Source organism: Gluconobacter cerinus (genome assembly GCF_025961355.1).
GTDB classification, from domain to species: domain Bacteria; phylum Pseudomonadota; class Alphaproteobacteria; order Acetobacterales; family Acetobacteraceae; genus Gluconobacter; species Gluconobacter cerinus.
Map to the genome: position 1 here is coordinate 2,874,137 of NZ_JAOQNM010000001.1, position 230,686 is coordinate 3,104,822.

The 230,686-nt window shown below is 52.6% G+C and carries 176 protein-coding genes, 1 tRNA gene and 3 pseudogenes (2 of these 180 cut by a window edge); 105 read left to right on the forward strand and 75 right to left on the reverse strand.

The window, feature by feature from the left end; all coding sequences use genetic code 11:
* Both M2305_RS13465 and M2305_RS13470 read right to left on the reverse strand, forming a co-directional pair.
* A protein-coding gene (locus M2305_RS13465) for a glycosyltransferase (protein WP_264649629.1) crosses the window boundary here: on the reverse strand, window positions 1–2,118 show its 5' portion. The gene continues 1,083 nt to the left of window position 1, outside the view; the window shows 2,118 of its 3,201 coding nt (coding positions 1–2,118); the start codon lies at window positions 2,116–2,118; its stop codon lies beyond the left edge, outside the window.
* A gap of 49 nt (window positions 2,119–2,167) precedes the next feature.
* Window positions 2,168–2,683, reverse strand: coding sequence for a protein-export chaperone SecB (locus M2305_RS13470; RefSeq protein ID WP_046901702.1), 516 nt, complete (start codon window positions 2,681–2,683; stop codon window positions 2,168–2,170).
* Between the two features lie 583 nt (window positions 2,684–3,266).
* Between M2305_RS13470 and M2305_RS13480 the strand changes: the two genes are divergently transcribed.
* From M2305_RS13480 to M2305_RS13520, 10 genes are all read left to right on the forward strand, one after another.
* Window positions 3,267–3,599 carry a lipopolysaccharide assembly protein LapA domain-containing protein gene (locus tag M2305_RS13480; RefSeq protein ID WP_086633227.1) on the forward strand — a complete coding sequence of 111 codons (333 nt, stop codon included), beginning with the start codon at window positions 3,267–3,269 and terminating at the stop codon, window positions 3,597–3,599.
* A gap of 8 nt (window positions 3,600–3,607) precedes the next feature.
* Window positions 3,608–4,318, forward strand: a complete 711-nt coding sequence (gene pyrF / locus M2305_RS13485; protein ID WP_264649630.1) for an orotidine-5'-phosphate decarboxylase — start codon at window positions 3,608–3,610, stop codon at window positions 4,316–4,318.
* Window positions 4,315–4,944 (forward strand): phosphoribosylanthranilate isomerase, encoded by a 630-nt coding sequence (locus M2305_RS13490; RefSeq protein ID WP_264649631.1) that lies wholly within the window; start codon window positions 4,315–4,317, stop codon window positions 4,942–4,944. Before pyrF ends, M2305_RS13490 begins: the two co-directional genes overlap by 4 nt.
* Before the next feature lie 40 nt (window positions 4,945–4,984).
* Window positions 4,985–5,075 (forward strand) — tRNA-Ser (locus tag M2305_RS13495).
* Window positions 5,076–5,221: 146 nt separating this feature from the next.
* The gene (locus M2305_RS13500) at window positions 5,222–5,599 is read left to right on the forward strand and encodes an Arm DNA-binding domain-containing protein (RefSeq protein WP_264649632.1); all 378 of its coding nucleotides are present in this window, start codon (window positions 5,222–5,224) and stop codon (window positions 5,597–5,599) included.
* On the forward strand, window positions 5,529–5,783 hold the full coding sequence (locus tag M2305_RS16370; protein WP_408871476.1) for a phage integrase central domain-containing protein: 255 nt from the start codon (window positions 5,529–5,531) through the stop codon (window positions 5,781–5,783). The genes M2305_RS13500 and M2305_RS16370 overlap by 71 nt, the downstream gene beginning before the upstream one ends.
* A 76-nt stretch (window positions 5,784–5,859) precedes the next feature.
* Complete coding sequence (locus M2305_RS13505; RefSeq protein ID WP_264649633.1) at window positions 5,860–6,132, forward strand: tyrosine-type recombinase/integrase; 273 nt, start codon at window positions 5,860–5,862, stop codon at window positions 6,130–6,132.
* A gap of 476 nt (window positions 6,133–6,608) precedes the next feature.
* Window positions 6,609–6,881, forward strand: a complete 273-nt coding sequence (locus tag M2305_RS13510) for a hypothetical protein (protein ID WP_264649635.1) — start codon at window positions 6,609–6,611, stop codon at window positions 6,879–6,881.
* On the forward strand, window positions 6,878–8,227 hold the full coding sequence (locus M2305_RS13515; RefSeq protein WP_264649636.1) for a hypothetical protein: 1,350 nt from the start codon (window positions 6,878–6,880) through the stop codon (window positions 8,225–8,227). The genes M2305_RS13510 and M2305_RS13515 overlap by 4 nt, the downstream gene beginning before the upstream one ends.
* Entirely contained in the window at window positions 8,227–8,394 is a 168-nt protein-coding gene (locus M2305_RS13520) for a hypothetical protein (protein ID WP_264649637.1), read from the forward strand. The genes M2305_RS13515 and M2305_RS13520 overlap by 1 nt, the downstream gene beginning before the upstream one ends.
* A gap of 110 nt (window positions 8,395–8,504) precedes the next feature.
* Here the strand turns inward: M2305_RS13520 and M2305_RS13525 are convergent.
* From M2305_RS13525 to M2305_RS16245, 3 genes and pseudogenes are all read right to left on the reverse strand, one after another.
* Window positions 8,505–9,583, reverse strand: a pseudogene (locus M2305_RS13525) (IS5 family transposase).
* An 89-nt stretch (window positions 9,584–9,672) separates the two neighbouring features.
* Entirely contained in the window at window positions 9,673–9,870 is a 198-nt protein-coding gene (locus tag M2305_RS13530) for a hypothetical protein (protein WP_264649638.1), read from the reverse strand.
* 167 nt (window positions 9,871–10,037) lie between these two features.
* A complete protein-coding gene (locus tag M2305_RS16245) occupies window positions 10,038–11,192 on the reverse strand; it encodes a CatB-related O-acetyltransferase (RefSeq protein WP_276556466.1) in 1,155 nt (384 codons plus the stop codon).
* A 212-nt stretch (window positions 11,193–11,404) separates the two neighbouring features.
* Here M2305_RS16245 and M2305_RS13540 point away from each other — a divergent pair, with 212 nt between their 5' ends.
* Both M2305_RS13540 and M2305_RS13545 read left to right on the forward strand, forming a co-directional pair.
* Window positions 11,405–11,731, forward strand: a complete 327-nt coding sequence (locus M2305_RS13540) for a hypothetical protein (protein WP_264649639.1) — start codon at window positions 11,405–11,407, stop codon at window positions 11,729–11,731.
* Window positions 11,732–12,004: 273 nt separating this feature from the next.
* Window positions 12,005–12,556 (forward strand): hypothetical protein, encoded by a 552-nt coding sequence (locus M2305_RS13545; protein WP_264649640.1) that lies wholly within the window; start codon window positions 12,005–12,007, stop codon window positions 12,554–12,556.
* Window positions 12,557–12,603: 47 nt separating this feature from the next.
* On the opposite strand, the gene M2305_RS13550 is transcribed toward M2305_RS13545, so the two are convergent.
* The 5 genes from M2305_RS13550 to M2305_RS16380 all read right to left on the reverse strand — a co-directional run bounded on the left by M2305_RS13550 (window position 12,604) and on the right by M2305_RS16380 (window position 14,144).
* Window positions 12,604–12,831 (reverse strand): ATP-binding protein, encoded by a 228-nt coding sequence (locus M2305_RS13550; RefSeq protein ID WP_264649641.1) that lies wholly within the window; start codon window positions 12,829–12,831, stop codon window positions 12,604–12,606.
* Between the two features lie 48 nt (window positions 12,832–12,879).
* Complete coding sequence (locus M2305_RS13555) at window positions 12,880–13,014, reverse strand: hypothetical protein (protein ID WP_264649642.1); 135 nt, start codon at window positions 13,012–13,014, stop codon at window positions 12,880–12,882.
* A 201-nt stretch (window positions 13,015–13,215) separates the two neighbouring features.
* A complete protein-coding gene (locus tag M2305_RS13560; protein WP_264649643.1) occupies window positions 13,216–13,338 on the reverse strand; it encodes a hypothetical protein in 123 nt (40 codons plus the stop codon).
* Window positions 13,339–13,457: 119 nt separating this feature from the next.
* Complete coding sequence (locus M2305_RS16375; protein ID WP_408871495.1) at window positions 13,458–13,730, reverse strand: transposase domain-containing protein; 273 nt, start codon at window positions 13,728–13,730, stop codon at window positions 13,458–13,460.
* Window positions 13,731–13,883: 153 nt separating this feature from the next.
* Window positions 13,884–14,144 carry a DNA-binding domain-containing protein gene (locus tag M2305_RS16380; protein ID WP_408871496.1) on the reverse strand — a complete coding sequence of 87 codons (261 nt, stop codon included), beginning with the start codon at window positions 14,142–14,144 and terminating at the stop codon, window positions 13,884–13,886.
* Here M2305_RS16380 and M2305_RS13570 point away from each other — a divergent pair.
* From M2305_RS13570 to M2305_RS13605, 8 genes are all read left to right on the forward strand, one after another.
* Window positions 14,122–14,364, forward strand: coding sequence for a hypothetical protein (locus tag M2305_RS13570; RefSeq protein ID WP_264649645.1), 243 nt, complete (start codon window positions 14,122–14,124; stop codon window positions 14,362–14,364). The genes M2305_RS16380 and M2305_RS13570 overlap by 23 nt on opposite strands.
* Before the next feature lie 28 nt (window positions 14,365–14,392).
* Window positions 14,393–14,689 (forward strand): S24 family peptidase, encoded by a 297-nt coding sequence (locus tag M2305_RS13575; protein WP_264649646.1) that lies wholly within the window; start codon window positions 14,393–14,395, stop codon window positions 14,687–14,689.
* Window positions 14,690–15,904: 1,215 nt separating this feature from the next.
* Window positions 15,905–16,660, forward strand: coding sequence for an SDR family oxidoreductase (locus tag M2305_RS13580; protein WP_264649647.1), 756 nt, complete (start codon window positions 15,905–15,907; stop codon window positions 16,658–16,660).
* Window positions 16,661–16,668: 8 nt separating this feature from the next.
* On the forward strand, window positions 16,669–17,109 hold the full coding sequence (locus tag M2305_RS13585) for an acetyl-CoA carboxylase biotin carboxyl carrier protein (RefSeq protein WP_264649648.1): 441 nt from the start codon (window positions 16,669–16,671) through the stop codon (window positions 17,107–17,109).
* Complete coding sequence (gene accC / locus M2305_RS13590) at window positions 17,106–18,473, forward strand: acetyl-CoA carboxylase biotin carboxylase subunit (protein WP_264649649.1); 1,368 nt, start codon at window positions 17,106–17,108, stop codon at window positions 18,471–18,473. The genes M2305_RS13585 and accC overlap by 4 nt, the downstream gene beginning before the upstream one ends.
* Window positions 18,470–18,922 (forward strand): acetyl-CoA carboxylase biotin carboxyl carrier protein, encoded by a 453-nt coding sequence (locus tag M2305_RS13595; RefSeq protein ID WP_264649650.1) that lies wholly within the window; start codon window positions 18,470–18,472, stop codon window positions 18,920–18,922. Before accC ends, M2305_RS13595 begins: the two co-directional genes overlap by 4 nt.
* A gap of 34 nt (window positions 18,923–18,956) precedes the next feature.
* A complete protein-coding gene (locus M2305_RS13600) occupies window positions 18,957–19,724 on the forward strand; it encodes a LamB/YcsF family protein (RefSeq protein ID WP_264649651.1) in 768 nt (255 codons plus the stop codon).
* Between the two features lie 5 nt (window positions 19,725–19,729).
* The gene (locus M2305_RS13605; RefSeq protein ID WP_264649652.1) at window positions 19,730–20,641 is read left to right on the forward strand and encodes a LysR substrate-binding domain-containing protein; all 912 of its coding nucleotides are present in this window, start codon (window positions 19,730–19,732) and stop codon (window positions 20,639–20,641) included.
* Window positions 20,642–20,649: 8 nt separating this feature from the next.
* Here the strand turns inward: M2305_RS13605 and M2305_RS13610 are convergent, their stop codons facing one another.
* The 3 genes from M2305_RS13610 to M2305_RS13620 all read right to left on the reverse strand — a co-directional run bounded on the left by M2305_RS13610 (window position 20,650) and on the right by M2305_RS13620 (window position 25,660).
* Window positions 20,650–21,342: an SDR family NAD(P)-dependent oxidoreductase gene (locus tag M2305_RS13610; RefSeq protein ID WP_264649653.1), complete on the reverse strand. Its 693-nt coding sequence runs from the start codon at window positions 21,340–21,342 to the stop codon at window positions 20,650–20,652.
* A gap of 27 nt (window positions 21,343–21,369) precedes the next feature.
* Entirely contained in the window at window positions 21,370–23,937 is a 2,568-nt protein-coding gene (locus tag M2305_RS13615) for a TonB-dependent receptor plug domain-containing protein (protein ID WP_264649654.1), read from the reverse strand.
* A 250-nt stretch (window positions 23,938–24,187) separates the two neighbouring features.
* On the reverse strand, window positions 24,188–25,660 hold the full coding sequence (locus tag M2305_RS13620; protein WP_264649655.1) for an aspartate ammonia-lyase: 1,473 nt from the start codon (window positions 25,658–25,660) through the stop codon (window positions 24,188–24,190).
* Window positions 25,661–25,922: 262 nt separating this feature from the next.
* On the opposite strand from M2305_RS13620, the gene M2305_RS13625 reads away from it, so the two are divergent.
* On the forward strand, window positions 25,923–27,125 hold the full coding sequence (locus M2305_RS13625) for a pyridoxal phosphate-dependent aminotransferase (RefSeq protein ID WP_264649656.1): 1,203 nt from the start codon (window positions 25,923–25,925) through the stop codon (window positions 27,123–27,125).
* Between the two features lie 49 nt (window positions 27,126–27,174).
* On the opposite strand, the gene M2305_RS13630 is transcribed toward M2305_RS13625, so the two are convergent.
* The 4 genes from M2305_RS13630 to pxpB all read right to left on the reverse strand — a co-directional run bounded on the left by M2305_RS13630 (window position 27,175) and on the right by pxpB (window position 31,435).
* Window positions 27,175–28,437, reverse strand: coding sequence for an MFS transporter (locus M2305_RS13630; RefSeq protein WP_264649977.1), 1,263 nt, complete (start codon window positions 28,435–28,437; stop codon window positions 27,175–27,177).
* Window positions 28,438–28,571: 134 nt separating this feature from the next.
* Window positions 28,572–29,555 (reverse strand): DMT family transporter, encoded by a 984-nt coding sequence (locus M2305_RS13635; protein ID WP_264649657.1) that lies wholly within the window; start codon window positions 29,553–29,555, stop codon window positions 28,572–28,574.
* Between the two features lie 189 nt (window positions 29,556–29,744).
* Window positions 29,745–30,737 (reverse strand): 5-oxoprolinase subunit C family protein, encoded by a 993-nt coding sequence (locus tag M2305_RS13640; RefSeq protein WP_264649658.1) that lies wholly within the window; start codon window positions 30,735–30,737, stop codon window positions 29,745–29,747.
* Window positions 30,734–31,435 (reverse strand): 5-oxoprolinase subunit PxpB, encoded by a 702-nt coding sequence (gene pxpB / locus M2305_RS13645; protein ID WP_264649659.1) that lies wholly within the window; start codon window positions 31,433–31,435, stop codon window positions 30,734–30,736. The genes M2305_RS13640 and pxpB overlap by 4 nt, the downstream gene beginning before the upstream one ends.
* A gap of 1,194 nt (window positions 31,436–32,629) precedes the next feature.
* Between pxpB and M2305_RS13650 the strand changes: the two genes are divergently transcribed.
* Window positions 32,630–34,675, forward strand: a complete 2,046-nt coding sequence (locus M2305_RS13650) for a phosphocholine-specific phospholipase C (protein WP_264649660.1) — start codon at window positions 32,630–32,632, stop codon at window positions 34,673–34,675.
* A gap of 80 nt (window positions 34,676–34,755) precedes the next feature.
* Here the strand turns inward: M2305_RS13650 and M2305_RS13655 are convergent, their stop codons facing one another.
* Window positions 34,756–37,173, reverse strand: coding sequence for a TonB-dependent receptor (locus M2305_RS13655; protein WP_264649661.1), 2,418 nt, complete (start codon window positions 37,171–37,173; stop codon window positions 34,756–34,758).
* Window positions 37,174–37,420: 247 nt separating this feature from the next.
* On the opposite strand from M2305_RS13655, the gene M2305_RS13660 reads away from it, so the two are divergent.
* Window positions 37,421–38,659, forward strand: a complete 1,239-nt coding sequence (locus M2305_RS13660; protein WP_264649662.1) for a YdcF family protein — start codon at window positions 37,421–37,423, stop codon at window positions 38,657–38,659.
* A 99-nt stretch (window positions 38,660–38,758) separates the two neighbouring features.
* Here M2305_RS13660 and M2305_RS13665 read toward each other — a convergent pair whose 3' ends face one another.
* Entirely contained in the window at window positions 38,759–38,986 is a 228-nt protein-coding gene (locus M2305_RS13665) for a DMT family transporter (protein WP_338085679.1), read from the reverse strand.
* A 126-nt stretch (window positions 38,987–39,112) separates the two neighbouring features.
* On the opposite strand from M2305_RS13665, the gene M2305_RS13670 reads away from it, so the two are divergent.
* A complete protein-coding gene (locus M2305_RS13670) occupies window positions 39,113–39,448 on the forward strand; it encodes a hypothetical protein (RefSeq protein ID WP_264649664.1) in 336 nt (111 codons plus the stop codon).
* 573 nt (window positions 39,449–40,021) lie between these two features.
* On the opposite strand, the pseudogene M2305_RS13675 reads toward M2305_RS13670, so the two are convergent.
* Window positions 40,022–40,420 (reverse strand): annotated as a pseudogene (locus M2305_RS13675) (LysR family transcriptional regulator); the annotation flags it as partial.
* Window positions 40,421–40,730: 310 nt separating this feature from the next.
* Here M2305_RS13675 and M2305_RS13680 point away from each other — a divergent pair.
* Together M2305_RS13680 and M2305_RS13685 are read left to right on the forward strand one after the other, a co-directional pair.
* Window positions 40,731–41,045, forward strand: coding sequence for an amidohydrolase family protein (locus M2305_RS13680; RefSeq protein ID WP_264649665.1), 315 nt, complete (start codon window positions 40,731–40,733; stop codon window positions 41,043–41,045).
* Between the two features lie 210 nt (window positions 41,046–41,255).
* Entirely contained in the window at window positions 41,256–41,438 is a 183-nt protein-coding gene (locus tag M2305_RS13685; protein ID WP_249196717.1) for an amidohydrolase, read from the forward strand.
* A gap of 97 nt (window positions 41,439–41,535) precedes the next feature.
* Here M2305_RS13685 and M2305_RS13690 read toward each other — a convergent pair whose 3' ends face one another.
* Entirely contained in the window at window positions 41,536–41,883 is a 348-nt protein-coding gene (locus tag M2305_RS13690) for a winged helix-turn-helix transcriptional regulator (RefSeq protein WP_264649666.1), read from the reverse strand.
* 80 nt (window positions 41,884–41,963) lie between these two features.
* Between M2305_RS13690 and M2305_RS13695 the strand changes: the two genes are divergently transcribed.
* Window positions 41,964–42,947, forward strand: a complete 984-nt coding sequence (locus tag M2305_RS13695; RefSeq protein ID WP_264649667.1) for a zinc-dependent alcohol dehydrogenase family protein — start codon at window positions 41,964–41,966, stop codon at window positions 42,945–42,947.
* 168 nt (window positions 42,948–43,115) lie between these two features.
* Here M2305_RS13695 and M2305_RS13700 read toward each other — a convergent pair whose 3' ends face one another.
* Complete coding sequence (locus tag M2305_RS13700; RefSeq protein WP_264649668.1) at window positions 43,116–44,336, reverse strand: MFS transporter; 1,221 nt, start codon at window positions 44,334–44,336, stop codon at window positions 43,116–43,118.
* A 141-nt stretch (window positions 44,337–44,477) separates the two neighbouring features.
* Between M2305_RS13700 and M2305_RS13705 the strand changes: the two genes are divergently transcribed.
* Complete coding sequence (locus M2305_RS13705) at window positions 44,478–45,395, forward strand: AraC family transcriptional regulator (protein WP_264649669.1); 918 nt, start codon at window positions 44,478–44,480, stop codon at window positions 45,393–45,395.
* Between the two features lie 206 nt (window positions 45,396–45,601).
* Here M2305_RS13705 and M2305_RS13710 read toward each other — a convergent pair whose 3' ends face one another.
* A complete protein-coding gene (locus tag M2305_RS13710) occupies window positions 45,602–46,288 on the reverse strand; it encodes a DJ-1/PfpI family protein (RefSeq protein ID WP_264649670.1) in 687 nt (228 codons plus the stop codon).
* Window positions 46,289–46,369: 81 nt separating this feature from the next.
* Between M2305_RS13710 and M2305_RS13715 the strand changes: the two genes are divergently transcribed.
* Window positions 46,370–47,317, forward strand: a complete 948-nt coding sequence (locus M2305_RS13715; RefSeq protein WP_264649671.1) for a GlxA family transcriptional regulator — start codon at window positions 46,370–46,372, stop codon at window positions 47,315–47,317.
* A 50-nt stretch (window positions 47,318–47,367) separates the two neighbouring features.
* Here the strand turns inward: M2305_RS13715 and M2305_RS13720 are convergent, their stop codons facing one another.
* The gene (locus M2305_RS13720; protein ID WP_264649672.1) at window positions 47,368–47,751 is read right to left on the reverse strand and encodes a MarR family winged helix-turn-helix transcriptional regulator; all 384 of its coding nucleotides are present in this window, start codon (window positions 47,749–47,751) and stop codon (window positions 47,368–47,370) included.
* 123 nt (window positions 47,752–47,874) lie between these two features.
* On the opposite strand from M2305_RS13720, the gene M2305_RS13725 reads away from it, so the two are divergent.
* Window positions 47,875–49,452, forward strand: a complete 1,578-nt coding sequence (locus M2305_RS13725) for an FAD-dependent monooxygenase (protein ID WP_264649673.1) — start codon at window positions 47,875–47,877, stop codon at window positions 49,450–49,452.
* 112 nt (window positions 49,453–49,564) lie between these two features.
* On the opposite strand, the gene M2305_RS13730 is transcribed toward M2305_RS13725, so the two are convergent.
* Window positions 49,565–50,488, reverse strand: a complete 924-nt coding sequence (locus tag M2305_RS13730) for a LysR substrate-binding domain-containing protein (protein WP_264649674.1) — start codon at window positions 50,486–50,488, stop codon at window positions 49,565–49,567.
* Window positions 50,489–50,658: 170 nt separating this feature from the next.
* Here M2305_RS13730 and M2305_RS13735 point away from each other — a divergent pair, with 170 nt between their 5' ends.
* The 11 genes from M2305_RS13735 (at window position 50,659) to M2305_RS13785 (ending at window position 62,416) form a co-directional block, all read left to right on the forward strand.
* Window positions 50,659–51,780, forward strand: a complete 1,122-nt coding sequence (locus M2305_RS13735) for an MFS transporter (protein WP_264649675.1) — start codon at window positions 50,659–50,661, stop codon at window positions 51,778–51,780.
* Between the two features lie 67 nt (window positions 51,781–51,847).
* Window positions 51,848–52,279, forward strand: coding sequence for a GFA family protein (locus tag M2305_RS13740; RefSeq protein ID WP_264649676.1), 432 nt, complete (start codon window positions 51,848–51,850; stop codon window positions 52,277–52,279).
* 923 nt (window positions 52,280–53,202) lie between these two features.
* Window positions 53,203–53,697, forward strand: coding sequence for a phosphate-starvation-inducible PsiE family protein (locus M2305_RS13745; RefSeq protein WP_264649677.1), 495 nt, complete (start codon window positions 53,203–53,205; stop codon window positions 53,695–53,697).
* Window positions 53,698–53,780: 83 nt separating this feature from the next.
* On the forward strand, window positions 53,781–54,008 hold the full coding sequence (locus M2305_RS13750; RefSeq protein WP_264649678.1) for a hypothetical protein: 228 nt from the start codon (window positions 53,781–53,783) through the stop codon (window positions 54,006–54,008).
* A 1,177-nt stretch (window positions 54,009–55,185) separates the two neighbouring features.
* A complete protein-coding gene (locus M2305_RS13755; protein ID WP_264649679.1) occupies window positions 55,186–55,353 on the forward strand; it encodes a DUF2256 domain-containing protein in 168 nt (55 codons plus the stop codon).
* Window positions 55,354–55,469: 116 nt separating this feature from the next.
* Entirely contained in the window at window positions 55,470–56,495 is a 1,026-nt protein-coding gene (locus tag M2305_RS13760; RefSeq protein WP_264649680.1) for a LacI family DNA-binding transcriptional regulator, read from the forward strand.
* A gap of 217 nt (window positions 56,496–56,712) precedes the next feature.
* Window positions 56,713–57,717, forward strand: a complete 1,005-nt coding sequence (locus M2305_RS13765) for a Gfo/Idh/MocA family protein (RefSeq protein ID WP_264649681.1) — start codon at window positions 56,713–56,715, stop codon at window positions 57,715–57,717.
* Complete coding sequence (locus tag M2305_RS13770) at window positions 57,714–59,129, forward strand: MFS transporter (protein ID WP_264649682.1); 1,416 nt, start codon at window positions 57,714–57,716, stop codon at window positions 59,127–59,129. Before M2305_RS13765 ends, M2305_RS13770 begins: the two co-directional genes overlap by 4 nt.
* A 95-nt stretch (window positions 59,130–59,224) precedes the next feature.
* On the forward strand, window positions 59,225–60,016 hold the full coding sequence (locus M2305_RS13775) for a 2-keto-4-pentenoate hydratase (RefSeq protein WP_264649683.1): 792 nt from the start codon (window positions 59,225–59,227) through the stop codon (window positions 60,014–60,016).
* Between the two features lie 26 nt (window positions 60,017–60,042).
* Window positions 60,043–60,969, forward strand: a complete 927-nt coding sequence (locus tag M2305_RS13780) for a 2-hydroxyacid dehydrogenase (protein ID WP_264649684.1) — start codon at window positions 60,043–60,045, stop codon at window positions 60,967–60,969.
* 85 nt (window positions 60,970–61,054) lie between these two features.
* Entirely contained in the window at window positions 61,055–62,416 is a 1,362-nt protein-coding gene (locus M2305_RS13785) for a carbohydrate porin (protein WP_264649685.1), read from the forward strand.
* 595 nt (window positions 62,417–63,011) lie between these two features.
* Here M2305_RS13785 and M2305_RS13790 read toward each other — a convergent pair.
* Window positions 63,012–64,091, reverse strand: a complete 1,080-nt coding sequence (locus M2305_RS13790) for an IS5 family transposase (protein WP_015075063.1) — start codon at window positions 64,089–64,091, stop codon at window positions 63,012–63,014.
* A gap of 277 nt (window positions 64,092–64,368) precedes the next feature.
* On the opposite strand from M2305_RS13790, the gene M2305_RS13795 reads away from it, so the two are divergent.
* Window positions 64,369–65,511, forward strand: a complete 1,143-nt coding sequence (locus M2305_RS13795; protein WP_264649686.1) for a glycosyltransferase — start codon at window positions 64,369–64,371, stop codon at window positions 65,509–65,511.
* A gap of 70 nt (window positions 65,512–65,581) precedes the next feature.
* On the opposite strand, the pseudogene M2305_RS13800 reads toward M2305_RS13795, so the two are convergent.
* The 3 genes and pseudogenes from M2305_RS13800 to M2305_RS13810 form a co-directional block, all read right to left on the reverse strand.
* Window positions 65,582–66,013: pseudogene (locus M2305_RS13800) on the reverse strand (class I SAM-dependent DNA methyltransferase); the annotation flags it as partial.
* The gene (locus tag M2305_RS13805) at window positions 66,010–66,741 is read right to left on the reverse strand and encodes a PIG-L deacetylase family protein (RefSeq protein WP_264649687.1); all 732 of its coding nucleotides are present in this window, start codon (window positions 66,739–66,741) and stop codon (window positions 66,010–66,012) included. The pseudogene M2305_RS13800 and the gene M2305_RS13805, both read right to left, overlap by 4 nt.
* Complete coding sequence (locus M2305_RS13810) at window positions 66,738–67,871, reverse strand: acyl-CoA dehydrogenase family protein (protein ID WP_264649688.1); 1,134 nt, start codon at window positions 67,869–67,871, stop codon at window positions 66,738–66,740. Before M2305_RS13810 ends, M2305_RS13805 begins: the two co-directional genes overlap by 4 nt.
* A gap of 1,570 nt (window positions 67,872–69,441) precedes the next feature.
* Between M2305_RS13810 and M2305_RS13815 the strand changes: the two genes are divergently transcribed.
* From M2305_RS13815 to M2305_RS13830, 4 genes are all read left to right on the forward strand, one after another.
* Window positions 69,442–76,869 (forward strand): GH36-type glycosyl hydrolase domain-containing protein, encoded by a 7,428-nt coding sequence (locus M2305_RS13815; protein WP_264649689.1) that lies wholly within the window; start codon window positions 69,442–69,444, stop codon window positions 76,867–76,869.
* Window positions 76,870–77,057: 188 nt separating this feature from the next.
* Window positions 77,058–77,273 carry a hypothetical protein gene (locus tag M2305_RS13820; protein ID WP_264649690.1) on the forward strand — a complete coding sequence of 72 codons (216 nt, stop codon included), beginning with the start codon at window positions 77,058–77,060 and terminating at the stop codon, window positions 77,271–77,273.
* Window positions 77,274–77,658: 385 nt separating this feature from the next.
* Entirely contained in the window at window positions 77,659–79,788 is a 2,130-nt protein-coding gene (locus M2305_RS13825) for a TonB-dependent receptor (protein ID WP_264649691.1), read from the forward strand.
* A gap of 82 nt (window positions 79,789–79,870) precedes the next feature.
* Entirely contained in the window at window positions 79,871–81,088 is a 1,218-nt protein-coding gene (locus tag M2305_RS13830; protein WP_264649692.1) for an MFS transporter, read from the forward strand.
* Here the strand turns inward: M2305_RS13830 and M2305_RS13835 are convergent.
* A complete protein-coding gene (locus tag M2305_RS13835; protein ID WP_264649693.1) occupies window positions 81,063–82,151 on the reverse strand; it encodes a Gfo/Idh/MocA family protein in 1,089 nt (362 codons plus the stop codon). The genes M2305_RS13830 and M2305_RS13835 overlap by 26 nt on opposite strands.
* A 106-nt stretch (window positions 82,152–82,257) precedes the next feature.
* Between M2305_RS13835 and M2305_RS13840 the strand changes: the two genes are divergently transcribed.
* The 8 genes from M2305_RS13840 to M2305_RS13875 all read left to right on the forward strand — a co-directional run bounded on the left by M2305_RS13840 (window position 82,258) and on the right by M2305_RS13875 (window position 97,393).
* Window positions 82,258–83,346 (forward strand): LLM class flavin-dependent oxidoreductase, encoded by a 1,089-nt coding sequence (locus M2305_RS13840; RefSeq protein ID WP_264649694.1) that lies wholly within the window; start codon window positions 82,258–82,260, stop codon window positions 83,344–83,346.
* A 49-nt stretch (window positions 83,347–83,395) separates the two neighbouring features.
* Window positions 83,396–84,418 (forward strand): L-glyceraldehyde 3-phosphate reductase, encoded by a 1,023-nt coding sequence (gene mgrA, locus M2305_RS13845; protein ID WP_264649695.1) that lies wholly within the window; start codon window positions 83,396–83,398, stop codon window positions 84,416–84,418.
* Window positions 84,419–85,067: 649 nt separating this feature from the next.
* Window positions 85,068–86,216, forward strand: coding sequence for an FMN-dependent L-lactate dehydrogenase LldD (gene lldD, locus M2305_RS13850; protein WP_264649696.1), 1,149 nt, complete (start codon window positions 85,068–85,070; stop codon window positions 86,214–86,216).
* Between the two features lie 210 nt (window positions 86,217–86,426).
* Window positions 86,427–87,950: a carbohydrate porin gene (locus tag M2305_RS13855; RefSeq protein WP_264649697.1), complete on the forward strand. Its 1,524-nt coding sequence runs from the start codon at window positions 86,427–86,429 to the stop codon at window positions 87,948–87,950.
* A gap of 69 nt (window positions 87,951–88,019) precedes the next feature.
* Window positions 88,020–89,660 carry a lactate permease LctP family transporter gene (locus M2305_RS13860; protein ID WP_264649698.1) on the forward strand — a complete coding sequence of 547 codons (1,641 nt, stop codon included), beginning with the start codon at window positions 88,020–88,022 and terminating at the stop codon, window positions 89,658–89,660.
* 453 nt (window positions 89,661–90,113) lie between these two features.
* Entirely contained in the window at window positions 90,114–93,599 is a 3,486-nt protein-coding gene (locus M2305_RS13865; protein WP_264649699.1) for a glycosyltransferase, read from the forward strand.
* Window positions 93,596–95,509 carry a glycosyltransferase family 2 protein gene (locus M2305_RS13870; protein ID WP_264649700.1) on the forward strand — a complete coding sequence of 638 codons (1,914 nt, stop codon included), beginning with the start codon at window positions 93,596–93,598 and terminating at the stop codon, window positions 95,507–95,509. Before M2305_RS13865 ends, M2305_RS13870 begins: the two co-directional genes overlap by 4 nt.
* A 345-nt stretch (window positions 95,510–95,854) precedes the next feature.
* Complete coding sequence (locus tag M2305_RS13875; RefSeq protein ID WP_264649701.1) at window positions 95,855–97,393, forward strand: hypothetical protein; 1,539 nt, start codon at window positions 95,855–95,857, stop codon at window positions 97,391–97,393.
* A gap of 681 nt (window positions 97,394–98,074) precedes the next feature.
* Here the strand turns inward: M2305_RS13875 and M2305_RS13880 are convergent.
* A complete protein-coding gene (locus M2305_RS13880; RefSeq protein WP_264649702.1) occupies window positions 98,075–98,932 on the reverse strand; it encodes an aldo/keto reductase in 858 nt (285 codons plus the stop codon).
* A 24-nt stretch (window positions 98,933–98,956) separates the two neighbouring features.
* Window positions 98,957–99,940 carry an aldo/keto reductase gene (locus M2305_RS13885; protein WP_264649703.1) on the reverse strand — a complete coding sequence of 328 codons (984 nt, stop codon included), beginning with the start codon at window positions 99,938–99,940 and terminating at the stop codon, window positions 98,957–98,959.
* 149 nt (window positions 99,941–100,089) lie between these two features.
* Here M2305_RS13885 and M2305_RS13890 point away from each other — a divergent pair, with 149 nt between their 5' ends.
* Window positions 100,090–100,986, forward strand: a complete 897-nt coding sequence (locus M2305_RS13890) for a LysR family transcriptional regulator (protein ID WP_264649978.1) — start codon at window positions 100,090–100,092, stop codon at window positions 100,984–100,986.
* A 28-nt stretch (window positions 100,987–101,014) separates the two neighbouring features.
* Here M2305_RS13890 and M2305_RS13895 read toward each other — a convergent pair whose 3' ends face one another.
* Window positions 101,015–101,923: an AraC family transcriptional regulator gene (locus M2305_RS13895; RefSeq protein WP_264649704.1), complete on the reverse strand. Its 909-nt coding sequence runs from the start codon at window positions 101,921–101,923 to the stop codon at window positions 101,015–101,017.
* 372 nt (window positions 101,924–102,295) lie between these two features.
* Between M2305_RS13895 and M2305_RS13900 the strand changes: the two genes are divergently transcribed.
* A complete protein-coding gene (locus M2305_RS13900; RefSeq protein WP_264649705.1) occupies window positions 102,296–103,510 on the forward strand; it encodes an MFS transporter in 1,215 nt (404 codons plus the stop codon).
* 66 nt (window positions 103,511–103,576) lie between these two features.
* Here the strand turns inward: M2305_RS13900 and M2305_RS13905 are convergent, their stop codons facing one another.
* Window positions 103,577–104,182, reverse strand: coding sequence for a DUF1826 domain-containing protein (locus tag M2305_RS13905; protein WP_264649706.1), 606 nt, complete (start codon window positions 104,180–104,182; stop codon window positions 103,577–103,579).
* Window positions 104,183–104,270: 88 nt separating this feature from the next.
* On the opposite strand from M2305_RS13905, the gene zigA reads away from it, so the two are divergent.
* Window positions 104,271–105,473 carry a zinc metallochaperone GTPase ZigA gene (gene zigA, locus M2305_RS13910; protein ID WP_264649707.1) on the forward strand — a complete coding sequence of 401 codons (1,203 nt, stop codon included), beginning with the start codon at window positions 104,271–104,273 and terminating at the stop codon, window positions 105,471–105,473.
* 177 nt (window positions 105,474–105,650) lie between these two features.
* Here the strand turns inward: zigA and M2305_RS13915 are convergent, their stop codons facing one another.
* The 3 genes from M2305_RS13915 to hydA all read right to left on the reverse strand — a co-directional run bounded on the left by M2305_RS13915 (window position 105,651) and on the right by hydA (window position 110,972).
* Window positions 105,651–107,993 carry a TonB-dependent receptor gene (locus M2305_RS13915; RefSeq protein ID WP_264649708.1) on the reverse strand — a complete coding sequence of 781 codons (2,343 nt, stop codon included), beginning with the start codon at window positions 107,991–107,993 and terminating at the stop codon, window positions 105,651–105,653.
* A gap of 208 nt (window positions 107,994–108,201) precedes the next feature.
* Window positions 108,202–109,521: an aspartate aminotransferase family protein gene (locus tag M2305_RS13920; protein WP_264649979.1), complete on the reverse strand. Its 1,320-nt coding sequence runs from the start codon at window positions 109,519–109,521 to the stop codon at window positions 108,202–108,204.
* Window positions 109,522–109,556: 35 nt separating this feature from the next.
* Window positions 109,557–110,972, reverse strand: coding sequence for a dihydropyrimidinase (gene hydA, locus M2305_RS13925; RefSeq protein WP_264649709.1), 1,416 nt, complete (start codon window positions 110,970–110,972; stop codon window positions 109,557–109,559).
* A gap of 132 nt (window positions 110,973–111,104) precedes the next feature.
* Here hydA and M2305_RS13930 point away from each other — a divergent pair, with 132 nt between their 5' ends.
* The gene (locus tag M2305_RS13930) at window positions 111,105–112,559 is read left to right on the forward strand and encodes an NCS1 family nucleobase:cation symporter-1 (RefSeq protein ID WP_264649710.1); all 1,455 of its coding nucleotides are present in this window, start codon (window positions 111,105–111,107) and stop codon (window positions 112,557–112,559) included.
* Here M2305_RS13930 and M2305_RS13935 read toward each other — a convergent pair.
* The 4 genes from M2305_RS13935 to M2305_RS13950 form a co-directional block, all read right to left on the reverse strand.
* A complete protein-coding gene (locus M2305_RS13935; protein WP_099213014.1) occupies window positions 112,471–113,181 on the reverse strand; it encodes a TetR family transcriptional regulator C-terminal domain-containing protein in 711 nt (236 codons plus the stop codon). The two genes, M2305_RS13930 and M2305_RS13935, sit on opposite strands and share 89 nt — an antisense overlap.
* A gap of 82 nt (window positions 113,182–113,263) precedes the next feature.
* Entirely contained in the window at window positions 113,264–114,505 is a 1,242-nt protein-coding gene (locus M2305_RS13940; RefSeq protein WP_264649711.1) for a Zn-dependent hydrolase, read from the reverse strand.
* Window positions 114,506–114,561: 56 nt separating this feature from the next.
* A complete protein-coding gene (preA, locus tag M2305_RS13945; RefSeq protein ID WP_211512377.1) occupies window positions 114,562–115,830 on the reverse strand; it encodes an NAD-dependent dihydropyrimidine dehydrogenase subunit PreA in 1,269 nt (422 codons plus the stop codon).
* Entirely contained in the window at window positions 115,823–117,175 is a 1,353-nt protein-coding gene (locus M2305_RS13950; protein WP_264649712.1) for an NAD(P)-dependent oxidoreductase, read from the reverse strand. The genes preA and M2305_RS13950 overlap by 8 nt, the downstream gene beginning before the upstream one ends.
* Window positions 117,176–117,562: 387 nt before the next feature.
* Between M2305_RS13950 and M2305_RS13955 the strand changes: the two genes are divergently transcribed.
* Genes M2305_RS13955 through M2305_RS13970 form a run of 4 tightly spaced genes read left to right on the forward strand, consistent with a single transcriptional unit; the run spans window position 117,563 to window position 122,292 of the window.
* Complete coding sequence (locus M2305_RS13955) at window positions 117,563–117,838, forward strand: YtcA family lipoprotein (protein ID WP_099213009.1); 276 nt, start codon at window positions 117,563–117,565, stop codon at window positions 117,836–117,838.
* Window positions 117,839–117,840: 2 nt separating this feature from the next.
* On the forward strand, window positions 117,841–118,890 hold the full coding sequence (gene mdtN, locus M2305_RS13960; RefSeq protein WP_264649980.1) for a multidrug transporter subunit MdtN: 1,050 nt from the start codon (window positions 117,841–117,843) through the stop codon (window positions 118,888–118,890).
* Entirely contained in the window at window positions 118,871–120,700 is a 1,830-nt protein-coding gene (locus tag M2305_RS13965) for an FUSC family protein (RefSeq protein ID WP_408871477.1), read from the forward strand. The genes mdtN and M2305_RS13965 overlap by 20 nt, the downstream gene beginning before the upstream one ends.
* Window positions 120,697–122,292: a TolC family protein gene (locus tag M2305_RS13970; RefSeq protein ID WP_264649713.1), complete on the forward strand. Its 1,596-nt coding sequence runs from the start codon at window positions 120,697–120,699 to the stop codon at window positions 122,290–122,292. Before M2305_RS13965 ends, M2305_RS13970 begins: the two co-directional genes overlap by 4 nt.
* A gap of 54 nt (window positions 122,293–122,346) precedes the next feature.
* On the opposite strand, the gene M2305_RS13975 is transcribed toward M2305_RS13970, so the two are convergent.
* Window positions 122,347–122,820 (reverse strand): hypothetical protein, encoded by a 474-nt coding sequence (locus M2305_RS13975; RefSeq protein ID WP_264649714.1) that lies wholly within the window; start codon window positions 122,818–122,820, stop codon window positions 122,347–122,349.
* Window positions 122,821–123,455: 635 nt separating this feature from the next.
* Here M2305_RS13975 and M2305_RS13980 point away from each other — a divergent pair.
* The 5 genes from M2305_RS13980 (at window position 123,456) to M2305_RS14000 (ending at window position 129,111) form a co-directional block, all read left to right on the forward strand.
* The gene (locus M2305_RS13980; RefSeq protein WP_211510520.1) at window positions 123,456–124,007 is read left to right on the forward strand and encodes a sorbitol dehydrogenase family protein; all 552 of its coding nucleotides are present in this window, start codon (window positions 123,456–123,458) and stop codon (window positions 124,005–124,007) included.
* 19 nt (window positions 124,008–124,026) lie between these two features.
* Window positions 124,027–125,487 (forward strand): cytochrome c, encoded by a 1,461-nt coding sequence (locus M2305_RS13985; RefSeq protein ID WP_264649715.1) that lies wholly within the window; start codon window positions 124,027–124,029, stop codon window positions 125,485–125,487.
* Between the two features lie 20 nt (window positions 125,488–125,507).
* Window positions 125,508–127,142: a GMC family oxidoreductase gene (locus tag M2305_RS13990; RefSeq protein ID WP_086634285.1), complete on the forward strand. Its 1,635-nt coding sequence runs from the start codon at window positions 125,508–125,510 to the stop codon at window positions 127,140–127,142.
* Between the two features lie 104 nt (window positions 127,143–127,246).
* Window positions 127,247–127,657 (forward strand): GlcG/HbpS family heme-binding protein, encoded by a 411-nt coding sequence (locus M2305_RS13995; RefSeq protein WP_046902109.1) that lies wholly within the window; start codon window positions 127,247–127,249, stop codon window positions 127,655–127,657.
* On the forward strand, window positions 127,654–129,111 hold the full coding sequence (locus tag M2305_RS14000) for a carbohydrate porin (RefSeq protein ID WP_099213004.1): 1,458 nt from the start codon (window positions 127,654–127,656) through the stop codon (window positions 129,109–129,111). The genes M2305_RS13995 and M2305_RS14000 overlap by 4 nt, the downstream gene beginning before the upstream one ends.
* A gap of 132 nt (window positions 129,112–129,243) precedes the next feature.
* On the opposite strand, the gene M2305_RS14005 is transcribed toward M2305_RS14000, so the two are convergent.
* Window positions 129,244–130,851 carry a tannase/feruloyl esterase family alpha/beta hydrolase gene (locus tag M2305_RS14005; RefSeq protein ID WP_408871478.1) on the reverse strand — a complete coding sequence of 536 codons (1,608 nt, stop codon included), beginning with the start codon at window positions 130,849–130,851 and terminating at the stop codon, window positions 129,244–129,246.
* 575 nt (window positions 130,852–131,426) lie between these two features.
* Between M2305_RS14005 and M2305_RS14010 the strand changes: the two genes are divergently transcribed.
* Window positions 131,427–132,851 carry an MFS transporter gene (locus M2305_RS14010; RefSeq protein ID WP_264649717.1) on the forward strand — a complete coding sequence of 475 codons (1,425 nt, stop codon included), beginning with the start codon at window positions 131,427–131,429 and terminating at the stop codon, window positions 132,849–132,851.
* 318 nt (window positions 132,852–133,169) lie between these two features.
* A complete protein-coding gene (locus M2305_RS14015) occupies window positions 133,170–134,546 on the forward strand; it encodes an NAD-dependent succinate-semialdehyde dehydrogenase (protein WP_264649718.1) in 1,377 nt (458 codons plus the stop codon).
* Window positions 134,547–134,759: 213 nt separating this feature from the next.
* On the opposite strand, the gene M2305_RS14020 is transcribed toward M2305_RS14015, so the two are convergent.
* The 7 genes from M2305_RS14020 to M2305_RS14050 all read right to left on the reverse strand — a co-directional run bounded on the left by M2305_RS14020 (window position 134,760) and on the right by M2305_RS14050 (window position 145,146).
* A complete protein-coding gene (locus M2305_RS14020) occupies window positions 134,760–136,781 on the reverse strand; it encodes a GAF domain-containing protein (RefSeq protein WP_264649719.1) in 2,022 nt (673 codons plus the stop codon).
* 235 nt (window positions 136,782–137,016) lie between these two features.
* On the reverse strand, window positions 137,017–137,877 hold the full coding sequence (locus tag M2305_RS14025; protein WP_264649720.1) for a glucose 1-dehydrogenase: 861 nt from the start codon (window positions 137,875–137,877) through the stop codon (window positions 137,017–137,019).
* A 165-nt stretch (window positions 137,878–138,042) separates the two neighbouring features.
* Entirely contained in the window at window positions 138,043–138,606 is a 564-nt protein-coding gene (locus M2305_RS14030) for a hypothetical protein (protein WP_099212999.1), read from the reverse strand.
* 134 nt (window positions 138,607–138,740) lie between these two features.
* On the reverse strand, window positions 138,741–139,658 hold the full coding sequence (gene ppk2, locus M2305_RS14035; RefSeq protein ID WP_264649721.1) for a polyphosphate kinase 2: 918 nt from the start codon (window positions 139,656–139,658) through the stop codon (window positions 138,741–138,743).
* 103 nt (window positions 139,659–139,761) lie between these two features.
* Window positions 139,762–141,216 carry a carbohydrate porin gene (locus tag M2305_RS14040; RefSeq protein ID WP_264649722.1) on the reverse strand — a complete coding sequence of 485 codons (1,455 nt, stop codon included), beginning with the start codon at window positions 141,214–141,216 and terminating at the stop codon, window positions 139,762–139,764.
* Between the two features lie 213 nt (window positions 141,217–141,429).
* Complete coding sequence (gene pstS, locus M2305_RS14045; RefSeq protein ID WP_264649723.1) at window positions 141,430–142,419, reverse strand: phosphate ABC transporter substrate-binding protein PstS; 990 nt, start codon at window positions 142,417–142,419, stop codon at window positions 141,430–141,432.
* Between the two features lie 198 nt (window positions 142,420–142,617).
* Window positions 142,618–145,146 carry a TonB-dependent receptor plug domain-containing protein gene (locus M2305_RS14050; protein WP_264649724.1) on the reverse strand — a complete coding sequence of 843 codons (2,529 nt, stop codon included), beginning with the start codon at window positions 145,144–145,146 and terminating at the stop codon, window positions 142,618–142,620.
* Between the two features lie 848 nt (window positions 145,147–145,994).
* Between M2305_RS14050 and M2305_RS14055 the strand changes: the two genes are divergently transcribed.
* Window positions 145,995–148,463 carry a Hint domain-containing protein gene (locus M2305_RS14055; RefSeq protein ID WP_264649725.1) on the forward strand — a complete coding sequence of 823 codons (2,469 nt, stop codon included), beginning with the start codon at window positions 145,995–145,997 and terminating at the stop codon, window positions 148,461–148,463.
* Between the two features lie 149 nt (window positions 148,464–148,612).
* On the opposite strand, the gene M2305_RS14060 is transcribed toward M2305_RS14055, so the two are convergent.
* Window positions 148,613–149,353, reverse strand: coding sequence for a helix-turn-helix transcriptional regulator (locus M2305_RS14060; protein ID WP_264649726.1), 741 nt, complete (start codon window positions 149,351–149,353; stop codon window positions 148,613–148,615).
* Between the two features lie 276 nt (window positions 149,354–149,629).
* Here M2305_RS14060 and M2305_RS14065 point away from each other — a divergent pair, with 276 nt between their 5' ends.
* The 5 genes from M2305_RS14065 (at window position 149,630) to M2305_RS14085 (ending at window position 156,778) form a co-directional block, all read left to right on the forward strand.
* Window positions 149,630–151,705, forward strand: a complete 2,076-nt coding sequence (locus M2305_RS14065) for a TonB-dependent receptor (RefSeq protein ID WP_264649727.1) — start codon at window positions 149,630–149,632, stop codon at window positions 151,703–151,705.
* 85 nt (window positions 151,706–151,790) lie between these two features.
* Entirely contained in the window at window positions 151,791–152,990 is a 1,200-nt protein-coding gene (locus M2305_RS14070; RefSeq protein ID WP_264649728.1) for an MFS transporter, read from the forward strand.
* Entirely contained in the window at window positions 152,987–153,355 is a 369-nt protein-coding gene (locus tag M2305_RS14075) for a cupin domain-containing protein (protein ID WP_211513755.1), read from the forward strand. The genes M2305_RS14070 and M2305_RS14075 overlap by 4 nt, the downstream gene beginning before the upstream one ends.
* Before the next feature lie 165 nt (window positions 153,356–153,520).
* Entirely contained in the window at window positions 153,521–154,303 is a 783-nt protein-coding gene (locus tag M2305_RS14080) for an AraC family transcriptional regulator (protein ID WP_264649729.1), read from the forward strand.
* Between the two features lie 261 nt (window positions 154,304–154,564).
* Window positions 154,565–156,778, forward strand: a complete 2,214-nt coding sequence (locus tag M2305_RS14085) for a TonB-dependent siderophore receptor (protein ID WP_264649730.1) — start codon at window positions 154,565–154,567, stop codon at window positions 156,776–156,778.
* An 81-nt stretch (window positions 156,779–156,859) separates the two neighbouring features.
* On the opposite strand, the gene M2305_RS14090 is transcribed toward M2305_RS14085, so the two are convergent.
* The gene (locus M2305_RS14090; RefSeq protein WP_211510534.1) at window positions 156,860–157,765 is read right to left on the reverse strand and encodes an AraC family transcriptional regulator; all 906 of its coding nucleotides are present in this window, start codon (window positions 157,763–157,765) and stop codon (window positions 156,860–156,862) included.
* Between the two features lie 479 nt (window positions 157,766–158,244).
* Here M2305_RS14090 and M2305_RS14095 point away from each other — a divergent pair, with 479 nt between their 5' ends.
* The 4 genes from M2305_RS14095 (at window position 158,245) to M2305_RS14110 (ending at window position 166,401) form a co-directional block, all read left to right on the forward strand.
* The gene (locus M2305_RS14095; RefSeq protein ID WP_264649731.1) at window positions 158,245–161,430 is read left to right on the forward strand and encodes an efflux RND transporter permease subunit; all 3,186 of its coding nucleotides are present in this window, start codon (window positions 158,245–158,247) and stop codon (window positions 161,428–161,430) included.
* Window positions 161,423–162,604: an efflux RND transporter periplasmic adaptor subunit gene (locus tag M2305_RS14100; protein WP_264649732.1), complete on the forward strand. Its 1,182-nt coding sequence runs from the start codon at window positions 161,423–161,425 to the stop codon at window positions 162,602–162,604. Before M2305_RS14095 ends, M2305_RS14100 begins: the two co-directional genes overlap by 8 nt.
* 2 nt (window positions 162,605–162,606) lie before the next feature.
* The gene (locus tag M2305_RS14105; protein ID WP_264649733.1) at window positions 162,607–164,073 is read left to right on the forward strand and encodes an efflux transporter outer membrane subunit; all 1,467 of its coding nucleotides are present in this window, start codon (window positions 162,607–162,609) and stop codon (window positions 164,071–164,073) included.
* Between the two features lie 153 nt (window positions 164,074–164,226).
* A complete protein-coding gene (locus M2305_RS14110) occupies window positions 164,227–166,401 on the forward strand; it encodes a TonB-dependent receptor (RefSeq protein ID WP_264649734.1) in 2,175 nt (724 codons plus the stop codon).
* A gap of 21 nt (window positions 166,402–166,422) precedes the next feature.
* Here the strand turns inward: M2305_RS14110 and M2305_RS14115 are convergent, their stop codons facing one another.
* The gene (locus tag M2305_RS14115; protein WP_338085680.1) at window positions 166,423–167,238 is read right to left on the reverse strand and encodes an AraC family transcriptional regulator; all 816 of its coding nucleotides are present in this window, start codon (window positions 167,236–167,238) and stop codon (window positions 166,423–166,425) included.
* An 88-nt stretch (window positions 167,239–167,326) separates the two neighbouring features.
* Between M2305_RS14115 and M2305_RS14125 the strand changes: the two genes are divergently transcribed.
* From M2305_RS14125 to M2305_RS14145, 5 genes are all read left to right on the forward strand, one after another.
* Window positions 167,327–168,094, forward strand: a complete 768-nt coding sequence (locus M2305_RS14125; protein WP_264649736.1) for a class I SAM-dependent methyltransferase — start codon at window positions 167,327–167,329, stop codon at window positions 168,092–168,094.
* Between the two features lie 121 nt (window positions 168,095–168,215).
* On the forward strand, window positions 168,216–170,174 hold the full coding sequence (locus M2305_RS14130) for an adenine deaminase (RefSeq protein ID WP_264649737.1): 1,959 nt from the start codon (window positions 168,216–168,218) through the stop codon (window positions 170,172–170,174).
* 123 nt (window positions 170,175–170,297) lie between these two features.
* Window positions 170,298–171,386 (forward strand): HupE/UreJ family protein, encoded by a 1,089-nt coding sequence (locus M2305_RS14135; RefSeq protein WP_264649738.1) that lies wholly within the window; start codon window positions 170,298–170,300, stop codon window positions 171,384–171,386.
* A gap of 272 nt (window positions 171,387–171,658) precedes the next feature.
* The gene (locus tag M2305_RS14140) at window positions 171,659–172,078 is read left to right on the forward strand and encodes an SRPBCC family protein (RefSeq protein ID WP_264649739.1); all 420 of its coding nucleotides are present in this window, start codon (window positions 171,659–171,661) and stop codon (window positions 172,076–172,078) included.
* A 51-nt stretch (window positions 172,079–172,129) separates the two neighbouring features.
* A complete protein-coding gene (locus M2305_RS14145; protein WP_264649740.1) occupies window positions 172,130–172,741 on the forward strand; it encodes an NAD(P)H-dependent oxidoreductase in 612 nt (203 codons plus the stop codon).
* Between the two features lie 35 nt (window positions 172,742–172,776).
* Here the strand turns inward: M2305_RS14145 and M2305_RS14150 are convergent, their stop codons facing one another.
* The 10 genes from M2305_RS14150 to M2305_RS14195 all read right to left on the reverse strand — a co-directional run bounded on the left by M2305_RS14150 (window position 172,777) and on the right by M2305_RS14195 (window position 184,737).
* Window positions 172,777–173,982: an MFS transporter gene (locus M2305_RS14150; RefSeq protein WP_264649741.1), complete on the reverse strand. Its 1,206-nt coding sequence runs from the start codon at window positions 173,980–173,982 to the stop codon at window positions 172,777–172,779.
* 125 nt (window positions 173,983–174,107) lie between these two features.
* Complete coding sequence (locus tag M2305_RS14155) at window positions 174,108–175,064, reverse strand: N-acetylglucosamine kinase (RefSeq protein ID WP_264649742.1); 957 nt, start codon at window positions 175,062–175,064, stop codon at window positions 174,108–174,110.
* 55 nt (window positions 175,065–175,119) lie between these two features.
* The gene (locus tag M2305_RS14160) at window positions 175,120–176,316 is read right to left on the reverse strand and encodes a serine hydrolase domain-containing protein (protein ID WP_264649743.1); all 1,197 of its coding nucleotides are present in this window, start codon (window positions 176,314–176,316) and stop codon (window positions 175,120–175,122) included.
* Window positions 176,317–176,346: 30 nt separating this feature from the next.
* Entirely contained in the window at window positions 176,347–177,111 is a 765-nt protein-coding gene (locus M2305_RS14165; RefSeq protein ID WP_264649744.1) for a GntR family transcriptional regulator, read from the reverse strand.
* A gap of 5 nt (window positions 177,112–177,116) precedes the next feature.
* Complete coding sequence (locus M2305_RS14170) at window positions 177,117–178,046, reverse strand: N-acetylmuramic acid 6-phosphate etherase (protein WP_264649745.1); 930 nt, start codon at window positions 178,044–178,046, stop codon at window positions 177,117–177,119.
* Window positions 178,047–178,051: 5 nt separating this feature from the next.
* Window positions 178,052–179,575, reverse strand: a complete 1,524-nt coding sequence (locus tag M2305_RS14175) for a sodium:solute symporter (RefSeq protein ID WP_264649746.1) — start codon at window positions 179,573–179,575, stop codon at window positions 178,052–178,054.
* A gap of 184 nt (window positions 179,576–179,759) precedes the next feature.
* Entirely contained in the window at window positions 179,760–182,126 is a 2,367-nt protein-coding gene (locus tag M2305_RS14180; RefSeq protein WP_264649747.1) for a TonB-dependent receptor, read from the reverse strand.
* A 407-nt stretch (window positions 182,127–182,533) separates the two neighbouring features.
* On the reverse strand, window positions 182,534–183,148 hold the full coding sequence (locus M2305_RS14185) for a nitroreductase family protein (protein WP_264649748.1): 615 nt from the start codon (window positions 183,146–183,148) through the stop codon (window positions 182,534–182,536).
* A 27-nt stretch (window positions 183,149–183,175) separates the two neighbouring features.
* The gene (locus M2305_RS14190; RefSeq protein ID WP_264649749.1) at window positions 183,176–183,901 is read right to left on the reverse strand and encodes an ABC transporter ATP-binding protein; all 726 of its coding nucleotides are present in this window, start codon (window positions 183,899–183,901) and stop codon (window positions 183,176–183,178) included.
* Window positions 183,898–184,737 carry an ABC transporter permease gene (locus tag M2305_RS14195; RefSeq protein WP_264649750.1) on the reverse strand — a complete coding sequence of 280 codons (840 nt, stop codon included), beginning with the start codon at window positions 184,735–184,737 and terminating at the stop codon, window positions 183,898–183,900. Before M2305_RS14195 ends, M2305_RS14190 begins: the two co-directional genes overlap by 4 nt.
* A 262-nt stretch (window positions 184,738–184,999) precedes the next feature.
* Here M2305_RS14195 and M2305_RS14200 point away from each other — a divergent pair, with 262 nt between their 5' ends.
* Entirely contained in the window at window positions 185,000–186,172 is a 1,173-nt protein-coding gene (locus M2305_RS14200) for an acyl-CoA dehydrogenase family protein (RefSeq protein ID WP_264649751.1), read from the forward strand.
* A gap of 20 nt (window positions 186,173–186,192) precedes the next feature.
* Here the strand turns inward: M2305_RS14200 and M2305_RS14205 are convergent, their stop codons facing one another.
* The gene (locus M2305_RS14205; protein ID WP_338085674.1) at window positions 186,193–187,008 is read right to left on the reverse strand and encodes a class II aldolase/adducin family protein; all 816 of its coding nucleotides are present in this window, start codon (window positions 187,006–187,008) and stop codon (window positions 186,193–186,195) included.
* A 24-nt stretch (window positions 187,009–187,032) separates the two neighbouring features.
* Entirely contained in the window at window positions 187,033–188,139 is a 1,107-nt protein-coding gene (locus tag M2305_RS14210; RefSeq protein WP_264649753.1) for an LLM class flavin-dependent oxidoreductase, read from the reverse strand.
* Between the two features lie 137 nt (window positions 188,140–188,276).
* On the opposite strand from M2305_RS14210, the gene M2305_RS14215 reads away from it, so the two are divergent.
* The 5 genes from M2305_RS14215 to M2305_RS14235 all read left to right on the forward strand — a co-directional run bounded on the left by M2305_RS14215 (window position 188,277) and on the right by M2305_RS14235 (window position 193,866).
* Window positions 188,277–189,161, forward strand: a complete 885-nt coding sequence (locus M2305_RS14215; RefSeq protein ID WP_052750087.1) for a LysR substrate-binding domain-containing protein — start codon at window positions 188,277–188,279, stop codon at window positions 189,159–189,161.
* 111 nt (window positions 189,162–189,272) lie between these two features.
* A complete protein-coding gene (locus tag M2305_RS14220) occupies window positions 189,273–189,815 on the forward strand; it encodes a flavin reductase (protein ID WP_264649754.1) in 543 nt (180 codons plus the stop codon).
* Window positions 189,816–190,378: 563 nt separating this feature from the next.
* Window positions 190,379–191,101 (forward strand): response regulator, encoded by a 723-nt coding sequence (locus tag M2305_RS14225; RefSeq protein ID WP_099212967.1) that lies wholly within the window; start codon window positions 190,379–190,381, stop codon window positions 191,099–191,101.
* Entirely contained in the window at window positions 191,098–192,498 is a 1,401-nt protein-coding gene (locus tag M2305_RS14230; protein WP_211503102.1) for a sensor histidine kinase, read from the forward strand. Before M2305_RS14225 ends, M2305_RS14230 begins: the two co-directional genes overlap by 4 nt.
* Before the next feature lie 672 nt (window positions 192,499–193,170).
* Window positions 193,171–193,866 carry a DUF3313 domain-containing protein gene (locus M2305_RS14235; RefSeq protein WP_264649755.1) on the forward strand — a complete coding sequence of 232 codons (696 nt, stop codon included), beginning with the start codon at window positions 193,171–193,173 and terminating at the stop codon, window positions 193,864–193,866.
* Window positions 193,867–193,944: 78 nt separating this feature from the next.
* On the opposite strand, the gene M2305_RS14240 is transcribed toward M2305_RS14235, so the two are convergent.
* The 6 genes from M2305_RS14240 to M2305_RS14265 all read right to left on the reverse strand — a co-directional run bounded on the left by M2305_RS14240 (window position 193,945) and on the right by M2305_RS14265 (window position 202,487).
* A complete protein-coding gene (locus M2305_RS14240; protein ID WP_264649756.1) occupies window positions 193,945–194,958 on the reverse strand; it encodes a LacI family DNA-binding transcriptional regulator in 1,014 nt (337 codons plus the stop codon).
* 137 nt (window positions 194,959–195,095) lie between these two features.
* Window positions 195,096–196,715 carry a dipeptide ABC transporter ATP-binding protein gene (locus M2305_RS14245; RefSeq protein WP_264649757.1) on the reverse strand — a complete coding sequence of 540 codons (1,620 nt, stop codon included), beginning with the start codon at window positions 196,713–196,715 and terminating at the stop codon, window positions 195,096–195,098.
* A 10-nt stretch (window positions 196,716–196,725) separates the two neighbouring features.
* Entirely contained in the window at window positions 196,726–197,565 is an 840-nt protein-coding gene (locus M2305_RS14250) for an ABC transporter permease (RefSeq protein ID WP_264649758.1), read from the reverse strand.
* The gene (locus M2305_RS14255; RefSeq protein ID WP_264649759.1) at window positions 197,562–198,524 is read right to left on the reverse strand and encodes an ABC transporter permease; all 963 of its coding nucleotides are present in this window, start codon (window positions 198,522–198,524) and stop codon (window positions 197,562–197,564) included. The genes M2305_RS14250 and M2305_RS14255 overlap by 4 nt, the downstream gene beginning before the upstream one ends.
* Window positions 198,521–200,080, reverse strand: a complete 1,560-nt coding sequence (locus M2305_RS14260; RefSeq protein WP_264649760.1) for an ABC transporter substrate-binding protein — start codon at window positions 200,078–200,080, stop codon at window positions 198,521–198,523. Before M2305_RS14260 ends, M2305_RS14255 begins: the two co-directional genes overlap by 4 nt.
* Before the next feature lie 148 nt (window positions 200,081–200,228).
* On the reverse strand, window positions 200,229–202,487 hold the full coding sequence (locus tag M2305_RS14265; RefSeq protein WP_264649761.1) for a TonB-dependent receptor family protein: 2,259 nt from the start codon (window positions 202,485–202,487) through the stop codon (window positions 200,229–200,231).
* A gap of 311 nt (window positions 202,488–202,798) precedes the next feature.
* Here M2305_RS14265 and M2305_RS14270 point away from each other — a divergent pair, with 311 nt between their 5' ends.
* The 12 genes from M2305_RS14270 to M2305_RS14325 all read left to right on the forward strand — a co-directional run bounded on the left by M2305_RS14270 (window position 202,799) and on the right by M2305_RS14325 (window position 220,684).
* Window positions 202,799–204,013 carry an acyl-CoA dehydrogenase family protein gene (locus M2305_RS14270; protein WP_264649762.1) on the forward strand — a complete coding sequence of 405 codons (1,215 nt, stop codon included), beginning with the start codon at window positions 202,799–202,801 and terminating at the stop codon, window positions 204,011–204,013.
* Complete coding sequence (locus tag M2305_RS14275; RefSeq protein ID WP_264649763.1) at window positions 204,010–205,404, forward strand: NtaA/DmoA family FMN-dependent monooxygenase; 1,395 nt, start codon at window positions 204,010–204,012, stop codon at window positions 205,402–205,404. The genes M2305_RS14270 and M2305_RS14275 overlap by 4 nt, the downstream gene beginning before the upstream one ends.
* The gene (ssuD, locus tag M2305_RS14280) at window positions 205,401–206,582 is read left to right on the forward strand and encodes an FMNH2-dependent alkanesulfonate monooxygenase (protein WP_264649764.1); all 1,182 of its coding nucleotides are present in this window, start codon (window positions 205,401–205,403) and stop codon (window positions 206,580–206,582) included. Before M2305_RS14275 ends, ssuD begins: the two co-directional genes overlap by 4 nt.
* Window positions 206,579–208,012 (forward strand): FAD/NAD(P)-binding protein, encoded by a 1,434-nt coding sequence (locus M2305_RS14285; protein WP_264649765.1) that lies wholly within the window; start codon window positions 206,579–206,581, stop codon window positions 208,010–208,012. The genes ssuD and M2305_RS14285 overlap by 4 nt, the downstream gene beginning before the upstream one ends.
* Complete coding sequence (locus M2305_RS14290; RefSeq protein ID WP_211512336.1) at window positions 208,009–209,502, forward strand: MFS transporter; 1,494 nt, start codon at window positions 208,009–208,011, stop codon at window positions 209,500–209,502. The genes M2305_RS14285 and M2305_RS14290 overlap by 4 nt, the downstream gene beginning before the upstream one ends.
* A gap of 85 nt (window positions 209,503–209,587) precedes the next feature.
* Window positions 209,588–210,901, forward strand: a complete 1,314-nt coding sequence (locus tag M2305_RS14295; protein ID WP_276556590.1) for an LLM class flavin-dependent oxidoreductase — start codon at window positions 209,588–209,590, stop codon at window positions 210,899–210,901.
* Window positions 210,898–211,839, forward strand: coding sequence for an aliphatic sulfonate ABC transporter substrate-binding protein (locus M2305_RS14300; RefSeq protein ID WP_264649767.1), 942 nt, complete (start codon window positions 210,898–210,900; stop codon window positions 211,837–211,839). Before M2305_RS14295 ends, M2305_RS14300 begins: the two co-directional genes overlap by 4 nt.
* A gap of 431 nt (window positions 211,840–212,270) precedes the next feature.
* Window positions 212,271–214,547 carry a TonB-dependent receptor family protein gene (locus tag M2305_RS14305; RefSeq protein WP_264649768.1) on the forward strand — a complete coding sequence of 759 codons (2,277 nt, stop codon included), beginning with the start codon at window positions 212,271–212,273 and terminating at the stop codon, window positions 214,545–214,547.
* 336 nt (window positions 214,548–214,883) lie between these two features.
* Window positions 214,884–215,150, forward strand: a complete 267-nt coding sequence (locus M2305_RS14310) for a metal-sensing transcriptional repressor (protein ID WP_064275554.1) — start codon at window positions 214,884–214,886, stop codon at window positions 215,148–215,150.
* 12 nt (window positions 215,151–215,162) lie between these two features.
* Window positions 215,163–216,434, forward strand: a complete 1,272-nt coding sequence (locus tag M2305_RS14315) for a TolC family protein (RefSeq protein WP_264649769.1) — start codon at window positions 215,163–215,165, stop codon at window positions 216,432–216,434.
* Window positions 216,435–216,523: 89 nt separating this feature from the next.
* The gene (locus M2305_RS14320) at window positions 216,524–217,588 is read left to right on the forward strand and encodes an efflux RND transporter periplasmic adaptor subunit (RefSeq protein WP_264649770.1); all 1,065 of its coding nucleotides are present in this window, start codon (window positions 216,524–216,526) and stop codon (window positions 217,586–217,588) included.
* Between the two features lie 3 nt (window positions 217,589–217,591).
* Window positions 217,592–220,684, forward strand: a complete 3,093-nt coding sequence (locus M2305_RS14325) for an efflux RND transporter permease subunit (RefSeq protein ID WP_264649771.1) — start codon at window positions 217,592–217,594, stop codon at window positions 220,682–220,684.
* Window positions 220,685–220,863: 179 nt separating this feature from the next.
* Here the strand turns inward: M2305_RS14325 and M2305_RS14330 are convergent, their stop codons facing one another.
* From M2305_RS14330 to M2305_RS14350, 4 genes are all read right to left on the reverse strand, one after another.
* Entirely contained in the window at window positions 220,864–222,204 is a 1,341-nt protein-coding gene (locus M2305_RS14330; RefSeq protein ID WP_264649772.1) for an MFS transporter, read from the reverse strand.
* A 52-nt stretch (window positions 222,205–222,256) separates the two neighbouring features.
* Complete coding sequence (locus M2305_RS16250; protein ID WP_276556469.1) at window positions 222,257–223,924, reverse strand: FAD-dependent oxidoreductase; 1,668 nt, start codon at window positions 223,922–223,924, stop codon at window positions 222,257–222,259.
* Window positions 223,921–224,865, reverse strand: coding sequence for a sugar phosphate isomerase/epimerase family protein (locus M2305_RS14345; protein ID WP_264649773.1), 945 nt, complete (start codon window positions 224,863–224,865; stop codon window positions 223,921–223,923). The genes M2305_RS16250 and M2305_RS14345 overlap by 4 nt, the downstream gene beginning before the upstream one ends.
* A 312-nt stretch (window positions 224,866–225,177) precedes the next feature.
* The gene (locus tag M2305_RS14350) at window positions 225,178–226,086 is read right to left on the reverse strand and encodes an ROK family protein (protein ID WP_264649774.1); all 909 of its coding nucleotides are present in this window, start codon (window positions 226,084–226,086) and stop codon (window positions 225,178–225,180) included.
* A 216-nt stretch (window positions 226,087–226,302) separates the two neighbouring features.
* Between M2305_RS14350 and M2305_RS14355 the strand changes: the two genes are divergently transcribed.
* The 3 genes from M2305_RS14355 to gluP all read left to right on the forward strand — a co-directional run.
* Window positions 226,303–227,442 (forward strand): ROK family transcriptional regulator, encoded by a 1,140-nt coding sequence (locus M2305_RS14355; RefSeq protein ID WP_046901815.1) that lies wholly within the window; start codon window positions 226,303–226,305, stop codon window positions 227,440–227,442.
* Between the two features lie 206 nt (window positions 227,443–227,648).
* Window positions 227,649–230,069: a TonB-dependent receptor gene (locus M2305_RS14360; RefSeq protein ID WP_264649775.1), complete on the forward strand. Its 2,421-nt coding sequence runs from the start codon at window positions 227,649–227,651 to the stop codon at window positions 230,067–230,069.
* A gap of 122 nt (window positions 230,070–230,191) precedes the next feature.
* A protein-coding gene (gluP, locus tag M2305_RS14365) for a glucose/galactose MFS transporter (protein WP_264649776.1) crosses the window boundary here: on the forward strand, window positions 230,192–230,686 show its beginning. 756 nt of this gene lie beyond the right edge of the window; 495 of the gene's 1,251 nt are visible here — the first part of the coding sequence; its start codon is at window positions 230,192–230,194; its stop codon lies off the right edge, out of view.

A 230,686-nucleotide genomic window follows, 5' to 3' on the forward strand; every position in this document is an offset into this window, starting at 1 on the left:
ACTTACCCAGATCATGTCAAAAGATCCGCTGCGGTCGCGCAGGAAATCAGACAGCTCGGTAATATCGCTGTCGTCCATGATTTCGATGTTGGCCGGAAAATCCAGAGCGGTCGTTACAGTATCCGTGACGTCTCCGTCGATCGGAAAGACCGTAACGTGGTGTCCCTTCTGGCTTAGCGCGAGAACAAGATCCTGCCGTCGTAGATGGGGAGACCCCAGAGAGCGATGTGGCAGTCTGTCGCACAGAAAAAGAACGGTTGGCACGCCAGATGCAAAACGTGCCTTGAACAGTGAACTGCCCTGCATGGGGTGTCTGGAAAGAAGGGACGAGAAACGCCGCCGCAACCAGTTCTGATTGCGTGTCAGGAAATCGGCTGGAAGTGCGGTTGGTGGTCTGGTTCGATCAAGGATTGACGGGTCATAAACGATTTTCCCGCCGTGTTGACGCAAGGCCAAGCAGAGGGAAAGCAGTCGTGCTTCCGAGCCGATGCAATTCTGATCAATGCTGCCGCATTCTGCGAGTTTCTGCCGACGACAAAACAGCATGCCAATCGAAATGGCGTCTACCTGACGGCAGAACCCGATTGTGGGTTCGTTTGCCTTGGCTCCGGTGCCAAAGCGCAGTGTAGAGGCATCACGCCATACGACTGTTCCAGCTTCCAGCACGCGTCCATCGAGACCGAGGGACTGTCCACCAACGGCCCAGACATCAGGTGTCTTGAAGGCCTGAAGCGCGGCTCTAATGGTGCCCGGAAAGGGCTGCGTTCCAGGTTCTATCAGGAGTACAATGGGAGCGCGCGCTGCTTCTACGCCCAGATTGACCTGTTCACTGCTGCTCGCGCGGAACGAGGGACGCAGAACGCGGATCCCTTTGACAAAACGCTCGATCTGCGCGGTCTCATCCGTTGATCCGGCGTCAACGATAATGACATCTAGAGTGCCTGCGCCGTTGGCATGCAGGGCCGCGAGACTGGAAAGTGTGTCCAGAAACTGGTTGGCCACCGGGATGATGACACTGACTTCCGCCGGGCGAATAAGGCGGAAATCAAGGGGCGCTCTGACGATGGACGGAATAAGTGTTTCTGCGCGTCGCAGGTCCAGATTCTGGTACTGCTGTACCGTTGCATCCGGGATGTCTTCTTCTACACCCAGAGCGCTCTGTGATTGCACCCAGAGCGCAAAAATGTCTCTGAAATGCCGTTCCCTGAGCTTTCTTTGAACTCCAGGGTGGTGAGCAAACGCCTGGAGATCCACCCCCGTTTGCGGGACGCGCATTTCCCGTGCACCAAACCGGATGAAATGCTCGTACCCGTTCCGGAAGCCACCGTCCGCTACGATCGCGGCGACATCTGGATACAACTGAGCATAGTGTGCTTCGCTGAACCATTGGTTCGGACTATACGCGACGGGGTTCGAGTTTGTCAGATAGTGATGAAGAGCATTGAGAAAGAGCCCCTGCTCTACTGCTTTTGCGACATCTGGATATGTAGCGAGATACCATTCCGGATCGAAATACCAGGAACTACGGCACAGACCTGCCTCAGATGACATCAGGAACTGCCGAAAGTCTCCCTTTCCGTAATCGTATGACAAGCCTCGACTAAGGCTCGCCATCCGGAAGACGGAGGTTTCAAAAAAGGGATGTGCCTGTCTGTGCTCGTGTTCGCCGTCGGTCAGGTAATGATCATATCCGTTGCTGAACCCCTGAGAGATCAGGACAGGCAAACTGACGTCTGGATTGCGGCTGAAGTAGTCCGTTTCTGAAAATAGCCAGTGTGGCGAGCGGCTGCGAAAGCCACTTTCACAATAGTGCAGAAAGCCACAGCTGAAGACGCCGTAACTGATCCCGTCTCGAACGTCCGGATTTTGACGGAGATACCATTCTTCATCAAAGAACCGGTTCGGTGAGAGGCCTCTGCTGGCACCTTTTTCAAGCCAGTGAGTTTCCATTGCCTCATTGCTGAGGTTCAGCGGCAGACCGTCATCGCTCAGAAGCTTTTCTTCGCGCAGAACGTGAGCATAGCGTGTCCGATACCACTCCGCATCAAAGCGTCCCCACACGGGGGGACGGCTACCGGAAAAAGCCGGGGAAGCTAGGATGTAGTCTTTCAGGCTCATGCGGACCGTTTCCTCTGCGCGAAACTCTTACTTCAGTGCCAGCAGTATTTCAGTTCTGTTGAGTGCGGCGGCTTTGCCAGAGATCATGGAAGTTGATCGGTTGGATATTGCCCACAGGGAAGCCTGCTTCCCGGATCGTATTAAGCAGGATCATTCTTGCAGACGGGAACAGATACCCAGGAGCATTGACCAGCAGCAGAGGTTCGACATCTGCCTGTGTGACCAGACCGGAAAGCGCAAAGAGACCCGCATAAGCGATCTGAAGTTCATAAAGCGTACGGGCATTGTGTGTGGCGGACTGCGGGGCGTCCAGACCCTGAGCACGGATTACCAGCGTGACTTCGAAATTCGGGTGCCCTCCCGGAAGCTGCCGGGCTGTCACGTCTACCGTCATGCCGATATGGGGCTCGCCTGAAATATCGCGATAGATGTCAGGCGTATTCTGTACGTCGATGGACAGTGTGCGAAGGTATTGAGAGCCAAGGACGAGTGTAGGGGCAGCAGCCGGGCTTGCAGAAACGCCCGAAGCGCCCTGAAGTGTGTCTGCGTGATCGTGATCGTTCATCCTGACCTTACCTTGTAAGCTATGCACGGTGTCCTGCGTAGTCGTCTGAAAGCGCAGCAACATGTCTGAAATAGTCTTGTGTCATGAGGGCGGCATTTTGGCTACCCGGCAACACTTTCTGCTGATCTCAAATGAACCTGCCACGTAGCATTCCCAAAGCTGGCAACGGCGCCCATCGTTTGGGTAATTCGGCCCGGCGTATGCGCTCTATGTGATACACAGGCGGTGGTTGCTGCTCACTGATAAGAAATCGCGAGTAAGTCCTGACCTGAGCCATGCGCCACTGGCAGTCGGCCTCAGCGGCCTTCTGGGATAGATGAATATCTGCGACGACTTTGCGCTTTCCCTGTGAAGCAATGACAGCCCAGAGAAGATCAGCTTTTGGAAGCGTCGGTCGGAGGGGGATGACTTCGGACACAGCTCTCCCTTTCAGTGAGGCGCTGAGAATGTTATCGCCTTAAAGGAACGTCAGCATCGGTGCTTGGTTATGTTCCAGACGCAAGCACATCATGAGTGCTGACAGGAAATCAATCCTCCCGTGGTGCGGTTCTTGCCTCACGGGCAGCACGAATAGGACATTCCTATGCTGAGACTTCTTTTTATTGTCATCTTTCTGGCCGTATTGATCGTATTCGCCCTGAGCAACACGGACCTTGAGCCGATCTGGCTGATTTCTTTTGGCTGGCATCTGTCCGTGGGTACGCTCGCGCTGGGCATCGGTGTCGTGGGACTGATCTTCGGGTTTCTCACGGGCTGGGTGGGTGAATTTCGTCAACGCTCCCGAGCTCGTCGCTCCGAAGCGCACGTCCGCACTCTGGAAAGCCAGCTTGTTGAGCTGCACCAGCGCCTTGATCGCCTCCAGACACCGCCTGTTGCTGCCACGACAACAGTGTCCTCACCTGAAAACCGGATCTGACTTCACCCATGACCAAGCGCACCCGGCTGATTGCCGCTTTTGATACAAACAGTCGAACGCAGGCAGAAGAGTGGTCTTCAAGTCTTGGGCATGCTGTTGATGCCATCAAGCTTGGCCTCGAGTTTACGTATGCCTGTGGTCTGGATGCCGTGAAGTCTGTGTCTGCCGGGCATGAGTTGTTTCTGGACCTCAAACTGCATGATATTCCCAATACTGTAGCTTCAGGACTGTCTGCATTGGCGCCATTGCGCCCTGCCCTGACGACAATTCATGCCTGTGGGGGCACCGAGATGATCTCACGGTCCCGCGAAGCCTTGGAGCAGGCTTTTCCGAATGACGAAAAGCGCCCCAAACTGCTAGCCGTAACTGTTCTGACGAGCATGGATGAAGCTGGGCTTAGAGAAACCGGTGTTGAGGCTACGCCACGGGAACAGGTTTTGCGTCTTGGTAAACTGGCCATTCGTGCCGGTGCGGATGGCCTTGTATGCTCGGCACATGAGATTGCTCTTTTGCGAGACGCTTTGGGCGATGATCCGGTTTTGGTTGTTCCTGGCATTCGGCCTGAAGGTAGCGTTTCCAATGACCAGAAGCGCATCATGACGCCCACTCAGGCAGCAAAAGCAGGAGCGGACTGGATTGTTGTAGGTCGCCCGATCACGCGTTCGCCCAATCCTGCAAAAGCTGCGGCAGCTATTATGGCTGAGCTTGCGAGCGTATGACGAAAGTTAAAATCTGCGGTGTGCGAGATGTCGCGACCATGCAGCTTTGCGCCAGTTTAGGCGTAGACTGGGTTGGCTTCGTCTTTCATCCGGCATCACCGCGATACGTTTTGCCGGAACAGGCTCGCCGGTTGCATGAGAGTGTATCAGTCGGTCTTACACCCTCTCGTGTCGGGTTGTTCGTCAAAGCCGATGACAAAACAATTGAGCACACTCTGCAAACAGTGCCGCTCAATGTTTTGCAGATTTACGATTCAGTTGAGCGTGCAAAAGAAATCAGAAGTCGATTTGGACTTCCCGTCTGGTTAGCACGTGGGGTGAAGTCCGCTTTGGATCTTCCTGCTCGTGCTGATATCGACGGATACGTCATTGAAGCTCCCCGGCAGGATGGAGACGATCGTCCGGGCGGCCTTGGGCGAACATTTGACTGGGCCTTGACCCAGAAATGGAAGGCTCCAGCCTTCTGGATGCTGGCAGGTGGCCTGACGCCTTCCAATGTTCAAAATGCTATTAACGCCAGTTCAGCCCCCGCTGTGGACGTGTCTTCCGGTGTTGAAAGCCGGGCGGGTGAAAAATCTCACAAATTAATTGAACAATTCGTCGAAAAAGCCCGCATAAGGGGTTGATCTTCAAACAGACCTTTCGTAAACACCACCTCGCTCGACAGGAGAGATGGCCGAGCGGCTTAAGGCGCACGCTTGGAAAGCGTGTGTACGTTAATAGCGTACCGTGGGTTCGAATCCCACTCTCTCCGCCAACGATACCCCCACCATTAGTGACCGTTATTGACCAAGGGCAGCCATTTCTGCCCTTCTCGTTCATCTGGTTTGTGTCCATTAATGACGAGAACAAAACATGAACCGCAATCATAATGGGGGTATCGTTTGAGGCGTGGGGGTATCGGTGCTTACAGACATAGCAATCCGCAAATCTCAGCCACGCGAATCACAGTACAAGCTTAGCGACGCGCAGGGTCTGTATCTTCTTGTTCGACCGAACGGCGCAAAGCTCTGGCGGTTGAAATATCGGTTTGTAGGCAAGGAGAAAAGGCTCTCGTTTGGGGCCTATCCCGAGGTGAGTTTGCTCAATGCCCGGAAGGCAAAAGAGGTCACACGCGAAGAGTTGCGAAAACGGGCAAGATCCGGCCCTCACCCGTCAGCAGAAACGGGCCGAGGCAGTACGAACAGACAATCAGTTCAAGACTGTGGCAATGGCGTGGATTGCAGCCCATGGGAAGCAGTGGACGCCGCAGCACCGCACGGAGGTTCAGAGCACTCTTGAGCGCTTTGCTTTTCCGAAGATCGGAAGCTTGGCCCTGGACGCTATTACAGCACCTATTGCTCTAGATGTCGTTCACTCCATAGAAAAGAAGCAGGCCGGTGAAACAGCTCGTCGCGTACGCCAGCGCATGGGGGCTATTTTTGCTTACGGGATAGCCTGTGGCTTGGGGACGCAACCCTGCTGACCAAATAAAGGGCGCCCTTGCCCCGCTTCAGAGGGGCCAGTAGCCAGCGATTATTCAACTTGAGCCGCTTAAGCGCATGATGCGGCGGGTAGAACATACTCCGTCTCATCCGATTACCCAGCTTGCTCTCCGCTTTCTAGCACTTACGGCAGTACGTTCCGGAGAGGTGCGCGGTATGCTTTGGACTGAGTTGGAAGATGATGTTTGGGTTATCCCATCGGAACGCATGAAGATGCGCCGCGAACATGTTGTACCCCTCTCAACGCAAGCCCGTGCTGTGCTTGAGATCATTCGACCTCTGACCGGTCGCGGGCCCCCTAGTATTCCCAAATACGCGATGGGCTCATAAGCCTATGTCCGAAAATGCTCTGGGATATCTCATTAATCGGGCAGGATATGCCGGCCAGCATGTACCGCACGGGTTTCGGTCCTCGTTCTCATCTATCATGAACGAGAGGCGGCCTGAGGATAGGGCCATTATCGATTTATTATGTCGGTCCGAATGGCGATCTCGACACGCCTGTGCGGCCTGATAAGAGAAGCGGCCTATGTACGCCTCCTGAACGGTGCGCCTCTGTCTCAGCAGGGCGATTTCGCACCTTCTGATTTTCTGCATCTGTTTCCTCGGGCCCAGTAAATGGACTTGATGCTGGCGCGCAGCCGATTGATTATCCGCTTGAAATCATCCAGTCCTATAAAGACTACGCGAGGCTTGGGCTTAAGGCGCTTTGGTCATGGCCGAACTATGCGTTTTACAATCCCGTTTTTTTGCAGGCCAAATTCTATCCATGGCCGATCCAGCAAGGAAGCGCCTGGGAATTCCACGTGCTGTTCAAGCCGCCGCTACCGTCGAATCTGAAGGCATCTGACCCGATCAATCTGCCGCACGAATACTGTGACGCGATCATGTGGTGCCTCGCTGCACGTCTTGCTTTCATACAGGCAGGAGGCATCTCCCACGATTGTGACCCTCACGAAATCGTCTCTGAACACATCTGGGAATCCAACACGCAAATTCCGACCTTCGGCATGCTCGCTATCCTCACCCCCATCAGCAACCCGTTCTATCGGCCGGGTCTGGAGATCCAGAAGCTATGAAGCGCCTCATTCTTGCCCTCGCGCTCCTGTCCCCTGCAGTATCGTGGGCACAAAAGATCCCGCAGATGGATCGACGCGTCACACTTGCCGGTCCTGCTGGCCTGAACTGGGCGCTTACCACTAAGGCTGACGTGAGCAATGGTACCCTGAAATCTCCGACTATTACGGGTGGCGCGTTTGATGACGCCCAGAGCATCACGCAGTCCCTCGCATCTCTTCTGGGCCAGCAGATCAACGTTGTGAACTATGGCGCAGTCGCAGGCGGGACGGACAGCGGAACAGCCGTCAAGAACGCACTTTCGACCGCGGCAAACCGCTTTCCGGTTTACTTTCCATATTCAGCGTATGGCTACACAATCAATTCAGGCGCTTACACGGGCAAGGAAATTGGAACGTGGCTGCTGAATGGTAACCGGATCACAGGCAATGCGATCGGCGTTCCGAGCGCCGGAACCGGGACACTCATCAGTCCCTACACGAACCCTTACCTGATCGCGACAGATCGAAAATCCGTCTATGACCCTGCTGCCATTCCACAGCCAAATACGGGGGCAACGGTGGCGGAAAGCATCGAATGCCTTCCCAACCGTGCGAACGGTCAGAACGCGAACGTAAACCGCAACTGGATTGTCTGCCGGTATGTCGGGGCGGATACGGGATCTGGTGGCACGACATCGATTGATATCAGTACCGAAGTTGAGAACTGGGTTTTGAACGTCTCCGGGAACCATGGTCTGGCCTTCGAGATTGACACCAACTTCAATGCGGCAGTGACTGATGGACAGTGGACGACCGGGCTGTTTCTGACAGGTGGCGGCGCTGCGGGCACGAACGTGAACTCCGTTGCGCTGTCCATCATGCATGCCGCTTATGACGGTTCCTGGTTGCCGTGGACGACGGGGCTTTCAATTCGTGAGGCGACCAATCAGATCCAGCAGTACAAAGCCAGTGCTGGTGAAGCCGGATTTTTCCAGCAGGCATTTGATGAAAGCAGCAACGCAATCTATTGGCTGGATAAGATGGGCAACCAGACGGCCCAGATCGTCAACGCGAAGAAGGGTTTTGTTGGCTCTGCGCCCACTGGATACGACGAATTTTCTGCCACGCGTCAGACGAGCGCCGATACAGGATTTTTCATTCGGTACTTTGATGAAAACGCGAACACGCTGGCATCCATCGATAAGAGTGGTCGTGCCGTAGTATCGAACCTGATCAATACAAACCGTACGGGAGCGAGCGCATCATCGACCTGCACTCCTGGTGAAATGCATGCGGATGATCTGAACCTGTATGTCTGCATCAGTACGGGAAAATACAAAGTCGTCGCACTGCAGGCGATCCAGTAATGGCTCTGCAGCGCCTCAATCTATCTGGCGGCTCGTATGATGCGCGGGCCGTCTCGGTGCCGGCACAACGCTGCCTGAACCTGTATGGCGAGCCTGTCCGGTTTGCTTACTATCTGACACCCGGGCTGCGGAAAATTGCCCACATGGAGGGTTCGAAAAACCTTTGATTGACTGCTCTTGCGCCTGATTTCAGATTTTTGACGTGTTGATTTCTGGTTCCTTAGCCTGATTTTCGCTCTGCGATTTGAGCAGAGCGAGGGTTTCATGCTCTGGGTTGCTACGAGGCGGCGTTAATCCGCTCCAGGAGGAGAAAGCGACGCATATTATAGACGATATTGGCCAGCCCGATCCTCATGGTGGCTCGCGTTATGCCTACGGTTCGGACGAACAGTCCTGTCTGCGATTTCTGATCAGCAAAGACATGCTCGACACGGGATCGGATCACCGACTTCCCGGCGTTGAACCGCTGCATATGCCGGGCATGGGTTTGAGATGAGGCTTCTTCCTGTGAACCTTCGAAACAAAGCCCTGCTTTTCCATGAAGTCCTCATTGGCTTTTGAGCGGTAGGCTGTATCAGCCCAGACTGTTGATGCCATATTGGTTTTATCCAGCAGGCCCTCGCGTAGTCTGGCACCATCGCTGGCCGCGGCATCGGTCGCCTTCCATTTACGGATCAGCCGGAATTTTCGGTCGATGGAAATATGCGACTTGTAGCCAAAGAACGGGATGGCCAGATCTGTTGCGGGCATATTCCCGTCATCCTGGCGCTTGGCTTTCGTGAACTTCAGTGTCCATCGTGCATGACGGTCCTTGTGAGACAGCTTTGACGGCTTGTCCTGCCAGTCCTGAGGGATCCGACCTTCTCGCATATCCGATTTCTCAGCATTGGTGTTACGCTGCTTTGGAGCCGCTACCAATGTTGCGTCCAGGATCTGGCCTGACATCGGCAGGTAACCGGCATTCCGCAGGGCCGCATCAAAGCGGTTGAACAAAACATCAATTGCTCCCACCTGTGTCAGACGCTCCCGGAACAGCCAGACGGTTTTGGCATCCGGCACGCGGTCAGACAGTCCCAGGCCAAGAAAACGCATGAAGGAGAGACGATCGTTGATCAGGTATTCTGTCCGTTCGTCGGACAGATTGTTGAGTGTCTGGATCACCAGAATCTTGAACATCAGCAACAGATCAAACGGCGGACGTCCACCCTTGCGCCCGTCTGAATAGGACAGGGCCTTGTCCAGATCAGGGCGGAACACTTCAAAATCCACAGTCCCGGAAAACGCCTCAAGTTGATTGCCAAGCCCGCTCAGGCGAGCCAGACGCTCTTCAACATCAAAGAAACCCGGCTGGTTCATGAACCAATCCCCCAAATCACGACATGAGGAATGGAATCATACAGAGAGACCCAAAACTAGTTGGTTTTTCGAACCCTCCACCTGTTAGGTCAGTCGCGGTAATTGAACCGAATACCGTTCAAAAGCCGGTCCGCCTTTTCAGCGCGGTATCGGTGGATGGCGTAGGGCACGAAAAATGCGATGGCCAGTAGAACAATGCTTGTCCAATGGTCAGCACCGTATTCTACGTGATGCAAAATGACATCATCGTATGTGGCTACCGTGGCTACTGCAAGAAACACAGGCACCGGAAGCGCCGCCCAAAGCCTCCCCTTCACCTAGAAGAAGCACCAGGCCGCAGCCACGCCGAGATAGAGGAACATCATACGAGGATTATCGCAATTCTATGCTTGTTGGAAAACATTTTTTCATTGCACTGCGTTATCAAACAGGTCGAAGTCAGGTCAATTAACCGTCAGGCTAATGATATTCGCACAAATTCGCTTACCAAATCGATTTCCTCAGGAAGAAATCTTTCGATTTCGCCTTTAACTATTTTTTCTTCTAATTCGTCTAAAGTCTGCGGGACATCAGACCAACATGTAGGAATATCTGTAAATTTATATTCCCACCATTTGGAAGCGAGGAGGCGTTCGATCAGCGGATCTGAGAAACGCATTTTGATAATTCTAGCGGGAACACCACCAACCACTGCGTAAGGAGGAACGTCCCTTGTAATCACTGCTCCTGAGGCAACGATTGCTCCTGTCCCAATCGTCACACCGTCTCTAATTGATACGCCTGAACCTATCCAAACATCATTTTCAATTCTAGCACAAATGGGATGCTCAACAGGGTAGTCTTCTATTTTAAAATCTGCCCCGAAGTCCTCTCGAGCAAGTTTTTCCCAGATAGTACCATATGTAAAAGTACTTGTAGTTAAACGCTTCGACGGATGATCATCCCCCATTCGCCTGACACGCTCAGCTACGCTGCAATATCGCCCTATAATGAAGTTCTGGGCAAGTTTACTTTCGGTGTAAGAGAATGCTCCCATACTGCAAAAACCATCTCGTGGGAGAGAAGCATAGGGCTCTACAAGGATTTTGTGATCAAACTTAATGCTGGTTCCAAAAGGTATTACACCGCGAATATTAAATCCTGGTGCTAGGAATATTCTTTTTTCTAAACAAAAATCTTCCATTTCTTTTGTCCATGATATCATTACAGGGTAATGATTCATGATGTGTTCAGATCTTCTGAATATTCTTAGTTCTTTACCTTCGTCATGTAACAAAAACTTTCCAGAAAGCTCTACTATAGAGCCGCTTTCTATAAGAACGTCTAAAATAATGCTTGTCTCGCCACGGTTGCTAAAAATAGCAATTTTTCCGTTTTTTATTCCCCAAGAAGTTTCAATTGGGTGTTGATATCCCGTGATGGTGCCATTTTCATTGAACTTGAAAAAAGAACCGAAAGTGTGTCCGGATGAAGTACCGTAGAGCCATACAGTTTCGTCGATTAATTTTTTTAGTATTCCTGCCTCAGATTCTTCTTCTATCTCTATATCTGATTTTTCTGAATGATTTGTAGTCATTTCTTCTTCGGAGTCGCCATTTTGGGTAATCATATTTTCTCCAGTATTTTATAACGATTCGTATCTTTTTCTTACAATTAATTCTTATCACGTCATATCGAGAAGACTAGGTCCGAAAATATGAAATATGCAGCTGCTTTTAAGACTTTTTTGCAGCTACTTCATTTTGGGATCCGAAAGGGAATGTTGCGAATTTTCTGCCTTTCCCTTTGTACTGACAACCTCACATCCGCTATCCTCTTAACATGACGTGCGTCGCGCTGGCGGCACAATTCGTACTCCGAAATGTCGCCCCCTGTTGCTCTCTTTTTCTCGCCCCGTCCGCTTTTGCGCAAACGCAGGCCGCTAATCCGGCCGAGCTGTTTATATATGGAAAACGTGCTGGCGTTTCGGCCACCCCCCTTGTCACGCTTGCTGTCGGCCAGACTTTCCTGGTCGCCTCTCTGCCTTCGACCTGTACGGACGGCGCCCTCGCGCTTGCCACTGATGGCCGGACGCCGATTGAGCCATCCGGCGCGGGAACGGGCGTCGTCGCTCGCTGCCTGTCAGACGCATGGTTTTCCCATCGTTGATGGAAAGGCCGTGCAGAAATGACAGGCATCAATCCAGAGATTTTTGAGGACGGCCTATGGCTAACCAAGCGTCAGGCGTTGGACAATCAACAATCAATCCAGTCTGACATTCATGGAGGCTATTCCTGCGACCGGGAATGTTCTGGCACTTGATGTCGTCAAATGTGCTCCCGCCTATCTCGATGACAGCGTTGTTGGCTATTCCCCGAATGATATCTGGCAGGCGGAAGAGCAGTTCTACACCCGCTTGCGCAATGTTGCAGGCGGTGCAGTGTGGGATCTGACGTCGCACCGGCTTGCCCGGAGGATGTGTTCGGGACTGATCTTGTCGGTGCCTGGCGCGTGGATGCGGTTGTCGCTGCCTTCACGGGGCCCGCCTTTGACGTCACGACGACTGTCGCAGGCGCGTCGGTTGTGACCACGGTTCCGATTACCGAGGGCCGCAAGCATGACGCTGGTGTTCTTTCTCGCGCTCTCATCGTCGGCTACCAGGTCACTGAAGAACACTGCTGTTTCTCTTGCTTCCGGCACTTTTACGGCTCTGGTGTTGGCCGATGGGCTGGAATGAACGCGGCATCGGGTGAACGCATTCAGCTTCTGACAGTTGGGTCCGTCTCGACCATCAGTGGCATCAATGAAGACAGCAAGCTGGGCGTCTATGATGGCACGTCCTACGTTCATGACGAGCAACCCGCCGGGCTGTCCGGCAATCCATCAGCCCACCTTCCGCAGGTCTTTGTCCTCAATGCCTCAGGCATCCAGCATCAAGTTCATGTTGCTAATTTGCGGACGGGCACAGTTCTTGCGCGTGCCGATACGGGATAAGATCTGCGCATGAAATGTGATGCGCCTTAGGCCCTCAATGTGCCCCTTCAGGGGGGGTATTTTCCATGAAGATAATCCCAAGTTATCGCTGGATAATTGATCGTTCGCAGCAGATCAATCGCTTCCGTCGTAAAGTTCTGCGCTTCATCAATGATCAGCAGTCCCGGCGTATCCCGTACTCGGTTCAGGGTGGATGCCATCATCCGGGTCCCGCGCTTCTCTGTAGCGCCCACCAGTTCCGCCAGCTGCCGCAAAACAGCCGTAGGAAACCACATTGACGTAATTGCCGTCAAAATTTAGACGCAGACAGCGTCATGATTACATCAGGGGTGCGCGCCATCTGCTTGCGCACGCGCGTCTTTGTGCTGCATGTCTACAGCCAGATTATCAATGTTCGCAACCACACCGGTATATGTCCGGGCCAGCCACGCATGCAGCGTGCCCTTGGCAATGCCCAATGCCTATGCGGCCTGCTTTACGGTCAGGCCCTGCGCCTGCCTGCATTTCCGCCCGAAACCGGTCAACCAGATCTGGCACCGGGACGAAGTCGTCCTGTTCGTCGCCCAAGAAGTGGCGCTAATAGGCGTCTCAGACATTTTTTATTATCGCTTTACTTCACAACAAGAAGAACTTGCCTTCAGGCATCATTCGTCAGTGAATTAGAAATAGTCTCGCAACTGCATGACCTCGGCCATTTCTTCGGCCTCGCGTTCCAGTTCCGCATCTTCGTCAAAATCGAGCGCCAGAGCGTTCGCCCCGGAGATAAGAGGGCGAGACCGCAACGGGTGAACCACCTTCACCTCCAGCGATTCATAGTTCTTAGGCTTAGCCAGAACCGTGTTGCCCGGATAGGCCCCAGCAAAACGCGGATGTCTCGCCAGATCACGCCTCGCGCGCTCGATCAGTTTCGAACGCTCCCTACACGGCTTTGCCCAGTGCACCTGAAACCCAAGCTACGAAAGGATAGCAATTGGCTCTTCTTCTTGAACCGGTATCGGTTCGGCACGTCGCCAGCCAGCCACTTCGACGCAAAGTTGCTTCCGTAATCGCGGAAACAGTGCTTCGGTATCCCATACCGCTCCACCATTTCCTCGAACGCCAGCCGAACCGCTTTCTTGTTCTTGGAAATGTCGATCCGCGAGGACAGGATTTTCCCGGAGAAAATATCCTGAATACCATCATACTAGGACGTACAATCTGCTCTTCATCGCCTACTGGCCACTTCACAAACACATCGAACTTATGACCGTCCGAGTTCACGGTTTCCAGCGCATCAAACACCTCATGATCACGCTTATGCGCCGGATACATTAGCTTCAGTTTCTCCTCACACGCACGGGCCAGAACCAGAAGCTCCGCCGGAAACTGCTTCATCCGGTTCAACAGTGTCTTGCTGCTCGGCAACCTTCTCCGGCCGCCGGTAACAGGCCGCAAAACGTGGGGCTTCCAACCGCAGATAATCCGCCAGCAGAATATCCCAAGCCTCTTGTGGACACTCGGAAACCACACTCGCAGATGTGCACCAGTGCGGCGCAAACCTCGCCACCCTAACGCATCCTCTTGTCATGCGCGGACTAGATGCGATCATTGGAAAGGGATACAGGCGAGGCGCGCTCACTGATGTCGTTGAATTTCCACGATATGACGTCGGGCTATCCGCAGGTCATGGGGCAGCAGCTAACTACAAAGTTAAAATTCTGCCATCATTCCTGGCTCTGTCTCGCTTTCTGCTTCCCACAGAAATTCTAGCGGTAGCACCGCACCTGATCGCCATAGACGTCTCTGGCGATTGCATGACCCCTGTCTGACGGCGACAGGATCCTGGTAAACACTCAGATGCAGCCCATTGTGTCTGGAAGCGTCTATGCCATTCGCGCCTACAATGAAGTTCTGGTCAAACGCCTTAACCGCCATATAGACGGAAACATTGAGGCGGCCAGCGATAACCCACGCTTCAAGCTCCGCATCATAAAGGCCGAAGCAGCACGCCACCTCTGGGTAGACGGAGAAAGCGCCGTTGAAGGTCATCGGAAGAGTTATCTGGTGAACGGGCTAACCGATATGGCCCGAAAGAAATACGTCGCATCAATCCAGATAATGGGCCGAATTCTATACAAAACCGGCTCCCTCTGACAGGAATGACCTGTCATAACTAATGAAGAGCAGAAACGGTTCGTAAAGATGTCGACCGATGAGCGTCTAATCCGATTGACGCTCGTTGCATCCTCACAGGCGGTAATATTAACGGACATGACGCGCTCTGTAATCGAATTTATAGACAGAAATCACATCTTCCAAGAATTTTCAAAGCAGAAAGGGCCGATTTTCTCCGTATTAATGAAATAAATAAAGGGGATTTATTTTCAGTTAAATGCAGAAATTCGTATTGAAGGTGAGTAATACTGCACCCGCCCTTGAAGATAACCGCAGAAACTTCCTCTGCCTTCGTATCTCTAGCTCTAATCCAACCCCTTAAATTCAAGTTGAACCAACAGGCAGTGGCGGCGATAATGGCGGTACGGACCTGATCAAATATCGCCTAGATCAACTCGATAAACGCGCCAACAAAACGGACGCGAAGCTGGATAAGCTTGTCAAATACGGTGACTACGGCGAACACGACTATGATTGCCAGTATCAATATTCTTCGTCAGAATATGACTGCTAATATTATCGGCCTTCAGGCGAGCATACACGCCCAAATTGCAGCGTCGAACGCCGCAACGGCAAATCTGCAAGGCCGATTGGATCTGCTGGAGAAGAAACTTCCGAACTGGCGGCAGCCCTACGTAAGGATTAGCGTGATCACCGCCCTGCTAGGAGGTATCAGCGTTCTTCTAATAATCGTTGTACGGGCTGACGCTTCATTGACTAGCTCTTGTTTAAGAGGAGCTTAAGACGCCTTTTAGACAAATGCGGAAGAGTGCCAGATTTCGCTTTCCTTTTGATCGTTTTACCAAAATTTGCAAACTGCTCACTAAGCCTCTCTACGGTCTGTGGATATCTTCTAGACGGCCCTTCATCCAGTGGCCTGCCTAGGTTTTCCATCCCACTGAATCCTTGGAAATCCCACATCATCTCGGATATCCTTTAGTTCCAAACTATTTTACCCTTCACACTCAGATTGCCGCACTCAAACCAGTGGGTTTTAAGCCTAAGCCTAAGCCTAAGCCTAATTCTCTTTTTTTCTAATCACTAAAAGATGGGTCATAACACATTCTTATGACCCAAGAGCGAAGTTCTGTTGGATCGGTTTTTGTTACGGAACTATCATGTTTTTCAAAGCACATTGATATGTCCGAATGAAAGAGCAAATAGCTCTTCCTTTGTAACAGATGGCAGCCAATCATGAGTGATTTTCCCTACCGTACAGCACTTGTCACAGGAGCATCCTCCGGTATTGGAGCCGCCATTGTCGCACGTCTTCGGGACAGTGGTCTGGAAGTTCATGCGATAGCGCGCGATGCCGGCCGCCTTGCTGAACTGGCAGAGAAAACGGGATGCATTCCCCACGCCATCAGCGTCGAGGATTATGACGCCCTGGCACGGCTCACGCAGGAAATCCCCTTCGATGTTCTCGTGAACAACGCCGGCCAGTCCCGCACCGGCAACATCGCCAAGACGACACGTGAAGACATTGACAGTCTGGTAGACGTCAATCTGCGTGCCGTGCTGCAACTGACGCATTTGATTGTGCCGGGCATGGTGGAGCGCGATCGCGGTCATATCGTCAACATCAGCTCCATTGCCGGTCATTATGCATTCGCGGGGGGCAATACCGTTTATCATGCTACCAAAGCGGGTGTTCATTCCCTGTCCACGCAGCTCCGCTGTGACCTGTATGGATCTCATATCCGCGTCACCGAGATTTCACCGGCGCGGGTGGAAACGGAAGTCTTCGGTCGCCTGATCGGTAATATGAAAGAAGCCAAGCGCCGGTTCTTTGATGAATACGACTCTCTTCTTCCAATCGACATCGCCAATTCCGTTGCGTTTGCCGTGACGGCTCCGCAGCGCATGAATGTCAGCTTCATGGAAGTCCTGCCAACGACACAGGTCGTGGGTGGTCTGAACTTCGCCAAAAGAACGACACCCAAAGAATGATGTCATGGATGGACCGCATCCGGGAGGCGATTGAGCTTGCAGGGCGCTCCGGTGTTGCCGAGATGGAGTTGAGGGATGGCGAAATTTACATCCGCCTTTCCCGCAGTCCAGCCGTTGCCGTGCCGTCCGCTCCCCTTCCACAGGACCAGAGCCCGGCGGCCATTCAGGCCATATCAGCCTCCTCTTCCACGATTGTGGAAGATGTCCGTCCGTCCGAGCATCTCATTTCCGCACCGGCATACGGCATTTTCCATCAACGCCCGGCCCCTGGATCTCCCCCTTTTGTCACTGTGGGAGACAAGGTTGAAAAAGGGCAGCAGGTCGGCCTCATGGAATCAATGAAAGTCTTCAGTGCCATTGAGGCAGACGCCTCCGGGACTATCATGGAACTATTGGCCTCAGATGGAGAGGAGGTGGATGCTGGCGCACCTCTCCTGCGCCTTCAATGAGTGCGCCCCAGATCACAGGCCGTGTGCTGATTGCCAATCGCGGTGAAATTGCCCTGCGTATTCAACGTGCGTGCCGAGCTCTGAAACTTGAAACAGTTGCGGTCTTTTCAGAAGCTGACCGTGAGAGTCGCCACGTTCAGGAAGCGGATATCGCACTCTGCATTGGGCCTGCATCCGCTACAAAGAGCTATCTTGATCAGGAACGGCTTCTGCTGGCCGCACGCGTAACGGGTGCCACTGCCATTCATCCCGGCTATGGCTTTCTGTCCGAAAATGCTGACTTTGCAGAAGCGGTGGAGGCTGCGGGCCTGATTTTCGTGGGCCCGACCGCGCAATCCATCCGTATCATGGGTGACAAGATTTCCGCCAAGCGGACCATGCTTGAAGCGGGTGTGCCCTGCGTTCCAGGGTCTGATGGTTCCCTCCCCGAAGCAATTGAAGACGTTGCGGCCATTGCGGACTCCGTGGGCTATCCGGTGATTGTGAAAGCAACGGGCGGCGGCGGCGGCAAAGGCATGCGCGTTGTCTGGTCTGCTGACGAACTGGCTGAAGCCGTCAGTCTGACAGCCCATGAAGCACGGCAGGCTTTCGGAAACGGAACCCTTTACCTCGAAAAATTCATGCAGAAGCCGCGGCACATTGAGATCCAGATGCTCTGCGATACGCATGGAACGGCCCTGTGGCTTGGCGCACGGGACTGCTCTCTTCAGCGACGTCACCAAAAAGTGCTGGAAGAAGCGCCCCCCTGCGACATACCGGCAGAAGACATCGCCCGGATCGGAACGCTCTGTGCCGAAGCCTGCCACCGGATCGGTTATCGCGGCGCTGGCACGTTCGAGTTCCTGTACGAAGACGGTCTCTTTGCCTTTATCGAAATGAACACACGCGTTCAGGTTGAGCATCCGATTACCGAAGAGACAACCGGCATCGACATTGTCCGCGAGCAGCTTCGTATCGCACACGGCGCAAAGCTGAATTTGCGTCAGAAGAATATCGTAACACGCGGGCATGCTTTTGAGTGTCGCATCAATGCGGAAGACCCTCGGACGTTCCGCCCCTCTCCTGGTCTCATCTCAAGATGGGATCTTCCGGGTGGCCCGGGTGTGCGCGTCGATACGCATGTCACGGCGGGCTATACCATTCCCCCTCATTATGACTCGATGATCGGAAAGATCATCGTTCATGGGGAAACGCGGGCAGAGGCTCTCGCACGGCTGGAAATTGCCCTTGCCGAAATGCGCGTCGAGGGCGTGACGACCAACCTTTCCCTTCATCAGGACATTGTTGCCGAACCTGCCTTCCGTGAGGGCAGCGTCGACATCCATTTCCTGGAGAGCTGGCTCAGGACACGCGAAGAATCATGACGACCCTGCAAAATGACTTCGCGTCATTCCAGATCCCGACTGCGGGTGAAACAGCGCAGATCATCGGCTGGCTCCGAAACGCGGGGCTGGACAGCCTGGAAGTAACTGCGGGGGAGCGTTCTTTCAAAGTCGTTCTGAGCCTCGTCTCCGTTCCTGCAACAACGGCATTGCAGGCGCCCGCACCGCGTCCCAAAGGGAATGAACCTGTTGGCGTGCAGAGCCCCTATTTCGGTGTCCTGTCGCTCCTGCGCCCCATGCAAAATGCGCCACTGGCCCCTGTGGGCAGCGCCGTCACGGCTGGGGAGACTGTTGCCCTTCTCTCGATTGGCCCCATGCAGATCAGCGTGACAGCCCCCTGTGCCGGAACGGTTGCAGAGATTCTGGCACAGACTGGCGATCTGACGGGCTACGGAACGACCATTCTCACGCTCATCCCAAGTCACGACTGAAAAATTACGGCTGAAACCCATCCAGGAGGAATGAATGAAGATCGACCTGAACTCGGACCTCGGTGAAGGATACGGCCGGTGGAAAGTGGCCGATGATAACGGCCTTCTGGACGTCATTTCCTCCGCAAATATTGCCTGCGGCTTCCATGCCGGAGACCCTTCGATCATGGATCACACGGTTCGCATGGCCGTCGAACGGGGTGTCGGCATCGGAGCACATCCGGGCTTTCCGGACCTGACCGGTTTTGGCCGCCGCTTCATGCAGCTTTCTCCCAAGGAAATGGAAGCCATTCTGGCCTATCAGATCGGAGCCCTGCAGGGCGTCGCATCCCGATACGGTTCCCGCGTTACGCATGTTTCGTACCATGCGGCCTTTGGGAATGCGATCAATGCAGACGAAGCCCTCGCAGAGCGGCTTGCCAAGGTCATTGCCACGATGGACCGTAACCTGATCTTCTTCTCCATGCCGGATCAGCCCGTTGGCCGCGCAGCAGAAAAAGCAGGTCTGCGGGTTCTGCCAATCTTTCTGGCCGACCGGGCTTATGACGTAAAAGGCAATCTGGTTCCACGCGGACGCGAAAGCGCGGTCATCCACGATCATGCGCAACTGCGGGACAGGGTTCGTCAATTTCTGGACAGTGGCACCATCACGACGATCGAGGGTGAAACGCGCCAGATCAAAGCCTCGTCCATTCTCGTTCACAGCGATACACCTGGTTCCGTAGAGCTGGCCCGTGTCATAAGGTCAGAGATCGAAAGTGGCGGCGGTGAAATTGTTCCTGCCCATGTTCTGCTAGGCTGATCTCCATGGACACAAGGCGTCTCGCGGCATTCATCAAGGTTGTGGACGTTGGAAGCGTGACGCGTGCGGCCAGTCTGCTCCACATCGCTCAACCTGCCCTGAGCCAGCAGATGGTAGCCCTGGAGGGGGAATTCCGGCAGAAACTCCTCATTCGTAGTCCGCGTGGCGTCAGCCTCACACCTGCCGGGCGCGCCTTGTACCATCATGCGCACATCATGCTCCGGCAGGAAGCAGAAGCACGCAGAAGTGTTTCTGAACCGGAACTTGTTGTTTCAGGTGAAGTCTGTGTCGGGCTGGCGCCTTCCAGCAGCGCCACCTCCCTCGCCCTCCCTCTTCTGCGGAAGGTTCGGGAAAAATATCCAAATGTCATTCTGCATATCAGGGAACATTTTGGCCCTGCCTTGACAGAGCTCATCATGAAAGATGCGATGCATGTCGCCGTTCTTTACGATGTCGGACCAATCCGAGGTCTTTCTTTTGAGACTATTGCCACCGAGCAATGGTGCGTCGTCGGGCTGGAAGAGTTTTTCCCTATAGGAAATGATGCCATTCCTCTGGCTGCCCTCGCGGACAGGGAAATGTTTCTCCCCGTACGTTCAACCTATCCTCGAGCCCGTATTGAGAAAGCCTGTCGGGACTGCGGTTTCAGCCCCCATATCATTGCCGAACTCGAATCGCTTTCCACATTGGGCGAGGCCCTCGCCGAAGGGCTGGGCATCACAATTCTACCGCTTCCGGTGGCGCTTGAACTGCAACGCGTCTTCCCCGTTACAGTGCGCACGCTGACAGAGCCGGAGATCATTGCGCCGATTTCCCTATGCCTGAAGGATGATGCCACGCACTCTGTCGCAGCAACAGCCGTCATCGAAATCCTGCGGGAAGAGACAATGAACCTGCATGGTGCATCTGCCACCTGACCCAGAGGCTACAGCATCCCTTCCTTGCGGCAGTTGATCAGAATTTCAGACAGAGATGCTGAATTCGGCAGCCGCAGGACGGTCTCGACAATTTCCGCCAGATCTTCGGGCTGCGTCATGTCTGGCGCAGCCACTTCCGTTTCGTGGGCTGTCATGTCGGTTGCGACATAACCAGGGCACACGGCACAGGCCCGAATTCCGTCATTCCAGAACTCCTGCCTGATTCCGTGCGTCAGAGCGACGAGCGCAAACTTCGTCATCGCATATCCGACATTCGTCCCCACCCGCTTTCCGGCAAGCGACGCCAGATTGATCACACGCCCAGTTCCGGCAGCCTTCAGATGAGGAAGTGCCGCACGAACAAGGCGTAAAGGGCCTTTCACGTTCACCCGCCACATCTGATCGAGCTTGTCTTCATCCCCGTGCTCTACAGTGACACGTGGATTGATCCCAGCGATGTTGACCACCGCATCGATCCGACCAAAATGCTCAACCGTCGTCTGTACCCAGCTTGACGCAGCTTCAAGGGATTCAGCGTCGTAGGTGCATGGAAGGAAGTTAGGGTGCTCCACCGCGGTATCAGGGGAGCGCATCCCCCCAGAAACCTTGAACCCCGCTTCCAGAAGGCGCGTACAGACTGCTGCGCCAATTCCTCGGGAGGCCCCCGAAACCATGATGACACGTCCGAATGTTGCAAGCATGTTAGCGCCCTTTCGCTTATGATCTGCTCAGAAATTCATGGACGTAGAGACGTAGTACATACCGCCGAAATATCCGTAAGGAGAGAATGCAGCGTATTTGTACATGTTGAAGCTGGACGCGGTAGACGCTGCCTTTACACGGGTCGGGTATTTGTTGCCCACATTGTTGGCGCCGATCGTGACATTCCACCAAGGAACGATCTTGTAGCCGACCTCAAGATTCGTGATGATCGCCGGGTTCTGAACCGTCCACAGGTTGGTGGTCAGGCTTGGGGCAGCAATAAAGACGGAGGAGCCATAACGCAGTTCCTCAACCTTCGCAGACCACTTGCCTTTCGTCCAGTTGACGGTGAGATTTTCGCGGTTCTTGGGCGATGCATGGAGCAGTTCGGCCACAGCGTAAGAGTTAAAATAGGCAATATTATTAGCCTGCAACACAGCAGGCGTCTTGTTGTAGCTGCGGATTTCGTTATCGGAGAAGTTGATACCGATTCCAAAACGGAATGTTCCATACCACTGCGTGCGCCAGGTGTAATCCAGCGCCAGGTCGCCGCCCCAGGTGTTCGTGTTGACCGGGTTGGCATAGTAGGATGCGTAAGTCGCATTTCCGAGATTATTTGCGGCCAGAGTGCTCGCAACGTAAGAGCCACCAAGGGTCGGCGTACTGGCAAGCCTGTCGTTAATGGCAATGTAATACAGGTTGCCGGTCAGGTGCATGTTGGTGATCGGCGTCGCATCAACACCGATGCTGTAGCTGCGGGAGTACTCTCCCTTGAGAGGGCCGGCACCAAGAGAACGCGCTGCCGGGCTGTTATTTGGCAACGACAGTGTGGAGTATGTCGCGCTTGGTGAACTGTAGTAATAATAGGTCTGGCCAAGCGTGGGCGGACGGTAACCCGTATTGATATTAGCGCGGATTGCCCATTTCTTATTGAAATTATAGCGCGTTCCGATGGAGCCAGTCGTGACAACAGGATAGTTGTGATAGGCGACAGTTCGGCCGCCAAGAGTCCATTCCCATTTACGGGTCACAAAGAAGTCCAGATTGACGTGTCCATCATAGACATCGCGGGTGTATTTCCCGGCAACAGACGCCGGATTACCTGCATGGGTCGCTGCACCCGGCGTCGCTGTCATTCCTGCATCTGGCCCCGTCAGGATCGGTACTCCACCATCCCCGTAGGATTCATACTCACCCGCGCCAAGTGTGAATGTATCACGACGATATTCTGCTCCGAATTCCAGATTGACAGGTTTTGGTAGAAAATCGACATCGAAATTACGTGATGCCCGGAAGCCGGCAGTCAACTCGCTGGCTGTGGCTGAACCTGTATAGAATTTGGTCTTACTGGCGTCTCCGTAAGACGCATTGTCCGTATCACGCATGTCATACGACTGAAGGTCTTTACCGTAATTGACGTATGTGTCCCAGGAAAAGCCGAATGTATGACCTTTGAAGCCATTATCGACCTCAAAGTCATTTTCAGTCATGTCGTAATAGGGTTGCATTCCGTCTGGCCACAGCGACGTCACCGTCAGATCATCGGCTGCAGAGCGATAGGTCTGCCCCACGGAGACTTTTCGGTGCGCGTAAGTAGACGTCGAATACAGGTCAATATGTTCCGTCAACGGAACACTCATATTGGCTGATAACGTTTCCGCAGTGCGCTTTGAAAGCGAGTTCGATCGCTGAACATCACGGCTTCGATTGGAACGCGGATCTACGCTGCCATTAGGCAGCGCATAATAAAAATCGTTCGGAGCACGGCTTGGATTGATGTAATCGCCATTCCGCGAGGCCGGGAGCTGATGCATGACCTGGGCCGCCAGATCCAGATAACCACCCTGCTTTCCAAGGGCAAAAGCAAGATTGGCGGAACCGTCAATGTTCTGCCCGTCGCCCGCATAGAAGCCGCTGTTCTTGAAATTGATGGAGCCGCCGTGTGTTGCAGATTTCAGAACGATATTAACGGCACCCGCCATCGCATCCTGACCGTAAAGCGCCGTTGCGCCTTCCGTAATGATTTCCACATGATCGACCGCGCTGATGGGAATAAGAGCGATATCAGCCGGTTCAGATCCCCATTGCGGCCCAACAAGAGCGTTGAAGTTCGCACCAATATGCCGTCTGTGCCCGTTGACGAGGATCAGCGTCTGATCGGCAGAAAGGCCGCGAAGCTGCATGGTCTGCGTGAAGCCGTTATTGCCGCCGCCCGGCATTGGTGGAGATGTCACCGATGGAGAAAGCTGTGAGAGCGCCTGCATCAGGTTGCTCTGCCCCGTCGCTGCAAGCTGGGTCCCGCTGACTACGGTCACCTGCGTCGTGCTGTGAGCCGGAGTGGACGGCGAGAGAACCGATCGACCAACACGGCGCTCTACCTTAACGCTGATCTCTTCGCTTTTATGGTTTTCAATATCGTGAATCGCCGTTTTCTTCGGAGCCGCAACAGGCTTGGCAGCCTTGACTGCCTTTCCGGCATGCTTGGTCGTAGTCGTCGTCGTTGCTGAGACTGCTTCATTGGCAGAAAAACCGAACAGGCACAGTGTCGTACACAGCAGCAGTTTTTTCTCAGTCATATGAAAACGCTTTTTCATCGGCGGCTACTCCATCTCTACAGGCGACAACACCTGGAACCGGGCGGTAAACACAGCGGGGGATCTGCCGGCGCACTGCATCTGGAAAACCTTCCCAAATGCAGCTCCGTGGCGTGTGCCAACCAGCGATGGCTGAGGATCATGAAGTGGCGTTTCCTCAACCAGACCGGTGCCTCTCTATTATTGTTGCGTATTCGTAAAGGTGGCCGCCAATATTGTTTTCATCTCGACCCATTGTCACGAACTATGACTACAGGCTATCCACCGAGACTCTTGAAGCTGCACCTGTCAGGCGCTCAGGACGTAGCAGTTCCGCCAACTCCTCTGTGGGTAGCAGGTCCTCTTCCAGAAGAAGGTCGAGTATTTTTCTTTTTTCAACAGCAGCGCGCTTTGCAAGTCTGGAACACACCTCATATCCAAGCCGCGGAACAAGTGCAGTAATAATGCTCGCACTGCCTTCAACATTGGATCGGCAATGCTCCCGGTCAGCTTCAATGCCATCCACACAGCGCGTCGCCAAAACCGTCACAGCATTAGTGAGACAGTGCGTTGATGAGAGAAGGCAATGTGCAATCATGGGCTCAAATGGATTTAACTGAAGCTGACCACCTTCCGCGCACATGGTGACAGTCAGATCGTGTCCACACACCAGATAAGCCACCTGACTGACAGCCTCCGGAATAACCGGATTCACCTTTCCGGGCATAATCGAAGACCCAGCCTGCACAGCAGGAAGAGAGATTTCTCCCAGTCCCGCCCAAGGCCCACTGGATAGCAGCCGAAGATCTCCCGCTATTTTTGAAAGCTTCAGGGACAGCCGTTTCAGAGCACCTGATAGACTGACAAAAGCACCAACATCAGATGTTGCTTCCACTAGGTCTGGGGCTCGTTCGAACTCATAGCCTGTTAGCTGGCTTAATTCCTGCGTTGCGAACTGCCCAAACTCAGGGTGAGCAGTGATACCTGTCCCGATTGCCGTGCCACCCAAATTGATCGACAGCAACTGCCCGGACACATTTTTCAGATTGGCAATTTCGGACAGAACCGTGGTGCTGAACGCCCCAAATTCCTGGCCAAGCGTCATGGGCACAGCGTCTCGTAACTGGGTGCGTCCAAGCTTCAGGACATCCCTGAATTCGGCACTTTTGGCTTGCAGACTTTTTGCCAGATCCGTCAGTGCCACCAATAGCGGTTCCAGGCACAGAAGAGCCGCGACACGCAATCCGGTTGGATAGGAATCATTTGTGGACTGCATCATGTTCACATGATCGTTCGGATGCAGCACGGTGTAATCACCACGCTCTTTTCCAGACAGCTCCAGTCCTACATTTGCAATGACCTCGTTGACATTCATGTTGGTGGAGGTCCCCGCTCCACCCTGCATGACATCAACAACAAACTCTTCATAAAGAACGGGATTATCGAGAATTTCCTGAGAGGCCCTCTCGATCGCCTCTGCCCTCCATGGCGCCAAAACCCCGAGCCTGCTGTTCGTCCTGGCAGCGGCCTGTTTGACGAGAACCATTCCTTTAACAAGAAATGGATTGTCTCCAACAGGAATGCCACTGATCGGAAAATTCTCCTGTGCCCGCAAGGTATGCACCCCCCATCGGGCATTCTGTGGAATTTCCCGGGGGCCCAGAAGGTCTCTTTCCGTACGGAATACCCCGTTACCACCATCATGCGCCGGACGTTTCAGCCCGTTATTCACCGCATTATCCATGCCTGCTTTTCCGGTTACATCAGATATTGAAACGCCATGCAGACTCCGCATTTCGGAACTGGCAGGCACGGCTCGCGACAGGGGTTCTGAAAACATCACCCAGCCCATACCGTGCCGGAACCGTAATATCCTGAGCAAATATCGCGCTCATATCTTTATTGGATAGGGGCAAAGGATTTTCTTTGGTATCAAACCGTTCTGCAAAGCCTTTAGAAGAAGAATTCTGGTTTGTTTGACCATCCACCCATTGGAGTAAAAATGGATGCCCGGCTTCGCAGACAGACTGAACGGAATTTCCGTTTCCGCTTCAGCGGCAATGACTGACAAGGCTTCGGAACTACGGTCCCAGGGACTGAAAATTGTAGGACTTTCCTCCGGCGAGCCTGATTTTCCAACCCCGGATCATGTCATTGAAGCGGCTATTGAGGCTGCCCGAAGCGGGGATACCAAATATCCTCCCCAGAACGGCAAACCCGCGCTGAGAAAAGCGATCCAGCAGAAATTCCTGCGCGAGAACAACCTCCATTACGATCTCGACGAAATTCTCGTTGCCAACGGCGCCAAGCAGATCATCTTCAACGCCATGATGGCGACCTGCAATCCGGGCGACGAAGTCATTCTCCCAACGCCTTACTGGATCAGCTACGCTGACCTTGCCCGACTAGGAGGCGCGAAGGTCGTTCAGGTTCCCTGTCGCCCGGAAAACGGTTTTCGTCTGGCGCCGGAAGATCTGGAAGCCGCCATTACGCCGAAAACCAAGTGGCTGGCCCTTAATTTCCCCAACAACCCCACCGGAACATGCGCATCAAAGAAAGACCTGGAAAGCATTGCCCGCATCATGCTGAAGCACCCGCAGGTGTGGATCATGACAGACGACATCTACGAACATCTCGTTTATGACGACTTCAAATTCCACACTCTGGCAGAAGTCGAACCACGCCTGAAAGACCGTGTCCTGACGGTTAATGGTGTCTCGAAGAGTTATGCCATGACGGGCTGGCGTGTCGGTTATTGTGGCGGGCCACGAAACCTCGTAGCGGCCATGAACAACATGCAGGGTCAGGCCACCAGCGGAATCAATACTATCGCACAAGCTGCGGCCGTTGCCGCGCTGACAGGCCCTCAGGATTTCCTGAAAGACCGTGCTGCGGAATATCAGAAACGCCGTGACCTTGTGGTCGGACTTCTGAATGACATTCCGGACATTCAATGCCATACGCCTCAGGGCGCGTTTTATGTCTATCCGGATATTACGGACTGCATTGGCAAGCAGACGACCAGCGGCAGAACGATTGATACCGATACGGATTTTGTCATGGCACTGCTTGAAGAACAGCAGGTCGCAACCGTGCAAGGTACGGCTTATGGCCTCAGCCCGTTCTTCCGCATTTCCTATGCAACAGACACGGATACGCTCCGTGAGGGATGCCGCCGGATTGCAGAATTCGTTGCAAGCCTGAGCTAATCAAGGCCGCTTTAGCGAAAGGGAGGAAGCCTGAGCTTCCTCCCTTTTTTTATGCCTTGTTGAAGAGTGTCCTGATAGGTCCGCTGACCATGAACAGGGACGTCAGACCGGCCACAAGAAGAGCCACAGAACAGCCAAACCACGCGATATCAAAACTGCCCGTCCCTGCCACGATGTACCCCGTAACAATCGGTGCAAATAGCCCGGACAGATTACTGAAAGTCAGGGTCAGCCCCGTTACGGTGCCAATCTTGCTGCCATCATCCAGAAGATCTGCCAGGAGAGCGGTATTGGCGCCACTTCCCGCAATCATTCCTGCGAGACAGACCCCCATGACAACAAGCGTCAGAGACATCGAGTTCATGAAAGGAAGAAGGCCTACAGTTGCGCTCAATATCATGCAGGTACAGACGATGATACGACGGGCATGAATTTCCGTTCTGTGACGCAGAACCGAAGTCTCCAGAAAGCGTCCAAGAAGAATTGCGCCAAACGATGCGGAAACATAACAGACCGCACTTTTCGCACCGGACTGAAAAACATCCTGATGAAATTTGTGAATGAAATAGACCGGCAGCCATGACATCACGAGGAAATTGAAATAATTTCCGAGGCACTGCGTAATGACAATCGCGTAGAATGAACGGGATTTAAAAAGGGAAAAGAACTGTGCCCGGGTAATTGGGCCTTTCTTCTCGGCAACAGGCTTATAGGGCGAGTCCTTATAGAAAAGCCACCAGAATACAGCCCAGAGCAGCCCGATGACCCCGAGCGCTGCAAACTCGAACCGCCAGCCAAACCGTACAATCAGAAACGCCCCAGCCAGTGTACCAAGCGCCAGACCGATCTGCTGTCCGGTCAAAAGCGTTGTCAAAACTGATCCACGCTCCTTGGGAAGCGCCCAGGCACGCACGACACTGCTCCCAACACCAAAAGTTGGGGCTTCACCGATCCCGAGAAATACCCGCGACATAATGAACTGCCGGATGGTGGACACCGTCCCCCCATACACCATGGCAGACGACCATAACGCCACCGCAATCACACCCGTCAGGCGAGGCCCAATGGTATCAAGAAGAATGGACGATGGCAGATTCAGAATAAAATAGGACCACAGGAAACTCGAAGATATCCATCCGAGTTGTACCGAACCCAATCCGAATTCCTGCCCCAAAGCCGGCAACGCAATGGATAAGGCGGCACGATCCGCATAGCTGATCATGTACATGAAGAAAATGAATCCGAACATGACATAACGGTATGTGGTAGCCGACGTCTTCTGTGACGCCGTGTTGATACGGGAGAGTTTCATGGCTGGTGCGCCGTCCTCAACATCGGATCCTGCAACTCCAAATTCAGACATGCCCGCTCTCCTTTTCGGTCAGGGATTAGACGTCCCATCAGGACATTCGACATTCAAAAATCGCAGATTCTTGCGCATTTTCATCAGGCCGAAGGCGTCCTTTCCAGATTTTCGTTCGTAAGTTCACTGGCCTCGAGGGCCGCGTCCTGACTGCTGAAAGCCTCCGCACTGGAAGGCGTAACAACCTGTCTGGACTGCTTGTTTCGATCGACGCGCAACATCCACACACCCGAGCCAATAATCAGGCACCCACCGAGCAGAAGCGTCACACCCGGCAGCTCCCCAAAGCCAAGCCAGCCAATCAGGGCTGCCCAGAGCAGGCCGGTATAAGAGAAAGGCCCCACAGCCGAGACCTGAGCCGAGGCAAAGGCCTCCGTCTGAAGAATCTGGGCAATCCCCGCGAATGCCCCCACAGCAACAAGGCACAACAGATCCGTTATTCCGGGAGAAACCCAGACAAACGGCAGAGCAACAAGGGTTGCCACTGTCATGAGGATGGCCTGCCAGATCGCAATGGTCGTGCTGGATTCCGTGGCGGAAAGCTGCCGGATCTGCATGGCCGTCAGTGCTCCGACCGCCCCTTGCGCAATCGCCAACAGATACACCCAGTGAGGAATGACAATGCCCGAAACCATGGATGCTGGGTTCTTACCCAACGCAACAAACAGTACACCACAGAAACCAATGAGAACGGCAATACAGTGCGTCAGGGATGGTTTTTCATTCAGCAAAGGGATGGACAGCAAGACCAGAAACAGTGGCTGCGTGTAAGACAGGATCTGCTGTTCCGCCAGCGGCAGCCGGGTAACAGCAACCACCACCATGATCATTCCGGTCAGACCAACAGCCGAACGAATGACATGGCCACCAAAATGATTGGTTTTGAGGACCATCCCTTTTCTGCTGGCAATCAGCAGCACGAAGGGCAGAGAGAAAAAATTCCGGAAAAACGTGATTTCCACAGCAGGCAGGTGAACCCCGGTCAGCTTCTGAAGAGCATTGACCATGGCGCTGAACAGCGTAGCAGTCGCCAGCAGCATTGCGCCTCGTTTCAGATCATGCCGCACGGTTTGCCTGACTCCCGAATAACCTCCACGTCAAAACATGGTTCGTTATTTATCCGGAATATCTTCATCAAAAGACATCCCTTTTGCACTTTTTAAGAGTGTAAGATGATTATGAATGGTTCTCTCATAGGAATTTGTTTCCCAACCATAATGTTTCGTTATGGTTGGGCACGTCAGGGGTTCAAGACGTCAGGAAACTGCCTGCGAAAGCGTGGTACGCTCTCCCTGGTAGAGGCTTGCAACCCGCATGAGATCAGATAGATACAACGTGACTGCCGACATCGCAGCAATTCCTTCGGCATGATCACACTGCACAAATCTGATTCTGGATCCGACCGGCGCCTGACCGAGCCTCCAGAGATCAGCCTCTATGACGGACGCTATTCTGGGGTAGCCACCAGCCGTATTGGCATCAGCCATCTGCACAATCGGCTCACCTGACGGGGGAACCTGAACAATCCCCGGAACCACACCATAGGACCTCAGTTCGACAGCGCTTTCAGGCAGAACCTGATCTCCTTTCAGACGATAACCGGTGCGATTGCTCTGCGGCGAAATTTTCCAGTCCGTATTCCAGAAGCGATGACGTACATCTTCCGGAAACTGGAAATAATCTGTCGCCGGAATGGCCCTTAACCCGATAACATTTTTTGCCAGATTCAGTTGCTCAAGCCTCTGTCCTGGTGGCAAAGCGCCGCAGAGCGAGTGCCTCTCAGGCCCATCGCCGGTTTTCAAAACATCCCCAGGCACAAGGAAACGTCCTTCAAGACCACCAAAACCACCGCGTAGCTGTGTGCTGCGTGAACCAAGAATTGCAGGAACTTCAATCCCTCCCTGTACACAGAGATAAACGCGCGCCCCTACGGCAGGACGACCGATCGATAAGGTTTGCCCTGCCTCAACGTGCTTCAGCGTCCATGGAAGAAAAGGCTGGCCGGACAGATCGAGCTTCGCATCCGCCCCCGTAACAGCAACAAAACGCGCCTCATCGAACCTGACGACAAAAGGAAACGTCTGGATTTCCAGAGCTGCTGCGTCGTGTTGATTTCCCAGAAGGATATTCCCGGCCTGAAGCGCAACACCATCCATTGCCCCGGCGGTACCAACACCCAGTTCCCGGTATCCAAAACGCCCCAGATCCTGAACAGTATTCTGTGACTGTGTTTGAAGAACTGTAATCACAGATTAATACTTTCCGGATAGAACCTGATCCGATCGCCCATCGCAAACAAGGAGGGAGATTCTTGATTGGGATTAAATAACGATATTTCCGTAAAGCCGATCGAATTCCATCCATTAGGCCCGGTTAAAGCCGATATACCTGCCTGCCTGCCCCCGATGGTAACGGTTCCTGCCAGCATCTTTAAAGAGGGCACCGATTTTCGAGGCGTTGCGATCCTTGGATCCAGCCCATGAAGGTACCCAAAACCAGGAACACTTCCCAAAGCACAGACCGTATATTCGGCCCCGTGATGAATGGAAATAACGTCTTCCCTAGACAGGCATGCATGATCTGCGACATGAACCAGGTCTTCCCCGAGTTCACCACCATAACGGACGCCGATTTCAAACAGCTTTCCTTTGATATGGCGTTCCGGCAGCGTGTCCCAGGCTTTCAGAAGCCAGTCCGCTACGACTTTCGGGTTTTCAGGCGCCTGCGAGAAAACCAACATCAGATTAGTCACACCAACAATCACTTCAGCGACGTCCCGACATTCGCGGGATGCTTCTGTAAGCGCCCAGATGCGGCGCTGCTGTGCGAGTGTGAAGTCTCCAGGCGCCTCAAACAGCATGGCCCGAGTTCCCATCATGCTGATGCACGGGCCTATTTTTTGCTCCATAGACCCTTCACTTAGCTCTCCCGCCATGTTTCGCAGCATGAGATGTTCTCCAGCCTATCGATCCAGAGTTTTCACACGCTACATTTGGAAATTCTCGGATCAATCATTTGATTTAGTCTTCTTACTAAAAACACAGTTGCTATCTTTCATCGAAATCTTTTCTCGCAATTGTATTATCGTCAAAACTTATGAGCCATGGTTGACGAGCTCTAGTGGCTTCATTTCAAATGGCGAAAACCATGATTTGTTAATTTCCAAATAACATTATAATAATTCAGGTCTTCAAATGATTCCGTCATATGGAACTATGTAAGCGTGCCGCCTAAACCTGCAAGGTTATCCCTATTTTTTGTGGTTGTATTCCAATCTGACCAACCCGGAGGTACAGTGACCGACAGCGGTGATGGCATGGTCAACTACGCCTTCGCCCCGTAGCGAGACAGATTGAATATCCTGATGTTCTGTCATCGCTAAAACGTCTAGTTTAGTAGCACCTTCAAGAATTTGTGTAGGCTGCTTGAGTGGTCGCTTTGAATCTGTAGCGCCCTTTTGCGCCTTTATGTCGGTTATGAAGGAGAGGTTCAAGTTTCTGAAAAGATGATATTAGGTAATGGTTTCCTTATTAGTGGATATTTTCATTAATATTTCTAATAGATGCATATTAAATTGATTAATATAAAATTTTATATAGGAAAAACCGTTTTCTATTTCCTCTATTTAAGGCATATGTACACCGCAATGTAGGAAATATATTTGGAGGGAGGCGACTTATCGAAGGAAGATTTCTCTTGGTTACTTTATTTTTTTCAAAAAAAGAACGCAGTATCATAGATAAAGCTTTGTTTGACCCCGTACTCGAGAGCAAGCTCAGAGGTTGTGATCTTGTCAGCCTTCGTATTGGGGACATCGTTACCAAGGTCAGATTTGTCACCGTGCCATAGGCTTTTAGTAGAAAACCCGGTGACCTGTGTAGTTTGAGATGACGGGAACCACGCGCGAAATTGTGCTGGTGTGGCTGTAGTATCTCTGCAGTGGTCTGAATGAGTATGTTTTCTCCACCGATATTTCGAGTTCCCTAATATAATCAATTTATTTATGTTCGTTTATATATTTAAACCTGAAAACTAGACCTAACAATACAATCACCTATATATTAAAATTTAAAAAATAAAAACTTCACACTAATATGTGGGGAAATTCTTTAAATATTAAGAAATTTCTTGGAAAGAGAGCATGCCTCAAGATCGTCGTGCGTTTTTAAAGCTTTTGGGAACTGGGTTTGCCGCAACCGCTCTTCAAAGCAGTATTCGGAACGCAATGGCTTTGCCTGCTAACAACAGAACAGGATCTATCAAGGATGTGGACCACATTGTTATCCTGATGCAGGAAAACCGCTCTTTCGATCATTATTACGGTACGCTTTCGGGTGTTCGAGGCTTTGGAGATCCACGCACTGCGCGGCTACCTAACGGAAAACCGGTTTGGCGGCAGCCGCACGGCGATGGAGAGCTCCTTCCCTTCAGGCCCAAACAGGAAAATCTTGGGCTAAGCTTTATTGGAGATACCCCTCACGACTGGAACACAACACATCGTGCCTGGAATGAAGGACGATGGGATGACTGGATCGCGCATAAAACCACGACGACGATGATCCATTTCAATCGGACGGATATTCCCTTTCACTACGCACTCGCAGACGCTTTTACAATCTGCGATGCCTATTACTGTTCCGTCATGGGACCGACCTACCCTAATCGTAATTACATGTTCACCGGATGGACCGGAAATGACGGTAAAGGTCATGGGCCCCAACTTGAAACCGATGCCTTGGTCTGTGATTGGCCAACTTATCCGGAGCGGCTGGAAGCAGCAGGACTATCCTGGAAAATCTATCAGGATACTGGATCGGGGCTGACGGCGGAAAATGGCTGGGGAGATGACCGGGATCATTACATCGGCAATTCTGCCAACAACACTCTTCTTCGCTTTGTCAAATATCAGACCGCCCTTCCTCACGAGCCGCTCGCTCTGAAGGCTCGCACCGGAACTAATATTGCCGTTTCAGGGACCTTATTCGACGACCTGCAGAAGGATGTCACGGCCGGTACCCTGCCTCAGGTTTCCTGGCTGATGTGTCCCAATGCCTACGATGAGCATCCAAACTGGCCAGCCAACTATGGCGCCTGGTTCATCTCACGCGTCATCGACACTTTGACCTCCAATCCGGAAGTTTGGAGCCGGACGGCTCTGTTCCTGACTTACGATGAAAATGATGGCTTCTTCGATCATATTGTCCCTCCTGCCCCACCCGTAAGCCCGGCTCATGGTCAGTCTACAATTTCTGTTGACCATGAGATTTTTGCTGGCAGCGCAACTCACGACGCAGGACCTTATGGACTGGGCCCGCGAGTACCGATGCTGGTGATCTCGCCATGGAGCAAAGGAGGATGGGTCAATTCAGAAGTTTTCGATCATACGTCTCTCATCCGATTTATCGAGCGTCGTTTTGGTGACGAACATCCCGAACTGACTGAGACGCAGATTACACCTTGGCGCCGCGCGGTATGCGGAGACCTCACATCTGCTTTTGATTTTTCAAACCCGAACAGCTCTTTGTCATCACTTCCTCTCACAGCTTCATATGAGCCGCCAGATCGTGTCGTTCACACCAACTCGGTCGTGAAACTGCCGCTTGAACAAATCATGCCTCGTCAGGAAGCTGGCACACGACGGGCACGGGCGCTTCCCTATGATCTCCACGTCACGACATGGCTCCTCCCGTCGGAGCATCAGTTAAAATTGAAATTCCAAAATTCAGGCAGCGCAACAGCCGTTTTTCACGTCCGGGATCAATCAGGGATGACGCGCCCGAGGTTCTATACCGTTGAGCCGGGGAAAAGCCTTGAGGATCACTGGCCGATATCGAAACCTGGCCATTATGACATCGATATTCATGGCCCTAATGGTTTTTTTCGTCAGTTTTCAGGGCAAGTGACTGATCAAAAACAAGCCTTCAGGCTGACAAGCGTGTCCAAACCCGCATCACAACGTCTGCTTCTGATTTTCGCTGCCGCGTTGGCGGATTTCTCGGTGGAAGATGGGTATAGTCAGCGCAAGACATCGCATACCGTGAATGCCACTCCCGCCCAGATCGAAATTGACACAACAGAAGCGCATGGATGGTACGATCTAACCGTAAGAAGTAATGGGGCGCTCTGTCGTCTTTGCGGTCACATTGAAAATGGCCATCACAGCATAACTGATCCTGCGATTGGTTAACAGACCGTCTGAAATAGTCAAAACCCGAAAGCATACAGCTGCTTTCGGGCTCACAATTTTGCAACTAAATCATCGGGTAGTTAGAAGTCTGCCGCGAGCGTCACAACTGCGGTGAATGCTGAGCCAACCACGTAAGTTGGTGTTGAAGCACTGACAGTATTTCCAAAAATACCTTTCTGTTTCACAGCGGTCAGTCCAAATCCACTGATCGATGACAGATAATTCACGCCTCCCATATTGACGAGGTTGAGCATGACTTTCGGATGAACGCGCGTATTAAAGGACGGGAGAGTGCGGCCGAGATTCAGGTCCGCAGTCATATACCCAGGAATTTTCTGGTCGTTCATCAGAGTTGAATACTGTGCGCCCTGATAACGCAGGTTGAAGTTACCAAAATAGATGCCGTCGTCATATGTCAGGCCAATAGCACCGCTCCATTTTGGGGCACCAGGATCCTGCTTTCCCTTTGTGGGCAGATAATCTGTCCCGGCATCAACATTGTTGCCAATGCGGGTATGGAGAAACTGGCCAGAGGCATAAGCACTGATATGGTGCCATGGGCGTGTTCCGATTTCCCCTTGGAGTCCCCATGCCTCTTCACCGCCAGCGGCAATCTGCGTGCTGATAAGGACGCTGGTTCCTGGCAGGTAAGATGAGCTGCCGATCTGGTGATTGGTCAAGTTGTAGTGGAACCATGACGCAGAAACGTTGATGGGCCCATTATGTCTGTAACCTACCTCCTGTCCAATGAAGTACTCTGCACCAAGATTTTTTGACGGTGTGCTCGAAGGGGTTGCTGACGTCATTGAAAACTGTGGAACGTAAGGGCTCCAACCGGCCGGCAATCTGTAGGATGTCGTCGCATTCATGTAGACCTGATCGTTCTTGGTGATGTGGTAACTGGCAAGCAACTGAGGGGTAGGTTCAAAATAGTTCTTCCCAGCCTTGTAGGGATCAGCACCAGGAAGGTTCTGTGTGGCACTGACGGACGCCATGGAGGCCTTGAACCCGGCGTCTATAAGGAGCTTGTCTCCAAGCAGGCTAAGTTTGTCGTCCAGCCCGATTGCATTGACCTGTTGAACGGTATTTTCCTGATAACCCGTAATGGCCACACCGTTAACCGTCAGATATTTTTGGCTATAGCTCCAGTCTCCAGACGGAGACAACGCATATTGATGCTGGTATTCGGTATGGTTCCCGTATGAATACCAATAAAACAGTGAAAGTGTGTTATGCTTTGTCTTCCAGTCAAGATTGGTTGTGAAGCCGCTGGTATTTTGCTTCCAGGGATGCACGCTCTCGACGGTGACTTTACCGGATTGACCCTCATATCCGTCCAACGTCCCATACTGCTGGGTACCAAGATAACCTCCTGCAATGGGGATGGTTGATCCGTAGTTATTGGGGCCTCTCTGGAACGTCGTATAAGGCTCGATGTGGAGCGCAAGTTCGTCAGAAAGTTTGAAATCATTATGCATTGCGCCGAATACGACGTTGGTAAAGCGTTCGTTTATTTTATAATAATTAGTATCTCCCGCAGTATAGGTTCCAGTATAATTGAAGCTTGTTCCATACTGCTTCCACTGCGACAGGCTCGGGTTTCTGTAAATATTCTGATGTGAGCGTGTGTAGCCAAAAACGATGTCTGTGCTGCTTCCCGGGGCCCACCGCTTCTCAACGTTGGCATCCACATGATAGCGCTCGATCTTGCCCGGCCCCCTCCATACGTTAGCAGCTGAGTGAGAGAAGGACGCAAATGCGCGGACGTCACTGTGCCCGATTTCACCTGTATTCAAGCGGAGAAACTGCTTTTGCAAGCTGTGTGTTCCGCCTGACAGGTCAATATATCCTCCGAATTTATCGGTTGGACGAATTTCCTGCATCGAAACTATTGCTCCGTCCGCATTGTAGAGCGGAGCAGTGAGGTCAACCGATCCTTGCGTGACCTTGACTGAAGCAAGGTTCTCGTTGTCGACCATGGATGTCGCCCACGGCGCATAGCTGAAGGCATCTGAAACAGGTACACCTTCGAACAGAAACCCGATCTGAGACTGGTCAAGGCCCCGGATATGCATGGTTTCAGTCTCAGTATTAATAGGGCCTTCGTTCCCAGCCTGAACGCCTGGCAGACTGGCAATTAGCTGCGTGGGAGAGAGAGTGGGGACCTGTTTGGAAATATAGGCACGTGACACCTCACTGACCGAAACAGGCGCGCTTTGCCTGACCAGAAGGCCCCCTCCCACATTATGCTGCTGAGCATGTACATTGAATTCTTCGGCCTTGGACCGCGATTCAATCTGATGTGTGGGGACACGTCGGCTGGATGGTGTCTCCGCTTTTGGGTGGGGTGCCACTTTATGATGCGAAAGAATTTTTGTTGGGGCCCCGGCAAACGCGTCCCCATCAATAACGGTGAGACCACAGGTCACCATGATGCAGGAGGAAAGAAGCCGCCGTCGGAAGAGGCTATGGGAGGCCTTTGAACGTTTAGTGGTCATCGTTATCCTGGAGAGATCACTGTCTCAGAGAGCGAGCGTCGTGGGCGCCCACGACATCGTTCGTAATGAACGGGCCATCTTTTACGGGAGGCGTAAATCTCTGTGTGTGATGCTTTTATGATGCTTTTATGATGCTTTGTTGAAATCCACCTTCTGTCTCACAGAGTGGGTTTCAATAAGTTCAGTTGCCTCGTAGGGTTTCTGAATCATGGTAAATTAACGTGTTCTGCTGTCGGAGATGCCCGCTTTGAAACGATATCTTCTTCAAGCAGGCAAACCTGCTTTGGCTTTATTCGGCATTTTGATTGCTCTGCTTTTTTGTGCCCTTTTGGGTATCTACCTGACAGTCACTCCACCTGTGCAGCCAGCTCTTGATCACGACAGTAAAATTCAGGCGCTGCAGGACGCAATATTCCCTCGCCTTACGGGTATCATGACGAATTCGGCATGGGAAAAAGAAGTATTTTATTCTCCAGATATTGTCGCGTTATTTCATGAGCGCCATCAAAGATTGAGAGATAACTTAAACTGTACGCCACATCCCGTTTGCGTGGTCCAATCATGGGAAATTACCCAACACGAGCGAGAAGTTTTTGGGGCGATTTTGCAAAGAATCCCCAAGCATTCCCAGTTGCAATATGATGAAATGCAGTGGAACCGGGACGCAGACGCCATCAATTACATTCTGTCGGTGTATGGTGAAGGGCGTGCCCCTCGGTATCCAAAAATAGACGCCGCCTCTGTGGACGTAACAGCAAAAGATTTTTCTAATCTTATTATGGGAATACAAACCAAAATTTTAAGTGACCAATCTCAGTACCAAGGTCTCGCTTACCCATTTTTTAAAGAAGCTCTAGTGAATGCCGTCTTTCTTTTAGACGCAAATGATAGAATGGACGCCGTTCGCTTCTCTGGTTTGTGGAACACCTGGAATGCGCCATCTTTGGTTTTTGCACGCCATTTGAACTGGAAAAGCTACCCATACACAGCCATTATTGTCCCCGGCGAAGGCCCCGAAGATCCACATACGCAACTCTCGGCGTTAGGAAAATTTCGCCTCACGCTGGCGGTTGAGAGCTTTAATCGACAGCTGGCTCCTTTCATAATTGTCTCTGGTGGGGCAGTGCATCCCGCCCATACGAATTTCGTGGAAGCGGATGAAATGAGACGTTTTCTGATTGAGCGTTTTCATATTCCCGAAAGAAGCATTGTTACTGAGCCTTATGCGCGTCACACAACAACGAACCTACGCAACGTTTCGCGGTACCTGCAAATTCTTGGAGCCCCAGAGAATAAACCCGCACTGATCGTGACGGATCCGAGTCAAAGTGATTATATTTCAAGCACAGTTTTCTTTAGCCGCAATATGACTGAGCTGAAGTGTGAGCCAGGAGAGATCGGTCAAAGGCTTTCACCGTTTGCGACGATTTTTATTTCTAACAGAGGGTGTAATAAAATAGATCCTCAGGATCCATTGGATCCGTAATGAATAATAATTCTTAATATTTTGAAAATATATATCGAGAGCGCGATTATTGGGTGTTAATAATATCCATAGAGGATTATGACCCAGTCACGAAATTTTCTACTTATGCCGCTTTCTAACCAAATCGGAAATAAAAATTTTCATCAAGACAAGTCCGAAAATTATAAGGATCGCACTAAGCGCTCCACTTAGAATAACAACCCCCACCAGAAATGTTCCCATCGCGCCTATTGCTGTCCGAACAGTGTAAGCCGTCCCCACGGGTAGAGATTTCATAACCACTGAAAGAAGTCCGAAGCTAAGCAGCATACCCACGGGCGTGATGATAGAAGGCTAAAGCTGTGAGAGTCCTCCTGACTGTTTCATGGCTGGTGCTCAGATTATTTCAAAGAGACTTACGATAATGAGAATAATCCATTTCATCGAAATTTCATAGCATTCAAGAGTTTTCAGATGGTTTTCCTTAGCAAACGTGTTGCTAAGGAAAAACTTCACGCATCCTATAGCAAGATCCAAAGTCTTAATTTCGTAAAAATGGGCAACAGGAAAAATTGTGTTATTCAGCTCTTCAAAACCTTAGAAAATTGGTCAGGGGCCCCCCTTCTGCAAAGGGAAAATGGCGATGTGGCGGTTGTGTTGTCCAAGCTTTTCTTAGCTGAAGATCTGCGTCAAAATATATATATATATATGGGTTGCCTCAAAGTAAGCGCTGCGAGTAAAACGCTTTTGCGGCGGTTGCAAATGGGCCGCCTCGTGTCAATGAATTCAAGCTATGCTCTGTTGAGATAATTTTTCAACAAAGAAATTTCTCTGATATCATTAGGAATTCTTAGCAGAAACTTGGCAGGGCAAAGGCAATCGTGCTCAAGATAACGTTTAAATTGGTCTCGTAACATTATGAGATTATACAGTTATATTTTAATGGCTGCACGGCAAGGGAATGATAAACGTCGTCAGACTTTTGCGGGAAGCATTCTGAATATTGAAGTGGGGTCGCGAAAGTATCTTTAATTTCTGCCTATGTCAGTCTGGCTTTCTAGGCATTAGTGATCCGTATCAGTATCGCGCGTCAAGCGTCGCTGATTTCCTTTATTGCGATAGCTGTAATCCAATTCTGCCCGCTCATAGAAAAGCAACGTCGATACCGATATTCTACTCCGGCGAGCCGTCTCGCCTATGGATAGAATTGCCTGGCAGCTTTGTAGAGCGCGATTTTAATCTGGTGACTTCAACTATGACTGAGGTAATAAAATCTATCTCTGGCAATACCAATATCGCAAATATGCCCTGAGAATTATACGTAATAAAAACAGGCCTAAATTAACTTGATGCTAGTCACTTCGAGGATGCTCATCAGAAATGTCAACGCGAAGTGATAGGGTCGGTACAGATGCTACCGCCCTCTCTCAGTTGCAGCGCATCATTGTCAGGTTTGGGTGCAAACTGTAGGCGAACCCATGGTGCTTCTTTCAGAATAGCCGTCACCAGAGGGGCTGAAACAATATTCAGAAAGCCTTCATTAGCGCGCAGAACGAATGTCCGATCCGGCGTTTGCAAATCCAGCTCCCGATGCTGCGGCCGCAGGACGGCCCGCACGTCACGGGTCCGGGTATGAACGTGCTCACGAATATCCGTCGCATACGGTGTCGGTACGAGATATCGCCCTGCCCACACCAATAATGGATCATCGGTGACCGAGCGTAGCCGCGTCAGCGTGCGACTTATGGCGGATGGACTGAGCCCAAGCCGGCGCGTCGCCTCGGTTACGCTGGCCTCTTAAAGCAGCACATCCAACGCCCTAAAAAGATTTTCCCCATGCCCTGAGCTTATAGACGATGATCGGTCGCAGATAGCGTCGGATTCAATGATACATTGATTTTTATGCGTCTGGCGCCTGCTCTGGTTCCATCCCTGTTTTCTCTGACGTGAAAACAGGTCTGTCCGTCGTGACGGGAGTCGGCGGAAAGGAATTATTCCGTGAAGCTGATCGGCATCGAAGATGCATTTCCTAACGCCTGAGATAAGGGACGCCTAGTTCGCCATCGGTTTAGAAGCGACTGATCCGAGCGTAGTGTTCCTCGGTGGGTCGCTTGAGAAGAAGTCAACCAATCTCGCAGAAGAACGACTGGCCCTCATGGATGAAACAGGGCTGGACGTGCAGGTGCTGTCGCTCACTACTCCATCACTGCACGATCTTGGACCCGACAGTGTCGAACTAGCACGTTGTGCGAACGATGCCGTGGCAGCAGAAGCGGTTGCCCATCATCCCGACCGCTTTCAGGCGCTCGCGACGCTGCCCGTGGGGATCCCCGACAAAGCAGCGCTGGAACTCGAGCGCTGTGTCAGAACGCTCGGCTCAAGGCCAGGATGCTATGCGGGCATGTAGGCCACCGGAACCTGGACCATACTGACCTGCTTCCGATCTTCCAAAGTGCTGCGGCGCTGAAGGCCGCCATCCTGCTTCACCCCCGAGCGCCAGAGAAGACAGTCCGAAACGCCTACTACTCCGGGTTCAGCCCCCTAGTGGATGCAGCGTTTTCCTGTTTTATGCCGACGTATTGCCAACATGGATCGCGTTTCTGAGCTAAACCATTCCATGGCGACGTATTGCCGGCGCAACCTGTATGTCACGGCAAGCGGGATGTTCATGCTGCACTATCTGGAGCAGGCGGCTCCGGTGGTCGGTCGGGACAGACTGCTGTTTTCCACCGACTATCCGTACCAATACCGCTCCGGCGGCGATGCACGACGCTTTCTCGAAAACTGCGGTCTGGATTAGGCCGATAGGCAGGCATTTGCGCATGAAAACTGGGAGCAGCTGACAGGAAATCTGCCTCATACATTCTAAATACCTGACGCGTCAGCCTTCCGACGCTCTACGCCTTCTGAAGCCGGGCGCCCCAGTCCCGCATACTGACAAGCACAGGCTCTAAAGATCGTCCAAGCTCAGTCAATTCGTATTCAACTTTCGGTGGCACCTCTGGATAAACGATGCGATTGACGACACCGTCTGCCTCAAGCTCTCGTAATTGCAGTGTGATCATCCGGGCCGTTGCCGAAGGCACCAAACGGCAAAGCGCATTAAAGCGCAGTTTACCTTCCAGCAAATGAAACAGCAGGACCGGCTTCCAGATGCCGCCGATAACGGAGAGCGTTGCTTCCACAGCACAGCCCGTGCGGCCAGCCTGTCGGCGACGGCCTCTACGGGGGACACTATCCTTCATGATAGTACATGTTCATTTTGTACGTACTCCTGCCCATGACCAGATAAGATTATATGTTGTCAGGGAAAAGGAGAATCTCCATGCGACACTACATCCTGACAGGACACGATCTCCCGAAACTTCAGCTTGTCCAGAGTGAAGATCCTAGCCCGGGCTATGGCGAAATCGTGGTTGATCTTCGGGCGGCATCCCTGAACTATCGTGATCTTCTCATAGCACAGCGCTTTAGCGATCTGGTTCCGATGTCGGATGGCGCCGGGGTGGTTTCAGCCCTTGGCGACGGTGTCGAGGGATATGCGACTGGCGACCGTGTCGTGATTGCTTTCATGCCGAAATGGCTGGATGGAGACTTCACCGAAGCTAAAAGGGCTAGCCTTGGAGGCCCGGGCTCTGATGGGGTTCTGACCGAACGGATCGTGGTGTCCGCAACTGGCGTCGTTCGTATTCCTGACCCCATGACTTTCGAGGCTGCTGCCACCCTTCCGTGCGCAGGGGTTACGGCATGGTCCGCCCTGTTCGAGCGACGCCCCGTCCAGCCGGGGGAGACCGTGCTCCTTCTCGGTACTGGCGGTGTGTCGATCTTTGCTCTGCAACTCGCCAAGATGGCAGGCGCACGCGTGATCATGACGTCCAGTTCGAATGAGAAGTTAGAACGCGCCCGGGCCCTGGGTGCCGATCACCTGATCAACTATCGCAGCGTGCCGGACTGGGAGAATGAAGTTCTGCGCCTGACGAATGGAATAGGTGCTGATCTGGCTGTTGACGTCGCAGGTCCGGCAACCCTGAACAAAACGTTGAAAGCGACCCGCCTCGGCGGCCGGATCTCGCTTATGGGCGTGCTGACTGGTTTCGAGGGGCCGGTTGATACGGGGGTTCTCCTTGAAAAGCGGATCACGCTTCAGGGCATTTATGTGGGTCCTGTCGCGACCTTACGAGCCTTGGTCAAAACGAACATTGCCCCGCAGATTGATCGCATCTTTCCGTTTGAAGACGCAGAAGCGGCTTATGACGCTTTGCAAGCCGCAGGTCACTTTGGTAAACTGGTAATACGGATCGGAGAATAAAGGTCTGATTGAAAATAACGTAGAAACGAGCTAGTAAAATCGTAGCTTAAATTTAGATTATAGGGCGAAGTATTCGATACCTGTATTATTATTTTTCAAATGTAGCAGGCCGTCGAAACGCTTAGATCGCTCTTTATGTAGCCCTGGAAATCTGTCCCTTCTTCCGCATCACGCGGAGGAAGGGACACTGGTCCGAACCCGGAGTGCAATCAGCAAAGCTGAGAATAGAAGAATTGCACTAGCGGCCCCAAACACACCGACTACACCGCCGATACTGAACATTAGACCACCCACAGCAGCCCCAGCCGCGATGGCGGACTGTACGGAGACGACGACCATGCCACCGGCGCTTTCAGCCTGATCTGGCACCGCATGTGCGACCCAGTTCGACCATGCCACGGGAACGCCACCAAAGGCCATTCCCCACAAGATTACTAGCAGCACTTGCCCGGTTATCCCCGTAGGTAACAGGATCAGACCCAAGCTTGCGGCCCCAATCAGAACTGGCATGACGACGAGCGTAGCGCGTAGGCTACGTTCAAGTATCCATCCGGCAGCCAGTGTTCCAACGAAATTTGCGATGCCAAAAGCCAATAATACCAGCGCCAGACCTCTGACATTGATCACCATAACGCTTTCGAGCACGGGACGGATATAGGTGAACAGGGCATACTGACCCGTATGGACAAGGGTGCAGCATAGCATTCCCATGCCAATCCCGGGCCGGCGCAGGACATCCAAAATAGTTCCCAAACGGGCCGGACTATGAGGTCTTAGAGGTGGAAGTGTGAAAAACTGAAAAGCCAGAGTAAGAAATCCAAGTGCGGCAGCGGCAAAAAAGGCTGCTCGCCACCCATACAGACCGCCCAGATAACTTCCCAGCGGTACGGCCACGACAGTCGCCACAGAAATGCCGCTGAAAATGATCGAGAGAGCCCGCGGCAAGAGCGCTGCGGGAACAAGACGCATGGCAACAGCTGCTGCCATGCTCCAGAAGCCCCCCAGCGCAATGCCTAGTAGAACCCGCATGAAGAGAAGTATAACAAGGCTGGATGAGAGAGCTGCCAACAGGTTGGATGCGATCATCAGCAGACTGAAGGCGAGAAGCACAATACGGCGATCAATGTGCCGGGTAAGAGTGGCCGTCAGCAGCCCAGAAAACATGGCGATCACTGCCGTTACGGTGACCGCCTGTCCGGCTAACGCTTCTGAGACGCCTAATCCCGTCGCCATGGGTGTCAAAAGGCTTGCAGGTAGATACTCCGCAGTCAGAAGTCCGAAAACTCCCATGGCCAGCGAGAAGACCGCCGTCCATTCGGGAGATTTGGGCTCTTTGTCGTCTATCCTGCCGATGTCAGTAATGCCTGGGTCAAGATATGCATCACTCATAAAAAAACCGTCCTAAGAATTGCTGTTATAGCGCAGGCTAGGCAGATCATTCAGGACGATCTATGACTATAAATCCGTATTTTTTGATTATAACGCCGGGACATTTCATCATTGTACCAGACCGCTCCGTCCTCTGACCTCATGAGCGAACTGCTCCTAGGAATGCGTTTGCGCGGAATTCAATATCGTCGCATCCATGCGGCTTCTTCTTTTGGATTCGCTTTCAAAAACAAACCCGGCTGCGCCTATTTCCATTTCCTTGCGACCGGCACGGCAAAACTACTCACTGAAGATGGTGGCCTTCAGATAATCTCGGCAGGAAATGCAGTATTTCTGCCGCAAGGCAGTGCCCATCAAATCGTCTCAGACCCGACGGCTTTAGTTCAGGATATCGAACATTGCGATGTCATTCCACTCAGCGAGACCGTTTGTGCGCTGGAGGCTTGCGCTAACGGCGCCGCCCGCACAATTTTCTTTAGCGGCTGTATGGAGTTCGATCTGGGCGGGCTGCAGGGACTTGTCCCCCTGATGCCAGAGCTCATGATGATTGATGCTACGAGCCAACGTTATCTTGAACTCATGCCAATCTTAACGGCCATGGAACAGGAAGCCAGCACAGGCCGTGTGGGAGATGCGGGCATTCTTGCCCGTCTGGCGGATGTCGTAATGGCAGTTATTGTCCGAGGCTGGGTCGAATGCGGCTGCGGCAACAGCTCCGCCTTCGTAACGGCTCTTCGAGAACCGAGATTGTCACGGGCCATTCTAGCCCTGCATCGCCAGCCTGGACGTGACTGGACCGTAGCGGAACTGGCAATTGAAAGTGGTCTTTCACGCTCCGTGTTTGCAAAGCGATTTCAGGAAACGATTGGCGTCTCGCCCTTGCGGTACGCAGGAGAACTGCGAATGCGTATTGCCCGAACCTGGCTCTCTTACGATAGGATGTCCATTGAGAGAGTCGCCGATCGCCTCGGCTATACGTCACAGGCCGCCTTCAGTCGCGCATACAAGCGGATCACAGGGATGTCACCCGGCTACAGTCGTCGCACACCGGGAAACTAGCTTCCGCTTACACGGGTAATTTTTCGTAGTTTTCTTGTTAAAAGTACAAAGGCCCTGCTCCGCGCGTGACCAGAAAGTATTAGCGCGATCAGCCGCTGTTCACCCCGATTAGTGGCTAGCCAGAAATATAACGTGTTTGGCAGAATTTCCGGGACTTCCACACCAAGCACCGCTCGTGTTCATGTCCCCATTTTTCGTCAAGTGATTTAGGAAAGCCGGGCGGCAGATTTTCGTGCCTGAGCGTCATACTGAGCAAGGAGCGGCTTAATCCGGTCTTGGTAGCGCACCAAAATCTCTGGTGGCGCAGTTTCTGGCCTACCCCCAGTAAATGGGGGCGCAGGGTCATATTCGAGCCCAAGCTGGAGCGTTCTGGCCACCTCCTCACCGGCAATTTCAGCCAGTACAGTCAGGGCAAAATCGATACCGGCTGTTACTCCGCCGCCAGTGAATACGGACCCGTCTCGCACCACGCGTCCTTCGTCCGGGATAGCGCCGAACAAGGGTAACAGATGACGCCATGCCCAATGACAGGCCGCTCGCTTCCCTTTTAGTAACCCCGCCGCACCAAGAATGAGCGAACCCGTGCAAACCGACGTCACATAGCGTGCACCGTCACCGAGGCGCTGGATTTCAGTAATAAATTCTGCATCGAGCGCCATATCAAGCGCATTGACGCCGCCCGGAACACATAACAGATCGCATTGAGCCACGTCGGCCAGTCGATATGTGTCTGCAAAAACGAGCCCCTCGCTGGGAACTGCTTCGCCGCTGGGGCTGGCAACCAACGTCTCGCTATCGGGAACGCGAGAGAGAAACTGATGTGGCCCTGTAAAGTCCAGCTGTGTCATGCCCGGATACACGGCGAAAAGGATACTGAAGGGCGAGCGGCTCATGGTGAAATTCCTTAACGAACAAACATACCTTCGCTCCAAAGCAAGACTTGACGAAAGGACAATGATCCCTCATTTCGAGCCATGATAAAACACATTGGCATCCTGCTTTATCCCGACTTCCAGCTTCTTGATGCCGCAGGCCCGATCACTGCGTTTGAAATTGCAGGAGGAATGGCAAATAATGCCTACGGGCTTACGCTCCTGTCTCGCGATAGCGGCTCCGTCCGCTCTTCCGCAGGGGTAGCGCTGGATACGACGGCTATGTGGAAGGCTGGCCCCTTGGACACACTGATCGTGATAGGCGGTAACGGAAGCCGTAACGCCATGCAGTGTCCGGATCTGCGCGCTTTTCTTCGCGCGCGGGCAGAGTCTACGCGACGGCTGTGCAGTGTCTGTTCCGGAGCTTTCCTTTTGGCGGCGGCTGGTCTTCTGGATGGCAAACGCGCCACCACCCACTGGCAGCGCGCTGAAGAATTATCTCGCCTGTTTCCTGATGTGAGCGTCGATCCCGATGCCATCTATATTCAGGATGGGGGAGTCTGGACCTCGGCGGGCATCAGCGCGAGCATTGATCTTGCATTGGCCCTGATTACCGAAGATCTGGGGGATAAAGTCTCCCGGCATGTCGCGCAGCAGATGGTGGTGTTTCATCGGCGGCCAGGCGGACAATCACAGTTTTCGGCGCTACTGGAAATGGGCGGATGTGATGGACGTTTCGCAGCATTACTCGGTTGGATACGCTCCCATCTGTCGAACCGGTTGACCATCGAAATACTGGCCGCTCAAGTGGCGATGAGCCCACGCAATTTCACCCGGACGTTTCGGCTGTCGATCGGCATGAGCCCGGCCAGAGCAGTCGAGCGCTTACGACTGGAAGCAGCGCGTGAGCGCGTGGAACATTCCACGACCCCCATCGAGGCAATTGCCAACGACACCGGCTTCAATGATCCAGAACGCATGCGCCGTGCCTTTCTTCGGGCATTTGGCCAACCACCTCAAGCGATGCGCCGGAATGCTACGACAACCTAACTGGATTTACAGGCAGCTCCTCCTGACTGGGAATACAATTTATAATCCTGTCAAAGCGCCTTGATTGACGTCGCAAGCGCCTCACCTGTCCGCGTGAGAAAGCGCATGATGACCTCAAACTCGGCGTCGCTGTAGCCGTCCAGCTCCTGTCGCATCGTCTCTCCCAGTTCCCGGTAGAGCACTGACGCCTGCTGCGAAATCGAGATGCGCGCCTTCAAAAGCACCCTGCGCTTATCGGCCGGGTCCCGTGCGCGATCGACCAGCTTTTGAGCTTCCAGCTTCTCGATCAGGCCTGAGACAGTGCCAAGCTGCAGGCCGGCTTCCTGAGCCAGGCTGGTCATCGGCAGCGGCCCAAGCAGATCAATCAGCCGTAAACACTTGAATTCCGTCGCTGTCAGGCCAAGGCGTTCGGCGACTTTCTGATGAAACAGCACAAGCCGGGCAGCAAAAAGCTGGATCGTAGGGACGTAGCGCGCAAAGCGATCACTTGACTCTGAAGAAATAATAGTTCGATCTCCTAAGCATATTGTTAGATAATCTAAGGAGTCTTTCCCCTTATGTCGATCCCCTCTTCGTGTAAGGTTCTTGTCATCGGTGGCGGAATTGTCGGACTAACGGCATCCGCTTTTCTGGCAAAACACGGCGTTGATACCGTTCTTGTCGAAAGGCGTACCTCTCCGTCCAAGCGTTTGCGCGCCAAGTTTTTCTATCCTCGCACCATCGAACTCTATCGCTCTCTCGGTATCGAACAAAAGATCACAACCCCACCAGGGACACTGAGCGAGGCGGCAATCGTTCACTCTCTAACAGGAGACGAGATCCGGCGCTGGACACTGCCAGCGGTCGGTGAGAGCGCAGCCTCGCCCTGCGTCGCATCTTCCATCAAGCAGCAGGATTTGGAATGTGTTGTCCGCGATACGGCAGAGCGCCTTGGGGCGCGTATTCATTTTGCTCATGCCCTGACGGCACTTGAGCAGCATGAGGATGGTGCAACCGCGACGATCAAAGCTGCTAATGGCACAGAGACGCTGCTTCACGCCGATTTCGTGATCGCATGTGACGGCAGCAAGAGCATAGTGCGCGATCTTTTGGGGATCGGGACTGTAGGCTTGGGTGACCTTGTCCACTCCATGAGCATCACGATCCGCTGTGATATCCGCGAAGCGCTGCGAGGACGGCCTCTGAGCTTCGCATGGGTGCAACAGCCCGATATCTCCGGCTTCATGTCCTGGAGCACTGATCTCACCTCAGTCGTTTTAAGCATTGAGTATGACCTAACAAACCCTGCTGATATTGCACGCTTTACGCCCGAGAACTGCCACGCACTCGCGGCCAGATGTCTGGGATTGCCATCACAACAGATCGAGGTGGTCGACATCCATTCGTGGTGCCTTTCGTCATGGTATGCCGAGAGTTTTCGGAAGGGCCGGATCTTTCTGGCCGGAGATGCTATTCACTCTACCCCGCCTCTCGGCGGCTTTGGCGCCAATACGGGCATTCACGACGCCCATAACCTCGCCCTCAAGCTTGTCTCTGTGATTCAGCATAACGCTCCGCAATCGTTGCTCGATCTTTACGAGGCCGAGCGCGCGCCTGTCGTGCAAATGGTTGTCGCGCAAGCCACGGCAAGGCTGGCACAGAGATCAAATGTTCAGCTTCCGCTTGAGGCGCTTCAGCCGGTTCTGGATGAGGACATGATCAGCATGGGATATCGCTATCCGATCCTCGCTCACGTCGAGACCATTCCTAATCCGATCGTTGTACATCCGCGCGATCTCCATGCCGAGCCAGGGACGCGCGCACCGCATATCTGGTTGCATCAGGCTGGCGTGCGTCTGTCCAGCCTCGACCTTTTCGGCGAAAGTCTGGTGCTCTTGGCGGGAAACAATGCGGAATCCTGGTGCCGGGCGGCAGAGACTTCATGTCGCCTTCACGGATTGCCGGTGCAATGTCTTGCTGTCGGGCGTGACCTCCAGGATCCCGAGAGCGCTTTCCCTGCCGCTTATGGGATCTCCGACACAGGAGCCGTGCTGGTCCGCGCCGACGGGTTTGTTATCTGGAAGGCCGTGCGAACAGGAATATTTCGCCATGAAGATTTATTGAAAATTCTCAGATCAGCACATGAGGCATGCTGAAACTATGGGGTATGCTCGTAGGTAGACGTGCCCTGTCAGCTTGCTCAAGGATAGATTGAGCCTGGGAAGAAAATACCCTGAACTGTAAATATGATAGAGAAAAAACAGGTGCTTACGATGCTTGTCCTTCAGACAACTGGTATTGTCCGGCCGCCCCTTCTCTTGCGAGCCATTCAACGAAACGTGTTGAGGGCTCGGTATCTTCGGTGCTTTTTGGAAGCAACGCGACATACCCGGTCCGCTGTACCCGAATATGTGGGAACGGTGTCACAAGATGCCCCATCGCGATGTCGATATCGAGCATTGGCAAGGGGCCGATCCCGATGCCCAGCCCATCCATCACAGCTTGCCGGGTAATGAAAAAATGATCGAATAGCGTCCGGGGACGACCGATAAGATGAGGCAATTTTGCAGCCTCAAGCCAGTCAATCCAGTCTCCCGGCCGCGTCTCGGTAGCCAAAAGCCTGTGCCCCTCGAGATCGGCAGGATCAAGGATTGGCCGCTGAGTAAACAGTGATGGGCTCATAATCAGCGTATCGACATCGTCCAGCACATGAGTGGCACGATGATGTGGCCATGCACCAGCGCCTGCCATACCCCGCCGGATAGCGACATCAAAGCCGCCGCGGAGGTCTTCGTGCACCGTTGAGACAGTCGTCACCACAACTTCCACCGACGGATAGGCAGCATGGAAAAGATCCAGTCTTGGGATCAGCCAACGCATGGCAAAGCTGACCGGCGCATTGACGCGCAGAATTCGGCGCGCATCTGGGAGCCCGCATGCTTCGGCAGCGGCTGTCATCCGTTCGAAGGCGCCGCTGACCTCACTTGCGAAACTGCGGGCAATTGGTGTTGCAACCATACGTCGCCCGGATCGACTGAAAAGCCGCTGCCCCAGCCAACTCTCCAGCAAGGCAATCTGACGGCTGACCGCACCATGAGTAAGGCCCAGTTCCGACGCGGCCTCGGTATAGCTGCCTGTCCGAGCTGCAACTTCGAAAACACGCAGGGCATTGAGAGGAGGCAGATGGCGCATAAACCGTGATAAAAACTGACAGATACGGTGAGAATATTCCATCTATTTTATAAAAAGTCACACGTTTAAGATAGCCCGTGAAAGGACTTGTGTGTGACATGCCAATAACCGCCCCAACGGAGCTCGCAGCATGCCAAATCCCCTGTGCTCGGGAACAGCGGCGAGGACTGATGGCAGCGTGCCTCGCTCACGCATTGCACGATGGCTATACAGACGGGCTTTATGCCTTCCTTCCGATCTGGCAATCGCAATTCGGTCTGTCCTATGCCGGGCTTGCGATCGTACGTGCCCTCTATTTCGGCACGATGGGCGGCCTCCAGGTCCCTGCTGATCGCCTGCTGAGTGGCATTTCGCCGCGTAACACGTTGGTCCTGTCCACAGTGATCGCAGCAACTGGTCTGGCGATTATGGCTGTTCCGATGGGTTTTGTCGGATTGTGCTGTGGCCTTGTCCTCGCTGGAATTGGGTCGAGTATCCAGCACCCACGTGCATCACAACTAATCACCGAGTGCTATGGCGATGCGGCACGACGCCCACTCAGTCTCTATAATTTCTCTGGCGATTTGGGAAAAGCGATCCTGCCAGCTCTCATTGCGCTTCTGCTGCCCGTGTTCGCCTGGCGCCCGATAACAGGTACCCTTGCCTTGCTAGGGCTGGCCCTGTCCCTTGTGCTGATTGAGCTTACACCCCGGAAAATTACGCCTAGTGCGGCATTATCCCTGGATCAAGCGCCTCCCGGCGGGCACGCTGGTTTTACGTGGTTGCTGGCAATAGGGGCTTTCGATACAGCGACACGGATGGGATATCTGCTGTTTCTGCCCTTTCTCATTCATAGTCGGGGTGGTTCATCGGCGACGGTCGGAATTGCCCTGGCACTCCTCTTTGCCGGAGGGGCATTGGGAAAAGCAACATGCGGGTGGCTGGGCGACCATCTTGGTATTGTCAGAAGTGTCGTCGCAACGGAAACGGCAACATCACTGCTGATCATCGCCACGCTGTTTACGCCGCTGTCAGGAACACTGGTGCTTCTTCCCCTGCTTGGGATTGTCCTGAACGGTACGTCCTCCGTCCTTTACGGAACGGTGCCTGAACTCGCACCCGGCGGTAACACTAGTCGCGCCTTCGCTGTGTTCTATACGGGAGTGATTGGCGCGGGCGGACTGGCACCGATTGCCTACGGCATTCTCGCTGATCATGTTGGCCGAACCACAGGCCAGCTTGCAACGGCCGCGACCGCCCTGCTCATCGTACCAATGGTCCTTCGACTGGGTTCCTCCATGAAAGCAGCGTGAGGTCGCCCAGAGCAGACGACAACCAATACCGGGGACTTGTATTATTTATGTTCCATAGGAAGAAATCATGACAGGAATCACAAATAGTCGGACAGGTAGCTGCCACTGTGGTGCGGTACGCTTTGAAGTTAGCCTTAGCGACGGCTTCAAATCAGTTCGTCGCTGCAACTGCTCTTACTGCCGAATGCGAGGTTCGGTCGTCGCAATGACAGCACTCGATGGAATAAAAATTCTTCAGGGTAAGGATGTGCTGACGAGCTATCGATTCAATACCGGGACAGCACAGCACTTTTTTTGCTCCCGCTGCGGCATACACACGCATCATCAGCGTCGCTCTGATCCGAGCCGACATGCCGTAAATGTGGCCTGTCTTGATGGGGTCAGTCCTTTTGATTTTCCAGAAGTACCGGTTACGGACGGCATTAATCATCCGAATGATACTGGAACGTTGCCGCGACTGGCGGGTACTCTGCGGTTTGAAAGCCCCTCAGAGCGTTGAAATTTTCCAGATTTGAATGAAGACCCTGAATTTTCTGTCCGTTATTTCGAATGCAATCATAGCCATTGACGTGGCGGCTACTGCGCAAGCTCCTGATAGCAACAGCGTTTGTGCTTGAAATCCCTACTGTTCTATCGCACCCCAGTTATCTCTGGCGCAATCAGTGAGGCATTCAGAAAAACCCCGCTATCATCATTGCGGAACCTTCCCTTCATCAGGAAAAATGGGTTGAAATTTTGGCTTCCCAATGTTGCTGACAATGTCGAAAGGAAGAACACCAAATTCGCACTTAGATCCGCTCCAGTGTTCAATTTCAATGGCATTATATTACTTGGTATATAGAGGTGTGGGTACTTCGTCTTAATTTTTTATCACTGGTAGTACCGCCCAAAAATGGAGCCTTCTTTCTGATCTGTTTTTGGAAGATGGGAAATCTGCGTGTCCATAGACGATTGGCGCGCGCAATATGAGCATTGGGATCATCAGTGTCCGGAAATGCCTTGAACCCCTCCAAAGATCGTTATGGTAGCGAAAAACATACCAAAATATTCGATGATCTTTGGCTCTAACTTGGCAATGACTCCGTTCTCACTTGGGAGTGGTTTCAAGAATTCGACAGCCAGAAGCGAGATAGGGAATATCAAGGATGCCACAAACCAGAACGGTATATTCCTGTTCTTTCGCCGAGCACATTCAACCGCTGAGTATAGGATGCATCCATAGTAGATGATCCCTGATAGCAGCACTGCTAAAATTATTGTATCCCAAATCATACCATCTTCCTCGGTTCCGTTGAGATTTGACTATCAGTCTCAATGTAACAGCAGGCCAATGGCAACATCTTTTAGTGTGAACAGCACCCTTCTCGAAATCATTATCTGACAGTACGATCCCCTACCAATCACGGAGATGTGTTGCCGGTTATGATCAAGAATATTCCTGGTTTTCTCAAACTGGCACGTGCTTTCGACCTGTTCGAAGAAGCGGCCATGCTCATACTGACTTTGTGCATTACTATTGTGGCCTGCGTGGGCCTATTACACGTTGTCGTGGCTGTGGTCCGTATGGTGTTGAGTACAGGGCTGGACCCAACAGACCCAGTTTTGCTCCAAGCGCTCTTTGGCATGTTTTTCACAGTGCTGATTGCGTTGGAGTTCAAACACTCAATCTTGGTGATGCCCGGTGGTCAGGCGCACAGCATGGCCCGTATGCGATCAGTGCTGCTCATTGGAATGATGGCGACAGTTCGAAAATTTATCGTGCTGGATCTGAATGGCGTCAACGTACAGGAGATGGCAGCCCTTTCGGGTGCGGTGCTGGCTTTGGGTATCGTCTATTGGTTGGTACGCGGGAAAATTACACAACCATTAGTCGATGGTTCGGGAGGCCTACTTTCTAGCGCCGATGCAGATCACTAAAAATGGTACAGAGTGCTACCTTCCCGGACGATTTTTTATGACTATCTCCAGCGGAAAGCGTAACCTCATATCGGAGGTTCACTATGATCGAAGTATATCGTTTTAGAACTTATGATGGGCAGAGGGACGAGTGGACACAGTCTCGTCGTTGGGGAACATTAGCCGGAATTAAAAAAATTTCCGGCGCCCCAATTTTGTCATTCAAGGCCATCGTAGATGAGCAATCTATCGATCCGGATGGCCTGACGAGTATTGATTTTTCTCCAAACCCAGCAATTAGGCTAGGCGAATTTCAAAGCCAGATAAGCTAGCTCCAACCTTTCTCTTCCCTCACACCACTCTCCTATCCTGCTTATGGCTCTTGCGTCGCTGCGATTGGTGGAGGCCAAGGTTACTGGAAATGGTGTGGAGGCGTTCAACTGAAAATCTAACGTAGTGATGGGCGACGCCATGCCACTCCTACTAAGTGAGGCTGATTAAACCGCGCATGGAGATTTTTTTAGCAGTCCGAGAAGATATGAAAGTCTCGAGCTGCATATGATTGAGGTCCAAACACCACACTTAACCAAGCTCGTGCAGTTGCTCGTCAGCAGGACAGCGTTGGAACGCATCATTTCTGATAGTCCGGCCGCACGAAAGATCTCTCTTGTCATGGATGACTGGGAAGATCTGAGGATTTATTAAATAGCTGTCTGGGCCAACACGCGGTCCGCGAACCGAATGTCCCAGTCATTGCGGGCTATCGGCTCTTCTTTAGCCAAAATGGACCAGTCTATGTAGAGGAGTGCGGTAGAGTTCTAGGCTGTTCGTAGGATAAGGATGCAGTCCTGATCCATAAAAATCGGGACGGTATGGGCGCTGGCATAAATATGTGGTTCGATGGGCCTGTAACATGGCTCTATGATGTGTCCGAAGGAGAACGAGGTGTGGCTGGGTAAGGCGATGCTGCAAATGGTTTTTTCTGCACTCACCCTTTTATGCTGCGCAGGCGGGGCTTTGGCTCGCGGAGGTCATGGTGGACACAGCGGTCATGGCGGTGGCCACCACTCAAGTGGTCATTCGGAGGCTCACGAGCCATCTCATGGTTCTGGCGGACATTTCTATCACGGAGGCCATTCGGGCAGCCTTGGGCACTCTAAACCAGAGCAAAGTGATGCCTCGGAGCTGCTTCCAGAAAGTTGGTATGCGACACACAGCGTAGACACCCCTGACGAAGAAAAGTGTGAGCGCGAGCACATCGAGAACTGTAGAAATGGGACTGAGGATTTGAGAAAATAGCGGGTCCAGGGCGGGGTATTTTCTTAATGTGCAGCGGAAACTAATCATGAATAAATACACTGTCGCGATTGGTTTTGCAGTTTTCCTTGCGATGTTCGGTATCTTGGCTGCGAGTGGTCCTCACGGATTTGCGGGGAAAGCCCTAATTTTCGGGATGCCGATTTTTATAACAATTATCCTCAGGATGAAGAAGACAAGGCGTCGGTTGTGATGTCGCGCGGTAAAGGAAAAATCGAACGCGGGCCTGCCAAGCAAAGCCTTCCCGTGAAAGTCTGTCCAGTCTGTGATCGGCCATTCAGTTGGCGCAAAAAGTGGGCGAAGACTTGGGGCCAGGTGCGATACTGTTCTGAGGGCTGTAGGGAAGCGAGAAAATCTTGATTTTCAGCCGTCAATTTATGGCGGGTGTCTGAAAGAGACAAATTCTGATCAAACAGGCCCAGTTCATAAAAATATGGATCTTATTGAGGCCTGTTTGTGTATTGTAATTTCGCGATATGAAAAAAAGTCCAGCACCTCAGCCTGTCAATCTTCTAGATGTCGCACGAGCTGCTGGCGTTTCTAGGGCGACGGCATCACTCGTGGTGCGAGGTAGCCCGCTTATTGCCCCCCCAACGCGTGAACGCGTTTTGGAAGCAATGAAACAACTCGGTTATATCTACAATCGTGGTGCAGCCAATCTGCGTCAAAGCCGAACGCATACGATCGGTCTTGTTCTTTCCAACATCGCTAACCCCTTCTTTAGTGAACTGACAGCCGGTGTCGATGACGTTAACGATGCCAATGATGTTGTCTGCTTCATCGCGAACAGTGTTGAGTCACCTGAACGCCAGGCGCGTCAGATCCAGCGACTGAGAGAACATAACGTTGATGGCGTGATTATCTGCCCTGCAATAGGGAGTAACGACACGTTGTTGGAAGATCTCCAACGTCTAAGCCTGCCCTATGTTCAGGTTCTGCGCCATGTTCCTTACGGTTCAGGCGACTATGTTGCGGCTGACTACGCTTCAGGTATCGAAAAAGCCGTAAAACATCTCGTCGAAACCGGTCGGCAGAAAATCATGTTCGTGGGAGGAATGTCCGTCCATTCCGCTGCCGTGGCCCGACTGGATGGCTTCCATAGAGCTATGGCGCTTCATCAATTACCTGACGATATGGTGGTCGCTGGCAAATGGGGTAATACCTACGATGAGGCTGAACTCGACCGGTTTCTTCTAGGATCCAATCCGCCAGATTCCGCGATCTGTTATAATGATATTATGGCTCTGGCACTCATGAGCCACCTTCAACGCCGCGGCTATACACTTGGTGATGATTTTGCCGTTATAGGGATGGATGATTTACCGCAGGCTGCGGCAGCCTATCCTCCTTTAACGACGATTGCGACGAACCCGCGCATGATTGGGCAGGCTGCGGCTACCCTGCTGCAAAAGCGCTTGGAAGCACCAGACCGACCTACAGAACGGATCATTCTTCCCGCAAGTTTGGTTATACGGGCCAGCTCTGAAACGCGCACCTCATAATACCCCTCGGATAGGCTAGCGCTTTCCCTTCCCTGACATGATTATCACGTGTTTCGTGATATACTGCCAATAAATCACACATCTTTTATATTTCTATCACTAAACTTGCGTGACTTTCTCTCGGAAATAACGTTGAGATATGCAACTGCGATCTTTTAGATCGATCTAATTTTTGCCTTTAACTCGCCTCTGTGGTCGCAGGGTCAAAGGAGGAAGAATGAAAACGCCTATCGGTTGGGCTCTGATCGGGGCCAGTAACGTCGCCCGAGAGTGGATGATCGATGCAATCCGTTCACAGCCGGATGCGTCACTCCGGACTGTTTTCAGTCGGGACGCAAAACGTGGGCAAGAATTTGCCACGGCTCACGATATTCCCAACAGTACGTCGGAGCTTGAGGACGTTCTTCAGGACCCGTCCGTACACGTTGTGTATGTCAGCAGCCGTAATGAGCTTCATAGAGATCAGGTTCTGGCCGCAGCCCGAGCAGGCAAACATGTTCTCTGCGAGAAGCCACTGGCTCTCTCCCTGACAGACGCAGAGGAAATGGTCCGGGTCTGCCATGAATCTGGTATTATTCTGGGTACGAACCATCATCTAAGATGCTCGGCCGTCCATATCGCGCTCCGACATCACCTGAAGACCAACGCTATCGGCGAACTGAATACCGTCCGCGTCTTCCATGCCAATTTTCTGGCAAAAGCGGTTGAAGGCTGGCGCCTAAATGACGCAGCGGGTGGCCTCATTCTGGATAGTACAATCCATGACATTGATACCCTGCGCTTCCTGCTGGGAGCTGACCCCATTGATGTGTTTGCCATGACGCAAAGTGGTCGACGGAGTGTCGCAGGGATTGAAGACGGCCTGATGGCTGTCATGCGCTTTCCCGGAGATGTTCTCGTACAGATCCACGGGTCATATGCCGTGCCTTATGCGCCCGGAGGCGTCGAACTCTATGGTGAAAACGCGGCGTTGATCGCTCGGGACTGCATGAGCCAGAAGCCGATCGGCAGTCTGTCCTTGCGAGATGGTGACGGAGAACGTCCCATCTCCATCGAACACCACAATCTTTACCGCTACAGTGTCCGACACTTCTGTGACAGCGTTGCCGGGCATGGTTCTCCGGCAGCAACCGGCGAAGACGGTGTAGCTTCACTCAAGATCGCTCTGGCCCTGAAAGAATCAGTCCAGTCTGGTCATCAGGTCAAGGTGTCGCAGTCATGATTGCAACAACAATGACAAGCTATTCCTCCCTCGATCAGGAACACGCCACGGTTTCGAACGACGTGCTCTCTGAGCGCCCCGAAATGACCACAGAAGAACTTCGCCGCGCGGCCTGGACATGCTCGGTTGGAAGCGCGATGGAGTACTACGACTTCGCACTCTACAGCCTCGCGTCAGCTCTCGTGTTTGGTCCGCTTTTCTTCCCCAGCACCATCCCGGGCATGGGCCTGATTGCGAGCTTTGCGACCTATTTTATAGGCTTTGCAGTGCGACCTATCGGCGGAATTTTCTTCGGCCGCCTCGGTGACCGGCATGGCCGCAAAAAGGTCCTGTTGATGACGGTCACCCTTATGGGTCTGGCCAGCTCCGCCATAGGGTTTATTCCGTCCTACTCTACCATCGGTATCGCCGCCCCTCTCCTGCTTGTCTTCATGCGCATGCTGCAAGGCTTCGGTGCGGGAGCAGAACAGGCCGGTGCGGCGGTCATGATGACGGAGTCCGCCCCGCGTGAACGCCGGGGATACTTTGCAGCACTCCCGTTTCTGGGTATCCAGATGGGAACAGTAGCTGCGGGCCTGATCTATTTCGGGATGATGACAGGCGTTGCGAACATTGCTGACACCTGGCTCTGGCGCGTACCCTTTCTCGGCAGTGCCGTCCTCCTTGTCATTGCACTGTACATGCGGCTGCGCCTCAAGGAATCACCCGCTTTCGCCAAGCTGCGTGAGGAAGAAAAGCATGAAGAAGTCATGCCCCTGCGCCAGACACTGACCGGCTCATGGCGTCCGATCACTGCGGGGCTGGGGCTTCGGATGGCGGAAAACGGTGGCTCTTCCATCTATCAGGTGCTGTCTATCAGCTATCTGGTTCATACGGTTGGCATGAGCAGCAAATGGGGCACGCTGGCTCTGATCGGAGCAGCGCTGGTGGGTGCAATCACCATTCCGGGCGCAGGATGGCTCAGTGACAAATATGGCCGGGTAAAGGTTTACCGTGGATTTGCCATCCTTCAGGCCGTAAGCGCCATTCCCGTCTGGTACGTCTTTAGCCAGGGAAATCCAGTTCTCTCCATGATCGCGCTTTCCTTCGCTCTTGGTATTGCGACGTGGGGAATGTTCGGAACGCAGGGCGCCTTTCTTCCTGAGATGTTCGGTGTTCGCCATCGCTACACAGCGGTATCCTTTACTCGTGAATTCTCTTCCGTCATTGCCGGAGGTGTCTCTCCCATGGTTGGTCAGTTTCTCATCACCATGTTTGCACGGTTCAATATTGGCGGTGTCAGCAGCGGTAAGTTTGCCTGGATTCCGCTGGCAACTTACGTGGTCTTCCTCGCCTGTCTGGCCATTACAGCCACGTTCTTCATTCCTGAACCCAGAGGCCGTGATCTCATGTCACAGGATGATGTCTTCTAAGGGCCTCCCCTAAAACACACGTCACTTTCTTCAGCTCATTCCAAATGCGCCCGTGCTCCGGACGCATGACGGCCTCTCTATGCTCGAGGTTTATCATGAACGATACAGTATCTCTTTCTCCCAACGCCACACTAACACAGTCTGCAGAGATCTTTCTTGCTGCCAGAAAAAGTAAAACCTGCCTGAATAGCCTTCCCGATACAATCAAGATCCGTGACGCCAAAGAAGCATATTCTGTTCAGGTTCAGGTCGCACAAGCTCTGACGGCTTCTCTCGGCCCCATCAAGGGTTGGAAAGTCGGAGCTCCGACGCCAGAAAGCGAGCCATTCTGCGCGCCCCTGCATCAGGCCACCCTGTTTTCCGGAGATACCAAGCTCCCGGAAGGTCTCTGCCGCCTTTACGGTGTTGAGGCGGAGATTGTTTATATTTTCCGGAAAGACCTCCCCTTTCGGGAAACCCTCTGGACGCAGGCCGAAGTTTGCGACGCAATCGGCAGTGCTCATGCCGCTATCGAAATATTTGACACCCGCTTCTGCAAGGCAGGCTCCCAGGACGGACTGGTGCATCTGGCCGATCAGGGCAATCACGGCGCCCTGATTTACGGACCCGGAATTTCAATGTGGCAGCAGCTCACACCTGTAACCGAACAGGTCAAGCTTGTCCTTGATGACCAGATTGCCATTGAACATGCCGGAGGGAACTCCGCTGGAGATCCAATCCGTCTTCTTGTCTGGCTGGCCAATCATGCTGCGAAGCGAGGCTTTCCACTGGAAGCCGGAACCGTTGTCACCACCGGATCCATGACCGGCACGAAATTCGTACCCGCTGGTACGACCGCAAAAGTCGAAATCGGATCTCTGGCCCCCGTCTCCGTCGTTCTTCCATAAAACAGGCTGTGTAAGGTTATCTGATCATGAAACCGGAAATTCTTCTTATCGAGCCCATGATGCCTGAAGTCGAGCAGGTACTGGACGCCGCGTATGTTGTTCACCGTTATAATGAAACACTGGTATTGACGGACATCGCACCGCGCATTCGGGGTATCGTCACCGGCGGCGGAAGCGGTGTCCCTTCCCACATCATGACAGCCCTTCCTAACCTGGAGATCATTTCCATCAATGGAATTGGGACTGATGCCGTCGATCTCGTTCAGGCCAGCCACCGTGGTATTAGCGTTACGACAACGCAGAACGTCCTGACAGATGACGTGGCAGATCTCGCCATGGCTCTCATTCTCGCGGCAACGCGCGACCTGCTTCCGGGAGACAGTTTTGTCCGCAACGGTCAGTGGGGCACGGGCTTCCTCCCCTTGGCCCACAAGGTCACCGGCAAGAAACTCGGAATTTTTGGGATGGGAAAAGTCGGACAGGCCATCAGCCGACGCGCGCATGGCTTTGACATGCCCGTTTCCTATTTCAGCCGTACCAATCTTGAACTTCCTGATATCCCGTTCATTCCCAGCCTGACCGCACTGGCGAAACAGAGCGATATCCTTGTCGTCGCGGCATCGGGAGGGCCTCAATCCCGGCACCTTGTAAACCGGGACATCATGGAAGCCCTGGGGCCGGACGGGCTGCTGGTCAATATTTCCCGCGGAAGCGTGGTGGATGAACAGATCATGGTAAGCCTGTTGCAAGATGGCAAACTCGGTAAGGCCGCGCTTGATGTTTTCGAGAACGAGCCCAGTGTTCCGGCTGCCCTCTATGGCATGAGCAATGTCGTTCTTCAGCCACATCGTGCCAGCGCAACCGTAGAAACACGCCGACAGATGGGCCAGTTGGTCACGGCCAACCTTGCGGCACATTTCTGCGGTGCCCCGCTACTGACCCCCGTGATTTGAAACTGCTTCAGTCTGGAGCACTTCGATGCCGCGCTCTCTATGTCCCACTACAAAAATCTTTCTGGCATGCGTTTTCTCATGCGCCGTGTTTTTTTCCTTCAAAGCAGAGGCACAATACCGAGGGCCGGTCTCCGCAACGGCTCCTCTCTTCGCCCTCGATACGCCGACCGGCTACGACAACACCCCTTTCACGCCTCCGGTAGAGAACATGCTCCTTCCCTGGGATAGGCTGATCAAAAAGCTGAACACGAAAGGGATCGGTATTGTCGTAGACTATACCAGCGAAAGCGCCATCGCCTTAAATGCAGGGCATGGCGGAGACGCTGGGTATGCCCATCAGATCGGTGTGGAGCTTGATCTGGATTGGGAAAAAATTATTGGCTGGAAAGGATTTATTACCCATGCGGTTTTCGTTAACCGCGCGGGCCATAACCTCGCAGCAGATCTGGGCGATCACTCTTTGAATGGGTTTCAGGAAATTTTCGGCGGTGGCGGCAATGTCGGCGTTCATCTGGTCTATGTGTATGGAACTCAGGATCTGTATAAAAAACGCATTCAGATTGCGGTTGGCAAAATGCCCGTGAATATTGATTTTGCCAATTCACCCTTGTTCTGCACGTTTATGAACAAATCAAATTGCGGAATTCCGAAATCTCTGACCCGGGGGGCAGCGGGATATGCGACATATCCAGGATCAACCTGGGCCGCCAGAGTTCGTTACTGGCCGCTCCACGGTCTCTATATCCAAGCGGGTCTTTATGGCGTCAATCCATACCTGAATACGAACCAGTATGATCGGACTGGTTTTGAAATGGGTACAGGCCTCTATACGGGCGTCTATACTCCTGTTGAAATTGGCCTCATCCCTCATTTTGGAAAAAACAATCTTGTTGGCCATTATAAATTTGGCTTCGCTTATGATTCTTCTCAATACAGGGATGTCTATTACGACAATAATGGCAATGCTGCTGCTGCCACCGGTCTCCCTTACCGCTGGACGAATGGAAAAACGCAGATATGGCTTCAGGCTGACCAGATGCTGATCCGTAATGGAAGCGGCCCGTTACACGGTCTCTACGCACTCGCCGGGTTCGCTAAAAGCGATGGAAAAAACAGCCCTTACACCTATCAGATCTATGCAGGGCTCGTAGATCGCGGGCCAATTTCCACCCGTCCGCAGGATACATTCGGCGTTGAGTGGTCTGAAACGATGGCAAGCCCGGAACTGGTTGCTTCGCAGTGGATACGCTATCGTCAGGGACTGTCTCTTCCCGGAAACACGACCTACCCTCAAAGCCATATCACGACCCTGGAGGTCACTTACAACATCCATGCATTCCGAGGTCTCTCCATCCAACCTGATTATCAGCGTATCTGGCGGACAAATCTTCAGAAGAACAAACCGACTGTCGATGCTGTAGGGTTAAAGATACATGCTGTTCTTTAGTATAAATATTATAATTTATTATATCCTTCAGGAAGTCATTTTATAATACATATATATTTACCAACAATCCTAATTTTTATGCTGAACCATGAATGTACACATATAAATAGATGTAATATCAAGAGATATATTATATTAACAATTAGATTATCTTAGATTTTTTACTCTAATTAAAAATCTCTTATAATTAGATTAAATTTTTTAAATAAATTATAATAAACCATTTATTGTGCGATACTTTTAAATTATCAGGTGTTTTAATAATAAACAGAACAATTTATTGAACGTAAAAATACTACAGAATAATATCCCCAGTTAAATTCTCTCAGTCTTTTTTAAGTGATCTGAACTTCCTGCCTAGCTATCCATTTAATGGTCTTATCAATGGAGGCTATCATGTCTTTCCTTAGCAGTACGCTCCCAAAAAATCCGACAAAAGCTCCTGGCTCGCCTGATGAACGTGGAGGGATCGAAGAACCGTTGGTTGATGCGCCTGGCTCGTGATTTCAGGCTTTTGGCGATTTGATTGACGGTTTTTGGGGGAGCTTTTGATCTGCGTTTTGAGCAGATCGGGGACTGCTCTCCCGCTGGATGACTATGCGCTCGCGTTCAATCTTTCGAGGAAGAGGAAGCGGCGCATGTTGTAGACGATATTGGCCAGCCCGATCCTCATGGTGGCCCGGGTGATACCGACAGTTCGGATGAACAATCCCGTCTGTGATTTCTGGTCGGCAAAGACGTGCTCGACGCGCGATCGGATCACGGACTTTCCAGCATTCGATTTCTGGATATGTCGGGGCATAGGCTTGAGATGCGGCTTTTTTCTGTGAACCTTTGAGACAAAACCCTCTTTGTCCATGAAGTCCTCATTCGCTTTCGAGCGATAAGCTGTATCAGCCCAAACGCTTGAGGCCGTATTGGTTTTATCTAACAGCCCCTCTCTCAATCGCGCACCATCACTGGCGGCGGCATCCGTCGTCTTCCATTTTCGGATGAACCGAAACTTCCGGTCGATGGAGACGTGGGATTTGTAGCCAAAGAACGGGATGGCGAGATCGCTCGACGGTATGGTTCCATCGTCCTGCCGCTTCGCCTTCGTGAACTTAAGTGTCCATCGTGCATGACGATCCTTATGCGACATCTTTGCGGGCTTGTCCTGCCAGTCTTCTGGAATACGTCCTGCCCGGAGATCCGCTTTCTCAGCCTTCGTATTGCGCTGCTTTGGAGCAGCCACCAGTGTTGCATCCAGGATCTGGCCGGACATCGGGAGATAACCGGCGTTCCGCAGGGTCGCGTCAAATCGGTCAAACAGCCTTTCAATGGCACCCGCCTGTGTCAAACGCTCACGAAACAGCCAGACCGTTTTGGCATCCGGCACGCGGTCCGACAGCCCCAATCCCAGAAAGCGCATGAACGACAGGCGGTCGTTGATCAGATACTCTGTCCGTTCATCAGACAAAGTGTTCAACGTCTGGATGACCAGAATTTTGAACATCAGCACCGGATCAAACGGCGGACGTCCGCCTTTACTTCCGTCTGAATAGGCCAGAGCCAGCTCCAGATCAGGGCGGAACACCTCAAAATCCACAGTCCGGGAAAAGGCCTCCAGCTGATCGCCAAGCCCGCTCAGCCGAGCAAGGCGCTCTTCAACATCAAAGAAACCAGGCTGCTTCATCTTCCACCATCCCCAATCAACGCCGAAGAAATGGAATCACACAGAACAGCTCAGAGCCAAGGGTTTTTCGAACCCTCCACGTGAGCCTTTTGACCCGTATCCTGACAAAAGCCCGATCACGGATGAGCCCCCGGAAGAGGAAAATCCCGGTAAAAGGTATGCGCCTGAAAAAGGCTCTCCAGATCCTAAGCCTGATCAGCCTCCAGTCCTTCCTGATGCACCTGAAAATCCAACAAATTAAGATCTGGATGTTTAGGCCGGGACGACGAGTAAACCTATGGGACAGATCAAGTCATTTTCTTCGATTGGACACAACAATATCGTGGAAAATACCGGTCTAGATAAAAGAAAACATGAATTTATAAAAAAGCAGATACTGGTTGCTATTCCAGTGCGCAATGAAGAAGAGCATATTGTCCCGTGTCTTTTAGCTCTCGCGAGACAAGAGACACAGCCTGACAAAGTTGTAGTCTGGATCAATAACACTACTGATAAAACACATGAGCGAGTAGAATCGCTAACGAACACATTACCGTTCGAACTGGAGATCGTCAGAGTTATCTACGACCCGGCATTGGCAAGCGCAGGCTTGGCAAGAAGGGATGCAATGGCCCATGCGGCTCAGTATGCATCTTCTGATGCCCTATTAGTGACCACTGATGCTGACAGTGAAGCTGCTGAGGACTGGTTAAGTCGTACCCTAAACGCTTTTACGCATTATCCTGTTGAAGCCGTGTTTGGCAGGGCTCTTCTCCTCCCCGAAGAAGCCAGGAAAATCCCATTCAATTTGCATAAAGATGAAAGAGCAGAACAGGCTTACGGGGCTCTTCTCGATCAAATCGCATTGCTGCTCTATCCGGAACCCCATGATCCCTTGCCCCGGCATACCGAACATTCCGGCGCCAGTATCGCGGTGACTTATCAGGCCTGGAGTAAGGTTGGTGGAATGCCTGCCATACCAACGTCGGAAGACCGTGCGTTCTATCAAGTACTTCGAGAAAACGGAATTCGTGTTCGTCACGCACCGGACGTTAAGGTGTATGTGTCCGCTCGTTTGGTCGGTCGGGCACAAGGAGGGATGGCCGAAACGCTGGCACGCAGATTACACGTACAGGACGAATATATAGATGATATTTTCGAGCCTGTTTCCCGAAGGTTACTTCGTATGCGACGTCTGCGTAAGCACGCAAATCAACTCGTTCCTTTTGAAGACACCTGCATGGAATTCTCTCAAATGCGCGTGCGCCGTGATGACTTGGAAAAGCATCATAAACGAGCCCAACGGGTGCTAGATCATCTTAGAAAAATGATACATCGTTCTCATCGTGATTGCTTAAGTGACTCAATCGATCAATTCGATATCCCTCACCTCGCTCACTCAGATCAGGCACCCAACCGTGGGCAAGACATGCCTGGATAAAACAATTTGCTGCCTCGTCTCCTGTACAGGGCGTATCTGTCTCTCCAGTCCAGTTAACGATTAGGATATGGCCAGTTTTTTTCAGGCTTGTGGTTGTTTGAAAAGCCAGTTCCTGAATGTCTGTCTGACTCAAAAAATAAAGAATTTCCGAAATAAGAATGAGATCACAGCCTGCTGCCGCAACAACTGGATAAGCACTAGGTAGAAAGGCTTTGATAAAGCTGACTTGTGCATATTCCTGGCAGCGCTGTCTTGCCTTGGTAAGCGCAGTTTCCGATGCATCTACTGCTAGGATACGTTGACACCGCTGCGTGAGAGCCAATGTGCCTACCCCTATGGCACATCCGAGCTCTACAGCGAATGCAATCGGCGAACATGGCAGACATTGTAGAACCCTTTGAAGCTTCTTTTGTTCATACGGGCTGCTTTCAAAATTCCATGGGTCAGGAACCTGCTGAAACAGGTTTTCAAAAACGTCTGCTGTCCATGTCTCTTTCCTCATGACGCGATAAAGATTTCATAGGGTTGCAGCATTTTCTCCAGTAAGTGCTCCGGTAAAATAAAACCGTTTGGATCGTCTTTTACGATCAAGCCTCTCTGACTTCGATGCGCGTGGATCGCCTGTCGTTTCTGTTCCAAAAAAGACCGAATATTCAGGCGCCAACCTGTAAGGGCATTTTCTGGAATCTTCGTTTCAGGAGGAAGTGTTAAACCCCAGACCGGGTACGCCAGAACTCTAAGCTCTGGCTTCAGAGCTTTTAGCGTTTCGCCCATCAGCCAGACAGCTTCATGGTCGCAGTGAGGGTCGTACCGCCAAGGAGCCAGTAGATTTTCGCAGTCATGAAGAGAGAGAAGATCAAGCAAATCGCGGACAGTAGAGTCAAAATGGCTTCCTTTCACCGGAACTCTCGTATCCTTAAGGCCCATAAATATCAGTCTATCAGCAGAAAGACCCAGAATTTCTGCAGCACGGATGCATTCTTCCTGTCTCTGTCGCGCCAGCCGATCGGGTGGCCATAAACGAGAGCCCGGGTGAGATGCAGAGCCGTCCGAAACGATCACAACAATGGGCGGCCGCCCATGTGCCACTGCCGAGGCTATAAATCCCCCACATCCAAGACTTTCGTCATCAGGATGGGGCGCCAGCACCAGTGATGTGCCGGGAGCAACGGCATCGAATGAGGCAAATGGGAAACTTGCAAATTTTTCCAGAGTTTCACGAATATTCATAGACCTGCCTCCGGCCAGTCATGACGGACAAACCATACGGCGGCCTCCGTCAGAGCTTCGTCAGGCGCAGGTTGCCTGAGATAAGTCGCAAGGTCCCTCATGACCTGCTCTACCGCTTTTCCCTTGATGAAGGCCGACAGGCCAAGACTTCTTTGAACAAGCGTGATCAGGTCAAGAGCAGCCCGTTCGACAGCCAGCCGAGCCAGATTAACGATTGACGTCACGTCTTCAGATTTCATGTGCGCAGAATATGCAGCTTGAGCAGCCTCTGTCACCCACATCGCTGCTGTCTGTTGAAGAATAAGTGCTTCTCCTATCCGGGCGAGTTGATGTGGACTACCAGCACGCTCGCGTTCCAGTAACTCCTCCCTGAGTAGATCAATCAAATGATCCATCCCGCCTAAGGCAACCGCCGACCCTCGCCAGGCTCCTGCAGAAAATTCAGGTTGCCGCAGATAGTCACCTGATGAGCCAATAATGTCATCCGGTGAGATCTGAAGGCCCGTAAAATCATAGGCTCCCGTTCCGCTGGCCTGCATGCCAGTCAGCGCCCCCGGACCGGGTCGCTGGCGTTCAAGGTCTGTTGTAGGAGCTAGAACCATGAGTGCTTCGCCGTGCTCAGGTATGGCGGTTATCAACGCAACGCTAACCTGCCTGACGCCACTGGCAAAACCTTTGATCCCCGAGAGCCTGTAGCTCGGCCCTTCCCTCTGTATGCTGACAGCAGAGCTCCCGTCCGTAACCCAGATGCCAGCCAAATTCCCGTTTTCCAGTTGGAGCTTTAGGGCATGACGTTGAAATCTCGTGCCGTACAATTCTACGAGACGGACTACGTTCACGTGCCCTTCCAGACATCGCCCTAGAGAAAGACTCAGATAGCCTATTCTCCTCAGTAAAGTCAGAAGAACTTGGCCTCCTTCAGATGTTTGGCAAAGCCCGAGCCCATTGTCTTCCACGGAAAAAAGAGCGTCAAACGCACCCATTGTGCGTAGTGCATTTAGAAGCTCAACAGGGAACTGATTTTCTGGAGCAGAAAATGGTTTGGCTTTCCATTCCTCAAATAAGCACTGCATCCTGGCCCTAAAAAGAGCAAGCCCCTCAACGTATGCGCTCTGATCTGCAACCGACATGCCTAAGCATTCCTTCACGCTTTCGTACAGGAACGTCGAATGTCGGCTGCTAGATCCCCTTCCAAATACGGTCTCTGGTCACGCTTTTGAGTAGATGGAAATATTATCGGAAAACGTAAATATCCTTTCAAGGCAGGAGCGCTATAAGGCTAGCGAACAAGATGTTAATATTTTTGATGTCTCGTTTTTTAAAGATTTTTTGAACGTCATATACGAACATTAATCCTTTCTATTTCAACCTCCTCGAAGAAATTGGAAGTTGGTTGTTGTTTAGATCAAGAAAATATGATCGTTAATTTTTTTTATTATGGTAACTAACGACCTTGTAGCGCGTTATGGCAATAACGATGCATTTATGATTTTCGCTATTCATGAGAAATAAATTTTCATTATTAGTGAAAATGACAAATAAAAGCGGAATGTATCTAAATTTTTGATTTAGAATATTTCTCTATAGCGTAGCGATGGCGGATACTCTCTGCCGAAAGGAACCACGCAGATGGCTAATTTTTTCGGAAAAGCAGTCGCAAAATCGTTCCGCCTTCATGATGAAAGGGTTATCTGCTCTGATCTCTTTAGCGAAGATCGACTTTTACAGCATGCTCGCAGTTTGTCTGAAAGTCATGGAAACATTCATTTTCCAAAACACAATAATACATTGCCAGACCGACTGAGTGAGAACGCTGAATTTCTTCTGGAATCAAATATTTCATTATCAAAATCCGCTGAAAGGGGTGAGCAAATTACACCCGCTGGAGGATGGTTGATTGATAATTATTATCTGATGAATACTCAGATTCAAACTATTAAATTCGACCTTCCTCCGCATTACTATAAAGAGCTTCCTGAGCTATCCAGCGGGCCTTTCTCTGGTTTGCCAAGGGTCTTTGAAATAGCCTGGGCTCTTGTCGCTCACACAGATAGCCGGATTAATCCAAAAATAATATGCGATTTTTTAAGTGCGTATCAGGAAGAGAGAGCTCTTTTAATTAGAGAACTTTGGGCCATTCCCACCCAGATCAGAATGGTTTTGATTGAGAATCTTCGGCGAGTAGCAGGTAAAGTTTGCCAGAACCTGCAAGCGCAAAAACAGGCTGATAATCTTGCCAACACTTTGTTTTCAGATACTTATTACAATAACACAAAAATTCTCGAAGCGCTTACCAAGGTAGATACTGAAACATTATCTTCTGCTTTTATTGTGCAATTTTCGCACCGCTTGAGAGGGCATGATCCACAGAAAGATCCTGCATCTTTATGGATGGAGGCAATATTACAGGAAAAAGGCACAAATCTTGAAAAAATTGTTCATGAAGAATTGCAGGAACAAGGTGCATTAAATGCCACTGTGAGAAATATTATTACAAGTATGCGTTTGATAACGACTCTGGATTGGAACGGTATTGTTGAGAAAACAAGCCCCGTAAGTCAAATATTTTATCGTCATACGGGCTTTTCGGATATGGATCCTCCTACCCGGAATTTATATAGCAAAGCCGTTGAGGCCCTTGCGAAAGGGTCCAGCTATACAGAGTGTGAGATCGCTCAGAAGGTCACTTCTCTTGCTGCAATGCAAAAAGACACCCCAAATTCTGATCTTCGCAAATCAGATCCTGGTTACTATCTTTTAGCAGAAGGTCGGGAGTGGCTCGAAGCAGAGTTAAAGTTCCGTGCTCCCTTACGCGTACAAATCGGACAGGGTTGCCGCCGACTAGGCATAACGGGTTACAGTTTGGCTGTAACAGTGCTGACATTACTCGTCCTGACCGCTTTTCTTTCTGCCATGAATGGCCAGTTGTCAGGTCGCGCCGCGTTTGCGCTGATTGTTCTGGGATTTATTCCTGCCACTGATGCGGTAGTCGCCGGTGTAAATCGCTTTCTGATGTGGGCCATCAAAGTATCTGAACTCCCCGCACTTGAACTCAGACAGGGAGTCACAGCACCGCTGCGGACTATGGTTGTTGTCCCCACCCTTCTGACAAAACGATCTTCCATTGTAGAAATGGTAAATCGTTTAGAGAAACATTACCTGTCCAGTCGGGATGGTGAGATCTACTTTGCCCTACTGACGGATTGGACAGACTCTCCAACCGAGAACCGGAAAGGTGATCATGATCTTCTGGATGTGGCTATCCAAGAAATCGGGAAGCTAAATCGGACTTATGGATCGGGCTCTGCTGGCACAAGATTTCTTCTTCTCCATCGCAGGCGTCTTTGGAGCATTAGTGAAGGAAAATGGATCGGATGGGAGCGAAAACGCGGTAAGTTGCATGAATTAAATCGTCTTCTACGCGGTGCAACAGATACCGGCTTTCTTGATCTGCCCGATCAGAGCATTCCTCAAGGTGTACGGTATATTGTTACCGTAGATTCCGATACACGTCTTCCGCATGAGGTTGTCAGGCGTCTTGTCGGGAAGATTGCCCATCCGCTCAATAATGCCCGTTTTGATCCGGAAAAAGGCCGCGTCACGGAGGGATATGCGGTTCTCCAGCCACGTGTGACGCCTTCATTGCCCGAAGCTCGGCAAAGCACGCTATTTCAAAGAGTGTTCTCAAGTCCCAACGGGATAGAACCTTATACGGCCGCAGTATCTGACCTGTATCAGGATATGTTTGCAGAGGGGTCTTTTGCAGGCAAAGGCATTTATGAAATCGATACGTTTGAAGCAGCCTTAGCCGGCCGGGTTCCCGATGGAACGCTTCTGAGCCACGATCTTTTTGAAGGTGTTTTTGCTCGTGCAGGTCTCGTAACTGATATAGAAGTTATCGAGGAATATCCAACGGACTATTTGGTGTCCGTTGCCCGTCTTAATCGTTGGGTTCGTGGAGATTGGCAGCTTCTTCCATGGATCTTTTCATGGATGGGCCATTTTCCAACCATACGTATAAAAACCCGCCCCCTTACGGGCATTGCGCGCTGGAAGATGCTGGATAATCTGCGTCGCAGCCTTTCTGCGCCAATGGCAGTCAGCGCCCTGTTTGCCGGCTGGTTTCTGGATCTCCATAATGCCGCGGTCTGGAGCTTTTGCATTGTTTCAACAATTGCTGTTCCAGCAGCGTTGCCCCTTCTGGTTGATATTATCAGGCGTAGAAGAGGAGAAACATTTCGCAGCTATTTTGCCCTTCTGACAATTGACCTTAAACGGACGGTTCTCACCACAGCTCTGTGTTTTGTGTTTCTGGCTGATCAGGCCTGCCTGATGGGGGACGCGATTAGCCGAACACTGGGGCGTGTTTTTGTTACTCGAAAGCACCTTCTTCAGTGGGTTACGGCCGCTCAGACTGCGGAAGCTCCACGTGAGCGGATGCAAGGATATTTCCGTCAGATGAGTGGAGCCGTTTTAACTGGCCTTCTCGCGGCGGGCGTTATGGTCGTGGCTGGTCCCTGGGTATGGATTATCATCTTGCCATTCGCTGTGGCCTGGTGCCTGTCACCGGCAATTGCGTGGATGGCCAGTCAGTACCGTGCGTCTGCTCGCAGGCTTGAAGCTACTGAGGCTGAGACGGTTTTCATGCGTATGCAGGCCCGGCGGACATGGCGGTATTTTGAGACATTCGTCACCGCTGCGGATCATATGCTTCCCCCGGACAATTTTCAGGAATCCCCTGCCCCTCTTGTTGCCCATCGAACATCTCCAACCAACATGGGGCTTTACCTCCTGTCTGTTGTCGCGGCATGTGATTTCGGGTGGATTGGGGTAGCAGACGCAACATCCCGTTTGAGTGCCACCCTTGAGACAATGCTGCAGCTTCCGCGTTTCAGAGGGCATTTTTATAACTGGTACAGCACCTCTGATCTCTCTCCGCTGTCCCCTATTTATGTTTCGACAGTGGATAGTGGCAATCTCGCTGGCCATTTGATGACGTTGGCGGGTGCCTGCGAAGAGTGGGTTCAGAAAGGAAGAAAATCTGACATTTGGCGTGAAGGTATAAGAGACGCCCTGAATCTGGCGCTTGAAGAAGCGACATCGGGAAACGGTATCTTTCGGTCATCCGAACTCGCACAACTTATGGACGCCCTTCTTCAGGACATGAAGGACGGCCACGCCAGTCAGGTCACACTTACATACAGAGTACAGATGCTCGTCAGTCAGGCAGAGGAACTGGCGCATCTTCTACAAAGACGTGCCATGGCCGGAAGTGCAGGAAAAGGCACCACAACGACAGGTGCCGAGGACCTCCTATTCTGGTTGCATGCTGCCCAGAACTGCCTGCGGAGTGAACGGAAAGATCTCGAAGATAACCCTTCCCTCCATGATGAACTCCGTAAAATTGCACAAATCTCAAGAACCATGGCGTTGGACATGGAGTTTGGCTTTTTGAGAAATTCAGATCGGAAACTGCTCTCGATCGGGTTTGCCGTGAATGAAGGCACTCTCGACGATAACTGCTATGACCTTTTGGCATCCGAAGCGCGGCTTGCTGTCTTCTTTGCCATTGCAAAAGGCGACATTCCTGCCTGGGAATGGTTTCGTCTGGGGAGGCCTCTTGCTGCGGTGGCCCATGGCGAAGCTCTGGTTTCCTGGTCTGGGTCGATGTTCGAGTACCTCATGCCGTCCCTGATCATGGCCGCACCGTTTGATAGTCTTTTAGAAGAGACCAGTCGGCAGATTGTCCACCGTCAGATTGAATATGGCCAGTTCTGCGGTGTGCCATGGGGTATTTCGGAATCTGCCTATAATGCACGCGATCTGGAATATAATTATCAGTACTCCGACTTTGGTGTCCCAGGACTGGGGATGAAGAGAGGATTGGCCCAAAATCTGGTTATTGCACCTTACGCCACAGCTTTGGCTTCGATGGTTGATGCGCGTCTGGCAACAGAAAACTTCCGGGCCTTGCAAGCTGCAGGCGCTCAGGGAACCTACGGATTTTACGAGGCGCTGGATTATACAAAGGCGCGACTGCAATCGAACCAGACCGTTGCAATCATTCACTCTTACATGGCCCATCACCAAGGCATGTCCATTCTTGCAATAGCGGATACGGTCCTTAAAGGCCTCATGCGAACCCGCTTCCATGCAGAACCCATTATCGGAGCGGCAGAACTGCTCTTGCAGGAGCGTGCACCAACAGGTGGAGCTATTACCACCCCGCTGAAGGAAGAAGAGTTCGCCCCTCCTGCGCTGACCATACAGATGCAGGCCGGTGGCCGCCATTTACAGACAGCGGACACGACTGCCCCTGTTACCCATCTGCTTTCAAATGGACGATACAGCGTGATGCTGACGGCCGCTGCGTCAGGATATAGCAAGTGGGGTGATCAGGCTGTTACGAGATGGAGGCAGGATCCCACGCTCGATAACTGGGGGACTTATATTTACCTTCAGGCGTCCGGAGACAGTCACTTCTGGAGCGCAGGATTCCAGCCATCTGGAGCTAAGGCTGAGAGCTACGGTGTAGAATTCAGGGAAGACCGCGCAACATATACGCGTCAGGACAACAAGCTGACGACGACGATGGAAGTCCTTGTTTCAGCCGAAGATGATGCAGAACTTCGTCGTATTTCAGTTCGAAACTCCAATTCTTCAACGGTTGAGATCAACGTAACGTCTTATGTCGAGCTGGCGTTATGCCCGCCTGGTATGGATCTCAGTCACCCTGCTTTCGCAAAAATGTTTGTCCAGACGGAGTATCTCTCTTCTTACAGAGCAATTGTTGCCACACGGCGAAAAAGAAATCCGTCTGATACAGAGATCTGGGCAGCACACCTGATCATTGGCGGCGATGACCTTTCCATCGAGACGGATCGTGCCCTATTTATCGGTCGTGGCAGGGATTTGCGGGAGCCGATTGCGGTTATTGGAACGGGCACCCTCTCCGGATCAGTGGGGACGGTATTGGATCCCGTTTTCGCTGCGCGGTGCAAGCTCACAATTCCAGCGCGCTCTACTCGGCATGTATCATTTTGGACAATTGTTGCGTCAACACGCGAAGCGCTCATTCAAAGCATCGAACGTCATCACGGTGGAGCGGATCTCGATCGTGCCCTGACCCTCGCATGGACCCATGCACAGGTTCATTTACGCCATCTCGATATCCAGCCCGTACAGGCAGACCTCTTTCAGAAACTTGCCGGCTATCTTCTGTTCCCAGGTTCCGTTCTTCGCTCGTCTGCGGCCCGTATAAAACGAGGCGCTGGCAAACAGGCAGATCTCTGGGGACAGGGCGTTTCCGGCGATTTACCAATCCTGTTGTTGGTCATCACAGAAAGTGAAGATTTCGACCTCGCCCGGACCCTTCTCACAGCCCATGAGTATCTGAATTTCAAAGGCCTCGCTTTTGATTTTGTTATTCTGAACGACCATCCGACGTCTTATGCGCAGGATCTACAGCACGCACTGGAAGCCCTTGTTCGATCCTCAGGGCAGACGGGTACAGTCCGTCTTCTTCGCGGCGCGCTTATGTCAGAAACAGTCAGAGATCTTCTGTTCTCCGTGGCTTATGTGGTGCTGACGGGTAAGGGAGGAAACCTGCAACATCAATTGACCCGTATTGAAGTCATGCAAGGCGCGAAAGTCTTGCAGGCAGCCATACGTCCCTGCCGTGCATACCGTGGAGCAGCGGAAACCCCCGTGCTGCCTCAGCTTGAACTGCCAAATGGATATGGAGGCTTCACGTCTGATGGGAAGGAGTATGCTGTCATCATCCGTGGGAAGGCGCGTCCCCCTGCCCCTTGGGTCAACGTCATCTCCAGTCCTCATTTCGGGTTTCAGGTCTCCGCAGAAGGCAGCGGTTATACCTGGTCGGAGAACAGCAAGGAGAACCAGTTGACGCCTTGGTCTAACGACCCGGTCGTGAATCCAACTGGGGAAGCTTTCTACCTGTGTGACGAGGAAAAACGGCAGTTCTGGTCTCCTCTGGCAGCCGTTTGCCCAGATGACAGTGCTGTTTATGTTTGCCGACATGGGCGTGGATACAGTCAGTTTGATCGACACACCAACGATATTGCTTCGACCTTGCTACAATACGTGCCGCTCGAAGATCCGGTAAAAATTTCCAGATTGAAACTGACCAACACATCCTCCCGACCCCGGACTTTGAGAGTCACGACCTATACCGAGTGGGTGCTCGGACAGTCCCGCAGTACGACTGCCCCTTTTGTATTTACAGAGCAGGATAATGACACTGGCGCGCTGTTTGTCAGGAACAAGTGGGGCGAGACGTTTGGTGACCGGGTCGCCTTTGCGGATATGTCGGCTCAGCAGACATCAAGCACGGATGACAGATGCACATTCCTGGGTCGAAATGGCACTATTTCTCTCCCTCAAGCCATTGTCCGGGGCGGCCCGCTTGAAGGTATTGTCGGGGCCGGAATTGATCCGTGTGCCGCCTTGCAGACTGTCATTACGCTTGAACCCGGAGAAAGCACCGAAATTGTTTTTCTGCTAGGTCAGGGGCAAAATTCAGACCATGCTCGTCAGATTGTTCGGCGATACAGAAATGCCAATCTGGATGCTGTTCTGGATGAAGTGCATCGCAGGTGGGAGGCGATTACAGGAGCCGTACAGGTTCATACGCCTGATCGCGCCATGGATATCATGCTGAACGGCTGGCTGCTGTATCAGTCCCTTTCCAGTCGCATCTGGGCACGGGCAGGCTTTTATCAGGCCAGCGGTGCTTATGGATTTCGAGATCAGTTGCAAGACGGAATGTCGCTCGTTCTGGCCGCTCCTCAACTGGTGCGGGAGCACCTTCTGCGGGCGGCATCCCGACAGTTTCCAGAGGGAGACGTTCAACACTGGTGGCTCCCTCAGAAAGGAAATGGAGTTCGCACAAGGATTTCTGATGATTGTGCGTGGCTTGCCTACACAGTCGCACACTATGTTCGAGTCAGCGGTGACGCGACCCTTCTGGATGAAGAAGTTCCGTTCCTGGAGGCAGCAGTTTTGGCTGACGGGGAGCATGAGCGTTTCCTCCAGCCTGACGTAACGGACAGAACAGCGTCGCTCTATGCTCACTGCGTTCTTGCTCTCGATCACAGTCTGCAGAGAGGAATTCACGGTCTCCCGCTGATGGGAACCGGGGACTGGAATGACGGGATGAACCGAGTGGGCGAAGCAGGACGCGGAGAAAGTGTCTGGCTGGGATGGTTCTTGCACGCCACGTTGGCAGCCTTCCTGCCGCTCGCTCAGGCCCGACAGGACACAGAACATGTGGCGAAGTGGACGCGGATCATGAAGGAGCTTGAACACGCGTTGGAAGCAGCATGGGACGGATCTTGGTACCGGCGTGCCTACTTTGATGACGGCAGCCCTTTAGGCAGCCATGCAAACCCTGAGGGACGCATTGATGCCATAGCTCAGTCCTGGGCTGTAATTTCAGGGGCAGGATCTCCCGAGCGAGCAAAACAGGCCATGAACGCTGTTCAGGACCAGCTTGTCGATCTGAACCGGGAAATCATCATGGTTTTGACCCCACCCTTCGATACCTCAGAGCCTGACCCGGGTTATATTCGAGGCTATCCGCCGGGTATCCGAGAAAATGGCGGTCAATATACACACGCAGCTCTATGGACAGTTATGGCAACGGCCCTTCTTGGAGACGGCGATGCGGCGCATGAGATGTTTTCAACGCTCAATCCCATTCACCACTCCCGCGATCAGGATGCGGCAGACCGCTACAAGGTTGAGCCATATGTCGTCGTCGCGGATGTTTATTCCTCCAGTCCTCATGTCGGCCGCGGAGGATGGTCCTGGTACACGGGGTCGGCGGGTTGGATGCAACGCGTCGGGGTTGAGATGTTACTGGGCGTGCAGATTGAAGGAAATCGACTGTCCCTTAATCCACGCATCCCCTCAGGCTGGTCGTCATACGAAGTTCGTGTGCGCTGGAAAACATCAGAATATCATATTCAGATAAAAAACCCTGATGGTGTCTGTGAAGGAGACCTTTTTGTCATCAACGAGGAAAAGATGGTTCCGCTAAAAAGTCCAATTTATATGATGGATGACGGTCTCATGCATCGCATAGACTGCGTGCTTAGGCCACATTGACAAAAGACCTGTTAGTTTTGGAATCTGGGGTAAGACCAGTGCTTCATTGGCTATCTTCGTAAGTCAGCGTAGTGGAGCAGACATGGCACGAGGTTGATCAGCTCATCGGAAGTATGGACATTATCGTCACACTTCTTCCCTCCTGAGCGCGCACATCAGTGAGCGCTACGGCAAGTGGAACTCGGTTTATGTCTGGTTCTTCACTGGTTGGACTGAACAGGGTGTCTGTTCTGCTCTCTAGCAAACCCCTAGTGGATCTGGGTCTGACTGGTAACCGGCAGTATATGCTCGATAGCACCTTAGTCCGCGCCCATTCACAAGCCGTAGGTGCAAAATGGGGCTCCGCCCGGCAGGCTCTGGTCAATCAAGTGGGGGCTATACGAGCAACTCCATGCCGGATGTGACAATGAGATCCGCCCTTTCCGCTCCTTTTTTTATCCTGTGGGAAACATCACAGAGGACCATAAAGCTGTATTGTTTTTTATAACTAAAGAAAATAGTTATAAAAAACAATACGATTGTTAAACCAAAAACAAATAGGTATATGAATATTTAGTCAATAAAACACGAGACAAAAAAGTGCAAAACCGATCTGATAGTTTGGTGTCGCGCGCCGTTAGGTGCAGTCAACCCACAAAACGGCTGTTACCTGCGATAGCTTTGGTGTGCGCTGGTCTCTCAAATACTCAGGGTTTTGCTGCAGAAACACACCTTTCCACACCAAAATTCTCGCCGGACCACAGGCCAAAGAATGTAGCACCATTGACCGTTTCTGGTGGGGAGGAACAAGTGACAGTGACTGTTCGCCGACGAAGCGAACCTCTACAAAAAGTGCCCGTTGCAACCTCTATTTTCACATCCAAAGAGGCTGCACGAAACAATGTGCATGACCTTCAGGGCATTTTTCAGTTTATTCCATCCGCGAATTTCCGGACAAGTGCATCGTCAAAAGATAGGACTGTTTTCGTTCGTGGAATAGGAACGATTTCCACGTCTCCAGGTGTTGAGCCTTCGGTCTCAACTGTGGTGGACGGTGTCGTTCTCGCACGTTCAGGGCAGGCAACCGCAGACCTTCTTGATCTTGATCACATTGAAGTTTTGAGGGGCCCGCAAGGTACCCTTTTTGGTAAGAATGCCTCAGCCGGTGCGGTCAATATCGTGACTTCAGCCCCTACAGAAGCTTTTCATGCCCATGCTGATGCGTCCTATTTCTCCGGAGACGAATATCGTCTTAGCGCAGGAGCGTCCGGTACACTTGTTCCTTCCAAGCTAACAGCAAATGCTTCTTTTCTCGTGGGTGGTTACACCGGCAATGTCAGTAACCTCAGTACCCGCGATACCGTAAACGGATATCAACATCGTGGAGCTCGCACCAAGTTTGCATGGACTCCAGATGATCAGACACGCATTACCTTGAGCTTGGACTATATGTACTCCAATGATGCCGTGCCCAATGGCGTATTCTCTTCAACATCGCATGTCGCGTATCCAACGGGCGTTGTTACTGGAAATGCTGCGCTTACCCAGGCTTTGGCGTCCGAGGGTATTCAGGCGTCTTCGAACAACACGCGTGTCAGCAATAATACTTTGAGCAAATCAATCGATCACAACGGTGGTGCATCCCTCACACTCGATCGAAAATTTGGAGATTACACCCTCACCTCTATCTCGGCTTACAGACGCTGGCAGAACACTCAGGATCAGGATTACGATCAGCTTTCCCAAGCTTATGCTTCGCTCCCGCAGTTGGCGGATCATGGTTGGCTGGATTTCTGGCAGGCCTCGCAAGAGGTTCGTGTTGCCTCTCCAAAAGGTCATCTCTTCGATTATGTGGCTGGCCTGTATTATCTTCATACGTCTGATACGGAGACTTATGACCGCTCGTTGCAGCCCTATACCGGAACGGCCTCATCCGGCCATGCAAGTTTTGGAACGACAGGAAATAATTACGCAGCATTTGCTGAAGGAAATTTGAATTTTACAGGCAATTTTCGCGCCATTCTGGGGTTGCGTCTCCTGCGAGACGATCTGGACTATAGGTTCTCTCGTACTTCGACATCTGCTGAAGCAGTTACAGGTATCCGTCCAAATTATGCATCAAATGGTTCGACAGCGCATAATGGATATGTGGATCGGATTGGTCTCCAGTATGACCTCAACCGTGATATTCATGCGTATTTTACCTATTCGCACGGCTATAAAGGGCCAGCCTACAACGTATTTTTCAACATGCAGAACACGGACGCAAAAGCTTTGCGCCCAGAACAGAATAATAGCTATGAAATAGGCCTTAAGTCGCAATTTCTTAATCACAGGATCACGGCTAATTTCGCCGCGTTTATTGAAGATTTTTCAAATTATCAGGCTAATTTTCTTGATACTGTTGCAGGGGCGACTGTCACCCGACTTATCAATGCCGGAACCGTCTCTAGCAAAGGTGTAGAAGGTGACATCTCTATCCGTCCCTTTCGTTACATGACGGTTGGGGGTAATTTCGCGTATACCTATGCGACTGTTGACCACTTTAACTGCCCTTCGGGTGCTCCACTTTCCTGCAACGTGAACGGCCAACCCCTACCCTTCGCACCAAGATGGAAGTTCGTTCTAAACGCGGACTATACGCGCCCGATCAATGATCGGTTCACTCTCTCGCTTGATAGTGATTACACGTGGCAGAGCCGTACTCAGTATTCATTAACTGAAACGCCCGATACCATTCAAAAAGCTTATGGAATCTGGAATCTCAGCACGACAGTTGAGGACAGGAAACATCGCCTGCGCCTTACTTTGATCATGCGCAACGCCATCAATACGCATTACGCGTCCTATATAGGCTACGGAAGCTTGGGTGGTGTGGTGAACTGGCTTCCGCGAGATTACGGTCGTTATGGCGGCTTTGCCCTGCATAAGGACTTCTGAGCCAATGAGGATCCGGCTCGCAAGTTTAAGTAAAGTCAGTGAAAAAGCGGATGGGAGCATATCGGGTGGCCAGACCGTCCTGATGCCGATTCTTCTATTTATGATCAGTATCATAGCCTATGCTGACCGTCAGATCATTGCTTTGCTTAAGCCGGAACTTGATCGTACTTTCGGCTGGACATCTGCGGACTACGCTTCGATTTCGTCATGGTCTCAGGCCTCAATCGCTGTCAGTCTTTTAGCGAGTGGTTGGTTTGTCGATCGTTTAGGTCTGAAAAAGACCCTCGGAATTGGCCTTACGGGATGGAGCATTGCCACAATCCTGCATGCTGCCGTGCGAACTATAAACGGTTTTGTTGCTGTTCGTGTGGCTCTCGGGTTGTTCGAAGGTGCTGGAACGCCTGCGAGTATGAAAGCCATCAGAACCACGTTCTCTCGGAATGCCCAAGGCCGAATTATCGGGGTATTGAACGCTGCGCCTAATCTCGCAGCGATGGGAACCCCGCTGATTGTAGCTTTCTTGTTTCCCTTATTTGGGTGGCGCGGCACGATCGTCGCGGTTGGGGCATCTGGGCTTGTTTGTGCTCTTGTATGGTTTCGCTTTGCCTATCCGGGAACCATGCGTGAAGCCTCCCAGATGGAAAACCATCACGAACAGACTGCCCTGCCTGTCTGGCGCTCTGTCACAGGTTTTGCTTTGGGGAAATTTCTGACGGACCCAGTCTGGTGGTTCCTGCTCTTCTGGCTGCCAGATCTGCTCCACCGACGCTTTTCCCTTGAGCCGTCTTCTATGGGCTTCCCTCTCGCCATCGCATATGGAATGGCAGGAATAGGGTCTGTTTTGGGCGGGTACGCCCCTTTTGTTCTGGTCCGTTTCGGTTTAACGCACGAAGCATCCCGACGAGCCATTATGGCCCTTGCCGCACTTTGTGTGCTGCCTCTTCCGCTTCTCCTCACGACCTCGAGCCTTGCTCTAGGCATTGCCCTTTGCGGACTGACCCTTGCCGCCCATCAGGCGTTTGCCACCAATCTGTTCGGCTTTATCACGGAGTGGGCGCCCACACGCATCACGGGGCGTGCGACTGGAATAGGCGCGTTTGCCGGGAATATAGGGGGTGCGCTTATGCTCCATATCGTGGGGCGCTTCGCAGCTCCGGGGCAGTCGATGCTCGCGATTTTCAGCTATTGCGCTGTGGCATATGTCTTAGGCTGGTTGTGCCTGACCCTCTTCGCACCAGCACGGAAGTTGCTATCAGTGCCAGAAAAGCCAATCGTTAACCTTCCAATTCCGCCAGTCTAACCATCCTCCTTTCCCGAGCGCTAATTTCGGCCGCAGTTCCTACTTTTACCGCCAGTAGACCGTCAGAAGCCGTGACTTGAACGGGCGCACGTCCTGCTGCAGCTTCCAGGAACGCCAACAACTGAAAATAGGTCGCACCATGGTGGTTGCCGGCAGCCAGTACGTCGTTGCGTACCTCAATAATTTCGCGAGTAATCGCTTTGTGCTCGCCAGCAGGGACACGCGGCGACAAAATCTTGACGCCAGAAGGAATTCCAACTTCAAGCTTTGCGCGATCGCCAATGGCTACAAGTTTCTCCTGCTCCTCAGAGCCTTCTGCAAACATGCAGAGATCCAGCAGAGCGCGGACGCCGTTATCAAAGTCCACGATTGTGTAGCTATTGTCGATGATATCGGGCACTTGCCCGTCATAACGTTCGTCAAGATGATTGACGTCTGCTGAGCCGGAACAGAAAACGCTAACTGGGTTGGCTTGTACAATGCATGTCATCAGATCGAAAAAGTGACAGCATTTTTCAACCATTGTGCCGCCTGTATTGCGGTTAAAACGGTTCCAGTCCCCGACCTTATTCAGGAACGGGAAGCGGTGCTCATGAAGCGCTAACTGCCGTAATGTTCCTGTTGCCCCGTTATGAACATCAGCTATGAAACGGGAAACGGGTGGCATGAACCGATATTCCATCCCAACCCAGAAAATGCCCTTTCGTGCTTCTGTGCGTGTCACGATGTCAGTCGCATCGGCGATTGTCGTGCAGAGCGGCTTTTCACAGAGAATGTGAAGGTCAGTTTCAAGCAAAGGCAACAGAACGTCGTGATGCGTATAATTGGGTGACGCGACGATCACCGCATCTGCCTCAGTAGCGGCCAGCATGGATTGCACATTGGCATACGCTGGGATTTTTGAAGCCTCTTCGCCAAAACTTGCCCGAAGGCTTTCTCGGGCCCACGTGATGGAAGATGGCTCAGGGTCGACAAGCGCGACAATACGGGTCTCGGGAACAAGAGCCAGATTACGGATATGTTCCTGAGCCATGAGGCCGGTACCAACGAGAATGAAGCGCATTATCCGACACTTGTTGTTGTTATGATCGTAGTGTTCGATATACATCAATAAAGCAGAGTGGTAAATATATATAACAGTTATGAATAGTTATTAAGGATCTCGTTCGATGCTGGCAGCTTCAGATCTTGCACCTTCCTGTGAAGTGAGCTGGTTCTCGGCCCTCTGTGATGACGACTACGAATTTCTTGGAGTGCCGGATGTTGCTCTTCGTTCATCCTGGGACCATTGCCGCAATATCGTGCTTGGCGCTGAAAAAGGAGGGTTTGACCGTATCCTCCTTCCTTCTGGATACAGTCTCGGCTTAGACACGATTGCCTTTGCTGGGGGAATGGCCCCGATGCTGCGGCGACTGAAGTTGTTAGCCGCGATCCGGTGTGGAGAAGTCTGGGCCCCTCAGCAAGCAAGGCAGATTGCCACGCTTGATCAGATGTCCGAAGGACGGCTCGACATCAACATTATCTCGTCTGATTTGCCCGGAGAAACGCTGGAGAGCGCACCACGCTACAGACGGACGCTTGAATATATGAATATTCTGCGGTTACTTTTGAATGGTAATTCCGTGGACGTAGATGGCGAATTTTATAAATTTTCCGTCGCCGCCCCGCGCCTTCAGGGCTACGGCGGGAGGTCTCCCCTGTTCTACTTCGGCGGGCTCTCAGAAGCCGCGCGAGACACAGCCGCTGCGGCTGCAGATGTTTATCTCATGTGGCCCGACACGCTCGATCAGGTTCAAAATGTTGTTAGCGATATGCGCGCGCGTGCAGCACGATACGGTCGTACCCTGAAATTCGGCTACCGTGTTCATGTCATCGTTCGTGACACAGAAACAGAAGCTCGTGAAGCAGCCTCACGGCTTGTTTCACGTTTGGATGCTTCGACGGGGAAAAGCATACGCAATCGTTCATTGGATGCCGCGACTGCCGGGGTGCTTCGTCAAGGTGAACTCCGCGATCATGCAGATAGTGATGGGTATGTTGAAGACAATCTATGGACGGGTATTGGCCGTGCACGCTCTGGCTGCGGTGCTGCGCTGGTGGGGACGCCTGATCAGATACTGGCCAAGTTACGTACCTACCAAGACCTCGGGATGGAAGCGTTTATTCTATCTGGATATCCTCATCAGAGCGAATGTGATCTATTTGCCAGGCATGTCTTGCCGCATCTGAACCATGCGCCGTTGTCCCGATTTGACTGACCATCGCCGCCATAATTCCGTACGCAATCAGCAAAGTTAGGAACTTCTCATGAGTTGGACACCAAACCCATCCCGTTATGAAGCGGCCGAATTTCGTCGTTGTGGCCGTTCGGGCCTTGACCTGCCGCCAATTTCTCTTGGCCTGTGGCATAATTTTGGAGGTGTCGACGTTTTTGAGACGGGAAGAGCCGTTATCAGGCGTGCCTTTGATCGAGGGGTTACTCACTTCGATCTGGCTAACAACTATGGCCCTCCTTATGGTTCTGCCGAAGAAAATTTTGGCACGATCCTGAAAAAGGATTTTGCGGCCCACCGTGACGAAATGATCATCTCGTCAAAAGCTGGTTGGGATATGTGGCCCGGCCCGTATGGAAATGGCGGATCACGTAAATATCTGTTGGCATCGCTTGACCAAAGTCTTCAAAGAATGGGGCTTGAGTACGTCGATATTTTTTACTCACATCGTCCAACGCCTGATGTGCCGCTTGAAGAAACGATGGGCGCTCTGGTTCAGATGCATCGCCAGGGTAAAGCGCTTTACGTCGGTATTTCGTCCTATGGGCCGGAGCGAACAAAGCAGGCAGCAGCTATTCTAAAATCTGAAGGCGTGCCTTTACTCATCCATCAGCCATCATATTCGATGTTAAACCGCTGGGTTGAAGTTGAACTGCTCGATACGCTTGAGAGCCTTGGAGTGGGCTGCATAGCCTTTTCTCCCCTCGCCCAAGGTCTCCTGACTAACAAGTATCTGAATGGTACGCCGGAAAACTCACGTGCGGCGGCAGGTGACTCTTTTGCGCGCGCGATGCTCTCAGATGAAAACATCGCCCATGTTCGCGCTCTGAATGATATTGCCCAGAAGCGTGGTCAATCCCTGGCGCAGATGGCCATAGCCTGGATCCTGCGCGACCCGCGTGTCACGTCTGCGCTCATCGGTGCCCGGAATGTTCAGCAACTTGACGATTCATTGGACGCTCTGAAAAATTCAGCATTCCAAGAGGAAGAACTCAAGCTTATCGACCAATATGCACGCGAAGGAAATATCGATCTCTGGCGTAATCTTTCGGACTGATGCTTGAAAATCGTCTGATTTTATAGGTATCGCGACACAGGCGGCCAAGAGAATGACTATTGGCCACCTGTCTGGGATTTTCGCACAGGCCTGTTGCTTGCCCTATCGATTAGATAGCTTTAGCTTGTAACGTCTTCGGTAAAAAAACTCTGGGTCGTTTCTACAGTTACGCGATGTAGTGGGACAACTTAAACACTCGTGTATCTTATGAGACGCACTTTCCGTCGGCTCAAAAATGCTGATCTAGCCTGATTGGGTGTGCCGGTTCCGCGGCTATTGTCAGCTACATGGATAACAGTGTGCTCTCGTTTTCCTGACATTATGCACGCGGCTCTTGCTCCAGAACCATTGATATGCGCCGTTTTGGGGGCTCCAAAAAATCTCAATTCTAATGATGTTAATCACATCTCCTTGACGCTGATTTAACACCGTGCCGGATAATCCGAGTAAGTCATTAAAATATATCATTTTATTTATGCGGATGTAATTTTGCATATCGAAAATATATGGATAGCGCGTTTTTATGCGAATGGATGTTAAGAGTCTTTTCTTCCAGACAATGCGTTAGGCAGTCCGTAAAAAAACCGGACTTATGGAATTTTGGAAGAAGCGGCTGCGGAACGGCAAAAGCCGCAACGGGAGAGTTGCAATGATTATTTCAGCAGCGACAGATTATCGAAAGGCCGCCGCTCGGAAACTTCCACCTTTCCTGTTCCATTACATTGATGGCGGATCGTATGCCGAGCATACACTCAGACGAAATACTACCGACCTCGCAGATCTTGCTTTGAGGCAGCGTATTCTACGCAATGTCTCCGATCTGGATACGTCTATCGAATTGTTTGGACGTAAGCTAGCTTTTCCAGCTGCTCTCGCCCCGGTGGGCCTGACCGGCATGTATGCCCGCCGAGGCGAAGTTCAGGCAGCACGGGCAGCAAGTCGCAAGGGTATTCCGTTTACGCTGTCCACCGTATCGGTGTGTCCGATTGCGGAAGTACAGGCAGCAGTTCGAGAGCCCATCTGGTTTCAGCTTTACGTTCTCAAGGATCGCGGCTTCATGCGTGACGCTCTGGAACGTGCAAAGGCAGCGGGGGTGACCACTCTTGTCTTCACTGTGGACATGCCTACCCCAGGAGCACGTTACCGCGACGCTCATTCGGGTATGTCCGGGCCGTTCGCCAAGTGGCGTCGCTACGCTCAAGCCGTGACGCATCCACAATGGGCGTGGGATGTCGGTTTGCGCGGACGTCCGCATGATCTGGGCAATATCTCGACCTATCGTGGCACGCCAACGGCCCTCGAAGATTATATCGGATGGCTCGCTGGTAACTTCGATGCTTCGATAAGTTGGAAAGACTTGCAGTGGATCCGCGATTTCTGGGACGGCCCGATGATCATCAAGGGGATTCTAGACCCCGAGGATGCAAAGGACGCAGTAAAATTCGGCGCAGATGGGATTGTGGTATCCAACCATGGTGGCCGCCAACTTGACGGCGTTCTTTCGACAATCCGCGCCCTGCCCCCGATCGCAGATGCCGTCAAAGGCGATCTGAAGATCCTTGCTGATTCAGGAATTCGTAGCGGTCTAGACATCGCACGTATGATTGCATGCGGCGCTGATTCTGTTCTGCTGGGTAGAGCGTTCGTTTACGCACTTGCGGCCGCAGGAGAGCGTGGTGTCGCGAATGTCCTGGATATCATCGAAAAAGAACTGCGCGTCGCGATGATCCTGACCGGAGCGCGCTCAATTTCGGAGATTACATCGGACAGTGTAGAGAAGCTCGCGCGAGAACGCTGACTTTATAATGACTCAGTAATACTGTCTTCAGGTATGTCGCGTGGCAGATTGACTGCGCGATTATCTGTTCATTGCGTCTTCACGAAACACTATATGTTTCCTTTATGGAACGTAATAGCGATGTTGCATGTTTTTTCCGAATGCTGGAGGCCGTCGTTATGCGATGCTGGAAGCAGAAAATGTTTCCGAACCATCTGGTATTCAGCGGTAATGCTGCTGACGGTCTTGGCTACAGCTAATTCTGCGAGAAGCGCTCCTGATGGATCAGACGCTGTCAAACAGCCGCGCGCAGGAAAGAGCAGTCAGGCTGACAAGAGCGCGTCTTCCCAATCGAATGGGAACAAAGCTGTAAGAACGCATGTGGATCTTAAGCGCAGTGAGCACCTTGCGGACCCTAACCAACTTGAAAGCCTTTTCAATACTGAAAGTCTGTCTGCGCTCCTCAATCATAGAGATGACGCTTTAAGGGAACGTGATCTTTCAGCTGGCTATTTCGTGCCCGCTCAGGCTTTCGGTAATCTGGTCACGCAGTTGTCCCCTGCACGCGCATGGCTCGGCAAGCGCGGCTACACGTTCCAGTTTGCTTACAAAGGAGAGGCCTTGGCGAACGTGAGCGGCGGCCTGAGCAGAGGCATGTCTTACGCTCATGAACTGACCTGGGTGAACAACTTCGATCTGGGGAAGCTGCTTGGGTTGGATGGCTGGATCTTGCATGGGGTTTTGATGGAACGAGCCGGCCGTCAGATCAGCTTTGATCACGTTGGAGAGCGCCGCATTCTGCTATCGGAAGTGTACAGTCTTTCCGGTCACATGGCAGCGCATCTGGCTGATTTTTATGTGGAAAAAGCGTTTCGTCGCAACAGCATCAACATCAATCTTGGTCGCATTACGCTTACACACACCTATGGCACGTCGCTGTTGTTGTGCACCTTCATGATTCAGTGCTCGGCTCCAGTGGGCATCAAAGGGGTTCAAGGATGGAGCGTCTATCCGAAAGCAACGTGGGGCGGCACGATCCGCCTGCGCCCGACACGTGATCTTACGTTGAGAACAGGTGTCTATGCCTCCTCTGTCCTGACATCCAATCCATCAGGCTGGGCCTGGGGTAGCGAAAAACAGACGGGTGTGATGTTGCCGATTGAACTGACCTGGGAACCGTTCATCGGACCCCGAAAGCTACCCGGCCATTACAAGCTTGGCTTCGGCCACGATACCAGCGGCTTTGCAGACATGATTGGCTCCGTCCCCTCTTCCATGGCCTTGCGATACGCGGTGCAGAGACCTCAGCCACGCGACACATTTTACATTGAGGCCGACCAGATGATTTACCGCAGCCATGGTTTGCATCAGATGGCAGGAGGCTACCTGATGGCAGGCTATATTCACAATACCCCGCAAGTCTCGGTCTTTTCTGATCAATTTTATATTGGAACGTCGCTTCTCGGCATCATCCCGTTCCGTCCTCTCGATCGCTTTGGCGTGATGTACTCCTATTATCAGATCAGTAAGCGACTAACGCTCGGGCAGCATCTCCTGCAGGATGCAGGTCTGCCGTTCCCAGCGGGAGTGAATAACCCCCAGACGCATACGGCGACGCTGGAAGCCTATTATGGCATCCCGGTTGTACCTGGTGTGCTTCTTCAGCCGTCTTTTGAATATCAGATGCGACCCGGAGAGACATCAGTCATCCCGAACGCAACAGTCATCGGCCTCAAAGTTATCGGAAATCTGTAGACCTCCGCATCCAGGGCCGGAAACCGGCATGGATAAGCATTAACGACACGACGTCAGGAGAATTGATCCATGTCCCCCTGGAAGCAGATATACGATCCCGCTGGAAACATTCTTGTTTCAAGTCTGGTCGCCCTCATCCCGATTGCATTTTTCTTCGTTGCGCTGCTGGTGCTTCGCATGAAGGGACATGTCGCCTGTACCATTACGGTCATTCTTACTGCCATCATCGCTGTGGCTTTCTATGGGATGCCGATACCGTACCTGATTGCGACGGGATTATATGGTTTTCTCTACGGTTTGTGGCCTATTGCGTGGATCATCTTGGCTGCAGTCTTTCTGTATAAACTGTCGGTCAGAACCGGATACTTCGACATCATTCGCTATTCGATTGTCACAGTCTCGGACGATCAGCGTATCCAGATCCTACTCGTTTCGTACGGCTTCGGTGCTTTCCTCGAAGGGGCTGCTGGCTTCGGTGCTCCGGTCGCGATTACCACAGCGCTCCTCGTCGGCCTCGGCGTGCCTCCATTGTATGCGGGCGGACTATGCCTCCTCGCCAATGCTGCGCCTGGTGCTTTTGGGGCGATGGGCATTCCAGTCATTGTCGGCGGTCAGGTGATTGGAGCGGACCCGTTTTTGATCTCTCGGCTTGCGATGCCCATGCTTGCTGTCCTGGCGTTTGTCATTCCGTTCCTTCTGGTGATGATCGTGGACGGCCTGCGTGGCCTACGAGAGGTCTGGCCGATTACCCTCGTTGCGGCGCTGACCTTCACCGTCACGCAGACTTTGGTGGCTGTTTTCGTGGGGCCGGAACTTCCTGATATTGCGGCGGCTCTGGCAACGCTGCTGGCTATTCCGCTTTTTTTGAAGTTTTGGAGGCCCGCAGTCAGTTTCCGGTTTTCTCAGGGAAACAAAGAGGCGTCCATCACCGGGGCAGAGCAGCATTACAGCCGAAGTGACATTATCCGGGCATGGATGCCATTCGTCATTCTAACCGTTCTTGTTGCACTTTGGAGCATCGCGCCATTCAAAAATCTCTTTAAGTCTGGCGGCCCGCTCGCTTCCACGGTCATCACCTTCCCCTTCCCATATCTTAATGACCTAATCATTAAAATGCCGCCAGTCTCGCTAGAGCCGGCGCCTTATCACTCGGTATTCAAGCTTGATCTTCTCTCCTCAGTTGGCACGAGTATCATGCTAACTGCCATCCTTTCGACATTTGTGTTGCGTGCGCGTCCCCGTGATGCGGCACTGATCTTTCTGCAGACACTGAATGAACTGAAGATTCCGATCTATTCGATCGGCATGGTTCTCGCTTTTGCTTATTTAGCCAACTATTCCGGCTTGTCTGCGACGCTGGCTCTCCTGTTCGCGGCGACAGGGTCTGCATTTACGTTTCTTTCTCCAGTCCTCGGTTGGCTCGGTGTTTTCCTGACAGGATCGGACACGTCCTCAAACGCGCTGTTTGGAGGGTTGCAAGCCGCGACTGGCCAGCAGATCCACGTCAGCGGCCCACTTCTCGTTGCCGCGAATGCCGTTGGAGGTTCGGTTGGGAAGATGATTTCCCCCCAGTCAATCGCTGTCGCCTGCGCCGCAGTTGGCCTGGTCGGAAAAGAAGGAGAAATGCTAAAATTCACGCTGAAATGGAGTGTTCTTCTTGTTCTTATGGTGAGTTCTCTTCTTACTGTGCGAGTGTATTTCTTTAGTTAACTAAAATTTTTATTAGTCCATGGATTCTTAAATCAGGACGACGAGGGAATAACAGGACACTGAAAACGGGGAGGCTGGGACTAGTGCTGATTATAAACGGCATCGACATTGATTGATGGGAGATTTCCGATTTGTTTAGGGCAGTTTCTAGAGTGCGTAGTGCGTGTTTCTATTGCGGAACGCGCCAGCGCCTGCCCTTCTGTCGGTGGTGACCTCTACTCTTCAGCCTGCCCATGTCTCGCAGAAGCAATTAGCTCATGCTGTCTCTTTAATTACGCTTGTGGGGAGGTTAACAGCTTCAAGCTCAGTCTCAGGTTTCAGAAGTAAGATTGGTTCAAAAAGAAATCATAATTATTTTACTGAGATCCATTATCGACCTTAATTGAAAACTAGCTAGAGCAACTGGAAGATGTTAGAGGTTCATTCAAACTCAAGAAGCTGAGAGCCGTTCACGTGACGACGAAGATTATCCGCCGAGAACAGGCGAAAAACAGCCTCCCATTTAACGGGGAACGATTCACATCTGATATTTCTGGTCAGATCGAAGTTGAGCATTATCATCGTTACTTGATGGCGCAGCAGTTTTGTACTGGCCGCGTGGTGCTGGACGTTGCTTCGGGCGAAGGGTATGGCGCGGCGCTGATTGCGCAGGTCGCGCAGTTTGTGCAAGGCGTCGATATTGATGCTGACAGCGTCAATCACGCCGCACGCGAATTTACTCGGCCTAATTTGAGATTTACTCGCGGGGATGCCACTCAGCTTCCTGTTGAAAATCATTCCTTTGACACGTTTCTCTCATTTGAAACAATCGAGCATGTCGAGAATCATGACGCTTTCTTGAGCGAGATTAAGCGATCCCTCCGCTCAAATGGACTTTTGATCATAAGTTCACCCGATAAGGATGTGTATTCGGCGGCTGGTGAGCCCAACAATCCGTTTCATGTCAACGAATTGACCAGAATTAATTTCCTGGAGCTGTTGCAAAAAAATTTCTGCCACGTTGCACTTCTGATTCAGAAGCCGATGATCGGCTCGGTTATTTTGGCGGAAGAGCGGTCAAGCGGCGATCCTCTGGTTTTTGAAAAGCGTAATGCTGACTATTTTGAACTCTTGTCCCGACCCTCTCAGTCGCCCTACTTGATTGCTTTTGCGTCTGATGATCCGCTCCCAGAAATTCCAGATTCTTTTTACATTTATCGTACGGATCTCGATACCGACATGACTGAGCGTCTCGCTCAGGCGCGTCGTGCTATAGAGGCAGAACAACGCTTAAGCGAAGCACTGGATCGTGTTCGAGAACTCGACGCAGCCCAGATAGAGTATCAGAAGAGTACGGAAGCGTCCTGCATTGAGGATGTTAAACGTGCTAACGAAGAAGCCGCGAACCTGCGGAATGAGATCGAAAAGATTAATCAGGATCTAAGTAGTCGTGAAGCCTCCTTCATGGCTAAGATTAGTCAGCAGCAGAGCCATATTGCAGCGCTGCATGGGCGGCAAATGCATGCCGAGGCACAGTTGCTGATTGCTCAAAAGCGACTGCGAGAAGCTGAAGACCTGTTTGAGAATAGCGAAATGCATCAGGCTTCTACGCGAGAAGCCGATGCCAGAGCGTGGCAGGCAGACGTAGAGGCTAGCCGCATTCTTATTCGTCGCCTCTCCGATGACCTTGAGCAGTCCCACGAGCATATCAATGCGTTTCAGAGAAGTCTGAGTTGGCGTATCAGTGCCCCAATCCGACTGGCAGCCCGTATCTCGCCGCGGTCAGCGCGCTTGGGGCGAATGGCAGCAAAAGCGGTATGGTGGACTGTGACAGGGCAAATCGCTCATCGTCTAAGGCTCCGTCGGGCCTATCACGCCACGCTCGTACAGGACATCGAACCGACCGGTCACGACAGCACTTCAGCACTTACGCCTCCTGAGAACTCTGTTTCATTTGTTGAAGTTGAAACGGCTGATCCCGGTCTTACGCCATTTTTTATACCAACAAGCTATAAGCCCGTCGTTTCGGTCATTATCCCCGCGTATGGGCAGGATGCTGTAACATACCGCTGCCTCAAATCCTTCGTTGATCATCTGCCTGATGTTCCGTTTGAAATTATCCTAGCTGACGATGCCTATCCTTATGGTGCTTCAGATCCACGTCTGTCTGAGATCGTGTCCGGTGTTCGTCATATCAGACATCAAAGTAACCTCGGCTTCTTGGAATCATGCAATGCAGCAGCGCGCTTGGCGGTAGGCGAATATCTATTCTTCCTTAACAACGACACTGAAGTTCTCAAGAATTCGCTTGATGCTTTAGCAGGATTGTTGGACCGTGATCCGAACGTGGGAATGACGGGGTCCAAGCTCATCTATCCGGATGGGTCTCTGCAAGAGGCCGGTGGCATTATCTGGGACGATGCGTCGGGATGGAACTGGGGGCGTAATGGCGATCCTCTGCAGCCGGAATTTAATTATATCCGCGAAGTAGATTATATTTCGGGTGCCGCAATCATGATCAGACGATCTTTGTTTGAGGCTCTGGAAGGGTTTGATCCGCACTTTGCTCCTGCCTACTACGAAGACACTGATCTGGCATTTCGTGTGCGGGAAGCAGGTTTCAAGGTTGTTTTTGCACCACGATCGGTAGTGATCCATCATGAAGGTGTCTCACACGGCACTGATTTGACCAGCGGAATCAAGGCCCGTCAGGCGATCAATCAGAAGCTCATGTGTGAGCGTTGGCGGGATGTTCTGGCTGATAATCATTATCCGAACTCGGTTGATCTTTACCGTGCGGTTGATCGCGCTCGGAATAAACGCGTCATTCTGGTCATTGATCATTACGTGCCAGAGCCAGACAGGGATGCTGGATCGCGTACAATCACAAACGTGATCGAGTGCCTTATCCAGTCTGGATTTGTCGTGAAGTTCTGGCCACAGAACCGCGCCTATTCGCCGATTTATACGGCGGCACTTCAGGATATGGGCGTAGAGGTAGTAGATCATCGGTGGCACGGTGGTTTTGTAGAATGGCTGGATGAGCGTGGTGACTCCATTGATCTCGCGCTCATTAGCCGACCCAGTATTGCCTTTGAGTTTCTGCCCGCACTCTGTTCTCGGCCTAACCTGAAATTGTGTTTCTATGGCCTTGACCTGCATTTTGATAGAATGCGCCGAGAAGCGCTGCTCAAAGGTGACAAGGCGCTTTATCGCGCATCCAACGAAATGGAGCAGTTTGAACGGCGGTTGTGGAGACTATTTGACCGGAGTCTTTACCTCTCGACAGTTGAACGGGATCACGCACTCTCGCTGGAGCCAAGCGCTGATATCCGCGCCGTTGTGCCTTATTGCTATCGATACTCCCGTCGTCGGGAGACCATCGTCGAAGGGCGGACAATTTTGTTTGTGGCTGGCTTTGCACATCCACCTAACGAAGATGCCGCTCACTTCCTGGTAGAAGGCATCCTACCCCTTGTGCAGCAGAAATATCCTGATGCGCGAGTTCTGCTCGTAGGGTCTCATCCCACCGCAGCTGTCATGGGGCTAGCTGGCCCATCGGTCGAAGTCACAGGCTGGGTCAGTGATGATCACCTGCGGCGGTATTATGAGACCAGCCGTGTTGCGATTGTTCCGCTGAGGTTCGGGGCGGGCGTAAAAGGCAAGGTCGTCGAAGCTCTGCATTATGGGTTGCCGTTAATCACGACTTCTACAGGTGCTGAAGGGATCGAAGGACTGGAGCAGGTCCTCTGTGTTTCAGACAGCGCTCAGGAGCTTGCCGATGGTGTCATCGAGCTTCTTGCTGAGGACGACCGGTGGCTTTCCCAATCCTGGGCGCAAACTGAATTTGCAGAAAAAAGGTTTTCGTTTGAGGCGATGTGTGAATCACTCGAGGCAGCCTTATTTTTCGAGGATAAGCAAATAGAAACTCTTCCCTCGGTGGAGTTGCCGTTCGAATGACTTCTGCCATTTTGCAACTGGACGATGAGGGCGCACAGTATGAATTTGTTGTGCGAGCTTATGGTCTTATCTTAAGGCGTGCGGCTGACCGGGGTGGGATCGACAGTGGCGTCGCCTTTCTTGCAAATGGTGGTGAACCTGAAGCGTTTATCCGTGAACTTCTGGCATCTGAAGAGTTCCACAATCTGCGCGTCTCACCCGATCCGCGAGAATTGTGCGTCAATTACTGGGATACAATTGTAGAGAGGCATAACATCTGTCCTGCGCAGCCTATGCCTGCTCTTGAGCCGACAGACAGTCTTGTGGAAGCGCTGCTTCATTTTCTAACGTGCCCTGAGGTTCGGCAGCTACCGTTGGACCAGAGAGTACTGCGGTGCAATGACCTAAGGGCTTACCGTTATTGGCGTAGTCTTGTAGCGCAAGGCAGCTATAAGAATGATCGTCCGCACGAAGCTTTGCTACCGCCTATATCTTTTGTGGTCAGGGTGGATCGCGACCTCCCTTCCTGGGAGGAAGAACTGCAAGGGCTCTTCGCATCCCTTCAGGCGCAGACAACCCTAGAATGGCGCCTTCTTGTGTTGGCCGATCGTTTTAGTTTGTCGGCCTGTCGATCCAGCTTGGGCCGTGATCGTCGTGTCTCCCTGATTAGAGCAGCACGAGATATTAAGATTACAGGTTGGATCGCTGTTCTTAACGCTGATGATCGCCTTGAACCAGACGCTTGCGCACGGATGAGTGAAGCACTGGCACTTGCTCCACGTGCTGGACTTGCATATGCGGACGAAGATATTCGGGATCAGGCAGGATATCGTGATCCATGGATCAAGGAAGAATGGATACGATACAAGGCGTATACACCTCGCCTGACCGGACTGGTCCTTTTCCGGCGAGATTTATCTGAGCGGCTGTTCCAGGAATTTCTGAGTGCAGGAAGTGTGCCGGCGACGATGGTCTCAGGATATCTAAGAACAGATCAGGTTCTTCACGTTCCTACAGTTTTGGTGCATCGGGCACGTCCGATATCTGGTGGAATGCGCCCTGCACTGCTGCGTGTCCCTACCAATCTGCCTAGCGTGTCGATTATTATCCCCACCAAGGATAAGCCTGAACTCATCCGTCGCGTATTGGAGGCTCTCTTTTATCGCACGAATTATGCGCAGATGGAGATCGTCGTTGTTGATAACGGGACGACTGATAAAGATGCACAATCCGTATTGCGCAAGGCTGAACGGCGCGAGAATGTAACTGTGGTTAATGCCCCTGGTCCTTTCAACTGGTCGTATTTGAACAATTTAGGTGTTTCTCATTCCCGAGGAGAAGTTGTTGTTCTTTTGAACAACGATGTGGACGTTATCAGCGCGTCATGGCTCGAGTATTTGGTAGCACCGCTGAAGCGACAGGATATTGGCGTAACGGGTGCAGTTCTATTGTTCAGCGATGGGACCGTACAGCATGCTGGGATTGATCTGGAGGTTGGGCCAAAGGCAAGGCACGTCGGACTGGGCGAAACATTTCCAGCTGATCCCGAAGGTACTGCCGCCGATTACGATGTACCCGCAGTGACTGGTGCCTGCCTGGCAATTCGTCGCACGCTATTTGATGAGATCGGAGGGCTGGACGAAGCTCTGCCCGTCACATGGAACGATATCGATTTGTGTCTGCGCGTCAGGCGAGCAAAGCAGCGCGTGGTCATCGCGACGGCTTCCCGTTTGCTTCACGATGAATCCTCTACTCGCCTGCCGGATATGGATGTTTCCCAGCGTCAGGTTGTGAGAAACGCACATAAATTGATCCAACAGCGCTACGGTAGTGAGCTTGGTGCATGGAAATCGCGAAATGCTCAGATTGAAGGATTTGGGCCATACGAATTCTGGTCGCTAGAGTATGCTAAAAAAATGCGATCGCATTGAATTAATTGAGATTTATAAAAATAACATCGTTTCTATATTCGATTGATAATATGTGTATTTAATGGTTTGCATTATTGCAAAATTATCTTCAAAAATTTATGTACTGGATTGGTGAGGAACTTAATTTAATCGGAAGGTATAATCTTAGTCCCACGATGGCTTACGTTAAGAAAATGCAGAGTTCTATCATCCGCAGAAATATCTTCGCGATTAAAAGCGAGATTTTTCGATGAATAAAAAACAACATAAGCCCATTTATGTTCAGTGAGAACAATGGCATTCATACAATAAATGATCTGTATTTCATATTTTCAATTAATAATTAAGTAAGAAGATTTTTTCATAATGGGTATTGATATTAATTTTTTTAATAAAATAAAATCCAATCAGGTGATAATGTATTTTAAATACATTTTTTCTGCCTTTGGTTTTATGGCAATAACTGTCATTTACCTTTTAGGATACCTCCATTATCCCGCTCGCCCCTCGCCTGCGGCACGTTTTCCAGAGGGATGGTGGGGGTGGTTCGATCAATCGAAATACTTGCAATCAGCGCAGGCGATCTCCCATTGGGATTTGTCTCCTGCTCAACATTGGTATCCGTTTGGATATGCATTGCTTGGGGCGCCTTTTGTCTGGATGGGGAATAACTGCTACCTGCTGCCTGATCTTCTGTGCCTTCTCGCGACGGTGGGGGCAATAATTTTTCTTGCAGAAGGTTTAGGATTGTCTGTGTTTTCTGGCATGTTGATTGCCATCGGCACGACAGTGTTTCCCGCGCCAATTTTGAGTGTTTGGGTCGTACCCTGGAACACAACGCTCTCTGTTCCCCTGATCTGGTGGGCATTCGCACTCGCGACGCGTTTAGTGCTGTTGAAGGATGCCGGCAGGCTTTCGATTTATCGTCTACCGTTATTTGTCCTGCTGGGTGCCTTACTGGCGTTCATCCCCGTTACCCGTCCGACTGATCTTCTCATTTCAGGAGGTGTAGCCGCGACCTGCTTTCTGACAGCATTGTGGGAACGTGAGTTACGTTGGAGGGAGCTTCTGGCCGCAGTTGCTGGTGCTACGGTCGTGTTGGGCATCGCTGGTGCTCTGTACGTCCAGATTTATGGGTTCCATGCATCGGAATACATGGTTCATTCAAAAGAGCTAGGCTTCCGTACCGATCTTTTGTGGTGGAAAACCTATCTGCTTCTTTTAACCCCGCGCCCCTGGTTTCCTGATGGCGAAGGCTTGATGGAGCAAATCAATTGGCTGTTTTTCGGTATCGCGGGCATCGTAATGTTACCGTGGACTGCTCGCAGCCGAAAAGATATTCCCTATATTCTGCTGGCATGCCTCTGCATCGGATACAGTCTTCTGTTCTTTTCCTACATTGATCTGATTCCAAGTGGTCTGTGGCGCTATAACAACGTCCATTATTTCAAGTGGGTTCTTCCTGCGATGGGTCTGCTGGCATGGCGTTGTTTTACGGCTTTGTTTTCTCCACGGTGGAGGGTGGCTCTTGGCACAATAGCTGCGGTGTTCGTGCTGTCATGCATCAGATTGTTGCCCGTACAGGTGCCAAATGGTAGTTCTGGCGTCTGGATGCTTACACTCCATGAGGCGCCTCCGTCGTGGCCAGACAGCTACTTTCGAGATATGACTGTCGCCGATCAGGATGGGAAACTTGCAAATATTACAGGCTTTAGATCTTTGCCGGACACGCAGGGAGAACGATGGATCGCCCTCGCCCGTCCGTTTGATGGTGTGGTGCGCAATCTCACCATGCAGGATCAGAACTCCTTACCCGTGACATCTTGGGGCATGAAGCTTGCATTGAGGCCCAATCCATGTTGGCTCCCCCCATATGCTTGCCACTATAAAGCGCCGGCGCCTTAAGGTTGGTTGTCTAGGATCAGGCTGCGGTAGAAAACTGGTTTATCGCCGCGGTCTGTTCAGACCTATGTGCCGTCAACCATGATAACTCTTAGCGGCATCGCACATGTTGAGAAATAAGCAACTTTGAAGCCTCCGAATATCGTAGTTAGCGGAAATTACGTGATTTAGTCGCGAGGGGCACAGAGAGTGCCTCGCGCGAATGTTTGCCAAAGTCCTGTAAAAATCAGTTTGGAGCGCCAGCCAGCATTTTCGACAAGTCGTAGATTTTCCTGTCTACTAGATGGACGACCTCCCCTTCTTTCTGAAGAATACCTTTCGCACTGAGCATGTGTCCGCCCAAAACTATCCGTCGATAGACCTCGAAGATATTAGGCCGCATGATGATGTTCATGTTCATGTTCATGTTCGCGGTGTCGGTCTCTAACGTCACAAACACCAAGCGTCCTCGGCCGACCTAGGGCTCTGACGCACCAGAACTAATCCTGCTACTGCTAGATGCTTTTCGTCTATTGAAGACAAAGCCGTTCGACAAGTTGCAACGCCCTGTGTGTTCAGCCCTAGACGTAGCAAGGTCAGTGTATGAGGTTACAATCCCCTACAACTCGGGCTCCCTACAGCACCATAGTGACCAAAATCACCGAGCAGCTAAGATTGTAGGAAGCAAGAGCTGGTATCTCAGCATTAGAGCTTTCTGGTGCTAAGCCATCTGACTTTCTCCGGATCGCGGTGATCGAAGAAACTGCTGGCTTTCTGATCAAGCGTGGTAATCGCCTCCACATCAGCATCGTCCAACGTAAAGTCGAAGATAGCAAAGTTTTCGGCCATACGATCTTTACGGACTGACTTGGGGATCGCGACAATCCCGCGCTGGTTCAACCAACGCAGCACAACCTGAGCGATGGTCTTGCCATGCTTCTGCGCAATTGACTGAAGCAGATCATTCGAGAACAGCCCGTTTCGTCCCTCTGCAAACGGTCCCCAAGCTTCCGCCTGAACATCGTATTGCTTCAGGATTTTCAGCGCATCGTCCTGCTGATGAAAAGGATGGAGCTCAATCTGATTGATCGCTGGTGTGATTTCGTTGTGCAGCACGAAATCCACCAGTCGGTCAGGATAGAAGTTGCTGACGCCGATCGCCCGGATACGGCCCGCACGATACAGTTCTTCCATTGCGCGCCATGCCCCATAGACGTCCCCGTATGGTTGATGCATCAACCAGAGATCGAGATAGTCTGTCTGGAGTTTGTTCAACGAACGCTCAAAAGCAGCCTTGGCGCCCTCATAACTCGCATCTTCAATCCAGAGTTTGGTAGTGACGAATAAATCGCTGCGGTCGATCCCGTGGTTGCGGATCGCATGTCCCACTGCTTCCTCGTTACCATAGGACGTTGCTGTGTCCAGAAGCCGGTAGCCGACATCAATAGCGTCCCGAACACTTCGTTCACACTCGACAGGATCAGGGACCTGGAACACACCAAAACCAAGAGACGGCATCTGAACGCCATTGTTTAGCATGACTGCAGGCGGGGTGAGTTTCATGTTTATTCTCTTCGAGACTGTGGCTTAGCGATTGATCAGGTTCTGATATGAGGCAGGATAACGGTCCCCTTGCAGGGTGATCCCGTTGAGTGCCTGTTCAATGCGGGTCAGATCATCAACCGTCAGACTGACATCAACCCCTCCCAGATTTTCTTCGAGACGATCAAGTTTCGTCGTACCGGGAATGGGAGTAATCCACGGTTTTTGGGCAAGAAGCCACGCCAACGCGATCTGCGCAGGCGTGCAGGATTTTTCAGATGCAATGGCTTTAACAAGATCAACAAGAGCCTGGTTCGCAGCCAGTGCATCAGCCTGGAAACGGGGCACAGAGCTTCGGAAATCATCTTTGGCGAACACGACCTTTGGATCGAGTTTTCCAGTCAGAAACCCTTTGCCAAGAGGCGCAAATGGCACGAAGCCGATACCCAGTTCCTCAAGAAGCGGCAAAATTTCCAGTTCAGGTTCGCGCCAGAACATCGAATATTCACTCTGGAGAGCGGCAACCGGCTGTACGGCATGTGCACGACGGATTGAATCCGTCCCGGCTTCAGACATGCCAAAATGCTTGACCTTGCCCGCTGCGATAAGGTCTTTCACCGTTCCGGCAACATCTTCGACCGGCACGTTTGGATCGACGCGATGCTGGTAAAAGAGATCGATCCTATCAGTCCGTAGGCGCGTCAGAGCTTCATCCGCAACCTGTCGAATACGCTCCGGCCGACTATCCAATCCCTGTGCTGGCACGCCGTTTACGAAACCAAACTTGGTGGCAATCACGACCTGATCACGAACCGGCTCTAGCGCCTCCCCAACGACTTCTTCATTAATGCCTGGTCCATAAGCTTCGGCAGTATCGAAGAAAGTGACCCCACGCTCATATGCTGCGCGGATCAGGGCAATAGCATCCTTGCGATCGGTGGCAGGGCCATAGCCATAGCTCAGGCCCATGCAGCCGAACCCAAGCGCTGATACTTCCAGACCACTCTGGCCTAACAGACGTTTCTGCATGTTTCTTGATCCCGCGTGTTTATCCTTGGGCATCTGCCAAGGCTCTGAACACGCAAATCATAAGCCCAGATTCATCAATCGATTAGACAAGGCAAATTTCTTGGGTCTATGACTTTTAGTCATGAAACCCGTGAGAAGGCTTGAGCATAATGCAGCGTGAAGAGCTTGGAAGTCTGGCTATGTTCATGGCAGTTGCTGATGAAGGCAGTTTTACCAAGGCCGCAGGCAAGCTTGGCATTTCACAATCTGCGCTCAGCCATTCTCTTCGGCGGCTCGAAGCCAGACTGGGCCTCCGGCTCCTTACACGTACAACCAGGAGTGTCGCACCTACACTGGCAGGTGAACGCCTTATAGAAACACTGCGTCCTGCGCTTGAGGATATTGATCAGAAGCTTGCCGCACTGACCGAGTTGCGGGACCGTCCTGCTGGCACTGTTCGGATCACGACAAGTTCTCACGCGGCATACACGGTGCTGTGGCCAGCTATTGATCGTCTCACAGCCGAAAATCCTGACATCAATGTGGAAATCAATATTGAAGGAGGCCTCGTTGATATCGTGGCTGAGCGATATGACGCAGGAATAAGGCTTGGAGAAAGACTGGAGCAGGACATGATTGCGGTGCCAATCAGCCCACGCCTTCGGATGGCGGCTGTGGTCTCGCCATCGTACCTGAGCGGAAAGACTATCCCGGAAACGCCTTACGATCTGGCTCACCATAACTGTATCAATCTGCGTTTACCGACTTCCGGTGGATTATATGCTTGGGAGTTTGAGCGCGATGGCAAAGAGATCCGGGTTAAAACGCAAGGACAACTTGTGTTCAACGATATCAATCTGATTGTGGAAGCCGCGCTCACCGGGCACGGTATTGCTTTCATGCTTGAGGATCACGTCAAAGATCACTTGTCTTCGGGAACTCTGGTGCGAATTCTTGAAGATTGGTGTGAACCATTCGACGGTTATTATCTGTATTACCCAAGCAGGCGGCAGCCCTCTCCAGCGTTCACCCTTGTTCTGGACGCTCTGCGTTACCGAGGCGGATAAATTTTAGAGCTGGATGAATGATCGAAAACTAGATTGACGCTTGAATGGATTGCTCTGCTTCTCGGCGATACCTTCTGGGAGTAACCCCTTTTTCTTCCAGAAATGCTCGATTGAAATTGGATAGATTACTGAAGCCTGACTCTGCGCCTATGACGGAAATGGGGTCTTTCGTTGTCATCAGAAGGTTGCATGCACGACTGATCCGCAATCGGCGCACAAAACTGGTGAAAGTTCCCCCTGTTGCTTGCTGGAACAGACGCGAGAAAGCAGACGGACTCATTTTAACGCGATGGGCGATCTCTGCCTGTTTGATCGTCTTTAAATCTGAAGACAACAGGCTCTGCATGACCTGATCGATCACCATGGACTCTTCTGCTTTTGAAGAGCGGGAGTTCCAAGACTGACATAGAATGTGTCGAGGAATCTGAGCCAAATCTACAAGAAGCGCAATCAGTTTCGAGACCCGCTCTGCTGGGGTAGAAACCTCCAGATCTTCCATCTGGTGGCAGAGCATTTCCAGCGATGGTCCATGAAATTCAACTCCGTTGGCCGCGTCCTCAATCAGGCGCAGGATTTCCCCAAATTCCGGACATAGTTGAATCAATCCCTGAAGCCATGCTGGCTGGATCTGTACGATCAGATCGCGCCCATGACAGACCTGCTCTTGCCCCAGATTGCTTAACCAGTTGTGAGGTAAGTTGGGCCCTATCAGGAACATGCTTCTGGCGTAGAAGGTACCGACATGGTCACCCACGACATATCGCCCACTCCCCGCTGTAATCAGGTGCAGTTCATACTCGGGATGGTAATTCCACTTAGCGCACTCAGCGGGGTAATCATGCCTGGACAGAGTAAAACTGTGCGCTGGCTTGGCCGTAATGAGCTCGTAAACGGGTTGAAGGGGCTGCGTGGCAAAGGGTTTTCGGCGACGGGACATGCAATGCCTAATACAACGCTGCCCTAGGGCAGCGCTTTAAAAGCTGCGGATGATATCAGGATCTGCATTTGGGATCATCGTTTCCAGTAAGGTCTGATTCGTCGCAGCATCATCAGGAATTTTCCTGTTAGCATCTAGCGTTTGATTTTTATTTTTTCGATACTTTTTTGCGGTTTTGTTCAGCGATAAGAGCGGCTCGTCCTGCAGTCTTTTTGCGTTTCTGAAGTAGAAATTTTCTTGTAACCGTTACGTTATAACAACATTGTAGTTATTATCAGTTTTGAACCGCTTCATCGCAGCATTGCTCTCACGGTTTCTTGTGGTCTATCGCGCCTCGCTAACTTTCTTGAAATTCTTCCTCAAAGAGACCGCATGACCATCGCAGTGCCGCCCGAGAACTCGTCTTTGACGAACGTTCCTTCCCCCCGCACATCTCTCATTTTCTTTGTGCTCGCTCTGGGCGCTTTTGCTATAGGAACTGCTGAATTTACAGCCATGAGTCTGGTGCCTCTGATCGCACGCGAACTTCAGGTTACGGTTCCTCAGGCCGGGCACGCGATTGTTGCTTACGCGATGGGTGTTGGCATTGGAGCGCCGCTCATTGCTGTTCTCAGCGCACGTTTGAGCCATAAAAAAACACTCATTGGGCTCACTGCCCTCTATATGGTTGGAAATGGGCTCACAGCATTTGTCCCATCTTATGGCTACCTTCTGATATGCCGATTTGTCAGCGGCCTTCCCCATGGCGCCTATTTTGGAATAGCTGGCATCATCGCTTCGTCACTCGTTCCTCCAAGTCGCAGGACACAAGCGGTTTCGCGTGTCGTGCTTGGTCTTACTGTTGCAACAGTTGCAGGTGTGCCCCTAGCCAGTATCATCGGAAGTGCCCTGGGATGGCGCTGGTCCTTCGGTTTGATCGCGGCTCTGGCACTCATCACAACTGTCCTTGTCAGTGTGGTTATTCCCACAGATCCTTCACGTCCCCATGCAAATGCAATGGCGCAGCTCAGAGGCCTTAAAAACCGACAAGTGTGGCTCACCCTTGGAATTAGTGCCGTAGGGTTTGGTGGAATTTTTTGTGTTTATACTTACCTGACGGCCATTATGCAGGAAGTTCTACATGCATCGTCCACGATGATTGCTATTATGCTGGCTGTCTTCGGAACGGGAATGACCACAGGAACGGTTGTTTGCGCCTGGGCTGCTGACCGGAAGATGATGTTGACCATGGGCGGTATCTTGCTCGTCAATGCATCAGCCCTCGCCGGTTTCGCAGGATCTGCGCATAACGTCTGGGAGCTGATGCCTGTTGTGTTTATGATCGGGTGTGGCGGAGGGCTGGGAACGGTGATTCAGTCGCGCCTCCTTGAAGTCGCGGTAGGTGCAGAAGCTATGGCTGCGGCCTTGAATCAGAGCGCTTTCAATCTGTCTAATGCCGTTGGTCCCGCACTGGGTGGACTTGCCATTGCAGCCGGTTTTGGATGGACCTCCGTAGGCTGGGTTGGAAGCGGCCTGGCTTTTGGTGGTTTCATGATCTGGCTGCTGACTTTGGGTGATATCAAGGCAAAACAACAGCGACCGATCTAATATTTGATAAGGTGTCTTTTCATAGACGCGAAAATCGGAAATTTACGTCAAATCACCAGACATTTATTATGCTGCCATCTCGAAGGGGGCTTCTCCACAGGCGTTGACTTCATCAATCGTGAGTAGAAGTCTTATGCGCTCCTTGACAGGGCGATGAGAGAGTGGCGGCGAGCGATGGAGGACCTTCTCTGCGTGGTCCCACTGAGGAAAGTGTTTCCCTTTCAGAAAAACAATTGCCCCAGTAGAGGCTTCCTGAATGGTTGACCCGTTGTCGGTCGTCCATTGAACTCCTGGCCCGACATAGGCGCGAAGCAAACGGAGATCGACGCAATCGACATGAAATTTCCTGCAGCTATCTGTCGTTATTTTTTCCAAACGAACGCGGAGTGCCTGATGTCGGGAGATATCGCCGTAAAGAGTAGCGATCTCCAGGATATCTTTCTGTAGAGGCAATGTACCTTCTGGAAATGAGGCCTCTAGCTGTGCAGCAATGTCCGTCAGTTGACCACGCGCTATCCATGATTGAGGCGCATCTTTCAGATAGTCTTTCGCCGCTTGTGTCAGTGATGCCGACAGGCTGGCTTGATGAAAACTGATGCTACAGTGAGGCAACAGAATGTCTTTGAGCAACGACTGACGATCCAGACGGGTACGGGTGGAACATTGCGGCATGGAAAACGCTTCCTTGCTATTGGTATGTTATAACATAACTATTATTGACGCCTGTATCAATCCCCTCTTCTCTTCAGGTGCTTGCCTCATGTCGGACAATCGATTGCCTGTGACCGTTCTTTCCGGTTTCTTGGGAGCTGGAAAAACTACCCTTCTCAATCATGTTTTGAATAATCGCGACGGTCTGAAGGTTGCGGTCATTGTCAATGATATGAGTGACGTGAACATTGATGCCGAGCTGATCCGAAATGGCGGCAGTAATTTGTCCCGGACCAATGAAAAGCTCGTGGAAATGACGAATGGCTGCATCTGCTGTACGTTGCGGGATGACCTTCTGACCGAGGTGACACGGCTGGCGGCAGAAAAAAGATTTGATTACCTCCTGATTGAATCAACCGGGATTGCAGAGCCCCTGCCCGTTGCAGCTACTTTTGAGTTTCGAGATGAAGAAGGCCGTAGTTTGAGTGACGTCGCTCGGCTCGATACGATGGTAACTGTTGTGGATGCCGTGAACCTGCTCAAAGACTACGGATCAACCGATTTCCTTCGGGATCGAGGTGAGGTTGCGGGAGAAGAGGACGAACGCGCGCTCGTAGACCTCTTCGTTGATCAGATCGAATTTGCGGACGTCATCGTTCTGAATAAAATCGATACCGCCACTCCCGAGCAGGCAGAGGCAGCAAGTTTGATTATTCGTTCTCTCAATGCTGACGCAACTGTGGTTGAAACAAGCCAAAGCCAGGTTCCCATAAACCAGCTTCTGAACACTGGCCGATTTGATTTTGAGCGTGCACACCAAAATCCCTTGTGGTTCAAAGAGTTGTACGGGCATTCTGAACATCGGCCGGAAACGGAAGAATACGGAATTTCCAGCTTTGTTTACCGTGCCCATCGGCCTTTCAGACCGAATGCTTTTGCAGACTTCATCGAGCAGTCATGGCACGGTGTGGTGCGCGTGAAAGGCTATTTCTGGCTTGCAACCCGCCCGGATTGGGTTGGAGATCTGAGTATTGCGGGGGCTTTAGCGCGTCATCAGGCGGCTGGGCGGTGGTGGGCAAGTGTCCCGCATGACAATTGGCCTGATGACGAAGGTTGGCGAGCGACATTGGCCAAATACTGGGACGATGTTTACGGAGACCGACGTCAGGAACTGGTCTTTATTGGAACCGCAATGGACGAGGCTGCAATTCGTACCGCGCTCGACAGTTGCCTTGTTCCACCACCACAGGACGAAATTTTCATGCCCTGGCACTACGACAATCTTCCGGATCCATTTCCGCAGTGGTCGTAAATATCTGAGTGATTTTGACTTACGCGCCCATATTTTATGCCATCGGGCCCTGGCGATTAGGATAGCAATTGGAGGGGCGTTCTTCTCAGCCCCTCCCGAACACTCACGGACCAGAAAAATAACTATTCGCTCTGATGTATATCTCAGTAACTATTCTTTCGAAAGATGCAGTTAAACTCAGAAATCCGATGAGACCGTCCCCGTCATTGAAAACCTTGGAAGCACATAGAAGGATGCTCCGCTGCTGCCTGCTAGGGTACTGCCGTCGAGCAGTGTCACATTATGGTAGTTGTTGGTAATGCCCGTTGTTCCGACACGAATAATAGATCCCGTCAGATTGGAGAAATTCAAACGGAACGTAGGGGTTTTCAGGAAATAGAGCGGTTTGAAATGATACCCAAGCGCCAGGGTATTGGTAACAAACCCAGGCATTCTTTGATCGCCCACAAGCGTTACTGACTGAGGGCCGGTATAGTGAAGGCTGAAGTTTCCAAAGAACCCTGCATTGCTGTAGGTCAGGCCAAAATTTGCAAGCACTCGTGGCGTGAGAATGGACTGTTTTCCTTTGGTGGGAAGGTATGTGTCACCATAAGGAATATTTGAGTCAAAAGTGCCATGCAGGTACTCCACTGAGGCATAGGGGCTGAAATGGTGGAAATCCCTTCCTGCAATCATGGCATCAAATCCGCGGATCGTCTGGTTTCCTGCATTGGAAACTGCATAAGCGGTATTGGGCAGATAGGTGGTCAGAAGACGGTTGGTGATATTGGAATTGAATGCCGAAATATCGAACGTCAGGTACCGGTTGTTATAGCGATATCCAATCTGTTCCGTGATGGAATACTGGTTTTTGGGGAGTGACGTCGAACCCGACAGCTGTGACGGAGACGGCTGGCGGAAGTCACCTTCGGCATTCATGTAAACCTGACTGTGAGAGTCAATTTTATACGATACAGAAAGATGCGGAAGGGGCGCGGTTGAGTTCGCTCCGATCGTAAATTGGCTGAGCCCGGAAGCGCGATCCCAATAATTGGACATGATATATTTGAAGCCACCATTTATGGTCAGGCGATCATTGAAATATTTGGCGGTATCTTCGATAAAGAAAGAATTCAGCTCGTAGCCCGCATTGTACCTGTAAATCGCTTCCTGACCATCTGCTGTATAGAGCTTATAGGCATTGTCATTTGTTTTGGCATTTCGTCCGCCAGGTTGTGTTGCCATGGTTGGAAAGAAATAGTCGACGGCGTTGTTCTCATACCAGTATCCGAAAGACAGATGGTTATGACGATCAATGTCGTAACCCAGTTTGGCGACAAGCCCGACTTGCGGGGACCAGTGCTGCGCCCAATATGTGCTCAATGGTGTAGAAGGATCTGCTTTCTGCCCGTTCCCATAGAAATATGTGGCCCCCGTCGAGGCTGGCGTGCCAGCGGTTGAGCCGTCCCATCCGAAGCCTGTCGCAAAATAGGGAGCCAGGTCGAAGGTCAGGCGTTTGTTGATAATGATATGCGCTTGTGTTGTGACGAAAAACTGGTTCCAGGAGTCAATATTGCCTTGCCAGTAATTTCCGGCGGACGTGGAATTTCTGTCCCAGACATTTGTACGGTTATATCCCTGCCCCGTATGCTTATAATTATAAAATGTTTGAGCATCTGGATATGCATCAATTGTGAACATGGAATTGTTCCATGAACCAAAAAATTTGACAGTTGAGCCGTTGGTAAATTCTTTAAAAAGTCCAACGTCTACATGTGTACGTCGGTTTGTACCTGCACCCATCCATTGTCTCGAATGGGTATTTGAGACTGAGATGTAAGACCGAATACCGGAATTTCCGATTTCTCCGGATTCCAGTCGGACGAATTCCCGGGACATGTTGTTGGTGCCGTAAGAAAAATCCATGCTGCCCCCAGCTTTCTTCCCGGGGGTTAGTGTGCGCTCATCAAGCGTACCTGCCGTTGCATTGGATGCAGGCGCATCGATGGGAGAGCTCCCAGGCGTCATGGTGACGCTTTCGATGTTCTCTGCATCAACATTCTGCTGAAGATATGCCGCAAGAGATGCAGGAGCCCCATCCAAGAGCAAAGCCGTATCGGCATCAGTAAAACCGCGCATATACAGAGCGCCGCCTTTGATCCCAGACGTATCTGGCATGGCAATGCTGACACTTGGAAGATTTTGGACAACATCGAGGCCGGTTGATGTCGGGCTTCTCATCTCAATATATTGGCGCCCCACAGACTGCACGGCATAAGGTGCAGTTTCGACGCGCATCATGCCTCCCCCAGAGTTGCGCGCGCTTCTCGACCCACGAACACCAACGCTCTCTTCGCTGGCTGCCATCATGGACGTTCTACGGGAACGCGGCTTTGCAGGTGTGCCAGATGTCGCATGATGAGAGCTTGCCACATGACGAGGATGATGGGTCGGAGCAGCACTGGAGCGTCCAGTCTCTGCGGAAAGGAGTACGGAACTCAGAATAGTACCGAGGAACAGACGAGAAGCCAGTGTCTTCACTTTTTTTCTCCGAAAGCTCAGTTGGTGTAACTGAATAATATGCACTCAAACATATTTCGTTTTAATAATGAAATACTAAATAATATTTGGATAAAATAAATATATAAATTTAGTATTTTAGGTTAATTCCAGCGCGTTTAGCCGAATGATGCTTCCATCATTCGGCTTTCTGAGGATTACTTCTGAATTCGGAAATTAAAATGAATATTTAGAAGTCTTTTTCGCAGCTCATAATGACCTTTCTAACTTGGGCTATCATTCCTCTTATTTGGTCTGGAGTCGAAATAAATGGAGGGCCAAAAGAAATCGTGTCTCCTGTGACGCGAAGCAGAACGCCCTCTTCCAGGCCTCGCTCAAAAAGCTGAACGCTTCGAAGGGCAGATTTGTCAGAAAGAGGATTGAGTTCGATCGCGGCGGTAAGGCCTATGTTCCGTAAATCTTTTACGGACTTCAGGTCCTGCAGTGCATGGATCTCTTCTTCCAGGATGGGTTCCAGTGCTCTGACGGCCGCATTGGTTCCCTCTTCTTCCATGATGTCGAGCACCGTATGAGCCACGGCCGCGGCCATTGGATGCCCTGAATAGGTATAGCCGTGAGCGAACTCTATGGCTGCGTCCGGGCCGTTCATGAACGTTTTGTAGATTTCTGAAGTGACGATAACGCCGCCCATGGGAATGATCCCATTCGTGACCGCCTTGGCGAAGGTAATCATATCCGGTGTGACGCCAAATCTTCGGGAGGCAAAGTTTTCTCCCATACGCCCAAAGCCCGTGATGACTTCGTCGAAAATGAGGAGAATGCCGTGTTTCGTACAGATTTCCCGCAGCTTCTGAAGATATCCGACGGGAGGGACAAGAACGCCGGTTGATCCCTGAACTGGCTCGACAATGACAGCCGCGATTGTGGAGGCATCATGGAGTGCTACCAGTCTTTCGAGATCGTCCGCCAGATGGGCGCCCCACTCAGGCTGCCCTTTTGAAAAGGCGACATGGGCGTGATCGTAAGGGTGTCGGATGTGGTCCACGCCAGGGACCATCACCGTGGCGAACATCTTGCGGTTCGGGACAATGCCGCCGACGGACATGCCACCAAACCCTACACCATGATAACCTCGTTCGCGTCCAATGAGACGAAAACGGCCGCCCTCACCTTTAAGCTTGTGAAAGCCGATCGCAATTTTTAGTGCAGTATCAACAGCTTCTGAGCCTGAATTCGCAAAGAAAACATGCTCCAAGCCTTCGGGGGCCATTTTTGCGATGCGTGCTGCCAGCGTTACAGCCGGTGCATGCGTCATCTGGAATCCGGGTGCGAAGTCCAGCGTTTCTGCCTGCTGACGAAGCGCGTCCGCAATGCGTGGATTTCCATGGCCTAAAGGCGTACACCACAGCCCAGACAGGGTATCGAAGACCGTTTTGCCATCGGCCATCGTATAGTAAGGCCCTTTGGCAGAGGCCACAACGCGATGATCGCCCCGACCGTTAACCAGTCTGTTGGCTGTAAAGGGCATCCAGTTGCGCCCCTCACTCATGGCAAGGGCGCACAGGCTTTCGTTCGTCAATGTAGTCACGATACTGCCTCCGTCAGGCTGTCAGATGTTTTTTTCTTAAAAGGCGCTCTATCGACATACCGGCCCTGGCCGCGCTCGGCCCGCAGTGTACCGTCATCCCAAAGGACACGGCTCTGACTGATTGTCTTTTTTGCCACGCCTGTAACGGTCATGCCTTCATAAATATTGTAATCGACATTCTGATGATGTGTGGCGGCAGAAATGGTTCGCGACGCCGATGGATCCCACAGCACAATATCCGCGTCTGCACCCTCAACAATCATGCCTTTCCGGCTATGGATATTGAAGATACGGGCCGTATTGGTGGACGTGAGGGCAACAAACTGCTCCGGAGTTATCTTGCCGCCGACAACGCCGTGATGCCACAGAATGCTCATGCGATCCTCAATGCCGGGAACACCGTTGGGGATGTGCGTAAAATTGGTGAGGCCCATTTCTTTCTGGGAGCGGCAGAAGCAACAGTGATCCGTTGCGGTGGTGTGGAGCTGGCCGGAAGAAAGGCCGCCCCAAAGCGCTTGCTGATGCGATTTTTCGCGGAAAGGTGGACTCATGACATAGCGCGATGCCTTCAGCCAGTCTGAAGACTGGTAAACGCTTTCATCGAAAACCAGATGCTGTGGAAGAACTTCGCCATAAACCTGTAGTCCGCGAAGGCGGGCAGTTGCGATGGCTTCGGTCGCCTCGCGTGTTGACACGTGCACGATATAGAGAGGGGTATTGCTGACGGCCGCCAGTGTAATGGCGCGCTGGGCAGCCTCGCCTTCCACGCTGGATGGGCGGGAGAGCGGATGCGCCGCGGGGCCTGTGTTTCCTGCTTTCAGGAGAGTCTCCTGAAGAAACGAGACGGCATCTCCATTCTCGGCATGCACGGTGCATAAAGCGCCCAGCTCTCCCGCTCGACGCATGGAGTTGAGAAACGTCTCATCATCCACCATCAGGGCGTTCTTGTAGGCCATGAAGTGTTTGAAGGAGTTAACGCCGCAGTCCCGCACCAGTGTTTCCATATCCTGGTGAACCTGGTCGTCCCAGTGCGTCACCGCGACATGGAAACCATAGTCAGCAGACGCTTTTTCGGCTTTGCTCCGCCATGTCTTCCACGCGTCATGCAGCGACTGCCCGTGTTCGGGGATGACGAAATCAATAATGCTCGTTGTGCCTCCGGCGAGCCCGGCGGCTGTGCCTGTATAGAAATCGTCACTGGCCGTCGTGCCCATGAAGGGCATTTCCATATGCGTGTGAGGATCTATCCCCCCTGGCATGACAAGCAGGCCATCTGCATCAACGATGGTACAGCCTGTCGGCGCTTCCATATCCGCCTGAACAGCCGCGATTCTCCCGCCATCGTCACATAGGACGTCTGCTCTGAAACGCCGCTCAGACGTAACAACTGTTCCACCCTTGATCAGGAGCATGACATCCCTTCCCTTCAGGAAAAGTGGTTGGCATTATGTCGTTGTCTTACCGAAACTGTATGGTTAATCTGACCAGCCGGTCAACATAACGATTGCGCTTCCGGAATTTTTTCGAGAACGAGGATCACCAGAATGACACAGTCACCGGACGCGTACGCTACAGGGCGCCTGACCAATGCGGATCTTGCGCCTGTTCAGGACCGGAACTGGGCATGGAAGGACTTTCTCTTCCTCTGGATGTCTGATGTCCACAGTGTCGCCGGCTACATGACGGTGGGCACGCTGTTCATGATGGAATTGCCGGTCAGCAGTGTGCTCATCGGACTGCTTGTTGCAATCGTCGCCGTGCAGCTTCTCTGCAACCTGATCGCGGTTCCGAGCCTGAAGTCCGGCGCCCCTTTTCCGGTCATTATCCGAAGTGTCTTTGGCGTCTACGGCGCGGTCGTCCCGGCACTGGTGCGAGGGATCATAGCCGTAGGATGGTATGGAATCCAGACATGGCTGGCATCCAATGCCGTGGTTCTGTTTGTTCTTCGGATGATGCCGTCGCTGGCAGACTATAGCGATGTTCATCACCACGGACTGATGGGACTGTCGCTGCTCGGCTGGTTGGCCTTTCTGCTCATCTGGGCTTTGCAGTTGGCGGTATTCTGGCGCGGAATGGAGTCCATCCGGCATTTCATAGACTGGGCAGGGCCAGCCATTTACGTCATGATGGTCCTGCTTGACGGCGTGCTTCTCTGGAAAACGCGTGGACAGATCAGCTTTGCAGTCCTTCCCCACTCTGCTCTTTCCGTCGGACAACATCTGACCGGCGTGCTGAATGTGATCTCTCTGACGATCGCATTCTTCTCTCCGATTATCCTGAATTTTGGCGATTTTGCCCGCTACGGCATTAGCCTGAGTGCGGTACGACGCGGTAATTTTTGGGGCCTACCAATCAATTTCATGGCGTTCTGCGCGCTTGCACTTACAACAGTAACCCTCACCCAGCCTGTTCTGGGACAAATCCTCGTTGATCCGGTGGACACTGTGACGCGTCTGGATAGTCAGACAATCATGATCGTAGGAATTTTAACCTTCGTTCTCGCGACCATCGGGATCAACATTTCTGCCAATTTCGTCTCCGCTGCGTTTGATTTTTCCAATATAGCCCCGGCATCCATTTCATGGCGTGGCGGCGGTGTCATTGCGGCGATTGGTGCCATCGTTCTCACGCCCTGGAACCTCTATGCCCGTCCGGATCTGATCCACCTGACGCTCGACATCCTGGGTCTGTTTATCGCTCCTGTGACGGGAATTCTTCTGGCGGACTACTATTTTGTTCAGAGGGAAACCCTGGACGTGCCTGCGCTCTACAGTGCAGACCCATCGGCAGCTTACTGGTACCGAGGTGGCGTAAACCCTACCGCGATCTGGGCCTTGGGCCTGGCTGTATTGGTGGGGCTCGCAAACGTCTTCCTGCCAGCATTAGCCGTATTCCAGAATTTCGCGTGGTTTACAGGCTTCTTTTCAGGGTTTTGTTTTCATCTGCTTCTAACGCGCCTGAGGCCGGTTGGGAGAACAGCGGACGGACAAGCGTCATGAGAGTGGTGACGGCAGTTTCATAATCGCCGTCAGTAAGAGGTGTACGGTCCAGAACAGCCTCATACTGGACCTGCATATCCGCATATGCCTGCGTACCCGACCACAAGAGAAACAACAGATGTGTCGGGTCAATAGGCGCCATGATGCCCTTTGCCTGCCATTCCAGGAAGATTGCGACATGTCGGGCCACATGGGCTCGAAGTTCTCCCCGTAAGAAGTCCTGAACCATGTGGCCGCCTGAGAGCACTTCCTGTGCGAAGAGACGCGATCCTTCAGGACGTGCGCGGGAGAATGCAATCTTGGCTTCTATGTATCCTCTAAGCCCGTCCAGCGGGTCCTTGTCAGAAGAAAGCCAGTGATCGGCATCTGTCAGCCATACGTCCAGCAGGCGTGACAGTGTGGCGTTGTACAGGTCTTCCTTAGAGCCAAAATAGTAGAGAATATTGCCCTTGGGGATGTCGCAGACCTTGGCAATATCTTCAAGGCGCGTTCCTTTAAGGCCGCGGGTGCCAAAGGTCCATTCCGCAGCATTCAGAATTTGCGGAACGGTGGCGCGGCGCGGCGCACCGGCACGAGTTCTCTTTCTGGGGCTGGGAGACGCCTCCAGACTGTCTTGTGGCATTGTCTTTCTCCCAGCCTGCTTTGCGGGAGGCGATTTTTGACAGCAGACAGGCTGGACGACAAGCCCCTGATTGGCAGAACGCTTAGAGCGTGCTGTCTGCCCGCAAAACAGCACCAAGCAGAACATTGGCTCCGGCTTCGGCCTCGCTTTCCGTAATGCTTTCTTCCTCGTTATGGCTCAGGCCATCCCTGCAGGGCACAAAAATCATGGCCGTTGGTGCAACGCGTGCAAGATACGCAGCATCATGCCCCGGGCCTGAGACAATCGAAAGGGGATCGTAGCCCATCTGGCGTGCAGAATCCGCGACCATCTCCACGCACCGCGTATCAAAATGAACTGCGGGAGCATCCCAGATGGAGGCGATCTCCAGCGTCACGCCGCCAGCTTCAGCAATGCTGTGGAAGCGATCCATGAACTCCCGCTCCATGGTCGCGACGACGGTATCATCCGGGTGACGGATATCCACCGTGAAAAACGTCTCGCCGGGTACGACATTATTGCTGTTCGGGCGATTTTCAATCAGGCCCACTGTACCCACGGCCCCCGGAGCACGGCCCAGTGCTGTCTCTGAAAGAGCAACAACCATTCGGGACGTTGCAAGCAGTGCATCGTGACGCATCGGCATGGGGGTAGAGCCAGCGTGGGCGTCCTTGCCCTTTACGGTCACCTCATACCACCGCATTCCCTGAACGCCCGAAACTGCTCCGATGACGCGGTCTTTGACTTCGAGAATGGGCCCCTGCTCGATATGAAGTTCGAAATAGGCCGCGATGGGGTGATCGCCACAGATCTCTTCACCGCGGTACCCAATAGAAACAAGCTCATCCCCAAAGCGCGCGCCTGCGCGATCTCGCTTGTCCAGAACCTCCTGTTCCGTAAAAACGCCTGCGAAAACGCCTGAGCACATCATCGGGGGCGTGAAGCGTGACCCTTCTTCATTCGTCCAGTTGATCAGTTCGATAGGGTGGCGCGTTGTATGCCCGGCTTCATGAAGCGCCCGTAGAACAGCGAGGCCGCCCAGAACCCCCAGAATACCATCAAATTTCCCGCCGGTTGGCTGGGTATCCAGATGGCTGCCCATCGTGATGGGAGGCAGGCTGTTATCAAGTCCCGGGCGGCGGGCAAACATGTTGCCCATCGTATCGACCGTGATGGTGCAGCCTAGGCTTTCACAGGTCGAGGCGAACCACTCGCGAACCTGTTTATCTTCTGGGGTCAGTGTTAACCGACGGATGCCGCCTTTTGGCGTTCCACCAAACCGGGCCGTATCCATCAAATCTGCCCAAAGAGCGTTCCCGTCAATCCGCATATTGCTATGAAACATGCCAGTCCTCTTTCATCCGTCCGTCTGGTGACCCTCTGGCCGCCGCGTCATGCCTCTCAGGCGGGAATACGATTGGGGTTGGAAGGATGATGGGGCCACGTCAGTTCCCCATCTACGGGTTGTGGAACCATTGTGATGCAGTCATCCACCGGGCAGACATGCGCACAAAGATTGCAGCCCACGCACTCCTCTTCGATCACTTCGTAATGTCGGCGATCAGCCATGTTTTTCTTGGAAATCGCCTGGTGGGACGTATCCTCGCAGGCGATATGACAGAGACCACACCCGACACAGGCATCCTGATCGATATTGGCGAGGGTCTTGAACTTCATGTTGAGCTGGTTCCACGGCACGAACTGCGAGACAGCCCGCCCTGTCAGATCCTCCAGCCGCTCATAGCCTTTCTGGTCCATCCAGTTGGACAGGCCATCAATCATGTCTTCCACGATGCGGAAACCATAATGCATCGCGGCGGTACAGACCTGAAGCGATCCTGAGCCCATTGCAAGAAATTCGGCAGAATCCCGCCAGTTGCTGATTCCACCAATTCCGGAGATGGGAATTCCAGCCATGATAGGATCTCTGGCAATCTCTCCGATCATGCGTAGCGCAATTGGCTTCACGGCAGGCCCGCAATAGCCACCATGCGTTCCTTTTCCGCCCACAACCGGCATGGGCGCCATGGCATCCAGATCCACGCCAATGACGGATTGAATGGTGTTGATCAGGGATACAGCATCCGCCCCACCTGCCCGCGCGGCGCGTGCCGGCATCAGGATGTTAGTCACGTTTGGCGTCAGCTTGACGATAACCGGCATCCGCGTGTTCTGCTTGCACCAGCGTGTCACCATTTCAACGTATTCCGGGACCTGCCCGACCGCCGCACCCATATTGCGCTCGGACATGCCATGCGGGCATCCGAAGTTCAGTTCGATCCCGTCTGCGCCTGTCTCCTCAACGATCGGTAGAATGGCTTTCCACTTATCTTCCTCGCAGGGCACCATAAGGCTGACGATAAGGGCGCGATCCGGGAATTCGCGTTTGACGCGCTTGATTTCCGCGATGTTAGTCGCAAGCGGACGGTCCGAAATCAACTCGATGTTGTTGAGGCCAATCAGTCGACGTCCCTCAAAGCCTAGGGCTCCATAGCGGGAGCTCAGATTGACGACCGGTGGATCTTCGCCAAGCGTTTTCCAGACAACACCACCCCATCCGGCCTGAAAGGCCCGGCGAACGTTGTATTCCTTGTCAGTCGGGGGAGCGGAAGCAAGCCAGAATGGATTGGGAGATTTGATTCCAGCAAAAACCGTGCGCAGGTCAGCCATTGTGGTCAGCCCTTTCCGTGTTGGATGCCATCAGTTCATTATGAAGCGCTTCAGCTGCGTTCCGTCCGTCCCGGACAGCTGCAACGGTAAGATCTTCTCCTGCCGTACAGTCGCCACCCGCATAAACTCCCGGCATGGAGGTGCGTCCTGTTTCATTCACAACGATGCGCCCGTTTTCCACGAGAATCTGGTCGTTTCGCACTGGGTCTGGCACAAAAACCTGCCCGATTGCTTTAAGGACCATGTCGGCCGCGAGTGTGAAGGCATTCTGCGGATCGTAACCGTCATCAGGCGTGCCTCGAAGGAATGTGATGCTCCTGATGGCCCCGTCTTCGACATTGAGTTGACTGGGAGACGCCCAGAATCTGACCGTTACGCCGTTTGTCTGGGCCCATTCCCGTTCAACTTCCGTGGCCGACATGTGCTCAGCCCCGCGGCGATAAACCAGCGTTACCTCTTCCGCACCCAGACGTTTTGCCTGCACTGCTGCGTCAACTGCCGTGTTACCGCCCCCAACCACGACAACGCGTCTGCCAACTACAACTTCCGAGAGATTCCGAGAGCGGAGGGTCTCGATAAAATCGACTGCATCCAGAACGCCCTCTGCGAACTCGCTTTCCAAGCCTAGAGCGCGCACACCTGCCAGACCCAGGCCCAGGAAAACGCCGTCATAGGTCTCGCGGAGGTCTGCAAGCGTGATGTTCTCCCCGAGCGTCGCGTTACCCTGGAAAGCGATTCCCCCAATTTCCATCAGGAACTCGATTTCCCTTTGGGCGAAATTGTCAGCAAGTTTATAAGCCGCAACACCATACTGGTTGAGGCCACCAGGTGCATCGTGTCGATCAAAAATCGTGACATCATGCCCATGCATCGCCAGACGATGGGCGCAGGCTAGCCCAGCAGGTCCTGCTCCTACGACGGCCACGCGCTTTCCGGTGCTTGCAGCCCGCTGGAACGGGTGGGTCTTCTGCTGCATTTGCCAGTCTGTAGCAAACCGCTGAAGTGCGCCTATTCGAACGGCATGATGAGCTTCAATCGCGGTGTGAACACATTTCTGCTCACACAGAATTTCGGTCGGACAAACCCGTGCACACGACCCACCCAAGATGTTGGACTGAAGAATGGTGCGCGAAGCGCCAGCCAGATTGTCAGACGCGATGGCTTTGATGAACCGTGGGATATCGATGTCCGTTGGACAGGCCTCAACGCATGGAGCGTCGTAGCAGTAGAAACATCGATCAGCTTCCAGCGCGGCCTGTTCGGGCGACAGGCCGGGATGAGCATCGGCGAAGTTCAGTTCCAGAGCAGTTTCCGGCAATCGGCCACATGCAATATCGAGTCGCATACTCGTCTCCTGCCTGACTTGGTTCGTAATCGGAATGGTATGAGTTCGAAATACTCTCTGGCAAGGGTTTTCTGACCAAACGTTCAGTTTATGCGAGAGTATGGGGTCTAGGTGAGAACCTGCGGCGATCGACGAAACGCCTAGTCATGAGAAATCGCGCCGACAAGATCTTATATCAGGAGGTGCGTTTTCTTCCCCCAGGGCTTTTCCGCTGAATACAAATCCATCATTCATGGGAGGTCTAATCAAGGCCGCCATCATCGTTTACTCCGTAAATCAATGCATCCAAGTTCAAACACTTAGTCATGCGATCCGGAGTAGCCTTTGGAGAGGAATGTGGTAGGCTGGCACTCTATTTGTTGGACGCAGAAAGCTTTGACACCTCTCATGCGATTTACCCGCCTGCGTTTTCTCATTCCTGTCTCGTGTTTATTGGCGAGTGAAGGATGTACGCTCCAGGGCGCCCCGTCTTTCCCAGTTGTAGGCGCTTACTTTCCGGACTGGATGGTCTGTGGCCTCGTCGGTGTTGCGGTTGCCGTTGGATTACGAGTGATATTCCTTCTAACCGGCCTTGATGCCATCCTCAGTTTTCGTCTCTTCACCTATGTAGCACTGGGCGTTATCGCCGCACTGACTGTGTGGACGCTGGTGTTCGGGCCTTGATGATGCAGCGCGTTCATGTCTCAGGCAAAAAGCCTATCGGTATTATTGTGGCTGTCATCTGCGTTGGGGCAGCCATTCTCTTCGGCGTCCATGTCTCGCATGAAGACAGCACTCATCCGTCTTCTGACAGCGGAAGTATTGACGCAGAAATGGTGCACGTCGCCTCCACCATTGGTGGACGGTTGAAGGAACTCAGAGTTGTCGTCAATCAGCATGTTCATAAGGGTGATGTTCTTTACCAGCTTGATCCTGAACCTTACGAACTGATTGTCCGACAGGCTCAGGCCAATCTGGATCTCGCGAATGCGGAGGTCGAGAACCAGACACGGCTGCTCAGCATCAAGACATCCAACGCCGCCACGGCGGATGACCAGGTTGTTCGTGCCAGAACCAACCGTGATTTGGCTGCGCGCACGGTAGAACGCCTGAAGCCGCTTGCCGGTCAGTCCTATATTCCGTGGCAACAGTATGATCAGGCTCGTGTGGCACTCCATGACGCTGAAGTGTCGCTTTCGCAGTCGAAAAACCAGTCTGAGGCAGCGACAACAGCGATCGGAGATCTGAAAAGCTCTCTTGCCGCACGGGATGCCAGTCAGGCAGCCCTGGACCACGCAAAATACGAGCTACGCCAGACTATGGTCACAGCTCCTGCGGATGGTTATGTCACAAGTTTACGGGTTAAAGCTGGCGAAGTTCTCGCGCCGTCTCAGGTCCTGTTCACGCTCATTGCTGATGACGAGTGGTACGCTACCGCCAATATCCGTGAGATCAATCTCTCTTCTGTTCAGATTGGCGACTGCGTGACCGTTCACTCAATGATTGATCGCAATAGTCCTCTACGCGGACACGTCGAAAGTATTGGTTGGGGCGTTTTGTCTGTAGATTCTGCTGGCATTGCCCGGTCACTGCCCATCGTGCCGCGCCAAATGGACTGGGTTCACGTCGCCCAACGCTTTCCGGTGCGTATCAAGCTGGAGAGGGCAAACCCACTTTTGCTAAGACTTGGCGCCACAGCAACCGTTGAGATCCGGCATGGCGCTGCCTGTCCCTGACGCTCTGGCGAATGCCCCGTCGTCTTCCAGCATGAGGGGGCCAGGACTGGGATCGGCACGGATTTGGCGGCTGGTCTGTGACCCTGCCCCGGGGCGATTGGGATATGCGCTTCGCATGGCTGCCGCATGCACGACGACCGTGCTGATTGGGGAAATCTGGCAGGTTCCGGAGCTGGCCGTGCCTGCCCTTGTGACCATGGCGCTGTGGCAGAAGGACCGCGTGACAAATGCTCTGGCTGGGGTTGCTGTCAATGTCCTCATCCTCATTCTGCTTCTGATCATTTACGCGCTCATCCGCCTGACGCTCGATCATCCTATGGGACTGGTGATCGTCATTGCCCTGCTGTCGTTCAGTTTTTTCTTTCTGGGCTCCGCCAGCAAGTTAAAGCCTGTGGCTTATATGCTAGGTCTGATTACTGTTTACGGACTGATTGCGATTGATCAGGTCCCGGTTGGAGAAGTCGTGACACGCGCCCTCCTCTATACGGATCTGTTTCTGGCCGTGCCGGGGGCGGTCATGATTGTGCTGGGGCTGCTGATTTGCCCATCCCCTAAAAAGATCCTGACGGATAGCATCGCTGCCCGGCTCTACATGGCTGTTCGCCTTCTCCAAACTCCTGATGCGCTAACACAGGAACGAGCGACAGATATGCTTCGGGAAGGCACGGCGGGCATGATGAAGTCCGCCAAGATGGCCTCACTTGAAAAGATCTGGTCCATCCACGATTTGGCCTGCTTGCGACAGGCAGCCAACAGCAGTGTTGCCGTTCTTGCGCTTGCTGATGAGGCGAGCCGGGCAAGACTGCCACAGGAGCAGTTGTCTCGCCTGACTGAAACGCTTGAAGGCATGGCAAGGATTTTTTCAGACGGTGACTATCCCACAGCCATCGAAAGCCCTGTGATCGCTTCGGAGCATCCGTCTTTACAGGCGATAACCGCTCTCCTGCAGAGTTTCACAACCCCTCCTGCCCCTGTCGCTGGAAAATCGCCAGAAAAGGAAAAATCGGGTTTCTTCTCTGAGGATGCCTTTACCAATCCAGACCATGTCCGCTTCGCAGTGAAAGGGACTGCTGCGGTGATGCTGAGTTATCTGGCCTTCAAGGTTCTGGATTGGCCAGGCATCCACACTTGCATCATCACCTGCTTTATCGTCGCGTTGCCTACGATGGGTGAGATGATTTCAAAGCTGACACTGCGCATCACGGGTGCTCTCATAGGTGGGACGCTAGGGATCGCCTCTATTATTACCGTGATGCCACACCTGAATGGCATCACCGGATTTCTGGCGCTTGTCTTTGTGGTTTCCCTGATCGGGGCGTGGGTCAAGACAGGCGACGAACGGATTGCTTATGCTGGTTTTCAGATCGGTCTGGCATTTTATCTGACAGATCTGAAGGGTTATGGCCCCACAGCAGACATGGCTACCGCGCGGGACCGTATTGTCGGCATCATGCTTGGTAACCTCATTACATATGCCATGTTCACCAGCTTCTGGCCGGCAAGTGCCTACGATCATTTGGGGGCCAGTCTTCGCAAACTGACAGATTGCCTGAAGCGGCAGGGAAAGGCTCAGAGCTCTGAAGATCAGCTTCAGGCGGCCGCTCTTAGTCAATCCGCGTTACTGGAAAGCGAACGAACACTGGAATATGCGATGTCTGAGCCAGCACATATGCGCGCTGACCAGCCCCGTCTTCAGGCGGCCCGAAATGCCTTGATCGATGCCTCGAGGCTGACTGAAGAATTGCTTGCAACTCCCAAGCGGCCAGACCTTGCCGATCGTACGGCACGACTGGAACAGATTGCTTCATGATTCACTTCAAAAGAACCTTTTTGCTGCCGCTCCTGCTATCGGGCTGTGCGACCCAGGCACTTGAAACGGCGCCAGCCAGCCCTGATCGGCCATGGCAACCGAATGTCGCTGCAAATGGAGAACTGGTGCCCGGTAAGCCCGGACCGCATGCACTGGCCGTCCCTGCTGGATACACATTGCCTTCCAATAGTCGGATCCATGTCCGGCCTCCTGCTCCTGAATTGGCGCCACAGGCTGGCCATGCCTATTCCCTGCCTGAATTGATCGATATTGCGCAGTCCGCCAATCCTGAAACCAGACGTGCCTGGAATCTTGCGCGCGATGCCGCTCTGGCTGTGGGAATTACGAAGAGTGCATACTTGCCCCGCCTGACCGCGACAGTTGTAGGCGGATATAATCATAGCCGTAATGACGGTGCGAACCCGTCGGTCAGCAATGCGGGCATTGCTGAAGACGCAATCAACTCAGGCCTGAGCGGATTAAACAGTGCTTTGGGCGGTGTTCGCAATAGCAGGTCGGGCGCTGGCGAAATCCAAACCCTGGGTATGGAATGGCTGCTGTTCGACTTCGGCAAACGTGAGGCCGTTATTGCCGCCACAAAGCAGGCACAGATTGCAACCAATGTGCTCTTCACTGCGGCTCATCAGAAAATCATCTACGGGGTAACAACGGCCTATTACACCCATGCCGCAGCCCAAAGCCGTGTCGTATTGCTGCGTAAGGCACGGGACAATGCACGCTTCGTGGAAGCGGCCGCAGTCGCAAAGCTACATCAGGGGCAAGGCACCATAGTGGATGTAACGCAGGCTCGGCAGGCTACGGCACAGACTGAACTACGACTTGTACAGGCAGAGGGCGACGAACAGAATACGGCCCTTGAAATTCTGAATGCCATTGGTATTTCCCCGAACACGAAACTTGAGACACTCGATATTTCTGGCCGCCCGCTCGGGCTGGACGATATTCGCCTCACTGATGCATTTGTCCAACAGGCCGTTTCACGCAGACCGGACGTTCTTGCAGCATACGCAAATGCAAAAGCCGCAAAGAGCAGGGTTCGAGCAGCAAAAAGTGAATTTCTGCCCAAGATCTTCATGACAGGAAATGTAGCCTACACCACGGGGCGTCTGGCGCTTTCATCCGTGCCGGGAGTGGGAAGTGAGGCTCCCCCAACCCTTAACTTATCGAGTAATGCCTTCAGCAGTTTGATCCTTGGTGGGATTACTGTCCCCATCTTCGACGGGGGAACCCGAGCTGCGTTGCTGAAGCAGGCCCAGGATCAGTCTGACAGTGCGGATGCGACATTGCAGCAAACAGTCGACAGTTCTGTGAAGCAGATTGTAGTCGCAGAAAATGCGCTCCGTACTAGCCTGAGTGCCTATGCCGCATCAGCAAAGCTGGAGACGGCAGCAATGACAAGTTTTGAGGCATCCTCAGCCGCATATCGTAGTGGCGTAGGCTCCATGACGCAGACGAGTATCGCGCAGAATGCGTATCTTGATGCGACACTGAGCCATTCAGATGCCTATTATGCTGCGTTAATCGCCGCGGCCGGGCTTGCGTTCGGCACGGGCTCTCTTAATCAAAATTAGAAGTAACACTTGCCTTTGCTACGATGGTTTTAAGTGGTTCGAAATTCTCGGCGTTCAGGGGCACGATAATGCGTTATTTTTCAAGTCGGACTTGTTCTTATGGAGCCAGTGCCGAAAAGCTGGATAAGCGGCCTGTGAAAGGGCAAACTGTTTACCGTCTATTTCTCCTGAAATAGACGCCACGTTTGTAAAGGGCTTATCAAAAAATAATTTATGGACGTCTTTTCCATCGGAATCTCTAATATAGATGGCATTCCAGATATCATGTAACGGGTATTCTTGAGCGTCTGAAATTTTATATGATAAAATTATTTTCAAGAGGCTATCATTTTCACTGTTTATTTTATGTGTATATGCATTCGCATATGTTGAAAGCGCATCTTCATTGACACTGAATCTTGAGGTTGAAAGAGACGAGCGCATGAATATTTTTTCAATATAGCAATTTTTATTTATATCCGATGCAAAGGTGGCATTTATTGGTATCAATAAAGATAATATTAATGGTAGATAATTATATTTTCTCATTTTCCCCTCATTAATATAGATTTCTATAAATATAAAATTGATTTCGAAATTTTCTCATGATGCTTCTATGAAATTCGATTGGAACAACAAGATAAAAATTTCGTAAAGTAAATTCAAAAACTAGCCTTTCGCGAATTTTCTTGAATGGGCTTTAGTTTGTCATATTCATATCGATTAAGATGTATTTTGAGGCGTATGGAGAGTGCTCCATTACTCAGTGATCAGACGCTAAGGCGAATCATAAACGAGCACGTGACAGCGATTTTTTCATATAAGGCCAAACGTGCAACACCAAAAAATTATAAAATGATAAAGAAAAATAACCTTCTTCCGGTATATCTTTATCGTTATAGAAAATATAGAAATAAATATAAAATAATAAAAGTATAAATAAGATGTAAATTACTTACTTTCAAAAATAATTATAAATACAAAATTGTTATTTTATAACGTTTATTTCTTTGTAAATTTATAAGGAAATAAGAAATATTTCTAATTATGCCGAAAACGTTACCAATAACAGTAACTGTAATCACCATCCTGTTATACCGAACAAAAAATAGTCATTTCTATTATTTGGAAAAAATCCGGATGAAGGGACATAACGTATCAAACTATGTCTCTGGAGAGCGCCGTTGGAAAAATTACCTGATCCCAATCCTGTCCCGGTCTTTCTCTCCCGCAGGCGTCTTCTGGCTCTATCCGGCGCCTGCATCACCGCTGCTGCAATCGGAACGGTTAAGAAAGGTTCTGCTCAAGAAATAGTAGCATCGAACCGGAATGGCGTTTCAGATTTTATGCAACTATCAACTTTTGCCACCGGGCATAAAAATCTGGATCTTGCTATTGGATCCGCGCTGCTCCTCGCGTTTGAGGCCCAGACAAACGATTTTTCTGCTCGCGTAGCAGCTCTTCGCGAAAGGATCGCGAAAAACGGCTATCAGGATGTTGAGGCGCTGGACGAAGGTCTTAACGGCGATCCTTTGCATGCCACGCTCCTGCAGATTATCCGAGGTTGGTATGCTGGCGTTATTGAAGGTGGAACGAGCGCCAAGGTTTACGCTTTCGAAAAAGCGCTGATGTATCAATCGTCTCGCGATGTCGTCGTCATCCCGACCTATGCTCATAACGGGCCAAATTACTGGGTTGCAGAGCCCGGTTCCGTCGACGTCATGCCGGAATTCTAAGGAAATTATCACAGTGAAAATGCGATATTTTCGTTCTCTGTCCGGCACTGCCCTGACAACGGTTCTGCTTTTCGCAGGAGCGTCTGCACTGGCACAACCGACGGAGCCCACACCCGCTTCAGCTCATCAACCATCTATTAGTCGCGGCCATTATCTTGCGATCGCAGCCGATTGTGCTGCGTGCCATACAAACGGACGGGATGGTCAATTTCTGGCTGGTGGATATGCGATCTCATCCCCGATGGGAAACATTTACTCCACCAATATTACGCCCTCCAAAACTCATGGCATCGGAAACTACACGCTTGAACAGTTTTCTCAGGCGTTAAGGCACGGCATTCGCGCAGACGGTGCGCAGCTCTATCCGGCCATGCCTTATGACGCCTATAACCGCCTGACGGATGAAGACGTTAAATCGCTCTACGCTTACATCATGAACGAAGTAAAACCTGTAGACGCGCCATCGCCCAGGACACAGCTCCCCTTCCCGTTCTCTATCCGTGCCTCACTGGGTATCTGGAAGATTGCCGCGCGTATTGAGGGCAAGCCATATGTCTTCGACCATACCCACAACGATGACTGGAACCGCGGGCGCTATCTGGTCGACGAACTGGCTCATTGTGGCGAGTGCCATACGCCACGCAATTTCCTGCTTGCGCCTAATCAGTCCGCTTATCTGGCGGGAGCAGATATAGGCTCATGGCGTGCACCGAATATCACCAATGACCCTCAAAGCGGCATTGGCGGCTGGTCTGACCATGATCTCTACCAATACCTAAAAACCGGCCGAACGGCTCATGCTCGTGCAGCAGGACCGATGGCTGAAGCCGTTGAGCACAGTCTGCAGTATCTGCCAGACGGGGATATTTCAGCGATCGTGACCTATCTCCGGTCGGTTCCGCCTAAAGCAGAAGCTGGTCAAACGGCTGCCAATTTCGCTCATCTTGGTCGCCCATCAAGCTACAGCGTTGCTGACGCGAATGCGCGCCGTAACAACAGCACCCTGTCCAAAACAACGGACGGGGCAGCCCTCTATGAAGCCGTCTGCGCGAGTTGCCACCAGTCGGACGGCAAAGGATCAGCGGATGGATATTATCCGTCCCTCGTGGGGAATACCACGACAGGGCAGCGCAACCCGAACGATCTGATTGCCAGCATCCTTTATGGCGTGGACCGCACAACGGAAGATCATGAAATCCTGATGCCAGCCTTTGGCCCGGGAACTTTGGTGCAACCGCTCAATGATGAGCAGATCGCAACAATCGCAGATTACGTTCTGAGCCACTTTGGCAACGCGCAGGCCACTGTCTCTGCCGATGCGGTGAAACAGGTTCGTGTTGGCGGCAAGCAGGTCCCTCTCGCCAAACTCGCAAGCCCAGGCGTGATGCTTCTGCTCGGAGCGGGTGGCGTTTTAGGGGCCATCATCGTGGTGGGTGGCGTCTGGTGGCTGATCAGCCGTCGGAAACAGCGTGTCGCTTAATAGAATTCAAAGGTAAAATCATGTCTGGTGAAACGCTTTCGGCTGATGTCGTCATTATCGGAGCAGGAATCTGTGGGTCCCTGCTCGCACATAAACTCGTTCGCAACGGTCTTTCTGTCCTGCTCCTGGATGCCGGTCCTCGGCGTGATCGCTCCCAGATTGTGGAGAACTGGCGGAATATGCCGCCTGACAACAAGTCCCAGTATGATTACGCAACGCCTTATCCCAGCGTTCCGTGGGCGCCCCACACCAACTACTTTCCGGACAATAATTACCTGATCGTCAAAGGCCCGGACCGGACGGCCTACAAGCAGGGCATCATCAAGGGCGTTGGTGGTACAACCTGGCACTGGGCAGCCTCAAGCTGGCGGTATCTGCCAAACGATTTCAAGCTGCACTCCACCTATGGCGTGGGGCGCGATTATGCCATGAGCTATGACACGCTCGAGCCGTACTACTACGAGGCAGAGTGCGAAATGGGCGTGATGGGCCCAAATGGAGAGGACATTACGCCGTCCGCCCCCCGCAGAAATCCCTGGCCCATGACATCCATGCCTTATGGATATGGAGACCGCACCTTCACCGATGTGGTGAGCAAGCTTGGGTTTTCCAACACTCCTGTTCCGCAGGCCCGAAACAGTCGTCCCTATGATGGCCGTCCACAGTGCTGTGGAAATAACAACTGCATGCCGATCTGCCCGATTGGAGCGATGTACAACGGCGTCTATGCCGCATTGAAGGCTGAGAAGCTGGGCGCCAAGATCATTCCGAACGCTGTCGTGTATGCGATGGAGACGGATGCCAAGAACCGGATCACGGCCATCCGCTTCTATGACCCGGAAAAACAGTCTCATCGTGTCGTCGCCAAAACGTTCGTCGTGGCTGCCAACGGCATTGAAACACCCAAACTGCTTTTGCTCGCGGCCAATGATCGCAATCCGAACGGTATTGCAAATTCATCGGACCTCGTTGGCCGGAACATGATGGACCATCCGGGCATCGGTATGAGCTTCCAGTCTGCTGAGCCTATCTGGGCTGGCGGCGGTTCGGTTCAGATGAGCTCCATTACGAACTTCCGTGATGGTGATTTCCGTTCTGAATATGCCGCGACACAGATTGGCTATAACAATACGGCTCAGAACTCCCGTGCTGGCATGAAAGCTCTATCCATGGGCTTGGTTGGCAAGAAACTGGACCAGGAGATCCGCCGCCGTACGGCTCATGGTGTGGATATCTACGCCAACCATGAAGTCCTCCCTGACCCGAATAACCGTCTCGTCCTTTCCAAGGATCATAAGGACGCTCTTGGTATTCCTCATCCCGAAGTCACGTATGACGTGGGAGAATATGTGCGCAAATCAGCGGTCATTTCCCGGCAGCGCCTGATGGACATTGCCAAGGCCCTTGGGGGAACCGAAATTGAAATGAGTCCGTTCTTTACTCCGAACAATCACATCACCGGTGGTACCATCATGGGCCATGATCCGCGTGATTCTGTCGTGGATGAGTGGCTCAGAACCCATGATCACGCCAATTTGTTTCTTGCTACAGGCGCAACAATGGCGGCGTCTGGAACGGTGAATTCCACTTTGACGATGGCTGCGCTCTCACTTCGCGCCGCCGATGCCATTCTCAACGACCTGAAACAGGGGTAAGTGTTTTGTACAAACTATTTCAGCGCCGGACCATCGGCGCCGTCCTAAGTATTTTTATCGCAACAGCAAGTCTTACGGGGTTTGCATCAGCGAAGGACCTGGCCGTGAATTTAGAGACGTCAAATACCCTCATCGATCAGGCCAAGAAGCTTGCGGTGGCCAGTCATGCCCGTGTCGCCATCGCTATTGTTGATGCGGGAGGAAATCTGGTGTCTTTTCAGAAGATGGATGGGACACAACTCGGGAGTATCGAACTGGCGATCCGCAAAGCCAAGACTGCGCTCTCCTTCGCTCGTCCGACGGCTGACATGGAACATGCCCTCAATAGCGGGAATTACATGATCAGCACGCTGCCGAATGCCCTTCCCGCCGGCGGTGGATACCCGATCATGGTGAACAACGAACTTGTAGGCGCTCTTGGTCTGAGTGGTGGCGAAGGTGAAACCGATGCTCATCTCGCTCAGTCCACAGTCACCACCTTCCTGCAGACTTCAAAGGCAAAGAGCACTGAATGAAAACCCGACGTCCAATGCACAGGAAAAAACTCGCTGGCTTTTTCCTGTGCGCGGCCCTGGGTATCGTTGGTCCCGGCCGTCAGGCGCTCGCACAGAGCGAAACTTCTCAGAACCTTGCAACACCTGAATCCTACAAGTCTCGTGCTTTTGCGATGGAAGGCATGGGCACCTTCGCGGTCGGTCCCCTGGTCCCGTCTCTTTATGGAAATCCTCATTTGTTTGGAGACTGGGGCGGTGCGCAGACATGGCTGACAAAGCACGGCATGTATCTGAACGTCGCGCTCAATGAAGAATACATGGCCAATGTCACAGGCGGCCGCACGCGGGATAATGTCCTGGCCGGTCAGGTGGCTGCCGAACTGGATGTGGATTGGCAGCAGCTTGCAGGTGTGAAGGGTCTCTGGACGCATCTTCTCGTAATTAACGGCCATGGACGCAGCTTCAGCCATACACTGGGCGATTCAGTCACCAACCCTGAACAGATCTACGGTGCCCGCGGTAACGTGGTTGCCCATCTTGTCTCCATGTATGCGGATAAGTCCTTTTTAAATGACCGCATCATTTTGTCCCTTGGTGATATTCCAACGGGAAGCTTCTTTGCGTTCGATTACGTCGCCTGTTCCTTCATGAACGTATCCGTTTGCAGTAATTTCGCTCCCGGAAAATACGTCCCGGGTGGACGCGACTGGCCCTCCGGAAACCTTGGTGGCGTGCTGCGTCTCCGTCCGACGGAGCAAACTTACATCATGGGAGGCGTCTTCGCGGTTTCGCCCCATAGTTACAACGGTGGCATTTCAGGCTGGGCTCTTGCTCAGAGTGGATTGGGTAAGGTCTCGTCGCAGATTGAAATCGGCTGGATGCCGTCTTTCGGTAAGAACAAACTGCGAGGCAACTACAAGCTCGGCGCCTGGTACGATAACTCGCGCTATCCGAACCTCTACGAGGACGTGAACGGCAACTCCTTTCAGGCGACAGGCCTCGGGAGGCGCTATGAGGCCGGGATGACTTCCGCATGGTTCATGTTTGACCAGATGTTGGTCCGTAATGGGCCGGGCGTTACCGACGGGCTTATTCTTATTGGCGGTGTTGGGTATGCGCAGGGCAATCTTGTCGCCATGCGAGATCATGAGTGGATCGGAATAGTCGATAGCGGAACGCCGTGGCATCGAAGTGGCGATCAGGCTGGTATCATGTTTCAGCATATGGACATGAGCCATACCGTCACCCTTCAGCAGGAATCATCCCTGGCGCTTGGCCTGCCCTATCTGGATAATCAGTGGGGGCCTGTTTACGGGGTGCAGCATTGGGAGAATGTTTATGAAGCGTTCTACAGCACCCATCTCATGCGCGGCACAACGTTGCAGGCAGACTTTCAGTATCTCCAACGCCCAGGGGCTACGACCACTTTCAAGGATGCTGCTGTTATCGGAGGGCAGTTGACGTCCAATTTCTGATTGTCAGAAGTTCGGTTTAACCAAGTTGGTTTTCGGCACTCCAGATGACGGGACCAAAGCTGACATAGCGGCGTCCCATCATTTGGTATCACGGCTGAAATTCCCGTTCTTTAAATCAAGGAATTTCAGTCTTTACTCTGGTACAACGCAGGTGAAGCTCGCCGCCGTGGTCATAGGGCCGTGGCCGTCATATCGGGCAACTTGCGGCCATGCACAGAGCGGTCTTGTGCGTATAATCTTCCCGTCCTTGACCCGAGAGGCAATAATCGTTTGTGGAGCGTCGTGACGTACGACCCACGCATCGATCGCGCCAAGCTTGTTGAACGTGTCGCACCCTGCTCCGCCATAGCAATGCCCCATACCCGGGATTTCAAGGAGGCGAGCAGACTTCTGTCCTGTTGGTCCGGCATGCTGCATGAGGGCCTGATAATATCCGGCGAGTTCCCGCGGGTTATGCCCGTCATTCCAGCCGATATACATTAACAGCTTCCCCCCACGCTTGAAGAAAGGCGTCAGATTGTCATCGATATGAAGGAGCGGACCAAGCTTGCTGGTTGCGGAGGCGATGTCAGTGTCCCACTTCAGTGTGGTCCAGTCCCATGCGGGGTTCTGAAAAGCGGCATATCTGAACAGATCGAGAGCCACGGGAAACGCTTTTCCATCAGCTGAAAATCCGTCTTCACTGCCTTTCGCAGGCCCGGGGAAGATAACCTTGCCTGTTTGGGGATCAACCGGGCCGCGATAAATCTGCTCCACCGCTTTGACCTCATTGGCCGTCAGGCAGCCCTTCGTATCTTTTCCCTCACACAAAAGCTGCTGCGGCTCGAACCCGCACTTGCCCGGCTCGTCAAGAAAACCCTGGCTTTTCCCGACCGGAGAGGCACATGCCGCCATGACTGCGCGGTTCAAAAGCTGGAACTTCTCGCGCCCCACACGCAGTGCGGGATCATGATAGCTCATCCACCCTGCCCAGAGCTGCTCACCATTGAAATTGACAATCGGGTTAGGAGGCGCTCCAGCAACGATGCCGTCGTAATCATCGGGGTAACGCTTGGCTTCGATCAAGCCCTCCAACCCGCCCAGGGAGCATCCAATCCAATATGCATGGGAAGCGTCTTTCCCATAAAAGCGCCGGACAAGCTGCTTTGCCACCAACGTCATCAGGTGGTCAGCGCGATAAGCATAATCCACCAGCTTTTCCGGATGGCCTAGCGTGAAACGTCCACCCTGTCCTTCGGGCGTAGAACTGTCATGGCCTGTATCTGTGCTGGCAACAGCATAGCCTTCACCCAGACCCGTCACCATGCCGTCATACATGAGAGAGCCTGCCCATCCGAAATTTCCGACCCCAAGCAGCTTTCCGTTCCAGCCCTGTAGCGGAAGCCAGATTTCTGTTTGGATCGCTGAATCTGAAGACGGACGGAGCGTCATAGCCACACGGCAGAATGCCGGATTGGCAGCCTGAACAGGATGTCCTGCAAGGTTCATGCCGGGCGCTGTCATGATCCGGCTCAGATTTGTTTGCGGGCTGTGCCACTCTCCGGCATCTATGGTTTCAACCTTGGTAAAGGTCGCATTGGGAAGTGCTAGTCGCGCCAGATCCGCGCAGTTGGCAGCACGCGCCTCTGAAGACAAAAGCAGAGACCCTGAGGCCAAGAAGAACGCCCCCACTGCACAAGTTGCCAAAATTCGACGCGGCAATTGCGTGTGGCGAGAGCGGCGTGATTGCATGATTGGCATAGCGTCCTCGGCTTTTTGCTTCCGTGGCGTTGTCCGGCGTACCAGAGATCAAGCCTCTGCAACCCAAGACAGCACGATGCAGTCTGAACACCTCAAAGCTGAAGAGGTAATGCCTTGATCCGTTCCGTGCTGCAATGCAGTGTTTCAGTCTCGCTTTTCAGAAAGGGGCATCAAACGGTAGGAGCACCAATGAGGCTGGGCGGGATGAAGAGCATATTTTGGATAATTGGTAACTTGGTTATGGCCAAATCTCCCTCCATTGCAGCCAGTACTCTACAATTTCAGACGAAAGTGCCGTCAGGATCAACCATGGCCTTTATGCAGACGAGCGCCGCCATAAGGTACAGTTTCCTTATGTTGCACAAAAGTCTGTTAACCTTCCCTGCTTCCGCAGACCGGTTCCACTTATCTTGTTTATATTAATTGTGGGTCACAGTCTGAAACAGCGTGGTTTGTGAACTGCCTGCTTTCCTCAGATCCCATATTCTCCGGCAAAAACGTTCTCCGAACCAGTCGGATTATCAGCTGAACTTCTCTTCTGGAGACCTTTTTTGCCGGAGACCTCTCAAAAAACCGTGGCTTTTTCTGCTCAATCTGACGCGGGAGAGGCTCTGCGTTACTCCCCGCTTATTGCTTTTACCATGGCTATAGCGACGTTCATGCAGAACCTTGACGGGGCCATCATCAACACCTCCCTTCCAGCAATGGCGCGTTCCTTTGGGGTAAAGACGCTTGATCTCTCGATGGGCGTGACTGCCTATCTTCTGGCGTCGGTTGCTATTTCACCCATCTCTGCCTGGATGGCCATGAAGTTTAGTGAGAAGCGCGTCATGTGTCTGGCCGTATCGTTTTTCACGCTTTCGTCCTTGTTTTGTGGTCTGGCGGAGACACTTCCCATGTTTGTCTGCGCGCGGATCGGACAAGGTTTGGCCGGTGCCGTCATGATGCCTGTAGGCATGTCGATCATCTTGCGTCACACGCCTAAGGGCGACCTAATGAAAGCGCAGTCCGTCACTGTATGGCCTGCCTTGTCCGCTCCAATCATTGGCCCGGTTCTAGGCGGCTATCTGACCGAGACCGTCGGATGGCGCTGGAATTTCTGGCTTAATCTGCCCATCGGAATTCTAGCTGTTCTTATCATGCTGCGCGTGGTCCCTGCCGAACCCGCGGAAGGAGCTGGAAAGCTGGATATCAAAGGGTTTGTGCTTTGCGGGACGGGTCTGACCTGCCTGCTGTCTGGCCTTCAGCGCATTTCTGAAACGGGAACGGAGCAGATTGTTGCATGTGGCCTTACAATAGCAGGAGCCATCATCAGCCTGTCAGCCGTTCGTCATCTTAAAGCTCACCCTACTCCCATTCTTTCTCTGGAACCTCTTAAACGTGCCAGCCTGCGATATGCGGCCTTCAACCCTGGGCTGATTTTCCGCGCTGTATTTTCCTCTGCCCCATTTTTGCTTCCGCTATTTTTACAGCTTGGGCTTGGATTTTCTCCCATGCAGGCCGGAACATGGCTGCTGGCCTATTTCTGCGCCAATCTCGGCATAAAACCCTGGACGTCTGCCATCATTCGGTGGGGCGGCTTCCGGAACGTCCTCTTCTTCAATGGCTTACTCGTCGCGGTGTCGCTGCTCCCCTTCACTTTGCTGAACACCCAGACATCTCCGGTCTTGCTAGGTCTTTCCCTTGTAGTCGCGGGTTTATGTCGCTCGCTCCAGCTCACCAGTCTTTCGACGATGGCCTTTGCGGATGTCAGTCACAACGAAAGGAGCAAGGCCGCTGCCATCATGTCCATTCTAGGACAGGCGGGCTCGACTGTGGGCGTTGCCATTACTGCTTTCGGGCTTGCCATGCTCTCTCACTTGTATGGTCACGCCTCAATCAGTCTGCGCGAACTGCATATGGTCTTTCTGATGACTGCTGTGATCGTGCTGATTGGCACATCTGGTTTCTGGAAAATGTCACGTAATCTCGGGGCAGAAATTTCTGGAAAGCGCAGCTGAATTAATTGAAATGTTCGGCTCACGTAAGGTGAGATGACGATGCGAATGCTATAGTCCTCCCGCTCATTGCCGTTGCTACAGCACACGGTTTCTGCTTCCCCGCCGTGATGCCTAGAAAATTGTGATCGGATACCTGCAAGCAATCTCTCTTTTTTCCAGAACTCTCGCACAGTTGGAAGCGTTCACTGATCATCCAGCCTTCAAAGGTCCGTTTTTTTTGCGGGATCTCATTGCAAATCACGAAACTGACTGTTTTCGGTTTGTGGGCGGTTGATTAGCCGGAACAGACAATTTCCAGTCAGCGGAGAAAATGACACCATGGCTTACCAGACGGTCAATCCTTTCACCGAACAAACTGTAAAAACGTACCCCGAACACACGGATGCGCAGGCATTCGAAGCTCTCGGTAGAGCTGATGCAGCTTTCAAGTCAGCTGACTGGGGTCAGGGGCCGATCGAGAAGCGACTATCTGTATTATCGAAAATTGCAGATCTCTTTGATGAGCGCGCTGATGATTTGGCGCATGCCGCGAGCATCGAAATGGGCAAGCGGTTTTCTGATGCGAAAGAGGAAGTTAAACTCTGCGGCGGTATTGCACGCTTTTATGCTGATCACGCAAAAGAGCAGCTGAAGCCTACACCCTGCGAGACGTCTCTTGGAGAGGCGTGGATCGAAAATGCGCCGATCGGAACGCTCGTTGCTGTAGAACCATGGAATTTTCCTTTTTACCAGTTGGTCCGTGTTGTTGCGCCAGCGTTCGCGGTAGGGAATTCCGTTCTCATCAAGCACGCGGAAATTGTCCCGCATTGCGCAGAGCTTTTCGAAACCCTCGTTCGTGACGCAGGCGCGCCGGACGGTGCCTGCGTCAACCTGTTCATAACGCCTGACCAGGTCGCGGCTCTCATCGGCGATGACAGAGTGCAAGGCGTTGCGCTTACAGGCTCAGAACGCGCTGGCGCAGCGGTGGCGGCTACCGCGGCCAAGCATCTGAAGAAGTCCACTCTTGAACTGGGCGGCATGGATATCTTTGCAGTTCTAGATGACGCTGACCTCGCCCGCGCAATCAAAATTGGCTCCGCAGCACGGCTCTCAAACGCTGGACAGGTTTGTACGGCGGCCAAGCGCTTTATTGTGCATGAGAAAGTTGCAGACGCGTTTATTGCTGGCCTGAAAACAGAGTTTGAAAAAGCCCGTTTGGGCGACCCTCTGGATCCGGCAACCACGCTGCAACCGATGTCGTCTAAGGCCGCATTGGAAACAATCGCCAAGCAAGTGGACGAAGCTGTGAAGCATGGTGCTCAAGTTCTGACGGGCGGAAAGGTCGCTGATCGGACCGGTTTCTTCTACGAACCCACCATTCTGACCGGTATCGACAAGAACAGTCCTTCGTTTAAATCGGAGTTCTTCGGACCGGTGGCGCAGGTTTATGTTGTGAAAAGCGAAGACGAACTGGTTGCGTTAGCCAACGACTCTCCATACGGCCTCGGTGGATCGGTATTCTCGAAAGATCATGAACACGCCAAGAAGCTTGCCTCTCAGATAGAAACCGGCATGGTTTTTATTAACCAATGGACCAGCACGGCGCCGGAACTTCCTTTTGGTGGGGTCAAGCGATCTGGCTATGGACGTGAACTGGGCGACCTTGGGATTATGGAGTTTGTTAATCGCAAGTTGGTCGTTGTCGCGCACGGCTAACAGCCTGCTAGACCCACGTCTGCGCTTTTATCTGGTGCTCGTTATTATGAGCGCTGGATAAAACCGCGTAACCTGATGCCCGCTCTATTTGTCATAGTTTATGTTTGTATCACCAGCCTCTCTCCGCGCAGTCTCTGCAAGTGAGCGCCGGTAAAGAACAATGAAAGGTTTCCATAGCCCTCAGACTATGGAACAGACGACTTCTTCCAAATTTCAGTGACTGGCGATTGAGATGATTGACGCTGTCATTTCAACGCGTAAACCGTCGGGATCGTAGTAAAGTTCGGTCTTCCCTTGATGTCCCAGGCCAGCCTGTAACAGGCGAATTCCGAAACCTGTCCGGTTTGGGACAGTCACCGATGGGCCGTCAGTTTCCTGCCAGGTCAGCATCATAGCTGACTCTGGTCCATACCCTTCGATCGTCCAGTTCAAACTCACGATCCCATCAGGGACACTCAGCGCGCCATGCTTCAGGGCATTCGTGGCCAGTTCATGAAGGACCATTGAGAAGGATGTTGCCGTATCGGGCCCAAGGCAAAGGAAAGGTCCGTTCACTTTCACCCTTCCTTCCAAGCCGAGCGGCGTCATGACTGCTACCGTCAGACTGGCAAGGTCTGTAGATTGCCAGTTTCTTCTCATCAATTGATCATGCGCTGAACCTAGCGCAATCAGTCGCGCGGTGAATGTTGTGAGCGCGCTCTGATCCTCAACACCTCGAAAACCCTGATGGGCCAGGCTCTGAACAATGCTAAGCGTGTTCTTCAAGCGATGAAGGATTTCATGGTTAATCAGATCCTGCCGGGACAGAGTATCCCACTCATCCAGGCCTGCAAAAATTCTATCGGCAGCAGTACGGATAAAAGACGTCTCGTCTACTGTCCATTCTCGAGGCTGAGAGCTATGAACAAAAAGGCAGCCCGTCAGGTCTCCTCCCCTTATTTTCGGGACCAGTACCTGCGCAACGACATTCACGGACTGATAGGCGGCCTGCTCCACACTCATCCACGACGTATGGGTGATATCATCCAGAATGAAGACGGAACCTCCGCGAAGGAAATCTGACGTATGTCGAAAGGCTTCGAATGAGAATTCTCCGCTGATGGGCGGCATGTCATCCGCACACCAACTCTGCTCCACAGTGAAGCGCTCTTCCCGCATGGAAATGCGGGCGAAACCAACGCGCTGCGCATCAAGGCGATTTCCAAGCAACTGACATGTTTCCTGAAGGGCCTTCTGGCGCGTTTCGGCAGTACGAAGGGCATCACCAATGGCGAGAAGCGTTGTCAGTCTGGCAGTCGCATTTCTTTCGGGTGTAACGTCCTGAAGAGTTCCGATCAGCCGGATCGGGCGCCCGGCTTCGTCATGGTCCAGAATACCCTGACGGAGAACCCATCGCTCTTTTCCGTCGCTGGCCCGAAGAATGCGGTACTGCAACCTCAAAGGAGCAGTTCCTTCAAGAATTCGATTAAGAGTGGGTATCGTCACCTTGTCATCGGGATGGATCAGGGCAATCCATTGCTCTGCCGAAAGAGTAGGAATGAGATCGATGCCTGCAATCCGGCAGACCTCGGGCGACACGGTGATGTCTCCCGACACCAGATCATACTCATAGATACCTATGCCGCCAGCCGCTCCTGCTGCTTGTTGAAGCGCATATTTTTCCAGAGCATGGCGACGTTCTGCTTCGGCCTCCCGCACCCGCTTCGCAGCGCGCTGGCTGCGAAGCTGCTGAGCCGTAAAACGCCGTTCCTGAGTAACTGACGCCTGCCTCAAATCCATCAGACGCATGGACTGTCGCGCCAGTGCAGCGAGACCATCTTTCTGATGTGAGGACAAGCCATCAGATCGTGTTTCAAGATCGACAACGCACAGGGTGCCGACTACCCTTCCCTGGGTATCGAACAGTGGATAGCCCGCGTAAAACCGTAGTCTAGGCACACCGCAGACAAGTGTGTTCTTCTGGGTGTAAGGATCTGCCAGCATGTCAGGAATAACAACCGGAACCTTACGGGCAATCACTTGCCCACATCCTGAATTTGCAAGCGGACCGAAAGGCTGATCTGTGCCGACACGGGCTGAAAACCACAGTCTGTCCTGATCGAGAATACTGACAAGGGCTATGGGAGTTTGACACAGTGCAGCGGCTGCCACCGCGATGTCATTCAGGTCCGCGTCGGAAAAGGCCGACAGATCTCCGTAGGCATTCACCCGGTCAAGTCCGTCGGCAGAGCCCATTCTCAAGGTATGTCCAAATCCTGCATGGTATCTAGCATACCGCGACTGGTGCCTACCTCCAATCCTGTTTTGGAAGAACGCACCCTCAAATATGAGGGCTTTCATACGTCCGGAGTAGAACTGCCAATAAGTTGTATCTGGAGGGAGCATCGTTTGAGACAAAAAACCTCCCTGGCCAGCTTTGGCAAGGGAGGAAGAGGCCAGCTAAAGTGTAGGCAATGGACCCCTTGGACGATCAGCCATTGATGATCATGCCGCCGTTCACATGAAGTGTCTGCCCAGTCACGAATGATGCATCGTTACTCGCGAGGTAAACATATGCTGGGCCAAGCTCGGAGGGGTCTCCACAACGTCCCATGGGTGTATCTTTCCCAAGATCTGCGACAGACTGCGGGTCAACTGGCCCCCAGCTTGCTGGCTGTAGAGGAGTCCAGACCGGGCCAGGAGCGACGGCATTCACACGAATGCCTTTTGAGACAAGCTGAAGCGCCAGCGCACGCGTGAAACCCATTTCCGCAGCTTTGGTGGTTGAATAAGCCAAGAGGGCTTTGTTCCCGGCGAACGCGTTGATGGAGGACGTGTTGATGATAGCACTTCCATTCGCTAGATGCGGGAGCGCGGCACGGACCAGATAGAAATATCCGTTGATATTGGTGTCCATGTGTTTTTGCCACTCTTGGTCCGATATGGCGCTGATATCTTCCTGAACGATCTGGACGCCAGCATTGTTGACAAGAATATCAAGTCCTCCAAGCTCCTTGACCGTCTTCTCCACCGCTGAGTTACAGGTTTGACTTGAAGAGACATCACCCGCGATAGCAAGGCCTTTGCGGCCCTCCTTTTCAATCAGGCGAATAGTCTCTTTCGCATCTTCATGTTCTTCAAGGTAAAGGATTGCAACATCAGCCCCTTCACGGGCGAAGTGTAAGGCTGCAGCACGTCCAATCCCGCTGTCTCCGCCGCTGATCAGTGCTTTTTTTCCGGTGAGCTTTCCGCTTCCTTTGTAACCGGCACGGATATGCTCCGCTTTAGGCTGCATTAGTCCTTCAAGGCCGGGCTGATGATCCTGCGACTGGGGAAGAATATGGTCAGGCATGCAACTATCACTCCACAAAGGATGATGCGCCTAAAACAAGGGCGCTCCTGACATAATCAACATCCAGAACTTCAAAGTGTTTCTTCGAAAAATTTTCCCTCATGGAAGGTTTACCAAGCGATGAGAAATTCGTTTGTAAGATAGATATTCTATCAAGAATATTAATTATTTTAAGTATAGATAGAACGGAATAAATCCGAAAATTGTCCAGGCGATAATGAATATGAATGGCGCCTGATGCGCAAAGAGTGCACCTCGTTGTGCTCTTCGCATCATGTCGCGTGTCTCGTCCTCATTTGGGGCAAGAGTGAAATCAGTCAGTGCCGGGCTGCGCTGATGTAACATACGCTGCTTTCCCTCCCATTTACCAATCGCAGCGTATGCCGCGCGGATACCCGGAAGTGCCATCGCTGCCAGAACAAATCCCAATAGCGAAAACAGGGGCGGCAGAAGAAGAACCATGCTGTCTCCCCACCTTTTTGTAGAGCCCGTCATGGCTGTTGCGTAGGCAATGACAAGAAATGCCTGTGAACCAAGAAGAGCCTGCAAGCGACCGTTTACAACTTCAGTCTCAAACCGGATCTCCGAGCGGTAAAACGCTAGTAACTCGTTGTCTGTCGGATGACCCTGCGCCACGATCTGGCTGGTGTCGGGGGACGGTGACGCTGTTTCTACCATCAGGACCTTCTGCAAAACTGTAATGATGTTTAGCGCGAGGGTATCCTTCAAGTTTCCTGCAAAGCAGGTTTCAGAAAGTATCTCGGTCTGTAATTATGGTTAGTGCGAGTGATTTTCCTCGATCCATAAGGCTATGCGGGCAATAGAAGAGCTCGTTCCATTACCCGTAAATCATAACGCGGGCGTCAGTAGCGCTGCGGAACCAGCATGGTCTCTGGCGTGGGCTCACGCTCATAGTCGGGATGGAATACACGCTCGGGAAGAACAACTTCCGGGCGGCTGATAGGTTCGTAAGGCAGAAGAGACAGGAAGTGAGCAATACAGTTCAGGCGCGCGCGCTTTTTGTCTACTGCCGGTACAACCCACCAGGGAGCTTCCGGAATGCTGGATCGTTCGAGCATGATTTCCTTGGCTACCGTGTAGCTTTCCCAGCGACGACGGCTTTCAAGGTCCATCGGGCTGAGTTTCCATTGCTTCAATGGGTCTTCAATGCGGGCGCGGAAGCGTGCTTCCTGCTCTTCGTCCGTGATCGAGAACCAGAATTTGATCACCCGAATGCCGCTGCGGACGAGCATGCGCTCAAATTCTGGCACTGATCGGAAGAATTCTTCGTATTCCTCGTCGGTGCAGAACCCCATGACACGTTCAACGCCAGCGCGGTTATACCAACTGCGGTCAAACAGCACGATCTCGCCTGCTGCGGGAAGATGCGCAACATAGCGCTGGAAATACCATTGTGTCCGTTCACGGTCATTAGGCGCCGGAAGCGCTGCCACCCGACAGATCCGCGGGTTCAGCCTCTGGGTAATCCGCTTGATCGCACCACCTTTCCCGGCAGCATCACGGCCTTCGAAAACGACAACAACGCGTTCTCCCGTTGCCTTGACCCAATCCTGAAGTTTGATGAGCTCGGCTTGCAGGCGAATGAGCTCGCGAAAATAGGTACGGCGGAACGCACGATCTGCAGGATCAAGCCCCTCGCCCTCATTTTCTTCCAGCGAAAGTTCGAATTCTTCATCCAAATCGTCGATGATTTCGTAGCGCATACGTTCCCGCGCCTGTTCGGCCGAAGAGTTGGCGCTGAAATCGTGGTCCTGCGTCATGGATAAGTTCCTTTATCACCGACCTTCAAGGCCGTGAAAGAAACCATACTGTGGAAACCAGACTGAGAGTTTGAAGGTTAATTGACATTACGTTAGCCACTTTTCAGAACGTCGTCGTCATATTCAAGCCAAGAACAGCGCCTTCTGAGGCCACTGCTTGACCCTTTTGTGGTTCCTGACCTCCAATATGCCAGAAATACTGGAAATCAGGCTGAACAGTCAGGTAATCGCGAACCGGAATTTGCCAGGTAAGTTCAATATGATCTTCCGGTACGAGCAGTCTGGCGGAGCTGTCTGCGAGGCGTATCGTATCTTTGACGTTGTCTCGTGCACGGTGCCCGTAAAAGCTGGTTCCCCACCCAATTCCAACAACATCATTGGGCCGAGACGGCACAAAACCCTGAAACGTCAGCCCAGCTTCCACTTCATTTGTAAATCGGTTGCGCGTCCCGCTCGCGATGGTCGCACGAACAAACGTATTGATTGCCTTTGATGGCCCCTGAACCGTTCTCCAGAGGGTTTGGTCCAGCACGATGTAACCCAGCCAGTTTCCATGGTGATATGCCGGTATTCCGGAACTGTCAGGGCTGCCCAGGAAGCCGCCACGACTGTCATATCGGGGATCAGGGAAATGGCCGGTATCGTAAAGGCCGCCGATTTTCCATGTCCCGGGGAGTGCGGGTGCATCTTTTCCTGAAAGGCTTTGGGCAGCATCGACCCAGAGCTGCGCCTCCCCTAAAAATAAGGTGCCACCGCTTGTCGAGAAACTGGTGCCCGAAGGGTCCATACGAGTAGGGCTGAGTTGACTATAAAATGGGCCTTTGGTTGGATTGTCGTCTGTGATGGCCAGCATAAGCACAAGCGGATAAGCTGGAGACCACTTGATCCGCGTCCCGACAGCCGAGAAAGGCCAGGACGGGCCGCCCGAATACAGATTGCTTGACGTCGAGAGCGGCCAGCCAAAGCTTGCATTCAGAAACAGAGAGGCGTTCTGGCTGACCAGAAATTCAGTGTCCAGATCAATTGTGCCAACGCGAATATCAAGCCGGTTTCCAAAGAAGCCCTGACCATACCAAAGCTCGAACAAACGTGTCGTCCGGCCAGCGTCATAGCCGCTCACCGGGTTTAAGGACCCAAGGCGCTCTCCCGCCAGAGACCGCCCCCTGACCTGAATGGCGCTGATATTGAGAAGGCCATCATGCCAGCCAAATGCGCGGCGGGTTGCCAGCACGAGAGTGGCGGCTGTCATGCCGTCATATGTGGGGCCCGGATGCATTCCGCCTGAGGCTAAGCCCCATATTTCCTCAACATCCTGGAGGTTGAATCTGATCCCTTTTCGGCCCAGCCAGGCTCGTGCTCCACCTGCATTGCCCAACAACTCCGTTCCTGTGTCTTCCGGTGGAAGAACGAAGCCCGGTGCCGGAGATGGTAACGGTACGCCTGACGGTAAAACGTCAGTTACGAGAGGTGCCGCTGCCGCCTCGGCTTTCCCGAAAAACGAATGGAAAATGCTACTGAAAACTACAAGGTGTGCCAGTGAGCGCATTTTCCCAAGCATGCGGAGATCCCGTCAAAAACCTGGAGAAGTTATGCCTCCCTCTATAATTAGTGGCCTTCTCAGCCTTGCGGTGCCGTGTGCGATAAAAAGACGACGATACTGAGCACTCGTAAGCACGACGGTCCCCTCATTCCGAGATGCCGGAAGGCACAATTCATTCACAGAAATGAGAGGAAAATGGGAGTGAAGTTATTATGACTTTGCCAGCCTCGCTCAGGGCCACTTTGCAAGGATTTTGTTTTTTACATCGTTCGGCAGCGGGATGTAATCCAGATCCTGAAGGGCCTTATCGCCGCGACGCAGCCCATAGGTGAAAAATGCCTTCACTGCACTTGCCGTCGTCTGGTCTGATGGATGAACCGGGACGAGCACGAACGTTGCGCTCATGATCGGCCAGTTTTTTGAGCCGCCGGCGTCCAGTAAGCTCACCGCGTAATGATCCGTGTGCTGCCAGCCTGCGCTGTAAGCAGAGCTTTTGAAAGCGGCTGTCTCCGGGATGACGAACTGGCCTGAATGATTTTTCAATTTTACTGTGTTTAGATGATTTCGGCGCGCAAAGGCATATTCTACAAATCCAATCCCGCCAATGCTCTGACGCACACTTGCCGCCACACCATCATTGCCGCGTGCCTCGGCCCCCTCGCCCCATGATCCGGGCTTCCAGGATGGCGACTGTGTGCGAAGGTAGTCTGAAAAGACTTGGCTGGTTCCGGATGCCTCTTCACGATGAACTGGCAGGACATCCAGGTCCGGGAGGCGAAGATCGGGATTCAGGGCGCGAATGTGCGGATCGTTCCAGGAAGTAATGTCGCCTCTAAAAAGGGCGACGAGCGTTGAGCCATCCAGCCGCATCTGGTCAGCCCCTACGCCGGGAACATTGATGACTACGACGATAGCTCCGATCGCGGTTGGAAACTGATAAAGCCCCTGCATACCAAGAATATTTTCTGGAAGAGGAATATCTGAGGCCCCGAAATCCACCTTGTGCGCCATGACAAGTTTCTGCCCGTCTCCTGATCCCACAGTGCGATATTTCAGGGACAGGCCAGCTTGAGATGGAAGACTGTCACTCCATGCTCGATACAAAGGCGCAGCGAAGCTTGATCCTGCGCCAGCAATGGGAGCTGAATATGCAGCGCCGCAAATCATGAAGAGAAGCACGAGCATCACTTTGCGTGCCAAAACTCTTTTCGAGAGAAACATGCGCACCGACACTCCGTCTGCTCAGGAATTTTCTGCGCATATCACTGAGGAAGACCGTGTGACTATGCTCTTCCAACACATCAAAAAAGACAGTTTTGAGACAAGTGTTTCGGAGTGTCTGCGTGAAATAGTCCACGAGAGGGTTTAGAGTGCCCTCTCATGGATCTGGTCGACCTTTTGAGCGTGACTTCCCTGTGCTCAGAAAGATGCGTTCACCCGCCCAAAATAATATCCGCCGGTGAATGGCACCTGGTTCGAGAACTGATCATACATGCTGCCACCTGCAGAAATCAGCTGGTCAGGCAGCTTGCGAGGGCGAACATTGAAAATATTGTTTGCGCCCACTGCGACATGAACGTGTGACGTGACGCGATAGCCGATCTCCAGATCTGTTAGCCAGCGCGGCGTATTCTTGAACTGTGCGAAACAACTGTTGGAGTAACGTAGCGCTCCACCTTTCGAGCATGTGGCTGAAGCTGGTGTCCAGTCCTGATACGTCATCATTCCCGTCGTTTCACCATAACGGCTCTGGCGGATGTTTACGTCCCAATCGCCGACAGTCCACAGGGCATTCAGGATCATTTTGCTGCGTGGGGTCGCGGTCGTGATGTAGGCAATCGTCTGATCGTTTAGCAGCGGGGTCCCGATCGATGAAATACCATTATGATGCAGACGGGTCAGGTTGAAATTTACCGCAGCTGTCAGGGCGATATTGCCCCATTGATGCATATGAACGAGGTAATCGGCTTTCAGGTCCAGCCCCTGTGTGCGTGTGCTTGCACCGTTGGACAGGAAGTAAGCGGACGAAGCCGCCGCATTGGTTGCTGTTGGTGAGACGTCGAACCCGAACGAACGGATGGCATCCAGCGCCTGTGCTCCGCGCACCGTTCCACCCTGCACAATGCGATCGCGTAGGTTGATCTGGTATACGTCAGCTTCGACATGGAGGCCGCGTACCGGTTCCATGGTAAAGCCGCCGCTGGCATTCACTGAGCGCTCAGGTTTCAGCCCCGATGCACCGAGAGACCTTGCAGCGGCCGATTCAACCGGGAGCTGGCCTCCGACGCTGCCTGTTCCAGCGAAAATGCTCAGACGGCTGAAGTGGGATTCCTGTAATGTCGGAGCGCGAAAGCCGTTGCTGATCGTGCCTCGGAGTGCGAACCTGCGAGACACATCATATCGTGCCGAAATCTTTCCGTTTTCGGTGTTATTTGTGTCTGTGTAATACTCATATCGGCCAGCGATATCGATCGAAAGCTTGGTTGTGGGCCGTAGCGTCGTGTCGACATACGCTGAGTACACATTGCGATACCATGTCCCTGCGGATTGGGGTGGAATGCCGGCGTGCTCTACTGGTCCCCCATCAAGATAGGATTCCGGATTGCCCGAGATGATCTGATAGGAATCCAGCCGATGCTCCCCACCAAAGGCAAGGCTTACAGGCATCCCCATAACCGTAAAGCTGCGTCGCAGATCGAGATTGTTGGTCCATTGTGCGTTCTTCTGGGTGTAGTCCCAGAATTTGGACGGTGAATATCCTGTCCGGGTCAGCATCCCGATGTTGACGTTGTCACGAATGCTGATCCGGGAGTTATCGCCCCCGTAAACTGTAGAAAGATTCCAGTCGAACCCAGCAAAATCATGGCCCTTCAAACCAAGGGTGACGCCATAGTCGAGTTCGTCATCGCCCGTGATCGGACGCAACTCGTCAATTCCCATGGCGGGCACGACGTAAGGGTATTTGTAGGCCCGCATGCCTGCATGGCGATAGGCCAGAGTGGCCTGTCCATAAAGCTCGATGTCAGCCCCGAGTGGCTTTCCGAAGTTCAGGCCGAAATTCTCGCGCGTTTCTTCAGGGGTGCTCAGATAATCGGTCTTGCGACCTTTCCACTTTTCTGAGCCTGGCTTAACACCAACAAAGTAGTTTTTTGTATCGGCACCCGCTGGCCAGTAGCCAAGGAGCGCGTGATCCGGCCCCCACGCGACTGCATGTTCGCTGTGATAGATCTGCGCGCCAAGGTGTACATAGCCATCGCGACCAAGTTTGAAGCCGCCGTCTGCATTGAGCTGGAACTGTTCTCCGCTCCCAAGATATGCATTGGCTCCACCCTGTCCTGATAACGACAGGCCGTGATCCTTCTTTTTGGTTATGATATTGACCACACCGGCAATCGCATCCGAGCCATACATCGCGGCGGCGCCGTCTTCAAGAATTTCGATATGATCGATCATGTTCTCGGGAAGCATGTTGAGATCGACACCCGAAGACGCAAATTGCGGGCCTGGCTTTTGCACAATGTTCGCAGTGCTATGCCGACGCTTTCCATCTACCAGAACAAGCGTCTCATTCGGTCCTAGTCCCCTCATCTGGATGGATGACACCAGTGAGTTGGTATTCGATCCGCGAGCGCTCATCGTGATTGATGGATAGATGCGCGTCAGCGCATTGGCGACGTTCATTTCGGCTGAACGCGCAAGGGCCGCCGATGAGATGATGACGACGGGGCTGATGCTTTGGCGAGCCTTGACGTGGGATTCACGCGTTCCCGTTACGATGACCTGTTCGCTCTCGTTTTCATGGGCAGTCGTCGTTTGTTTTGATTTTCCTTTGGCCTTAGCAGGTTTGTCGTCTGTCGTGGTTTGACTGGAGAGCGGTTGAGCCTGCGCGGGCACCAGGAATGCGCCGGTAGCAGTTGTTGCAACCAGAATTAAAACCGTTTTTTTCATCGGAATGTTTCCCAAAAACGCTATTTGTAACGCCTTGGTACGGATTGTTAGTTGGAAGAAATAAAGCAGAAAAGTTAAGGTTTTGTGTCATTATTATTATGTTTCTGGTGTATTTTTTAATATTTCTATATTATTATTTCAACATAATATTTGAAATAATAATAAACAATTATGATATACTTTGAATAATTGAGAGCTGTCTGTGACCTTTGCAAGGTATGTGTGCTGCATATGCTGCGTCAGCAGATACAGAAAATTACGCTCTCTGCCGGGTCACGGTTATGCCTCGAACGTGAATAGGTGCGCACTCGGCGATGATGACAGCGGAGCACAAACTTGGTCCGCCTAATCCTATTTTTGGGACTTCCCATTCGTCATTTTTCGAAAATTGGCTCTTTTCCGGGGCCGGAACGCAGCAAACTTCGTGACAAAATATCATTAACTTTCGTTTGAATTGACGAAATTTGAGGACTTTCTCTTCGTGAAATTATTATAAAAACTGTGTAAATATATGATTCCAAAAGAACTTATTAAAGTTTTTTCTATGCTGTCCACTGGGGTGTCAACTTTTTTTTTACCTTTGGAAAATTCATCCATATTCCGGCCCCTCAAAATTGTGTCTCTATCTCCATGACAAGATTCTGCAAACAATCTGGATGGAGCCATATTCTGTTAAATTCGCCCTTTTACACAGGGCTGGTTGCACTAGCCGCCAGCGATCGAATTTTACAGATATCAAAGAAATTCTGACTGTCCGTCCGCAGGGTCACAAAGAAACACCATCGAGAAGTTTGAATTTCTCACGCTCTGGGTGGTTGTACCGTTAACGAATTCTCTTGGAGGGAATTATGAGCCACGTAACGAACGGCGTTCTGTATGTTGATGATACCGTCAACGGAGGAACAAACCCTGGAAGTTTCTATACTTCAAGCTTCTCTTCGGTATCTGTGTCTTCTGGTGGTACTTACGGAAGCGCTTCGATTGTGTCTGGTGGCACAGTCGTCGTCCAGAGCGGTGGCTCAGCGTTCAATGATACGGTCTCGTCAGGCGGCGTATTGACGATCTCTGCCGGTGGTAGCGGGAGTTATATCAGCCTGGCTGCGGGCGCGACATTCAATGTCGGCACTAACTACGATAACCAGCACATGACTTCCCTGACAGCTGTGTCAGGAACAAAAATTAACGTCTTGTCCGGTGGCATTCTCTCCAACGCAGACGCAGGTTCCTCTGGAACCATCGTTGTTAATGCTGGCGGAATTCTACGAAACGCTATCGTTTCCAAAGGCGGCGGGCTGGCAGTAACTGGAACAGCTTCCAACACAACCATTAATAATGGCGGTGTAATGGATATCAGCTCCGGCGGTCTGGCCTTCGGGGGCACCATCAATAACGGCGGCCAGGTCTTTGTAGGCTCTGGTGCGACCCTTTCAAGTGTGATCATCAACACTGGCGCTTCCGCTGTTGTCTCCGCAGGCGCCTCGACCGGCGCCCTGAAACTGAATGGCGGCACGCTCGATACGTATGTTGTCCCCTCGTTTGTCGCCGGTGGAGTTGTTAGCGGGACACTAATCTTTGAAAGCGGGGTCAAAGACGGCGGCTACCAGAAGCTTGGAACTGGGGTCACAATCAACCTGAAATCTGGAGCTGCTCTTTCCAACAGCACCATCGGTTCGGGCAATACTGTTGCAGTTTATTCGGGCGCTACCGCGAGTGGACTGGTTATTAGCGGCGGTGGTCTCGGCGTTCAGGGTGCGACATCAAACACGACCGTTATCAGCGGTGGCGTGGTGGATGTTGGATCTGGGGGCAACGCTACAGGAAACACAGTCAGCAATGGCGGGTACCTCTACGCTGAGTCTGGTGGCACGATTGGCACCACCACCCTTCAGAGCGGTGCAATCCTGAGCGCTAAGGCTGGATCAACGATCTCGGGTACTGTCACGGCCGCCAAGGGTGCTACACTAACAATCCCAACAACTGCTGGTGGCACCATCGACCTGCAGGGTAATGGGAATGTTGGCCTGACCATCACAGGTTCGGGTAACCCGACGACGGTTATCTCCGGTTTCTCGGAAGATAAGACGGCAGGAACCGCAGACGGCATCACGCTGACGAACGTCAAAACCGCCAACGTCGCTTCCGTCACCTATCCTGACGCTGACCATGTCACGTTCACGCTCAAGGACGGTTCAGCCGTCACGCTGAACATCATTGGCGTCCAGAACGTGGGCTATACGCTGGCTTCAGACAGCAGCGGCGATCTTGTTTATGAAGTGTGCTTCCTGGCAGACACCCTGATCGCAGGCCCGAATGGCAATATTGCCGTCCAGGATCTTGCACCAGGCGACACCGTCACGTCCTATCGCGACGGTCAGGCCTACAGCAGCACGGTTTCCTGGGCAGGTAAGGCACATTGCGTCGTCCGTCCGGAAAAGGCTGATGATGAGGCCGGGTATCCAGTGCGGATCCTTGAAAACGCGATTGCTCTGGGTGTTCCCTTCCAGGACATGCTCGTGACGTCTGAACATTGCCTCTTCCTGGATGGCAAGTTCATTCCGGCCCGCATGCTCGTCAACGGTCGTTCGATCTATTATGACAAGTCCTTCACGTCCTATGACTATTTCCACATTGAGACGGAAGATCACTCGGTCATCATGGCAAACGGTGCACTGACCGAGAGCTATCTTGATACGGGCAACCGTCGTGCGTTCGAACAGAAGAGCAATGTCTTCATGTTCGGCCAAAAGGCGAAGTCCTGGGAGAACGATGCTGCTGCTGCTCTGACCGTATGCCGTGATCTGGTTGAGCCTGTTTACCGTCAGATCGAACAGCGTGCGCAGGAGCTGCAGTTCGCAGTTCAGGCACCGGCTGCTACGACAGTCACGGAAAGCGACTTGCATCTGGTGTCTGATCGCGGTCACCGCATCCAGCCGCTCCGCACGGTCGATAACCGCGTCATGTTTATGATCCCGAGCGACGTGTCTTCGGTTCGCATCGTTTCGAACAGCAGCCGTCCGGCTGATGCGATTGGCCCGTTTGTTGACGACCGTCGTATGCTGGGTGTGTTGATTGGCGATGTTTCGTTCTTCGACAGTGGCGTCACGGTAAACATCAAGACGCACCTCACGAAGGAAAATCTGAGCGGCTGGCACAGCGTGGAGCACATCCCGATGCGCTGGACGAACGGCAACGCCTATCTTCCGCTTGGTGCACGCCTGCCGGGTGGCATCGGTCTTCTTGCCATCAAGGTCGAGGCTGCTGGCCCTTACGTTGTTGCTCCGGCAGATGACGTGGAAGTCTCTCTTAAGACAGCCTGAAGGTTATTCCCCTGCCCGTAAGAACTACGGGCAGGTTTTCCCTCCCAGCTTATTCAAAGTTTTTGCTTTGGCTGGGAGGTTCTTAATATTCAAAGACTAAAGAGTAAGATTTACTAAATCAGTTTCGTGCAAGTCGAAGATGACATTCTTTATTTGCAAGAATGCGGTCGCTTCATTCTGCTTGGCAGATATCCAAATTTTCTCTGAAAAGCAGCGCTGAAATGACTGACGTTGCTGTATCCAAGTTCCATCGCCGTTTCTGTTACGTTCAAACGCTCTAAAAGGCTTCGTGCGTATTCCATCCGATGGGATTGATACAGCGTATAGGGCCCGCAGCCGTACTGTCGGCTGAACAGTTCTTTAAAACGCGTGGGACTAAGGTCGCAGAGTGTCGCAAGCTGTGGGATTGTCGGAGCTTGGTCAAGACGCGCCAGAAGCGCTTTACGAGCACTTTCCAATCCATGGATTGTTTTGGCCGTTAACTGCGAACGAGCTGTTTTCTGCGTCGTAAACGCATAACCAAGCATGGTTATCGCTAATCCGTACCCCACGAGAGCTTCAGGGGACTGCGCAGCAGGAATAGTTCGCAAATAGCCAAAGAGTTGTTTGGCTATTTTCAGAGCCGGATCCTGAAGTTCGAGAGATCGCCTCTGAATTCTGGGGAGGTGCTCGATTTGCATCTGCTCCAGCAGTGGCGATGGTACGTGAATTTCAAGAGCTGAGAATTCAGCACTGTTCTCGAAGGTGAAAGACTCAGCGGAGGTGCGCGCCATAATAAGATCGCAGGCCTGAAAATGATGCACCTGACCAGCTGCCTTCATACTGCATGCCCCTGAGAGGATGACAGTACAGCGGGTGGTTGATCCTGGTTCATCAAAATAGCCATTCAACGCCCCCGCTTCGGAAGCCAGAAACCCACTTGTGAGAAGGCCACCAGCAAATCCGCAGGAATGCGGATGCAATAGAGATGTGCCTGCTACCCGGTCGGGGTGTGGTTGATGAACCTGAGTTGAACTGACTTCTGCCATCACGGCGCGGTCTTTCCTGTCCGATCGGGGTAAACAGACTGATCCGGGTAGCGGAGATAATGAGAATTATTATCATCCCGCTTCATGAAAGAAAACCTTTCCCTTCCATGGCTCAGGAGCAGCGTCCGTTTGCGGAGCGTGAGTTCACTGGCTTTCGTCTTTACGGCGCTGACGGCATTACCTGTCCCTGGATGGGCGGCCGCGTCCCCTGCGGTGAAGTGCACTCATAAGCCCGGCGACGATAGCCCGGAGACATCCTGTATCGCTGCAAAAGAGGCCCTGACCGTCTGGGGTAAGCGCGCCGCTTTCGTGAACCCCACGAGCACAACGCATCTGTCTGCACAGGACATTCAGGCATACAGAATGCAGACTTTGGGGGATATTGCCGAACGTGTCCCGAGCCTGTCATTTACCAATACAACGCCCAACAATCCGGTTCTGATGGTACGAGGACTTGGCGGCACGGAGGATGAAGGGCCGGTTCTCTACACGCCCGTCCTGATCGACGGCATACCTGTTCCCAGCTTTGCCATGGGGCAGATGTTTGATTTCAGCAATGTGGATGTCATGCGCGGCCCTCAATTGACAGAAGGGATCAACGCATTTGGGGGCATGGTTTCTGCGCAATCGCGAGACCCTGGAAATCGTCTCGGCGGGGCATTGGACTTCGAGTACGGAACGGGAAATCGCAAAAGAGCAACATTTTCTGGCGACCTTCCGATTGATGCATCCACCAGCCTCCGCCTTTCCGTGGGAGGAGAAACCGCCGATGGTTACATTCACAATCAGGCTCTGAACCGTCGAGATACTGGCGGCTGGCATGGCTGGTTTGGCCGCATCAAACTGCTGCATAAGGATAGTGCTGGCGGAGAATGGCGCTTCAGCCTGCACCATATGTTGAACCATGGCGGTAACGACTTTTTCGAAACGCCACAACATGCCCGAAATCATGTCTCTTACAACACGTCGGAAGGCGTGAATGATACCGAATATCTCATTGGTTCAGCACAATATCATCGACGCTTCAGTCAGCGCCTGATTTTGGACGTTACGTTCGGAGGAGCCTCTACCGATTGGCGTTATAGCAACCCCTACTCTGTTTTCTCTGCCAACTCTGGCTTCACGCTACCAACACGTCAGATTGGCGGGTCTGTCATGCTCTCCGGGAGTTCAGGAACACTGGACTGGAAAGGCGGGATTTACGGGCAGCAGGCTAAGCGTTGGGCACCCTATACCTTTGACATGTCGCCCTATTATGCCAGCCGTACAACTGCGACGTTGGGAACAGCCAATGTTGCCTTTATGGGGGAACTAGGGTGGCATTTCTCGAAGAGCTGGCGCCTTGTGCCATCGCTGCGTATCGAGCATGTCGATAGTTCGCTCAGCAACTGGACAAGCTCCATGAGCGGGGACACGCCTTATGCGTATAGCATGCAGGACAGCCTTCCTCGTCAGACACTCTCCAAGACCGCTCCGCTTCCGGGCCTTAAAGTCGAGTATAATCCTCAACCTTCTGGTCAATTGAGCCAGTTCGGCTGGCTGAGTTACTCCCGCTCCTTCCTGCCGCCAAATTATAGCCCTTACGGTTCCTACAGCAGTACCGTCTCGGCGCCGTATGCTTCCAGTTACGGCAATAATCTGGAACTGGGCTACCGCCTTGGAGATCTCACCGGTCGATGGTCTGTAGAGGCAACCGGATTTGCGAATTTCCTCTCAAATTTGCAGGTCTCGGCCACCAATGGTGCGGGAGAATCCCTTATCGGGACGGCTGGTACCGCCCACTCACGTGGGGTGGAAGCAACCGCACACTGGAAGCCACTCAATACACTTCAGCTTAACGCGTTCCTTGGGCTGACCTACGCCGCATATGATCGCTTCGTCTTCGGTGACTCAGATTACAGCGGCAAACAGATGGCTGGGACTCCAAGAAGCAATTTCGGTTTTTTAGGCGAATGGCATCCCGTTCCGGGATGGACCGTCAATGCCAGCGTGGTCAGGCGTGGACGAACAACCCTCTATCCCAGTAGCAGTATTCAGAATGCACCCTACATCCTGATGGATGCGCAAATCGAGAAACGCTGGAAGCATTGGAATGTCGCGCTTTACGGCCACAATCTAACCAATTCGAGCTATTTTACGCGTGGCCTGTCGGGTGGGTACGTCGTGGCCGCCAACCCGCGTCAGCTTGGCTTCCGTGTTGGGGTAAATTTCTGACATGAAGAGCGCATCCTATCTCTGTCGGAGTGACCACTCTGAAACCAGGACAACGATCTTAACGCGGCTTTTGGCAATCGGGCTCATGTATGGCTCGCAGGGTATCCCTGCGGGACTGGCTTTCAACGCATTTTCAACCATTTTGCGCCATAGCGGGACGCCATTGAAGGATATCGGCCTGACAGGGCTGGTGTTTCTGCCGTGGGCGCTGAAATGCTTCTGGTCCGGTATTGCTGACAATGCTGGCAAACGTTGGGGCTATGGGGCCCTCGCCTTATGGACGCATATGTCAGCGATCGTGGTCTGCCTACTTCTGGGCTTCGCCTCACCTGAGCATCACTTTCTGTTGGCTCTGTCAGGCATTCTGCTTCTGAACACGATTTTTGCCACTCAGGATATTTTTACGAATGCGTGCGCCGTTTCGCACATGAAGGGGCGCAACGCAGGGCTGGCGAATGCCTTACAGGTCATTTCATTTCTTCTGGGCATGGTGGTTGGTGGTGCAGGATCACTGTTCATCTATGAGCGGCTTGGCTGGTCCGGTGCGATGTGGAGTATGGCATGTGAACTCTTCATCCTGTGGCTCGCACTTCTGCCATTAAGAGCCGGCATCGAGCCTATCAGGGTATTCCAGAAGCCCTCTCGCCTTGTGGATCTTTTCCGGCAACCGGGTTTTCGGTGGGCGCTTTTGATGGCGCTTACCTTCAAATTTGCAAGTTCAGCGCTCGCGATGCTGCTTCAGCCCTGGCTGATGGACCGATCTTTCAGTCTGGATTTTGCCGGAACACTTCAGATGTCCAACATCATCTGTGGCGCCCTCGGTGGCGCGGTTATCGGCTTCCCGGCAGTCAGGTTTTTGGGCTGCCGTCGCGCTGTCGCCCTGCTCATCTGGCCATCCACTTTGCTACTTGGAACCTTGGTGTGTCTGCAAGCCGGGGGGATGGCAACGCCAGTACTTCTTTATGCCGGTCTTGGCATAGAAAACTTCCTTGATGGAGGCTTTTACGTCTCCGTCTGGGCCGCACTGATGAACTGGTCTTCAGAAGAGCGGCCAGGAACGGACTACAGCTTTCTTCAGTGTGGAGAAAGTCTGGCGAACGTCCTCGCAGGCATGTCGATCGCGCCTTTGGCCTCAGTCATCGGATACAGCAGAACGTTTCTGGTGGCCTGGATCGCTGGCGCGTTCGCGCTGCTGCTTGTCGTGACGTCGGCCAGAAAACTCGCAGGCTTATGTGAGGGCACTGAGCCTTCCAAACAATTTTTCAAACACATGAGACATTCATGACGATATTCAATCTCCCCAAAGAAGCTGCCGATCTGTCACTTATTGATATTGGCAAAAAGACAGAAACGGTTTCCACAAACGGGCTGAAGATGCTTTTCCCTTTTGGAGCCCATGACGTGGGACTACTGCGTTTCAAAGGTTCAACCCCTTGGGAAGAGCATCCAAATGATGAATTTCTTCTTGTGGTCGAAGGAGAAACTACGCTGACACTTCGAACCGAACAGGGCGAGGTCAGTTCTACAGCCAGAAAGGGTGACGTTCTGGTTGTTCCGGGAAAGACCTGGCATCGGCAGGATGCGCCCGTTTCGGTCACTCTGATGTTCATTACCAATCATGAGGGCAACCGCCATCATGCCGCCTCTTGATAAAAGTCTAACGACGACGGACAACTAGGCTTTCACGTTCTGGCGGCAGGTTCTTGATCGGACATTCTATGCCGCTACTGCCAATTCGTACGTCCAGCGTCAGAGGAGCCGTGGCCAATCTTTGCGAAAGATGCTCTCGCAAAGACGGGCCCAGATCATAACACTATGAAGCGTTCCGCCGATTTACCTGCAAACCCACCTCCCGTTGTCGGTTTTGCAGATTATTATGCCGGCGGTTTCGTAGATGGCTTCCACACACATGAGCGGGCACAGCTATCCGTGTTCATGGCAGGGAGTGTGACAGTCACTACGCATGAGGAAAGCTTCGTCCTTCGGCCCGGACAAGCGCTCTGGCTTCCTTCCCAGACGCTGCATCAAGCCACCTGCCGCACTGACCTGTCGTTTCAGGTCATCTATGTTGATCCTGATTTTCCCGGCGCGGGCACGCTTCCATGCAAGATGTTTGATGCATCTTCCTTGATACGGGGTCTGATGGACGAGATCATTGCTATGAGTTTTGAGTTTGCCATGGACAGCCGCATGTCAACGATTGCCGGGCTTCTCATCGATGAAGTGGAGCGCGCACCACGGCTCGCCGAACGCGTGCTTCTGCCTGCCGACCCTCGTATGCGGCGGGTCTGTGAAGCGATTATCGCCAAGCCGGGAGATTGTCGCGACATCGATCACTGGGCTCGCGAAGCCGGTATGGCGCGGCGTACTTTTACCCGCCTCTTTCAGTCTCAAATGGGTATGGGCTTCGCGGCATGGCGACGGAGAGTACGGGTTGTGGAAGCCGCTTCCCGAATTGCGACGGGCCAATCGATTGCCGAAGTCGCCTTCGATCTAGGCTACGATAATGCCAGTAGCTTCAGCAGCATGTTTCACAGAACTTTTGGTGTCTCCCCGCGCGAGCTGAGAGCCAGCTCGCCTATGGCTGCGCGGCTATAAAGCATCGGGTTACCACACCTGATTGTTCGAGCCTTCCTCTCCTCCACAGCCAAAAATCGGTAACAAACCGTTTCTTTTCCGCTCTGAAAGTGACCCGTTACCAGTGATCGGGCCTTATTTAGTTGCGTTTGGGCCAACTGCGCGCTGGCTGCTTGAAGCTGTTTCCGAAGATGTCTAGGAGCGCAATTAAGTATCATTCTTAACAATAAAGCCGGTCTCTGCCTCGCAACCAGCACGAGCCGGTAACGAAATGAGTTGGGTATGCAGCGCAGCAGGATAGTCTACACGGTTCTTTTCTCCCTCATTTTGAGCGATACGGCTTTCGCGGCTGAGCAGGAGAATAAAGCCAAGGATCCGCAGCAGTCTGGGGCGCCTGCCCCGGCTCAAGAAAGCGCTGACAATGCCAAAGCACGGAGCGCAAGGGTTGAACGGGTTGAGGTTCATGCTCGCAAGTCTTCAACCATTGCCTCTTCCGCTACAAAAACAAACACACCTCTTGTTGAAACCGCGCAGTCCGTCACAGTCATCACCCGTGACGAAATGGATGCACGCGGTGTTCTGACACTGAATCAGGCCGTGCGCTACGCAGCAGGCGTTACAGCGGATACGCGGGGCGGTGAAGGTACTCGGTATGATCTCTTCGATCTTCGTGGCTTCACAGTGCCGACTTTTCTGGATGGACTGAAGTTTCAGGACAGCCCAACCGGCTTTGCCGTCGCCCAGACCGACACATTCCGGCTGGATCGCGTTGAGCTGCTTAAAGGGCCAGCTTCTGCTCTTTATGGGCAGTCCAGCCCAGGTGGTCTGACAGCGTTATCCAGCAAATTGCCAACGGATCAGCGGTTTTATGGTAGCGTCAACACAACTGGCGGCATGTTCGATCTGTATCGTGTGGATGCTGACGTCGGCGGATTTGCGACCAAGGACGGTCTCGTTCGCTACCGGCTTTATGGCACAGTAAACGGCCAGCATACCCAGCTCAGCAGAACCGGTAGCCGACGCTTCAGCATTAGCCCGGCCTTTACCTTTGGAGGCGACGGCCCGACCACCCTCACCTTGCTGGGTAACTACCAGTACGATCCTGAGAGTGGTTCTTATGGCGGCGTGCCGCTGATTGGGTCGCTCAAACGCGCTTCCTACGGCTATCTGCCCCGGAATTTCTATGACGGGGATGTCCCATCAGAAAAATTCAACCGCAAACAGGGCGCAATTACCTATATTTTCAATCATCGCTTCAACGATGACTGGAGCTTCAGCACGCGTGGCCGCTACGATGATATCAAGACCATCTATCGCAGCGTGTATAACAATGGCTATTACGACAGCGATGACGGTACGAGTGGGCAAATGCTGTCCCGCTCTGCATATGGAACGCACGAACACACCTATAATCTGGCGTTTGACAGCCAGGTCAAAGGTCGCGTCCGCACCGGCCCGCTGCGGCATGCCCTGATGTTCGGTTTCGACTATATGCAGCAAAAGGCCAATGACACAGAAGCCTATGGCGATGCTCCGGATCTGGATGTGCTTCATCCCGATTATCACATGGTCATTCCGGACCTGTCCCCGTATCTGAACTATGTCACGCATTCTCATCAGATCGGCGCGTATGGTCAGGATGAAATCCGCTGGCATCGGCTGATCCTTACGGGAAGTATTCGCAATGACTGGTATCGCTCGCATCAGGTTGAGTCTCTGACACCTTCTGACAGCCGCCAGAGTTCAAGCCAGGTTACATGGCGTGCTTCCGGTCTTTATCACTTTGACTTCGGCCTCTCACCTTACATCAGCTATTCAACGTCCTTTCAGCCGCAGTCAGGCTCTGTTTCCAACGATGGCGGTGCGACCGTTCGCCAGGCCAATCCATCTATGGGCAAGCAGCTTGAGGGTGGCGTGAAATATCAGCTTCCTGGAACATCCATCCTGCTGACCGCAGCGGGATTCCATATCGAGCAGAGCAACGTGCTCGTCTCGGTTGCGAACACAGGGTACAGTGTGCAGAGCGGACTTGTTCACTCGGACGGTTTCGAATTTGAAGCCCATGCCGAGCCGTTCCGTAACCTCATGCTGACAGCCGCAGTGAGTTTCCAGAAGATCAAGGATGATTCAACAGGGAAGCCATTGATCCAGTCTGGCAAAGGCAATGCCTCCCTCTTCGCGTTCTACACAATGCCCTCCGGGCCTTTGAAGGGGTTCGGATTTGGTGGTGGTATGCGCTATTCCGCGAAAACCTACGGCGGTGAAGCAACATATGGCAGCGTCTGGCTTCCCCAATATGCTCTCTTCGATGCGTCCGTGAGCTATGATCTGGCGAACATGTCTCATTCGCTTCACGGCTGGAAAGCCTCTGCAAGCGTTCGCAATCTCTTTGACAAGAAATATATCGCGAACTGCTTCGCGTACGGTGCAGACGGACAATATTGCTACTATGGCGAGCGCCGGAATGCGCAGGCCAGCATAGGGTATAGCTGGTAATTCCTTACGAAGAAGGTTGCCAGAATAGTCTCTGGCAACCCCTTTCAAAAGGCTCATACCGTCATGTGTTAAGCTTTCTCCTTAAGCTGGAAGCATTCCGTCTCCCGCATATTTAAGGCGTTGCGCGTCCCGTGCGGGAGGAACCCCAAACATGCGCCGGTACTCCCTACTGAATTGGGACGGGCTGTCGTACCCAACTGCAAATCCGGCCTCAGCAGCATCGACCGTGGCACTGAGCAGCCTGCGGCGCGCCTCCTGAAGGCGAAGACGCGTGCGATACTGCAAGGGGCTCATCATCGTGGCTGCCCGGAAATGCCGATGAAATGACGAAGGGCTCATCCCGGCAATTTTCGCAACAGATGCAATGTCGAAAGATTCTGCGTAATGCGTTCGTATCCAGCCAATCGCCCGATTGAGCTGGGAGAGATTTGTCCCCGCGGTGGCAATCTGCCGCAGAACGTAGCCTTGAGGCCCCTGCAACAATCGATACAGCAGTTCGCGGAGGATGGCGGGCTGAAGAATGGGAATGTCTTCCGGATTTTCCAACAGTCCTACGAGGCGGGTCACTGGATCCAGTATTTCATGGGTGAGTGCACTGACCGTCATGCAGGATGGGCATGTCGTCCCGTTGATGGGAAAGGCATCCTTCATTTCGAGTAGCAAATCAGCAATTTGCGCAGGGTCCAGAGCCAGGCAGAGCGCCAGATAGGGCTTTTCATGCGTGGCTTGTGTCACCTGCCCGGTAACGGGAAGGTCAACGGCCGTTACGAGATACTTGCTGGCATCATAATCGAAGACCTTGTCACACAGCATGACCTGTTTTGACCCCTGGACGATCACACAAAAGCGGGGTTCGTACACCACATCCATTGGTGTCGTGGGGGCATCGGCACGAAAGAGCAGCAGGCCCGGCACAACCGAGCGGGTCGTTGGTTCGACGCAATGGCGGTCGATCGTGTCTCGAAGCCGTGACAGAATATCCTGCATGAAGCGAAATTTCCGATTTTTTCAGTCAGTCGTTTGGGTATTGCACATTTAGGGGCATGCCTGATCCGCCCATAAGGGCAGTGTGAGGCTTTGGTCGGATTGTGCAAGGATATGATCGAATCAGGCATCTTTTTGAAGTTTCGTTCTAATCCATTATGGCACTGCACCCACTTTTGATGTCGCTTTAGGGGCTATTGGCTTTATTTCACGTCCTTGCCTGCAGCTCGATATGGCAGGATTGTGCAATCATCTGATTGGATTGCTCTACCGGATGTTGCGCGCGGAGTTGCATGATCCGCCCAAGCCTTCCGCGGCGGTTATGCTCCTTCCCTGAGAACGTTGTTTCCGGTGAGAAGACGGCAAACGCGGCGCGGCATCATGTCATGGCGAAAAGCTTGCCGATTTGTCCGCACATGGATTGTGCCGGACAAGCGGGGTGCGGGTTCCGTGCTCCAAAGCCATCTGAACAGAGATATTCAATGGGGATCGTCGCCTTTGCGCTACGACGGCCTTACACGTTCCTTGTCGCAGGGGTACTCATCCTGCTTCTGGGCATCACGGCCGTCTTCAGAACGCCTACCGATGTGTTTCCGAACATCGATATCCCGGTCGTCACCGTCGTCTGGTATTATGACGGCCTGGATGCAGCCGAGACCGAGAAGCGGATCAGTACTTATACAGAGTTTTCCGAAAGCTTCTTCGTCAACAATCTACGGACCATCGAAAGCCAGACGACACCGGGGCTGGTCCTGCAAAAGCTGTATTTTCAGCCGGGCGTAAACGTGGATCTTGCCGTAGCCCAAACTGTTTCGGCTACAAACTCAATCCGCGCCCTGCTACCCCCCGGCATTCAGCCGCCAATCATCATGCAGTACAGCGCTTCCAGTGTGCCGGTTCTGCAGCTTTCCCTCTCTTCGGAGAAGCTGACGGAGAGTGAACTGTATGACTATGGCATTTACCGTATCCGTCAGCAGCTCGCCCCTATTCCCGGCACAATGCTGCCCCCGCCCTATGGCGGAAAGATCCGTCAGGTCATGGTGGATATTGATGAGACCAAGCTGGCGGGTGTCGGCCTGACGCCGCTGGATGTTTCCAATGCCATCAACGTGCAGAACCTGACGCTGCCCGGCGGAACGGTGAAATTCGGAGCCACCCAATACGACGTGCGTATGAACGGCATGCCAGACGTCGCAGCGCGTTTGAACGATGTTCCCCTCAAGCGTGACCCCAAGACTGGCGCTATCGTTCGTATTGCGGATGTTGCGCAGGTCCGCGATGGAACGGCCGTGCAGCAGAATGTGGTGCGCCGCGAAGGTCGCCGCTCCGTACTGCTCTCTATCATGAAGGCTGGAAATGCCTCGACGCTGAGTGTTGTAAACGCCATTCGTAATCAGGTTCTTCCTGTTACGCGTGCAGCAGCCCCGGCGGGCATGAAGATCGAGGAACTGTTTGACCAGTCCCTGTTCGTCAAAGCGGCCATTACCGGAGTTGCATCTGAAGCTGTCATCGCCGGCCTGCTAACAGCGGCAATGATCCTCGCGTTTCTTGCAAGCTGGCGTTCGACCATTATTGTTGCCGTCTCCATACCGCTGGCCATCCTGTCTTCGATTGCCGTGCTGTCCTGGACTGGCCAGACACTGAATCTGATGACCTTGGGTGGTTTGGCTCTTGCCGTCGGTATTCTGGTGGATGATGCGACTGTAACGATCGAAAATATCCATCGCATCCGCCATGAAGGAACAGAACTGCGACAGGCCGTGCTCAACGGTGCGTCGGAAATCGCACTGCCGACACTGGTGTCGACACTGGCCATCTCAAGCGTATTTGTGTCGGTAGAGTTCCTTGTCGGGCCGTCCCGCTTCCTGTTCACACCGATGGCCCTTGCTGTTGTGTACGCCATGCTCGCCTCCTATGCGATCAGCCGGACACTGGTGCCAATCTTCGCAGCTATTCTTCTACGGTCTGAAGAACGGCAAACCATACGACGCCGCGATGCCGGGCTGCCTCCTGATGTCATTACCCGGTTCGGCATTGCTTTTGATCGGTGCTTTAACCGGCTGCGGGATGGCTACGTCCGTCAGTTACATGGACTCATCGAAAGCGGCTGGAAAGTTCCTGCGCTGGCAGGTGTGACTGTTCTGGCTGCCGGTTTCCTCGCAACTCAGGTCGGGCAGGATTTCTTCCCCACGATTGATGCCGGCGAATTCAAGCTCCATGTCCGCGCGCCGGAAGGAACGCGCATCGAAAGCACGGAACGCCTGTTCGATCAGGTTGAAGACGTCATCCGTGAAGTCGTGCCTGAGCATGAACGGTCATTGGTCCTCGATAACATGGGTGTACCATTCCGGTATTCCATGCCTTTCGACGACGGCACGACCGTTGGGCCAAATGACGGTCAGATCATGGTGGAGTTGAAGGAAGGGCATCGCCCAACCGCCGACTATATCCGCACACTCCGGACCGAACTGGCACGCCGCTTCCCGGACAGCGTGTTCTATTTCCAGCCCGCCGATATCGTGACCCAGATCCTGAATTTCGGGCTTCCCGCGCAGGTGGATATCCGCATTTCGGGTTATGACGCAGCCAATAACCGCAAGGTCATGCAGGAAGTCCGTCAGGAAGTCTCCCGCATTCCCGGCCTGGTGGACGTCCATCTGCATCAGCAGATTGCAGCCCCAGAACTGGCGATTGCGATTGATCGTGAGCGCGCTCTGGACCTCGGCCTGACGCTCAATGACGTTGCGCGCAACGTGATGGTGTCACTGGCATCCTCCAATACCGTAACCCCGAATTTCTGGGTCGATCCGGCAACAGGCATCCAGTACCCACTCGCGGTCCAGACGCCGCAGTATCGGGTCAACAATCTGGGTGATCTTCGCGACACCGTCATTGCCTCCGCACTCGGGTCACAGCACTCCTCGGCTCTGCTGAGCAACGTCGCAACCATCAAGCGCGGCACGGCACAGAACGTCATTTCACACAGCAATATCCAGCCGACACTCGATGTCGATGCGAGTGCGGAAGGGCGTGATCTGGGGAGCATTGCCCGAGACATTGACCGGGTCATTGCGCGCCATCGGGGAGAGCTTTCACCGGGCAATGTGATCACCGTTCAAGGGCAGATTGAAAGCATGCATTCTGCCTTTACCCGACTGGGTATCGGCCTGATGGTCGCAGCGATTGCCGTCTATCTTTTGATGGTCGTGAACTTCCAGTCCTTCATGGACCCGTTTGTGGTGGTTCTTGGTCTTCCAGGTGCCATGTGCGGGATCGTGTTCATGCTGTTCGTCACAGGAACAACGTTCTCGGTTCCCTCTCTCATGGGGGCGATCATGAGTGTTGGTGTGGCCAGCGCCAATTCGATCCTGCTTGTAACCTTTGCCAAGGAAAGACGTGCTGAGGGCTTAAGTGCCGTCGAAGCCGCCGTCGCTGCCGGACAGGCACGCCTGCGCCCCATTCTGATGACGTCACTCGCAATGATCATCGGCATGTTGCCCATGTCTCTGGGGCTCGGAGATGGCGGCGAACAGAACGCCCCGCTTGGACGCGCCGTGATTGGCGGCCTGATGATGGGCACCTGCGCCACGCTCTTCATAGTGCCCTGGCTCTACACACGCCTGAGAAAACGAGAAAGCCGCATTCTTGAGGAATACAGTCATGTCTGAACCCGTTTTATCCTCGACCGGCGTCCGTGACGAACGGCGCGGCCCACCCATCGTGCCCTTGATCGGCCTCGGGGCTATTCTTCTGCTGGGCTATGGGATCTATACGCATAGTGAACGCGGCATTGCGGTTCGCGCCCTCGCTGACACGCGCCAGAACCAGACGCCAGATGTCAGCTTCATGATTGCTCACAGAGAGACGAAGCCTGTCTCTCTTGATCTTCCCGGAGAAACCGCCCCTCTCGAGACAGCGGCAATTGGTGCGCGAGCATCAGGGTATATTGCCGAACGACGTGTTGATATCGGCACTCGTGTGAAAGCAGGAGACGTTCTGGCCATCATTCATGCGCCAGAGCTGGATCGACAGGAAGCACGCGCCAAGGCCGCGGCCGAACAGGCGCGCGCCAATCTGGATCTCGCCCGTGTTACGGCAAGGCGCTCTGGCGGGCTCGTCGGTGGCGGCGCGGTGAGCAAGCAGAACTTCGATACGGATCGCATTACCCAACAGGCTCAGAATGCTGCACGCGCGGCCGCTGATGCGGCCCTGGCAGAGAGCGCACAACGACGTGCCTACACGACCGTGACAGCCCCTTTCGATGGTGTTGTGACGGTACGGAACGTGGAAGTTGGTGATCTTGTGAGTGCAGATAGTGCTCAGTCAGTTCCCCTGTTTGTGATCGCTCGCACGGATAGACTGCGTGTTCGCGTGCATGTGCCACAGGAGGAGGCCAGTACAGTGCAGTTGGGTACACCTGTCAGTCTGACTGTGCCGGACCATCCGGGCGAAAGCTTTGCAGGGTCCGTCACACGGACCGGTCATGCGCTGGAACGTGAGAGCCGGATGCTGCCAGTTGAAATCGAGCTGGATAATCGTGACGGAAAGCTTGCCTCCGGTGTGTATGGCTCCATTCATTTTGACTTGCCACGCCCTGCCCCGACCCTGCTGATTCCAACGGAATCACTGATTTACAACGCGGACGGCCTGTCCGTGGCCACCGTCGAAGACGGGAACCGACTGCGTCTTCACAAGGTGACTGTTGGCCGGGACTATGGAGATCGGATTGAGATCCAAACCGGTTTGGCTGAAGGAAGCCGCCTGATCATGCATCCTCCCTCGGCTTTGACAGATGGCCGTCAGGTTGCACCGCATGATGTGAATGGATCGAAGGGAGCGTGAAGATGCGTTCTTCCACCACAACTCTTACGGCTGGATTGGCGCTCCTGCTGAGCGGCTGCACGATGATTCCGGACTATCATCGCCCTGCAGCCCCAGTGGCAACCGCGTGGCCCAATAAAGCCGCCGATGTGGCGGCTAAGGATGGGGGCAGTCTTGAGAACTGGCGTACATTTTATCGCGACCCCGTTCTGCAATCGCTGATCGAGACGGCTCTGGCCAATAACCGGGACCTTCAGATTGCCCAGCATCAGGTAGAAGCGTCCAGCGCGCAGTTCGACATTGAAAATGCTGCCCTGTTCCCAACGCTGAATGGGACGGCGGGTGCGAATGTTCAGAAAATGAATTCCAGGATATGGAGCCTGTCACAGGGGAATGGTCCGTTCTACATGCGGCAATATGCCGTGGGGTTTGGTGTCTCGGCTTATGAGGTCGATCTGTGGGGACGTATCCGGTCCGCCTCTCGTGCGTCGTTTGATCGGTATGTTGCAGATGAACTAGGGCGTGAGAGTATGCGCCTCAGCCTCATTGCAAGTGTTTCGACAGCAATGCTCAACTGGGTCGCTAACAATCAGGCCCTTCTGGTTACACAGAACGTCCTTGCGAACCGCCGTCACACTTATAATTTGGTCAAGCAGACAGCCGATGTCGGCACCGGAACTCAACTTGATGTTGCCGAGGCAGAAGCTGCTCTGCGGGACGCGGAAACCAATCTTCAGATCTACACGCGTCAGCGCGAGCAGGCGATGAACCAGCTTGAACTCCTGGTCGGCACACCTCTGACGCCTTCTGTGCGTGCCGATCTGGAACATAAGGCTGCCCTCGAGGATGTGGTGCCTTTTCCGGATGTTCCAGAAGGACTTCCTTCAGACATGATTGCACGTCGGCCTGACATCCTTTCGGCAGAGCAGGTTTTGCGGGCGGCGAATGACGATATCGGAGCGGCGCGAGCTGAGTTTTTCCCCAAAATCCAGATTACTGCGGCGAATGGTACGGCGAGCAACAATATCACTCGCCTGTTCCAAAGTGGGATGGGTGCCTGGAACGTAGCCCCTCAGATCACTCTTCCACTGTTTGACGCCGGGCGTCTGACAGCAGAGCTCCACCAGGCAAAGGCTCGTAAGAAGGAAGAAATCGCACGGTATGAGAAGACGGTGCAAACTGCATTCCGGGAAGTTGCTGACGCCTTAGCAGGGCGAGGCACCTACCTGGAGCAGTTGCATGCGCAGAACGCCTTGGTTCAGGCTGGTGGCCGCCAGTATCAACTCGCACTCGCGCGTTTTAAAGGGGGTTATGACCCCTATCTCGATACGCTCGTCGCACAACGAACACTCTATAGTGCTCAGCTTGGAGCGATCACGACCCATCTTCAGCAGATGTCTAATACGGTAACACTCTACAAAGCGCTTGGAGGCGGATGGAACGAGACCCTTCCGGCTCGTAAGGACGCCATGATCAACCACGTTTTGTAGCGCTTCCTTCTTTTTCGACCTTCCTTGGCGGCGAAATTCCCGATTTTGCCGCCATTTACGAAAATGTTCGATATCGTTTGTCATAACTCTCCCAATGACAAACCTTCCGTAACAAACGTAAATGAGAGTAATTATCATTTGCGGAAAAATCAGATGGCTGCCCTTAGGACACTCGCTTTTGCATGCGCGGGATTATCTGTTTTCAGCGGGTTTGGTGCAGAAGCCTCATCCAATGACGCGCCCTCTTCCACATCAAGCAGCAAGGAAGACCGTTACAAAAAGCCCAAAACCGTCACATCGCACGGTAAGGCTGAACATATTCGTGTTCATGCAGATGCACATTCCTATGGAGCCACATCCAGCAGCATAGCGGACAAGCTTCCGACAACATTTCTTCAGCAGACCCAGACGACAAATGTTGTGACCCATCAGGTCATTGAAGACATGACGCCTCAGACGATGGAGGATGTCGCGAAATATGTTCCCGGCATTTCCATCGGCAATAACTTTGGCGGCACCCAGGACGATCTGATGAAACGCGGTTTCGGAGCCGTGGACGATGGTTCGATCCTGCGCAACGGTGTGCGGATGCCGACTGGCCGGAACTTCGATCTCGCCACAACAGAGCGCGTGGAAGTGCTGAAAGGTCCAGCGTCCCTTTTCTACGGAATGCAGGAGCCTGGGGGCGTCATCAACGTCATTACAAAGCAGCCCCGGAAAACGTGGGGAGCCAATCTCGGGACGACATGGTCTTCGCTCGGCGGCGGTTATGGCCACTTTGATGTGGGTGGCCCCCTCACCCATGGTTTGAGCTTCAGGCTTGTCGGATCCTACAAGAATGAGAATTACTGGCGTAATTTTGGGTCCAACAGGCAGAAGCTTCTGGCACCGTCCGTCCGTTTTGAGCACGGTCGCTTCACAGCAGATGTGTCTTACGAATGGGCGAAATATAATAATACGCTAGACCGAGGTGCTGTCTTTTCGAATGGAAGAGCAGTTAGTGGTCCAGAAAAGCGGTTGGATGAAAGCTGGGCCAAATCCTTTGGCGAACGGCATCTTCTGGCCACGACGATGGAGTATCGTCTGACGGATCATGACCGCATCCGCTTCTCCGGAGGCTGGAACCGGGACAATTATCATGATCGGCAGGCTGATCCGTCAGCTTACAACGCCGTTACGGGCATCCTGACCCGCCGTTATAGAAGCAATACCGGAACCATCCGTGCCAATGGCTATGCGTCTTTAGATTACCTCTCAAATCACGTCCTGTGGGGTATGAAGCATGACCTTGTTGTGGGCGCCGACTATGAGAACCGCCAGCAAAACCAGGGCGCTTTCATTGATGGGACGCGACAGGGTGGGTTCTATCCCGCTGATCCTGTGTATGGGCTGCTCAAGCCTGTTGGCCCGATAAACAACAGCAACAGTGACTGGCGGCAGCACATCAACAGTGCTTCAGGATACCTCAAAGACAATATCCATCTGGGCCATGGGCTGATTTTAGCACCCGGTGTGCGGTATCAGTTTTTCCACATCACATATGGAGGTCGCCGTCCTTACGTGCAGACAACCGATGCATCATATACCAAGCCTCTGCCGTTCGTAGCGTTGGTGTATCAGCTGGGGAAACGCGTCTCTTTCTATGGAGACTATTCCCAGTCTTTCACACCCAATCAGCTTGATGCTGGCAGCGTTCTTGAAGGGGGATACAAGCCCACTATGGGACGGCAGTTTGAAGTGGGTACGCGCTATCAGGATCGTTTCCTGACGGCGGATGTGGCTTTGTACAATATCCACAAGAAGAACGTACAGCAGTCCGCAGGGCTGGACGAGACAGGGAATACGCTCCAGCGTTTGGCCGGCCTGGTGGGTTCAAAGGGAGTGGAAGCCAGTGTGGCAGGCAAGCTGGACAAGCACTGGAACATTCTGGCCAATTATGCCTTCACCTATGCGCGTATCCTGCGTGACACGCCTGCTGATGAAGGCAAGCTTGTCGCCAACGTGGCCAAGCATACCGGTGGTGGCTATCTCACTTATGAAGCAGCTTTGCCATGGCTTCAGACGACCATGCGGATCGGCGCAGGTGCTCGGTACGTTGGGCGACGGGCAGGAGATCTGAACAATACCTTCTGGCTTCCAGGCTACACAACGGTTGATGCCTTCGCGTCATGGCACACGGGGCGACTGTTGGGCCATGACACGTCTTTGCAGGTCAATGCGGTCAATCTGGCCAATAAAGCCTACTTTGTCTCAACCGCCGGGACCCCGCTCCGTGTTTCCTGGGGGCAAGGCCGTACGGTGCATGTGGGCATTGAGGTCGGGTTTTGAACGTTTAAGGGATTTTGAGTCCTAATTGCTCTCCTGCGACTTTCGAAAACGTACAGGTGATTGACCCAGAAGGTGTGTGAATGCTTTTGCGAAGGCGCTGAGTGATGCGTAGCCCACCTCTGCACTCACATCGGTCACGCGCTGACCTTCGGCCAGAAGGGTCGCAGCGTGGAAAAGGCGAGCCTGCGTAATCCACGCCTGCCACGTCATTCCGGTTTCATTGAGAAAATGACGGCGGAAACTGCGCTCAGACATGCCGGCTTGATGCAATGCCTGCGTCAGGCTGGCATGGCCGGGATCGACAAGAGCACTATCCATAACGCGCACCAGCGATGGATGGGTGACGCGCGGTAGAGTGAACGTCTCAGCTGCTTTCTGCTTCATCTGTTCCTGACACAGCAGAAACAGAGCCTGAAAAAACGTTTGTTCGACAGGCATCTTCTCCGCTGATTTATCTGACCAGCGAAGCGTGTGAAACAGCATCTCCTTTATGACGGCCGTCACTGGGAAGGTTTGAATGCGTTCCAACGTTTCTGCAGAAAAATGCGCGGGATCAAAGTAGACCGAGACACCATCCAGATTACGCATCATGGTGCGATGTCGCGTTCCTGCGGGTATCCATATGGCATGGGACGCTGGCAGAAGATGCCGCCCTTCCGGCCCTTCAATCTGCGTTGTACCGCGTCTGGAGTATGTGATTTGATGCCGTGGATGCTCGTGCCAGTCATAGAACACAGCTGTTGACGGATTGCGAAACCCGAAACCAAAACCACCTGAGGTATCGATCCGGTTCTCAATCAGGATGCTCTGTGTTTGGTTGGCAGTCAGGTTCTGAATTGGCCGGTTCCCGCTATTTTATGGCCGGGCAGCGTTAGCCGGCCAGTCATCCAGTCTTTATCCTGAACCCATTCGGAAAGGAATAAAGATGTCCCGTTCTCCCGCATCCCACGAAACCCGGATTGTTGATCAATTCACACGATGGGCAAAACCGTTTGCGGAATTGCCCATCCATGCAGACGCCGAAAGCATGGCACAGACCGTTTCCGCCTGTTCTGTCACCAAAGGCATGAAGGTACTAGACGTGGCATGTGGGCCAGGCATTGTTGCTTGCGAACTCGCCCTGACAGGCGCCGACGTCACAGGAGTTGATCTTACCCCTGCCATGATCGAACAGGCCCGTCTGCGAGCACGCAAGGCCGGTGTGAGCGTGAAGTATCAGATTGGTAACGCGCAGCATCTCCCTTTTGAAGCGGATAGCTTCGATCGTGTTGTGACACGTTACAGCTTTCATCACATGCAGGAGCCGTCTGAAATCCTGGCTGAGATGGTGCGTGTATGTCGGCCGGATGGGCGGATCATTGTCATTGACGCAACGCCAACCCCTGACTGTCAGGCACACTATGACCTTGCTGAGACCCTGCGTGATCGTTCTCACACAAGCGCCCTCACTTTGCAGCAGTTACTGCGGCTGGGTACGGATGCAGGCTTGTTCCCTCTGGTAACGCAGCAGTATCGTCTCGAATCCCGCTTGCAGGATCAGGTTGCCCCCGAAGACTGGTCTGCTCTGAAAGCAATGTTCGTGGAAGATATTGCCAGCGGGCAGGATCGATTAGGCATGGGGGCATGGAATGCTGAGGACGGCATTCATTTCTACTTTCCGATCTCAATCGTAGTGTGGAGCAAAAATTGCTAGGCGAACGGGGTGGCTATCAGTTGCCCCAATCTCCGGAAAAAAACATTATGATGCCGGTACGGTCCACGCTAGAATTCGGCACTGTTTTCTGCTGCCGGATGCCTAAGAGATGTTTTTTCCGTTGTCTTTCCGAAAGTTCTCGAATTTTTCAGCAAAGACGCTGGCCTGTTCGCTGTCGTGTATCTCTGTGACATCATCATATGCCGTTGCTGGTGAAACGGCAGCCTCTCCAGTTCCCACAGCAAGTCGGGTGGCGCACCCCGTTGCCTTCAGTGATGAAGTTAAAACACGTCAGTTGTTGGTCGCGGTCGCCTTGGGTCATGCCCCAGCTGACCTTCTGATCCACAATGCAAAGGTTCTGAACGTCTACACTTTGAGTTGGGAGGATGGACAGGACATCGTCATTGCAGGGCAACGGATTGCTTGGGTAGGACCTGTTGGGGCGTGGAAAGGTCAGGCGCTTTCAACCTTTGATGCCAAGGGGCTCCCGGCTGTCCCCGGTTTCGGGGAATCCCATAAGCACATTGAGAGTTCGATGCTCTCGCCCGAGTGGGAAGCGGCCCTTGTCGTCCCACTAGGCAATACCTGGACCACGGAAGGCTCTCATGAGTTTGCGAATGTCAGTGGTACACACAACGTTGAATTCTGGCTGACGGCAGAACACCTTGGCAGTCCGCTGAAAATTTTCCCTGCCCTCGGGTCAGCCACCCCGCCTTCTGCCTTCGAGCAAGGTGGCGGAAACTATGCCTACAAGGAAATCTCTGAAAACATTCGCGATAATCCACGCGTCCAGGGGCTGGACGAAGTGATGGACTGGCCTGCCGTTTCAAACCCTTCTCATCCTGGTCACCAACGGATCTGGGAAAACATTCAGGCCACATTCGATAATCGGGGCGTCGTCGACGGGCACGGGGCAGGATTGTGGGACATGGACACGATTAATGCATTTGCCGGAGCGGGCCTCTCCAGCGACCATGAAACCCGGCTACCTGAAGAAGCATGGAACAAGTTGCAGCATGGCCTCTTCTTGCAGCTCCGTGATGACAATATTGAGCGGGCCGTCCCTTACTTTGTGCGTAAACGGCTGAAAAACTGGAATAATATTGCGCTTGTAACAGACGACAGGAATGTCGCGGATACGCTGAAGCAAGGAACTATGGATTATCACATCCGGCTTGCAATCAAGATGGGTGCGCCCATTGAGGCGTCATATGCAATGGGTAGCCTTTATCCGGCCCAGCATGGTCATATGGATCAGATTGTCGGGTCTATTACACCGGGTCGGTATGCTGACGTTGTCTTGCTATCTTCTGTACCGGACGTGAAGATCAAGTATGTTTTTGCGAATGGAAAGCTGGCGGCCCAGGATGGTAAATACTTGCTTCCAGTGCCCAAAATTACATGGCCGACATGGGCATCCGATACGATCCACATCGGTAGAAAACTGACGGCAAAAGACTTTGAAATCCTGGCACCCAAGGGAAAAACGACCCAGGTTACGGCTGCTATTCAGGCCCCGTTTTACACTGACCCCGTTCAGAAAACTGCAACGCTCTCTGTGGTGAACGGGATCGTCCAACGCGATGTCGCACATGATATCATCAAAGTTGCAACAGTAGATCGGTACATGGGCCAGGCTCGGCTGGGCAAGATGTTCTGGACGGGTAATGGCCCTAAAACGCCCGATAGTGCCATCGCTACGTCCGTCTCCCACGATCTCCACAATATTACGGTCATGGGAACCAGCGACGAGGCAATGGCGCTCGCGGTCAATCGTATCGCCGAGCTCAAAGGTGGGATCGTGATGGTCAGCCACGGTAAGGTTCTCGCCGAAATGAAGTTGGAGATCGCGGGTCTGATGACCAGTCGTCCCGTGCAGGATGCGGCTGCGAGCATGGAAAATGTCTACGCCAAAGCCGACAGCCTTGAATGGATAGGAGCGCCCGGTTATCCGCGGAGACTTCTGATTTCCATGATCACTTGCAGCCCGTTCACATGGCGCCTGGTCGTTCCATACCCGGGCAATCCGAGCGGGTTGGTTCTTCTTCAGACGGGACAAACGATGCCGACGGTCTGGTGAGGTATGAAGGCTGTTTCCCGGAGTATCTTCTGCGTTGATAAAAATGTAAGAACATCCATTCAAGTTATTGTTTTTGCATTTTTATTTCTGGTTGACTTTCCTGCGTTAGCCGATCCGGAATCCATGACGAGAGTCCTGGTCTCGCTGGATCGGCCCGACACAGCGACGGTCATGATCGATATGGATCTAACAGTTCTTATGGGTGACCCTGCCAGATATTATTTGCTGGCGACTGGGCGCGGCTCACAACATGAGGCTGAAGTCAGATCCGTTGCTCAGGAAATTACCAAGGCCTTACCGCTTTTTTCGGGTCATTCTCCCCTTCACGCCACTCTTGTGACCTACAGTTTTTCTAGCAAGAGCCGGGATGAGTATATGGATCTGGCAGCAGACAAACCTGCTCATTTCCAGTTCGTGATACCGCTTCCTGCCAATAATGGCCCGTTACAGCTGCGTATTCCGCTGGGGGCGCAGATTGATTACCCCGTCGCCTATACGGTGCAGATTCCTGGACGGAATTTTTCACAAACGCGCTGGCTCGATGCCGGGCAGCATGAGAGCGTCACCTTTGATTATAGGGGGAAGCTCCCCACGGGCCATGTCGATCAGCCTGTAAGTTTTGATCCGGATACGCTGTCATGGTGGCAACAGCTTCCGGTTTATCTGAAGTTTGGATTTAAGCATATCGTCCCGGAGGGGACAGATCATATTCTCTTTGTCTTAGGGCTTTTCTTTCTTGGAATTAGCTGGCGCAAGCTGCTGTCCCAAACAACGGTCTTCACAATTGCCCATGCCACCACATTGTTTCTCTCAACCTATGGAATTTTTGATCTTCCAAGCCGTTTTGTAGAGCCAGCAATCGCGCTGTCGATTTCGTTCATAGGTCTGGAAAATGTCTTCAGTCCAAAACTGGGACGAATACGTCTGTTGGTTGTTTTTGCTTTCGGGCTGATTCACGGCTTTGGGTTTGCCAGCAGCCTGAGTGAAGTGCCCTTCCCTCATCGTGACTTCATTGCGGCTCTCATAGGCTTCAACTTTGGCGTTGATGCGGGACAGCTATTTATCATTCTCCTCGCAACACTGGCCGTAGGCGCTTTCAGAAACCGCCCTTGGTTCAGAAGACGAATTGCGATCCCTGCGTCGCTTCTCATCGCAGCAATTGGCCTGTTCTGGGCTGTTCAACGAATTTTAGCCTATCATTTGTTAGCCTAAGGATCAGCCATTAACTGTGTTCTAGTCTTTGCGATGAAGAGACATGGGCATGGCGGATGACCAAGACCTAGCAGCACAAGAAAGCTAAACTTTCACGGTTAGATTTTGTCTGTGAATTCTGTTCATAATTCATATGCAGATACAGGCTATTATCGCACAAGATTGAGGACTGCATACTGCACATCTGATGTAACCGAGCCGAAGCGAGGCCTCATGCTCTACCTTATGAACGGTATGGTTTCTCCCGACCGGCGAACTGTAGAGATCAAAAGATGATTGAAGCAAGCAGCGATATAAATGTGGCGGTGAGTGCCGATAAGGCGTGGAGCTTGTTAGGTGGCTTCGATAATCTTCCCCTCTGGATCCCAATGATTACCAAGAGCTATCTGGAAGACGGAGGTCGCGTTCGGCGACTGACGGCCAAAGACGGGTCTGTGATTGTAGAGCGCTTGGTCAGTTTCGATCAGCGCAAACGCACTTACACTTATGCCTACATCGAGGGGCCAGACCCGGTTGAAGACTACCTCGGGAAGGTCACAGTTACATCCCTTTCCCCTGAACGCTGTTGTATAAGTTGGGGGAGCCAGTTTAGCCCGGTTGGAATAAGCAGCTCAGAAGCAGAAACGCGTTATCGCTCTGCTTATGCATCCGCCCTAAATCACGCAAAGACACTTCTGGAACAGGCGACTTAAGGTCCGTTTCCAGTAAATTTCCATAGTATTCAGGTTTTCAGGATAACTTTGATGAAAAATATTCTTCTTCTGAATGGTTCGAAAGCATTCGGCCACTCTCAGGGCCGTCTCAATGACACGCTCCATGAGGTTGCTTACGAAACTTTAAAAAGCGCCGGGTTCGATATTCGTCAGACCAAAATCGACGCAGGCTATGATGTGCAGAGCGAGGTCGAGAAGTTTCTCTGGGCCGATCTGATCATTTATCAAATGCCAGGCTGGTGGATGGGCGCGCCGTGGATCGTCAAGAAGTATGTCGATGAAGTTTTCACGGCTGGTCATGGCTCCCTGTATGCCAGCGACGGACGAAGTCGCTCCAATCCCAATCAGAAATATGGTTCAGGCGGCCTGATTCAAGGTAAGCATTATATGCTCTCCTTAACGTGGAATGCACCGGAAGAAGCTTTTGAAGATCCGGCCCAGTTCTTTGAAGGTAAAGGGGTCGATGCTGTTTACTTTCCTTTTCACAAGGCAAACCAGTTTTTGGGAATGAGTTCTCTCTCTACGTATCTGGCAACGGACGTCATCAAAGTCCCTGCCGTCGATAACGTCATACGGCGCTACCGTGAACACCTTGCAAAAGTCTTGGGATTTGTGCTTCCAGAAGCCACTCTGGATTCATGAGAGAAAACAGTTTTGCTTTGATGATGTGCCCGGTCTTATGAATTGTTCCAATTGCGCAGTTGGAGCAAAGTAGCCGAAAGTGCCAGGCCCGCACCAAGAAGGACAATTCCGGCCCAGCCGAATGTGGGCCAAACCATCATCGTCGCGGCGGAGCCAAGAGCTCCGCCAAGAAACATTGTTCCCATGAAAATGGTATTCAGGCGTGCTCGCGCTTCAGGCCGCAGGGCATAAACGACATGCTGATGCGACACGAGCGCGCCCTGAATTGCAAAATCCAGAACGATCACCCCAGCGATCAGACCTGGAAGCGAATTCCAGAGACCGAAAATGCCCCATGACAGAAGTGTCAACATGGCCCCAAGAATAATCATTTTATGGGGGCCGTGTTGATCGGCAATTTTCCCGGCAATCGGGGCCGCAAGAATGCCAACGGCTCCGACAATGCCAAACAGACCGGCAGCGCCCGCCCCTAATCCAAACTTGGGCTCTTGCAGGTGAAGGGCGAGGATCGTCCAGAAGACGCTGAAGGCTCCAAACAGGAGACTTTGAGTGACTGCTGCGAGGCGTAACTGTGGAAACTCTTTCCAAAGGCCTGCAAGGGACGCAAGTAATTGCCCATAATGCATCTTCGAGTTCGGCTTACTGGTGGGAAGAACCCACGCCAATAAGGCGCCTGTGCCCAGCGCGATCGGAGCGCCGAGCCAGAACATCTCGCGCCACCCGGCATATGTAGCAACGACACCGGCCAAGGTCCGACTTAGAAGAATGCCGCACAGGAGCCCTGCCATAACAATGCCGACAGTGTGGCCGCGTCTTTCCGGAGACGAAAGATGCGCGGCAAAAGGAACAATAAGCTGTGCAACAGTTGCGAGTGCACCAACCGCGACAGATGCCACAAGCAGGAGGGCTGCGTTGGGTGCAATTGCCGCAGCGGCAAGAGCAAGCGCGAGCAGAACAAACTGAAGAACAATCAGCCGTTTGCGCTCCAGAAGATCCCCGACAGGAACAAGAAGAAACAGTCCCGCGGCATAACCAAGTTGAGTGCCGGTTGGAATCATGTTTGTGGTCGAACCTGGCAGGTCACGCTTCATGATGCCAAGCATGGGCTGATTATAGTAGATGTTCGCAACTGCGACGCCGGCAGCTACAGCCATGCTAAGCGTCAGAAATGCGGAGAGCGTGTTAGCACTGTCAGGGCGATCAGCGTGGCTGGAGGCGGTCGTAGGAGTTTGATTGCTCATGATACTCGTTCCTTACCATGCCCCTGAGCAAAATGGCGACAGGCTCCTTAAATCATGGGATTTTGCCATATTGTGCTGAGATACCGCATACTCATAGCTCACTCGTCACGGCCTCTGTTTTCGTTTCATGAACTGATGCCCGCTAACCGTAAGGTTTCAGCTGTTTTACAGATCCAGCGTTCATCGGGATTCCATCCGGCCATTTGAGCGGCATTGAGCAAAGCCCCACCTACTGGTGGCAGACGGGGCACCAGGGGATCACCGTGATGAGCGGCTAGTGTCTCTCGAAGGATACGACTTTGAAGAGCTCCACCAGCGTAGCTCCAGGGAAGAGATGTATCTGGAAATTTACGCCTCGCAGCAGTGATGTGAGCCCCTAGAAGAGCTGCGGCTTCAACCATTATACGCTGAGCTGGAATAATGCCCTGCTCAGCCATATCTGAAACCGTTTTTGCCAGCGATGCCACTGATGCACGAGGATTTTCGAGGTGGCTGTACCATTCCATTAGCCCCGCATCATAAGAATGCGCGTTAGAAGATAACCCAAGAACGTCAGCAAACGGTTCGAGGAATGCCCAATCTTTCTGATTGCGGCCATCTAACAGCATCGCCAGTAATGACAGCGCCTGTCGGCCAATCCAGAACGCACTGCCTTCATCGCCAAACAGACTTCCCCATCCGCCAACACGGTCCTGTTCGCCTTTGCCATTGACGACCCACGCGACAGAGCCTGTTCCTGCCAGCAGAAGAACGCCGCCATGCCCGGCAAAGGCTCCGGTACAGGCAATATCCACGTCATTGGTAATATTGAAAATATGCGGGAAATTTGCTGCCACGACGTCTTTTTGTTTTCGGCCGGATGGCCGCATCTCTCCGTAACCCGCGAGCCCAAGAGAGAGCGCGTTTGTAGTTGAGGGAAGACGGGACATCAAGGATATCAGGATGGACTGCCAGTCGACTTGATCGAATGGGTTGGAGCCAGGAGCTCTTATAACAGGGCCTAGAGCGCCGTCTCGGTGGAGAACGACAAGCAATGTTTTGGTGCCCCCGCCATCTATTGCCGCGATGCTGGAACAGGTCACGGATCAATCCAATCAGACATGTCGTGCAGCCGTCGTTTGAGCGCTCATCGTGTGCTTAGGCCCTGTTGTAGAGACCGAGCGCATGCGCGGCTTCCGTGGCAATATCGTATCGAAGTTGAGAGACATTCCCGCTCCCATTCGGGTGGACCCTGTTGGTTAAGATTAAGACGTATGAATCACTGGCCGGGTCGATCCAGAGCGACGTTCCAGTGAAACCTGTGTGACCGAAGGACGTATCAGAGAAAGAGCTGCCTCTGGGCGAGGAGTAATGCGTCGCAATATCCCATCCAAAGCCACGAAGTTCTGTTTTTCCTTGTGGTTGTTGTGGGGAGATCATCTGTTGCAGAGTTTCCCGCCGGAGTGGAAATGCACTCGGCCTGCCCGCAAGCCGATCCAGCAATGCTTGTGCGTACAGGCACATGTCATGAGCATCTGAGAAGAGACCTGCGTGCCCGGCCACTCCGCCCATACGGCGCGCAGTCGGGTCGTGTACCACGCAACGAAGCATCATGCCGTGTTCATCATATTGTGTTGGAGCGATGATCATTTTGAGTGATGGATCAGGCAGATAGCCCGATCCTGTCATCCCCAAAGGGCCTAGAATTTCCTTTTGAACGTAGGCGTCCAGAGAAAGCCCGCTGACTTTCTCGACCACAAGTCCCAGCGTGATGAAGTTGATATCACTGTAAACAAATTTCTCGGCTGGGGGATTGGCCAGCGAAGAAGTCATCGCACGACGAACGGCTTCGGCTTTGCCATACCACGCATCGTCCAAAGACAGGTCCGGGGGCAAGCCAGAATAGTGGGTCAGGAGCAGGCGTATCGTGACAGGCCCTTTCCCATTCGCAGCAAAGGTAGGTAGATAACGGCTGACAGGTTCGTCCAAGCCCACTTGGCCCCGTTCGACAAGTTGCATGACAGACAACGCTGTCATGGTAGGCTTTGTCAAAGACGCCATATCAAAGCGCGTGTCCCAGGTCATCGCTTCCCGATCCGGAACCAATGCTCGGTTGCCGCAAACGTAACGATGTACAATCTGCCCCTGATGCCCGACTGCAAGAACAATCCCCGGTACCTCACCCTTCCGGACTGCTCGCTGCGCTAACGTATCTACTCGCAAGAACCTGTCGTCTGAAGATTGAGCACAAGCAGACAGACCGCCACAGACCAATGTTGCGGTGCCCGTCAGAAAAATGCGCCGACTTGTAACCGTCAGGTTACGTTTGGACGATGAAGGATTGGGACTTGTCATCCTGCTTTTATCTCCTGATGGACCACAGGGTTAGCCCCGCTCTGCTGATGTTCGGAGTTCCACGACAAAGTCATAGAGATCGGCGCGATAGCATGAGAATGTCACCTCAAGTATTCGTCCATCTGCCAAAAAAGATCTGCGTTCAATTTCAAGAATGGCACTTGGCAGCACAAGATGGAGGAGCTCCGCCTCTTGAGTGGTCGCCATTCTGGCACGAATGCGCTGAAGCGCTCTGACTGGCAACAGGCCTCGCTCTTTCAACGCCTCATAAAATGAATCTTTGACCAACTCGGGAGATGCCAGATCTCTGCGAGAAATAACGGCGGTCTCGATGGCCAGAGGTTCCCCATCTGCGGTTCTGATTCGCTTGAGGCGAAGCACGGGTGCGCCTGGGGCCATACCCATTGCCATTGCTTCGTCCGGGCTAGCTCCAGCCATGCGCTTGCCTAGCCAGATTGAGCCGGGTTCATAGCCCCTCGCCCGCATATCTTCGGAAAAGCCCATCAAAGCAGACAGCGGCTGCTGGATGCGTCGGGTGACAAAGGTTCCGGCACCCGGTCGTTGAGTTAGAAGTCCCGCATTTACCAACTGCTCTAACGATTTGCGGACCGTCACTCGTGAAACACCGGTGAACTCTGCAATTTCCCGCTCCGGCGGAACAGCATCGCCACCCTTAAGGGCTCCACTCTCAATCAATTCCCTTAATTGCTCAGCAAGTTGCAAGTAGAGAGGCTTGCGGTCTGCGGGATCAGGCGTCAGTGCAGCGAACAGCTTTTGCGAACTCATCACGTGCATGAAAATTACTCGTGTTCCTGGCGGGACATAAGAACAGCGCGCAAATTGCCTTTATGGGCAACAAGAGCACTTTTGGCTTCGTCAATTGTCAGACCGGACCGAACGAGCACGGCTCTCTTGACGTTTTGACCACTCACTGCAAGCGCATCAGCGATTTCCGCTGAGGTTCCGCCCGCTAACAAGTGCACCATCTGTGCTGCTCGTCTTTCCAGTTTTGCATTGACGACGCGCATGTCCACCATCTGCCCCCGGTAGCAATGACCCATCTGAATCATGAGCGTAGTGGACAGAAGATTTAGAGCCGCTTTTTGTGCCGTCCCTGCCTTCAAACGCGTTGACCCTGCAATAACTTCGGGACCCGTGACGATGCTGAGACCCATCTCTGCCTCCCTGAGAAGTCGACCAGCTGGATTGGAGCTTATGCCTACAGTCAGCGAGCCCATTTCTCTGGCGGCTGCAATCGCGGCACACGTGTAGGGTGTTGCACCACTTGCTGCTATCCCGAGGACAACATCATTCGGCCCTGGAGTGTGAGACAATATCTCGGCACGAGCCGTGTCCTCGCGGTCTTCCGCGCCTTCCACAGCTTCGAAAAGCGCTTTGGTCCCTCCGGCCAGCATGAGAACCAGACGCTCAGGCTTCCACCCGAACGTAGGTGTGAGTTCTACGCCGTCCTGAAGCCCGACACGCCCAGACGTACCGGCGCCCACGTAAAAAAGGCGCCCTCCTGCCTGTAACCGAGGGAGTGCTGCAGCTACGATTTTTGCAATTTGCGGGACAGACGTTTTAACAACTGCGGTTGCGGACATCTGGGCTTCCGCAAGTGCGTCCAGAATGGAGGTAGCCGGCCAAAGGTCAACGTCGACATAACGGGGGTCCTGAGATTCCGTGCCAGAAGAAGCCTTTGAAAGGTTATCGGGGTCCTTGATGGCCATGATTGTCAGTCCTTTGAAGTGTCGGGAGCAGACGGAAAGTGTTGGAGCCCGCCCCTTGTGAACATCATTGAAATAGATCCCGATATGACCATCAGGGTAATCCCTAACGGCACTAACCAGGGAAAAGCCACGTGCCAGCTATAATACTGTAATGCCCCCATCATGACGGCCATGCCTGCCAGAGAAACAGAAAATCCCGTTAACGCATCTTTCAAACGTGCTGATGGATACAGCATCCCAAACAGGAAGGTGCCTAGTGTTGGCCCATAAGACCATCCGGCGACTGTTAAGCCCAGAATGACCGCTGATTGGCAGCTTCCTGTGAACCACAGCGCAGTCAAGACAAGGGCAAGGCTGCACACCAACGTTAGGACCCGAGGTGCGAACAGCTTGCCCGGCCCTAAATTCAAGCGTGTTTGGCACGTCTGAAGGGCACGTGCAGGTAAAGGGCCAAAATCCGTTAAAACAGCACTCGCCATTGCGTTAAGTGTAGATGATAGCGAACCCATCGTCGCGCTGAGTACACCTGCCAGGAGCAATCCGCCTAATCCTGCCGGTAGCCCCGAAACAATAAAAGTCGGGAAAAGGTCGTCGGGAGAATGCAGCCCCAGAGACACGAGAGAGGTGCCTCCATTGCGTATCCAGAGCTGCACGCCGATCAGGGACAGGATACCGAATAAAAACGCGATAACAATAGCACTTCCCATTAGTGCAAAGCGCGCATCTCTCAAGCTACGTGCAGCCAGAAGGCGCTGAACCATGAGTTGGTCAGTTCCGTGAGAGGCAACTGAGAGAATAGCCCCTCCGACTAACGCGGCTAACAGCGTAAAAGGATCAGACACCAGGTTGCCCATAGTCATATGATGGAAAGGTGCCAGATGCTCTGATCTCCAGGCACTGGACCAACCTTCAGGAGAGATCTCGTTATTCAGCAGTACAACACAGATGACTGCGCCAAAAAGATAAATGCACAGCTGAATAGTATCAGACCACACGACCGCGCGAAGACCACCCATCATCGTATAAGTCAGTGTAAATGCCATAATGATGCCCATGACTAAGGCGCGGTTTATGCTGATCCCTTCATGATCAAGTATCCACATGATTGGGATAAGCCCTGCCGATAAACGGACGCCTTCCGCAAGCAGTCGCGTTATCAGGAATGCGGCTGACGCGGCTCGCTGCAATCCAGGACCGAAGCGATGGCCCAGATACTGGTAAGCACTCGTCATGCGCCCTTGTGCATACAGCGGTAAAAACCATATGGTCACGATTAAACGGCCAATAAAATATCCTGCTGCGAGCCCCAGAAATACCATACCGCTTCCATAACTTACTCCCGGAATGCTGATGAATGTCAGGGTTGAGGTCTCGGTAGCAACCAAAGACAGGCAGATCGCCCACCACGGCAGGTCATGAGCGGCTGAGAGAAAATCTCCGGATGACTTCTTTCGACGTGAAAGCGTGATCGCCAGCACAGGCAGTGCAATGAAATACGCACAGATTACAGCAATGTCGGCAAACTGCATGAATGTTTCCTCGTAAACCTCAACTGCCATAGAACCTTAATAATACCAAAAAAATACCTGATAACTCGCTCCTGCCCTTCGCCTCAGATATGGAAATTAGATCTCTGTTTGAAATTACTCATGCGATCGATGAGCGCTTGGGATAGTCCTGAACATTTCCAGAGCGCTCATTTTCTCGCGTATCTCAAAATCCAGAGGAGACCGAGACAATTCCTGCAAATCCACCTGCGACGTTGTAGGTTGGTGCGCTGGCGGCAATCGCTGTGCCATACACGCCTGTCGTCGCATGAGCGTTTGTTGCAACAGAATACGTTGAAGAGAGGTAACCCTTGTTACCAAGCCCAAGATTAACCAAATTCAGCTGAATTTGCGGGCGATGCAGGAAACCAACAGACTGAAATCTATAGCCGAAATTCATATTCAGAGTTTCATATGCTGGCATCTTCTCATCGTTCATAAATGTGGAGTATTGACTTCCAACATAGTTGAACAAAAGGCCACCAAAGGCGCTGCCATTATCATACAAAATTCCGACGGATGCTGTGAATTCTGGCGTATTAACAGCCAGTTTTCCCTTAGTTCTCAGATAGTCACCGCTGGACGCTCTCAAGTTATTATCGATCGTCGCGTGGATATACTGGCCTGAGATGTAGGGGCTGAAATGATGCCAAGGCTTCAATCCCAGTTCAATAGTTGCTCCGCGCGATGTTTGTCCACCGCCATTGATGGATGAACTCACTCGCGTTCCGCCCACAACTTCTGTCGTAGAAACCTGACGGTTTGTAAAATTGTAATTAAATAGGGCAATATTGACGTTTACAAAGCCATGATGGCGATATCCCAGCTCTTCAGAAATTGCGTATTCTGGCTTTAGATTTTGTGCATGGCCACGCGTCTGTTTGCCGGTGGCGACGCTGATAAAATCAGCGTAGCTCGGCCACCCAGCAGGTTCGGCAAAGCCCGTTGTTCCGTTAACGAAAATTTGGTCATTCGGTGTGATCTGATAACTTGCCATCACTTGAGGAAGCGGCACGGCATCGCTATTGCCGTTTCTATATGACGGTAGGCCAGGCATGATTTGAGTAAGCTGCCTCGTAATCATGCTTTCTTTGAATGAGGCAGAAAGCTTTAAGCGGTCATTCAGCGCACTATATTCATCGACAATATAGGCTGTATTGGTCTGCTGCATAAAGTTTATATTGTAACTGTGCAGCACGTCACCCGCCGCAGAAACAACCGGGTACTTTCCAGACATGCTGGCGATACTACCGTTCGCATCTGCCGCAGCATATGTTGCGGCTTCGGGCTGCGCAAAGTATGCGTACCAGTACCCGACCGTTAGAGTATTGTGACCATGTTTCCATGACAACGAGGCATTGAGCCCGGCATTGTTTTCTTTGAACGTGTCCGTAATGGAAACGGGGAAAGAGCCGTTATAGGATGGGGAAACGTTCAGGTTCCCGGCTGGAATGTTTCCGTAATAGCTGCCAGTGTTGCTCAGACTGCTACCGACGTCTCCATACCCGTCGGAATGCATGTAATAAGGGGTCAGGTGAGCAGTTAGTTGATGTCCCAAGTCAAAATGCATCGGAGCGCCGATCGTAATGGCGTTTCGGACGTTCTGCTGGAAACGGTAATAATTGGCGCTGCCTGGGATATAGTCCTTTTCCCAGTTAAAATTGGTACCATACTGCTTCCACTGAGTCAGTGTTGGGAAGCGCGGATAGAAACTGGTCGTGGTGTTGTATGAAACCAGTAGTTCCGCCCCACTATGTCCCCACTCTTTTACGGTCTTATTGTCCATATGGTAGCGGGTTGTGTAGCCTGGACCACGCCAGTCTTCTGCATGCGTGTGGGAAAAAGACGCATAGGATCGGATGCCGGTATGCCCGATTTCTCCGGTATCTATCCGAAAAAATTCACGGTCCAAGCTGTAGGACCCGCCGCTGAAGTCTGCATAGCCCCCAGCATGATCTGAAGGCGTTCGCAGAGTCTGTGTCAGTTCACCACCGACAGCATTATACAGGGGAGATGTAGGTGAAGCTGAGCCTTGCGTCAGGTCTACGCGAGCCAGGTTTTCGTTATCTACGTTCTGCGTTGTGTAAAGCTTGTAATTCGACGGGTCCGCAGCAGGAATTCCGTCCATCAGATAGCCAATTTCAGTTTGTGCCATCCCTCGAACCGTAAGGTTGATGCGTTGATCATCAAGTCCGAGTGGATCATTTCGCCCGACGGCCACACCCGGCATGCTGGCAATCATGGATGCGGTATTCTGCGTCGGCGGCTGATGCGCGATAAAGTCTCGAGTAAAGGCGCTCCGGGCCTTGGGTACAGTCTGAACAGGCATCATACCCGCTCCTGCCGAATGCCCGCTCGCTCCGTCGGGAGCATTCTTCGCCGTGACCTTTACTTCTTCAGCGTCACCCGAAGCGGAAATGGATTTTTCCTTTTTATTTTCGGATGCAGCCTGCGACGTAGATTTTGCCTCTACGGAAGCCGTGGCCCAAACGGCACACCCTACCCCCAGCATAAGAACCTTACGATAACGCATCGTTCTCTCTCCCAAGCCTCAGCCCGTCATAGGTAAACCATGAATAATACCTTTCTAATACCTATTAATTACGATTGTAAACCGATTCTGCCTTTGGCTCCTTGGTGTTGAATTTTTTTAACATATGAGGGAGTATATTCTTAGGAAAAACTCAAGAGAATAAACTTATGAGGATAATAAGATGGTTCACCAAGTAATTTGACTGAAATTTACCAGATATATCCCCTATTCCAGACATAATTTTCTGCTGACAGTGAGGCTTATTTTTGTGGAATAAATTTTTACTGATAGCGTTTCTATGCTTATGCTCTTCGAATTAATAAGAAAAGCATAAGCGTTTTTCGAACTATAAGAGACTGATGCGGCTTACTCGCAAAATACCCCTCGCGAGAGGTAACCCAACGTGATCAGTCTTCAGATTTTTCCGACGCGTTGAAACGCCCTTCAAACGCCAATTCTTTAAGACTGACCCGGCTGGAGGGCTGCTCACGTTTCCGCAGTTCCTCTGAGAGGTTCTCCCCATTCGCCTGCTTTCCAATGACCAATGCTGCATGAAGCTGATAGTCTTCCGGTAATTCCAGGCCTGCATGGGCGAGATCATGATCAAAGCCACTGATAGGATGAACAGCCCACCCTGCTTGAGATGCTTGTAACTGAACAAGGACGGAAGCCGCGCCGGCATCAAATGCGTGCGTCGTTAGAGGAGATGGCTCGCCAGTTCGACTTGAGATGGTAATCGTTCTGGATGCGACAAACACGATCGCCGATGCGTTTTCTGCCCATGAGCGGTTAAACGGGATTAACCACGATAGAAAACGGTCCCATTCTGGCGTGTTGCGCCGAGTATAAATGAAACGCCACGGCTGGCTATTATACGCTGAAGGTGCCCACCGTCCCGCATCGAGAAAGGCCAGAAGATCCCGAGGATCAATATCTACCGGACTAAAAGACCTCGGAGACCAGCGATTAAGGATGAGCGGTTCGACAGAAGAATGAGCGGTGCGCTCAGGAGCGGTCGTCATAAATATAGCCTTTTTAAAAAGAAATGCTCATGCGCCATGAACACCCAGCGCATTGAACAAGGTTGTCCGGAGAGCCTCAAAACCACCATCAGAGTGTTTTCTCGGCCGTGAAAGAGGGATTGGAAGATCGACCCGGATTTGCCCCTGTTCGAGCACAACGGCTCGATCTGCAAGTAGCAGCGCCTCATCCACATCATGTGTGACAAGAAGAACAGCGCAGCCATGTTTTTTCCAGAGGTCGGCGACCAATCGCTGCATTTTTAGGCGTGTGAGTGCGTCAAGGGCCGCAAAGGGTTCATCCAGCATGAGAAAGGCAGGTTTCCGCACAAGTGCCCTGGCCAAGGCAGCCCGCTGCGCTTCACCGCCGGAAAGGGTCGCAGGCCATGCATTGGTTCGATGTGACAGCCCCACTTCTTCCAAAACGACTTCTGCACGCCGTCTGGTACTCGCATCTTCTTGGCCTAGAACAATATTTTTCCAGACCTTTTTCCAAGGTAGCAGCCGGGATTCCTGAAAAACGACCGAGACGCGTTGTGGTCTGGTCACAATGCCCTCTGTCACGGGATCAAGTCCTGCAAGTGTTCTCAGGAGAGTGGATTTTCCTGAGCCACTATGTCCGAGCAACGCTACGAATTCGCCTGGAGCTATGGCCAGATTGAGCCGGTCCAACACGGGAGGGCCGCCGTCGAAGCGTTTTGTCAGTTGTTCGATGCTAACTGCTGCCTCTTGTGGAGCAGTTTTTAAAGCAGTCATGTCTTGCGCTTCTTTTCATTGCTGGGGCGCCAGGCCAGGAATATGGCTTCCAGAAAGCGGATAATTTGATCTGACAGCAGACCGAGGACCCCGTAGACGAGAAGTCCGACCAGAATGATATCCGTGCGCATGAAATCCTGCGCATCCATCATCATATGGCCAATCCCGCTTTCGGCATTTACCTGCTCTGCAACTACAAGCATCATCCAGGAAACCCCTACGGCGTACCGCAAGCCTGTCAGGAAATCTGGTAGCGCTCCCGGTAAAAAAATGTCCCTGATTGTCTGCCAGCGTGACAGGCCTAGTGTGGACCCCATCTCCAGAAGTTTAGGGTCAATGGAGCGAATTCCACTGTGAAGATTCAGATAGATCGGAAATATGGCGCCTAGCGCGACGAGCAGAATTTTAGGTGTTTCACCAATTCCGAACCACAGGATGAATAATGGAACCAGCGCCAGCGCAGGAAGGGTACGTAATATCTGCAGGGGCGCATCGACAATGTCCTCACCTGCTTTGGACAGGCCTGAGATAAGAGCCAGCAAGACGCCTAAGGTGAGAGCTAGTCCTAACCCACTTGCAGCCCGCAGAAGGGAGACACCAAGATTATATGGCAACGTTCCGTCACGGGTGAGCGCCCATCCTGTGACAGCTATCTGAACAGGAGATGAGACAAGTCGCGTTGACAAGAAACCTGAGGAGCACGCTGCCTGCCAGCAACAGACCAAAAAAACGGGGGACGCGTATCTCCGCAAAGACGCAAGGCTTGCAAACGACAATGGCCCTTTTGGAACTTCGGTGGCGCTTTGCGTCTCGGTCAAGACGACGGTGTCTGACATTGGCTTGCTCCACAACCGAAAGAAGCAATGATTGTTTCAACTCTGCGCGGAGATGTCAGATGAATATTCTAAATGTGAAAGTTTTACAGGACTTGACGGTCGTCACTCGACCTTTCCTGTCCGACACACTGGCGTGTGCAGCTTTTGTAACGAGATAATCCAGAAAGAAGAGCGTGTGTTGTCCGGGATATTTTCAGCCCTCGGTTTCCGTGTCCCGTCAAAGATGTTGTAATCTCAGCCAGACTGAGATCGGAGACCCCCCATGGGTGACAAGCTATTTTTAGAGCACTGCCTCCCAGAGGGCATGGACGAGGTTCTCAAAAAGCTCATTCCATTGTTCGAAGAGCGGGCTGCGCGGTATGACCGGAGTGGCAACATTTCCCTCGAGAACCTTCAGGATCTTCAAGATGCAGGTTTTTTATCGCTCGCTCTCCCCAGAAGCGCAGGCGGCCAAGATATTTCACTGAGCGCGATAGTCAGGATTGTCGGACAGATCGCTCAGGGAGACCCTTCAACCGCGCTTATTCTGGCAATGCAGTATCTTCAAACCGCAGCTTTTGCTCATTCGTCCGAGTGGTCGGAAGAAGTCAAACAGGAGTTGTTCGAGAGCGTCCTTCAGGAGGGGGCGCTCATCAATGCTCTACGTGTTGAGCCGGAGTTAGGAACGCCTGCCAGAGGCGGTTTGCCAGCTACGACTGTCAGTCAGCGCGGACAAGCCTGGTGCATCAGCGGCCGCAAAATCTTCTCAACAGGATCGACTGCCCTGCAATGGGGAATTGTCTGGGCCAAAACGGACGAGACTGCCCCCAAGGTTGGTCCTGTCTTGGTTCCGCTGGACCTTCGAGGTGTCCGCATTGAGAAAAGCTGGCACCAGATGGGTATGCGCGCGACCGGAAGCCATACGATTATCTTTGATAATGTAGAAATTCCAGAGCGATACCTTGGTCTGCTCTCAGCGTCTGCGTCAAATGAGGGGCGCCCGAATGTAGCCATTGCCAGTTGGCATGCCATTCTTATTGCTTCGCTGTATAATGGTATTGCTGTGGCGGCCCGTAATTGGCTGATTAACTTCCTGCACCAGCGCGTCCCGTCCAATCTAGGGGCGTCTCTAGCGACTTTGCCACGGTTCGAGGCTCTTCTTGGCGAAATCGACGCACTGCTCCTTTCTAATGCCGGCCTCATCGACCAAGCCCTTCATCTCCAAGAGCAAGGTATGGAAATCACCATACTGGCGGGTCTAACCAAGCACTCGGTCACTGAAAACGCCATCCTTGCCGTGGGCAAGGGGGTGGCAGCCATTGGAAATCCTGGTCTGAGCCAAGATAATCCTTTGGAGCGCCACTATCGGAATGTCCTGTGTGGGCGAATTCATACGCCTCAGGGAGATAGCGCTCTTCTGGCGGCTGGCCGCGAAGCACTGAAAAAACAAAACTAGGCTCGTTGGGACCGTTTGGGTCAGTCAAAAAGGTCAGGCTCAAGGGCCACAATCCAGTCCCACAGGGGCTGAAACGAGTAATAGGCACCTTCTGCGCTCCCCACCTGCCCGGCAGTCAGTCGTGCAATGTCTGGTGCGATGAGTTTTAGAGGGCCAGCAGCCTGTGCCAGAAGCTGTGTGTGTGCAGCGTTATCCATGGCTAAAAACCACCAGGCTACGGCTTCCACGGTAGGTCCTGCGGTCAGAAGGCCGTGGTTTTGCAGTATGAGGGCTTTTTTACTGCCCAGAGTTCGCGCAAGGCGATCGCCTTCCTTGTCATCCAGCACAACCCCGCTGAAGGGATTGAAGATTGCATGATCTTCATAAAACGAGCAGGCATCCTGAGTGATCGGAAGAAGCTCGGTTCCTAAGGCTGAAAAGGCCTTCCCGTATGTCGAATGGGTGTGGGCGGCCGCAATGATGTCCGGTCTGGCACGATGAAGCGCAGAATGAATAGTGAATCCAGCCGTGTTGATAGGTCGCTGTCCAATCAGGATATTGCCGTCGTGGTCTACCAATTGAAGATCCGAAACCCGGATTTGCGAAAAATGGACAGCGAGGGGGTTGATCCAGTATCGATCAGGAAATTCCGGATCTCGCGCGGTAACATGGCCAGCCAGGCCTTGATCAAATCCATATCGACTGAATAATCGAAATGTTGCGGCCAACCGCTGTTTTCGATGAAGACGTTCTTCTTCAAAAGTTTGTGCGGGCATCCGAGGCTGCAAATGGAAAGTTTTTTTCCTGAAGCCATTTTCAGCGCTTCTAATATTTTGTGATTTGGTAGTCATAATCATTTTCCAACACTGAAATAATTTCGTTTATTTTCTTGAAATTTTCATCCCTTCTTCACCTTTGAGGTGATCTTCTTTTTCAATCAAGGCATGCACTCGGGGTAAAAGATCCCGGCCATATTCATAAGCATCTATGATTGGATCAAAACCCCGGATCAAGAATGTCGAGATTCCCAAGCGATAGTAATCAAGAAGCGCATCAGCAACCTGATCTGGCGTTCCGACAAGAGAGGTTGAATTTCCTTTTGCCCCTGTCAGAGCGGCGAGGCCGGTCCAGAGGCGTTTATCCAGCCGCACCCCTTGCTCAGCGGCGGCTAATAGTCGACGGGACCCCTCATTTGGAATGCATGTGGCCCGGGTGTAACCCGTCTCGTTCTGAAGAGACCGGGCTTTGGCAAGAATATAGTCCGCTTTGGCCCAAGCCTTCTCTTCTGTATCTGCCAGGATGGGACGCAACGACAGCGAGAAACGAATGGTCCGTCCAGCCTTATCCGCAATAGCGCGTACCCGAGCGATGGTTTCCCGTACTTGCTCGTACGTTTCTCCCCAAAGTGCATAGACATCTGCCTGCTTTCCGGCGACAGCGATGGCTTCGTCTGAAGAACCGCCAAAATAGATTGGGATGGTGTGACCCTGATAAGGCAATACGCGTGATTGACCGGCATTCACGCGATAAAATTGGCCCTGATAATCAAAGGGGGAATGACTGCTCCATTCCTGCCGTAGGATTTCTATATATTCGTTCGTCCGGGCGTAGCGCTCAGCTTTGGTCGTGTGGTCTCCGTCAGCCTGGAGTTCAATATCGCTTCCACCCGTGATGATATGCACGGCAGCACGTCCACCGCTGATGTGATCAAGAGTTGCAAACTGTCGGGCTGCAAGCGTGGGAGCTGTGAAGCCAGGACGATGCGCGACCATGAGTCCAAGACGTTCTGTCGTGGCTGCAATGTGCTGTGAAAGCAGAATGCTGTCAGGAGAATTTGAATGGAAGGCTACCAGAACCCTGTCAAAGCCAGCAGCTTCATGGGTTTTTGCCGCAGCTTCAACATGAGCAAGATCAATGATGGGGCCATGAGCCGGAATGATCTCTGAATGATTGCGACTGCCAACAAAGCCGATGAAGTCCACAGGCACGGCACAGCCTCCTTAAAAAACGATATTATATTGTTGTATTGACAATATACACTTTTTTGTACGTCATGACTCAAGTGAAAAATATAAATACAACTACATAATATAGTTTTATGTCTTGTTCGCCTTGGAGTGTTGCTATGTCCACCCCTTCTCTGCCCCAGCGCATGGCACGCAATGTTCCGACTGAGCTTTTGCGTTCTTTTGTCGCAATTGTTGAAGCTGGTTCCATGGCTCAGGCGACCGAAACCATTTTTCTGACTCAGTCAGCTTTAAGCCTTCAGATGAAGCGTTTGGAAGACGTGCTTCAACAAAAGCTGTTCAGACGTGATGGACGAAAGCTGGTTCTGACGCCTGCGGGTGAAGAATTGGTGGCATATGCCAGGCAGCTTCTCACTCTCAATGACCGCATCATGCATAAACTTGGGCATGTTTCTGATCCTGAGCCGATAACCGTTGGGATGGTGCAGGACTTTGCCGACACGCTCCTGCCGGATGTATTGGCGCGTTTTCGACTGGAACATCCCCGGTGCCGTCTGACAATCCGCGTAGGCGGCTCAGTGGAACTGCTGGAGATGTTTGACCGTTCCCGGCTGGATATTGTCCTGTGCCTTGGCCAACATGGCGATCGACCCAACTCAAGCTGGCGTATTGTCGGGCATGATAAAATGGTTTGGATAGGAGATCCTAGCACTTTGGATCAGCCTGAAATTCCTCTGGTTTTGTTAGAGCCGCCATGCCGCTTCAGGGATGCCGCGCTTGGGACCCTAGCGAAGGCCCGCCGTGATTATCGCATCGTTCTCGAAACGCCACACCTTCCTGCCATGCGTGCCGGTGTCCGGAGCGGCTTGGGTGCCAGTTGCCGAACGCGTCGCTTTGCTGCTGCGGAGGGGCTTTCTACTCTTCCTGCCGGGTTACTCCCTGAAGTTCCAGAAATCGAGACCATATTGATTCAGAGAAACGGCCTGCCCGATGCGGCTCAAGATCTGGCGGAGCTACTTGTGCAGGCAGCTTCTGACCAATGAGCAAAGCCGAAGGGCCACAGACAGCGGGCTTTTTGGTGCGTCGTGAAGCCCTTACCAATTTCTTCGGCAGATATGCCGTCCTGAACCCTAAAGCTAGTAAAGGTAGTTTTTATGTCACTTAACCCTGCCGCCGCGTTGTTTCCCGAGCACAGTTCTTCCCAGGTTAGTCAGGAAGAGTTTCGCGAGGCAATGAGCCTACTTGGAGCACCAGTCGTTCTGGTCACGACAGACGGCCCGGGTGGACGCCAAGGACTTACAGTTTCAGCTATTAGTAGCGTCAGCGATACCCCACCAACAGTGCTTGTCTGCCTGAATCGCAGCAATCGATCGCATCAGTCTTTTTTGCAGAACGGTATCGTAGGAATTAGTGTGTTGTCGCCAAATCATAGCGACCTGGCACGCGTATTTGCGAGCCGGTCTCTTGATGCTCAAGAGAAATTTTCTCACGGAACATGGGAAATTGGTGAAACTGGTGCTGCGCTTTTGTCAGGCGCTCTTGTAACGCTTGATTGTGTGATACGAACGATACACAGCGCCGGAACACATGATGTGCTCTTTTGCGAAGTTCAGTCCATATATAACAACCCTGAAGCCGAACATGGCCTCACGTGGTTTTCCCGTGGTTTTCATCACCTGCCCATTAAAAAGCAGTAAGAGCTAGGAAGGTCATTTCTAACGCGCTCCCGTACTTGCTACACGCGCATCTCACGGGGATGCGTTGGATAAATTTCTAAATATAATATTAATTATTAACAGATTAGTTTTCTAAAACGTGTCTCTTCGATTGTTCAATGGCGTGGTAAAATTCAAGAAAAAATTTTTCGATAATATGCCTAATAACTGATATTTTTCCAAAATAAATATAAATATTAAATGGATTGTTTATAACATCCATTATGCACAAGGCTATGTATGCCATGTATCCAAAATTAAACTTAAAAACCGCAACTCGCCCCAGCATAATAGCACCTTTTTCTACAAATTCTTAGGGCCAACCTGAAGGAAGGACTACCTTTAGCCGTTGTAGTAGCGATTTTTTTCGATGAGATGTCCGTAATATGTCAGCTTAGAAATGCTATACCTTTTAGATATCAAAACGGCACTTGATGGATTGAAAGGCAAAAGGAAATTGTGGATGAGAGGAATATGTCCGTGCTGAAATAATTTGCTCACATAAGAGACATCATCAGGATGATCTCACATGCTATCAAGACTGGATGACTGTGATGCCTCATCTCCTTATCGTTGATGACGACAAGGACATTCTCGCCTTGTTGACAAACTTTCTCGGTAAACATTCCTATACCGTGTCCATAGCTGAGGATGGCGTAGCCATGTTCTCCGCAATATCGGCAGGAAATGTTGATCTGGTCATTCTAGATATCATGCTACGCAATGAAGATGGCTTTAGCCTCTGTCGTCGGCTGAGAACGTCTTCGAATGTACCAGTCATCATGCTCTCTGCTATGGCAGAACATACGGACCGGGTCGTCGGTTTGGAAATCGGAGCGGACGATTATCTGACAAAGCCGTTCGATCAGCGTGAGCTTCTTGCCAGAGTTAAAGCAGTTTTGCGGCGAACATCTGGCAAGCATGAAATTTCATCCGAGAATGAAGCCCGTCCCCTTTTGGCATTCGGGGGCTGGCGCTTGGATGTCGCGCGCCGTGAACTGCGATCCGAAGATAATGCCTTGGTTCTCTTATCAGGTGGAGAATTCGAGCTTTTGTTAGCTTTAGTAGAACACCCTCAGAGAGTTCTTACCAGAGATCAGCTTCTGGATTTCGCCCGGGGACGAAACCACACGGCCTACGACCGCAGCATCGATGTGCAGATCAGTCGTCTACGGCATAAACTTGAAGATGACCCTAAAAACCCGACCGTAATTCGTACTGTTCGGAATGGAGGGTATTTGTTCTCCCCTGCGGTCAAGCGTTTATGAAACGCCGCCTATGGTTTGAAGACACCATTACCCTTCGCCTCGTAACCACTGTTGCGCTTGCAGCCGCTACGACAATTGGTTTTCTCCAGTTATTCTTCATGTTTGGGGGGTATTGGGCAGCACCTAATATTGAACAAACCGGCCTCCTACAAGAAGTCGCTACAGTAAGTCGCGTAATCAGTGCTGCCCCACAGTTTGATCGCGTCAAGCTTTCTAGTGCTGCTTCAACTGAGAGGCTGACGTTTGAGTGGTTTGAAACGGGAAGCAATACCGCAAAGGCCCTTGAAACGGCCCATTATAAGCCTTCCGAAGTTCAGTCCGGGGAACAATTGATTTCTTCATTCATCGGAAATACAGCGCGGCGCCTTGATGCATTCTCGATAGAAAACCCTGTTTCCGCAACGGAGGGTATTCGTGTTGATAAGCGCAAATACCCGAATGCGACTTTTCTGGCTCTACAACTCCAGGACGGTAGCTGGCTTCTTTGCTCCGCGCTTGTGCGTAGTTGGGGCTTTTACGCCCGCGAACGCCTTCTTTTAGAACTCACAATTCTCGTATCATGGATTATCGCAGTATCGCTTATTGCCTCACGTCAACTATCCCAACCGATTGAGAAACTTGCAAAAGACGTGGGCCGTTACGGCGCTAAACCATATACTGCCCCCATTCCGGAAACCGGGCCCCGGCAATTACGGTTGGTTGTAAGAACGATCAACGCCATGCAGGCACAGATTCAGAAATTCATTGCTGACCGTACAACCATGCTCGCAGCGATTTCTCATGATCTGAGAACACCCTTGACCCGTATTCGTCTAAGAGGGGAGTTCATCGAAGACCCTGAGCAGCAGGCAAAGCTGTTTCGTGATGTTGATGAAATGCAGGCGATGATTGATGGCGCGCTCTCTTTCTTTCGTGACGATGCCATAAGTGAAAATATTACAGTATTTGATCTCCCCGGAATTTTGCATACGATTGTCAATGATTTTGCGGACCAGAATATTTCAATAAACTACATCGGCCCAGTCCGCGCGACATGCCAAGGTCGACCATTTGCTCTCAAGCGTGTTTTTACCAATCTGGTAGAAAATGCGATCAAATACGCTACTCCGCCGACGATAGAGTTGATATGCACCAAAGAGCGGTACATCGTCTCCATTCGAGATAAAGGCCCTGGCATTCCTGAGAGTGCGATCGAGCGAATATTTGAGCCCTATTTTAGGGTTGATAAATCCCGCAACCGAGAAACTGGCGGGGTGGGCCTGGGTCTTACATCGGCTTTATCAATTGTTCAGGCTCATGGCGGCTCAATTGATGTTTGCAATCATGTCGAAGGCGGCCTTGAAGTACGTGTCAGTCTGCTTAATCAGAGTTCTATTTTCTTGCCCACATCAAAATAGTTTCAAGTAAAAATTCTACGGATATAATTAATTCTAATTTTAGAAAAATATTATCTTATGTTTCAATTTTGAAATAATAGAGAGATATTTTAGAAATCCTTATCTTGTAGATTAACGACATAGAGGATCCTCGATATTACCTTTGAGGTAATCCTCTCTTGTAGTCTATATTCTGGTGAGGTTTATTCAATGGAATTATCTGTTTCATCCTTTCTTGGTAAAAATGGCTGAGCAGATGCGCTGTAAATTCGCCATGGCGGCCTACTTACGATTTCTCGGCTATTTGTTTTGCATCAACGCTATGAGTTTTGCGTTCACCGTACATGCTAAATCACCAGATAAATGCCCTGAGACAGTAGTTTAGAAATCAGGCTTTGCGTCCTTAGATGCAGATCATGATGGTCGTCTTTCTTGGCCAGAATTTAGAATTGCGCTTGAGACGATCATCCGTTGCAAAAACGGTATACACGCACGCGAATTCAAAGCACTTCCAGAGCCACAACAGGAATCTATTCTACTCTATTTCTTCTTTGCCATGGATCCGCAGCAAAAAGGATTTGTAAGCGAATCCAACTGGAAACCTTAAAGAGAAAAAACAACAATATTTTCTCTTTTTATAAATAGAAACGCAAAAACAAACTTAATAGAAGGAAAATATCCGTGTTAAGAGTAGTGAAAAATACCGTGCAATTAGGAACCTCCATACTCCTGTTTCTGGACATAACGGGCTGCGCTGGACAGAAAGTAACGCATTCAGGTTTTCTACCGGAAGAGACCTACACTGAAATGACACCCCAAAAAGGGCATGTGGATGACCATATCTACGTAAAGCCTGGCTTGGAGGCTTCTAAATACAAAATTGCGGTGATTGATCCTGTTGCATGGCACCCTGTTGCCAACGCGCCTCACCTCAAACCCGAAGTAGCTGCACGTATGACTGATGCGTTCACTACAGAAATTAGAAAGCAGGTCGGAACGATCTATAACGTCGTCGATGCATCAACATGCGCACCTTGCACAGACGCAATACATATTCGCGCTGCGATTACCAATATTCGTCGTAGCAAATGGTACTACAATGCTATTCCTGTCGTTGCAGGGTTTGCCGCAGGTGCCGCCGGAGGTGGTATGCCTCCGATTCCTCCGCCGTTCCCAGGCGGAGCTAGCGAAGAACTCATTGCAGTAGACGGATCTAACAACGAAACACTTGTTGCTATCGCTACGTATAATAACGGCATGCCATGGAACATGATGGGACAATGGTTACCATATGCCCACGCAAAACGTGCATTCCACCTTGCCTCGACTCTGTTAGTGGAAGAATTCAAAAAAAGTGGGGCAACGGTTATTACTACAGAAAAAAAATAGAGAACTTGTGGCATCATCAGGACCAATCTTGATGATGACAACTTTACATAGATGCTACGGCTTAATACGGATACCTACTCAGGTAGACTGCCTCACCAGAAGGGATGGCGCTAAAGATGCAAGGGTGGGAGTCAGTATTTTTTTGTTCCAAATATCATTCAACATTTGAACAGCAACACATCCCATCTCAGAAGATGGCTGTGATGATGTTGTGAGCGAAGGCGTTGTGAAGGCCGTGTAATCAAGGCCGTCGTAGCCTGCAATTGCTACGTCTGCAGGCACCTTCAGCCCGGCATTCTGAACTTCATGCAGGAAGCCGAAAGCTAATGAATCACTGCAGCAGATGACAGCCGTTGGCCGTGTCCTGAGTTTCAGAAATGCTTGTGCAGCGCGTTTCCCAGATTGTAGATCGAATGGACCCCCTTCCAATCTGACTAGGTCCGCTAAAAGGCCTAATCTTTTCAAGTGACTGGTAGTCGCTTGAAATCGTATTTGCTCATGGGTGGTCTCGCGTGGCCCGGAGACGAAAGCAAAATGACGATGACCGCGCGCAGCCAAATGATCCACGATTTCCGAGAATGCCTGCTTTTCCTCGGCTACGACGCTAACAAGGCCATAGGATGTCAAATCGTTCAATACACTGATGACAGGGAGGACATGTTCTCTCGGTCTGAACGCATGAGGCGTTGTCCATTTCTCTGCTGCGAGAAGTAGTACCCCGTCCACCGTTCCAGTTCTTAAAAATTTGGTGGCATCGTCAGCCGAGATCGCCTGGCTTAGATTTTGTTGCAGCATTACGCTCAATCCATGAGCTTCCGCCTCTTCGCAAATCCCTCGAAGAACTTCGGTAAAAACTGGCGAGATCGGTTGTCCTGGAAAGGTCGGGATCAGCACCATGATGGTGTCCGTTTTTCCAAGGATTAGGTTGCGAGCTGCGGCATTGCCAACGTAGCCCAGTTGCGCGGCCACTTCTTGAACAAGCAGGCGTGTCTCCTCACTTACGCGCTCTGGATTTGAGAGCGCACGACTGACTGTGGAAACGTTCAGGCCGGTTTTCTTTGAAATATCAGAAAGCTTAACGCGCCCGTTCAATGCCTTGCCTCATGCCTGCGTCTACCGCGCGGGTTCATACCTTGCATGAGCTCTTATAATAATCCCGTTTAGATTGAAATTATTATTGCTAGAATCACCTTAAGGGCCCTCCAAAAAAATCGGATCTCGCCTTTTTACTATACATAATTTGGCAATTTTGAATTGAGTAAAAGCCGCGTGAAGTTATGCTGTGGCGCTTCAAAGACCTGTTGTGTAGGCCCGGCTTCCACCACGCGACCATTCTGCATTACAAGGACATCGTCACTGATCTGACGAATGACGCCCAAATCATGAGAAATGAACAAATAAGAGATATTGAGGCGTTCTTGTAGCTCTGTGAGCAGTTCCAGCACCTGTGTCTGCACTGAGACGTCAAGCGCTGAAACAGGTTCATCACAGACGATCAACTTGGGATTTCCCGCGATGGCACGTGCAATTGCGATGCGCTGGCGCTGCCCGCCTGACAGCTGAAGAGGAAACCGGCGGGATATATCTGGTGTTAGCCGCACTAATGTCAAAAGAGCCGCAATGCGATCATTATACTCGGCATGTGGGATGGCACTGGCTTTTAGAGCATCAGCAAGAATACGCTGAACAGTCCAGCGTGGATCGAAGGAACTGAGTGGATCCTGATAAACGATACCCATTTCATGTCGAAACGGTCGGCGCTCATGTTCTTCAACGCTTCGGTTGGTCTTCGCTTGAACTCCGCTCCATAATCTCCCGTCAAACCATACATTCCCCCCATCAGGTTCCAGAAACCCGGCGACAATCCGCGCTGTTGTCGTCTTCCCTGAGCCAGATTCACCCAAAATGCCGAGTGTTTTTCCTCTTCGAAGGGCAAAACTGACATGATCTACTGCGAGTCTCGATGCTCCAGTCGTATTAGGATAGCTTTTGACGATATCATTCACGACGAGTAACGGGGTGTCGTCTTTCGCTTGCAGAGTTGAAGGGTCTGGGGACTTACGGTTTTGCTTCGGAACCGAACTTAGTAGCAAGCGCGTATAATCCTGCGAAGGATGGCGCAAAATTTGCTCAGTCTCGCCCTGCTCTATCATTCGCCCGTTCTTGATGACGATGATCGAGTCAGCGACCTGAGACACCGCTTCGATGTCATGGCTGATCAACAATATTCCATGACCTGCATTTTTCAGGTCACGAAACAGGCCGAGGACACGGGAGACCGCACTGGCATCCAGCGCAGTCGTTGGCTCGTCAGCAATTACTATCCCTGGGTTCAGAGCTATTGCAGAGGCGATGAGCGCTCTTTGCCGAAGTCCTCCAGAGAGTTCATCGGCCCGTTGCCGTGCACGTATTTCAGGTTCTGGCACAGATGTGCTTTTCAAAAGCTCCAGCACCTGCTTTCGACGCGTTGTACGATTACGCAAGCCGCGCCACTTACCATCTGCCGTCAGGGATTCTTCTATTTCCTGCCCGACTGTTCGTAACGGATCGAGTGATGTCAGCGCATCCTGAAGGACGAACCCTATCTTCCGCCCACGAATTACGCCCCAGCTAGCGTCATCCAGCCGCAGGAGCTCATCATCACCGAGGCGAAGGCTCCCTGCTGTAACCTGAGCCCAGTCGCCCGCTAATCCGACGAGACTGCGCGCGGTTACGCTTTTGCCCGATCCGGACTCACCCACCACAGCCAAAATTTTGCCAGGTGTTATTTGAAAAGAGAGGTCGTGTACGACCTGCTTTCCACCAAATGATATGGAAAGCTTTTCAACCGTCAGGTCCTGTCCGGTCATAGTGAGTACCTCATGAGGGTCTGCCTTCGAGGCGACGTTGTAAGAAGCGTCCGACTATTGTTGTGGACAGCACAGTCAGCACGATGAAAAGGCCGGGAAAGAGAGTGAGCCACCAGGCATCAGCGATGAAGTCGCGGCCCATGGACATCATGGTTCCCCATTCCGGGGTGGGCGGCGGTGCTCCGAGCCCCAGAAAAGATAATCCTGACGCCCAGACAATTGTTTGGCCTACGCCCATGGTGGCGGTCACAATGAGCGGGCGAAGTGCGTTGGGAAGAATATGCCGCTGAACGATGGAGAACGGCGTGTGACCCAGGGCGCGAGCGGCCTCAACGTATCCGGAGTATCTGACTGATAGAACCTGACTGAAAACCATCTTGCCATAGCCGGGCGTCGCAGCGATCCCGATGGCCAAGGCTAGCGGCCCTGCCCCTGTCCCAAGACTTGCAGAGAAGAGAAGCGCCAGTATCAGGGCGGGAAACGAAAACAGCACATCTATGATGGCACCAATACTTTTCTGGAGCCATCTAGGGCCAAGCCCACCTGCTAACCCTAGGATAATCCCACCGGAAAAACTGATTGCGACAGCCCCTGCCCCCACAAGCAGAGATTGGCGTGTACCGTGGATGACACGTGTCAGAATATCCCGGCCAGACTGGTCTGTTCCGAAAGGGTGGTTCCAGTCTGGGGATAAGAAAGCGTGCCGTGGTGCGATGGCATAGGGATCAGTTGCGCTGATCGCATTGGGAATGATGGCTGACACCAAAAGGAACACCAGAAAGCCTGATGCAGGAAGGGTTGCAAGGGGAATCTGCTTCCACGCGATGAGCCTCTTTGCAGTTATGGTCATGGCGAAACTCTCCGCCCACGAGATGTTGCGAGGCGCGGATCAACCAGTTCATGGATGAACTCGATACCCAGGCTGGCAAATATGTATGCGACCGTGACAAACAGAACGATGCCCGTTGTTAGGGGCATATCCTGCGCGGAAACGGCATAGACCAATGTGCGTCCAAGCCCCTTACGTGAAAATATGGCTTCGATGACAGCCGTCTCACCAAGAAGAGCGCCGAGAGCCCACGCTGAGAGTGCGATACCCGGAAGAAGCGCGTGACGCAGGGCATGACGACGCAAAACCTGCCCCAGACTAAGCCCTCGCATTCTTGCGTTAAGAATGAACGGCTGCTCGAGGGCAATTTCCAAAGACTCACGCGTTACCTGTGCCAGAAATCCCCCCAAGGGAATGGCAAGAGAAAATGCCGGCATAATGAGAGAGGCGAACGATGAGCTTCCGGCAGGTGGTAGCAGGTGTAATCTGAATGCGAATATCCAGAGCAGCACAATTCCAAGCCAGAATGGCGGAAGCGCCGCAGCGGAGATGTCGAAAGAGGCTCCAATGGTCGAGAGCACTCTTCCGCGCCGCACTGTGCAGAACACTGACAGCAGTGCGAGCGTCCATGCGAGGAGCAGAGAAATGGATGCCAGTGCCAGCGTGGGTAGCATCTGCTGGCGTAAAACTTCCGCAACACGCAGATGCTGGCTGAAGGAGACGCCCAAATCCCCGTGCAGAAGACGCCATATATAGAAACCATATTGCACGATGAGGGGGCGATCGAGGCCGTACTCCTTTGTGATCGCTGCGACCGCACCCGGTGTGGGGTTGGCCAGCGCTCCGCCGAGAATGATCGTTGCCGGGTCACCTGGCATCATACGTACCGCGAGAAATGTCAGCGTGGCAGATGCGAACAGCATGCCAAGACTCAAACCAATCCGACCGATCAGCCGCTGAGAAGCCAAGTGTCTCATCATGGCGTCATCCAGGCATCATGAAAATTGATGACGCGTAATGATGGCTCGATGCGTACACCGTGGACATTGCTGAACACCCCTAGACGCGTGGTCTGCGAATACGTTGTGATCTGAAGCTGTGCCTTGGCAATGATCTCTTGCGCCTGTTGGTAAAACGCTTTCCGTTGCTGTTGGTCTTGCGTGGCCAATGCCTGTTCCACGACACCGTCGAAAAGCGGGCTGCTATAGCCTGAAGCATTCTGATGAATGCCGTGCCGGAAATGGTTGGTAAAAGCAGATCCGAAAACGATGCGAAGAACATCCGGAGTATTTGTGTTCCAATACCCGATCCGCACATCATAATCCCAGGCGTCACTCCGCGCGATATTCGCAGTCTCACTTAAAGGCTCCAGGCGGACATCGAAGCCTGTCTGGCGGGCTGTGGCCTGTACCTGTTCCCAAAGAGTGCGATCTGCAGGTGCAAGAACCGTGGAGATCGGGATATGTACGGTCAGTCTCTTGCCGTCCCGGATCCGATATCCATCGGAATCGTGCGTTCTCCAGCCCGCGTCATCCAGAAGTGTATTGGCACGTTGTGGATCGTAGTTCTTGGTATGCTCGAAATCCGGACTATAATCTGGCGTGGAAGGACTTAGCGGGCCACCAGCGCGCTCATAATGATGGAAAAATATACTGCCTAATGCCCCATCAATATCTGCGGACCGAATGAACGCTTCACGGACACGGATGTCGTCAAATGGCGGCCGAAGCGTATTCAAGGTTCCGTTAGTAGGATTTCCCGGTCGATCTGCCATCAGTAATGATATGTCCGGATTGGCTTTTGCCGGCGTTTCGCCCTCAGGGGGTACGCTATCAATCGCACCAACCTCGCCTGCCTGAAGCATGGCAAAACGGACTGACGGTTCGGAAACGAAGCGCCAGACGATACCTTCAAGCCATGCTGGTCCCTGATGGCGTGCGGCAGGAGGAGCCCATGCATAGGCTGGGTTTCTCTTGAGAACGACCTCGCTCTGATGATCCCAGTGGCTGATAATGAAGGGACCAGACCCCACAGGGCTTTGGCAGTTCACATCGCGAGGCCGTGCCAACGCTGTGGGGGACTCAATTCCAAGAAAACCCTGCGCCAGAACGTTGAGGAACGCTGAGTATGGCGAAGACAGGTGTACCGCTGCCGTATAAGGATCGAGAATATCGGTTCGGGTGTATTGGTGGATGTATCCCCCCGCAGTCCCCGATTGGGTCGTGGGGTCCACCATATGGTCCAGATTACGCTTTACGGCCGCCGCATCGAACCTGCTCCCATCAGTGAAGGTCACGTCATGACGGAGGTGAAAGATGTATGTGAGTCCGCCGTCCGTAATCTCCCATGACGTTGCCAGCCACGGGTGAATAGCGCCCTGTTCGTCCATGGAAACGAGCCGGTCCAGATATTGTTCGGCAATATAAACCTGCGGCATGTCCCCATAGACATGGGGATCAAGGCACAAAGGCTCGCGTTCCGTCGCAAAGACAAGCGTCCCACCTTTTTGAGGCACTGAACTCTGCTGCCGGCTCATATGTCGCGGTCTACTGTCTGTATCATGCCGATACAACAAGACAGCTAAAGACACCACGATCGGAGCGAGTATCAAAGTCCGTGTGCGGTTATGACGTTTGCTCATGTGTCTGACCAATGCGTCGCGTCAGGAAAGGACCGGCGCATCATCAGAGGTGCTTCCCCAGGTCACTGAGGTGGACGGTCACGCCGCCAAACACACTGAACCCGTCACCCGGGTAAAACATTGCGGAATCCGTATGGTTTAGGTTGTAGGCGGTATAAGCGGCTGTGGCGTAATGCTTGTTTCCGAGATTACGGAAATCAAGAAAAGTGCTCCACATTTTGCTTTTCGCCTCGTAACCGAGCTTCAGACCAAAGATCCCGTATCTGGGCGCCTTTAATGTGTTGGCGTAATCAACATAATAGCTTGAAGACGATCTGAAATCGAAGTTCGCATAGAACCCCAACGGATTATTATACTGAAGTTCAGCCTGATATTGCCATGTTGGGATCGACGGGAGTTTGTTCTGTCCGAGAAGTGGGTCATGTCTGTAATAGAAGTCATTAACCGTGAGAGCCTGCCGGAATGATAAGGCACCATACTGATGCAGATTAAAGAGCTTTGTTGACAGGCCCGCTTCAATCCCCTGATGAATAGTCGGACTGGCGTTAGACGTTGTAGTGATTTCTGCTGTTGTACTGGTTGCGCGCGTAACCACAACTGACAGCAGTTCATCTTTGACCCAACTCCGATAAAGAGTCAGGTTTCCGTCGAAGATGCCGACATGACCTCTGATGCCGATCTCAGCCGAATTAGCCCGTTGGGCTTTTAGTGGCCCTACAGTTCCTGTATCATTGTAGGGACTGCCCCCTTTGACATCATGGTAGTTCCACGTCACAGGCGGGTCGATCAAACGACTGAAATTGGCGAACACATCAACGTCAGGATTAATTTCGTAACGCAAGCCTACGCGAGGCGTAATGAAGACATTATTATAGTGTTCACGGCTCTGAAGAGCTGAGTTGGGTATTAGACGGTCAACAACGCGTATATTGCGGTCAATCCAGATAACTGAAAAGCCGCTGGTCAGCCAAAGCCGGTTGAAAATGTTGAAATTATTCCCAGCTGCAAAAACCAGATCGTGCGATCCGCCATATTTGACACGCTGATGAAGGGTCCAGTCTTCACTATTAGACTGCGTAGAGCGGACGGACGATGTGTAATATCTGGAATCTCCAGAGACCATATGCACGTCACTCAGAATGAAGTTGCTTTCGATCCTCCGTCCGAGGAGGCGATCGTTCCGGTTATATTTGATGGAATTGTTGATATCCGTGGAACGCCACAGATTAAACTGCTGCGTATTCGTCCCATTAAAGAGCGGATAATCGTTCCAGGTAATGCCGTATTCCAGCCTGGAATCATCATCGAAAATATAATTGGTTTTAAATCCCAGCATTGTGCTTCTGGTCGGGCGCCCTCCCCAGTCGTTTGGGTTGATGCTCGGGCTTTTGCGAAGCTGAGCAAGTGTGAGCAAACCACCGTAGTGGCCGAACCCTTCATCCCACTTGAAAATAAGGCGAGCAGATAATTTGTCGGTGAAACGGTAGCCAAGATTTGCGACGACATCAGTGCGATGCATTGCCGTATAGCTCTGAAATCCCTGGCGATTGGTTCGCGCTACGGTGACGTAGTAATCGCCTTTCTTATTGCTGAATGTTCCGCCCTGACTGACTTGTTCTTTCAGAGTGCCGTAGCTGCCAGCTTCAAAGCGGGCCATAAACCCTGGAGCAGACACGCCTGTATGTGTTACGAAATTGATGCCACCACCGAGAGCAGTAGCCGCGTAGTCAAATGCGTTGGCGCCATAAAGAACTTCAGTGCGCTGGTAGCCGGTATTATTGAGTCGATCTTCCTGAAATCCTCCCACACCGCTGACAGTCAATCCGTCAACGAGGTATTTCATTCCCAGGCTGTAACCTCCGTAGAAGACGCCTGCGCCCGACCCTCTTATGGAAATCTTGTTTCCGGTACTTCCACTGGTTGCCTGCGCAAAAATGCCGGGCTGGAATGCCAGAGTGTCCTCGAGTGTGGCTGATCGCCCCTTCTCGACCTCCTTGCTGCTGATAACTGTAAAGTTTCCCGGCACCTTTCTCAGGCGCTTTTCAGCGGTACGGACACCATTTGACCCCGTGACACTGATATCCTCACTCTTTGAAGGAGGCACAACGCTGTTTTTAGAGTGTGAAGATGCAACATGAGTGTTCGGAGAATTGACTCCAGAATGGGTGTGAGGGGCACGCGAGCTCGGATTTTTGTTGCGTTCAATATCCTGAGCAAAAGCAGCCGGCATTAGGGTGCACGTTGAAAGAACGGTCATGCCAAGGAGGAGGATGCGTGTGCGCTGCTCGTAAAAGGCTTTCATGACTCGTTTCTCAACATTTGGGTGATATCTCGGAACTTAAAATCAGCCGCTGTGGGAGGCATTTTCCCCAAGCGATTCCTTTATTCACATATCCAAATGGATAAACGTTAATAACAACGTATTTTTAATGTTGTATTTTACAAGTGCAGTTTTCCCTTATTAACCCTAGGAAAAGAGCCATTCCAGGGGTTCACATTGAAATCATTAATATGAGAGATGACGAATTAAAAATTACGCTCCTGACGGTTTGGTGTGCATCATAAACTACGAATTCTAGTTGATTTTGCCTTATATCCGTTAGGTGTCGTTGTATGTCCTCTTCCGACAATTTCGTCTCTGCCAGAGAACGCTTGCAGCCGATCATTGAAACGATAACGCGTGCATCGCAGGAATTCGAACGCGACCCCGCGCTTGTCCGAAATGTCGTTCAGGATTTGAAGACTGCCGGACTGGGTCGCGTACGTCTGCCAAATAGATTTGGCGGGTATGGAGCATCTCTCAAGCAGAGTTTCAGTCTGCTGCGAGATCTGGCGACAGCAGATTCAAACCTCCCGCAAATATTTCGTGCTCATTTTGCATTTATTGAAGGCAGGCTCCGCCACGCTCACAAATCTGCCGAATGGTTTGATCGTGTCCGTGAGGGCGCACTCTTTGGCGCAGCTATGGCAGAACGCGCAGACGAAACAGGCGTGTTTACACAGTTGAGTTCTGATGGAAATGAGTTTCGCCTGAATGGGACGAAGTACTATTCGACCGGTACCCTCTATGCTGACTGGATCATTGTCTGGGCGGCAGAGGGAGAGCAACGGGCACACGTCCTGGTCCCTTCAGATGCCCCTGGTGTCACACGTATCGATGACTGGGATGGGTTTGGTCAGCGTCTTACGGGCAGCGGAACAACTGTTTTTGACAACGTCTTAATTGGCCCCACACAAGTTCTGGATCGCTCTCAGCCCGGGAATATTCCGGCTCATTCTTATCTCGCCGCTTACTATCAGCAATTTCATCTTGCAGCCCTGGCAGGAATTTCAGCTGCCGTACTGCGCGATGCTGTGGACTTTGTGCGGCCTAGAACACGAACTTTCGGGGTCCCCGGCAAAGTTGTTCAACGAGAAGATTCCGTTGTTCAGGGTGTTGTTGGGCGCCTGTCCGCCCTTGCGTTCTCGACGTCTGCTTTGGTCGATCGCGTTTCGGATGCATTGACTGAGGCTGAACCTGCCTGGCTGCGGGGCGATACCGAGAGCGTCACGTTTAGCGAGGCAGAAGAAGCGGCCTTTAAAGCGCAGCAAATCGTTATTGATCAAACGCTTGAAGCTGCAAATCTGCTTTTTGAAGTTGGCGGGGCATCCGCTACCAGTCAGACCAAAAATCTTGATCGCCATTGGCGCAACGCTCGTGTTCTGTCCTCACACAACCCTGCGGCCCAGCGCCGCCGGGAACTCGGGGATCTGGCTTTGAACGATACCCCTCTTTGGACGCCATACCGTGAAGGTCTGAAGAAAAGTCTCTCCAAGGAGCCGGCATGAGTAAGGCATCGGCCCCTAAGCAGTTAAAAGTCAATCTCTTCGAGATGGCCTGCGTGAGTCACATTGTTCACGGAATGTGGAAGGCGCCTGACAACAATCGCCACCGTTTCGGGGAAATGGCATTCTGGCTGGAACAGGCGCGCCTCGCGGAAGACGCAGGTTTCGACGCAATTTTTCTTGCCGATGTCATCGGGGTTTATGACCGTTTTAACGGACTTGACCCCGCCCTTCGGCTGGGCGTGCAAATCCCCAACCTCGATCCGCTCTCCCTGATCCCGGCTATGGCCGCTGTCACCACGCGTCTAGGGTTCGCCGCAACATTTTCAACGACTTATGAGCCACCGTTTGCCTTTGCCAGACGTATGAGCACGTTAGATCTTCTGACCGAAGGGCGCGTTGGCTGGAACATTGTGACCTCCTACCTGCCAAACGCCGCCAGAAACTTCGGCCTCGCGGACGAAATCGAGCACGACGAGCGTTACGAGCGGGCTGAGGAATATCTTGAGGTTCTCTACAAGCTCTGGGAGCAGAGCTGGGACGAAGACGCCCTGGTCATCGATCGTGAGAAGGACGTTTTCACGCACCCGGATCGCGTCCATTACATCAATCACAAGGGTCGGCATCATCAAGTTGAGGGGCCGCATCTTGTGCAGCCCACACGCCAGCGCACGCCCGTTTTATTCCAGGCAACCGGCTCCAAACGTGGCCTGGAATTTGCAGCCCGCCATGCGGAGGCCGTTTTCATTGGTGGCCGTACGCGCGAGGAAATTCGCCACAACATTGCACAGACACGCGAGCAAGCGGCCCTGAACGGACGAGACCCCAACGACCTGAAGTTTTATGTCATGGCCGGCCTTATCGCTGGGAATACGGAAGTCGAAGCTCACGAGAAGCTAAGCCGTTACCGGGCGCGCTATAGCGTCGAAGCTGCTCATGTCCACGCGCAAGCCGAGATTGATCTGCGGAATTTTGACCGCTCGCTGACCATTGGTGAGGCGCTTGAACAGTCAGGGCGTCCGTTTGGAAACATGGGACGTCGATTTGGCCCGGATCAAACAGTCGGTAGCGCGCTGGACCAGATTGCCAGTTTTGAACAGGGCCGCTTTTTCGTCGCTGGCACACCGTCCCAGATCGCGGATGCTGTTGAGGACTGGCTCGACGAAGACGGCATCGACGGGATTAACCTCCGCCAATACCACACGTTTGAGACGGCCAGAGATTTTGGAGAGCTGATCGCCCCTGAGCTTCGCAAGCGTGGTCGTCTGCCAGAGCGCAATACCCCTCCAGAGACATTCCGTCATCGCCTGTTTGGTTTTGACCGCCTTCCAACAAGCCATCCCGCCCATCAAGCCTCCCTAACCGTTCACGCCCAGACAGCGAGTTTTTCATGAGCACAAATACCGCCATCGGGAGTGTCCCCGAGAAAATCAACGTTCTTTGGTTCCTCCCAACTCATGGAGACAGCCGATATCTGGGAACGCAGGAAGGTGGCCGCAGCGTTGATCTGCCATACCTCCAGCAGGTCGCACGGGCTGCGGACAGTTTGGGATATTACGGCGTCCTCCTCCCCACAGGTCGGAGTTGCGAAGACTCCTGGATCGTTGCGTCCTCCCTTATTACGTCCACTGAACGCCTGAAATTTCTGATAGCCGTCCGCCCTGGGTTGCAATCTCCAACCTTCGCGGCACGTATGACGGCGACACTGGATCGGCTATCCGGCGGCCGCCTCCTTATCAATGTTGTAACGGGTGGAGATCCCAAAGAAAACGAAGGGGACGGTCTCTTTTTCGACCATGCTACCCGCTACGAAATTACTGACGAATTCCTGTCGATCTACTCTCGTCTTCTGAAGGGCGACACCGTCAATCACGAGGGCAAGCACTTCCATATTGCGGACGGCCAGATCCTTTATCCTCCTCATCAGGCTGGGGGGCCGCCTCTGTATTTCGGCGGATCTTCTGAGGCGGGAATACAGGTCGCGGCCAAGCGGATCGACAAGTATCTGACGTGGGGAGAGCCACCGGCACTTGTTAAGGAAAAAATTTCCCGTGTTCGCGAGGCCGCTGCGCGTGAAGGACGCGAAGTCAGTTTCGGGATCAGGTTTCATGTCATCGCCCGTGAGACAACAGAAGAAGCCTGGGCCGCGGCAAACCGCCTGATTTCACGCCTTGATGACTCGACCATCGCACAGGCCCAGTCTGTATTCTCAAGGCTGGACTCAGTGGGACAGTCCCGTATGAGCGCCCTGCATGGCGGACGACGGGACAAGCTGGAAGTCAGCCCTAACCTCTGGGCTGGCGTCGGGCTGGTCAGAGGCGGAGCTGGCACGGCTCTGGTCGGTGATCCAGCCACCATTGCCGAGCGAATTGATGAGTACAGACGCGCTGGTTGCGACAGCTTCATCCTTTCCGGATACCCTCATCTGGAAGAAGCTTACAGCTTTGGCGAACTAGTCCTTCCGTTGCTTCCCACAGCTCATCCGACACGTGCAGCCGGCGGTCAGAACAATATGGGGCCGTTTGGTGAGACGATTGCCAACTCTTATCGCCCGGCCCAAGCCTCTTCATGAACGTGGAAGTCCAGATCAGCCGCCCTCCCGTTTCTGCCACCCTGGCAATTATTGGTGGCGGAGCGACAGGGACGATGATTGCGTATCATCTTCTTCGTAAACGCCGAGATCTGGGTGTCGGTAGCGTTGTGATCTTCGAGCCTCGCGCCCGGTTGGGTGCGGGCGTCGCGTATGGCAGCACAGATCCACAGCATCGCATCAATGTTCCAGCGTCAAGGATGAGCATTGATACGGATAAGCCTGATGACTTTGCGCAGTGGTTCAAATGGCACAGTCACGAAACCCGTGATCCGGAAGCCTTTTTGCCATCTGGAGACGTTTACCCGACGAGGTCAGAGTTTGGCCGCTATCTCTTTGAGAGAATAACGCCATCTCTCGTCAACGAGACACTCAGGCATGTTCAGGATGCCGTAGTAGCCGTGCAGCACGATGGTCAGCACTGGCTGATCCATACCGCTCAAGGCACGGTATTTACCGTATCGGATGTCGTCATTGCGACATCTCATCCCGCTCCCGCCCTGCCGTATCCCCTCAAAAAAATCGCGGACGATCCACGTGTGATCTCCGACCCATGGGCGAAGAATGCCTTCAAAACCATAGATCCTCGCGCAGGGATTGCCATCGTAGGTACCGGCCTCACAATGGCAGATGTTGTAGCAACGCTCACCGCACAGGGGCATCTGGGCCCTATCACCGCGGTTTCCCGACGTGGCCTACGCTCCCGGGGGCATTCTCCTCAGCCTACCAGTCTCTTCGGGGATTTTTCCACCAACCCTGAACAGACGGCGTTAGGTCTGCTCACACGCATTCGTAAGACACTTAGTTTAGCCCCGGACCGCCCGTGGCAAGACGTTCTGGATGCTGTGCGGCGACAGGGCAAGGCTATCTGGACGGCACTTCCCCCAACGGAACAGCGTCGGCTTGTCCGCCATCTTCGACCGTTCTGGGATGTCCATCGTTTTCGGATCGCGCCACAGGTCGAACGCGCTCTGAACCTGAGATCAGAAACTGGCTCACTTACGGTTCTTGCAGCGCGGATCGAACGTGCGGAAGCCACACCTGACGGCCTGACTCTGCATCTCCGGGAACGTGGGGGACGAACCCGCGCGATCCGGACAAACATTCTGATCAATACCACTGGCCCGGACCATGCCGGTATTCTGACGAAGCCGGGCTTTCTCTCTCGTCTGGCTCAGGATGGTTTTGTGCAGAAAGATCCCGTTGGTCTCGGGCTCTGGACAGGGGAAGACCACGTGGCCCTTGTTGGCGGACGCCCGGTATCAGGCCTGTTTATTGCCGGACCACTCTCCCGTGGGACCTTTGGCGAGCTTATGGGTTTTCCGGAAGTAACAGCGAACGCTCAATCTGTCGCCACCCGACTGGCCGATACCCTTCAGATCTCGACACATTCTGAACAGGTGCATTCATGACGTCTGCTCAAACTGCCACATCCGGCACGCCTCGCCCTGTCATCCGTCATGCTGACGATGTTTCCGCCATCGTCAATGCAGGGCCTCAAGGGGGCGGGCACGCAAACATTATCGTTGCCCTGGCTCTCGGTGGCGTCTTTCTTGACGCCTACGACCTGACAACGCTCTCCTACGGCATTGGTGACGTACAGAAGCACTTTGGTCTTTCCACATCCGCCACAGGGATGGTCGCAGCAGCGATGAGTGCAGGCACGATCGTCGGGAGTATCGCTGGGGGATGGCTGACCGACCGGATCGGTCGATACGCCGTTTTCATGGCGGACATGATCTGCTTCGTCATTGCAGCCCTCGTAGCAGGCATGGCGCCAACGGCCACCATCCTGATCCTTGCCCGTTTCGCAATGGGTTTTGGCGTCGGAATGGACCTGCCTGTGGCCATGGCATTCCTGTCGGAGTTTTCAAAGCTGAGTGGAAAAGGAAGCAAAGCGAGCCGGGCTGCGGCATGGTGCCCGACCTGGTATGCGGCTTCCTCGCTCTGCTTTTTCCTTGTCTTTGCCCTTGATGCGGTCGTTCCAGCCACTCATCCGGACTGGCTGTGGCGCGCGTCATTGGCCTTCGGAGCACTGCCCGCGCTTCTGATCATCCTTGTCCGTAACAGGTACATGAGTGAGTCCCCTATCTGGATCGCTCGGAACGGAGATCTGGAAAAAGCAGCGGAAATTTTAAGGGCGTCTCATGGCATTGACCCGGTTCTTCAGATCGAAGCGCCTCCTATCCGACCACAACCTCACGGGATTGCCCCCCTCTTCCGGCAGCCCCTGCTGAAGCGTGGAATTCTTGTCAGTATCATTTCGATCGTCAGTGCCTACTCTTACGCCGCAATCGCGTTCGGGGCGCCGAGTTTGCTCGCAGGAATGCTGCACCTCGACCGTAAGCAGGTTCTGATTACATCAATCATTCTGAACCTCGTCTTCGCATTTACGGGTGGTTTGATTGGGGTTCGTCTGGCGCGATACGTGTCGTCCCGTAAGGTCAATATCGCTGGATATATCCTGCAGGCGATCTCCATCGGAACTCTGGCGATTGTGGGCACGCCACATTCCACGGCAGGCGTCATAGCGGTACTCGCAGGTTTTGCAGGGTATCTTTTCGGTCAAGGTTTCGGACCCGGCTGCCAGCAGATGATCTACGCCACACTGACCTACCCAACCGAAATCCGCGGCGTGGGTATTGGCATGAACCGGCTCATTTCTGGCTTGGGCGCCACCATGGCTATGTGGGCTCTGCCTAGTCTCTATGCGAATTTCGGGACGAACCTTTTCTGGTTCATTTTGAGCGCGCCTCTGATCGGTCTGACATTGCATCAGGTGATCCGTTGGGATGTCTTCAATTACGACCCAGATGGCGACGACACATTAAAGTCCGTGCTGAGGCCCGCACCTCGGCAAGACGCATCCCCTCAACACTCAGCCCTCGTAAATCAGGGCTGAGTACAGCCGAGCCCATCTCTCGCCGTTTCATCCTGATCGTTTTCAAGGAGCGCCTGTGTCTCTTATCCCCGTAAACGCGTTTGATATGAATTGCGTCTCCCATCAGGCAAGCGGTCTATGGCGCCATCCAGACGATCAATCATGGCATTACAACACCCTCGGATACTGGACCAACCTCGCAAAAACGCTTGAACGCGGCCTGTTCGACGGTCTTTTTATCGCAGATGTTCTTGGCATTTACGACGTCTATGGGGGCGGACCGGAAGCCGCATTGCGCAATGCATCTCAGGTGCCCGTTAATGACCCGGCCATGCTGATTTCTGCCATGGCCGCTGTGACCGAGAACCTGGGTTTTGGGCTAACAGCAACACTTTCCTTCGAACATCCCTACCCCTTTGCTCGCCGTATCAGCACATTGGATCACCTGACCAACGGACGGATGGGGTGGAACATTGTAACGGGCTATCTGAACAGCGCCGCAAAAGGCGTGGGTCAGCAGCAGCAGACGTCTCATGATGAGCGCTATGACGTCGCGCGCGACTACATGCAGGTTTTGAGGGGCCTGTGGGAAAGAAGCTGGGAGGATGGTGCCGTTCTTCGAGACAGAGAACTCGGAATTTTTACAGACCCCTCAAAGGTTCATCGTCTTCAGCACAAAGGCAAGTATTTTGAGGTCGATGCAATTCATCTCTGTGAACCCTCACCACAACGAACGCCCGTTCTCTATCAAGCTGGCACGTCCAGTAAAGGGCGGGCTTTTGCCGGCGACTACGCTGAATGCGTCTTTATTGCCGGCCCGTCCAAAGAGGTGGCACGACATGCTGTTTCTGGGCTGGAGGCAGAGCTTCAACGCACGGGACGTTCCCGAAAATCACTCAAGATTTTCTCACTCATAACCATCGTCACTGCCGAAAACGATGCGGCTGCTTTGGAAAAATGGGCGGAGTATAGAAAATATGTCAGCCATGAAGGGGCTCTGACGCTCATGTCAGGATGGACAGGGATCGATTTTTCGACCTTCGATCTCGATGATCCAGTCCGTCATATCCGCAACGATGCCATTCACTCCGCCATCGATGCCTTGACCGTTGTTGACCCCAAACGGGTCTGGACTGTCAGGGAACTGGCAGAACATGCTGCGATCGGGGGAATGGGCGTGACGTTCGTTGGTGGGCCTCAGAAAGTCGCGGATCAGATCGAAACCTGGATTGAAGACACAGGTATTGACGGCCTCAATCTCGCATATGCCATCACCCCCGGAAGCTTCGAGGATTTCGTGACATATATCGTGCCAGAGCTTCAAAAGCGTGGCCGTTACAAGACGGAATATCAGCCCGGAACTCTGCGGGAAAAGCTCTTCGGAACATCTGAACCACAATACAACACGGCGGCTCCATGACTGATCCACTTACCGTTATCACCCGTCGCAGTCTGTTGGCAGGGGGGCTTGCACTCACTTTTGCCTCCTCAGCGCACGCAGCCACGCCTGTCATCCGTATTGGCTACCAGCGCTACAGCACTCTCGTTATTCTCAAGGCCTCTGGTGCCTTGGAAAAAGCATTGGCGGGCCGCGCGAATGTCGTGTGGTCAGAATTTGTCGCTGGTCCACAACTCTTGCAAGCCCTGGTAGCGGGAGCACTCGATCTGGGGCAGACCGGTGATGCTCCGCCAGTGTTTGCATCGGCTGCAAGTCCTGATGCGCTTGTGTATGTAGGGCACGAGCCTCCTGCTCCACTGGCTGAAGCCATTCTCGTCCCTAAAGACAGTTCGATCCGAACCCTCGCGGATCTAAAGGGCAAACGGATTGCTCTCAATCGCGCGTCCAATGTCCACTGGTTTCTTCTTCAGGTTCTCCATAAAGCCGGTTTGTCTTTTCATGACATCAAACCAGCCTATCTGACCCCTCCCTCTGCTCGTTCCGCTTTTGAAAGCGGCCAGATTGATGCGTGGGCAATATGGGACCCCTACCTCTCCAGTGCGCTTTCCAACAGCCCGCGCATTCTGACGACGGCTCAGGATATCGTCGCCAATCGAGAATTTTTCCTTGCTCGCCGTGGATTTGCAGAAAGTCAGCCTGACCTTCTTCGGGAGGCACTTCGCCAGATCGCGCAAACCGATGATTGGGCCCAGGCCCATAAGCCTGAAGTGTCCCGTCTTCTCGCAACACAAACGGGATTGCCATACGACACGGTTTATTCTGCAATCAAAACACGTGATTTCAGTTATGCGCCTATGAGTGCAGAGATTATTCAGGAACAACAACAGGTTGCTGACGGATTTCTAAAGGAAGGACTTTTACCGTCACACGTTGATATTGGTTCAACGGTCTGGAAGTGATCAAAGCTCTTGATGTAGGAGCCTTTGGAGGCAGGTTCACATTTCATTGCCGCCCCAATACTCAGGGATTTGTCATATAAGACGTGAATCAAACTCATATTTACCGCCATATAAATCAAAACCGAAAAGTAATATAATATTATCAACCATCGTATTTGGTGATATATTTTCAGGCAAGGAATACTTGGATGCGATGTAAGTGTTGTGATGCCTGAGAGGCATTAAGCCTTGTTGTGAAGTTGCGTCGGGCGCATCACAGGTAAAGACGTTGTGTATCTGTATCTTGCGTCAAACAACGCGAGAATGGAGAAGCACATAAATCGTCAATACAGGTGCGATCGCAGTCTTCACACATAAAATACAGAGCTCCCCAAGCGAGCTAAAGCATCAACAAACATGAGGCAAAATTTTGCCTCCGAATGAGCTTGAAAATGAAGAGCATGAAAAATCGGGTGTATTTTCACACAGGTTTTCGCCTCGGTGTGTCTCGCGCACGACTGTCTTCCGTCCTGTTAAGTGCGGTTGCAATGACACCGCTTGTGAGCGAGGCTGCGGAACACAAAATTCACACGAACCATCATCGTACAGGCGCTTTAAGTAAAAAACCGGCGAAGTCCTCTACCGTAAATGGTGCGCAGTCTCCTGATACGCTCTATCGTCCTGCTCCTCCTAAACCCTTTGTTGCTCCGAGCAGTGAGACAATCAAGGTTTCTACTCGGCGGCGTTCTGTTGTGGACCAATCGAAGGCGGCGTTAAGCACTATTCCTGGCGGGGTTAGTGTGATTGACGCGCATGAAGTTCTGAAAGGTCGGAACTTCACGAATGCTGACGTTCTTGCATTTCAGCCTGGTGTTTTTGCGCAGAGTTCGGGCGGCGGTGATGGATTGCGCCTCTCTATCCGTGGATCAGGGATTCAAACGGGTACGAACTATTTTCGCTCAGGCATCCTGATGATGTTCGACGGACTACCTGTCACGACCCCTGCCGGTACGCCATACGAACTCTTTGAGGCACTTGGGGTGCGTTATACCGAAGTACTCCGTGGAGCCAATGCATTCGATTATGGAGGCATGCAATTAGGGGGCGCCATCAACTACGTAACCCCTACGGGTTACGATGCAGACGTATTCCAGGTTCGGGCAGAAGCCGGAAGCTTCAATTATAACAAGCAACAGATCAGTTCAGGAAAAGTCATCGGGAAGTCTGACTACTATGTCAGTGTCACTAAATCCTATCGGGGCGGATACCAGCAGCAGACTGCGGCAAGCAGTTTTGGTGTAAACGCAAACTATGGATACCGCTTCAATGACAAGGTCTCCACACGGTTCTTCTTCCGGTATCGGCAGACGCAAAACGGCTATCCGGGCTTCCTGACACGCGATCAGATCATTGATAATCCAAAACAGGCACAATCAACTTACGTTGCGCTGCATTCCAAACGCATTCAGCCGGGCTCAAAATGGTATGGAAACATGACTACCATCCGGATTGACGATCATTCCAAGCTTGAGTTGGGAATTGATTATCAGGATGCTCCGATTGATATTGAAAACGGTACGACCGCTGGCGTTTGGGGATACAAGACGATCGCTGGCGTGATCCGCTACAGCCGCAAAGACAAGCTGTGGGGACATAGCAACGACGCATTGTTCGGAATTGACACCTATAGTGACCTGGATGCCTGGCAAACCACCCGTACACGAACATATACGGGCACGTATGCCGGGATTCCTCTTGGAACAAAGCTCCGGCACGCTACTTACGGCGGAACGGACAATTATTTCCATATCAGAGATAACTTCGAACTCTTTCATAATTTCTGGCTGACGGGCGCTGGAGCACTGGACTTCGTACAGCGCTCTACGGCCGTGACGTATCCAACGCAAAGCTCTCTCGGCACCTCGGCCGTGGGCTTTACCCCGCGCGGAGGATTTCGATATGTCATCAGTCCGCATGTTTCTGTGTATGGAAACGTCAGCCGCAGTTTTCAGCCACCTAATGACTGGCAACTTCTGTCTGGTGCCAACTACACGACTGGACCTGCGGCAGGCTTGACGGCAACGGGGGCCAGTCTCGAAAATCAGACGGCAACAACATACGAAATCGGCACGACAGGTGACTGGCTACACAATAAATGGAGCCTGACCTACTACTATTCCTCCGTCAGGAACGAACTTCTGTCAGTTATGACTCCGCTGTCACAGCTTTACGGAAATGCGACCTACTCGAACGCCTCTCCAACTGTGCATCAGGGGGTGGAAGCTTCACTGGAGACCGACCTTTATAAATGGTCCGGTGGAACATTAGGTCTGCGACAGTCCTATACCTACCAGGATTTTCATTTCAAAAATGATGCTGTGTTCGGGCGCAATAAACTTCCGGGGATTCCAGCGCATTTTTACCAGGGAGAAGTCCGCCTCGATCTGAAAAATGGTTTCTATGCGGGGTTCAATGCACAGGTTTCGTCAAAGGTTTCCGGCTCTTATGACGATACCTATTTCGCGCCGTCCTATCATATCTATAATGCCAATGTTGGCTATGAATGGCCCGGCAAGCATCGTCAGGTATTTCTGTCATTCAACAACCTGACCAACAAGCATTATGCCTCCATCGTAGTGCCTGGATACATTGCAGGGGGAAAGCAGTTGTCGGTCATGCAGCCGGGAGATGGTTTCGGCCTCTTTGGCGGTGTCTCAGTCGGCTTCTAAACCGTGTTGGGGCAAGACGGAGACCGTCTGCCCCACTCCGAGCCAATTGGAGAATCTGACGCAAAGCGATAGCGGCCTTCACAAGAGCGAGAGCTTGGCTACCTTGAGATGATCGGTCCGGATCATACTTGGCTCCATCCTTGTGTATGCCCCCCTGCTGCGTGGCCCCTAACTTCCAACGGAAAGTCGCTAAAACGACGGCTTACCCATGTTTTTGGAGAGCTATCCTCAGGCATAGAGGCGGCAAGAACATGGAGAGCCACTCTTAATAAATTTTGTGCCCACAAGCGAAAGTTGGACTTTACTACCCCCTCCCCCTCAGGGTAGGGAATGGACATGGCACACGAAACACACACTTTCATCAAACCTCGCCTCAAGCAGGCTCACGGCCATATCGCCAAAGTCATAGAGATGATGGAGGAAGGTCGCTCCTGCTCTGAGCTTGCTCAACAGCTTGCGGCTATCGAAAGCACCATCCGTGGTGCCAAGCGCCTGCTCGTGCAGGATCATCTTGAACGATGCATCGTTGATGCCGTCGCCGATGGCAAAATGAGCCGCGAGGACGCCATTCAGGAATTTTCTTTCCTTGTGAAATACTTTTAAGGAACGAGACAGGTGCGGTTTCCAGCACATATCTGCTTCGTGGCGCCGCGCAGGATGGCACTCGCCTGCCTGTTGTCAGTCGGCTGGTTTCCAACGCTAGCCCTCAGTGCAGATGACACGGTTATTCCACTCCATACGGCTCTGGGAGCTGCTTGGGACAACGATCCAGTCCGCCAGGAGCTGGCCACTAACGCTCAATCTGCCGATGCCCGCGCAGCAGCAGCCAAGTCCTGGTTTGCAGGAGGCCCCATCCTGACGGCAAGCTACAGCGATGATCGGGCGTCCGGTACAAATCTGGGATACATCACGTGGCAAGGGGGCGTGTCAGTGCCGCTTTGGCTTCCTGGCCAAGGAAGTGCAACCGAGCACCTGGCTCAGGCTGATGCCAAAGCCGCTCTTGCTCGCGTTGAAGTGGAGCGCATGGCAATCGCTGTGCGCGTGCTGGAACAGAGTGGTGCGACCATTTTGGCTGATCGTCGCGTCATAGCAGCGCATATGCTCGTGCGGTCGATGGAACATATTGCGTCTTTGACATCCCAGTCAAAGGCGCAAGGCGAAACGACCGGCGTTGAGATGCAAGCAGTCAATGCTCAGCTCGCGGATATTCGCTCTGAGTTGGCTGAAGCGGAAGAAAATCAAACCCGAACCCGCGCCGAGTTACTGTCCCTGCTGGGCATTCCAGGTCTTCCTGATATTCTGTCGGCACAGGCGCCGTGGCTTGCCCGGATCCCGACTGGCAATCTTCAGGCTCTGGAAAACCTTGATCCTCGCCTACAGTCAGCTCACCGCGCTGTCGTGGCCGCTGAGGAAGACATGCATCTGGCCCGGTCCAGCTTCATGCCCAATCCTGAAATAGGGATCGATGCAATTGATGAGGGGCAATACGGCAGCCCGTGGGCGACACAGGTTGGCGTGAATGTGCGCGTCCCTCTTCCCAGCGATGTTACACATACGCCCCTTCTCTCTGCTGCTCGGGACCGTCTCGCCGCAGCGACGCGTGCTGAAGTTCAGGCACGCCGTGCCGTTCATACGGAACTTGTTCAGGTCATGGCGCGGGTGAAAGCGGCTCATGAAATGCTGTTGCAATCGCAGACAAGTGCATCCCAGACCATGAAGCGTGCAGATGCCATGGAACATTCATGGCGCCTTGGTGAGACACCACTCATTGAAGCACTACGCGCCAGAACGGATGCGTGGCGCGCTCTCCTAACCTTGAATCAGGCCGAGGTTGCCTGGCATAGCGCCATCGTGCGTATCTGTATTTCCACAGGGACACTGCCTTGAAAACCATACGCTTTTTGCCGCTTTGTATGTTCGGGATTATGTCCGTACCCTGTCAGGCGGAAACTCCTTCGTGGCTAAAGCCTGTCCATATGAGCGCCTTAGCGCAGCAAAGTGAAAGCATCTCCGTCTCGCCCGTCAGATACGGCGAACTTCACGCGCTTCTACCCGCAATGGCCAGTGTCATGGCCAATTCAACGCATTCGGTGATGATCAGACCTGCAGGAAGCGGCAAGGTTACTGAAGTTCTGGTCACACCTGGCGCACGCGTCCAGAAAGGGCAAGTGCTGATTACATACACTGATCATTCCCTGCATGAACTCTATCTCGAACAGGGGCAGACCAATGCGGCATTAAGTTCAGCCCGGGCGGCGGTCTCAGAGGCTGAAAAAGCTTATCAACGAGGGCGCTCCCTGAGCGGCACAACCGTCTCATCCGGGGAGGTCCTCCGCCGTCTGGCTATGCTCCAGCAGGCACAGGCCACATTGGCTGCAAAGCGCGCTGATAGTGAGACCATCAAGCATCGTCTTGAAGAAGAATTCACCTCTGCAACAGAGACGATCGGGCATGGTGAAGACTCCCGGCTTATTTCCCCCGTAGATGGCGTCGTTCAGAACGTCGGTGTTGCCGTTGCTGATGATGTTACAAGCGGCGATGTTGTCGCAAATGTAACAGACCTCTCATCAGTCTGGATCGTTGCGAGCATTCGACCGGAGGATGCGCAGGATCTCGTTATTGGTGGACGCTTTTCTGTTCGTCCGTCAGGTCATATGAAACAGCCGCCCGTCTTTGCGAAGATCAGCACTATTAACGATGTGGCGGATGCTGACACAGGGTTACTTCGGGTTATTGGTACGTTTGATAAACCTGCCGTTAATCTCAGACCTGGCACAATGCTGGATGCGACACTCGAGACTGCCCAAGCCGCCAAAGGAATTATTGTACCAGCCACCGCCATACAGCAGTTCAATGGCCACGATGTGGTCTACACCCCTTCTGGGGGCACCCTCTTCCAGCCCCATGACGTGCACATACTGCTCTCAACCGACGACGAAGCAGTCGTACAGAGCGATCTGCCTCCCGACAGTAAAGTCGTAAGTAGCGGCAGCTTTGCCCTCAAGAGCGCGGCCATTTTTTCAGCTTCGAGCGGCGACTGAAATATGCTGGCGTTCATTCAGAAAAATACCTTTCTCCTATTCGGCCTTGTCGCCGCCCTGCTGGTCGGTGGTCTTCTCACTATTCCCGGTTTGCCCGTGGAACCAGTGCCAGACATCTCTCCTCGTCAGGTCATGGTTTCTGTAACGGCACCGGGTCTCGCAACGGAGGAAGTTGAAAAACTTATCACCTTCCCGCTTGAGACAAACCTCACGGGGATACCTGGGGTCACTGACCTTCGGTCTGTGTCTCGTACGGGTGTGTCCGCTGTCTATCTGCAGTTCTCGGATGCAACAGACATTGATCTGGATCGAACACGGGTCAGTCAGCGTCTGCAGCAGGCGCGGGATACGATCTCGGTTCCTGGAATATCCATCACGATGGGCCCTCTTGCCACCGGTATGGGCGAGATCATGCAGATTCAGATCATGGGAGCAGGCTATTCCCTCACTGATCTGAATCGGATCATGACGTGGACCGTTGTGCCCCAGCTGAAGCTCGTTCCGGGCGTCGTTGACGTCAATGTCAATGGTGGCGCGGAAGAGACCTTCGAACTGACGCTCGACCCGTCCAGAATGGTTGCATACTGCGTATCCATCCGGGACATCGATCAGGCTATCGAAACCAATAATGCATCGTCCGGTGGAGGCTGGATTGCTCATCACGACGAACAGCAGGTAATCGTCGCCCGTGCGCGGGTGACGGGCCTCGACGCATTCGGCCTGATACCCGTCAAGATGGGCCCCCGTGGGCACGTCATTCGGATCCGCGATATGGGGAAAGTTGCTCTCGGCTCCCGTACGCGGCTGGGTGCCGTGACGCGTGACGGTAAGGGCGAGATCGTCAATGGCGTGGTCCTGATGCAAAATGGGGCCAGCTCAAATGCCACTCTGGACGCGATCAATGCAGCCCTTCCAGAAATTCGGCAGTCTCTTCCACCCGGCATCAAGCTTGACCCATTTTATACGCGCGCCAGCCTGACCTCTGAAACAATCGGAACGGTCAAGGAAAACCTGGTGATCGGCGCCATTCTGGTGATCGGCGTTCTGATTGTTGTCTTGGGTGACTGGCGAGCTGCCTTTGTCATCGCGTCTGTTATCCCGGCAGCCCTGATCTTCGCCATGGCGGGTATGCGGTGGTTTGGAGTATCCGCCAATCTGCTGAGCCTCGGGGCCATAGATTTCGGGATGATCGTCGACAGTTCGCTCGTCGTCGTGGAGCATCTTCTGGCCACCCGGGACAAAGCCACCAACAAGAACGACTTCAAAACACTCGCTCATCATGCACTTCTGAGTGTTATCCGCCCTGTCAGCTTCGCAATTTTCATCATCATTATCGTCTATCTTCCCATCCTTACCCTTCAGGGAATTGAGGGAAAGATGTTTAGGCCAATGGCCCAGACGGTTATTATGGCGCTGGTTGCGTCCCTTCTTTACTGCGTTATCTGCATTCCGACACTTGCGGCATTGGTCATGCGGTTTGGTCTGGTCGATCGGGAAACGCGCTTTGTGCGATTTGTACGCCGCTACTACGAACCCGCACTTGCCTGGAGCGAACACCACGCGAAACTCCTGACTGGCATTACACTCACAACATTCGCCATAGCTGTACTTGTTGCGTCACGCCTTGGCGGTGAGTTTGTTCCCCAGCTTGATGAAGGGTCTCTCCTCGTCACATCGCTACGGCTTCCGAGCGCCTCGCTGGATACAGTTTTACGGGGCGTGACTGAGGAAGAGCGTATTTTGAAGAGCTTCCCTGACGTTGCGACTGTGGTCAGCAACACGGGAACCTCGGCCATCCCCACAGATCCTATGGGTACCGCTGAAACAGATACGTTCGTGTTTCTCAAGCCCAGATCGGAATGGACAACGGCCGGGACTGAAGCTGGGCTTGTCAAAAAGATGAGCGCCGCCCTGAATGAGCGCCTGCCAGACGCAGATTACTCCTGGACGCAGCCTATCCAGATGCGAATGGACGACCTCCTCTCCGGCGTTAGAACACAGCTCGCAATTTCAATCTACGGAGATGACCTGGAGACACTGTCACGGCTGGCCAATACAACGATCAAGGCAATCAACAGCGTCCCGGGTGCAGCGGATGTGAACTCCGCCAGTGAGGGCACGATGTCCTACATGCATGTTGACGTAGATCGGGATTCAGCGGCTCGCCTCGGTGTGAATGTCTCGGACATTCTTCAAACCATAGAGGCCATTGGCGGCCATACAGGCACGTTCATTACTCTGGAAAACGCCATTATTCCGGCTCAGGTGCAGTTTGCGAGCGACGCTGTAAAATCCATGGATCGCGTGGGCAGGCTCCAGGTACGACGCGCAGATGGAGCCGGCTGGGTTCTGCTCAACGAAGTTGCCCATATTTCGCTCGTTGATGGGACGTCCCGCATAGATCGTGACAGCCTGCGCAGACGTATCATTGTACAGGCTAACGTCCGTGGGCGAGATGTCGCGAGCTTTGTGAAGGCCGCACAGGCAGCAGTTGAAAAGCAGGTTGTCCTGCCCCCTGGATACCGGATGTCCTGGGCGGGTCAGTTCCGGAACCTTGAATCTGCCAGCCGACGGCTTGCTATCGTCGTGCCAATCGCGCTTGCCCTTATTTTTATCCTTTTGGTGGCGGCACTTTCTTCTTTGGGTACGGCAGCTCTGGTGTTCGTCAACCTGCCCGTGGCCGCAACGGGCGGCATTCTGGCACTCGCCATACGAGGTATGCCTTTCAGTATTGCAGCCGGTATTGGTTTCATTGCCCTGTTTGGCGTTGCCATCCTCAATGGTGTGGTCTTGGTGTCCCAGATCCGGACCTATCGGGATGAAGGCATGGAGGCCGCTCAAGCAGCATTCGAGGCTGCTCGGGTTCGGTTGCGCCCCGTTATCGCAACCGCGTCCGTGGCGAGCCTGGGCTTTTTTCCCATGGCATTTTCCGGGAGTGCCGGAGCTGAAGTAGAACGGCCGCTGGCAACCGTCGTGATTGGTGGACTGGTGTCGTCAACGCTGCTCACGCTTCTGGTCCTTCCGTCCCTCTATGCGTTCTTTTTCAGCCGTCGATCAGATTTGAAAGGCGCGAAACCTACGTCTTCCGCAGGTTGAGTTGCGGCGGGGCTCAGTATCAGAAGACCTGTCCCAGTAGCAGTGAAGATGCAGAATTAACTTTTCGCATCTTCACTGCTTTACTATCTGATTATTTCATACATATACCATCAATCACGGCTGACGGAAAATTCGTAGCTTCTGACACAAACTTTGTTTTTTTTGCCGTAAAGACATGATCAAAGAGAAGTAACAAGAAGCTCGTTCTCCGTTCCTCGAACTGATTTCCATAGCAGTAAAAGGCCATACTGTATGATGACGGACACCAGCGGTAGAATAACAAATCCTGCGGTGACCCACGCGGCGGTGCTTCGGTTTGTCATTTGAGACGTAGCGTCATAGTGACCATAGGACAGGCAGAGTGCCAAAACGAAGCCAGTGACGCCCATAGACACTTTTGAAATTAATGTATTGATAGAATACGCCAGACCTGCGGCCCCGGTCCCGTCGACCGCACGGCCATTATCAATTGCGGCTGCAAGGAAAACATACGATATGGGGGACATCAGCCCCTGCCCTAAAGCCAACGCCACAAAAGCTATCAAAAATCCCGGCAACCATGCTCCGCAAAGGAGCATGGTTACATAAGCTAGGCCCTGGAGCACTGTTGCCGCAAAAGCTGTCTTCATGATCCCGAAACGGCGCGAGCTCATTGGACAGAAGAATGCTCCTGTAAAGCTGCAGACACTTGCAAGCGTCAGGATCGCTCCGCCCAAGGCATCAGTCCCACCGAGCACACATTTCACGTAGTAAATTGCAAACCCGTAAAGTGCGGCAATGACAATAAACTGTTGAAATACGATAGTGTTGCAAATGAGCCAAAGCCTGTTTTTAAACAGTAATCTTAAGGTTTTACGGACGTCATGGCGCGCAGGAGTTGTTGGATAACGCGCAACACAATTTGTGGATACCATCCGCCATAGAACAATACCTACGCAGGAAAGTAGCAGGACGAATATCGTAATTCCCCGCTGCCGGTGAGCTATGCTGCTCCCCCCTCCCAGCCAAGTTATGGCGGGAATGGTTAACGCGGCAATACAGAATTGCCCAACCTGACAGCCCATCATTCTGAACGAATTCAGATCAACCCGTTCGCGCGCTGACTTGGTCATCATGGGAGCGAGTGCACCATAAGGCGTGTTGATACAGGAATATACGGCGCCGAATATAATATACGTCCCCCCTGCCCATAGTATTTTTCCCGTGGGCGAAAGCGGTAACGGCAGGAAACAAAAAAAATCAGCAATACCGAGCGGAATTGCCAAATTCCTGATCAGCGGCCGAATAAAGAGTCCACCTTTTCGATCCACTACCCAACCGATTGCTGGATCGCAGAATGCATCGAACACGCGTGCAATGAGTAGGATCCAAGCGACAGAGGCTGCCGGAATACCGTAGATATCGGTGTAATAAAACATCAGATATGCTGACGTCAGACCCCACATCAGATTGGAAGACAGGTCTCCACAACCATAGGCCACTTTTTCACGACGAGAGATCTCGTTTGGCTGGCCTGTCATTACGACTCTCCAATGGCAGAAGGAAACCCTGAATGTGTTGCAAAACTCTGTTTTAGAGGCGCCCCGCTTTTAATTCTGTAGCAAGATGCTCACACGCCCGAATACTGAGCGCCATAACTGTTAACGTGGTGCCGAGTGATCCGCCTGTCGGGAAGCTGGATGCATCCGTGACATACAGGTTGGGGACTTCCCAGCATTGCCCATACGGATTCAGATATGAAGTCGCTGGGTCGCTTCCCATTCTTGCGCCACCACTTTCATGTATGGCGGCCCCCACTACCAGACTTTTCGGAAACATTTTGCGCATGAACCACCGGATTGGCCAGACTTGTGCGGGATACATCCCAGCGCCTTTCTGCCCTAAACCTAAGGGGGAAGCCCAGAAATCAACCAACCCGCCGCCACTTTCTATCATGTCAGCACTATCCTGGATTTGGCGCTTTAACATCGCCCGCTCGTTGGAATGGATGCCGCAACTGATGTGAGGGAGAGGAATACCCCATCGATCCTTTCTAGAATAATTCAGCGTAATCCGGTTATCTTCATAAGGAAGCATTTCACCGAAGCACATCATGGTGACAGGCAGATATCCCTGCGCATCCGGTCCAGCATAACGCCCAATCGATCCCTGATAAGTATAGCCACCGGTGAAAGAGGCATCGCGATGATCAGCGATATTTTCATATCGAGGCACATACATTCCCCCGGTCGCGCCAAATAAAGGATGTTCTGGAAGAGTTTCCGGCTGGCCTTCACGCGCGATCGCAGGCCAGCGCCCAAACATCAGGCTGGCGCATTGATCCATAAAATATCGGCCTAGGACGCCCGAACTGTTTCCGAGCCCGGAAGGATGTCTTGCACTACGGGAATTCAGAAGCAGCCGGACACTTTCAATGGGGGAAGCGCAGATAACAACGGCTTTTGCAGAGATCGTGTGCCGTTTGCGAGTGCGGCGATGGACAAATGTTACGCCTGTCGCTCTCCCGCTGTCTGAATCACTTTCAATCCTATCTACAATCGCTTCAGACTGAAGTGTCGTGCGGCCACTCGCTAGAGCCGCTTCTAAGCCAGCAGGCAAAGGGGAGCTTTTGTAACGGTTGAACCGCCACGCCACTGTGTGTCGATCTGCCCACCGTGCCTTCAGAGCAGCTCGAAATCCTTTTTCTGCCGGCGTCAGGATCGCAGGCTCTGCCATGATTCCGTCGGGCGCGGTCTCTACACCGTCATCATTCCCGCAAATTCCAAGGAAACGCTCAACCTTCTCATAGAACGGCGCAATGTCAGCGTAGGACAATGGCCAGTCTTCAGGTCCCGTTCCAAGACTTCGCCCTTTAAAGTCTGTATCGGACCAACGAAATAGAACGCGCCCAAAGACGTGTAATCGCCCCCCTGTCTGCCTGCCGCGGATCCAGAGAAACGGCCTGTCTTTCGGTGTCGTGTAGCCATGTGCCCAATCATTGACGAAAAGATGCCGGAGCTGCTCTTTGAAAAATGCGACGCGGGCCTGAATAGGCTGCCCCAAGAGCGTTGCCTTCACACGAGGAAAAAGGGCTGTATGAGACCAGTTTCGACCAGAACGTGGCTCGACATCAGATTGCCTAAGCCGCTGGCCAGCCTCCAGAACCAACACCGATAGACCCTGTTCGGCGAGCTCTTTTGCAGCGAAACTTCCAGCAGCACCGGATCCCACAACGATCACATCATACACGGTGCGGTTCATGCAGACTCCCCTTCAAGGCTGTCATAAATCGTGTTGATGAATTGAACGCCGTCTTTCAGCGCCTCTTCTGGATTAGCGCAGGAATCCATTTCCAGAATTGGGCCATATTTTAGGGGAGATTTTTTTAATCGAGTGGCCAACTCCACAAAATTGACGCTTCCCTGTCCTATCGGACGGAAATACGGTCGATGCTGGGCATAAATGGTCTCATTGATTTCAACTGAGATCGGCATCACACCTGACGCATCTTTCCAATGCATCGCCACCACACGCTCAAGATGTCGCTCAAGGAGTTTAACCGGATCTCCACCCTCAATGGTAATGTGCGCAGGATCCAGACAGAGAGAAACATAGCGTGGGTCAGTTAGAAGCATGAACAGATCCACATCCCGTGGAGCGCAAAAGACGGAATTTGCTTCGGTGTGCAATGCGAGCGCTACGCCAGAACGAGCAGTCACAGCCCCCATACGATTCAACAGATCCGCCATAGGCGGGGCAAGTGCCATATCGACAAACTGAACCGGCTCAGAAAGCCATGTCGTACGGCAAGGAAGGCCGACAACCAGCACTTTTCCGCCAACGGAAGACAGGAATGCTGCTGCTTCGGCAACCGATGTGAGAATCTGCTCTTCTGCCGCGCGGTGTTCGGACAGTGGAATACGGTCGAGGTCTGCGAAAAAGCTGGACCATATAGAAAGACCTCTATTTTTCAGTTCCTGCGCCAGATTTTTTTTGGAGCCGAAGGCTTTAGTCGCACTTTTCCAGTCAAATGGAGGAAATGTCAGCTCTATCCCGCTTACACCCGTTCCTGCCTGAGTATCCAGAATTTTTGTCCAGAAGACGAAAGGGTCTTTTTCTGCGAGACGTGCGATTTCGTCTTCGGAATTTACCCCCCAGAACTCGGGATTATAAAACGTGATCAGATCAGTCCCGGTTTTCATACAGGCTCTTTCTGTTGCCGCTCTCTAAAGCTGAGGATCGGAATAGACGCACTTGAGATGAAGTTCATTATGAAGAAGGAACGGACTGTGTGCAATCGTTTGCCATAAGGCACGTCACTGCAATTTTGCGGACACAATGAGCTGAAAGTCAGGGCGGGTCTAACTGGGTTTAGTGGCTTGGGCGCGCAATCGTGTCTTTTGTCTATACCAAAAACTCAACTGGTCTTCCGCCGCACATAATCAGGCGAGAATGAACCATGATGAGATTCCTCGAATACAAGAGACAAGCCCTTATAGGTAATGGGGGTTCGCCTACACGTCCGCGAGGCAGGCTGCCCCCAGCAATCCGGCTTCCGTCCCGAGTGTTGCCTGAATAAGAAGTGGCGCTTCAGTCGGGTAAAGAATTTTCTCCCTCACGGCACGATCAATCGCCGCTATAAGGCTCTTGGAGTTGCCCAAGCCGCCTCCCACCGGAATGATCGTGCATCCCGTAATGTTAACGACATGTGCGAGAGCAGCAGAAACGTAAGACAGGTAAACCGCCATCGTCCTTTCAGCTTGAAGGTCTCCTCCTTCCCACGCGGTCAGAATGCTGCGGCTATCGGAAACGTCTCCTCCAGCCCAGAGGTGCAGGCGCTCAAGCGCGCGGGCTCCTGCTATTGTGTCCAAGCACCCTGCCTGCCCACATCCACACTTAAAGAGTGGAACAATATTTGAATGATCAGGCTCACAATTCATGAATGGCGGTGGCAGCACAGTAGGAGAATGCCCCCATTCACCTGTGATACCGCCCAGGCCAGTTACGATTTTCCCGCTGAGTATATGGCCGCCACCAATACCCGTTCCCAGAATAATGCCGAATACGTTTTGATGCCCCTTCGCGACGCCAAATCTTGCTTCCGCAAGAGCAAAACAATCTGCATCATTGGCAATCAGAACTCGCCTATTGGCCTTGGTTTGTAAAAACTCCCCTAAGGACGCTTGCTTAAGGCAGGGAATATTGGCGGCATGAACAATGCCAGTTTCAGGATTTTCAACACCTGCAATTGCGATATGCAGGGGAACTTCCGGCCATGGCCGACACAGTTCGACGAGAGCGTCTACAAACGCGGTCAGGTCATTAACTGGCGTCGGCACTGCGGTTCTATACTCTAGTTTACCTCCTGGCCTCACAGCGGCAAAGTCGATGAATGAACCACCTATGTCTGCACAGAGAATCATATATGCGTCCGCTTAAGAATGAGGCAGCCCCGTCTGAAACGTGCAATAGCAGTCTCGTAGGCGAAGCGATTTTAGTGAGGCAGATTCACCACGTTCGTTATCCGGTTAAAGAGCGAGACGTTCTTTGTAAATATGTTGATGTAATTCTACGGTTTATAATTTAGATAAAAAATTATCTCACACCTAGCGTCTCCTGCGAGACGAGCAGGAAAACCAATGCTTTCAGCCGGCCACTACCAGATCCTCAGCACTCTCAGTCGTGAAGGCTCAAAAAGTCGAACCGAGCTGGCTCAATTCCTGGGGCTAAGCAAAGCGACTATTTCCGGGTTAGTCCGAGACCTCCTCGACAAAGACATCCTTTCTGAACGGGAACTCGTTTTCGGAGTAGGTCGGCCGTCTGTCTCCCTGGCCGTCAGAGCGGATGCTGCCTGGTTCATAGGCATTTCTATGCAGGACGACCCGATGGTGCTCGTGCTGACCGATCTGCACGGAACAGTACATGCACGTGTAGAGTTGCCTCGCCCTACGGATCCAGATGAGTGCATCAGCGCCCTTGCCAGAGCAACTGAGCAACTACGTCAGACGATGGGAGAAGCCGGAGACAAGCTTTCCGGGATTGGAATTGCGCTTCCCGGGTTCGTCTCTCGAGACAGACATACCTGCGTCGCTTGCACTGCCCTGGGGTGGAGGGACGTCAACATCGGCACGGCAATGGCAGAGAAGACCGGGCTACCGACATGGGTTGAAAACGATGCCAAGGCCCTGATCCTTGGTGAGGAACTCTTTGGGCCGCTCAGAGGCAGCCCCGATTTTAGCATGGTTTTCGTCAGCCACGGCATCGGCTGTGCGCATATCGTCAACGGGAAACTACTCTGGGGAAACTCGGGCGGAGCCGGAGAAATCTCACACGCTCCGGTAACACTGGAAAATTCCGATGCCCTTCCTTGCCGATGCGGTAACAAAGGGTGCCTGGAGACAGTTGCTTCCCTGCTCGCCATCTCCAATTCAGCGCGAAAGATCGGGCTTCCAACCAGCGCTCAGGAGCTCACAACCTTGGCTACAAGCGGCAACCCTGAAGCACTGACAATTCTGCATCGCGCAGGATCGGCCATGGGTATCGCGACGGCGCAACTCATCCAGATGCTGGATCCAAGCCACGTTGTGGTCATGCTCGACACAGCACTGAGAAACGGGGTCTACGGGCATGCACTTCTCCACGAAGCAGAATCCCACATTCTGAACCGCGTTGGCGCTCGGACCATGATCCATTTCCGCGATTTTGAACCAGATAGCTTTGCGAGAGGGGCGGCAAGTTTGGCCGCACGATATTTCATTTTTGGCCAAGACGACGTTTGAAGCCGCCCCAGACAAAAGAAACCACCAAAATTCGTGCTTTTTTAGCAACAGTTTTGAATGCAGATCGAAAATTGTTTTGTTCGCATTATGAATTAAGTTTCGCTTCTTTGAGACCTATTGCGTACTAAAACACGGCTCTGCATGATGATTGCCATAAAGAAACGAAAGATCGGCGCTGAGACGGGCCGTAGAGTGGAGTTGTCACAATGCGCATAACATTCCGTCAGCTTTTGGTTTCCTGTGTCACGATGGCCAGCCTCGTGAGCGTGAGTGCTAACGCACAGGATAACAAAGCTGCCCCCGCCTCATCCAAGGGCTCCTCGACAACCAAGGCTTCTGTCACGTCGCGACATTCCAACTCTTCAAGCCCAGGCCCTTCTGTTCTGGGGCAATTCACCCCGTCGGTAGAAGAGATCTCCGTTACGACTCATGCCCTGTCGGCAACAGGTGTTACGAACCGCACTCCTGGCGGCGGTCTCATGCCGCACCAGACGGCTCCGCGGTCGCAGAGTGGTGTCACGCGTGACTTCATCGCCAAGCAGTCGCCGTCTTCCAACATTACGTCACTGGTTGCGGATCTTCCTGGCGTTACAGTCTCGAGTCAGGATCCTTATGGCATGACTGGCGATCATATCCAGATGCGCGGACTGAATGAGACGCAGATCGGTTATCTGTTCGAAGGCGCCCCCCTGGCCGATCCGATTAACTACGCGCCTTATACCAGTACGCTGGTTGATACAGAGAACCTTGGGGCTGTTACTGTTTCTCAGGGCTCGCCTGACCTGAATGCTCCGTTTTACAATGCCGTTGGTGGCCAGATCACGGCGTCGGCCCTTAATCCTTCCAGGAAGGCTGGTGGCTTCATCGACGTTGCTGGTGGTACGCACAGCTTTAACAAAGAATTTCTTCGCCTCGAAACAGGCAATATTGGAAACTCGGGCATCCGTGGGTTCGTGTCGTTCTCCCACACCAGCTATAATAATGGTGCCCGTGGACCCGGGGGCCTATTCCGGTATCACGTCGATTCAAAATTCGTAAAAGAATGGGGCGACGGAAACAGTATTTCTGCAATGTTTTCCTATAACCGTCAGCAGGCAACATCATGGCGTTCGCCAACGATGGCGCAGTGGAAGCAATACGGCGTCGGATTTGCCTATTCCCCGACGTTCTCTCCGGGCAATGCCTCTTATTACAAGCTGAACCAGCAGAACCTGAATCAGCAGCTCGTCGTCGTGCCGATGCACTTCACACTCTCAGATCACCTGCATCTCCAGGTAACACCCTACTATGTGCACCAGTTCGGCCCCTCTCTTGGTGGCGAGAACATTCCTGCGAGTGGCGGATATTACGGAACACAACAATACGGCAATCTTGACCGTGGAACGGTTGTGAATGGCAACATCCTGACGTCCAGCCGTGATCCCTGGAATCAGAAGACTGGTGGCCTCAATACTTCCGCAGACTGGAACATCAGCAAAAGCAATACGTTTTCGTTCGGCTGGTGGTACGCGTATACAACACATGAAGAGCTTTCAGATTTCACGCCTGTCAACGCAAACGGTGTGGGCCTCTCAGGTGGCGTAATCCGACTGAACGGCAAGATCTTGTCCGGTTACGACCTGAATTTCATGCAGCAGGTCAACACGCTGTTTATTGCTGACACCCAGAAGCTCCTGAACGACAAACTGACGCTTAGCGCAGGCTTCCGGGTTGCTATGGTGTCACGTCAGGGTACCAACCTGATCCCAGGCGCTGATCCCTACAAGATGCAGGGCAACTATTTCGAGCCGCTGCCGCAGTTCTCTGCCAGCTATCAGATCACCAAGCAGGATCAGATCTATATCAACGGCACCACGTCTTTCCGTGCGCCAGAGTCTGTTGAAGCTTATTCCCAGATTTTCGACCCGAATTCCGCCCATGCCGTGATGCAGCCGCAGAGCCTAAAACCTGAATACTCGATCAGCGAAGAAATTGGCTATCGTCATCAGGACAAACTCTACAACTTTGCGATATCACTGTTTAACATCAACATCACGAACCATCAGGTTACATCAACGGGCTACATCCCGGGTACGAACATGATGGTTGCGTCCCCGATCAATATTGGTGGCCAGACGTCTCGTGGTGTTCAGGCCGAATTTGGACTAGCGCGCTGGCACCACTTCAGCCCCTATGTGTCTGGTCAGTTCCTGCACTCAACGTTTGATAATGACTTCAACACAGGCAGCGGTCTCCTGCCGACGGCCGGCAAGATTGCAGTTGGCGCCCCGAAGTTCACCGCTGCAGTCGGCCTGAACTATGATGACGGGCACTTCTTCGGCAATTTTGATCTGCGATATGTGGACTCCCAGTACACGACGTTCATGAACGACCAGAAGATGCCATCGTACATTACGTCAAACATCGCACTTGGTTACCGTATGAACTCGTATGGGCGTATCAAGCACCCACAGATTCAGTTGAACCTCACCAATCTTGGCGACAACCATTATCTATCCGGTTCGAGCTACACCTCCAACGCCAAGGCCCACCTGACATCCACAGGTGCGACCGCAAATGCCAGCGCACCAGTTTATTATGTTGGTGGCGTGTTCGCGGCGATGGTCTCGCTTTCCACAGGCTTCTAATTCCCACGACAGGCTGCTGATCACATCAATACTGGTCAGCAGCCTATTGAGAGGGCGATCTTTTGTTCAAGTTTCCCATATCGAGCCCTGCCGGGGCTTATGGATGGCGGCCTGTTCTTATCATGGCCGCCCTTTTTTTCAGCATAGGGTTTGTTACCTGGCTGAATGGGCCCCTTATCACTTTTGTACAGGTTGCTTTCAACCTTAGTGACGTGGCGTCCTTTCTTGTTCCCGTGTGTTTTTATCTTGCATATTTTGTCTTTCCCCTTCCGGCGACCTTGCTATCCAAGCGGATTGGCTTGAGACATGGCCTGGTTGTATCGCTGGCCATTATGGCTCTTGGCACCGGCCTGTTCGGGGAGTGTGTTAACGCACGTTGGTATGCGGGGGCGCTCAGCGGATTGACAGTGATTGGCGCAGGCCTCTCCCTCCTTCAGATCACGATCAATCCCTATGTCAGCTTCCTTGGCGATCACGACCGTGCGGCTCAGCGAATTGCCATTATGGGGGTGGCGAACAAGTTCGCAGGCATTGTAGCCCCTGCTCTGTTCGCGATTATTGTCATGCCGCACGTCGGAGACGTTGCGGCTAGCATCCATAACACACCTGCCGGACCG

Bases quoted from the DNA above. Each gene is read 5' to 3' on its own strand.
- M2305_RS14105 (WP_264649733.1), top strand. From the start codon at position 162,607: ATGCGTTCTTCCACCACAACTCTTACGGCTGGATTGGCGCTCCTGCTG.
- M2305_RS14265 (WP_264649761.1), bottom strand. From the start codon at position 202,487: ATGAAAGCCTTTTACGAGCAGCGCACACGCATCCTCCTCCTTGGCATG.
- M2305_RS13710 (WP_264649670.1), bottom strand. From the start codon at position 46,288: ATGAGCCGCTCGCCCTTCAGTATCCTTTTCGCCGTGTATCCGGGCATG.
- M2305_RS16245 (WP_276556466.1), bottom strand. From the start codon at position 11,192: ATGATTACCCAAAATGGCGACTCCGAAGAAGAAATGACTACAAATCAT.
- M2305_RS14320 (WP_264649770.1), top strand. From the start codon at position 216,524: ATGAGCGCCTTAGCGCAGCAAAGTGAAAGCATCTCCGTCTCGCCCGTC.
- M2305_RS14015 (WP_264649718.1), top strand. From the start codon at position 133,170: ATGGCTTACCAGACGGTCAATCCTTTCACCGAACAAACTGTAAAAACG.
- pxpB (WP_264649659.1), bottom strand. From the start codon at position 31,435: ATGCTGCGAAACATGGCGGGAGAGCTAAGTGAAGGGTCTATGGAGCAA.
- M2305_RS13615 (WP_264649654.1), bottom strand. From the start codon at position 23,937: ATGAAAAAGCGTTTTCATATGACTGAGAAAAAACTGCTGCTGTGTACG.
- M2305_RS13745 (WP_264649677.1), top strand. From the start codon at position 53,203: ATGATCAAGAATATTCCTGGTTTTCTCAAACTGGCACGTGCTTTCGAC.
- M2305_RS14260 (WP_264649760.1), bottom strand. From the start codon at position 200,080: ATGAGCCGGCAGCAGAGTTCAGTGCCTCAAAAAGGTGGGACGCTTGTC.
- M2305_RS14270 (WP_264649762.1), top strand. From the start codon at position 202,799: ATGTCCTCTTCCGACAATTTCGTCTCTGCCAGAGAACGCTTGCAGCCG.
- M2305_RS13900 (WP_264649705.1), top strand. From the start codon at position 102,296: ATGACCATCGCAGTGCCGCCCGAGAACTCGTCTTTGACGAACGTTCCT.
- M2305_RS14080 (WP_264649729.1), top strand. From the start codon at position 153,521: ATGAAGCGTTCCGCCGATTTACCTGCAAACCCACCTCCCGTTGTCGGT.
- M2305_RS16380 (WP_408871496.1), bottom strand. From the start codon at position 14,144: ATGATCGCATCTAGTCCGCGCATGACAAGAGGATGCGTTAGGGTGGCG.
- M2305_RS13775 (WP_264649683.1), top strand. From the start codon at position 59,225: ATGAACGATACAGTATCTCTTTCTCCCAACGCCACACTAACACAGTCT.
- M2305_RS13940 (WP_264649711.1), bottom strand. From the start codon at position 114,505: ATGTTTCATAGCAATATGCGGATTGACGGGAACGCTCTTTGGGCAGAT.
- M2305_RS14110 (WP_264649734.1), top strand. From the start codon at position 164,227: ATGGCTGCCCTTAGGACACTCGCTTTTGCATGCGCGGGATTATCTGTT.
- M2305_RS14310 (WP_064275554.1), top strand. From the start codon at position 214,884: ATGGCACACGAAACACACACTTTCATCAAACCTCGCCTCAAGCAGGCT.
- M2305_RS13875 (WP_264649701.1), top strand. From the start codon at position 95,855: ATGGGTATTGATATTAATTTTTTTAATAAAATAAAATCCAATCAGGTG.
- ppk2 (WP_264649721.1), bottom strand. From the start codon at position 139,658: ATGACGCAGGACCACGATTTCAGCGCCAACTCTTCGGCCGAACAGGCG.
- M2305_RS14025 (WP_264649720.1), bottom strand. From the start codon at position 137,877: ATGCCTGACCATATTCTTCCCCAGTCGCAGGATCATCAGCCCGGCCTT.
- M2305_RS13840 (WP_264649694.1), top strand. From the start codon at position 82,258: ATGCTGGCAGCTTCAGATCTTGCACCTTCCTGTGAAGTGAGCTGGTTC.
- M2305_RS13930 (WP_264649710.1), top strand. From the start codon at position 111,105: ATGACACAGTCACCGGACGCGTACGCTACAGGGCGCCTGACCAATGCG.
- M2305_RS13605 (WP_264649652.1), top strand. From the start codon at position 19,730: ATGGACACAAGGCGTCTCGCGGCATTCATCAAGGTTGTGGACGTTGGA.
- M2305_RS13805 (WP_264649687.1), bottom strand. From the start codon at position 66,741: ATGAATATTCGTGAAACTCTGGAAAAATTTGCAAGTTTCCCATTTGCC.
- M2305_RS13895 (WP_264649704.1), bottom strand. From the start codon at position 101,923: ATGTCCCGTCGCCGAAAACCCTTTGCCACGCAGCCCCTTCAACCCGTT.
- M2305_RS14220 (WP_264649754.1), top strand. From the start codon at position 189,273: ATGTCACTTAACCCTGCCGCCGCGTTGTTTCCCGAGCACAGTTCTTCC.
- M2305_RS13950 (WP_264649712.1), bottom strand. From the start codon at position 117,175: ATGCGACTCGATATTGCATGTGGCCGATTGCCGGAAACTGCTCTGGAA.
- M2305_RS13830 (WP_264649692.1), top strand. From the start codon at position 79,871: ATGCCGATTCTTCTATTTATGATCAGTATCATAGCCTATGCTGACCGT.
- M2305_RS14100 (WP_264649732.1), top strand. From the start codon at position 161,423: ATGTCTGAACCCGTTTTATCCTCGACCGGCGTCCGTGACGAACGGCGC.
- M2305_RS13540 (WP_264649639.1), top strand. From the start codon at position 11,405: ATGACGTGCGTCGCGCTGGCGGCACAATTCGTACTCCGAAATGTCGCC.
- M2305_RS13580 (WP_264649647.1), top strand. From the start codon at position 15,905: ATGAGTGATTTTCCCTACCGTACAGCACTTGTCACAGGAGCATCCTCC.
- M2305_RS13770 (WP_264649682.1), top strand. From the start codon at position 57,714: ATGATTGCAACAACAATGACAAGCTATTCCTCCCTCGATCAGGAACAC.
- M2305_RS14085 (WP_264649730.1), top strand. From the start codon at position 154,565: ATGCAGCGCAGCAGGATAGTCTACACGGTTCTTTTCTCCCTCATTTTG.
- M2305_RS14165 (WP_264649744.1), bottom strand. From the start codon at position 177,111: ATGCACGTGATGAGTTCGCAAAAGCTGTTCGCTGCACTGACGCCTGAT.
- M2305_RS13795 (WP_264649686.1), top strand. From the start codon at position 64,369: ATGGGACAGATCAAGTCATTTTCTTCGATTGGACACAACAATATCGTG.
- M2305_RS13725 (WP_264649673.1), top strand. From the start codon at position 47,875: ATGTCGATCCCCTCTTCGTGTAAGGTTCTTGTCATCGGTGGCGGAATT.
- ssuD (WP_264649764.1), top strand. From the start codon at position 205,401: ATGAGCACAAATACCGCCATCGGGAGTGTCCCCGAGAAAATCAACGTT.
- preA (WP_211512377.1), bottom strand. From the start codon at position 115,830: ATGGCTGACCTGCGCACGGTTTTTGCTGGAATCAAATCTCCCAATCCA.
- M2305_RS13575 (WP_264649646.1), top strand. From the start codon at position 14,393: ATGCAGCCCATTGTGTCTGGAAGCGTCTATGCCATTCGCGCCTACAAT.
- M2305_RS13595 (WP_264649650.1), top strand. From the start codon at position 18,470: ATGACGACCCTGCAAAATGACTTCGCGTCATTCCAGATCCCGACTGCG.
- M2305_RS14005 (WP_408871478.1), bottom strand. From the start codon at position 130,851: ATGCCAATCATGCAATCACGCCGCTCTCGCCACACGCAATTGCCGCGT.
- M2305_RS13610 (WP_264649653.1), bottom strand. From the start codon at position 21,342: ATGCTTGCAACATTCGGACGTGTCATCATGGTTTCGGGGGCCTCCCGA.
- M2305_RS13735 (WP_264649675.1), top strand. From the start codon at position 50,659: ATGGCAGCGTGCCTCGCTCACGCATTGCACGATGGCTATACAGACGGG.
- M2305_RS14145 (WP_264649740.1), top strand. From the start codon at position 172,130: ATGAAAAATATTCTTCTTCTGAATGGTTCGAAAGCATTCGGCCACTCT.
- M2305_RS13480 (WP_086633227.1), top strand. From the start codon at position 3,267: ATGCTGAGACTTCTTTTTATTGTCATCTTTCTGGCCGTATTGATCGTA.
- M2305_RS13780 (WP_264649684.1), top strand. From the start codon at position 60,043: ATGAAACCGGAAATTCTTCTTATCGAGCCCATGATGCCTGAAGTCGAG.
- M2305_RS13670 (WP_264649664.1), top strand. From the start codon at position 39,113: ATGGTTTTCCTTAGCAAACGTGTTGCTAAGGAAAAACTTCACGCATCC.
- M2305_RS13520 (WP_264649637.1), top strand. From the start codon at position 8,227: ATGGCTCTGCAGCGCCTCAATCTATCTGGCGGCTCGTATGATGCGCGG.
- M2305_RS13505 (WP_264649633.1), top strand. From the start codon at position 5,860: ATGATGCGGCGGGTAGAACATACTCCGTCTCATCCGATTACCCAGCTT.
- M2305_RS13855 (WP_264649697.1), top strand. From the start codon at position 86,427: ATGCTGCTGACGGTCTTGGCTACAGCTAATTCTGCGAGAAGCGCTCCT.
- M2305_RS14160 (WP_264649743.1), bottom strand. From the start codon at position 176,316: ATGACAAGTCCCAATCCTTCATCGTCCAAACGTAACCTGACGGTTACA.
- M2305_RS14040 (WP_264649722.1), bottom strand. From the start codon at position 141,216: ATGCTTGGGAAAATGCGCTCACTGGCACACCTTGTAGTTTTCAGTAGC.
- M2305_RS13970 (WP_264649713.1), top strand. From the start codon at position 120,697: ATGATTCACTTCAAAAGAACCTTTTTGCTGCCGCTCCTGCTATCGGGC.
- zigA (WP_264649707.1), top strand. From the start codon at position 104,271: ATGTCGGACAATCGATTGCCTGTGACCGTTCTTTCCGGTTTCTTGGGA.
- M2305_RS14255 (WP_264649759.1), bottom strand. From the start codon at position 198,524: ATGATGAGACACTTGGCTTCTCAGCGGCTGATCGGTCGGATTGGTTTG.
- M2305_RS13600 (WP_264649651.1), top strand. From the start codon at position 18,957: ATGAAGATCGACCTGAACTCGGACCTCGGTGAAGGATACGGCCGGTGG.
- M2305_RS14250 (WP_264649758.1), bottom strand. From the start codon at position 197,565: ATGACCATAACTGCAAAGAGGCTCATCGCGTGGAAGCAGATTCCCCTT.
- M2305_RS13730 (WP_264649674.1), bottom strand. From the start codon at position 50,488: ATGCGCCATCTGCCTCCTCTCAATGCCCTGCGTGTTTTCGAAGTTGCA.
- M2305_RS14090 (WP_211510534.1), bottom strand. From the start codon at position 157,765: ATGCAGGATATTCTGTCACGGCTTCGAGACACGATCGACCGCCATTGC.
- M2305_RS13705 (WP_264649669.1), top strand. From the start codon at position 44,478: ATGAGCGAACTGCTCCTAGGAATGCGTTTGCGCGGAATTCAATATCGT.
- M2305_RS13490 (WP_264649631.1), top strand. From the start codon at position 4,315: ATGACGAAAGTTAAAATCTGCGGTGTGCGAGATGTCGCGACCATGCAG.
- M2305_RS13885 (WP_264649703.1), bottom strand. From the start codon at position 99,940: ATGCAGAAACGTCTGTTAGGCCAGAGTGGTCTGGAAGTATCAGCGCTT.
- mgrA (WP_264649695.1), top strand. From the start codon at position 83,396: ATGAGTTGGACACCAAACCCATCCCGTTATGAAGCGGCCGAATTTCGT.
- M2305_RS14290 (WP_211512336.1), top strand. From the start codon at position 208,009: ATGACGTCTGCTCAAACTGCCACATCCGGCACGCCTCGCCCTGTCATC.
- M2305_RS16250 (WP_276556469.1), bottom strand. From the start codon at position 223,924: ATGAACCGCACCGTGTATGATGTGATCGTTGTGGGATCCGGTGCTGCT.
- M2305_RS14300 (WP_264649767.1), top strand. From the start codon at position 210,898: ATGACTGATCCACTTACCGTTATCACCCGTCGCAGTCTGTTGGCAGGG.
- M2305_RS13790 (WP_015075063.1), bottom strand. From the start codon at position 64,091: ATGAAGCAGCCTGGTTTCTTTGATGTTGAAGAGCGCCTTGCTCGGCTG.
- M2305_RS13765 (WP_264649681.1), top strand. From the start codon at position 56,713: ATGAAAACGCCTATCGGTTGGGCTCTGATCGGGGCCAGTAACGTCGCC.
- M2305_RS14360 (WP_264649775.1), top strand. From the start codon at position 227,649: ATGCGCATAACATTCCGTCAGCTTTTGGTTTCCTGTGTCACGATGGCC.
- M2305_RS14095 (WP_264649731.1), top strand. From the start codon at position 158,245: ATGGGGATCGTCGCCTTTGCGCTACGACGGCCTTACACGTTCCTTGTC.
- M2305_RS14230 (WP_211503102.1), top strand. From the start codon at position 191,098: ATGAAACGCCGCCTATGGTTTGAAGACACCATTACCCTTCGCCTCGTA.
- M2305_RS14330 (WP_264649772.1), bottom strand. From the start codon at position 222,204: ATGACAGGCCAGCCAAACGAGATCTCTCGTCGTGAAAAAGTGGCCTAT.
- pyrF (WP_264649630.1), top strand. From the start codon at position 3,608: ATGACCAAGCGCACCCGGCTGATTGCCGCTTTTGATACAAACAGTCGA.
- hydA (WP_264649709.1), bottom strand. From the start codon at position 110,972: ATGCTCCTGATCAAGGGTGGAACAGTTGTTACGTCTGAGCGGCGTTTC.
- M2305_RS14150 (WP_264649741.1), bottom strand. From the start codon at position 173,982: ATGAGCAATCAAACTCCTACGACCGCCTCCAGCCACGCTGATCGCCCT.
- M2305_RS13695 (WP_264649667.1), top strand. From the start codon at position 41,964: ATGCGACACTACATCCTGACAGGACACGATCTCCCGAAACTTCAGCTT.
- pstS (WP_264649723.1), bottom strand. From the start codon at position 142,419: ATGTTTCTCTCGAAAAGAGTTTTGGCACGCAAAGTGATGCTCGTGCTT.
- M2305_RS13835 (WP_264649693.1), bottom strand. From the start codon at position 82,151: ATGCGCTTCATTCTCGTTGGTACCGGCCTCATGGCTCAGGAACATATC.
- M2305_RS13935 (WP_099213014.1), bottom strand. From the start codon at position 113,181: ATGCCACAAGACAGTCTGGAGGCGTCTCCCAGCCCCAGAAAGAGAACT.
- M2305_RS13955 (WP_099213009.1), top strand. From the start codon at position 117,563: ATGCGATTTACCCGCCTGCGTTTTCTCATTCCTGTCTCGTGTTTATTG.
- M2305_RS14325 (WP_264649771.1), top strand. From the start codon at position 217,592: ATGCTGGCGTTCATTCAGAAAAATACCTTTCTCCTATTCGGCCTTGTC.
- M2305_RS13700 (WP_264649668.1), bottom strand. From the start codon at position 44,336: ATGAGTGATGCATATCTTGACCCAGGCATTACTGACATCGGCAGGATA.
- M2305_RS13975 (WP_264649714.1), bottom strand. From the start codon at position 122,820: ATGAGAAAATATAATTATCTACCATTAATATTATCTTTATTGATACCA.
- M2305_RS14225 (WP_099212967.1), top strand. From the start codon at position 190,379: ATGACTGTGATGCCTCATCTCCTTATCGTTGATGACGACAAGGACATT.
- M2305_RS14050 (WP_264649724.1), bottom strand. From the start codon at position 145,146: ATGAAAAAAACGGTTTTAATTCTGGTTGCAACAACTGCTACCGGCGCA.
- M2305_RS14350 (WP_264649774.1), bottom strand. From the start codon at position 226,086: ATGATTCTCTGTGCAGACATAGGTGGTTCATTCATCGACTTTGCCGCT.
- M2305_RS16370 (WP_408871476.1), top strand. From the start codon at position 5,529: ATGGCGTGGATTGCAGCCCATGGGAAGCAGTGGACGCCGCAGCACCGC.
- mdtN (WP_264649980.1), top strand. From the start codon at position 117,841: ATGCAGCGCGTTCATGTCTCAGGCAAAAAGCCTATCGGTATTATTGTG.
- M2305_RS14305 (WP_264649768.1), top strand. From the start codon at position 212,271: ATGAAGAGCATGAAAAATCGGGTGTATTTTCACACAGGTTTTCGCCTC.
- M2305_RS13690 (WP_264649666.1), bottom strand. From the start codon at position 41,883: ATGAAGGATAGTGTCCCCCGTAGAGGCCGTCGCCGACAGGCTGGCCGC.
- M2305_RS13515 (WP_264649636.1), top strand. From the start codon at position 6,878: ATGAAGCGCCTCATTCTTGCCCTCGCGCTCCTGTCCCCTGCAGTATCG.
- M2305_RS14180 (WP_264649747.1), bottom strand. From the start codon at position 182,126: ATGCGTTATCGTAAGGTTCTTATGCTGGGGGTAGGGTGTGCCGTTTGG.
- M2305_RS14275 (WP_264649763.1), top strand. From the start codon at position 204,010: ATGAGTAAGGCATCGGCCCCTAAGCAGTTAAAAGTCAATCTCTTCGAG.
- M2305_RS13655 (WP_264649661.1), bottom strand. From the start codon at position 37,173: ATGACCACTAAACGTTCAAAGGCCTCCCATAGCCTCTTCCGACGGCGG.
- M2305_RS13630 (WP_264649977.1), bottom strand. From the start codon at position 28,437: ATGAAACTCTCCCGTATCAACACGGCGTCACAGAAGACGTCGGCTACC.
- M2305_RS13585 (WP_264649648.1), top strand. From the start codon at position 16,669: ATGGACCGCATCCGGGAGGCGATTGAGCTTGCAGGGCGCTCCGGTGTT.
- M2305_RS13815 (WP_264649689.1), top strand. From the start codon at position 69,442: ATGCAAAAAGACACCCCAAATTCTGATCTTCGCAAATCAGATCCTGGT.
- M2305_RS13870 (WP_264649700.1), top strand. From the start codon at position 93,596: ATGACTTCTGCCATTTTGCAACTGGACGATGAGGGCGCACAGTATGAA.
- M2305_RS14000 (WP_099213004.1), top strand. From the start codon at position 127,654: ATGAAAACCCGACGTCCAATGCACAGGAAAAAACTCGCTGGCTTTTTC.
- M2305_RS13620 (WP_264649655.1), bottom strand. From the start codon at position 25,660: ATGGATAATGCGGTGAATAACGGGCTGAAACGTCCGGCGCATGATGGT.
- M2305_RS14355 (WP_046901815.1), top strand. From the start codon at position 226,303: ATGCTTTCAGCCGGCCACTACCAGATCCTCAGCACTCTCAGTCGTGAA.
- M2305_RS14170 (WP_264649745.1), bottom strand. From the start codon at position 178,046: ATGGCCATCAAGGACCCCGATAACCTTTCAAAGGCTTCTTCTGGCACG.
- accC (WP_264649649.1), top strand. From the start codon at position 17,106: ATGAGTGCGCCCCAGATCACAGGCCGTGTGCTGATTGCCAATCGCGGT.
- M2305_RS14205 (WP_338085674.1), bottom strand. From the start codon at position 187,008: ATGATTATGACTACCAAATCACAAAATATTAGAAGCGCTGAAAATGGC.
- M2305_RS14020 (WP_264649719.1), bottom strand. From the start codon at position 136,781: ATGGGCTCTGCCGACGGACTTGACCGGGTGAATGCCTACGGAGATCTG.
- M2305_RS14295 (WP_276556590.1), top strand. From the start codon at position 209,588: ATGAATTGCGTCTCCCATCAGGCAAGCGGTCTATGGCGCCATCCAGAC.
- M2305_RS13990 (WP_086634285.1), top strand. From the start codon at position 125,508: ATGTCTGGTGAAACGCTTTCGGCTGATGTCGTCATTATCGGAGCAGGA.
- M2305_RS13570 (WP_264649645.1), top strand. From the start codon at position 14,122: ATGCGCGGACTAGATGCGATCATTGGAAAGGGATACAGGCGAGGCGCG.
- M2305_RS14215 (WP_052750087.1), top strand. From the start codon at position 188,277: ATGTCCACCCCTTCTCTGCCCCAGCGCATGGCACGCAATGTTCCGACT.
- M2305_RS13650 (WP_264649660.1), top strand. From the start codon at position 32,630: ATGCCTCAAGATCGTCGTGCGTTTTTAAAGCTTTTGGGAACTGGGTTT.
- M2305_RS14245 (WP_264649757.1), bottom strand. From the start codon at position 196,715: ATGACCGGACAGGACCTGACGGTTGAAAAGCTTTCCATATCATTTGGT.
- M2305_RS14195 (WP_264649750.1), bottom strand. From the start codon at position 184,737: ATGTCAGACACCGTCGTCTTGACCGAGACGCAAAGCGCCACCGAAGTT.
- M2305_RS13905 (WP_264649706.1), bottom strand. From the start codon at position 104,182: ATGCCGCAATGTTCCACCCGTACCCGTCTGGATCGTCAGTCGTTGCTC.
- M2305_RS13750 (WP_264649678.1), top strand. From the start codon at position 53,781: ATGATCGAAGTATATCGTTTTAGAACTTATGATGGGCAGAGGGACGAG.
- M2305_RS13880 (WP_264649702.1), bottom strand. From the start codon at position 98,932: ATGAAACTCACCCCGCCTGCAGTCATGCTAAACAATGGCGTTCAGATG.
- M2305_RS14345 (WP_264649773.1), bottom strand. From the start codon at position 224,865: ATGAAAACCGGGACTGATCTGATCACGTTTTATAATCCCGAGTTCTGG.
- M2305_RS13755 (WP_264649679.1), top strand. From the start codon at position 55,186: ATGTCGCGCGGTAAAGGAAAAATCGAACGCGGGCCTGCCAAGCAAAGC.
- M2305_RS14200 (WP_264649751.1), top strand. From the start codon at position 185,000: ATGGGTGACAAGCTATTTTTAGAGCACTGCCTCCCAGAGGGCATGGAC.
- M2305_RS14285 (WP_264649765.1), top strand. From the start codon at position 206,579: ATGAACGTGGAAGTCCAGATCAGCCGCCCTCCCGTTTCTGCCACCCTG.
- M2305_RS13810 (WP_264649688.1), bottom strand. From the start codon at position 67,871: ATGTCGGTTGCAGATCAGAGCGCATACGTTGAGGGGCTTGCTCTTTTT.
- M2305_RS13920 (WP_264649979.1), bottom strand. From the start codon at position 109,521: ATGAGTGAGGGGCGCAACTGGATGCCCTTTACAGCCAACAGACTGGTT.
- M2305_RS13470 (WP_046901702.1), bottom strand. From the start codon at position 2,683: ATGAACGATCACGATCACGCAGACACACTTCAGGGCGCTTCGGGCGTT.
- M2305_RS13550 (WP_264649641.1), bottom strand. From the start codon at position 12,831: ATGTGGTTTCCTACGGCTGTTTTGCGGCAGCTGGCGGAACTGGTGGGC.
- M2305_RS13760 (WP_264649680.1), top strand. From the start codon at position 55,470: ATGAAAAAAAGTCCAGCACCTCAGCCTGTCAATCTTCTAGATGTCGCA.
- M2305_RS13715 (WP_264649671.1), top strand. From the start codon at position 46,370: ATGATAAAACACATTGGCATCCTGCTTTATCCCGACTTCCAGCTTCTT.
- M2305_RS14175 (WP_264649746.1), bottom strand. From the start codon at position 179,575: ATGCAGTTTGCCGACATTGCTGTAATCTGTGCGTATTTCATTGCACTG.
- M2305_RS14055 (WP_264649725.1), top strand. From the start codon at position 145,995: ATGAGCCACGTAACGAACGGCGTTCTGTATGTTGATGATACCGTCAAC.
- M2305_RS14140 (WP_264649739.1), top strand. From the start codon at position 171,659: ATGATTGAAGCAAGCAGCGATATAAATGTGGCGGTGAGTGCCGATAAG.
- lldD (WP_264649696.1), top strand. From the start codon at position 85,068: ATGATTATTTCAGCAGCGACAGATTATCGAAAGGCCGCCGCTCGGAAA.
- M2305_RS13985 (WP_264649715.1), top strand. From the start codon at position 124,027: ATGCGATATTTTCGTTCTCTGTCCGGCACTGCCCTGACAACGGTTCTG.
- M2305_RS14185 (WP_264649748.1), bottom strand. From the start codon at position 183,148: ATGACGACCGCTCCTGAGCGCACCGCTCATTCTTCTGTCGAACCGCTC.
- M2305_RS14135 (WP_264649738.1), top strand. From the start codon at position 170,298: ATGACGAGAGTCCTGGTCTCGCTGGATCGGCCCGACACAGCGACGGTC.
- M2305_RS13740 (WP_264649676.1), top strand. From the start codon at position 51,848: ATGACAGGAATCACAAATAGTCGGACAGGTAGCTGCCACTGTGGTGCG.
- M2305_RS13965 (WP_408871477.1), top strand. From the start codon at position 118,871: ATGGCGCTGCCTGTCCCTGACGCTCTGGCGAATGCCCCGTCGTCTTCC.
- M2305_RS14075 (WP_211513755.1), top strand. From the start codon at position 152,987: ATGACGATATTCAATCTCCCCAAAGAAGCTGCCGATCTGTCACTTATT.
- M2305_RS13860 (WP_264649698.1), top strand. From the start codon at position 88,020: ATGTCCCCCTGGAAGCAGATATACGATCCCGCTGGAAACATTCTTGTT.
- M2305_RS13820 (WP_264649690.1), top strand. From the start codon at position 77,058: ATGTCTGGTTCTTCACTGGTTGGACTGAACAGGGTGTCTGTTCTGCTC.
- M2305_RS14070 (WP_264649728.1), top strand. From the start codon at position 151,791: ATGTATGGCTCGCAGGGTATCCCTGCGGGACTGGCTTTCAACGCATTT.
- M2305_RS13685 (WP_249196717.1), top strand. From the start codon at position 41,256: ATGGCGACGTATTGCCGGCGCAACCTGTATGTCACGGCAAGCGGGATG.
- M2305_RS14190 (WP_264649749.1), bottom strand. From the start codon at position 183,901: ATGACTGCTTTAAAAACTGCTCCACAAGAGGCAGCAGTTAGCATCGAA.
- M2305_RS13625 (WP_264649656.1), top strand. From the start codon at position 25,923: ATGCCCGGCTTCGCAGACAGACTGAACGGAATTTCCGTTTCCGCTTCA.
- M2305_RS13890 (WP_264649978.1), top strand. From the start codon at position 100,090: ATGCAGCGTGAAGAGCTTGGAAGTCTGGCTATGTTCATGGCAGTTGCT.
- M2305_RS14125 (WP_264649736.1), top strand. From the start codon at position 167,327: ATGTCCCGTTCTCCCGCATCCCACGAAACCCGGATTGTTGATCAATTC.